The organism is Corallococcus exercitus (assembly GCF_042231735.1).
GTDB lineage: Bacteria > Myxococcota > Myxococcia > Myxococcales > Myxococcaceae > Corallococcus > Corallococcus exercitus_B.
Map to the genome: position 1 here is coordinate 6,062,988 of NZ_CP102577.1, position 225,266 is coordinate 6,288,253.

The window sequence follows — 225,266 nt, forward strand, 5'->3', positions numbered from 1 at the left end:
CGTGCTGAAGTTCCCCCTGGAGAAGGAGGGCACGTTCCCCGTCCCCAAGATTCCCCAGGTGCAGTTCCAGGCGCCGCGCATCACCAACGTCACCATCAGCGGGGCCACGGTGGAGTTCCCCCTGGCCATCACCAACCGCAACGCCTTCCCCCTGCCGGTGGCGGGCATCACCGGGGCGCTCAAGGTGGCGGGCGCCAACGTGGGCAACCTGTCCACGGGCAACCTGGGCATGCTGGACGGCAGCGGGACGAAGCAGGTGACGCTGCCGCTCACCATCAACTTCGCGAGCGCCGCGTCCGCGGCCATGGCCCTGCGCTCGGGCGGCAACGCGCAGGTGAGCCTGACGGGCAACCTGACGTCGGACGAGCAGTCCGTGCCCCTGAACCTGAGCCAGCTGGTGAACTTCACGAAGTAGGCAGGGCATGCAGGGGGGCAGGCGGTGGGATACCGGGGATGTTGTCCCCGGGCAGGGGAGCCGTTACGGTTGCGCGGCTTCCCGAGGGCCCCCCATGCGCCGCATCCTCTTCAAGTCCAAGATCCACCGCGCGACGGTGACCCAGGCCGACCTCGACTACGAGGGTTCGGTGACCATCGACAAAGACCTGCTGAAGGCGGCGGACATCCTCCCCTTCGAGAAGGTCGCGGTGTGGAACGTCACGCGCGGCACCCGCCTGGAGACGTACGCCCTGGAGGGCGAGTCCGGCAGCGGCGTCATCTGCATCAACGGCGCCGCCGCGCACCTGAACCAGCCGGGCGACCTGGTCATCCTGGCCACCTTCGCGGAGGTCGAGGAGGCGGAGGCCGCGAACTGGAAGCCCACCGTCGTCTTCGTGGACGGCAAGAACCGGGCGGTCCCTGGCGTCACCGAGGAAATCCCCGGGCCCGCGCGCCGTATCGCGTAGGGACGCCCGCGGGGTCCTTCCGGCACCTTTTGCCGCTCCCAGCCCTGTCTGCCATGCTTCCCGCCCTTTCCCTGTAGGCGCGGGGGGCGTGGCGACGCGCGTCCCGGAGGCGATGACGCGATGAAGTGGACGTGGGCGGGCCTGACGGTCCTGGTGGCGGTGGCAGGGTGCAAGCAGGTGGGCCCGTATCAGCGCGACCCCAACGAGGAGGACGCGTTCGTCTCCAACGTGCCGGTCATCCGCGCGCCCGCCCAGGACCGCTGCGCGGCGCTGGGGAAGGCCTCCGTGCGCGGCGGCTGTGACGACGCCCTCTACCTGGCCCAGGAGTACGCCCGGCGCCTGTCGGTGGGGGACGAGGTGTGCCTGGAGGGTGGCTTCGGCGAGGAGCCGGGCGCGGCGTGCAAGGCGCGCGCGGCGGTCATCGACACGGGGCCCAACCGGGTGAAGCTGGAGGTGCGCTCGGCGCGTCCGGACTCGCGGTGGTTCAAGTCGGAGATGCGACACGCCTGGTACGAAGAGGGCGCGCTCGTGGACCTGTACCTGGCTGAACGGGGTTACTAGAGACGACGGGCCGCGAGCCTCGCGGCCCACAAGGAGGAGGACATGGCCTTCTACGACGGCGTGACGGAGCGGCTGGGCTTCATGAAGAAGCTGACCCCCGCGGAGCTGAAGAAGCTGGGGGCGCTGCGGCTGTCGGACCTCATCCAGGGGGAGATTGGCCGGGCGCGCGTGCGCGTGGCGGCGCTGGAGAAGCGCTACCCGTCCGCGACGACCAAGGAGCTGGCGCAGCGGCTGGTGGATGAGAAGAAGAGCCTCGCGGGCATGGTGGGCGGCGTGAGCGGCGTGTTCGGGCTCATCTCGCTGCCGGCGGACCTGACGTTCATGGCGTACCTGCAGATCATCCTGCTCACGGACGTGGCCACGCTCTACAAGGCGAACCTCAAGACGGACCGGGCGCGCGGTGAGCTGCTGGACCTGTTCGGCTACGCCAACGGGCTGGGGCCGCTGCACCGCTCCGGGCCCAAGGTGCTGGGGAAGCTGGCGGCGCTGCTGCTCACGAAGGGCGGCATGACGACGCTGGGCCGCGCGATGCCGCTGGTCGCGGCGCCCATCACGGCGTACCTCAACAACCAGCACATCCAGATGGTGGGTGAGCAGGCCGTGCGCTTCTACGAAGGCTTCGACAAGGCGCACGCCAAGGCGCGCAGCGCGAAGCGCAAGGCGGCGAGCGGAGAGTAAGGCGCCTCCGTCGCGGGCCCGCGAAAATCCGGTCAGAAACCGGAGCGATATGTCCGTCACGTATTCCCGTTGAGTGCTTCGCGGGACCTTGGAGCCCGCGGGACGCCGGGAGCGATGCCCGCGGGGCCGGACGCGGGCGCGGGTCCACGGCACGGAGGGGTGCATGACGGAACTCTCGGTGGATGTGCGCGTGCAGGTGGCGCGGTGGCGGAACCTCCTCGTGGACGCGGCCCGCTGCGGCTCGCTGGCGAGCCCCCTGGCCGCCCTGTCCCATCCCCGCTGGGAGCCGATGGAGCTCCAGGCGCTCTGGTGGCTGCGCGCGGAGAGCCTGCTGCCCGTGGGCGTGCTCGCCATGCGCCTGGGAGGACTCGCCATGCCGCGCCTGAGCCGGCTGGTGGATCGCCTGGAAGCGGGCGGCCTCGTGCGCCGCGAGCGCTCCGTGCGGCATGACCGGCGACGCGTGCGCGTGCGCCTCACCGACGCGGGCCGCGAGCTCACGGACGAGCTCAACGCGCAGGTGCAGGAGCGCATGGCGAAGCTCCTGTCCCCGCTCCAGGGCGAGACGCGCAGCGCGCTCATGGACATCCTGGAACTCTGGGTGCAGGCCCTGACCGTCCAGGCGCGCACCGCCGAGGAAGTGGCCGAGGAGAACGCGGAGCTGGCCGGCGTCCCCGACGAGCTTCTAGCGGCTTCGGCCGCCTGACGGACCACCTCGCACGTCACCGCGGGCGACACGGCCTTCAGCTGACTCCAGGACGCGTGCGTGCAGACCCTGTTGTCCTCGCCCACGAGGATGACGTCCCGGTCCGCGCCGCTCGCGGGACTCGCTGTCGATGGCCTGCGCCTCCAGCGTGTGCTCCGCCGCCGTTCCCCATACCGCGTGCCAGTTGAGGGAGGTGTCGTCCGCGCCCATGGGCACGTGACGCACCTCCCTTTTGGCATGACGGGGCGCCAGGCAAAGCCCTGCCCCGTGGAATCGGGGTGACACACCCGCCGGCACGACAAGCCCCGGACACCGCCCCTTAAATGCAACTTGATTGCATGTGACTCCCGGTGGCATTTATTGCGGGCCGCTCGCGGGAAGGCGAGGTGGCGCGCGCACCGCCACAGGTGCGTCCAGAGGGGACCCCATGAACCGCATCGTCTGGAGTGTCGGAGGCACGGGCGTCGTGTTGTCGTGTCTCGCGGTGGCCTGGCTCCACCGGCCCCTGGACCTCCAGGCCGAGCCGGTCCCCGCCCCGCCCGGCGTGCCCCAGCTGGCACCGGCCCCTCTCCCGAGGGTGGAGGCCCTGCCCCCTCCCCTCACGCCCGTCCGCGAGCCCGCGCCCACCCTCAGCGAGCCGCTGGCGAGCCCGTCGCCGGAGGCGTTCCTCGAAGCGGCGCTGAAGGTGAAGGGGCCTCCGCAGCCAGAGCTCCGGGACCGCGCGCGGCGGGTGCTGCCCGACACGCGCGTGCGGCTGGTGCGGGCCCTGCGCGCGGACCACCCGGATCCAGGGGCCCGCCGTGACGCGGTGCTCGCGGAGCTCACCGCGTCCGGTGACAGCGCGGAGCCGTGGACGCAGGACGCTCGCGCCGCGCTGGACGCATGGCACGCGCGCATCGCCCAGGACGTGCAGCCCATCCAGGCGGAGCCGCCCCACTGCTACGCCGCCGGCTGCGTGACGCGCGTCACCTTCCCGGACGAGGCGTCCTTCCGCGACGCCTGGGAGCGCGCCTCCCGCCTGACCCCGAGCGCGCACAGCGCCCACCTCCAGCTCCCGCCCGAGCGCCTCCCCTCGGGCGAGGTGCGCGTCCCCTGGCTCGTCCTGCGCCCGGACCGCTCCTAGCCCCCCCGCTCTCACCCGCAGCACCCACCCAAGGAGTCCCCATCATGTTGAAGCATCCCCAGGCCCTGCTCGCCGTTGGCGCCGTCTTCCTGCTCGCCGGTTGCGGTACCGAAGAGGCGCAAGCGCCGGAGCCGCAGGCCCCCGTCACCCAGCAGTCGGAGCTGCTCGCCGCCTGCCAGGACACGGAGGAGCTGGCGGAGGTCGCCGAGCACTCCTGCTTCCACGCCGAATACGGTCCCTTCGAGTCCGTCACCGCCGCGCCCTTCGGCGGCCCGTCCTTCGTGGACGTGAGCGTGGGGCACACCGCGTACAACGTCACCCTGCCGGCCGTCGCCTACCAGCAGTGGACGCTCGGCTACGCGGGCTCCGTCATCTTCACCCCGGAAGAGTCCACCGAGTACGCCTTCCTCACCTCTGGCTACCGCGCGGTCCGCGTCGTCAACGCGGCCACGAATGAAGAAGTCGGCCTGGAGTGCCGCTACAACATCCCGCAGGAGGTGTGCGGCAGCCTGCGCACCGCCGTCACGGCCGACCTGGAAGGGGGCGTCGACTACCGCGTGGACTTCGCGGCCATCGTTCCCCAGCCCGCCACCTTCCTCCTCATCGTCGAGGAGACGGGGCACGACCACGCCGAGGAGTAACCCCGGGTGAGTGAAGGCCCGTGGACACCTCCAAGGCCCACGGGCCTTCCCAACATCCGAAAACTTTTGTATCTCAGTTGCATCTACATCACGGATTCCGATGAGGCAGCCCTCCCATGCGCATCCCGTTTCCAGCACTCCTCCTGGCCGGAGGCCTCGCGGCCCTGACCGCCTGTGGTGGCGACGCTCCGCCCGCCCCTGACGGCACGCCCCAGGAGCAGGGCGACCCATGCGCTCCCCATGGCCACATCCACCGCGAGTCCGAGGGTGACTGGTGCCACTGCGACCGGGGCTACCTGGCCAGCGAGCAGGGCCTGTCCTGCGTGACGGACCCGAACTACGTGCCGCGCGAGGGCTTCGACTTCGGAGACAACGGCGAGCACGCCTGCTTCCACGTCACCCACGGCCCCTTCGCCACCGTCACCGCGTCCCCGGAGCGGCAGCCGCGCGTGGATGACTTCCACACGCACTACACCGTCAAGCTGCGCCCGGAGAACGGCCAGTCCGTGGGGACCTTCAGCTTCAAGGCCTGGGCCTCCGGAGACTTCGTCCTCTACCTGAGCACGCCCGACATCGCCGTCACCCTGAAGGAGGGCGAGCGCGTCGTGGAGCCCGTGGCCACCCAGGCCACCGGCGCCTTCTGCGAGGGCCTGAAGCACATGGCCGGCTACGAGCTGACGGACAAGGTCCAGTACACCGTCACCTTCGGCCCCACCGCGAGCACCGAGCTGGGGCTCGTCATCGAGCACCTCCAGTGACGGCCTGAATCGCCTGGCCATTATTGCAACCAAGTTGCATTTACGGCATGAGTGAGCCACCGGGCGCACCGGCGGTCACTGGCCGCCTGGCACCCCGCCGCGCCCGGCATCCCGAAAGGAAGCACCCATGTTGAAGATGAAGCGCATCGCGCTGGGCGCGCTGTTGTCGCTCGGCCTCACGGCCTGCGGACCGATGGAGGAGGCGCCGGAGGCCTCCTTCGAGGCGCAGGACTCGCAGGAGCTGGAGGCCGGCTGCACGTCGCTGGGCTCGAGCATCACCTCGCACGCGTGCACCCACGCGGGCAGCCCCACGGACCACGTGGCCATCACGGCGAGCGCCACGCGCGTCACCAGCGCGCCCTCCATCAGTACGAAGCACAAGGCCTACGACCTGACGCTGCCGTCCAGCGCCGAGGGTTCGGTCACGTACGTGCCGGCCACGACCGGCTCCTACGCGTTCTACCGGACGAAGAACGTGGCCTTCACCGTCGTCAACGGCAGCACCAGCGCGACGGTTCCGGCCGCGCTGTCGCACACCGTGTCGGCCTCCGGCTGCACGCTCGTCCACGTGTCCGTCCATGACCTGACGGCGGGCACGACGTACATCCTCGCGGCGGGCCCCGCGTCCGGCAACACGGTCACCGTGGTGCCGGAGTTCCTCAACGACACGCGCACGCGCTACTACCAGGACACGGACAGCGACGGTTACGGCAACAGCTCCGTGTCCGTCTACACCGCGTGCACGCCGCCCTCCGGCTACACGACGCAGCGCTTCGACTGCAACGACACGGCGGCGAGCATCAACCCGGGGGCCACGGAAGTCTGTGGCAACGGCGTCGATGACAACTGCGACGGGTCGCAGTGCTGACGGTAGTCCCCTGACGCGGGCCTGAGCAGGTCCGCTCCCGCGCCGGAGCACCTCACCTCGGAAGGGTGCTCCGGCGTGGACCTTTCCACCCGAAGGACGCTCGACGGCGCGTCCTCCACCGCATGAAGGACTCCCCCGATGCGTCTCTCCTCCGCCACCTTCCTGTTCGCCACCTGTGCCGCCCTCACGCTGACCGGCTGCGATGACGACGACCCCATCGTCACGCCGGACGCGGGCAGCTCGACGGACGCCGGCACGGACGCGGGCAGTGATGCCGGTACGGACGCGGGCAGCGATGCTGGTACGGACGCGGGCACGCCCACGTCCACCGCCACCGTCACCGCCTCGCGTCCCTCCGAGGGCGAGCCGGACGTCTACCCGCTGGAGATGTACCTGGACGCGTCCGGGCAGACGCCGGTCATCGCCTTCCGCAAGGTGCTGACGCTCACGTTCAGCGAGCCCATGGATGTGTCCGCCGCCCAGGTCACGCTGCATGACCGCACGGACGCCACCGTCCCCGCCCGCGTCCTCACCGGCGCCTGGTCCGAGGACGCGCGCACGCTCACCGTCACCGTGCCGCGCACGGAGGAGAGCACCCGGCCGCTGGAGGTCTCCACGCACTACGTTCTGTCGCTGGAGGCGCTGAAGGACGCGGCCGGACTCGCGCTGTCAGACACCTCGCTGGACTTCACCACCGGCGAGCGCGACCCGGCGCTGGAGCACGCGTGCACGCACACGCTCGTCAACACGCCGGAGGCCGTCACCGCGGGCCGCACGCCCTTCGACTTCCCGCCCGACACGCACACCGGCCACGCGCTCTACGACGTCACCCTGCGCTCCGGTGAGGCGGGCTTCGGCGGCTACACGGGCTTCATCTCCGACGCGGAGAGCGCCGAGCACGTCACGCTCTACCTGAACCAGCAGGTGCCCACGAAGGTCACCAACGACACGGCGGGGACGGACGTGGCGTCGGTGCTCGCCCCCGCGCGCTTCATCTGCGCCGGCATCACGCACACGGTGAAGTTCACGTCGGAGCCGGGGGATCAGATCCACCTGTTCCAGTTCGGCCCCGTGGCCTCGGAGCACATCCAGTTCGTGCTGGAGCGTGAATAGCAAGCCCCACACGACCCGTGGGAAGGGCGTGCGTCCACCAGGACAAGGTGGGCCGCCCTGGCGGTCCAATGCCGCGGGAAATACTGCCCGCTACGGTGACGGTCTCTCTCGGACTCGGAGGCCCACCGCATGCGCAACGCCGCCACCCGCAAGACGCTCGCCCCTTACGAGGAAGTGCAGACGTTGCCCCACTACCTGGTGGGCGAGGCGCTCGATGGCGTCCTCTACGTCTCCTCGCCGCCCATCGCGCGCAAGCAGGGCCTGACGCCGCTGCTGGGCCGCGCGCCGGAGGGCTGGTGGTGGACCTCCGAGCCCCGGCTGCTCCTGGGCCAGGACGTGCTCGTGCCGGACCTCGCGGGCTGGATGGGCGGACGGCCGCCGACGCTGCCCGACGGTGCGTTCATCGACCGCGTGCCGGATTGGATCTGCGAGGTGCTGACGCCCGCCACCGCGAAGCTGGACCTGGCCGCCAAGCTGCCGCGCTACGCCCGCGCGGGCATCCGCAACGCCTGGGTCATCAACCCCGTGCACCGGGTGGTGGAGGTGTTCCGCCAGGAGCACGAGCGCTGGGTGCTGGTGAAGACCTTCGTCGGCGAGGAGCAGGTGCGCGTCGAACCCTTCGAGCGCGTGGACCTGCAGCTGTCGCCGTTCTGGACCCAGGAGTGAAGGGCCCGCGCCCGCGGGCTCACCCCGCGGGCTCCCACGCGCCCGTGAACGCGTCGAAGCGGCGCACGTTGACGCTCAGCGCGCGGTACACCTGCGTGTCCGTCCCCACGTCCACCGGCGCCCCATTCGCGGGCACCGTCAGCCGCTCGAACCGCGCGCCGGTGAACCAGCGGTGCGGCTGCGGCTCCAGGACGAAGAGGCCCTCGTCGTCCAGGTCCACCTCGATGGGCACGAAGTCCACGCGCTGAAGCTCCACGGGGGGCGGGAAGTCCATCGCGACGCGGAAGGGCACGCGCGCCTCCGCCTGGGTCGCGAGGCCTTCCAGGAACAGGGAGCGCCCTTCCATCACGTCCGCCTCCGCCCCCAGGGCACTCGAAGGCGGCTGGAGCAGCAGCGACAGCGAGCGCGCCACGCCCGCGATGCCCGGGGAGCGCCCCAGCACGCGCGCCTGTCCCGCGTCCGCGAGCAGATCGAAGACGACCTCGCGGTCCCACTCGCCCAGCACGCGGCCTCCGGAGAAGAAGTCGCCTTCATGCGCGTGCGCGGTGGGCAGCAGCACGTCCCCCAGGCGGCGCAGCAGGGCCTGGGGCTGGAGGGGCGAGGCCTTCTCGAACAGGTAGATGGGGCCCAGCACCAGGCGCGCGGTGGTGAGCGTCACGCGCCAGCCGGTGTCGGTGGTGAAGGTGCCGGCGGTGGGCTCACCGGGCGCGAACGCCGTGCGCAGGCCCATGCGGAAGGTGATGCTCCGGCCTCCCGTGCCGGACAGGCCGCAGCCCGCCGCGAGCGCTCCTCCCAGCATCCACGTGAAGGCACGACGGGTGGGACGCATCATGGCCGGTCCTCCTGGAGGTCCAGGTACACGGTGAGGGTTCCGCGCACGGTGCGAGGGGCACCGGCGGAGAAGTGGCGCGTGGCCAGCAGGGACGCGGGCGCGTCGGGGCCACGGAAGTTGGACACGTAGTTGAACTCGGACTCCCGCCAGCGCGAGTCCAGCAGGTTCTCCACCGACAGGCCCAGCTCCACGGCGCGCCAGCGCGCGCGGGCCGCCACGTCGAAGAGGAAGATGGGCTCGCTGTAGCGGTCCAGCGGCAGGGGCTTGGGCCCGATGGCGCTGTGCCCCAACGCCACGCTCCACCCCACCGGCTGCCGGGCCACGGTGGCGGTGCCCCGCCACGACGCGTCCACGCGGCCCAGCACCTGCGGGATGTACGGCAGCACCGTGCCGTCCCACAGCCGCCAGGGCGACGCTCCAGGCAGCGGCTGCGTCGCGCGGGCCCACGCGAGGCTCGCCTGCACGTCCAGGCGTTGCTCCCACTGGAAGCGCGCGCTGCCGAACGCGCCCAGCCGCTGCGACGGGCCGATGGGCTGGTTGCGGCCCGTCGTCTCGCTGAACACCAGGTCCTGCGACACGCGCGTGGCGAACACGGCGCTCCGCAGCTCCAGCGAGGACGGGCCGTCATTCCACCGCCAGCCCAGGCCCGTCTCTCCGGACGTCACCCGCGCGTACGGCGCGAACTCCGCGTCGGACAGGCCCGCCGCGTCGCTGGAGCGCGCCCCCAGCCCCGCGCTGGTCAGCCACGTGAGGCTCGGCGTCAGGCGCACCTCCGCGCTGGCGCGGGGGCTGGCGAAGAAGCCGTAGGCCTCCACGGACTCCTCCGGGATGCGAGCCCCCTGCCGATCCTCCGCCGGCCGGTTCAGGTCCTCCACGCCGAACAGGAACGTGTCCACCCGCACGCCGCCTCGCAGCGTGAGCCACTCCAGCGGCGCGCCCCGCAGGGACAGGTACGCGCCCAGGTTCGTCACGCGCACCTGGTTGTCGAAGACGGTGGCGTAGGGCGCACCGCCGTTGTCGCGCAGGCGCCGCGCGCGGGTGTGCACGTTGTCGTAGCGGGCCACGTAGCCCAGCTCCAACGGTTGGGGTTGTCCCGCCCAGGTGAGGCCCGGCGTGTAGCGTCCGCGCAGGCCCACGGTGGTGCCCTGATAGGACTGCTCCGTGTTGTCGCCGCGCTGGTCCTCGCCGATGGGGGGCGTGTCCTGGAGGAAGCCGGTGAAGTTCTCGCGGCTGCGCATCTGCCGGGCGACGGCGAAGGCCTGCTGCACGAAGCGGCCTCCGCGCTCCAGCCGGGATGTCAGCTCCACGGAGGCGATGTGGCGCTGGCTCGCGCCGCCCTGGTTGGGGTCGTAGAGGCAGAAGAACTGCGAGTCCGCGTCCGTGTCGCAAGGCAGCCGCGCGTCCACGACGTCCGTCTCCCGCACCACGCCCGCGGAGCCGTAGCGCGCGGCATAGCTCGCGCCGAACAGGCGCAGCTTCGTCTCCGGCCCCAGGCGCAGCTCCGTCTGGGCCATCAGGCCCGCGTTCGCGTACGCGCGGTTGGGGCCGAAGCCGTGCCCCTGGCGCAGCAGCACGCCGACGAAGGTGGCGGCGGTGGACTCGGGCGGACCCCACACCAGGGACAGCCGGCGCGACGCGAAGCTGCCGTAGCTGGCGGACGCGGTGATGCCCCGCTGCTCCAGCCCCAGCTGGTACTCCACGGTGCCCGCGACGCCGAAGTCGCCCTGGGACGGGTCGTAGGGCCCCTCCGTCACGCGCAGCGACCGCACCAGCTCCGGGATGATGAAGTACGTGTCCGCGTAGCCATGGCCGTGCGACTGGGAGACCTCGTTGAGGGGCACGCCGTCCAGGCGGATCTCCACGTCCTTGCCCTCCCCCGCGTCGAAGCCGCGCAGGTAGACGGTCTCCGCGTGCCCTTCCCCGCCGTGGTTGGCGAGCATCACGCCCGGCGCCAGCAGCATCAGGTCCGTCGCCGAGTTGCGTGGCACGTCCGCGAGCTGCCCCACCGCGATGTGGAAGTCCCCCACCGCGACAGGAGGCGGCGCGGCGGCCTGCCCACGCACCGTGGTGGAGAACGAGGGCGGCTCCTGCTTCGCGGGCGCAGGCGCTTCCGCGTCCGGGGGCGCAGGAGGCAACTCCGGCCGCTCCGACGTCGGGCCCTCCGCACTCATGGGCGCAGGAGGCAGGCCCGCCGCGGACGGCTCCGCGGGCGTCCGCGGCTCCGCTCCCGTGGACTCAGGCCGCACGGTCAAGGAGCGCTGCGCATCAGCGGCTTCGCCCACCGCTTGCGACTCGGCGCCAGCCACCGGCTCGAACGTCACCGGCACGTCCACCCGGACCTCCAGCGGTTCCTCCCCCCGGCGCGCGGGCTCGAAGCGCCACCGCAGGGCCGCCGCCATCGCGGCCCGGTCGAAGGCCTCGCCCCCGGGCTCCCTCACCTCCACCTGGGCCACCTCTCCACTGGCGTCGATGGTCAGCCGCAGCAGCACCCGCACGGCCTCCGTCAATGGCGGGGCGCCCGCCGGCATCACGGGCGGCGGCGCCTCCACGGGCACGGGGGGCGTCACGGGCACTTCGGGCGACGCGCTCAACAGCCAGAGCACCAGCGTCGGGATGAACACGGGCAACGACCTCGGACGGCGGGGTCCACCTGACGCAGGCGGACCTCCCGGCGGCCCTCCGTGGATATCGCAACCCAGACTTGACTTGCAACATAGTTACAAATACCAACCGGATACATGAACCAACGAAGCAAGTGGATCCAGGGCCTGCTCGTGGGCGCGCTGGGCCTGGGGGCCTCCGGCTGCGGCGACGCCGTGGCGCGAGGCGACGTCCGGGTGACGTTGAGCGGCGGGGACGGGACGCAGCGCGGCTACGCGGATCACCTCTTCCAGGACGGCTGGTCCGTGCAGTTCACGAAGTACCTGGTGTCCCTGGGCGACGTCACCCTCACCTCCGCGGCCGGCGACGTGCACGCCACGACGGAGCACCTGCTGGTGGACGTGCAGAAGGGGGACGTGCCCCTCACCGGCCTCACCGGCCTGGAGGCCGGGCGCTACGGGGTGGCCTTCCGGGTGAGCCCGCCAGAGGCGCGCACCGTGGCCGGCGCGTCCGTGTCCGCCGACGACCTGGCGATGATGCGCGAGCGCGGCTTCAGCTACTTCGTGGAGGGCCGCGCGCAGAACCGCGACCCCGCCCTGGGCCTCTACACCTTCCGCATGGGCTTCCCCGTCAACGCGCGGATGGTGGACTGCATCAACGGCGTGGACGGAACGCAGGGCCTCGTCGTGCCGGAGGGCTCCGTGGCGGAAGCCGAGGTCACCATCCACGCCGAGCACATGTTCTATGACCGGCTGGGCACCCACCGCGGCGTGCAGCTGCGCTTCGAGGCCATCGCCGCCACCGCGGACGCGAACCACGCCATCACGCCGGAGGGGCTGGCGTCCCAGGAGCTGCTCGACCTGCGCGGCCTGGGCGGCGGCGAGCTGCGCGACGCCCAGGGCCAGCCGGTCGTCTACCAGCCCGGCGCCTACGCCCTGCGCACGCTCCAGGAGTTCGTCACCCAGAGCATCGTGGATCAGGCACACCTCAACGGCGGCGGCGTCTGCACCGTCGCCGCGCCGTAGGGCCTTCCCCTTGTGAAGGGAAGGCCCCGGCGGAGGCGTCAGGCCTTGGGCGCTTCCTTGGCGGCGCGCTGCGCTTCGACCTCGCGCCGCACGTCGTCCATGTTCAGCGCACGGACCTGCCGGATGAGGTCCTCCAGCGCCGCCTTGGGCAGCGCGCCCGGCTGGTCGAACAGCAGGATGCCGTCACGGAACACCATCAGCGTGGGCATGGCGCGGACCTCGAAGGCCCCCGCGAGCTCCGGCTGCGCGTCGACGTCGATCTTCCCGAAGACGATGTCCTGATGGGTCTCCGATGAGGTCTTGTACACGGGCTCGAACGCCTTGCAGGGCCCGCACCAGGTCGCCCACCAGTCCAGGATGACGATGCCGCCCTTGCCCACCGTCTCCTTGAAGTTGTCCTTCGTGATTTCGAGCGTCGCCATGATGACCTCCTAACGAACGTCCAACAGCTCCACCTCGAAAAGGAGGGTGGCGTTGGGGGGAATCACACCGGCCGCGCCGCGCGAGCCGTACCCCAGCTCCGGCGGGATGGTGAGCTTGCGGATGCCGCCCACCTTCATGCCCGCGACGCCCTGGTCCCAGCCCTGGATGACCTGGCCCGCGCCCAGCGAGAAGGTGAAGCCCTGCCCCCGGTCCCGGCTGCTGTCGAACTTCTTGCCGTCGGTGAGCGTGCCCACGTAGTGCACCGTCACCCGCTTGCCCGCGACCGCTTCCACGCCGGTCCCGACCTTCACGTCTTCCGTCTTCAAGCTCATGCCAAGGCTCCTTGGCGGGAATCCGCCATGGAAAAATGCGCACTCTAACGCCGGGCGCAGCCTCCCGCCTCCCTGAATGCCCGGCCCCTCCAAGCCGGAATAAAAAAAGTGACGGCGGGGCTCCGGATGGTTCCGGGGACCCCGCCGCCAGCTCCTGCCATGGAGGCCGTGACTTCAAACTTCAGGTCAGAACGTGCCACCCACGTTCAGCGTGGTGGTGTAGCTGCCGCCGCCCGACAGGTCATCGCCGCCCGGAGAGATGTTCGGGGCGAACTGCTTGTCGAACAGGAAGTTGTAGTAGCCACGCAGGTCCGCGGTGAAGCTGCCGAAGTGGCCGCGCACGCCCACGCCCGCCGGGATGTTGCCCACGGTGTCGTCGCTGTAGCCGAGCGACTCACCGCCGCGGAAGTGGTAGTTGCTGATGCCGATGCCGCCCAGCAGGTACGGCTGCACCGCCGTCGGCGTCACGGCCAGCGTCAGGGCCGCCTGACCGCCGTTGCGCACCAGGTCCGGGCCGTCATCCGCACCCGCGGCGCCCGCGTCCTTGATGTTGTTCAAGGCGCCGGAGTAGCCCACTTCGATGCCCAGCACGGACGTCGGCTTGAGCGACGCCGTCACGGCCGCGGAGGGGCCGGGGGCAATCTGCGGAGCCAGGGCGCCGGTGTAGCCTTCCACACCGCCACCGATGAGGAGCGTCAGGCCCCTCTTGTCGTTCTTGTCCTTCTTCTCCACCTCCAGCGGCTGGATCTCCTCATTGGCCGCCGTGGACGGCTGGAAGTCCGTGGCCGGAGGCGGCGAGGTGAGGCCGCTGCCGCCCGTGGCGTCCTGGCCGGACAGCGAGCTGTCCTGCTGGCTCATGCCGCCGCTCGAGGCGGGCGGAGGCGCGGGAGGCTCGACCGCGGGAGGCGGCGTGAGCGGCTGGCTCTGCGGCATGATGCCGCTGCCACCCGTCCCCGACTGATCCACCGGCTCGCAGCGCAGCGGCATGTTCAGGTAGACCGCGCCGCTGCCACCGGTGCCACTCGCGCTGGGGCTGCTCAGGCCCTGGCTGCTCTGCGAGGGGTCCTCCATCGACGATCCGGACTGACCACTGCCCCCCGTTCCCTGAAGCGATTCATCGACCGGCGCCTCCTCGATGAGGAGGTCCTCCTCCTGGACCTCGCCCGTGGAGGACTGTGCCAGCTTGTCCTTGTGTTCCTTGTCCTTGTGGACCGCGGCCTGCCCTGGAGGGCAATCCTTCTCCGCCGCACCCGCGCCCGTCCCATACATGAGCGCCGCGATGGCGCCCGCCAGAATCTTCGCTTTCATCCAACCCTCCATCGTCGACTGACTGACATGAAGGTTGTCGTGCGAGGGACATCCGGCAAGCCTTGCGCGGAAGGTCAAAGACAGCTGACCTGCCCGCCCGCCCCCCAGGGGGGAAGGCGTGGTTCCAGAGCCACTTCACGGGGGCGGAGGGCCCGGACGCCTCCCCGCCCAGCGTCAAAGACAGACGTTGAAAGGCAATGCGCTCACGCGCCGCGCAGCCACGCCGAACCGGTGACGACAGGCAATTGCAGCGCGCGTTCCCGGTCCAGGTCCAGGTTGCCGATGTGCAAGGACAGCGGCGCCTGCACCCACTTGTAGATGGACTGGTGGAACAGGCGCACGAAGCGGTCCACGTAGCCGCCCAGCCGCTGCGCGTCCACCTCCGGGAACATCGCGGTGAGCGCGGTGCGCATCTCCGACGGGGTGAGCTTCTCCCCCGCGTGCAGGTAGAAGCACGCGTCCAGGATGGGGAAGGGCATCAGCTCCTCCTCGCCCACCTGGTCATGCGCCAGCTCCGGCCCCGCGGGCTTGGCCAGCACCTTGCGGATGCCCTCGTAGCCGGTGGTCTCCTGGAGGTAGTCCAGCAGGTACATCACCACCGTCTTGGGCACGTTGGCGATGACCGCGAGCGCGCCCATCAGGTCGCCGCCAATGGTGGTGTAGCCCACGGACTTCTCGCTCATGTTGCCCGTCTGCAGGAACAGGCCGCCGCAGGAGTTGCTCCAGTTCCACATGCGCTGCGCGCGGATGCGGGCCTGGATGTTCTGCTCGGTGATGGGGGTGAGCTTCGCCTCGCCCAGCATCTGCTGGGCGGCGGCCTTCTCCCGCTCGAAGGCCTCTTCAATGGAGACCACCTGGAAGGGCACGCCCAATTCACGCGCGATGGTCTCCGCCGCGTCGCGCGTCTGCTGGCTGGAGTACGGGCTGGGCATGTAGAACGCCTGGATGAGCGAGCCCGGGTTGTCCGGCCGCACGCGCCTGGCGTACCGGTGCGCGATGAGCAGCGTGAGCAGCGAGTCCCGCCCGCCCGACAGCGCGATGCCGAACAGCTTGAAGGCGCGCGTCTTCTCGAAGTAGTCGCCCACGCCCAGCGACAGCGCGTCCAGGATGTCCTCGCACAGCGCCACGCGCGCGGTGCGGCGGGTGTCCGGCGCGGGCAGGAAGAAGCTGCGGTGCGCGGGCACGGGATAGGGCAGCTTCTCCCGCCGCGTCTTCACCGCCTGGGTGCAGTCCACGGTGGGCACCTGCTTGCCGCCCCCGGACACCCACGCCTCCTTGTCCACGCGCCAGGTGGTGTTCTCCGTGCGCAGGCGCAGCGTGCGGTCCAGGTCCACCACGGCGGTGGAGAAGCCCTGCTGGAAGCGCGGCGTCTCCAGCACGGGGCGGCCGTTCTGGTTGATGAAGCCGCCACCGTCGAAGATGAGGCCGTCGTTGCTGCCCACCGCGTTCGTGTACGCGATGGTCACCTGGTGGTCGGACGCGCGCGTGGCGAGGAGCTCGCGGCGCGTCTCCCAGAAGCCCAGCCGGAAGGGGGACGCGGACAGGTTCACCACCAATTCAGCGCCGGAGTACGAGCGCCGGCGCATGGGACCGTCCGCGCTCCAGATGTCCTCGCACACCTCCGGCGCCACCGTGCCGAAGTCGAACTGGAACAGGTAGTCCCCCAGCGGCACGCCCCGGTGCTCTTCCGCCATGCCCGGCTGGCCGTGGCCGAACGTGCGGCCCTCGTAGAAGACGTTGTACGTGGGCAGCTTCTCCTTCGGCACGAGGCCCAGCACCTTGCCGCCCGCCACCACCGCGGCGCAGTTGAGGCGCACGCCCTGGAGTGCCACGGCCACGCCCAGGATGCTCACCAGGGGCAGCGACGCGGTCTCCCTCGCGAAGCGCTCCAGCTCCGGCCACTGGTGGTCGATGAAGCCCTGCCACTGGACCAGGTCCTCGGCGGGGTAGCCCGCGAGGACCTGTTCGGGGAAGACGCCCAGCGTGACGTCCTCCGCCGCCATCTTCCTCGCCAGGTCCAGCACCCGGTCGGTGTTGGCCTGGAAGGCGCCCACGGTGGTGTTGACGCTGGCGATGCCAATCTTCACGAGCCGCATGGTGCGTCGCTCTCCCTCAAGAAGGCGTGAGGCCCCGAGCAATGCGCGCATGTGGGGGCCAGGGCAAGCGGATGATGCGGCCCCCGGCCCTGGTGCGTTCAGTTCCCCGGGGCCCCGCCCGGGCCGCTAGTTCAGCGGCCCGCTGGGGCGCATCGGCTGGAGCTGGCCCAGGAGGTCGCTCACGTCCCCCAGCACCTCTTCCAGGCGGCGCCGGACGTCCAGCTCTTCCAGCAGCTCCTGCCGCCGTCCGGGCTCCGGCACCAGCGCGGACGCCACCACGTCCGCCAGCATGCCGCCCCCGGTGCGCGCGGCCACCGGCAGCAGGCTCTCCGCGAACGAGGGCGGCACCCGGCCGGCCAGCTCGAAGACCGCCTGGCGCAGCTGCTCCTCCTCGGGCCCCGTGTAGGGCGGATCCACCAGCACCTGGCCGCGCACCTGGCGGTAGAGCGTGCCCGGCGCCAGCTCCTCCACCATCCGCACCCGGCTGACGCCCTGCAGGAGGATGTTGTAGCGCCCGTCCTCCACCTGCTCGTCCCAGACGATGACGCCCGCGCACATCAGGGGCTGTAGCGGCGGACGGCCCTCGTAGTTCCCCTCCCAGCCGGGCTCCAGCTGGCCCAGGGCCAGCACCCGGTCCGTGGCGAGCGCGTCCTTCACCAGCGCCCGGTAGCGCGGCTCGAAGATGTGCAGGGGAATCACGGTGTGCGGAAAAAGGACCGCCGACGGCAGGGGAAACACCTTCAGCGCGCCCATGGCGCGTTCCACGGTTTCTTGTGCGGGCATGGTCACCTTTCCCGTGTGTAAGCCCCTGGGGCAGGGGGCGCATTCCAATCAGGCAGGCATCCGGGCCCGGCGTCCCGGTGGCAAGGGCCGCCGGTTCCGCTAGGGTGCGCCCCCGAATGTCTTCCACCGAGCCTTCCTCGCCTTCCGCCCCGGCCTCCCCGGCCGCTGATGCCCCGAAGCTGTCCTGGTACCGCCGGATGTACCTGCGCGTGGAGGCCGCCGCGTCCACCCCGCACGCGCTCGCCACGATGATGGCGGTGTCGGTGGTGGATGGGTCCGTCTTCCCCATCCCGCCCTTCGCGGTGCTGGTGCCCATGGTGCTCGCCCAGCCGAGGAAGTGGGTGCGCTACTGCCTGCTGGGCACCCTGGCGAGCCTCGTGGGCGGCCTCATCGGCTACGGGCTGGGGGCGTTCGTGGGGGAGGGCATCACGCAGCTCCTGCACATCGACCTGGACGTGCGCGTGGACCGCTTCGGCGTGTCCGGCACGGTGGGCGAGCTCTTGGGGAAGAACTTCTGGGTGCTGGCGCTGCTGTGCTCCATCCTGCCCACGCCGTTCAAGATCGTCGCCATCGGCAGCGGCCTGGTGTCGGTGCCGCTGGAGCAGTTCCTGCTGGCGTCCGTCATCGGCCGCTCGGTGCGCTTCTTCCTGGTGGGCAGCGTGGTGCGCTTCTTCGGCCCCACCGCCCGCAAGTGGCTGCGCGTCTGACGCGCGGCTAGCCGCGGCGCGTGCCCCCCACCGCGCCGCGCGCCGCCACCTCCTCCTCCGGAGTGCCGCCCTCCTCCAGCACCTCCTCCACCGTGGCCAGCAGCACGTCCGGGCGCACCGGCTTCTCCAGCACCCGCCGGGCCACGGTCTCCACGAACGCGCGCGCCTCCGGCGACGACGCCCCGCCGGAGATGAACACCACCCGCGACACCAGCGCGGGCGCCTCCTGCTGGAGCCGCCGGTACACCTCGATGCCGTCCATGCCCGGCATCTGCAGGTCGCACAGCACCACGTCGAAGACGGCGCCCCCGGCCACCTTCGCCAGCGCGTCCTCGCCGCGCGTGACGGTGACGACCTCGTGGGCAGGCTCCAGCAAGAGGCGCATGGACTGCGCCAGCCGGGGCTCGTCGTCCACGATGAGCACCCGCCCCTTGCGCCCGGAGGCCGCCACCGGCCTTGCAGCCCCCTCGCCGCGCTTCGAAGGCAGGGAGGGCGGCGGACTCGCCGCGCTCTGCACGGGCGCGGGCGGCAGGAGCAGCGTGAAGGTGGAGCCCTGGCCCGGCACGCTGCGCACGCGCAGCTCGCCCCCGTGCGTGCGGACGATCTGCTGACAGATGGCGAGCCCCAGGCCCGTGCCCTCGTCGCTGCCCTTGGTGGTGAAGAACGGGTCGAAGATGCGCGGCAGCACGTCCGGGGCGATGCCGCCGCCCGTGTCCTCCACCTCCACGCGCGCATGGCCGGACGCGTCCGTGCCGGTGCGCACGCGCACCTCGTGGCGGCCGGCGTCGCCTTCCGGGATGGCCTGCAGGGCGTTCACCAGCAGGTTGAGCAACACCTGGCCCAGCCGCGCCTCGCTGCCCAGCACGCGCGGCACCGGCCCGAAGTCCTCCACCAGCCGCGCGCGTGAGCGCAGGGCGTGCAGCACCACGCGCACCGCGGGCGGCACCAGCGCGTTCAGGTCCACCAGGCCGCGCTCCGGCGCGCCCTCGCGGCTGAACACCTGCAGGTCCCTCACGATGAGGCGGATGCGCTCCGCGCCCTCCTGGGCCCCGCGCACGCTGGAGAGCGCGTCGCGCACGCCCTCCGGGGCCGCCGCGCCCTGCGCCGCGAGGCTGCGCCGGGCGGCCTCCAGGTTCAGCGCCAGGTAGGCCAGCGGGTTGTTGATTTCATGGCCCACGCCCGCGGCCAGCGTGCCCACCGCCGCCACGCGCTCGGCGGCCACCAGCCGCGCCTGCAGGTCCTTCGTCGCGGTGACGTCGCGGTGGGTGGCCACGAAGTGCGTCACGGCCTCGCCGTTGGCGCGCACCGGGGACAGCTGCATCTCGCTCCACACGCGCGTGCCATCCGGCCGCGTCAGCGTCACCTCCGCGCGCAGCGAGCGCTCCTCGCGCAGCGCCTCCAGGAGCCGCTGCCGGTCCCCGCCGTCGCCGGACGCCAGCAGCTCCCCGGGCGCCACGCCGACGAGCTCCTCGCGCCGCCGGCCCACCAGCGTGCAGAGGGCCTCGTTAGCGAACACGGTGGTGAGCACGCCCGGCTCGCGCACCTCGCAGATGAGCACGCCTTCGTGCACCGCGCGCACGGTGGTGGCCAAGAGCTCCAGCAGCTCCACCGCCTGGCGGCGCTCCGCGCGGGCCGCCGCGAGCAGCAGGCCCGTCAGCGCGGTGATGCCGATGAAGAGCTGCAGCACCACCAGTCCCCGGTGCGGCAGGTCCGTCGTGAAGAACGGCCCCAGCTCCCGCGCGGTGCCGGCGATGGCCGCCAGCGCGACGGTGAGCGACGACAGCGCCGCGCCCCTGAGGCCGAAGCCCAGGGCCGCCCACGCCGTCAGCGGAAAGAGCAGGAACATCAGCGCGTGCGCCGCCCCGGAGCCCGGCCGAGGGAAGGCGAAGATGCCCACGCACACCGCCGCCGTCAGCGCCAGCAGCAGCAGCGCCTCCCACGACCGCTCCGCGCGCCGAGGGCGGCGCAGGAACAGCGCGGGCGTCACCAGCAGCATGCCCAGCAGGTCCGCCATCCACCACAGCCAGCCGGAAGGGCCCCACTGCGCGGCGGGCACCACCCCGCCCAGCACGAGCCCCAGCGTGCCCAGCCCCGCGCCCAGGAGCGCCCCCAGCCCCGCGCCCGCGCCCAGCCACACGACGTCCCGCACGCGGTGCAGCTCCCGCGCGCCCTCCATCCGCCGGAACAGCAGCGCAGCCAGCACCGCCTCCAGCGTGGAGCCCAGCACGACGGACAGCCCCACCCCCGGGGTCACGCCCATGGCGTACGCCACCACGCCCGCGCCCAGGGCCACGGCGGGCCAGCGCGACACGCCCAGCAGCAGCAGCCCGCCCAGGGCCACGCCCGACGGCAACCAGACGGGGCAGATCTTGCTGGTCTCCGCGGCCAGCGACAGCGCCACCCGCGCGGCCAGCAGGTACACCGCCGTCAGCGCGAGGACCTCCACGAGGCCCCGGACCGGGAACGCCGCCACACGGGCCTGAGAACGACCTTGGATGATGACTCCCCCCGTTCCTTCAGGGCCGTGACGCCAGGGCCGGAGGAACATGCGTCATGCTAGCGGGGACCGCAGGGCGTTGCACCCCATCCGCGGGGAGGCCCGCCCGGCAGGCAGGCGGTGTCCGGCGGGCAATGCAATGGACATCCTTCAGGACCGTAGGAAGGGGCAAGGAGGAACGAAATCCATGTCGCGTCCCGGTCTTGCTGCGCTGCTGTCGTTCTTCATCCCCGGCGTGGGGCAGATCTACAACGGTGACATCCTGCGTGGGGTGTTCTGGCTCATCATCACGCCCGGCTTCTGGCTGGGCACGGGAGGCATCCTCGGCTGGGTGTGCCACATCATCGCCGCGGCCACCGCGTACAACCGCGCGGAGGACAAGGAGCGGCTGAGATACGGGATGGGCCAGGCACGCGCGCCTGAAGCGCGGACATGAAAAAGGGGCCCACCGGCCCCTCGCCCACCGCCGCCCCGGTGCCCTCATGGGCCGGGGCGGTGTTGCTTCATCAGACTCAGGTGTTGAACGCGTCGGGCAGCGGCTGCGGGCCCGGGATGATACCGGCGATGTCGGGATCCTCTTCGCCTGGCCCTCGCGCCGGACGGTTGTCCTTCTCGGTCTTGCGCTCGGCCTTCTTGGCGTCCTTCTCGCGCTGCTTCTGCTGGCGCGCCATTTCCTTCTGCCGCTTCGTGGACCTTCCCTGCATGGAACCTCCGGGGAAACATTGAGCGAAAAAGAGGCCCGGCCCCTTCAAGGCCGGACCTCGTGGATGCGTGAAAAGCAACCGAGCCGGTAGGCTCAGCCGACCGGGCGGACGTTCTCCGCCTGGAGCCCCTTGGGGCCCTTCTTCACGTCGAACTCCACCTTCTGGCCCTCGGCCAGGGTGCGGAAGCCGTCCGACTGGATGGCCGTGTGGTGGCAGAACACGTCCGGACCACCGCTGTCCTGCGTGATGAAACCAAAGCCCTTCGCATCATTGAACCACTTCACCGTACCACTTGCCATGATCTGCTTCCTTGTCCCACTGGCAACCCCGCGAAATCGCCGGACTGCCCGCCCCCGAATTTTGGGGCGAAGACCGCGCCTTAGCCCTGAACAGGCATGAAGTCGAGCCGGGAACCACTCCCGGCCCTTCCCACGCCGTCGAAGGTAACAACCTCGATCTGGCGGTGAAACGCCTTCGTGGGGCGGTGCATTTCCCGCTGGCTGACGCTCCAGGCAGCCAGGGGTGACACCTCCAGGGGTCCCCGGTGTTCCGGAATAGTTTTCAGCCCTGAACACTTCCACCCGGACGTGGCCTATCGTGGATGCCCCGTCCCGGAATCACCCCTGCAGCCCCCAATCGTGAGGCGTCCCTCCCAGTGACAAACCCGACCCGTGTGACCTTTGGCCAGCGCGATGCCTCCTTCGCGGAGGACCTGAAGCGACGCGTCTCCGAATATTTCGAGACCCGGAACCTTTCGCAGCGGGCCAACAAGGCCATGTACGTGAAGGCCCTGTCCATCCTGGGCTTCACCGGGGGCGTCTACGGACTGCTGCTCAGCGGTCACTTCAATGCCTGGGGCATGCTGGCCCTGGCGGTGCTGATGGGCGTGGCCATCGCGGGCATCGGCTTCTGCATCGGCCATGACGGCGTGCACGGCTCCTACAGCGACGACGCCCGGGTGAACGGCGTGGTGGGCTTCGCGTTCGACCTCATCGGCGCGAACAGCTACATGTGGCGCATCACCCACAACGTCCTGCACCACACATACACCAACATCCAGGGCATGGATGAAGACCTGACGGTGAGCCCGCAGCTGCGGCTGTCGCCGCACAGCGAGTGGAAGCCGTACCACCGCTTCCAGCACCTGTACGCGTTCACGGCGTACTCGCTGACCACGGTCTTCTGGGTGTTCGCGAAGGACTACAAGTACTTCTTCCAGAAGGACCTGGGCCCCTACAAGGACAAGAAGCACGCGCCCGCCGAGTGGGCCCGCCTGCTGGCGATGAAGGCCGTGTACTACGGCTGGACGCTGGTGATTCCGTGGCTGGTGCTGGACGTCACCTGGTGGCAGTTCGTGGTGGGGCAGCTGGCCATGCACATGACGGCGGGCTTCATCCTGGGCATCGTCTTCCAGCTGGCCCACGTGGTGGAGAACGCGGACTTCCCCGTGCCGGACACGGACGGCAAGGTGGAGGACGCGTGGATGGTGCACCAGCTGCGCACCACCGCGAACTTCGCCCGCAAGAACCGCCTGCTGAGCTGGTACGTGGGCGGCCTCAACTTCCAGGTGGAGCACCACCTGTTCCCCAAGGTGTGCAGCATCCACTACCCGGCGCTGAGCGAAATCGTGAAGGCCACCGCCCAGGAGCACGGCCTGCCCTACATCGAGGCGGTGACCTTCCGCGGCGCCGTGGCGTCGCACTACCGGATGCTCAAGCGGCTGGGCCGTCCGCCCGCGGTGGAGGTCGTCCCGGAGCAGCCCAAGCCGGACCTCGCCGTGGCGGCCTGATCCACGAAGCTGGCGCGCGGTAGCCCCCAGGGGCCGCCCTCCTCACGAAGGAGGCGGCCCCTGCTGCTTTTCAGGCGCCCGCGGTCCGGAGCGCGGCCAGGAGCTCGCCCGCCGAGGAGACCACCGCGCGAGCCCCGTGCGCGTGCAGCTCCGCCGCCGTGCGGAAGCCCCAGGTGACGCCCACGCCGTACATGCCCGCGGCCTTCGCGGTGTCCATGTCCACGGAGGTGTCCCCCACGAAGCCACACGCGTCCGGCGCCACGCCCAGCTCCGCCGCCAGGGCCAGCGCCGCCGTGGGGTCCGGCTTGCGAGGGATGCCCGGCCGCTCACCGTACACGGCCGTGAAGCGCACGCCCGGCAAGAGCCTGGCCGCCAGCCGCTTCACGAAGTCGTCGGACTTGTTGCTGAGCACGCCCAGCCGCACGCCGTCCGCCGCCAGCGCCACCAGCGCGTCCTCCACGCCCGGGTAGGCGCGCGTGCGGTCGAACAGGTGGGCGTCGTAGTAGGCGTGGTAGGTGGACAGCACCTGCCCCTGGAGCGCGGGGGCCGCGCCGCCGGTGGCCCGCTCGGCGAGCTTCGCCACGCCCTCTCCCACGAAGCGCAGGTAGGCGGCCTCCGGGTGCGGCGGCAGGCCGTGCTGCGTGAGGGCGTGGTTCATCGCCGTGGCGATGTCCCCCAGCGAGTCCACCAGCGTCCCATCCAGGTCGAAGAGCACGGCGCGCAGGAGCATGATGGGCGCTTCTCTAGCAGAAACGCGAACGCCCCGACCCACGGAGGGTCAGGGCGTCTTTTGTAAAGCGCGGACCCCGGAACCGGCCGGGATCCGCCGCGAAGCTGTTGTCCTACGGGGTGACGGCGGCGGTCTTCTCACCGGCCGCGGCGCCACCGGCCTGGATGACGGCGAAGTTGATGTTGCCGTAGCCGGCCGTGGCGCAGCTGAACATCACCCGCTTGATGACCTTGAACTGGACGTCCTTGTTGGCCTGGATGTTCACGTCGCCCTTGAAGGCTTCGCCACCACCGGCCATGGAGTGCAGGTCCTCGAACTGCTTCTTCATGTCCCGCAGCTTCTCTTCCAGCGCGGGGATGTTGAGGTACTCGTCCTTGGTGAGGTCCTCCACCCGGCCCACGATGGTGCCCGACACGCTGACCTGGTCGTTGGACACCATCACCACCGGGTGCATCTCCACTTCCTTCACGTTGACCGCTTCGGGGAGGACGATGTCCTTGGTCATCATCAGCACCTCACCCGTCGCGGAGAAGTTCGCGATGAGGAAGAGCACGATGATGACGAACATGTCGACGAGCGGGGTGATGAGCAGGTCGGCGTTGCCGTTCTTCTTGCCGTGACCGCCGTGGCCGAAGACCTTGGAGTGCTCCAGCCGCTTGCCGTACCGCTTTCCGGGAACCTTGATGCCCATGGCTTGGGTGCTCTCCTGTTAGCCCATCGCCGCGGAGACCGACACCTGGGGCAACCCGGAGCCGATGCACTCGTCGATGATACGGACCAGGTCCTCGTAGCGGACCGCGTCCTCGGTCTGAAGGGTGATGGCGGCCTGGTCCGGCAGCTGCGCCTTCAACTCCTTGAAGCGCGCGACCAGCTTGGTCAGGTCCGGACGGCCCTTGTCATCCCGGGTGAGGGGAATGGGGTCGAAGGCGCTCTGGTCGGCGGTGAGGCGCATCTCCGTGGCCGAAACCAGGAGGGTGAGCTGCACCGTCTTGAGCTTCTCCTCCGGCTGCTCCTGCTCGTCCGTGGAGGCCCCGCCGGCCTGCGACACCTGGAGACGGCCAATCTGGGTCCAGACCGCCGTCATGATGAGGAAGCTGATGGTCACTGCCATCAGGTCGATGAAGGGCACCATGTTGATGGCGGTGTCGAGCGGCTTCTTGCCACCCTTTCCACCGGTGCCCAGGTCCATTCCGCCGGCCATGGCGACTACCTCCCAACCCTACCGCGCTCTTCGCGCACGAACGACGTTTCAAGAAGACTGCGAAGGAAGGCGCGCCCTACCGGCCATCCCCTGGACTCGGGGTCTCCAGACAGCGCGCCAGGACTTCAGGTTCCACGTCCACCGCTCGACGGCTCGAGGAGGACTACTCCTCGGCGTGGGCGTGAGCGGAGGCCGGGATGTTCAGGTTCTTGAACTTGTCGCGGTTGGCCACGATGAGGTTCAGCACGGACACGCTGGTCTCGTTGATGTCGTTGATGATGCCCTGGGTGCGGCCCATCAGCACGGAGAAGGCCACGAGCGCCGGGATGGCCGTGAGCAGACCGAAGCCCGTGCAGTTCATGGCTTCCGAGATGCCGTTCGCCAGAATGGTGGCCTTGTCGGCCGGGTTCACGTTCGCCACCGCCTCGAAGCAGGTGATGAGACCGTTCACCGTGCCCAGGAGGCCCGCGAGCATCGCCGCGTTGCCGAGCATCGCCAGGTAGCCCGTGCGCGCCTCCAGGCGGGGCGTCTCACGCAGGCTGGCCTCGTCGAGCGCCGCCTGGACCTCTTCCTGGCCCTTGGGCACGTTCATCAGGCCGGCCTTGACGACGTTGGTCAGCGGCGTGCTCTTCTGGCCGGCCACGTAGTTGATGGCCTTGTCCAGGTCGCCCGCGTAGATGTGCTTCTTCAGCCCGCGCAGGAAGCCTTCCTTGTTGATGGAGGCCTTGCCGAACAGGACGATGCTGCGCTCGACGATGATGGCAAGCGCGATCACCAGACAGAGCGCGATGGGGTACATGCCGGCCTGACCGGACTCCCAGCGGCGCCCCAGCTCCTGCAGGAAGGTCTCATTGCTTCCGCCGGCGTTGGCGAGGACGGACAGATTGGCTACGAACCCCAGGTTCATCACGGAAAGCCTCCAGATGAGCGGAGCGACACGCGCTTGCGGGCCGCTTCGCACTGCTACCGGCCGGGTGGACATCCACCCAGGTCAGCGGCAGGAATTTTGGATCACGGTGGCGCCGAGTCTAGGAACCGCTCCCAGGCGTGTCAAGGCAGGCACCCTCAGCGTTAGTTACTGAAATCTCACAGGAATTTTGCGTTGGCTCGCGGCTTGCCAAGTCGCTCCCCAGGGCACACGACGGGCCCTTTCCAGTGGCTTGCGCAACAGGCGTGCCAGCGATTTGGGCACCTTGGGATGCCGTGCTAGGCGGGGAAACCATGGCCAGGAAGCGCATTGGTGAGCTGCTGGTGGAACGCGGCGCGATCACCCCCGCCCAGCTGGAGGCGGGGCTCGCGGCGCAGCGACAGACGCGGCAGCGGCTGGGCGTGACGCTCATCGGGCAGGGCGCCATCACGGAGGCCACGCTCGCCCAGGCGCTCAGTGAGGCCCTGGGGATGCCCCAGGTGGACCTGGCGGCGATCACCCCGGACTGGGCGGCGGTGCACCTCTTGCGCGCGCGCTTCTGCGAACAGCACGACCTGTTCCCCTACGCGCTGGAGAACGTGGGCGGCCGGCGCCAGCTGGTGGTGGCCATGGCGGATCCGCTGAACATCACCGCCATCGAGGAGATCGAGTTCACCAGCGGCCTGAAGGTGAGCGGCCGGGTGACGGCGCTGTCCGCGGTGCGCGGCGCCATCCTGCGCTACTACCACAAGGTCCCCGTGGCCACGGGCCCCCGCCCTGCCCCGGCGCGTCCGCCTGCAAGACCCGCTCCGGCACCCGCGCGTCCGGCCGTGGAGGACGACGAGGAGGTCATCGTCGGCGAGGAGCTGCCGGCGGCGGAGAAGACGCAGCGCACGTCGCTGGCGGACCTCATCCGCGAGCGCGAGGAGCAGGCGAAGCGCAAGCGCGGCGGCGCGGGCTCGGGGGACAAGGGCAAGGCGAAGGCGCCGTCGTCCGGGGGCGGCGTGCTGGACGACCTGGACTACCTCTTCGGCCAGGCGGCGCGCGAGGAGCCGGACCGGCTGGAGGAGCTGGAGCGCCGCTTCTGGGCGCTCATGCGCATCATGGCGCGCAAGGGCCTGCTCACGAACGAGGAGTTCCGGCGCGAGCTGGACGACGAGGGCGGCGAGGGCTGAGAGGCAGCGCCCGCCGTCCCGTCAGTCCGCCGCCACGGGCAGCCGCACCGTGAAGGTGGTGCCCTGCCCCAGCGTGCTCTCCACGGTGAGGCGCCCGCCGTGGTTCTCCACGATGCCCTGGCAGATGGACAGGCCCAGGCCCGTGCCGCGGCCTTCGGGCTTGGTGGTGAAGAAGGGCTCGAAGATGCGCGACAGGTTGCGCGGCTCGATGCCGGTGCCGGTGTCGCGCACGCGCACCACCGCCTCCGTGCCCTCCTGCAGCGTGGACAGGTACACCTGTCCGCCGGGCTGCATGGCGTGGCAGGCGTTGGTGATGAGGTTGACGAACACCTGCACCAGGTTGGCGCGCACGGCGGCCAGGGGCGGCACGTCGCTCGCGTATTCGCGCTGCACGCTGACGCGGGCCTGGGAAACGACGTGCTCGCAGAAGCCCACCGCCATGTCCACGACGGCGTTGAGCGACACGCGCTCCGGCCGGTCCTGCGCGGGCCGCGCGTAGCTGACCAGGTCGCGGGTGAAGCGCAGGATGCGGTGGCTGCTCTCCAGGATCTTCTTCAGCTTCTCCTGGTCCGCGGGGTTCGCGCCCGGCGTCATCCGCGAGCGCTGCAAGAGCGCGTCCGCGTAGGTGGCCACCGCCGTCATGGGGTTGTTGATTTCATGCACCACGCTGGCCGCGAGCTGCCCGATGGAGGCCAGCTTCTCCGCGTGGATGATGCGCTTCTCCAGCTCCTTCACCACCGTGACGTCCTGGCCAATGGCGATGACGCCCTCCACCTCCCCGGGCTGGGTGAGCATGGAGGAGGTGGCGAAGGACACGCGCACCTCGCCGCCGTCGCGGGTGAGCAGGCGCGTCTCGAAGTTGTTCACGGACTCGCCGCGCATGGCCGCGGCCAGCACGGGCGCCAGCCGCAGCTGCTCGCTGGACGCCACCAGCGAGGACAGGTCCCGGCCCAGCACCTGGTCCTTGGACAGGCCGGTGAGGGCGCTCAGGGCCTGGTTGAAGACCACGACCTGCTTGTCCCGGTTGACCACCAGGATGAGCGCGTTGGCCTTCTCCAGCAGCTCCTCCAGGTACTTGCGCACGAACGTCAGCTCGTCGATGAGCTTCGCGTTCTTCACCGCCACGGCGACCTGGCTGGCCAGCTGGAGCAGCACGCGCTCGTCGTGCGCGGGGTCCGCGTCCAGCCCCTCCGGGTACTCCATGTTGATGGCGCCGAAGAGCTGGCCGCTCGCGACCAGGGGCGCGCTCACCGCGCGGGTGCTGCCGTGGAAGAGCAGCGGCACCTCTTCGGAGATGGACACCCGCCCCTGCGGCAGCGCCGTCACGGTCAGGTTCGTCTTCTCCACGGAGCGCTGGAAGAGGACCAGCGGCTCGTGCGCGCCTTCCTTGAGGCGGCCTTCGGCGTAGAGCGACGTGAGGCCGCCGCTGCGCGCGTCCACGATGCGGATGCAGAAGGCGCGGCCGGGGAACAGCTCCTTCACGCCGCGCGCCACCGCGGCCACCAGCTCCTCCTCGCCGCCGGCCTCCGCCACGCTGCGGCCCAGGTCCAGGAGCACGCCCTCGGTGCGCGCCTGCTCCAGCAGGGCCCGCTCCGCGACCACCAGCCGGCCGCTGATGACCTCCGTGTCCACGCGGGCGCGCACCGCCACGGTGTCCGCGCGGCGAGACAGGGCGAGCACCAGCGAGGTGCCGCTCTGGAGCACGAGGTCGACCTCGTGGGACTGCCCGTCCTCCGGCGCGACGGCGCTCGCCAGGGCCTCCGCCAGCACGTCCACGGAGATGTCATGCGCCGCGCAGAAGCGGCGCAGCGCGGGGTTCACGGCGGCGATGCGCAGGGACACGTCGCAGACGGCGGCGGGCTCGTCGAGCGCGTCGAAGAAGGCCTGGAAGGCGTCGGGGGCCAGGGTTCCGGACGGACGCACGGCGCGGACCTCACTCTTCATGGGAGCTGGCCTTGTCCAAGTCGAGGATCTGCTGCGCCCCCACGTACGACTTCACCTCGAAGCGGGTGATCTTCCCGATCTTCCGGACGATCTCCGCCATGCGCTCCGCCTCGCGGTAGATGATGTCCACCGGCCTGTAGGCGAAGTCCTCCTCCTTGAGCTTGCGCTTGAGCAGCTCCGCGTAGCCCATCACGGAGGTGAGGGGCTGGTTGAGCTCATGGGCCGCGGTGCCGGCGAGCGCGACGATGACGGCGTTCTTCTCGCTCGCCTCCAGGCGGTTCTCCACGTCCGACAGCTTGCGCTCCAGCTGCACCCGGTCCCGGAGGTCCGTGAAGATGCCCACGGTGAAGGACTCGCGGCCGCCCTCGTAGACGATGGAGGCCGTCATGTTCACGGGCACGCGCTCGCCGGAGCGGTGCATCAGCTCCTGGCGCGTGAGCGACAGCCGGCCCTTGCCGCCCAGGTCCGGCCCGCGCAGCTGGGCCATGATGCGCTGGGCGACGCCGGGCGGGTAGAGCTGGAGCGCGTTGAGCTTCTCCTGGGCCTCCTGCGCGGTGTAGCCGCACATGGCCTCCGCGCCCTTGTTGAAGAGGATGATGCGCCCCTTCAGGTCGGCCGCGATGATGGCGTCCACCGACGAGTCGATGAGCCGCTCCAGGAAGTCCTTCGTGTTGCGCAGCTCGTCCTCCAGCTTGCGCGCGTGCGTCACGTCGCGGAAGGACAGGATGGTGGCCGCGTCCTCGTCGCGCAGCGGCGCCGCGGACATGGACAGCGTGAGGCACCTTCCCGCGGGCGTGCGCACCACCACGTCCACGCCCATGCGCGCCTCGCCGCGCGACGCGGACGTCACCAGCTCCATCAGCACGCCGTCGTCCACCGGCTGCGTGATTTGGTTCAGGTGCTTGCCCCGGGCCTCGCCCGCGGACGTGTCCAGCATCTGCGCGCCCGCGGGGTTGAGCGACAGCACGGCGGCCTCGTCGTCGAGGATGGCCACGCCCTCGCTCACGTGGGCGAAGAAGAGCTGGTAGGGCTTGAACGAAGCGGCCTTCTCCTCCGCGGCCAGCCGCGCCGTCTGCACGGACTGGAGCACCGACGCGCTCCGCAGCGCCACCGCCGTCGCGTGGGCCACCGTGGTGAGGAAGTCGATTTCGCGCGTGCTGAACGCGCGCCTGCGTCCGGCCGCGCGCAGGAGCAGCACGCCGCGCACCTGGCCCCGGATGGGCAGGGGCAGCGCGGCGATGGCGTGGATGCCTCGCGCGGCCACGGCCCGGCGCTCCAGGTCGCCCAGCAGCGGGTGCGTGGCGGCCTCCTGCATCACCACGGGCTTGCCGGTGCGCACCACCTCGCGGATTTCGGGATAGCGCGCCAGGTCGATGCGCAGGTCCTTCATGCCCGGGTCGTCGCTGGCGGCGACGATGACGCCCTCGTCCACGCCGCCGCCCACCATCACCAGCGTGGCGCGCGCGATGTCCAGCTGCTCCGCCAGACGCCGCGTCACGCCGTGCAGGAGCGCTTCCACGTCGGAGCTCTCCGCGTAGTCGGCGGTGAGCTCCAGCAGCAGCGCCAGGTCCGTCTGGCTGCGGGCCTGCTCCTCGCGCTCGCGGTGGCGCTCCGCGGCGCGCTGCAGGCGCCAGGTGAGCTCGTGCGGCAGCCCCTGGTGGGTGACGATGTCCGCGGGGCGCAGCGTGTCCACGGCGGCGAAGCCGCGCGGCTCCGGGGACACCACCGCGATGAGCGTGAGGTGCGGCCCGTTGAGGGACGTGAGCAGCTCCACCACGGCGGGGCCGCAGCCGGGCGCGGTGAGGTCCACCAGCGCCAGCGAGGCGTCGTCCGGGTCGTCCACCACGCGCAGGCCCGCGCGTTCCGCGGAGGCGTTCAGGGGTTCTCGGGCCACCGACCCGGGGGGGACCAGGACGATGCCGAAGGCGGGTTCCGACGGGGCCGACACGGGGCGCAGGACTCCGGAGCGAGGGGCCCCGGAGTCTACACAACCCCGGGGGTCAGGGGCAGCCTGACTCGAAGGCGCCCTGGTCCGGCGCCGCCCCGCAGAAGGGCAGCCCCAGGGACAGGCCCGCCTCGCGCGCGGGGGACTGCGCCGCCAGCTGGTAGTCGTCCGAGCCCGTGTCGACGAAGGCGGGGGCACGCTCCTGGGAACGCTTGTCCAGGCCTGCCTTCGAGCGCCAGTCCGCCAGGCTCACCGTGGCGCCCTCCAGGTTGAAGGCCACCGCGCCGCCGCTCCGGTAGTACAGGTTGCCGTCCACCACCGCGCCGCCCCGGCCGGAGCCCCCGCGCGCGGCGGTGCCGCAGCCGGCGAAGATGTTGTTGCGCACGTCCAGGCCCTGGCTGGAGCCGTTGGAGCCCGCGCCGAAGATGAGGCACGCGCCGCTCAGGTTCCACACGGTGTTGTGCTGCACCTTCACGTCCACGGACGCGTCCACGCGGATGCCGGTGCCCTCCTCGCCGTCCGCCGCGCCCAGGCCGTCATGGATGACGTTGCGGCGGAGGATGACGCGCGTGGGAGGAGCGCCCTCGCGGTTGCCGCCAATCTGGATGGCGCGCGCGTTGGCGTAGAAGACGTTGTCCTCCAGCGTGACGTCGGACGGGGACATGTGGACGATGACGCCCTCGCCCGCGGACGTGGACACGGCGCGGTGGTTGTAGATGGTGTTGCCGCGCAGCGTGACGCGGGTGCACGTCTTGATGTCCGCGCCGTTCTCCCGGTTGTCGTGGAGCAGGTTGTCCTCCACGAGCAGGTTGTCGAACGGCGTGCCCGGGTTGGTGGCGCCCCCCTCCGGCCCCAGGCACTGCACGCCGTCGCCGGAGTTGTGGTGGATGTCATTGCCGCGCACCACCACGTTGCTCGCGGAGGTCTGCACCGCGACGCCGTGGCTGTCCACCTCGCCCTGGTCGAAGTGGGAGATGTCGTTGTTCTCGATGAGCACGTCGTGCGCCTTGTCCGTCACGTAGACGCCCGCGCCCTCCTTGCCGTTCTTCAGGATGCTGTCCTTGAGCACGCCGTGGTGCGCGCCCGAGCCGCGCCACATCACCGCGAAGGTGGACTCGCCGCCCACGTCCACCGTGAGCCCCTCGATGTTCCAGTACGCGCCGCTCACGTCCACGAGCGACGTCTTGCCAATGGAGCCGCCCTTGAGGATGGCCGTGGCGCCCGGCGCGGCCCTCAGCGTCAGCGGCTTGGACGCCGTGCCCTGCCGCTCCGTCAGCTGCACGTGTTCGCGCCACGTGCCGGACAGGAGGAACACCGCCTCGCCGGGCTTCACCAGGGACAAGGCTCGCGCGACCGTGCGCAGGGGCAGCGCTTCCGTGCCCGCCGCGGAGTCGTTGCCGCTGGGGGACACCCAGAGCACGCGCGTGTACTGCGCTTCGGCGGGCGGCGGCGGTTCGGGCTCCTGCGGTTCCGTGGGCGGCGGGTCCACCGGATCCGTGGGAGTGCTTCCACCGTCCTCCGTGGCGACACCGCCGTCCACGCCGGGGTCCGTGCCCGCGTCGGCCGGGCTCTGGGGCCGCCCGGGCGGGGTGACGATGGGTGGGGTGGACGTGCCCGGAGGCGTGGCTGTCACGGGCGCGGGTTCGACCTTGCCGGTACAGCCGACGGTGCCAGCAAGCATCCCGGTGGCGCAGACGAGGGTCGTCAGGGTCAGGCGGAAGCGCATGGGGGCTCCTCGTGGGGTTCACGGCGCGGGGGTGCGCTCGCGGGGTCGGCCGGCAACGGGAACACGCGTGCCGCGCATTCCCCGTCAGCCTGAGACGTCGCCGACGCCTGGTTGCCGGGCGGTCGGGCAGGAGTGTGAATCCGCGCGGTTGGGCCTGGCGACAGGGGCCCGCGAATGTGCCGGAGAGTGGGCACCGCACGCAGGACGGGCTTCATGCCTCCCACCCGGGAGGCCCCGTCCGAGAGGCGCGACAAGGTCCACCGCCGGGCCTGTCCTGGCCACTGCCCGGAGGGACGACGCGGCTGCCCTGGAGACACGCGGGCCGTGTCCTCCGGAAGGAAGGCACGGCCCGGGCACGGCAAGGGATGACGGCGTCAGGGCGCGGTGGAGTCCCGGGCCTCGCGGCCGAGGAGCGCATCCAGCTCCCCGCGCTCCTCCAGCGCGTACAGGTCATCACAGCCGCCGACGTGGCGGCCCCCGATGAAGATCTGCGGCACCGTGTGGCGGCCGCAGCGCTCCATCATCTCCTCGCGCCGCTTCTCGTCCGCGGCGACATCCACCTTCTGGAACTCGCAGCCCTTCTCGTCGAGCAGGGCCATGGCCTGACGCGAATAGGGGCAGGTGCGCTTCATGTAGACGAGGACCTCGTGCATCACGACCTCCTGCGTCGAAGGGTGGGGACTCCGGCTGGGGTCCGCCACCCGGCGCGAGGGCGCCCGCTCCCCTGCCCGGCCTCCTCAGCGAGCGCCGGACACGGGAACGCCCGCGGGCAGGCGCGTGGCGGCCTCCCGGGCACGGTCGCGCAGGTCCCATGCGTACAGGGCGCACCACTGGAGCACCGCGGTGAGCACGAACAGCAGCGGCCACAGCGGCGTGTAGTGCAGCCGCAGGAGGTACAGGCCCACGTAGTACACGTAGAACTGGAGCACGAACGCGAGCAGCGAGTGCCGGCCGATGACGCTCGCCGCCTTCAGGTAGCGCGACAGGTATCCGGCCTGCTCGGCGCGCATCAGCAACCCCATCAGCGCGAGCACCGTGCCGCCGTAGAGCGCGACGTAGGCGGGCCCCGGCGGGTACTTCTGCGCCTGCGACGTGAGCGCCATCAGCGTGTCGAAGCCCGCGCCGTGCCACAGGTGGTGCACCGCGATGTGGAGCACCACCAGCCCGGCGCCGCCCATGGCGATGCCCAGGCCCACGAGCTCGAAGCGCCGGCCCGCGCCCTTCACGTCCGCGCGGCCCCAGGTCCCCAGCCACTCGCCGAACATGCTGCCCACCAGGTACACGCCCAGCCACGGCACCACCGGGAAGCCGGAGAGCAGCACGGTCAGCTCGCGCTGGCCGAAGAAGACCTCCTTGAACGCGCGCGCCACGACCCACTCCGGCCACCAGCACAGGCTCACCGTCCAGCTCAGTGCGAACAGCCCCAGCCCCAGCATCGCGCGGGCCCGTCCGCCCAGCCGCGTCACCACCCAGGGCCCCACGAGCAGCGCCACGCCGAGGGTGTCCGTCACCGGCAGGGCGCGCAGCAGCACCAGCGACTCGTCCGGCCAGAAGCGATACGTGGGCACGATGAGCAGGTGGCCCGCGGTGAGCAGGAACAGGCCCCGGCGCTGGAGCCGCGTGCGCAGCGGACCGAAGTCGCGGCTGCGCGCGTGCAGCAGCCCCAGCATCAGGCCGCTGATGACCATGAAGCCGGGCGTGGCCAGCCTCGTCAGCAGGTTGATCCGCTCGCGCAGGTGCACGGCCTCACCGCCCAGCGGATAGAGATAGGCGTCCGTGAAATGAGACAGGAACACGAGCAGCATCACCGTGCCCCGCATGGCATCCACCGCTTCCAGCCGTCCAGAGGCGGAGCGCGCCCCCGACACCTGCTCGCGCTGCATGGGAAATCCTTTCGGAAGAAGGCGCGCGGCGATGGCATCCCCCACCCGCCATTCGCGGGTGCCTGCCCTGCGCGCCTGCCGTAAGGGATACCACCGCCCCCATCAAAGACAAACATCCGGCGGATATACCTTTGGCACTGGAATCCTTGTCACGCCAAGCACCGCGCTCATGCATGGGTTGGAATTGAATCAGTGGGGCCGCCGGGCCGGATGCCCGCCCGGTGGGTGGACGGGCATCAAGTCGGGAGCGGCCGGGGTGGGCGTGGTAGTTAGAGAGGCATGCCTCCCCGACGCCCCGAAATCCTCGCCCCCGCTGGTGACCTGGAGTCGTTGCGTGCCGCCCTCGCCAGTGGCGCGGACGCCGTGTACTTCGGGCTCGACGAGGGCTTCAACGCGCGCGCTCGCGCGGAGAACTTCTCGCTCGAGCGGCTGCCGGAGACGGTGGGGCTCATCCACCGGGCGGGCGCTCGGGCCTACGTGACGCTGAACACGCTGGTGTTCGAGCCGGAGCTGCCGGTGGTGGAGCACCTGTTGCGCGGCGTGTCGAAGGCCGGGGTGGACGCGCTCATCGTGCAGGACCCGGCGGTGGCGCTGCTGGCGCGGGCGGTGTGCCCCCAGCTGGAGCTGCACGCGTCCACGCAGATGACGCTGTCCAGCGCGGAAGGGGCGCGGTTCGCCACGGGCCTGGGCTTCACGCGCATGGTGGTGCCGCGCGAGCTGTCGGTGGCGGAGATCCGCCGGCTGGCGTCGCAGACGGACATCGAGCTGGAGGTCTTCATCCACGGCGCGCTCTGCATGTCGTGGAGCGGCCAGTGCCTCACGAGCGAGGCCTGGGGCGGCCGGTCCGCCAACCGGGGCCAGTGCGCGCAGTCCTGCCGGCTGCCGTACGACCTGGTGGTGGACGGCGAGACGCGCGACCTGGGCGAGGTGAAGTACCTGCTCAGCCCCAAGGACCTGGCGGGCGTGCGCGCGGTGCCGGACCTGGCGGACATCGGCGTGCACAGCCTGAAGATTGAAGGCCGGCTCAAGGGGCCGCAGTACGTCTCCAGCACGGTGCAGGGCTACCGCCGCTGGCTGGACGGCGTGATGGCGGGGAAGCCCGACGGCGCGCGGCTGGCGAAGGACCTGGCGGAGATGTCGCTGTCGTACAGCCGGGGGTTCTCGCACGGGTTCCTGGCGGGGTCCGACCACCAGACGCTGGTGGAGGGGCGCTTCCCGAAGCACCGCGGGCTGTACCTGGGCCGCGTGCACGCGGTGGCGGGCAAGGACGTGCTCGTGGTGCCGGACGACCGGCCGTGGACCGGCGCGCTGGGGCTGGACAAGCGGCCCGAGGCCCCGGCGGGCAACGTGTCGGCGCCGCTCGCGGGTGAGCCGGATCCGGCCGACGTGGATCCGCGTCCTGGCATGGGCGTGGTGTTCGACGCGGGCGCGCCGGAGGACAAGCACGAGCCGGGCGGCCCCATCTTCCGCGTGGAGCGCGAGGGAGACGCGTGGGTGCTGGGCTTCGGGCATCCCGGGCCGGACCTGGGCCGTGTGGCGCCGGGGCAGCGCGTGTGGCTGAACAGCGACCCGGCGCTGGCGCGGCGCACGGGAGAGCTGCTCGCGGAGGGTGAGCCGGAAGGCCGCATCCCGTTGTCGCTGTGGGTGTCCGGCGCGGAGGGCGCGCCGCTGCGCGTGCGGATGAGCACCGGGCGCTTCACGCGCGAGGCCGTGGGCACGACGCTGCTCGCGCCGTCGCGGGGCGCGGGCGTGGACGCGGCGCTGCTCAAGGACAAGCTGGCCGCGCTGGGCGGGACGTCCTTCCACCTGGCGGCGCTGGATGCGTCCGGGCTGGCTCCGGGGCTGCACCTGCCGGTGTCGGAGCTGAAGGCGCTGCGCCGGCAGCTGGTGGCGGAGCTGACGGCGGACGTGGAGCGCGGGCCCGCGCGGACCGTGAGCACGGAGCCGGTGGAGTCCGGCGTGCGTCAGGGCCTGCTGGCGAAGGTGGCGTCGCGGCCGGCGGAGGACGCGCCCCGGTTGCTGCCGCTGTGCCGCGACGACGCGCAGCTGGAGGCGGTCATCGCGGCGGGGCTCCCCGAGGTGGAGCTGGACTGGATGGAGATGGTGGGGCTCCAGAAGGCGGTGGAGCGGGCGCGCGCGGCGGGGCTGCGCGTCACCATCGCCACGGTGCGCGTGCAGAAGCCGGGCGAGGAGGGCTACGACACGCGCCTGGACCGGCTGCGGCCGGACGCGGTGCTGGTGCGCCACTGGGGCGCGATGATGCACTTCCTGGAGCAGCCGGCGGGCGCGTCGCGGCCGGTGCTGCACGGGGACTTCTCGCTCAACGTCACGAACTCGCTGACGGCGGCGCACCTCTTGAGCCTGGGGCTGGACACGCTGACGGTGTCGCACGACCTGGATTCGGAGCAGCTCTTCGCGCTCTTGGAGCAGGCGCCCGCGCACCGGTTCGCGGTGGCGCTGCACCACCACATCGCGACGTTCCACACGGAGCACTGCGTGTATTCACACACGCTGTCCAACGGCCGCGACTACAAGGCCTGCGGGCGGCCGTGTGAGAAGCACGCCATCGCGCTGAAGGACCGGCTGGGCCTGGAGCACCCGGTCATCGTGGACGTGGGGTGCCGCAACACGGTGTTCAACGCGCAGGCCCAGAGCGCGGCCTCGCTGGTGCCCCGGCTGCTGGAGCGCGGCGTGCGCAGGTTCCGCGTGGAGTTCGTGCGCGAGACGCGTGAAGAGGCCACGCGCGTGCTGGCCGCGTACCAGGAGCTGCTCGCGGGCCGGCTGTCGCCCGCGGAGGCGGTGAAGCGCGCGGCGGTGCACGAGCAGTTCGGCGTCACGCGCGGCACGATGCAGGTGCTCAAGCACCCGGCCGCGAACGCGCGCTGAGACGCGCCTCAGGCCGCGGCGGCGGGCGGGGGCTCGCTCTTGGTGGACACGAGGTTCACGGGTTCACCGTTCTCCCCCAGCACCACCGGGGCGATGCCCAGCTTGCGCTCCACCAGCGCGTGCCCCAGGTAGACGAGCGGCGTCAGGCCAATGGCCACCAGCAGCTTCACCGCGTACGAGGTGAAGATGATCCGGAAGATGACCTCCTGGGGCAGCACGCCCGTCCAGGCGATGAACTGCACCACCACCGTGTCGATGAACTGCGACACCACCGTGGAGCCCGTGGCGCGCAGCCAGAGCATCCGGTTGTTCGTCACGCGCTTGAGCAGGTTGAAGACCGAGATGTCCAGGAACTGGGCCACCAGGTACGCCACCATCGACGCCATCAGGATGCGCTGCGAGCCGCCGAACACGTTGTTGAATGACGCGGCCACCGTCCCGCCGTAGTCCTTCGCCTCCGTCATCGGCGCCCACGGAATCTGGACCGCCAGCGCGACGATGACGAACGTGAAGATGGCCATGAAGAAGCCCACCCACGTCACGAACCGCGCGACCTTCTTGCCGTAGAACTCGTTGAGGATGTCCGTCAGCAGGAACGTCACCGGGAACGGCAACATCCCCACCGACATCACCGCCGGGATGGGCCCCAGGTGAACCTCGAACAGCTTCACCCCGATGATGTCGCCCACCACCAGCGAGGTGATGAACAGCCCCGCGAGCACCAAGAAAAGCTGAATCCGCCGGTCCAGGGTCATCCGATGCGTCCTTCAAGAGCGAGGCTCCGCTAGCCCTAGCATACCCTCTCGCCCCGTCGCCTGGCCGTCCGGGGTCTACTCGGGCAGGTAGTACAGCGTGCCCGGCCCCACGGGCGCGGCGCTCCCGCCCGCCTCCTGCTCCGACAGCACCAGGCGCGGCCGGTACACGCCCAGCACCGTCTGCTCGGTGGCCGTCGGGTTGTCGTAGCGGTGCCCGAAGACGCCCGGTCCGCTGAACGCCAGCCCCCGCCCCACCGGCTGCCCCTGGAGCAGCATCCCCGCGCCCAGCACCAGCTCCATGCCCTCCGTGTGCCCGTCCGCTCGCGGGGGAATGCCGCTGCCCGGCGCCACCCGCAGCCGGTACACGCCGTAGGTGGCCCCCTCGTGGATGACGTCCACGTGGCCGAAGGCCTTCGCCTCCGTCCGGTACACCATCTCCTCGGAGGTCCGGTGCACCTGGAGGGACGGGATGGCCCACCCCGTCAGCGCCTCCGGCTTGGTGACCCGCACCGTGGCGGCGTGCAGGTGCGCGTGCGGCGCGGCGTCCGTGGGCGGCGCCAGCAGGTAGCGGCACACCGCCTCCGCCGCGGACTCCAGGAGCTCGAAGCGGCACGCATCCAGGAGGAAGCGCAGCTCTCCGGCCAGCCGTCCGTAGTGCACCGTGTTCGCCAGCTTCCCGCCCACCGCCGCCTGCCGCGCGTCCAGGAAGAGCGCCACGTCCAGGCGCAGCGGCTGCGGCGTCACGCGCTCGCGGTTGTAGACGCCCACGATGACGTCCACCGTGAGCCCGCGCAGCTCCATCACGTCCAGCGGGCGGCCCTGCGCGTCGTTGACCACGGGGTGGATCCACACGGGTTCCTGACTCACAGCCGAGCGCTCCTTCCGCCGTCCAGGGCGATGACCTGCCCGGTGAGGTACGGCGCCTCGCGCGCGAGGAACACCACCGTGCGCGCCACGTCCTCCACGCTGCCCTCGCGGCCCATGGGCACGCGCTGGAGCACCTCCTGGCGCGCGGCTTCGTCGAAGTGCTCCGGGAAGGCCACCACGCCTGGAGAGATGGCGTTGACGCGCACGTGCGGCGCCAGCTCCACCGCCAGCGCGCGCGTCAGCATCACGAGCCCCGCCTTGCTCACCGAGTAGTGCGCGTAGTGGCTCACCGCCCGCTCCCCGCCAATGTCGGTGAGGTGCACCACCAGCGGGTCCTTGCCCGCGCGCAGCGACGGCAAGAGCGCCTGCGTGAGGAAGAAGGGCGCGTCCACGTTCACGGCGAGCATGCGGCGGTACTGCTCGCGCGTCACGGCGGCGAAGTCCACCCGCTCGTAGAGCCCCGCGTTGTGGACGACCACGTCCAGCGCGGGGTGCGCGTTCCGGACCCGGGCGCCCAGCGCGTCCACGGCATCCGCGTCGGAGAGGTCACCGCTGTACAGCGTGACGTCGCGGCCCAGCGCGCGCAGCTCGTCCGCCAATACCTCCAGCGGCTCCATGGAGCGGTTCGCGTGAAGCGCCAGGTCGTAGCCGGCGCGGCCGAGCGCGCGCGCCACCGCGCTTCCAACGCGCACGCCCGCGCCCGTGATGAATGCGGTCCCCATATGCGGGCCCTGACTAACAGGCTCGCTCGCGAAAAAACACCGCGGGGCGACACCCGGAGAACCCCCTCTCCCGGCACCGCCCCGCGTGTCCCCTGCTTCCCCTCTGCGTCGTCCGTCCGTCAGTCCTCCAGGGTGCTTGCTACGGGTAGTAGACCACCGTCTGCCAGCGGCGCCCGGCGTACGGCACCCAGACCCACTCCGTCACCGCCTGGTAGCCGCCCGGCACATAGCGCTGGTCGTAGTAGCCCGGCGTGCAGCGCACGTGGCGGCCGCGGCGGCCCCGGGACACGCACTGCTCGGGGACCCAGACCTGCTCGTAGCGCTCCGGCACCCAGCGCTCCACCGTCTGCAGCTCGTAGCGGCCGCGCGAGTCCACCGGGCGGGGCATGGGGCCGTAGTTGCAGTTCGGCCCGCGGCAGCCCATGAAGCGGCGCGTCTTCGCGTCGTCGTCGACGTAGCGGAACGCCTGGTCCCGCGGCGCTTCCCAGCCACCGCGCTGCTCCTGGCCGCCCCAGCGCGCATCCGCCTTCGTCGGGCCGCGCCAGTCCGCCGCCATCGACGTGGAGGAACCGAGCAGCAGTGCACCGAAGGCCAGGGTCGCGAGTCCGAGCTTGAAAGCCATGTCTTCCATCCTCCGTCCGAGTTGCTTGTCCTGACTGACGGGGGCCCCGCCGGAACATTCAAATCCCGTCGGGTCGTCTTGAACCCCGGTGGCGGGGGCGGGGAGATGTGGGTACACCTCATCCCATGTTCCACCGCGACGGCCCCACCTTCCGCGAGCTTGCGCGGCAGGCCCTCACCTCCGTCGAGCAGGGCTACGACCTGCTCGCGCCCAAGTTCGAGCACACGCCGTTCCGCACGCCGGATCCGGTGCTCAAGGCCGCGCTCGCGCACGTGGGCCCCGGAGCCAGCGTGGGCAGCGCGCTGGACGTGTGCTGCGGCACCGGCGCCGCGATGCGCGTGCTGCGTCCGCTGTGCCGCGAGCGCGTCGTCGGGTTCGACCTGAGCCAGGGCATGCTGGACGAGGCGCGGCGAGGGCTCGCGGATGCGCCGGGCACCGCGGCGCTGGAGTTCGTGCGCGGCGACGCGCTGGCGCTGCCCTTCGACGCGGCGTTCGACCTGGTCACCAGCTTCGGCGCCTTCGGACACATCCTGGAGGAGGACGAGCCGCGCCTCGTCGCGGGCATCGCGCGGGCGCTGAAGCCCCGAGGCCGCTTCGTCTTCGTCACCGGTCAGCCGCCGTCCGCGCTCAACCCCGGCTACTGGGTGGCGAAGGGCTTCAACGCCGCCATGCGCGTGCGCAACGCGCTCTGGAAGCCGCCGTTCGTCATGTACTACCTGACGTTCCTCGTGCCCCGCGCGCGCGTGCTGCTGGAGGCGGCGGGGTTCGACGTGGAGGTGCGCGAGGGCGACATGCCGGAGCCCTTCGGCCGGCTCGTCACCGTCATCGCCACGAAGCGCTGAAGCGGCGCGCTACGGCGCGGCCGCGCTGTCTTCGGACTCCGCGTACTCCACCGCGAGGACGTCGTACTCCACCGGGCCGCGCGGGCGGTCCACCTGCACGGACTCGCCGGCCTCCTTGCCCAGGAGCGCGCGCGCCAGCGGGGACTCCACGCTCAGCCGCCCCGCCTTCACGTCCGCTTCATCCGGGCCGACGATGCGATAGCGCATGCGCGCGCCGTCCTCGTCCTCCAGCACCACCCACGCGCCGAAGAAGACGCGGCCCGCCTGCGAGGGATCCGGCGCCACCACGCGCACGTCCTCCAGGATGGCGGTGAGCTCCCGCGCCCGGCGCTCCCGCTCGCGCTTGCGCACGCCCGCCTCCAGCTCCGGCCAGTCCCGGGGCGCGGGGCCCTGCAGCTCCAGCAGCTCCTCCTGGAGCGCGCGGTAGCCCTCCGGCGTGATGTAGCGCCGCTCCGCCGACGTCGACCGGGGACGCGCGGGGGTGAGCCCCTCGTCGCCGCCCCCGTCTTCCTTGGTGAATGCCTTCGACATGGGCCGCTCCCTCCTCCCAGGAGATTTCTCAACGTTTCCCGGGATTTGCACGCCGGGTCCGGCCGTCCGCCTGCTTTCTATTGGCGCAATTTTACTGCGCCGACGGAATCCGTCAGAATCCGGACATGCACCTCCTCCCCCGAGCCGTGCCCCGCTTCGAGCATCGCCTGGCCGTCCGTCTGCGCGGCATGCTGCCGCTGTACACGCGGGATGTGTCGGAGGGCGGCTTCTGCGCGGAGATGCTCCAGCCGATGAAGGCGGGCGATCTCCTGGAAGGCGCGTTGCTGCTGGGGGACGAGGAGGTGCCGTTCCAGGCCCAGGTCATGTGGGCGCGCCGGTCCGCCGGGGAGCGCACGCGGGGACGCTGTGGCGTGCGCTTCGTCACCATCGGCGGGGACTTCCAGCGGCGGCTGGTCGCGTTCAGGCGTCTGCAGGGCAGGCGCCTGATCCGCTGGTTCACCTGACGGCTGGGACTACTTCGTCGCGTCGGGGCTCGCCGGGACCGCGGTCTCCGACGGAGCGCCGGGCGTCGCGGGCGTGGTGGACGGCTCCGTCGTGGTGGACGGCTCCGTCGTGGTGGACGGCTCCGTCGTGGTGGACGGCTCCGCGGCGGGGGTGGTGATGGGCGCGCCTTCGGGGGCGGGAGCCTGGCCGGAGGGCACCACCTGGAGCTTGTAGCGGCTCACGCCCTTGGGCAGCACGACCTCCACCAGCGGGTTCTCCTTCACCAGGCCCGGGTCGAGCTTGAGGGACACCTCGCCGTTCTCGTCGCTGGTGAGGTTGAGGTGGTTGCGGTACTCGCCGCCGAGCACCTTGGCGCCCTTCACCGGCTTGCCCGTGGCGGCGTCCGTCACGCGCAGCACCACGAGCTGGTTCTCCTGGAGCGCGGTGGTGCCGTTCGCCGGGATGATGATGTCGTTGTAGCGCGGGCGCAGCGCGCAGGCGGACAGCAGCGTGGAGGAGAGGAGGGCGACGGTCAGCAGGTTGCGGCGAAGGCTCATGGAATCCATCCAGGCTGGGAAGCGGTACGGCGGAGGCGCGGCAGCATAGCCGCCAGCCACCAGACGCCAAGTCTCCGATGCGTCACGCCCCCCGCGTACGGCATCCGCCCCCACGCCGGGTCGCGGAAATTCCCGGCGGGCAGGCACGGCGTGCGCCCTCCTTCCAGGGGACCGGTGGAGCCGTCAGCCCTTCCACCCGTCCGCCTCCAGCACCATCTCCCAAGGGTGTCCGGGCACGTCCTTCCCCCGCCCGCACGGAGGTCAAGGCTTCATGGATGAGACCTATTCGGAGGACTCGGGCAACGTCACCAATTCGAGTCACCGCCTTCCGCTGAAGAACGAGCAGGTCAAGTACGAGGAGATGCCGCTCGACACGCGCGTGGAGGAGAGCCGCGTCGTCTGGAAGCACAACCGCTTCGACGTGAGCGTGGTGACCATGGTGCTCATCAGCGCCGTCACGTTCTTCATTCCGTTGTTCAACGGCCTGCTGGCCGGCACGTTCGGCGGCTTCCACGCGGGACGGCCCCGCCGGGCCCTGGGCGCCGCGCTCGTCACCGCCGTGACAGTGCCCGTCGCGCTCTTCGTGCTCTTCAACGTCTTCAGCTTCGGCGGGATGCGTGTGTTCTACGGCATGGGCTGGCTGAACTGGACGATGCTGCACGCCATCGGCCTGTTCATCGGCGCGCTCGCCGGGGCGGCCAGCCGTCCGCTGTTCACTGGCGAGACGCCCGCCTTCCTCTCGCGGCGCGTCAGCGGAGCTCCACTCCTAGCGCAAGGCGATGTCGCGCCAGCCCTTCCGGAAGGCTCGCGAGACTTCTCCCGGGACCTGCCCACGACGCGAGTGTCCCCTCCCAGTGGACCTGTGCGCGGGGAGTGAGCAGCACGCTCCAGCGGGCGACGCGCCCCAGGTACCACTCCACCTGGAGCGTCGCGTCCGCCTCGTGCGTGAAGCCCGGCGTGATGCCCGTGCGCCACGCCGGCACGTAGGTGGCCTCCAATCGCAGCGCGCTGTTGCCCGGACCGGGCAGGGCCGTGCGATGGGCCAATGACAGACGGGGCCCGATGGCCGGGACCGTCTCGAAGGGGCTCCAGGCCATCGTGGCCTGGGCGCCCAACCCCACCGCGAGGAACGTGTCGAAGCGCTCCGAGGCCGCCACGACGCCCAGCGCCTCCGCCTCCACCGACGCGCGGTAGGGCAGCGGGCGGCCGATGTCCGTGGACATCTTCGCCTCCGCGCCCCAGCCCAGCGAGTCGGAGAACGACCGCTGCTGCTGGGGCAATTGCGGCATCAACGTGCGATAGCCCACCAGCGTCAGCCGCGAGCCGAGGATGCGCGGCACGCCCCAGCGGGGCTCCACCGACAGCTCACCGTCCAGCACGCGCAGCTCGCTGCTGGACTGGAAGCCGTGCAGGCGCGCGTCGCCCAGGGACTCGTTCATCGCGGAGGTGCGCAGGCTCACCACGGGCCGCGCGGCGCCCACCTCCGGGAAGTCCACGCCGCCGCTCACCACCGTGCGGGCCGCGCCGGACTCACGCAGCGCGCCCCGGGCCCAGGTGGCCTCCGCCTCCGTCTTCCGCTGATGGTCCTTCGCGAGGAAGGCGCGCGGCTCCACGTCCGCGAGCACACCGTCGTTGAGCGTGCCCTGCGCCTCGGTGGCGGCGGCGAAGGCTGCGTCGGTGTGCTCGGCGCGGACCAGGGCCTTGAGCTCGTCCGGCGTGGGCAGGCGCTTGGTGGCGGTGTCCAGGGCCTGCTGGAGCAGGGCCGTGCGGTCCAGCACCGCGAGCTTCCGCTGCATGGCGTCCTCGCGCTCGAAGAGGAGCTGCCGCTCCTTGACGCCCTGGGCTGCGCCGCCCTCCCCCTTCAGGTCGAGGGCGATGAGGCGCTCACGTTCGATGGCGAGCTTCTCCGCTTCGGCCTGGTCCACCGCCGCGCGCTCCACCCGCACCGCGTGCGCCACGTAGGCGTGCAGGGCCTCACGGACTTCGGCGCGCGCGGATGGGGGAGCCGCGGCGAGCGCGGCCGTCACGGCGCGGGGCAGCTGTCCGTAGACCTGACGGCGGGCGTCGGGCTCCGGGGATTGGAGGCGGCGGTGCACGAGGTGCAGCGGCGCGAGGGCGCTGGACGGGAGCAGGGCCGCCAGCTTCGTGAGCAGCCGCGCCTCTTCCACGAGCGCGCGCCGGGCGCGGTCTCCGGTGGACTCGAAGGCGTCCGGGACGTGCTCCAGCAGCGGCACCGTACGCCCGCTCGCGTCCACGACGTTCGTCTTCGCCAGCGTGTCCAGCGTGGCGGTGGGCAGCACCCACAGCGTGCCGGGAGCGCTCACGTGACGGCCGTTCTCCAGCGAGCCGTTGAGGAGGAAGAGGAGCGCGGCGGCGCAGTTGTCGGTGAAGAAGTAGTAGCCCAGGTAGCCGCGGCGCTCGAGCTCCCAGATGCGCTCCAGCATGCGCTGGGATTCGCCGGGCGAGAGGTTCAGCCGGAAGCGGCGGATGGTGCGCTGCTCCAGCTCCAGCGATTCGTGGGTGACGTCGCCCAGGGTGCCCGTGAGGAAGACGGTGCTGTAGCCGCCCGTCATTCCCTTCATCAGGTAGCCCAGGCCCTTCTCCTCCATGCCGGTGAGGGCCACCAGCTGCACGACGCGCTCGAAGCCGGGGCCCTGCACCGTGGCGCCTTCGCGCCAGACCGGGCGCAGGAGGAGGTGGCCGAAGAGGGACTGGGGTTGCCGGCCCGTGGCCGCGACGAGCAGGACCTCCAGGTGGGAGAGCGCGTCCGCTTCCGCCCAGGCGTCGAAGGCCGGGCAGTCGCCCCGCGCGGGCAGCGTGCCCAGGCGTGCTTCCGTGAGGAACTCCGACACGGCGCGCGTCTTGGAGAGCTCCTGGCAGCGGACCTGATCATCCTCGGGCAGCGCGTCCGGGCGCAGCGACTCCACGGGGACGAACAGCTCCTCCGCGAACGTGACCAGGTCCAGCGAGGCGCTGGCCTGGCCCCGGGCGCGGCTGAAGGCGCCCGCGTAGGTGATGCTCGCGGACTCCTTCCACGTGAGGGGACGCTCGAAGGGGAGCAGCCAGCCGTCCAGCCGGCGCCACTGGGGGCGCCGGCTCCAGCCGCGCGCGTCGTCCCAGCGCTGCATCACGGCATGCACCACGGCGCGGCGGCGCCACAGGTGTTCCGCCTCCGTGTCGGTGAGGCGTGACAGGCGCAGCGTGGCCCGGCGCTCCTCGGAAGGGGCGTAGCGGTAGAGGTGGAACTGCTCGCGCTGCTCCGACCAGTCGGGACGGGCCTTCGTGCCGTCACCGAGGCCCAGGGGCGCGGGCTCCGGGTGGAGCACGAGCTCCAACCGGCCCCCCGGCGGACGGCGCATCGCGGGAGGCAGGGCGGCGAGGCCCGCTTCCACGTCCGAGACCAGCGCGGCATCCCGCGCCGCGGCGCCGCGCAGGAGGATGCCGGCCGTGGCCTCCAGTGCCGCGACCCGCGAGGCCAGGACGACGTCCATGAAGGCCCCGTTCAGGAACGCGGGCACCGCGAGCTGGCCCGGGGCTGCTTCGGACGGGGTGTCCTGTAGCTGCTCACGAGCCCGCGCGCTCACGGGCAACAGCAGCACCGTGAGCAATCCCAGCCAGGCTGTGCGGGGCCTCACTGAAGGGCCTCGGCCGCTTGGGTCGCCCCTTCCTGGTCCTGGAGGAAGGCCTGCCGGTCCTCCTCGAGTCGCGGCTCGGTGCGCGCCAGCTCGCCCACGCGCTCCAGCCATGCACGGGCGCGCTCGGGCGTGAGCCGCTTCGCATCCGCCATCATCAGCAGCTCCTTGCGGTGCGTCCGCAAGAGCTTGCCGAAGACGTCCAGGTTGTCGCGACGGATGCGCGCCGCCTGCGCCAGGTCGTCCACCGTCGGGCCCGCGCCCAGCGCCAGGTCCTCTCGCAGCTGGTGCGTGCGGGCGCGCAGGTACACCTGGGCCGCGTGTCCCACTTCCTTCGGCGAGGGCCGCTTGCCCTTGCGCCGCGCCGAACGCTCGTACGACTGCCAGATGACGATGCCCAGACCCATCACCGTCAGCGCCACCGTGGCCGTGGACAGGAGCTGATCCTCGCGGCCGTTGCTGCTCTCGCTGCGCGTGCGCGAGTCGTCGCCCTGGTCCACCTGGTTCGACTCGCTGGTGCCCGCGTTGCTGTGCTCGCTGGAGTCGTTGCTGCTCTCGCTGGAGTCGGAGCTGGTGTCACTGGAGTCGGAGCTGGTGTCACTGGAGCCGGAGGAGTCACCCGAGTCCGACTTGCTGGAGTCGCCCTTGCTGGAGTTGCCCGAGTCCGAGTCGCTGGATTCACCCGAGCCCGACTCGCTGGAGCCCTCGTCGCTGGAGCCATTGGACTCCGACTGGCTCGAATCCCCACCGCTGGAGTTGCCCGAGTCCGACTTGCTGGAGTCACCCTGGCTGGAGTCACCCTGGCTGGAGTTGCCCGAGTCCGACTGGCTGGAGTCGCCCTGGCTGGAGTTGCCCGAGTCCGAAGAGTTGCCCGAGTCCGACGCGCCCGCGGCCCTCAAGCCCGCGGACGGCGTGCGACACCCCACGGCGAGCACCAACATCGACGCCGTCACCACGCGCTTCCACGAAGACTTCGTCCGCATCCATCCCCCTCGAAAGGGCGCCACCGGGCCTGGCGTCAACCTGGGCCCTAGCCAACCGCATGCCGGGCGTTGAATGGTGCGATTTCGATAACTTGATGGATCGTCTGACGCGTCACGACGCGAAACAGGAGCCTCGGGGTGCGTCGCGGACTTCGCGCCCCTGTATCCACCGCGACCCTGCTACGCGAGCCGCGCGCTTCCGGTTTCACTCCGGGGACGGCTGACCCCCTCCTCCAGGAAGAGACGTCTCAGATAGGGATTGAGGAAGCGCCCCTCCGGGTCCAGCTGCTCGCGTACGCGCTGGAAGTCGTCCCAGCGGGGATACAGATGTTTCAGCGTCGCCGCCGTCTGCGTGTGCAGCTTGCCCCAGTGCGGCCGGCCCCCGTGGTTGCGGAAGATGGCCTCCGCGGCCGAGAAGTAGGGCTCCAGCGGCATGCCCTGGTACTGATGCACCGCGATGAACGCGCGGTCCCCGCCGTGCGCGGGGCTGAGGAACGCGTCGTCGCCGCGCACGAAGCGGTACTCCACCGGGAAGTGCACGGGCACCTGCTCGCGCGTGATGTACTCAGCCAGCTCACGCAGGCAGTCCGGTCCGCGCTCCACCGGCACGCCGTATTCCATCTCCTGGAAGTGCACGAGGCGCGGCGTGGCGAACAGCGTGTGGCTCTGCCCCACCAGCACGCCCTCCGACGCCAGCTTCGCGGACAGCCGGCTCACGGGGGCGCACAGGGAGGGCCACCCCCGGCACGCGCGGCTCACCGCGCCGAAGACCGCGTTCTCCATCACCATCTCGTTGAGCCAGCGCCCCACGCCCACCCCGTACGGGGGCTCGTCCGTGAGGTCCATCGCCTTCGTCATCACCCGGTCGGAGTGCGGGAACCAGAAGAACTCGTAGTGCCGGTGGCGCGCGCGCGCTTCCTCCAGCCCCGCGAGGCACTCCTCCAGCCCCAGGTTCCGCCGCGTCAGCCGCAGCCGGTACGCGGGCAGCAGCCGCAGCCGCACCCGCGTCACCACGCCCAGCGCGCCCAGCGACACGCGCGCGGCCTGGAGCAGCTCCGGCGACGCGTCCTCCGAGCACGTCACCTCGTCCCCGCTCGCCGTGACGAGCGTCATCGCCGCCGCCTGAGTGGAGAGGATGCCCAGCCCCACTCCCGTCCCGTGCGTGCCCGTGCCCAGCGCGCCACCCAGCGACTGCTTGTTGATGTCGCCCAGGTTCTCCATCGCGAGCCCGTGCGACGCGAGCAGCGTCCCCAGCTCGCGCAGGTTCGTGCCCGCCCATACGACAGCCTCGCGCGTGCCCGCGTCCACGGACTCCAGGCCGTGCAGCGCTTCGAGCGACACCATCGTCTCATCCGTCGCGCACAGGGGAGGGAACGAGTGGCCGCTGCCCACCACGCGCACGGTGCGCGCCCGGGCGCTGGCGTCGCGGAGCGCGGCCTTCAGCGCGTCCACGGACTCCGGCTGGAGGAAGTCCGACGGATGGGCCACCACCGCGCCGGACCAGTTGCGCCACGTCTTCGCCTTCGTCGCCATGGTCGTCATGCCGTCACCCCCATTCGCCCCGGTAGGTCGGAACCTCCTCCACGACGCGGCCCCCGGAGATGAGCAGCAGCGTGCGGAAGTGCTCGCACAGCTCGCCCGCCTTCGCGTGACGGAAGAACACCGGCGCGCCCAGGGGCAGCGGCACCGGGCCCGTGTACGCGATGGGCGTCTGCACCTCGCCCGCGCCCTCCAGCGGGAGCAGCTTCGCGCCCTCGGGCAGGTAGGGCACGGGCAGCTTGTCCACGCCCGCCGAGCCGGAGGCCACGTAGCCGCCACCCTGGAGCGTGAAGAAGCCCGGCCCCGGGCGCCGCGTGACGGGGATGGCGAACGCCACCGCGGGCTGGTGGTGGAAGCCGAGGTAGCCGTCGAAGAGCGCGGGCGAGTACAGGCCGCTGCCCGCGGTCAGCTCCGTCACGCTCGCGTCCTCGCGCGTGGACTCCAGGCTGCCGGTGCCGCCGCCGTTCACGAAGCGCGGCGCGAGGCCCGCGTCCTTCAGCGCGGCCACCACCGCCTGCCTGCGCGCGTGCACGCGGCCCACGGAAGCCCGCTTGAGCGCGCGGATGACCAGGTTCTTCGCTCCCGCGTGCGGAGCGGCGTCCGGCACGCCCGCGAGCTGCGCCTCGTAGCCCATGACGCCCGCGAGGAACACGGCGTCCCCTTCCTCCTGGATGCTCCGGGCCACCGCCAGCGCGTCCTCCGCCGAGCGCACCGGCGAGCGGTGCACCCCGAAGCGCAGGCCCGGCAGGTCCACGGACAGGTCCACGTCCAGGCACAGCGGCGCGCGCGCCCCCTGCCGCCGGGCCGCCCGGGCCGCGAGCACCACGTGCTCGGCCGAGTCCACCATCAGCGTCACGGGCGCTGGCGGCCGGCACAGCTCCGCCAGGGCCTCCACATCCACGACGGGGTAGCCCATGAGCAGGTCGGTAAAACCGCGCTCGCGCAGGCGCACGGCCTCGTCGGCGCTGAAGCACATGAGGCCCTGGAAGCCGGGATGCCCGTCGAGCACGCGCCGCAGCAGCGCGACGCACCGCACCGACTTCGTGGCCACCCGGACGGGCAGGCCCCCCGCGCGCCGCAGCAGCGCCGCCGCGTTCTCGTTCAGGAGGTCCACGTCCGCGAAGGCCAGCGGCAGCCGCCGCCCCTCCAGGGCCCGGGCGTAGTAGGCGTAATCACGCGACATGTCAGGGCCTCCGGGCGCGGGCTGCACGGGAGCGGGCATCATCGCCGCGTGCCGTCATCTCCGGGGCCTGGCCGCACCGGGCGCGTGGGGTGGTGGACAAGCGGGTGGAAGGCGCCGAAAAGGGGCAGCGCGCCGGACATTCCTGGGGGAACGCCCGGCGCGCGCACACACGGATTCTTCGACTCCTAGGTCGGCCCACCCCCCCGGAAGGGCACGGAACGCCATGGTGCCGTCAGCCGAAAGTCATTTCTATTGAGGAAATCACGCGAGTCGTAAACGACTCGGGGGGCTGGGAATCACTTCCCACCTGGACAGGCGGAAGAAGCACTGATTCCACTCCCGACCTCATAAGTCTCCCAATTGGCCCCAACGGATATAGTGCGTAAATCGTGATGGATTTGATTTCCGAGGACCAACGCCTCTTGCAGGAGCTGGAGGGCCTGCTGGAGGGGTTGGAGCCCGGCTCCGAGGCCCTGCCGGCGGTCCTCGCCGCGCTCCGTGGCGCATTGCGCGCGGAGCGGACGGCGGCCTACGGCGTGGATGTAGGCCCGGACCGCTATCACACGGCCTTCGTGCACGGCGTGGGCTTTCCGCAGCCGCCCTCGGTCCTGACGGAGGCCTTCGACGCCTCCCTGCCGCCGGCGGGGAGCCGGTTCGGCTATTTCGATCCCGCGCGTCCGCCGCTGGCCCAGCGCAACCGGGCGATGCGCTTCTCGCCGCTGGGCATGCCGGAGCCCCTGCGGGCCCTGCCCATCACCGGCGAGGGCGAGGGGCCGCTGTGGGAGCGGTTGGGACTGAGCGAGGCGGAGTGGGAGCACGCGCGGGTGCAGCTGGCCGGGAACGCCTCGAACCTGTACCGGCGTCTGGGATTGGAGCACCTGGCGCAGCTGCGCGTGCTGGTGTGCGAAGGCGACATGATGCTGGGCTGGGTGGGCGCCTTCCGGACCGAGCCCTTCACGGAGCGGGAGCAGCGGCTGCTCCAGGCGCTGACGCCCGCCATCCAGCGGCGCATGGCCATGGACCGGCGGCTGCGCGAGGCAGGCCTGCTGGGCCCGGCCCTGGGCGCGGCGCTGGAGGTGCTGGGGCGGCCCGCGTGGGTCGTCACGTTCAGCGGCCGGGTGATGCACGCGAACAAGGCGGGGCAGGCGCGGTGGGAGCAGGACTCGCAGGCGCTGGCGGCGCAGGTGCGCGAGTGTCTGCGGAGCCCGCCGGGCACGGGGCCGCTGTTCTCCTCCGGCCCGCTGCGCACGCAGGGCCTGCCGGACCACTACCTGGTGCTGGACCCCGGACCGCCGACGGACCCGACGTCGCGCCTGCCGGTGCTGACCCAGCGCTGGGGGCTCACCGCGCGCGAGGCGCAGGTGCTGGAGCACGTGGTGCAGGGCGAGACGAACAAGGCCATCGCCCTGCACCTGGGCTGCGCCGAGCGCACGGTGGAGGTGCACGTCACGCACCTCTTGAACAAGGCGCAGGTGGAGAGCCGCTCCGCGCTCATCTCCCGCTTCTTCCAGTCCTGATGCGCCGGTGGGCACGGCCCGGAGCATGACTAGGATGGAGGAATGGACGACGTGCTCTTGAGGAAGGCGCTGGCTCGCGCCGACGCGGCGGTGGCGAAGGGGCCGCACGCGGTGGCGGCGGAGGGGCGACGGCGCACGCTGCACGTGGCGATGGGGGACCCGCAGGCGGACTTCGACCGGGTGCTGTCCATCCTCTCGCTGCACGGGCTGCTGGACGGGGATGGAGGGCTGCGCCCGGACGTGTGCCTGGTGTCCGTGGGCGACTTCTTCGACTGGGGTCCCGCGGCCGACCGCGAGCGCGTGGCCCGAAGCGCGCTGCGACTGGTGGCGTGGCTCGCGTCCCATCCGGCGGATCAGGCCGTGATGCTCCTGGGCAACCACGACCTGGGACGCGTGGGAGAGCTGGCGGACTTCACCGATGCGACCTTCCGCGCCGCGCGGGTGGAGGCGGACCGGGTCTACGCGGGGGACGACACCGACGCGGCGCAGGAGCGGGCCTTCCTCCAGCGCTGGCCCGGGTTGCCGAGCGCGGAGCTGGCGGCGCGGGACTTCAGCACCTGGACCGAGGAGCAGCGCGCGTGGGTGGAGCACCTGCTGCGTGCCCGCAGGTTCCGTGTGGCGCATGCGGCCGGGGACTCGCTGCTGGTGCTGCATGCGGGCGTCACGCGCGAGGACCTGGAGGTCGTGGGGCTCGAGCCCGCGCGGTGGGCGGATGCGCGGGCGGTGGCGGAGGCGCTCAACGGGGTGATGGACCGGGCGGTGGCGGCGTGGAAGGGCGGGCCGCTCGTGCTGCCGGGACTGCACCATCCGGGCAATGCGAAGGAGGGCGAGGGCGTGGGCATCTTCTACCAGCGGCCCAGCCTGGCCGCGGAGGATGCCGAGCGCGTGCGGGGAACGCCCCGGCGCAGGTTCGATCCCCGGCGGCTGCCGCTTGGATTGTCCCAGGTGGTGGGCCACACGCGGGACAAGCGGGTGCGGGAGCTGGTGTCACCCGGTCCCATGCGCGACGGGGTGCTGCGCCACCTGGTGACGGATGGGACTCGAGTGGACTACGCGCACGGACCGCCGCCAACGACGGGCCCGGGGGAAGCGGTGATGGTCTTCACGGATGGCGCCATGCGCGAGGGCCGGGCGGAGGACTTCGAGCTGTTCGACCTGGACGCGCGTCGCGCGGTGCCGCTGGTTCCGTGACGATTCCTCGCGCGTGCCGCTGCCACCGGCACGCGCGAAGGAGCATGCGCCTGAGCTACGGCGCCGCGCCCGGCACGGCGGCCGGCGTCTTGAGCCCGGCGAGCTTCTTCTCCAGCGATTCCACCTGACGCGGAGACACCTGCGCGGCGGGCAGCGTCTTCGCGAAGGTCAGGGCCTCCTCCAGCGTCTTCACCGCGCCCGCGGTGTCCTTGCGCGCGACCTGGATGTCCGCGCGGCCGGAGAGCACGGACAGCCGCCGCGCGCCCTGCACCCGCGCCAGCGCCCGGTCGTTCGCGGCGAGCGCGTCGTCCAGCCGGCCCGACAGGCGGTACAGCGTCGCGAGCCGCGCGGGCGGGTTGTAGTCCTGGGGCAGGTCCTTCTCGCTCTGCTCCAGCGCGGGGATGGCCCGCTGCGGCTGCTCCAGCGTCATCGCCGCGAGCATGCGGTGCGAGTCGAACACGCTGCGCGCCTCGGGGTTCGGCGCCTTCGCGGCCTCGCCCTCCAGGAACGTCAGCCACTCCTGGGCCACCTGCTTCGCGCCCGCGGTGTCCTTGTCCTGCTTGCGCGCCTCCACCAGCACCTCGTACAGGCCGGAGCGGTCATCCGCCTCCATGTCGATGGCCGGCGGCGCCAGCACCTCGCGCGCCTTCGCCTCCAGCGCGTGCCGCAGGTCCGCCGCCTCGGGCGTGCCTTCCGGGATGGCCAGCGCGCAGCTGAGGCCGTTGAGGACGCCGTTGGCCAGGTTGAGCGAGCGCGGCACCTTCGGCAGCTCCGCCACCGCCTTCTGCGCGCAGGGCACGTACTGCTTCGCCCCGTACTGGGCCATCAGCAGCGACTCCAGCGCGCGGCCCCGGCGGGACCAGTCGGCGGGAGCCTCCGCGAGCGCGAGCGACAGGGCCTCGGCGGCCTCCGCGGGCTTGCGCTCTCCGTAGAGCGCGTCACCGCGGGCGAGCAGCGCTTCCGCGCCGGTGGCACCGCCCTGGTAGGCGCGCTCGCCGTCCTCGAAGAGGCGCTCCAGCTGCGGCACCGTCGCGCTGCCGGCGAAGCGCAGCAGGGCCTTCTCCTCGCGCGGGTCGATGATGAAGAAGGTGGGCCAGAACTCCACCGGGTACTTCTCCTGGAACGTCGCGTTCTGGGTGAGGTCGGTGTTGAGCTCCAGCCACACGAAGCGGTCCGCGTGCTTCGCCAGCGCCTTGTCCGTGAAGACGTACGCGCGCATGGAGCGGCAGGTGTGACACCACGGCGCCCAGGTGTCGACGAACAGGGGCACGCCCTTCGCCTTCGCGTCCGCGAGCGCGCGGGCGTAGTCATCCGGGATGAAGGGCAGCGGGCCTTCGGCATGGGCCTCGGCGGACGCGGGCGCGGGCGCGTTGGCGTTCGTGGCGGTGCAGGCGATGGACCCCGACAGGAGCAGGCAGGCGAGGAGGGAGCGCATGCGGCGCACCCTATCGCGCCTCCTGAGGGGGTGTCCCCGGTGGACAGAGTACGCACACTTGTCTGGGCACCGCGCGGCGTGCGTGCTGTCTTGCGTGTGGCCCCCTATGCCCATGAAGGACCCTCGCGCCCTGCGCACCGCCCTCGCGTCCGCCCTGGACGCCCTGCCCGCCTCCGAGCGCTTCCCCGATGGCGCCGACGCCGACCTGGCCCGCCGCCTGGCCGAACGCCTGCGCCGCGACCTGCTGCCCCGCCTGGGCTCCGGCGCCGACGACGTGCCGCTGCTCCTCGTGGCCATCGCCGGCCCCAACAACGTCGGGAAGTCCACCCTCTTCAACGCGCTGGCGAAGGCGTCCCTGTCCCCCGCGCGCCCCGAGGGAGGCCTCACCAAGCAGTGCCTGGCCGCGGCGAACCCGGAGACGTGGACGGGCGCGCTGAAGGACGTGCTCACCCAGCGCTACGACATCGTCCCGGTGGGACACGGCACGGTGGCGCCCGTGGACGAGCCCGGGCCCCCGGGCCGGCTGTACCTGGTGCTGTCGGACGCGGTGCCGCGCGGCCTCCTGGTGATGGACACGCCGGACTTCGACAGCGTGTACCGCGACAACCGCGAGCGGGCCGAGGCGCTGCTCGTCACGGTGGACGTGCTGGTGTTCGTGGTGAGCCGGCAGACGTACCAGAACGCGGCGCTGGTGGACTTCCTGCGCGCGGCGGTGGGCCACGGCAAGCCGTACCTGCTCGTCTACAACGAGGCCACGCGCGAGGACGTGGCGCGCGGCCACCTGGACAAGCTGGCCCAGGACGTGGGCCACCCGCCCATCGCGCGCTACCTGGCGCCGCACCAGCCGGACGTGGAGGCGGGGCTGAAGCCGCTGGCCACGGAGGCGCTGGATGGACGGCCGCCGCTCGCCGCGCTGCTGGGACAGGCCGAGCATGCGCGCGAGCTGAAGGCGCGGGCGCTGGAGGCGTCGCTGTCGGATGCGCGCTCGGAGATGGACGCGGTGGCCCGGGCGGCGACCCGCGCGGCCCGCGAGCCGGAGCGGCTGAGGCAGCGGCTGCGGCATGACCTGCAAGGCATTGGTGCGCAGGCAGCGCTCAAGGCCGTGCCCGCGGACGTGCTGGTGGATGCGTTCCGCGACGAACTGGATGCGCGCAGCACCTTCCACCGGTTCGTGCGCCTGCCGTTCCGGGGGCTGGCCACGGCGCTCACGTTCGTGAGCCGCAAGGTGCGCGAGTCCTTCACCGGCCCTCGGCCCCATGAAGCGCTGCCCTCGCAGGCGGTGGATGACTCGCTGAAGGACGGGCTGCGCCGGCTGGTGGATGCCTTCGCGCCGGAGGTGGCCGCGTGGCGCGGGGACGCGGAGACGCGGGAGAAGCTGGCGCAGGCCTTCGGGCCCGCGATGCTGGGCCGGCTGGATGCCCCGCTGGAGCTGGACGCGCTGCACGCGCACGCGGCGGACCGGGCGACGCTGTACGACTTCTGCCGCCAGCTGGTGGGCAGCGAGCTGCAGGGCGGCATGCGCGAGGAGCTGCTCCAGGCGCTCACCACGCTGGTGTACTCGGTGCCGTCCGGGGCGGCGGCGGTGGTGACGGTGGCCACCGGCGGCCTGGGGCATGACGCGGTGGTGTGGGCGGGGACGCTCCTGTCCACGCCGCTCCTGGAGCGCTTCGTGGACCTGCTGGGCGCCCAGGTGCGCGCGACGGTGACGCGCAAGTGGGCGGACTCGCACGGGGCCACGCTGGCGCAGGCCATGGAGGCGCGCTTCTTCACGGACCTCTTGTCCCACCTGGATGCCCAGGCCGAGGGCTGGCTGCGCACCGCCACCACCCTGGAGACCGCACGGCGGGCGGCGGAGTAGACGGCCGGTTCCCGACAGGCCCCCGCCTCCGGGATGGAGGCAAGACTTCGTGCCTCGCCGCCACCGATGCGTCATGCTGGGTCCGCCATGACCGGTCCGGACCCGGAGGCGGGTTCGCCTCGCATCCTGTCGTTCCGTCACCTGCTGACCGAGTCCGTCAGTGCGTTCCTCGACGAGGCGGACATGACGTGTCCGCAGACGGCGGACGCGCTCAGCGAGCTGCTGGTGACGCTGTCGCGCTACCGCGAGGAGGGCGCGCTGCTGTTCCCCACCGCGTTCCTGGGCGACGACCTGGGCGCGATGATGGAGCTGCTGGGCGGGCACGACCCGATTCCGCTCGGTTCGGGGCCGCGCAACCGCGCCACCATCCAGCGGGCGCTCAAGCAGTGCGCGCCGCTGGGCCAGGGGCGCTGGTGGGCGCTGTACCTGCTGCGCGACTCCGCGGGCCTCACCTACGGCATCTTCCGGACCGACCCGTTCCCCCTGGCGGATACGCCGCTGGAGCGCCTGCGGCACGCACCGGACCGGGGCGTGCGCGTGGTGGGGGTGTTGCAGCTCGCGGACAACATCATCGAGCTGCGTGGCGGCGGCGGGCTGTGCCGGCACGTGTACCTGTCCGGTGCGAGCATCGACCTGGAGCCGCCCTCGGTGGTGCTGGACATGCTGGCGGGCGCGGTGACCGAACAGGTCCTGCCCTCCAGCCGCGAGCACGCGCGCGGGTTCTTCCGGCGGGTGCTGTTCGAGGTGATGCAGTCCTCGCACGGCACGCTGGTGGCGGTGCTGCCCCGGGAGCGCGCGGGTTCGGCGCTGTTCGTGGACGGCATCCTGTTGCCCCGGCCCATGGACGTGGTGGCGATGCTGGACCGGCACCATGCGACCCAGGACGGCAGCGCGGCGTCGGCGGTGCGGGCGGCCGCGCAGCTCTTGCGCGGCATGATGGCCACCGACGGCATCACCGTGCTGCGCGCGGATGGCTGCATCCTCGGGTACAACGTCTTCGTGCGTCACCCGGAGACGCTGGCCCGGCAGCCGGGCTTCTTCGGCGGAGCGCGGCGGCGGACGTACGAGGTGCTGTGCGCGGCCCTGGGCAGCGAGCTCGCCGCGGCGTTCATCCGCTCGCAGGACGGGGACGTCGCCTGCCGTCGCGTGTGACGTTCCCGGCACGCTGACGGTTTCCTGTTTTGCCCACTGTCCGGACTGATTGCGGCTCCGAGGGGTGGAGGACCCTGGAGGTCGCATTCGTGCACGGGGACTCGGGACGTGGGCGGAAGGTTGAGAACGTCAACCAAATCTGGGAGGCTGCGCAGCGCCTTGCGCACCGCTCCCCTCCCCCTCCGCGCGTACGCCGCGCTGTCCCTGCTCGCCGTGTGCCTCGCGAGCGCGCCTGCCGTGGCGCAGAAGCTGCCGGATGTGGTGGTGACGGGGGCACCCGCGGCGCCGTCGCCCAGTGACACCGGTACAGGGCTCTGCATGGCGTCCAATGTGTGGACGCGTACTGCGAATGATTTGCCCCAGAGTCAGACGAACTACACAGAGAACCTGAACATCTACATGGAGGAGAACAGCGCGACGCGCATGACCTCCGTGTTGCGTTCCACGTTCGACCTGTCGAACAACCTGAACGACGGTCGAATCCTGAGCTTCGGCGACTTCGTCAGCGTGGTCTCGGGCTGCGCCCAGGGCGGCTGCCCCTTCCACTACAACGATTCGACCACGCGATTCGTCTCTCGCTTTCGCGGCTACCTGAACGTTACCCAGGACATGGTCGGGCGCGTCCTGCACTTCGGTTTCTACGCCGATGACGCCATCAGCCTCGTCCTGTTCGATAAGGCCAGCAGACGCTACGACATCGTCATCCGGCCACCAGAGCTCGGTGCACCCACGCGGCGCACCACCAACTCCGTCACCTTCACGCAGTCCGGGCTCTATCCCATCGAGCTGCTCTACGTGCAGATCGTGGAGCACGCGGCGCTGGAGTTCGTGGTGCTCGACGGTGCGTTCACGGACTACGACCGCCCGGCGAATCAAGTTCCAGTCGTCCCGCTCAACACCGCGGGCTTCTCCCTGGTCCAGCCCGCGCAGCTGTTCCAGACCGAGACTGGCCGGCCGTCGTTCCCGGACAACCTGGATCAGTGCGTCCAGTGCAACCGGCTGTTCGCGAACCAGCAAGGCAATGGCAGTTGCGGTCCGTCCTACTACTGCAACTCCGCTGCGCTCTGCGCCCCCTGTGACACGAACCTCCTTTGCGGCGACACCTGCTCGCCGTGCGGACCGACCGCGCCCATCTGCGCCCAGGTCAGCGGCCAGTTCGCCTGTGTCCAGTGCACCCAGAACAGCGACTGCCAGACCGGCAAATGCGACACCGCCACCAACGTGTGCACCGGCTGCGTCCGCGATACCGACTGTGGCTCCGGACAGGTCTGTGACGAGCCCAACTTCACCTGCGTCCAGTGCACCTCCGACGCGGAGTGCCCCGGCAGCCAGGTCTGCGACCTCACCGCGAACTCCTGCGTCGAGTGCAACGAAGACTCGCAATGCGACCGCGGCGAGTCGTGCTCCAACCACGTCTGCACGCCCTGCGACACCAACGACGCCTGCGCCGGCAACTCCTGCAACTGCTGCCCCAATGGCACCCAGTGCGCCGCGCCCACCCCCGGCGCCCCGCCCTCCTGCGTCGAGTGCACCACCGACAGCCAGTGCTCCAACGGCCAGACCTGCGACACCCTGAACGGCACCTGCGTCGACGCCGTCCCGGAGTGCAACACCTCCGACCGCTGCGGCCCCGGCTGCTCCAAGTGCCCCGGCGAGCGCCCCTACTGTCTGGACGGCGAGGTCTGCGTCCAGTGCCGCACCGACCTGGAGTGCGGCGACGGCCAGACCTGCGTCAGCGGTGAGTGCAGCTCCTGCACCACCGACAAGCGCTGCGGCCCGCGCTGCGGCGCCTGCGGCGAGGACACCCCGTTCTGCCTCTCCGACGGCACCGTGCAGAACAGCGTGTGCGTGGGCTGCGTCAACGACTCCGACTGCGGCAGCGGCACCTGCGACCCCACCACGCGCACCTGCTCCAACACCGGCGCCTGCGCGGTGACGTGCGCGGAAGGGCTCGTGTGCGACGGCTCCGCGTGCGTCGGGTGCTTCGCCGACGCGCACTGCCCCTGCGGCGGCACCTGCGACCTGACCACCAACACCTGCCTCGAGACGTGCGCCGACAGCGGCGACTGCCTGGGCGTCGAGTTCTGCTCCGCCGAGACCCAGCAGTGCGAGCGCGGCCGCCGCAAGCCCGGCACCGAGCCGCAGGGCGGCGCCTTCTGCTGCGGCACCACCGCCGAGGACACCCCCACCGGCAGCACCGCCATGCTGGTCACCCTCGCCCTGGGCTTCCTCTTCCTGCGCTCCGCCCGCCGCGTCCGATGAAGCCCTCCCGCACGCCGCTCCTCCCGCTGCTGCTGGCCCTCGCGCTGTCCACCGCCGCCCACGCCGCGCCGGATCCGCGCTTCAACATCCAGGTCTTCCGCCCGTCCGGCGCGCCGCAGGACCTGGTGATGGTCACCCAGTCCCGGCCCCTGTCCCACCTGTCCGTCTCCGCCGGGCCCTACTTCAGCTACTCCCTCAACCCGCTCTCCCTCGTCCCCAAGGACGGAGACCTGGGCTCCATCAGCCTCGTGGGCAACCGGCTCCAGCTGGACGTCATGGCCATGGTCGGCCTCTTCGACTGGGCCGAAATCGGCGTGGACCTGCCGCTCGTGCTCCTGCAGGGCGGCCAGAACCTGGAGGTCATCGGCACCGAGGGGCCCGTGGAGAGCTTCGCCCTGGGCGACCTGCGCCTCATGGCCAAGGTGGCCGTCCCCGGCTTCCGCCGCTCCGCGGAGGGCCACGGCTGGGGCGCCGCGCTCACGCTCAACGTCAGCTTCCCCACCGGCGTGCAGGAGGCCTTCGCGGGCGACGGTGAGCTCACCTGGGCGCCGGGGCTGGTGCTCGACTACCGCTTCGAGTCCGGCATCCTCCTGGCCTTCAACGGCGGCTTCTGGAAGCGGCCGGACGTCATCTTCAGCGGCGTGCAGCTGGGGGACATGGCGCCGTTCGGCCTGGGCACGGAGGTGCCCCTGTTGCGCGGCAGCGGCATCACCGCGCTGGGCATGGTGAACGGCGCGTTCGGCCTCAAGAAGGCGCCCGGCCAGGAGCGGCAGATTCCCGCGGAGCTGCTCATCGGCCTGCGCTGGTACAGCTCGCTGGGCGTCACGTTCACCTTCGGCGGCGGCCTGGGCTGCGGCTGCTCGCTGGCGTCGCCCAACCTGAGCTTCTTCACGTCCATCATCTGGGTGCCCGCCAAGACGCGCGAGTGGGAGGCCATCGAGCGCTTCAAGGAGCCGCCCGAGCCGCCTCCGCCGCCCGTGGACCCGGACAACGACGGCGTCATCGGCGAGCGCGACCGCTGCCCCAACGTCGAGGGCCCGGTGGAGAACGCCGGCTGCCCGGACACCGACGCGGACTCCGACGGCGTGGTGGACCGCATCGACAAGTGCCCGGACGTCCCGCAGGGCAAGCGCGGCCGCGACGGCTGTCCGCTCGCGCGCAAGTCCGGCAACAAGATCGTCATCCTGGAGCAGCTGAACTTCGTCACCGACCAGGACGTCCTCCTCTCCGAGTCCCTCCCCGTGCTGGAGGAGGTCGTGCGGGTGATGGAGGAGAACCCGGCGATAGACCGCATCCTCGTCGAGGGTCACACCGACTCGCGCGCCAGCGACCAGTACAACCTGGATCTGTCCAAGCGCCGGGCCTTCAGCGTGAAGCGCTACCTCATCGAGAGCGGCGTCGCCGCGGAGCGCGTGTGCTCGCAAGGCTTCGGGCGCAGCAGGCCCGTGGCCGACAACGCCACGGAGGAAGGCATGGCCCTCAACCGCCGCGTCGAGTTCACCATCGAGCCGCCCAGCGACGGTCCCCGCCCGCCCTGCCCGGATGACGTGGAGGCCGCGTCCAAGAAGAAGGGCGGCAAGAAGCCCGCGCCCGCGAAGCCCGCCGCGCCCCCCGCGAAGAAGCCGTAATGGGAGTCACAGGGTCCGCCGCTCCACGGCGGCGGACCCGGACTTCGAAACACAGACCTACTCGACGATGAAGTCCGCGGCGGTGCGGCGGCGGCCGGCCACCACGGACACCACCGCGCGGCCCTTGCCCACGGCCGTCACGCGGCCCTCGGGCGACACCGTCACCACGGCGGCGTTCGAGCTGAACCACTCCAGCGGCACCTTCTCCAGCGCCACGCCGTTGCGGTTGTACGCGCGCGCCTGGACCATCACCGACTGGCCCTTCTTCTTGAAGGTGTACGAGGTGAGGTTCAGTCCCAGGCGGACGAAGTCCGGCGGCACCACCTGCACGGCGATGGCGCGGTGCAGGTGCCCCAGCGTCGCTGAGACGGTGGCCACGCCGGCGGACGCGGCGATGAGCTCGCCGTTCTCCACGCGCGCCACGGCCTCGTTGCTGGAGCGGAAGTCGGGCGTCGCGTCGGGGATGACGTGGCCCGCTTCATTGCGCGCCACCACGCGCAGCTTGATGGTGCGCCCCACCTCCACGAAGTCCGCGCCCGGCGCGCGCACGTCCAGCGACGCGAGGATGGTGAGGTCCAGCGGCAGCGCCGCCTTCGCGCGGCCGCCCTGCACGCCGATGATGGTCTTGCCGGACTTGCGCGCCACCACCGTGCCGTCCTCCCGCACGGAGGCCACCTCCGGCGCGGAGCTGGTCCAGCGCAGGCGCGTGTCCATCATCTTGCGCCCGTCCGCGTCCAGCACGGTGTAGCTGAGCGGCAGGTTCTGCCCCTGCGTGCGCAGGTAGCGCTGCTCGGGCTGTTCGAGGGTGATGGTCGTGGGCGTCGGCCCACACGCACCGAGGACACCCAGCGCGAGGAAACCCAACAGGGAAAGGGACGGTGGACGTGACGTCTTCACGAAGGCAGGCACGGGGCTTTCAGGGAGCGGCGAAGTCTACCGGCTGACCACCCGGCGGGCGGGAAAACCGCGTGCGCCCACGCCGAAGTCCGGGCGCCTGCACGCCTGCTGACGACTTCCGGCCACTTTCAGCGGCGCGGGCCCCGGGCCTCCATCGCCCCCAGCACCTGCGCGGCCAGGGCCTCTCCCTCCCGCCAGCCGGCCACCCGGGCGCGCTCCCTCGCCTGCTCCAGCCGCTCGCGCGCGTCCGACACCCGCCCGCCGGCCACCAGCAGGCGCCCGGCGTTGAAGTGGATGCGCGCCACCTCCTGGGCGTCACCGCCCTGCTCGGCCAGGGTGAGCGCGCGCTCCAGGTCCGACAGCGCCTGGGCCGGCTCGCCCGCGAGGACCCGCAGGCCCGCGAGCTGCGACAGCGCCCGCGCCTGGCCCACCGCGCTGCCCACCGACCGCGCCTGCTCCGCCGCGCGCGTGAAGGCCACCCGCGCCCGGTCCAGCTGCCCCAGCCGCTGCTGGAGCCGCCCCAGGAGGAGGTAGTGCTCCCAGAAGAAGTCCGCCGCCTGCGGCGTCCGGTTCCCCATGCGCTGGAAGGCCCGCGCCAGCAGCTCCACCGCCGCCGTCGTCTCGCCCTTGGCCTCGCGCACCCGCGCGAGCTCGCCCAGCACCAGGGCCTCGGCCTCCGGATCCGAGCCCGCCGGCCCCTGCGCCATGGTGAGGCGCACCTCCGCGTCGTCCACGCGCCCCAGCTTCAGCTCCGCGACGGCCAGCCGCCGCGCGGCCTCCGCCCACTTCCCGGGCGTCTGCATCACCGGCACGCGGTCCAGCCACGGCGTCACCAGCGCGTCCACGGCCGCGGGGTCCGTCCGCGTGAGACAGCCCGCCGCGCGCGCGAGCACGTCCAGCTGCCAGCGCACCACCGTCGCCGTCGCGCCGGGCGCGCGGCCCAGGGCCCAGCGGTAGAAGTCCACCGCCGCGCGCCACTCGCCGCGCGCCGCGAACCAGTCTCCCGCCCGCTCGCACGCGGCCGGCGCGCCGGAGGCCTCCGCGCCCAGCAGGTGGTCCGCCACCCGCACCTCGCGGGCCGGCTCCTGCAGGAACGCCTCCTGCTCCAGCGTCTCCGCCAGCTCCTGGTGCGCGCCGCGCAGCTGCGAGGGGGACAGGCGCTCGCGCAGCACCTGCCGCGCCTCCTCGCGCGTGAAGCGGAAGATGCCGGGCTGCTGGGGCACGGGCACCACCCACTCCGTGTCGTCCAGCACCTCCGCGCCGTCCGGGGCCGTCAGCGACGCGCGCACCAGCGCCGCGGAGAAGAGCGAGCCCTCCACCGCGGCCCGCTGGAGGAAGCGCAGCGACGCGGAGGGCAGCAGCTCCAACCGCGCGCCCAGCGCCTGTCCCAAGCCCTGGGGCAGCAGCGCGGCCGTCAGCGGGCCATTGGCCTGGAAGCCGCCCTCCGTGCGCTGCAACACACCCACCGCCACCAGCAGCCGCACCAGCGCCAGCGCATGCGCGGGATTGCCGCGCACCCGGTCCGCCACCGCCCGCTCCAGCGACGGCGACAGGGCCATGCCCAGGCTCGCGGTGAGCAGCGCGTTCAGCTCCGACGGCGACAGCCCCTCCAGCACCGTCACCGGCAGGGACGCCAGGGCCGTGGGCACCGCGTCCACGTCGCCGGTGGCCACCAGCGCCACGCCCGGGTCCTTCGCCCCGAGCACGCCCGCGAGCAGCTCCAGCGACGGGCCGTCCACGCGGTGCACGTCGTCCACCAGCAGCAGCAGGCCGGACGGCTTCGCCACGCGCTGGAGCGCGTCCACCAGCGCCCCGTCTCCCGCCGGGAGGTGCCCGCCCACCGGCGCGCCCCGCGCGAGCCTCCGCCAGAGCGCCGCGGCCTCCGGTTCGGAGAAGCCCAGGCCCGACAGCGGCGGCAGCGCCGCATCTCCCCCCGTCGCGGCCCGCGACAGCGCGGTGAACACCGTGCGCCACAGCCCCAGCGCTCCGGCGGAGCGGGGGTCTCCGCCCCACGCGTACACCACGCGCGGCGACGCGCCCGTGGCCAGCTCCGCCACCGCCTCCAGGAAGCGGCTGCGTCCCACGCCCGTGGGCCCCACGAAGAGCCGCGCGCCGCCCTCGCCCTTGCGCGCCGAGTCCACCACCGCCCGCGCCTGGGCCAGCGCCTCGTCGCGCCCCACGAGGGTGTCCACGCGGGCCGCGGGCACGCCGGACTCCACCCGCCACGCCGTGCCGCCGGGCAGCTCGCGCGCCACGCCGATGCGCACCCCGCCCGCCTCCACCAGCAGCGCCTTCACCGAGGCGCCCACGAGCAGCTCGCCCGGCGCCGCCGCGTCCGCCAGCGCCTGCGTCCGCTCCAGCCCCAGGCCGGACAGCCGGGGTTCCCCGCCCTCCGCGCTCACGCGCACCACGCCGGACTCCAGGCCCCACCGCACGCCGGGCCCCGCGCTCCCCAGGTCCTCCGCGCACTTCAGCGCCCGCGTCGCGTCGTCGGGACGCGCCTGCGGCAGGCCGAAGAGCAGACACCAGTGCGCGTCCGACAGCGCCACCGCCTCCACGTGGTGGCGCGACGCGGCCTGCGCCACCACCTCGCGCAGCCGGGCCGCGTGGGCCGGTTCGCCCGCGACGACCAGCAGCGTGAGCCGGCGCATCTGCGCCTGCGCGTCCATCGCGCGGATCTTCACCGTGGGGCCCGGGGCCTCGTCTCCCAGGGCCGGGGGCCCGTCGTCCTCCTCGGGGGCCGGTGACGCCTCGGCCAGGGCGGAGGCCAGCGGCGCGGGCACCTCCATCGTCGGGTCGGTGGGCGGCTCGTGCACGGCGCCGTCGTCGCGGCGGGCGGCGGGCGCCTTGGCCGTCGGCGCGTCCGGGAGGTCCTCGTCGCCCAGGTGCACGGGCGGCTCGCGCAGCACGGGCATCATCGCCAGCTTCGGCGCGGGGCCCCCGGACGCGGGCGTGAGCGAGCTGCCGCACGCGGGGCAGAAGCGGTTGGTGGCGCTGGTGGACTGGCCACAGCGCGGGCACGACACGCTGGAGGGCTCGCGGGCCTGGGGCAGCCCCGGCTCGCCACTGCCCGCGTCGCGCAGCCTCGCGAGCACCGTGTCGCCCACCAGCCGCGTCACCACCGCGGAGACGCTCTCCCCCGGCGCCTCCGGCACTTCATCCAGGTAGGACTGGAGCGCGCGCGCCACGTCGGAGCACCGGGCGAAGCGCTGCCCGGGCGCGCGGTGGAGCATGCGCAGGATGATCTGCTCCAGGAGCGGCGACAGCCCCTCCACGAACTGCGAGGGCCGGGGCACCGCCGCCAGGGCGATCCTCCGCATGGCCTCCGCGGGGTTGTCCGTGTCGATGAACGGCCGGCGCGTGCACAGCTCCCACAGCACGACGCCCAGCGCGAACTGGTCGCTGGTGCCGGAGACGGGCTCGTTGCGCACCTGCTCCGGCGACATGTAGCGCAGCTTGCCCTTGAGCACGCCCGTGCGCGTGCGGCTGGCGCGGATGGTCGCCTTGGCCACCCCGAAGTCCACCACCTTCGTCAGGCCGTCCAGGCGCACCATGATGTTCTGCGGGCTGATGTCCCGGTGCACCAGCTCCAGCGGCTGCCCCTGGCTGTCGCGCGCGTGGTGCGCGTGGTCCAGCCCCAGCGCCGCGTCGCGGATCATCTGCGCGCAGACGCGGTGGGGCAGCGGCGTGCCGGCCCGCTGCGCCGCCTTCGCCAGGCGGCCCAGGTTCTCGCCCTCGATGTACTCCATGGCGATGTAGAACGTGCCCTGCCACGCGCCGACCTCGTACAGCGAGACGACGTTCGGATGGTTCAGGTGCGCCGCGACGCGGGCCTCGTCGAGGAACATCTCCACCGAGCCCTCGTGCTCCAGCAGGTCCGGCAGCAGGCTCTTGAGGATGACGGGGCGCTCGAAGCCGCTCACGCCCACCTGACGCGCCAGGAAGATCTCCCCCATGCCCCCCACGGCCACGCGGCGCAGCACCGCGTACCTGCCGAAGATGAGGGAAGACGGGGAAGCACCGGACACCATCGCCCTTGCACCGTACCCAGCGATCCCCATCCCCCGCCAGTCCCCGGCGCCCTGCTTTCCCACCGGAAGGCATTCGCCATTCCGCGGGCGTGTGGGGGCCTGACGCACCGGGCGTGACGGGCGGGGTCCCGGGCGCGGTTCAGACGTACCAGGTCAGCCGCCCCGCCTGCTCGGAGGACCCGGGCGCGAGGGTCAGCGGCGACACATACAGCCCGCGCCGCTCCCGCTTCCACCAGGCCCCGGTGCGCTGGCGCTCCTCCCGGGAGGTCATCCGGTAGTCGTGGAGCACCGCCCGCACCAGCCGGGGTGGACGGTCCGGGAAGGGGTTGGACGCGAAGAGCCCCAGCACCTCCGGCGAGCCCTCCAAGAGCCGCTCCAGCAGGGCCAGGAACCACGAGGGCGGCGACCCCAGCGCGGCGAACCACATCTGCCAGTCCAGCCGGGGCTGGTGCGGGGCCACCTGGCGCGGCGGCCGGTCCACCGCGGAGGTCTTGTAGCGGAACGGGTACGCCACCCAGTGCACGCCGTCGTCCGAGCCCTCCACGGTGATCTCCGGCCGGTCCACCGTCATCACCGCGAACAGGCCGTAGGAGTTCACCGAGTGCAGCGGCACCACCCGGTCCTCCAGCCAGTCCACCGCCCGCACCAGGCGCTCCGGGCCGCGCGGCCACCACCCCATCCGGCGCAGCAGCTCCACCGTGCCCAGCGTGAGCATGGGCACCGCCGTGGCGGCGGACAGCGCCGTGTCCAGGACCGACGGCCGCCGCGCGGGCTCCGCGTCGCGCCACAGGCCCTCCGGCAGCACGCGCCGCAGTGCCGCGTCGTCCAGCAGCCACAGCCCCAGGGCCAGCGACTGGACGTTGAAGAAGCCGTAGTTGCCCGTGGCCATGATGGCCGCCTGCAGCGCGGTGAAGACGCCGAAGGCGGCCTGCCGCACGCGCCGGGGACCGAACGCGAGGAAGGGCGCCGCCGTCTCCGCCGCCAGCACCGCCGCCGTGCCCGCGTGGCGCACCCCGCGCGGCAGCTGGTGCGCGGCCCAGCCTCCTCGCGTGGGCAGGGGCGCGGTCTCGAAGTACACGTCGCACGCGCTCAATTCGCGCCACGTCCGGTCACCCGAGTGGAACTTGCTGATGCCCGACCCGAAGTAGAGCCGGAACACGAGCATCCGGAAGAGGAACACCTCCAGCGCGGACACGTCCCGCTTCCCCAGTCCGGGCCGCACGCCGTCCGGCGCGGTGAGCGCGCCCAGCAGCCCCATCTCCAGCAGCAGCACGTCCCACTGGAACGACAGGAACTCGCGCCCCAGCGACACGTAGGACAGGTACAGGCCCCACAGCGCGCCCGCGCTCAGGCGCGGGGCCACGTTGAGGAGCAGCGCCAGCGACAGGGCCTGCCCCACGCGGCAGCCGCGCACCAGCGCCGCGTCCGACGCGTCCTTCCAGAACACGGAGGGCCGGCGCCACCGGCCCTGCGCGGCCCAGCGCTCGGACTGCGCCAGGTCGCGGATGGGGCGGATGCCCTTCTCTCCGTAGAGCCCCAGCACCTGCCTGCCCAGCGACGTGAAGGCGATGAGGAACGTGCCGCCCAACAGCCGCATGAAGGCCCAGCGCACCACCCGGTGTTCCGCGGGCTCCGTCACGCGGCTGAACAACCAGGTGTCCCAGCGCGACGCGCGCCGGCGGTTGTGCGCGATGACCGCGTACACCGCGCCCGCCACCTGCCGGACGCCGGGCAGCAGGCCCAGCCGCGCGGCGGCGCGCGTGCTCCAGCGGGGCGACCAGGCGAGCATGCGGAAGACGGCCTCCGCGCCGGACGAGCGGCGCCCCGAGGGCTCCACCAGCTGCATCGCCCGGCGCATGTCCCCTTTCGGGATGCCCAGGAGCGTGCGCAGCCAGCCGGTCCCCACGGCGAAGCGCACGCGGCCCCCGGTGTCCTGGCGCCAGCGCGCCACCCAGCGCTTGCAGAAGCCGCAGTCCCCATCGAACAGCACGAGCGGTCTCGGCTCGCCGGTCGTCGCGCGCATCGGGTCTCTCCTTCGTCCGACGACAAAGGTGCGTGCGGCGGGCGGGATGCGAAGGGGGCGGCGGGGCCCGCTGGTGGGGCAGGCGGGCAACGGAGCGCGCACCCCTGCATCCAGGTACAGGTGCCTAGCTTTGTCCGCATGAGCGAGCCCAAGGCCCAGGCGAAGAAGACGGTGGAGATCGTCCCCGGCGTGCACCACTGGACCGTCTCCGACGACCGGGTCGGCGGCGGCCGCAGCGACGCCTACGCGGTGGTGGACGACGACGGCACCGTCACCCTCATCGACCCGCTGCCCATCGACGAGAAGGCCCTGCGCAAGCTGGGCGACGTCGACGCCATCGTGCTCACCGCGGGCAACCACCAGCGCTCCGCGTGGCGTCTGCGCAAGGCGTTCGGCGTGCCCGTCTGGGCGCCGGAGGGCGCGCAGGGCCTGGAGGAGCAGCCGGACTTCGAATACGTGAACGGCACCACGCTGCCGGGCGGCCTCAACACCTTCCAGACGCCGGGGCCCACGGAGGCCATGTACACGCTCTGGCTGCAGAAGAGCCCGCATGCGGTGGTCTTCATCTCCGACCTGCTGACCCACGAGGGCCGGGGCGCGCCCACGTTCGTCCCCGGCGAGTACCAGGACGAACCGCTGCGCACGCGCACCAGCATCCAGCGCATCCTGGACCACCTGCCCCTGCAGACCGTCTGCTTCGCGCACGGCGCGCCCATCCTCCAGGACGGCGCCAGCGCCCTGCGCAAGGCGCTGGAACAGGACGACGAGTTCCCGCACGCGCCCTCGCCCTGAGCCTTCAGGCCGGGGGCAGCTCGCGCACCAGCACGTGGCCGTCGTCCTGGCCGGGCGGCACCAGCTCCAGCCGGGCCCCCGCCTCCGCGCGGTCCAGCAGCGCGCCCAAGGACAGCAGGTCGTTGACGGGGATGCGCGTGGCGGAGGTGGACGCCCCCTCTTCCCGGCACATCGCGCGGGCCACGCGGGCCTCGTCGGAGAGGTCCGTCTCGTAGACGAAGGTGCGCTCGTCGTAGTCGTGTCCGCCGGGGACGCGCCCCACCAGCCGCATGGGCCCCAGCCGCGAGTGCACGCGCACGGCCGGGTTGTCCCACTGGGTGACGCCGCGCAGCCGCTTCGCGCGCACCATGCCCAGCGTGAGCAGCTTCACCCACGCGGACGCGCCCCGGCCCGGCAGGAAGCTGAACAGCGACACGCCCACGAACAGCCCCGGCGTCAGCGACGGCGCCACGTAGCAGGCCGCGCCGATGGCCAGCTCCTCGTCCGCCAGCAGCAGCCGCTCGCGCGCGGGCGCCTTCAACAGCCGCGCGGGACAGCGCAACAGCCCGATGGCGCCGGGCAGCAGGTACAGGTCCGACAGCACCCAACGCGGCACGCCGATGCCGCCGAACGCGAGCTGGTTGAGCGTGAGGTACTGCCGCGCCAGCTCCGCGTTGTGCTCCGCCAACAGGTGCGTCACCGGGATGCCGTGCGGCGCCAGGTCCAATGAAGGGACGTGCACGCCGGAGCCCAGCGCCTGCAATGACAGCTCCGGGGTCGCCGCGAAGAAGGCCTGGGCCAGCGGCGCGAGCTCACCCGCCATCGGCTTCGAGGTCCTTCGCCACCACGTCCAGCCGGTACTCCGCAGGGAGCGAGACGCGGGAGGCGTCCACCGACGCGCGCGACACGAGGCAGCGCGACGAACCGCCGCCCTTCTCCGTCAGCTCCGGCATCGGCATGGACACCACGCGCATGCCCAGGCGCTCGAAGGTCTCCACGATGTGCGGGGGCATCACCGTGGGCGCGAGCAGGTCCTTGCCCAGGGGCAGGCCGTTCGTCGCATAGCGGCGGATGTCCGCCTCCGTCACCCGCACCAGCCGGTTCGCGCCGAAGCGCTGCTCCAGGAGCGCCACCGACTCCGGCGCCATCACGTCCGGACACACCACCAGCCGGTCCACCGCGGGGAGGGGCAGCACCGCCATGTTCCCGTGGAACGCGGGCTCGCGCACCTGCACGCGCAGCACCTCGCCGGGGAAGGACTTCCGCGCCGCCTCCAGCCCGTCCAGCGTGGTGCGCCCGCCCCAGAACAGCAGCGTCACGCCGTCGAAGGTCGCCACGTCGCCGTGCGCCTCCCAGATGCCCACGCCCGGGTCCACGACCTCCAGGCCCAGGCGCCGGGCCAGCGGCGTCCAGTGGTCGCGCTCCGCGAAGCGATGCGCGCTCATCATCCGGGGCAGGAGGAACAGCGGGGCCTGGCCCTCGCGCGCCACCACCTGGCCGCACTCGGCCGCGTAGGGCATGCCCGTCAGCGCGTCCGACGGCGAGGGCAGCGCCACCACCGTGCCGCCACGGGCCTCGATGTGCCGGGCCAGCGTCAGCCACTCGCGCCGCGCGCCGCGCGCATCCGCCGGAGCGGCCTCCCGGCTGCGGAAGTTCGAGCGGCCTCGCAGCGCCCAGCCCCGGCCCGGGGGCGACATGAGGAAGAGGTCCATCATCCCCCGCTTCTAGCCGTCGGCCGGAGGCCTCACAACGCATCCGAGCCGTGCCCCCGCTCGCTTGAAGCCCGGCCGTCCACCGCCCCACAGTGGATGAGAAGCAGCGCCGCCTGCCCCCTCCCGTTTTTCACCCGGAGGGGGTTGCCCCACCGCCCCGCGCGCATGGCATCCTCAGCCCCTTTTTTGAGCACCAACGGGGTTGGGGATTCATGCACTTCGAGCTGGCCTTCGTGCTGCTCTTCTCCATCGCGACGGCGGTGGCGATCGCGGCGCGCTACTTCAAGTTTCCGTACACGGTGGCGCTGGTGCTGGCGGGCCTGGGCCTGGGCATCGTGCAGGCCTTCGAGCCGCCACACCTGACCAAGGAGCTGCTGTTCGCGGTCATCCTGCCGGGCCTGCTGTTCGAGGCGGCGTTCCACGTCGACTTCCGCAAGTTCATGAAGAACAAGCTGGCCATCACCTCCATGGCCATTCCGGGCGTGGTGGCGTCCATGGCGCTCACGGCGCTGTTCCTGTCGCCGGCCATGCGGGGGATGAACCTGCTGGAGGGCTTCGGCCTCATCCACGCGATGGTGTTCGCGTCGCTCATCGTGTCCACGGACCCCATCGCGGTGGTGGGCCTGTTCAAGGCGCTGGGCGCGCCCAAGCGGCTGGCCATCCTGGTGGAGGGCGAGAGCCTGCTCAATGACGGCACCTCCGTGGTGCTGTTCACGCTGGTGGTGGGCGTGGCCGCGGGCCAGGAGTTCACCGTGGGCAGCGCGGTGATGGACTTCATCAAGGTCGCCGGCATGGGCGGCGTCATCGGCGCGGCGGTGGGCTTCGTGGTGGGCAAGGTCATCCTGCGCGTGGAGGACGCCATGGTGGAGATCACCTGCACGGTCATCGCCGCGTACGGGTCCTTCGTGGTGGCGGAGCACTTCCACTACTCAGGCGTCATCGCGGTGGTGGTGGCCGGCATGGTGTGCGGCAACTGGGCGGCCCAGGAGGGCATGGGCCCTTCCGTGCGCATCGCGGTGGAGAGCTTCTGGGAGTACCTGGCGTTCGCGCTCAACTCGGTGGTGTTCCTGCTCATCGGCCTGGAGGTGCAGCTGTCGTCGCTGCTCGCGTCGTGGCTGCCCATCCTGCTGGCGTACGGGGCGGTGTTGCTGGGCCGCGCGGTGGTCGTCTATGGCGTGTCCGGCCTGCTGCGGTTCACGTCGGAGAAGCTGCCGTGGAAGTGGAGCGCGGTGCTCACCTGGAGCGGCCTGCGCGGCGCGGTGTCCATGGTGCTGGTGCTGGGCCTTCCGGAAGACTTCGCCCACCGCGAGCTGCTGGTGAACATGACGTTCGGCGTGGTGGTGCTGTCCATCATCGTCCAGGGGCTCACCATGGCGCCGGTGCTCAAGGCGCTGGGCATCACCGGCGTCAAGGACATGTACCAGGAGCAGTACGAGCTGGCCCGGGGCAAGCTGGGCGCCATCCACGCGGCGCTCGCGTCGCTGGAGGCCATGCGCCGCGGCCGCGAGATTCCCGTGGACGTGCTGGAGCCCCTGGAGCGCGACTACCAGCAGAAGGCGCAGGCGGTGGAGCAGCAGCTCACCGCGCTCAAGCAGCAGTCCAACCGCTTCCACGACGAGGAGAAGCAGGAGGCCATCCGCCGCATCCTCATCGTGGAGAAGGACGCCCTCTTCAGCGCCTACCAGCAGGGCACGCTCAACAAGGAGGTCTTCGAGCACCTCACCGCGGAGCTGGACGAGCGCATCGCCCAGGCGAAGGACGCGGAGTCCCACGTGTCCTCGGAGGACGCCCAGCCCTCCCCGCCCCAGGCCCTGGCCTCCTGAGCGCCGCCGGCCCACAACGACCCATCCGGGCCCTCCCGCGCGTATGAAGGGATGAGGGCCCGGCGTCTTCGGGCGGATTCCAGCGGCCGGCACGCCAGGAGATGAGACACATGCGGTGGACCCGGGGTACGTGGCTGGCGCTCTGTCTCCTCGTGGGAGGATGCGAACCGCTGGACATCCGCAGCGGGCAGCTCCCGGCCCGCTCGCGCATCGTCCCCGAGCCGCCAGGTGCCGCGTGCGCGCACGGCGGCCAGGCCGTCCAGACCGGGCTGGACCAGGACGGGGACGGCGCGCTGGAGGACCACGAGGTCACCAGCACCGAGTACGTCTGCGACGAGGACCCCGGCGCCGCGCCCGTGCTGGTGCGGACCGGGGCGCTCGCCCCCGGCGCCGCGTGCCCGGACGGCGGGCAGGTGACGCAGGCGGGGCTCGACCTGGACGGCGACGGCGTGCTGGACGACGCCGAGGTCACCCGCGAGGTCCGCGCCTGCACCCGTGACGCCCCCGTGCTCACGCGCCTGCGCCCGGTCAACACCGCCTACGCGTGCGCCAGCAACGCGACCCTGCTGGAGGCGGGGAAGGACACGGACGGCGACGGCGCGCTCGATGACGCGGAGGTCCAGGCGGCCCACGCCTTCTGCATGGCGGACAGCAGCCTGGTCCGGCACGCGCTCCAACCCGAGCCCGCCGGAGGGCGGTGCGGGCGGCCCGGCACGCGGGTCGACGCCTGGTTCGACCAGGACGGCGACGGTGAGCAAGCCCCCGGCCTGGAGCCGCTCGTCACGCTCACCGTCTGCCAGCCCGCGCGCGTCCATGACGGCCACTACCTGGTGGCCAGCGCCGCGGACCTCGCCGCCCTCCAGGGAATCACCCGCGTGGACGGCGACCTCCAGGTCACCACCGAGACCCTGGGCGACCTGCGGCTGCCGGAGCTGTCCGCCGTCATGGGGACCCTGCGCATCGTCAGCAACCTCCAGCTGGCCCACGTCGCGCTCCCCGGCCTGCGCTTCGCCCGGAGCATCGAGCTGGGCTCCAACCCGGCCCTGGAAACCGCCGCCATCGGGACGGCATCCGGGTCCCCGGTCTTCGTCGAGGAGCTGCTCGTCCAGGACCTCCCGCTGCTCGCCTCGCTGGAGGGCTTGAGCCTGCTGGCGCCCCACAAGGGGCTGGGCGTGGTGAACGTCCCGCGCGTGGAGGCCCTGTCCTTCCCCCACGTCACCGCCCTCTCCCAGAGCCTCTCCATCGGGGAGACCCCCGCGCTGAAGTCCCTGTCCTTCCCCGCCCTCCGGCAGGCGGGCAACATCCTGCTCGGCGACAACGGGGCGCTGGAGTCCCTCGCGGGCTTCCCGGAGCTGCAGAGCGTCCACACGCTCTCCCTCGTCAAGCTCTCCGCGCTGACCTCGGTGGAGGGGATGGACCGCCTCCAGTCCATCGAGAACCTGCTGGTGGAGCGCAACCCCGCGCTCGAGACCCTGGCGCTCCCCCAGCGCCTCCAGGTGGGCCTGCTGGACCTCTGGGACAACCCCGCCCTGGTGACCGTGGGGCCCTTGAATCCCAGGTCCCAGGTGACCAGGGCGCTGCGGCTCAGCGGCAACCCCCTGCTGCGGGAGCTGAAGGGCCTGCCCGACCTCGTGTCGCTCGAGGTCCTGGAGGTGTCCCGGAACCCGATGCTCACCGACCTGAGCGCGCTGGGAGGACTGGTGCGGCTGGGGCAGCTCCTGGTCGTCCAGAACGACCGGCTCACGGACCTGTCCGCGCTGAGCGGCCTGCGCGAGCTGACGGCCCTGGCGGTGCTGGGCAACCCGGCCCTCCAGGCGCTGGGGCTGGACGGGCTGGAGGCCGTGTCCACGTCGTTCGCCGTGCGGGACAACCCCCTGCTGCCCACGTGCCGGGCCCAGGGGCTGGCGGACCGCGTCTACACGGGGCAGCCCACGGGGCGCGTCATCCTCGGCAACGACGACGCGGCCTCCTGCCCCGCTCCATAGGCCTCAGCTCGCGCCGCCCTCCACGCGCGACTGGAGCACCGCGCCCAGCACGTCCGCGGTGTCCTCGCGCAGCCGGGGCAGGTGCGCGTAGAGCACGTCCTCCACCTGGGCCACCACCTCCTTCGGCGCGCCCGCCTCGCGCAAGCCCGCCAGCACCGCGTAGGCCGCCACCGCCAGCGGCCCCACGTAGCCGCGCGATTCCTCCCAGAACTCCTCGAAGCACGGCACGGCCTCCCCCGCCACCACGCGAGAGAGCCGTCCCAGGCACGCCTCCCAGTAGGCGCGGTGCGCGTCCCGGGCCGCGTCGTCCGCGAACGCCCCCTGGCGCAGCTCCAGCCGTGTGCCCTCCGGGATGGGATGGAAGGTCAGCTCCGCCCGGGTGCGCCCCGGCGGCACCGGCCCGCCCTCCCAGTCCATCTCCAGCGCCAGGAACCGTCCCGGCTCCACCTCCACGATGCAGCCCACCTGCGCGAACGCCCGGCCCGCCGCGTCCCGCAGGCCCACCCGGTAGGGCTGGCCCAGCGCGCCGGGGTCCGGCGCGTGCGTGCGGTGGCAGCCCGGCGGCGCGCCGAACCAGCGGCGGATGAGCGCGGGCTGCGAGAAGGCGGGGAACACCGCGTCCGGCGGCGCGGGCAGCTTCCACTCCAGCTTGAGCTCGCTCACGCCCGGGCCCCCGAGCGCGTGCGCAGCTCGAAGCGGGGCACGTTCGCCAGCAGCTCCTCCGGCGCGCGGTACTGCTCCACCACCAGGCTGATCCGCGAGTCCTCCAGGGACTGCCCGCCGGAGGTGATGGCCTCCACCTCATGCAGGAGGTCGCCCCGGAACATCACCAGCGCGTTCTGCTGGGGCTTGAGCTCCGCCACCGGACCGCCCCGGTGGTACAGCCGCAGCGCCCCGCCCCGGAGTTCCTTCGGAACCTGGACATACAGCACGCTCACCGCCACCGGGCAGCCGATACTCGGTCCGTAGAATTCAAGACTCCGGTCGATGTGCGCCGCCACGCTCCGGCCCTGCCCCACCAGCAGCGGGTTGAGCAGGAAGGCGTTGCACTCCGGCAAGAGCGTCTTCGCCAGGTACGGCGCGAACGCCGGAAAGCGCCGGGTGACGTCCGGCAGCGCCTCCCGGCGGAACGTCAGCGAGAAGCCGTACGTGCCGGAGAACTGCCCGGACAGGTTCGACTCGCCCAGGAGCGAGGAGCCCAGGATGGCCGAGCGGATGGAGGCCGTCGTCTCCTCGGGGAGGGCGTCCGGGGTGCGGTGGAAGAAGGTGTCGAGCCGGAAGGCTCCACCCCACGGTGGCTGGAAGCGCATGGCCCCCCAGTCTACCCACCCACGCCGCGCCGCCCCATCCCCCGCCGCCGCTCGGGACACGGCCGCCCGGGGCCCACTCCCAACACAACGCGTCAATCCCTGACAACACGGCGCGTCAGGGATGACATCAATTTCGCTTATTTATCATTTATCACGCCTAAGCCGAATTCTCAGGCCTCCCACCTTGCGCGCCCCGGTCGATCCCGACTTTCTTCGGACAAGCTACGAAGTCCCCTTCGCAGCGCTCGCCGTCCCACGCCCCATCCACCCCACTGGAGTTCGCAACCATGAGCCGAAGCAGACTCACGGGAATCGCGCTCGCATTCCTGGCCGTCAGTTGTCTGGCGGTTCCCTCCGCAGAAGCCGCCACGTATGGCGTCACGCCCTCGGGCTCCTCCGCCATCTTCTACGTCGACACGACGGACTGGGCGGACATCCACTACAAGCTCAACAACGGCCAGCAGCTCAACATCCGCATGACGGTGACGGGCGGCCGCAACCAGTACACGGTCACCGGCCTCTCCGCCGGCAACTACATCGACTACAGCTATACGTACTGGGACGTGTCCTGCGCCTGTGCGCGCGACACGACCTGGGCGCGCTATACGCATTCGGGCACGGGCGGGGGCACCGACGCGGGCACCGGCACGGACGCGGGCACGGGCGTCGACGCGGGCCCTCCGCCCAACGGCGACGCGGGCCCCGTGGTGCCGCTGTTCACCAGCGCCACCGCGCTGGAGCCGGCCACCGTGGAGAACACCTCCACCGCCATCATCACCCGCGTGGGCGACCGCGTCCGCGACCGCCACATGCGCGAGGACATGTACCAGGCGTACGACCACTACCTGAAGCTGTACTTCGAGAAGCGCACCCACTGGATTGAAATCGTGGATGCGGTGGCCAAGGGCGGCAACACCATCACGGTGAACCTGTACACGATTTATCCGTACGACTCGCCGGACTTCCGCGCGTTCTTCCGCGGCCTCAACACGGTGGCCGAGTACTTCCACAACGCGGACTTCGTGAAGGTGAACGACTACAAGTACACGTCGTCGGTGAACTTCAACGCCAAGGAAGGCCGCGCCATCCGCGTGGGTGACCGGATGGAGCTGGAGGTGGGCGTGTTCCTCCAGCAGCCGGTGGAAGGCCGCTTCAACTACTACTCCACCACGATGCTCTACATCGTGGGCCAGGGCGGCGTCGTCCCGTTCGAGGGCCAGGGCAGCATCCGGGACTCCTTCCCGCTGCCGGCGAAGGCGCTGGCGGGCGGCATGAGCACGCTGCACACGCCGTTCTCCAATGAGCCGGACAACCGCTTCCTGCAGATGGCCACCAACCTGGCGCCGGTGAACGCGCAGCCCTTCGTGGAGGGCCGCCGCCTGCACCACACGAACTTCCGCGACGGCAGCCACTCCGAGCCGGACAACCCCCTCTTCACCGCGCACGCGAACAAGCTGGGCAACAACTACGTCAACGTGTCCTGCATCTCCTGCCACAAGCAGAACGGCCGCGGCCTGCCGCCCGCCACCAACACCACGCTGGACAACTACGTGGTGAAGGTGGGCAAGGTGAACAACGGCGTCGTGTCCGTGGACCCGGCGCTGGGCTTCCGCCTGCAGCCGCGCGCGGTCAGCGGTACGCCGGAGGCGGACGTGCGCATCAGCAGCTGGACGACGACGGCGAGCGGCACGCTGAATGGCGGCGCGACGTACAGCCTGCGCAAGCCCAACTACAGCTTCCTCAACGTGACGCCGACGAACTTCTCGCCGCGCATCACGCCGCAGCTGGTGGGCATTGGCCTCCTGGAGGCGGTGCCGGAGTCGCAGATCGCGGGCCTGGCGGACCCCAACGACGCGAACGGCGACGGCATCTCCGGCCGCATGCAGACGGTGAAGGACCCGGAGACGGGCGTCACCCGCATGGGCCGCTTCGGCTGGAAGGCGGGCGTGGCGCGCGTGAAGCACCAGGTGGCCGAGGCGCTCAACAGCGACATGGGCGTGACGACGAACGTGTTCAAGACGCAGGACTGCGGCTCGTCGCAGCAGGGCTGCGCGGGCTCCAGCACGGAGCTGGGCGACAGCGAGCTGGACAAGATGACCCGCTACGTCGCCCTGCTGGGCGTCCCCGCGCGCCGCGACCACTCGGACGCGACGGCCATGCAGGGGGAGACGGTGTTCACCAACGCGGGCTGCGCGAAGTGCCACGCGCCCACGCTGACCACCAGCCAGTACAGCGCGATGACCGAGCTGCGCGGCCAGACCATCCGCCCGTACACGGACCTGCTGCTGCACGACATGGGCGCGGGCCTGGCGGACAACCTGCCGGAAGGCCAGGCGTCCGGCGCCGAGTGGCGCACGCCGCCGCTCTGGGGCATCGGCCTGACGGCGGGCGTGTCCGGCGGTGAGGCGTACCTGCACGACGGCCGCGCGCGCAGCGTCACCGAGGCCATCCTCTGGCACGGCGGCGAGGGCGAGGCCGCCAAGCAGGCCTTCGTGAACCTCAGCGCCGCGGACCGCAACGCGCTGCTGAAGTTCGTCAACTCGCTGTAGGGCTCGCGGCTTCAAGCACCGGCGCCGGGCGGGAGGGGCCACCAGGCCCCTCGCGTCCGGCGTCGTGTCGTTTCAAGGCGCGAAGGGCGGCGCCTCGTAGCCCACGGCGCCGTCGGCATTGCCGTCGTAGGTGCTGGCGCTCTGGGTGAAGGTGGCGTTCTCGAAGACGAAGACGCCCCAGCCGGCGCCCTGCGACACGAGCGAGTCGGACAGCTGCAGCCGGCCCCGCCCCGTGCCGCTTCCCACGGAGATGCTGGCCCGGATGTCGCCCGTGCGGGTGAAGTAGTCACAGCAGAAGGGGTCCGAGCCGCCGTGGCTCACCCGCGCGTGGGCGAGGATGTTGTCCGGGCTCAGGGAGAGGATGGAGATGCCCTTCCAGTACCCCGGCGTCTCCGTCCTGCCCGTGAACACGATGGGCGCCTCCGCCGTCCCTCGCGCCACCAGGGAGCCCGTCTCCGTGATGCGGAGCCCGGACTCCGCCTCGAACTGGAGGCGCACCCCCGGCTCCAGGGTGAGCGCCCCCGCGTACTCCACGGTCGTGTCCGGAAGGCCGGTGGAGACGCCATAGGGCACGTCCAGCCTGCGCAGCGTCTGCGCCGTGGCGGTGTCCGCCTCCGGTGCCGCCACCAGGTGGACGAGGTTGTCGCCGTTGGCCTCCGGCTGGGTGGGGCTGTTCCCGGAGTAGAGGCTCGCGCCGTCCAGCGCGCCCGCGGCGGACAGGCTCACGACCACGGGGGCGCCCAGGTTGCCCCGGAAGAGGTTCCGCGAGAAGCCGGGCAGCCGCGCCTTGTTGAAGACGAACAGCCCCTGCGTGCCGCTCTTCTCCACCGTCGTGTGCGCGATTCGCACCTGACTGCTGGCGCCCTGGTTGGAGCCCACCAGCACGGCCGCCCGGGCCTCCACCCTGCCGCCCGGCCCGTAGAAGAAGTCACAGCAGAAGGACTGCTCGCTGCCCGCGTAGGAGATGACCACGTGCTCCAGCGCGTTATCCGGGGTGTTGGACTTGAACGCGAGCCCCTTCCAGAAGCCCGGCGTGGGCGTCGTCCCTGTGAAGGTGATGGGCGCGGCCTCGGTGCCCACCGCGTGGAGGGAGCCCGTCGCCGTGACGAGCAGGCCCGCGTCGGGACCGAAGCGGACCACCGTGCCGGGGGCGAGGGTGAGCGCGCCGCGCACCTCCACGACGCCCGTCACCTCATAGGAGCACCGCTCCTCCCCCGGGGCCCAGGTCGTCGTGGCGGTCAAGGCCGTGGAGATGGTCCGGACACAGCCGCTGGGGGAGGGGTCGTCGCCGGGGCCATCACCCGGGTCGCGCTCCTCTCCGCCGCAGGCCGCCAGCACGGAGGCCACCGCGAAGGGAAGGAGGTGAGGCAGTCGAGACAGGGATCGCGTCATGCATGCCACCCAGGAAGGAGCCAGCGGCGAAAGGCCGCGCTCGCACATGGGGGCTACGCCGGCGCCGTCCCTTATTCTCACGAAGGGGGAAGTAACGCGGACCACATCAGAGGATGACACCTGACACCCCGGCGTCCCAGGCAACCGCGCACGGGAGCACGGTCGGCGCCGGTGATGCGCAATGGCAGACATGCGTGGGGGAGACACCACTCCCGGCCTTTTGAAGCGTTCCGACATTCCCCTCCGGCCCCTTCCCGGAGAACGCCCATGGCGCACCGCCCCGCCGCCCCGCCGCCGCTTTCCGACAGCCAGATTCAAGCGGAGGCCGTGGCGTTCCTGGACGCCCGGGGACACTGGCTGACCGCCGTCACGGCGCGGAGGGTCGCGGCGGTGCGCGAGTTCTTCCGGCAGCACGCCCACCTGCGGCGCGACTTCCTCCGGGAGCGGGCCGACGAGGAGCGCCGCGAGGGACGGCTGGCGCTGGAGCTGTTCTCCCACGCGACCCAGCGCGTCCGCTGGCTCCTCACCACCGGGGATGGCCCCGACACGCGCATCCATGGCGCGGAGGCCGGACGCGACCTGGGCCTGCTGTTCGCGGGCACGGACTCCGGGCTGGATGGCCTGACGTCGGAGCGGGACGAGCGCTGGAACCTCAACCATCCCCACCCGCTCCCGCCCACCGGCTTCCGCGTGGAGCGCCCCGGCGACGACGGCAGCCCGGCCGAGGACCAGACCCACCACCTGGCCTTCTACGCGATGTTCGGCGCCACCAACGACACCTCCGCCGGAGAACAGCTGGGCCGGCTGATGGGCACGCTCAGCGACCTGGGCCCACCGAAGGATCAGCACCTGGCCTGGGACGGCATCGACCTGGGGCGGAAGCTGGGCGACCCGCGCTTCGACGTGAACGCGTGGCTCTGGAAGACCGTCGGGGACCCCGGCCGGGCCCGCGCGGCCCTCCCCGCGCCGGGGTCCGAGGCCGTCGCCGGCTGAAGGCGATTGCACGCTGGCGCACCGTCGCCGCGCATCTTCGTAGCCAGCGAGGCGTCCGTCACGCCACGCTGGCCCTTCCGTGGACGACACCCGCCTTCCCGACCCCGAAGCCCTCCGCCCGCTGCTCACCGACGCCCTGTCGCTGCCCGCGCTCAAGCCCCATGGCCCGCGCCTGGAGCGGCTCTTGGAGGACTACGCGCGGGGCGTGGCCCGGAAGGACGCGCCGCTCGTCGTCGCGCTCGTGGGCGCCACCGGCGCGGGCAAGTCCACCCTGCTCAACGCCCTCTCCGGGCAGGCCCTCTCCCGCGAGGGCGTGGACCGCCCCACCAGCACCGTCTCCACCCTCTTCGCGCCGGAGGGCACGCCCACGGACGAGCTGGCCCGCACCGGCGCGCGCGTCGTGCGCTACACGCCCGGCCCGCAGGGCCTGTGGAGCGGCCAGGTCTTCATCGACACGCCGGACCTGAACAGCGTGGCCACCCAGCACCGCGACGTCGCGCGCGCCGCGCTGGACAAGGCCGACGTGGCGCTCGTCGTCATGCACCGGGGCAGCGTCGCGGAGGCCACCCAGGTGGACTTCCTCACCGAGTTCGCCCGCCGCCGCGCGCTCGTCTTCATCCTCAACTTCGCGGACGAGCTCTCCGCCGACTCGCGCGACGCGCTGAAGTCTCAAATCCGCCGCGTGGCCACCCAGCACTACGGCCTGGCCGCGGAGGACGTGCCCGTCTTCGCCATCAGCGCGAGAGCCGCGAAGGACGGTCAGGACGTCTCCGGCGAGTTCGGCCCGCTCCTCTTCCACCTGCGCGGGCTGGCCACCCAGGCCGTCGCCGCGCGCGTGCGCCACACCAACGCCCTGGGCGCGCTGGAGGAGCTGGCCTCCACGGTACAGACGGCGCTCAACGACACGGACGCACTGCTCGCGAGGACGCGCACCGCGCTGGACGCGGGGCTCGGGCGCGCGGCGGAAGCGCTCCAGGGGGACTTCGACGCGCGGCTGGCCCTGGCCCACGGGCACCTGGCGTCGGAGGTCCGCCGGCAGGCCGCGGGCCGCTTCTGGGGTCCCGCCGCGTGGGGACTGCGGCTGTCGTTGTGGGGCGCGTCCGGCATGGGCGCGGCGGCGTTGGTGGGCCGCCGCAGCCTGCCCGCGGGGCTCGCGGTGGCGGCGGCCTCCACCGTGGTGGACGCGGTGAGGGACCGCACCCGCGCCCGCGCCGCGGAGGTCGCCGTGGTGGAGCCCTTCGAGGACGACTTCCTCGCGGAGTCCGCCGCGCGCACCGCCCTGGCGGAGGCGCGCAGCGTGGCGCGCACGCAGGGGCTGGAGGCGGAGACCCTGGGCGTGCCGGACGTGGAGGCGATGCTGGCGGAGCTGCGCGTGGCCCGCGCGGGGGCCTGGCGCTACACGGCCTCCACCGCCGTCGCGGAGGCCGTGGCCCGCTGGTGGCGCACGGCCCGGTGGCTGGTGTTGCCGCTCATCAACCTGCCCCTGCTCGCGCTCTTGGGGCACGTGGGCTACCGCGTCGTGCGCGGCTACGTCGAAGGCCCCCTGTTGCCGTTGGAGTACTTCCTCAACGCGGGGGCCTTCTTCGGACTGCTCGCGGGCGCCGGAGCGCTGCTCGCGTCAGCGAGTCTCGTCGGAGCCGCTCGCCATGCGGGGAGAGCGGGCCGGGCGCGGTTTGTCGAGTCCCTCGCCGCCCTGGGCGGGAGGCTGGGAGAGGCCGTCGATGATGGCCTTGGCACCGGGCGGCAGGCCGCGCGACGCATCCTGGAGCGGATTCGCGCTGTCGGGTGACATGGACATCACGGCCTGGCCGGGCATGTGGACGCCGCCGTTGGAGGCCATCATCGGCTGCGCGGAGTCCTTGCACAGCGGCGCGGACACCAGCGTCTCACGCACCGGGTCCCCATAGCCCGCGATGCGCGCGGGCACGGAGGGGTTGTTCCACCCGGAGCCCTTCTCCTTGGCGACCTTGAAGTGCAGGTGCGCGCCGCACGCCCAGCCCGTCGCGCCGGAGAAGCCGATGAGCTGGCCCTCCTTCACCTTCTCACCGGCCTTCACCACCACGGCGCTGAAGTGCAGGTACTGCGTCTCCAGCCCGTCGCCGTGCGAGATGACGACGTAGTTGGCCAGCGGCGCGAACTGCTCGCCGCATCCGCCCTGCCGGCTGTCACCGCGCGCCATGCGTACGACGCCGTCGTGCGCCGCCACGATGGGTGTGCCTTCCGGCATGCGGAAGTCCCACGCGAACGTGTCGTTGTGCTGGTGGCTGCCCGTCTCATGTCCCTGACTCACCGTGTAGACGCGACCACACGCGAACGGCACGCCCACCTCGGGCATGTTCGCGACCGCCTGAGCGGAGGGGGGGACAGCAGGAGCCGAAGCGAGGAGGGAGCCGACGAGAAGAGCGGTAATGGTCATATCGGGGCGGGCGGACAACCGGTGCAAGGGCTTGCGCTATTTCCTTGGGATTTTCGCTCAGTCCCGAACGGATCACTAGCAGGCGAGCCGCGCCTCGTTCCGTCTCAAGGGGACGAGGATTGACCACACTCCAGAGGAGATGTGACTCGAAAGCGTCTCAGCGCCTGTCTCCCCGCCTGCCCGGTTGGCAGGCATTGGGCCTCTGGAACCGGTCCGCTCCAATCCCTGTCACCTGACCAGAGGCAAAGACAGACGCCTGTCCGCCTGGACGCTCCACGGGCAGGCTTGAAGCCCCCCTGTCTCCAGGATCAGCCGGCGGCTTCCCGCACCGCGTCAACAAAGTGACTGGTCACTTTTTAAGTGACCGGTTATCCTCCCCGCATGCCCCCGAAGTCCGCCCCGAAGAAGGCGCAGGCCGCGGTCCCGGTGCGCCGCACGCAGGCGGAGCGCCGTGAGACGACGCGCCGCAAGCTGCTGGACGCCACCATCCAGGCGCTGGTGGAGCAGGGCTACGCGCGGCTGACGACGGTGGAGGTGGCGAAGCGGGCGGGGGTGTCACAGGGGGCGCTGTTCACGCACTTCGAGACGAAGGAGGAGCTGCTCGCGGTGGCGGTGGAGCACCTCTTCCCGCGCATCATCCAGGACTTCCTCGCGGGCGTGGGTGCGCGCCCGTCCGGGAAGGACCGGGTGGGGGCGGCGGTGGACATGCTGTGGGCCGCCTACCAGCGGCCGGAGCTGCAGGCCGCCATCGAGCTGTACGTCGCGGCGCGCACCGTCCCGGAATTGCAGAGGGCGCTGGCGGCGGTGGACGGCCCGCACCGCCAGAACCTGCACCGCGTGGCGCGCGAGCTGTTCCCGGACGTGGCCGCCACGCACCCGGACTTCGACGACGTGGTGGAGCTGGCGCTGGACGCGGTGCAGGGCGCAGCGGTGGGCGGCTCGGCGCGTCCGGAAGACCCCGCGCACCGCCGCATGCTGGACACGCTGGCGCGCTTCATGCGCGTCGCCTTCGCACCCAAGGACTGATTCGCAGGAGGTCATCATGGACATGGCACACATCCCCGACCTCATCACCCCGGCCATCCCGGTGTTCGTCATCACCGTCATCGCCGAGGCGCTCTGGGTGAAGAAGCTGCGTGAGGAGCGCGGCGACTCCATCAAGGGCCACACGTGGAAGGACACGTTCGCCAGCATCTCCATGGGCCTGGGCAACGTGGCGGTGAGCGTGTTCTGGAAGGGCGTGGCGTTCGCGGGCTACGCGGCGCTCTACCACCTGACGCCGCTGCGCCTGGGCCACGGGCTGCTGGCCTGGGTGCTGCTCTTCTTCCTGGAAGACCTCTGCTACTACGCCTTCCACCGCGTCCACCACGAGAGCCGCCTCTTCTGGGCGTCGCACGTGGTGCACCACTCCAGCCAGCACTACAACCTGTCCACGGCGCTGCGGCAGACGTGGACGCCGATGACGGGCTGGGTGTTCTGGGCGCCGCTGGCGCTCCTGGGCTTCTCCCCGGAGATGATCGTCACGCAGCAGGCGGTGAGCCTGCTGTACCAGTACTGGATCCACACGGAGGCCATTGACCGGCTGCCGCGTCCGGTGGAGTGGCTGTTCAACACGCCGTCGCACCACCGCGCGCACCACGCGTCCAACGCGGCCTACATCGACGTGAACTACGCGGGCATCCTCATCATCTGGGACCGCCTCTTCGGCACCTTCGTCCCGGAGACCGAGCGCCCCATCTACGGGCTGACGAAGAACCTCACCACGCACAACCCGGTGCGCATCGCGTTCCACGAGTTCGCCGCCATCGCGAGGGACGCGGCCCGCCCGGGACCGCTGAGCCAGCGGCTGGGCTACATCTTCCGCAACCCCGCATGGAAGCCGAAGCCCAAGGAGGCGCCGCGGCCGGAAGGGACGCCTCCGGTGGAGGCCGCGCACCCGGCCCCGTGAGGCCCATGCCTCCCGGCTGGACGACAGCCCGGGGGTGGGAACCGACGTCCAGGCAACGCGGCGCGCGACATCGTTGCGTCCGCGCCGTGCGGGCCTTGCTACGGTGCGCCGCGACGGTTCTGGCGGGCGCCGCGCATGAGGTCGGCGCCCCTTGCAAGGGAGTCGGGTCATGACGGAGCGCGAGTTGTGGGAGCGGTACCAGCGGCACCTGTGCGTCGTCCCCTCCGTGGGGCTCACGCTGGACATCTCCCGCATGAACTTCGGCGCGGACTTCCTGGACGGGATGCGCCAGCGCATGGACGCGGCGTTCGGGGCCATGGATGCGCTGGAGAAGGGCGCCGTCGCCAACCCGGATGAGAAGCGCCGCGTGGGCCACTACTGGCTGCGCGCCCCGGAGCTGGCGCCGGAAGCCGGGCTGAAGACGGCCATCACGGACATGCAGGCCCAGGTGGCCGCGTTCGCGAAGGACGTGCACGCGGGCAAGGTGAAGCCCGTGAAGGCGGCCAGGTTCACGCAGGTGCTGATTGTCGGCATCGGCGGCTCGGCGCTGGGCCCGCAGCTGGTCGCGGACGCGCTGGGCAGCGGCCGGGACGCGATGCAGGTGCACTTCCTGGACAACACGGACCCGGACGGGATGGACCGGGTGCTCAACGGCCTGGGCGAGCGGCTGGCGGAGACGCTCACCGTCGTCATCAGCAAGTCCGGCGGCACCAAGGAGACGCGCAACGGCATGCTGGAGGCGGAGGCCGCCTACACGCAGCGCGGCCTGGACTTCGGCGCGCACGCGGTGGCGGTGACGGGCGACGGCAGCGAATTGGACACCTACGCCAAGGGCCACAAGTGGCTGCGCACCTTCCCCATGTGGGACTGGGTTGGCGGGCGCACGTCGGTGATGTCCGCGGTGGGGCTCTTGCCGGCCTGGTTGCAGGGGCTGGACGTGGACGGCTTCCTCGCGGGCGCGAAGGACATGGACGCGGCGACGCGCGTGCATGACGCGGCGGCGAACCCGGCGGCGCTGCTCGCGCTGATGTGGTTCCACGCGGGCGGCGGCAAGGGCCAGAAGGACATGGTCATCCTGCCGTACAAGGACCGGCTGATGCTGATGTCCAAGTACCTCCAGCAGCTGGTGATGGAGTCCCTGGGCAAGGAGCTGTCGCTGGACGGCCAGGTGGTGAACCAGGGCATCGCCGTCTACGGCAACAAGGGCTCCACGGATCAGCACGCGTACGTGCAGCAGCTGCGCGAGGGCGTGAACAACTTCTTCGTCACCTTCCTGGAGGTGCTGAAGGACCGGGACGGCAGGTCCCTGGCGGTGGAGGGTGAGAACACCAGCGGCGACTACCTGCTGGGGTTCCTCTTGGGCACGCGCCGCGCGCTGTTCGAGAAGGGCCGCGAGTCCATGACGCTCACCGTGCCGGACGTGAGCGCGCGCACGCTGGGGGCGCTGGTGGCGCTGTACGAGCGGGCGGTGGGCCTCTACGCGAGCCTCGTGAACATCAATGCCTATCACCAGCCGGGCGTGGAGGCGGGCAAGAAGGCCGCGGGCCGCGTGCTGGAGCTGCAGGGCAAGCTGCTCGCGAAGCTGAAGGCGGCGAAGGCGGAGGCGCGCTCGGCGGATCAGCTGGCGCAGGACATCGGCGCGGCGGAGGAAGTGGAGACGGTGTTCAAGCTGCTGGAGCACCTGTCCGCCAACGGCGACCACGGCGTGAAGCGCACGGGCGGCGTGCGTCCGGCGGAGGCCCGCTTCCAGGCCGGGTGACAAATCATTGCCCGCGGGGGCAATGCCTGACGGTTCCAGGCCACGGCTAGCCTGGACCGTCATGGGCCGAGCACACGCGGTGGGGCTGTGGCTGTGCGTCCTGGGCGGGATGGCGGCGTGCCCGGACGTGCACCGTCCGGGAGGGAAGCTGGACCGGGCGGCGCACAAGGATGCGCTGGAGCGGATTCACGAAAAGGGATGTGAAGAGGACCTCTACAAGCTCATCTGCCCCGATGACACCGGGCCGAGTGGGGAGTGCCTCGAGCTGTGTGGTGGCCGATGACGCGGCCCTGGCACGTTCCCGTGAGCCTGGTGGCCTGCCTCGTGCTCCTGGCCCCCGCGCTCTTCATCCTCCGGCAGGCACGGGAAGCCAGTGCCGCCCCCATGCCGGAGCCGGAGGGCGTGGTCCCCATGCTGAGCCACGACGAGCGGATGCGTCGGGTGACCTACCAGCACACCTGTTCGAAGCAGACCGACTGCGAGGCCCCGCTCGTTTGCTACCACGACGTCCGCTTCCGGACCTACTGCACGGACAGCGCCTGCACGACCGACAGCCAGTGCCCCGAAGGGCAACGATGCACGACCCTGGCCGTCCCCAGCGCGGGAGCACGGGTCAGGCTCTGCGCGCTCGTCGGTCCTCGGCAGGAGGGAGAGCGCTGCCTGGAAACTCCGTTCGACGCCATCTCCGCATGCAAGGCGGAGTTCGAGTGCGCGGGGAGGGATGGCTACTGCGCTCGCCCCTGCACCCCCGGCCAGCCCGGAACGTGTTCGGAGGGTTTCTTCTGCGCGGACGTGAAGCCGAAGCCCTCGTGCCTCCCCACGTGTGAGAAGCGCGGCTGTCCCCAGGGAGAGCGCTGCATCCCGTTCGAGGAAGGCACCTCCATCTGCGCATCCATCTACGGTCCGAACTGCCTGGACACCCCCTGCCCCGATGGCCGCGAATGCCGAGTGTTCTCGCAATCGGACTTCCCCGGCAAGGTCTGGGCGGAGTGCGTCCATCGCTGCTCCGCCACGAATCCGACGTGCGGCGAAGGCCAGGTCTGCGATGGCTTTCACTGCCTCCAGGCCTGTGACCCGGACGGCCCCAATCCCTGCGCGGAGGGTTTCCACTGCGACCGGCGGAGCGAGCAGCTCCCGTGGTCCTGCCAACCGGACTACTGGCGCGGCCGTTGACCTGCGCCCGACGCTCCGACTGCCCCAGTGCCGACACCTTCACGGCCCCGGGCGCACGGGATGTAGCGGGCCCGGGAAGGCTCCATCCTGAGGGTTCGCGTCCCCCCCAGGAGCCTCCTGATGGAACCGTCATCCGCCCTCCTGCTGACCCCTCCTCCGCCTCCACGGGAAGCCGAGGATCCGTGGCACTTCGATGCGCTGGGCTGCGTGCGCAGCCGCGACGACGTCACCATGGCCTCGCTCCCCCGCGCGCGCTACCGCTCCGCCCTGGAGATTGGCGGCGCCATCGGCCTGCTCACGGAGAAGCTCCAGGCCCGCTGTGATGCCCTGCTCTCCCTGGAGCCCTCCGAGTCCGCCCGGGCCCGCGCCATCCACCGCTGCCGCCACCTGCCACACGTGCGCTTCCAGCGGATGGACGTACCGGACCTCGCCCCCGAACAGACCTTCGACCTCACCCTCGTGTCCGAGCGCGGCGCCTACTGGAACTTGCGCGAGCTGGCCCTCGCGCAGCAGCGCATCCTCGAACACCTGGAGCCCGGCGGGCACCTGGTCCTCGTCCACTGGACCGGCCAGACGCGCGACATGCGCCTCAACGGCCACGAGGTCCATGACGCCTTCCGCCAGCTCACCCCCAGGCACCTGCGCCACCTGCGCGGCGAGATGGAGGGCACCTACCGCCTGGACGTCTTCGAACGCCTCTGAACGCCCCGGTGAATCCCCTCCCCCACCCGGCCCGGGCTGGCGGTAGAAGGGACGGCATGGAACTCGGAATCACGGGGAAGACGGCGCTCGTCACCGGCAGCAGCCGGGGCATCGGGAAGGCCATCGCCATGGTGCTGTCGCGCGAGGGCGCCCGGGTGTGCGTGTGCGCGCGCCACCTGGAGCCGCTGGAGGTCCTCGCGAAGGAGCTGCGCTCCGAGGGCGCCCAGGTGGCCACGGTGGTGGCGGACGTGGCCACGCAGGAGGGCGCGTACTCGGCGGTGGACGCCGCGGTGCGCGCCTTCGGCTCGCTGGACATCCTGGTGAACAACGTGGGCGGCAGCGGCGGCGCGGGCGCCTTCGACGCGGCCAGCACCCAGCAGTGGAACGACGTCATCCAGCGCAACCTGATGTCCGCCGTGTGGTGCAGCCAGCGCGCGCTGGTCGTGATGCGGCATCACGGCGGCGGCAGCATCGTGAACATCAGCTCCATCTTCGGCCGCGAGTACGCCACCAGCGCGCCCTACAGCGCCGCCAAGGCGGGCCTCATCGCGCTCACCAAGGAGATGGCCGTGGACCTGGCGTCCCAACGCATCCGCGTCAACACCGTGGCCCCGGGCTCCATCTTCTTTCCCGGCGGCAGCTGGGACCGGCGCCAGCAGCACGACCCGGAGGCCGTGGCCAAGATGGTGCGCGAGCAGATTCCCTGGGGCCGCTTCGGCACGCCCGAGGAGGTGGCGGACGTGGTCGCCTTCCTGGCCTCGGACCGGGCGAAGTGGGTGACGGGCTCCACCGTCCCCGTGGACGGCGGACAGGGCCGTGCCTACTAGGCCCCGTTGCGGTATGGAGTCCGCGCGAATGAGGGCCACGCATTGCTGAAGCTCTACAAGAAGGACGGCGACACCCTGCGCTACTGGGAGGCCTGGGAGCACGAGGGCGTCGTCACCGTGCACTGGGGCACCGTGGGTGACGGCGGCGAGCAGAAGGCCGTCCCCGTCCCGCCGGAAGAAGACCCCGACATGGTCATCGCCCAGGAGGCCGAAGCCCTGGTGGACGCCGGCTACGACGAGCCCGAGCCGGACGCCATGGCCGTGCTGCTCGTCGAATACACGGTGCAGGGCAAGGGCACCGGCCATGACTTCGAGCAGCGCAACGCCGTGGAGGAGCTGCTCACGGACGCGCTCGGCTGGACGGGCAACGGCGAGGTGGAGGGCGGCGAGACGGAAGCCGGCGTCATGCGCGTGCACTGCCGCGTGATGGACCCCGACACCGCCGCGCGCACCGTGGTGGAGGCCCTGGACGCGGAGGACCTGCTCGAAGGCGCCCGCGTGCTGGTGGCGCGGGGCGAGGAGAAGCCCCGCGTCGTGCACCCGCCCCTGTTCCCCGTGCTCAAGTCGTAGGTACTTCCGGAGCCTGGGGAGCCTCGGGAGCCTGGGGAGCCTGGCCCCGGGGCCCGAAGACGCGGAACAGCAGCACCAGCGACGGCACCACCAGCACCAGGCCCACCGCGAGCGCCACGAGCAGCAGCCGCTGCACCACCGGCTGCGCCGCCGCGCCCTGGAGCGTCAGGTGCGGGTAGACAAGGTAAGGCGCCTGCGACACCGCCCACCCCAGCACGATGAGCCCGCCCTGCGTGGCCGCCGCCACCCGCGCGGCCCGGAAGCGCCGCGTCCACAGGAGCGCGAACGCCGTCACCGCCGCCACGGCCGTCCCCGCGTGCAGCGCCAGCGCGAACGGCGTCCGTGACAGGCCGAGCCAGATGCGCGGCGCCCCCTCGCGAGACAGCAGCAGGGCGGCCAGGGCCAGCGGGAACAAGAGCCCGCCCGTCACCAGCGCCCGGCGCCGGAAGTCCTCCGCCAGCTCGCGCGTGCGCGCTTCATGCGTGAGGTACACGGCCGCCAGGAACGCGAACAGGCCCAGCGTCAGCACGCCCACCGACAGCGCGAAGGGCGACAGCCACGACGCGAAGAAGCCGCTCACCACCGCGTGTCCCTGCATGCGGATGGCGTCGCTGGCCACCGCGCCCACGCACATGCCCAACAGCAGCGGCGCCACCACGCTCGCGACGCTGAACACCACGCCCCAGCGGCGCTCCACCACGTCGCCGCGCGTGTCGTAGGCGCGGAAGGTGAACGCGGTGCCCCGGAACACGATGCCCAGCACCAGCAGCGTCAGGGGCACGTGCAGCGCCACGCTCAGCGCCGCGAAGGCGCGCGGAAAGCCGCTGAACAGCAGCACCAGCCCGACGATGAGCCAGACATGGTTCACCTCCCACACCGGGCCGATGGCGCGGGCAATGAGCGCGCGCTGCTCCGCCTTGCGCGGCCCGCGCGCCAGGAGGTCCCACACCCCGCCGCCGAAGTCCGCTCCGCCCAGCAGCGCGTACAGCACGAACGTGCCCGCCACCGCGAGCCCCAGCACCAGCGTCTCAGTGGACATGGGCCACCTCGCCTTCCACGTCCGCGCCGGGTCCCTTCGGAAGCGTGCCCGCCACCTGCCGCCAGAGCACGAACAGCACCGTCACCCCGAGGAACAGGTACACCGCCGTGAAGGTGAAGAACGGCGCGGCCAGGTGCGGCACCGGCGTCACCGCCTCACCCGTGCGCATCACGTCCCGGACGATCCACGGCTGCCGGCCCCACTCCGTGACGAGCCATCCCGCCTCCAGCGCCACCAGCCCCAGCGGCCCCGCCCAGAGCCACGCGCGCATCATCCCCTTGCCGTGCGGCCACTCGCGGCCCCGCCACCTGCGCCACAGCGTCGCCAGCGCGAGCAGCGCCATCAGGCTGCCCGTGCCCACCATCACCTGGAAGGCCATGTGCACCTTGGCCACCGGCGGCCAGACGTCCCGGGGGAACTCGTTGAGCCCCTTCACCTCCGCGTTGGGGTCCGCGAACGCCAGGATGGAGAGCCCCTTGGGCAGGTCGAGGGAGCCCGACACCGTGCGCTTCTCCACGTCCGGCCAGCCGCCCACCCGCAGGGGCGCGCCCGCCTCCGTGTCGAAGTGCGCCTCCATCGCGGCCAGCTTCACCGGCTGCTCGCGCGCCACGTGCTTCGCGGACAGGTCCCCCACCAGCGGCTGCGCGAGCGCGGTGACGCACGCGAGCGGCAGCGCGATGGACAGCGCCTTCTTGTGGAACGCCGCGCCCGGGTGCCGCAGCAGGATGAAGGCGTGGATGCCCGCCATCGCGAACGCGCTGGCCTGATAGCAGGACAGCAGCACGTGCGCCGTCTGGTACTGCCAGCCGGGGCTGAACATCGCCACCAGCGGCTGCACGTCCGTGGGCCCCGCCGGCGTGGGCGTGAAGCCGGACGGGTTGTTCATGAACGTGTTCACCAGCGTGACGAAGAACGCGCTCGCCGCGCCGCTCACCGCCACCATCACGCCGCTGAACAGGTGCAGGCCCGGCGACACGCGCTCGCGGCCGTACAGGTAGATGCCCAGGAAGATGGCCTCGGTGAAGAAGGCCACGCCCTCCAGGCTGAAGGGCAGGCCAATCACTTCCCCGTAGCGGCCCATGAACTCCGGCCACAAGAGGCCCAGCTCGAACGAGAGCACCGTCCCGCTCACCGCGCCCACCGCGAAGAGGATGGCCGTGCCCTTGGCCAGCTTCGCGCTCAGCGTGCGATAGTCGGCGTCCCCCGTGCGCCGGTGCTTCAGGTCGCTCAGCACCATCAACACCGGCAACGCCACGCCGGCCGCCGCGAACACGATGTGGAACGCGAGCGACAGTCCCATCTGCGCGCGCGCATAGAGCAGGTCCGTCATGAACATCAGTCTGCTTTATGCGCGCATTTTGCGCATTCAGGATTTCTTATATTTCTCCACAGTGACCTTGTCCGCGGGGACCTTGCTGACGGTCCGCGAGGGGACCAGGGTCTGGATGGAGTTGCGGGCCACGGCGGTGGCGAGCGAGGTGGCGAAGATCATCACCACCTTGCGGCCCAGCTCCGCGCCCAGCGGCTTGTCCTCGATGCTGGTGGCCACGCGGTCCGGGTGCGCCCAGGCGCGCTCCAGGGCCTTGCGGCGCTGGCGGCGCACGCGCTCGTCGTGGTGGCGGGCGCGGTAGATGGCGATGCCCACCCCCAGGCCCACCGCCACCAGGGCGGCGGCCCCCATGGTGACGAGCAGGTCGCGGTGCTGGTTGACGTGGTAGCGCACGTCCGTGGCGCGGGTGCGCCGGCGGTCCAGCTCCTCCAGGGTGAGCAGCAGCTCGTCGCGGATGCGGTCCGCGGTGTGCTCCACCTGCTCGCGGTCACCCATGCGCTTGGTGATGGCGTGCTCGCTGTGCGTTTCGGTCTCGGAGGCCTGGCTCATTGCAGCGTCTCCCGGGTCAGCTGAAGGTCCGTCTTCAAGCGCTCCTGGGTGTGCACCAGCGGCTTCTTGGGAATCCGCTTGGCGCCCAGGAACAGGAGGAGGCCGGCCACGGCCAGCAGCACCGCGCCCACGATGAGCACGCCCACCGCCTCTCCCAGCGGCAGGGCCAGGCCCAGCGCGACGAAGAGCACCGCCAGCGACGTGAGCGCCAGCACGGCCCCCGCGCCCAGGAAGATGCCCGCCAGCTTGGCCGCTTGCAGCTCCTGCTTCAGCTCCTTCTTGGCGTGCATCACCTCCGCCTTCACCAACAGGCGGGTTTCCGACAGCGCGTGCCGGATGAGTTCCGGGGTGGAGAGCGTCTCCAGCTGGCTGCGCTCCAGGCGTTCCGATTCGAGGTCCACGACCGTGCCTCCGACAGGATGACTTCCGGGGCATCACCGATGGCCGCCTGCTCGGCGTCCCAGCTGTCCCCGGTCTGTTCCTGAAGGTGGTCAGGAAGGGTGGGCGGGAGAAGTCCCGCCGTACACCCTGGCCTCGTCCGTCTGCCTGCCTGGTGCTCCCGCCCTGACGGGGTGGCCCCGTGTCCGCTGCCTAGCGGCGGCGCTGCTGGTGGGCGATCGCCGTGGCCAGCGTCTCGCGCACCTGTCGGGCCCGGAACAGGCGGTCCGCGGTGTCCAGCAGGTTCTCCGCGTACAGCACCTGCTTGCGCAGGCGGGCGGGAATCGCGCGGGTGCCCAGGTGCGCGCCCAGCAGGGCCCCCGTGAGCGCCGCGGCCACGTCCGCCTCGCCGCCACAGCGCAGCGTGAGGACCACGGCCTCGCGGAAGTCGTGCGGCACCTTGAGCGTCGCGTACAGCGACGTGAGCAGCACCGGCACCACGTGGCACGGCAGGCCGTCCACGCCCTTCAGCTCGCTGGGGGGCACGCCCACCTTGCGCAGCTGGTTGAGCGCGCGCTGGGTGTCCCAGGTGAGCAGGCGCGGCAGGTGGCGGATCTCCTCCGCCAGGTTCTTGTCGTGCACGGCGGCGGACAGCGCCAGGGCCTCGCAGAAGGCCGAGGGCGTGAGGGCCTCCTCCTCCATGCCCAGCGCCACCGCCTGCGCGAACGCGGCCGCGGCGGCGGCGCAGACCGGGTCCTTGTGCGTGATGACGGTGAGCACGCCCGCGTCGTGCGGCAGGCGCGCGCGCTGACCGCTTTCGAAGAGCCCCACCACCAGCGCGCGGCTGAGCACCGACGGGCACTTCGTGCCCAGGGGCGCGCCCGCGCTCATCCACGGCGTGCCGCCCGACAGCCGCTGAAGCGCTTCGGAGAGGCTGCGCGGCGGCTGCAGGATGATGCCCTCCTGCCACAGCCACGCCAGGTGCGCCGCCGCGCTGCGGCCGTCCACCTTGCCCTCGCGGATGACGCTCTCCGCGGCCGCGAGCAGCAGCTGCGTGTCGTCGCTGAACTGGCCCTTGGCGAACTTGCCGCGCGGCCGGGGCGCGAAGTCCTCCGCCAGCCCGGGCAGCCGCGACAGGCTCGCCGGGGGGATGCCCCTCAGCGGAAAGCCGAGCGCATCCCCGATGGCGAGCCCGAGAAACGCCGCATGGAACCTGTCCTGGCGGTCTGCGGGAGTCAGCGGCATCGGAGGGGCGGAGATTACCCGAGCCTCAGCCAAGGACGAGCACCGAGATGAACGCTGCGAGGGCGCACGACGCGACGGCGGATCGAACATGGGGCCTTGACGTGCACGGAGCGGGTGCGGTGGAGCGCTGGACAAGAAAGGTCCCGCTGGATTGCACCGCGCGCGTCGCCACTGTCCGCCTCCTTCGCCGTAACCACGGCGCAACCGGGGGCGCGGTAGCTATCGCATCCCGCTGCGTTTCAGCAAGCAGGCGGGCCCGATGAAGCGCGCGAGCACGCGTCCGTGTCCAACTTCGAATGCTGCGCATGGACCGAAAGGGACGCACGGGTGGCCGCGCGTGGGTGCGCAAGGCGCCGTGCGCGTGCACTGCCCACGGGCTCAGGTGTTCACCTTGACGCGCGCGACTTCACTTCGTCCACGCGCGCGCACGCACGTTGATCACGAATCGTCGCGGCCCAGGTTGACCACCGCGAGCAGCCGCGCCACCACGGCCTCCGCGCCCTGATACAGCCGCGTGCCGTCCCACAGCGCGGGGGACGTGTGGCCGCCGCGCTCCAGCCAGTCCTTCTCCACCTCCGCGTAGGTGAGGTTGCGGAAGCGCACGCGGTCCTCCAGCGCGTGGTCCGTGACGAAGCGGCGCGCGGTGGCGGACGGCGGATCCGCGATGCGGTGGAACAGTTCCAGGACGGGCGATTCAGGAGCGCTCATGACAGCGCCGCATCATGCGCCGTTCAGGCCCAGGAACGCGAAAAGGGTGGAGCGCCGGTCCCCGGGCTTCGGGGACTTCGGAAGCTCCACCCTTCCGGTGCTTCACGCGCGCCCGGTCAGGACGCGCGAGGCAGCACGCTTCAGCGGGACTCGGCGGCGCCGATGCGCGCGGCCTCGCGGCGCACCGCGGCCTGCTCCAGCGCGTAGCGCGCGTCCGCGCTGTTCAGGTCCTTGAGGCGCGCCTGGGCCTCTTCCATCCGGCGGCGGGCGCCCGCGACGTCGATGCCGGTGACGTGCTCGGCGGCGTCCGCCAGCACCAGCACCTTGTCGTTGCTCACCTCCACGAAGCCGCCGGCCACGAAGTAGCGGTCCTGCTTGCCCGCCTCGATGAGGGTGAGCGTGCCCGGCTCCACCAACGACAGGAACGGCGTGTGGCCGGGACGCACGCCGAACAGGCCCTCTCCGCCCGGCACGATGGCCTCGTCGGCCTGCACGGACAGGATGCGCTTCTCGGGGGTGACGATCTCGACAGTCAGCTTGGCCATGAAGGTCCTCGTGCTACCGCACTACCGCATCAGAAAGTCAGCCGCTGGGTCTGCGCGCCCACCGGCTCGAACTCCAACACCCCGGCGTCCGTCAGGCGGGGGCCCTTGCCCGGGATGCCCAGCGTGCCCTCCAGCCACTTGAGGTGGTGGGCCAGCTGCCGCACTTCCGGCAGCTGCTTCGTCGTCATCAGCTCCGTCAGCCGCCGCTCCTGGAGCTTCTGCCCGGTGCGGTCGAACTGGGCCGCCACCATCACCCGCGCCCACGCCAGGCCGCTGCCCTTCTTCTTCTTCTTGCCGGGGGGCGGCTTGCCCTTCTCCACCAGCGGGTAGAGCACCCAGACCTTCTCCCCGTCGTTGGAGGCGAAGTACAGGTCGTCCACCGTCCCCACGCACACGTCCGCCGACCAGAGGGGCCCGTTCTCCTTGAGCATCTCCAGCCGGCACTTCCCCACGCCCACGTCCACCGTGCGGACGCTGTAGAGCCCGTTCGCGCTCACCCGTGCCCGGCTGCCGCGCTCCTCCGCCAGGGCGGAAGGCGCGGCACCACAGAGCAGCAGGGCGAGCGCGACGGTCAGGCGCATGGGAGCGTTACGCCGCCGCCAGCTTGCGGGCCTTCTCCTGCGCCTCCTCGATGGAGCCGACCATGTAGAAGGCGGACTCCGGGAGGTCGTCGTGCTTGCCGTCCGCGATCTCCTTGAAGGAGCGGATGGTGTCCTGGAGCTTCACGTAGCGGCCGTCCAGGCCGGTGAAGACCTTGGCCACGAAGAACGGCTGGGACAGGAAGCGCTGGATCTTCCGGGCGCGCGCCACGGAGAGCTTGTCCTCTTCGGAGAGCTCGTCCATGCCGAGGATGGCGATGATGTCCTGGAGCTCCTTGTAGCGCTGCAGGATGCCCTGGATGCGGCGGGCCACGGCGTAGTGCTCGGCGCCCAGCACGTCCGCGGACAGGATGCGGCTGGTGGAGTCCAGCGGGTCCACGGCGGGGAAGATGGCGAGCTCCGCGATGGAGCGGTTGAGCACCGTGGTCGCGTCCAGGTGGGCGAACGCGGTCGCGGGGGCCGGGTCCGTCAGGTCGTCCGCGGGCACGTAGATGGCCTGCACGGAGGTGATGGAGCCCTTGGTGGTGGAGGTGATGCGCTCCTGCAGGCCGCCCATCTCCGTGGCGAGCGTGGGCTGGTAACCCACCGCGCTGGGGATGCGGCCCAGGAGGGCGGACACTTCCGAGCCGGCCTGGGTGAAGCGGAAGATGTTGTCCACGAAGAGGAGCACGTCACGGCCCTCCACGTCGCGGAAGTACTCCGCCATGGTCAGCGCGGAGAGGGCCACGCGGGCGCGGGCGCCGGGCGGCTCGTTCATCTGGCCGTACACGAGGACCGCCTGGCTCTTCTCCAGGTTGTCGGTCTGGATGACCTTGGTCTCCTGCATCTCGTGGTACAGGTCGTTGCCTTCACGGGTGCGCTCGCCCACGCCGGCGAACACGGAGAAGCCGCCGCGCTCCACGGCCACGTTGCGGATGAGCTCCTGCAGGAGCACCGTCTTGCCCACGCCGGCGCCGCCGAACAGGCCGATCTTGCCGCCACGGGTGTAGGGGGCGAGCAGGTCGATGACCTTGATGCCGGTCTCGAACATCTGCACGCGCACGTCCTGCTCCGTGAACGGCGGGGGCGGGCGGTGGATGGGCCAGTACTCGGTGGCGCTCACCGGGCCCATCTCGTCCACCGGCTCGCCGGTGACGTTCATGATGCGGCCCAGGGTGGCCTTGCCCACCGGCACCTGGATGGGGGCGCCCGTGTTGCTCACCGGCATGCCGCGGCCCAGGCCCTCGGTGGAGTCCATGGCGATGCAGCGCACGGTGTTCTCACCCAGGTGCTGCGCCACCTCGATGGTGAGGTTGTCCTTCTCCGCGCCCAGGTTGGGGTTGGTCACCTTGAGGGCGGCGTACACCTCAGGGAGCCCGCCGGGCGGGAACTCCACGTCGACCACGGGGCCGAGAACCTGCGTGATCTTGCCAGTCGTCGGGACTTGAGCGCTCATGGGACTCCTCTGCCTTGTCTCGTATGGCGAGCGGCCGGGGCGCCGCCGCCCGTCAGGAAATCGACCCCGAAAGAGGGGTGTGGGCGGGCCCCCTTTACCGGGGGGTGCCCGGCAGGGTCAAGCCTCCCGGGTCCGCCTACGTAAGTCCCGCTTAGCGGAGCGGTGTCCCGGGCGCCAGTCCCTTGCGGTTCTCTTCTTCCCCGCCTGCCCGGTGGGGGGGCCTGAGTGGGGGACCGGAAATGCGAAGGGCCCGTGCCTCGCGACGCTCGTGGGAGCGCGAAGCAACGGGCCCTGCGTCTGAAGCCGGGGTGCGACCGGACGGGAGGCGGACTACTTGAGGGCCTCGGCGCCGGAGACGATCTCCATGAGCTCCTTGGTGATGACCGCCTGGCGGGTGCGGTTGTAGAGCAGGGTGTAGCTGGAGATCATGTCCGTGGCGTTGTTGGTGGCGTTCTCCATGGCGCTCATGCGCGCGCCCTGCTCGCTCGCCACGCTCTCCAGGAGCGCCCGGTACAGCTTGATGTTGACCGCCTGGGGCACCAGCCGGTCCAGCACGGCCTGGCGGGACGGCTCGTACTTGAAGTCCACCAGGGCGGGGGCGGAGGTCACGGTCTCCGCGGCGGGGGTGGCGGCCTTCACCGCGGCCGGCTGCAGCGGCAGCAGCTGCGAGACGACGACGTTCTGGGTGATGGCGGAGACGAACTCGTTGTAGACGACGTAGACCGCGTCGACCTCGTCGTTGAGGAAGGCGGCGGCCAGCTCTTCCGCGACGTTGGCGGCGGAGCGGTAGTTGAGCGTCGCGTACAGGCCGGCGAAGTCCTTGCGGATGGACTGGCCGCGGTTGCGGAAGAAGTCGTTGCCCTTGCGGCCCACCGTGGAGACGCGCACCTGGAGGTCGCTGTTCTCGTACAGGTAGCGGTTGGCGCGGCGGATGACGTTGGAGTTGAAGCCGCCGGCGAGGCCGCGGTCGGACGTGAGGAGCAGGAGCTCCACGCGGCGGATGGGGCGGGAGGCGAGCAGCGGGTGCGCCAGCTCCTGGTCGGCGGAGCGCACGGCGAGCTCGGAGATGATCTGCTCCAGCGTCTGCGCGTACGGGCGGGCGGCGAGGATGGCGTCCTGCGCCTTCCGGAGCTTCGCGGCGGAGACCATCTTCATGGCCTTGGTGATCTGCCGCGTGTTCTTCACCGAGCGGATGCGCTTGCGGATGTCGCGAAGGGACGCCATGGACCGGAAACTCCTCTGGGACGACGTGCGGCGCGCGCCCCGTGACAGCCCGGGCTGGCCTTGAGGGACGGCGGGCCCCCTATATAGGCGGGGCGGGGGCCGGTCAACGGCGGGGTGCCCGGAGCGGGGGCCCGGCCCGCCACCCGGGCCTGCCGCCATCGCCCGCCGCCACCGCCGTCCGGGGGCCGGGCGGGCGTGAACAGTTCCCGCTTCCGGGCCGCCCATGGCGCTTTCCGAGTGGGGGGCGCCGGAAGAGAATGGCCCCTTCCGACTGTTTCGCGGGGTCCATGAAGGCTGGCGGCACGACCAGGGTGTGGGTACGCAGGGGCCTGGGGCTGCTCGGGCTGGCCGTGGCCGTCCTGCTGGGCCTGTCCCACTTCGTGCGCCTGCGCTACCGGGACCGCATCGTGCCGCTGGCGGGGGCGCCGGAGGCCCCCGTGGCCCTGGTGTTCGGGGCGGGGCTGGCGCCGGGCGCGGTGCCGTCGCCGGTGCTGGCGCAGCGGCTGGACGCGGCCATCGCGCTGTGGCGGCAGGGCAAGGTGCGGTCGCTGCTGGTGAGCGGGGACAACTCCGCGCCCTTCCACAACGAGACGCGGGCCATGCGCAACTACCTCCTGGAGCGCGGGGTGCCGGAGGACGCGGTGGTGGGGGATGAGGCGGGGCTGTCCACCTACGACAGCTGTCTCCGGGCCCACTCGGTGTTCGGTGCGGACCGGGCGGTGCTCGTCACGCAGCGCTTCCACCTGTCGCGGGCGCTCTTCATCGCCAACTCGGTGGGCATCGACGCGTGGGGCGTGGCGGCGGACGAGGGACGGGCGACCCCCTGGCGCTACACGGTGCGCGAGACGCTCTCCCGGGTGCTGGCGCTGGCGATGGTGCTGCTGGAAGTGAAGCCCGGCAGCCCTGACGCCCAGCCGCCGACGGCTCCCCGCTGACGGGGGCCGGGCCCGGCAGGCAGGCGGGCGGCGGCGATTGCCGCTCCCATTCCGGGGGCCCATTTTCGTGGGGACACGGAAGCTTTCTCAACCGTCCCTGTCGAGGAGACCCCATGCGGTTCAACAAGCTCGGAGACGAGGATGTGGGCGAGTCCACCTCGCTGCGCCACCGGAACCCGGACACCGGAGAGGACGAGATCAACATCTCGGACCAGGACCTGGCCGCGACGCCGCCCCTGGAGGAGGAGGCGGATGCGCGGGACATCCTGCCGGATCAGATCCAGCGCTTCGGCCGGGCCGATGATGAGGAAGAGGAGCGCGAGCTGACCGCGCAGCCCGATGATCCGGGCCCGCGCGCCCAGTCGCCGGACCTGCTGCCCGAGGGGTAGCCCGGGCCGGGTGCGGATGAAGACAGGGCGCGTCCCCGTGCGAGGGACGCGCCCTTTGTTTTCAGGTGGGAGGCCCGTGGGGGCCCCACCCGGGCACCGTGTGGCTCAGGACCGGCGCGAGGACTTCTTCGCTGCGGCCTTGCCCGTGGCCTTCTTCGCGGCCCCGCCCTTCTTCGCGGCGGAAGCGCCACGCTTCTGGGCGGCCCCCTTCTTCGCGGCGGCACCGCGCGTCTGGGCAGCGCCCTTCTTCGCGGCAGCGCCCTTCTTCGCGGCGGCACCGCGCGTCTGGGCAGCGCCCTTCTTCGCGGCGGCACCGCGCCCCTGGGCGGCCCCCTTCTTCGCGGCAGCGCCACGCTTCTGGGCAGCCCCCTTCTTCGCGGTGGCCTTTGTCGCGGCGGCCCCCTTCTTCGCGGCAGCGCCACGCTTCTGGGCAGCCCCCTTCTTCGCGGTGTCCTTCGTCGCGGCAGCGCCCTTCTTCGCAGCGGCGCCCTTCTTCGCGGCGGCGCCCTTCTTCGCGGCGGCCTTGCCGGTGGCCTTCTTCGCGGCCCCACGCGCGGGCGCGGCCTTCTTCGCGGCGCTCTTCCGCGCGGGCTCGGGCGGGGCCTCCGGGGCGGCCTTCTCGCGGCGGGCCTTCTTCGCGGCGGGACGCTTCGACTCGGGCTCCTCGAACAGCTCCTCCTGCTCGGGGGCCTCCTCCTCCGCGTCCTCGGAGGCCTCCTCGCCGGCGTCCTCGGCCACCTCCGCCTCCAGCTCCTCCTCGGTGGACACCTCGGACTCCTCGTCCGCTTCACGGGCCAGGGCGGCCAGGTCGCTCGCGTAGTCGCGGCCACGGCCCGCGGGCGCTTCCTCGTCGTCGTCCGGCGCCTCGGCCGCGGCGCCGGACAGCGCGCCCTGGAGCACGGCGTTCATCGCGCGCGCGAAGGTCCGCTCCCCGAAGCTCTCCACCTCTTCGACCGGCGGAACCAGCACCTCGAGCATGTCCTTGAGCGTGCGGTACAGCCGCATCTCCTTCTTCTCGCCGTCCCAGGTGCCGAAGACCCAATCGTCCCCGTCCAGCGCCTCCACCCAGCCGGGCAGCGGCCCGCCACCGTCACCCTGCTCGTCCATCGCGGACTTGCGCGCGACGAACAGGTGCCGGTGCGCCCCCTTCAACCCGAAGCGCCACACGCCCGCGGCAGGCAGGCCCACCACCATCAGCCGGCTCTTCTCCAGGACGCTGGGCTCCCCCTCGTCGCCACGCAGCGGGTACAGGCGCACCTCGCCCTGGAACTCACCGCCGTTGAGCGCCTGGTACAGGTCCGCCAGGTCCTCGGGGAACGGGACGCCGCACTCCGTCTCCGCGCGGCGGACCTCCTCCGCCTGCACACCCTCCGAGGTCGCCTTCGCCGACTTGCGCAGTGCCTCCAACCACTCGTGCATGACCCCTCCACGACATCGACAGCCACCAGGGCTCGCACCTTATGGCGCCTTGGGCCCCCGTGCGCAGTGTGCATGTCGGGTTTCGTCCACCCGACGCCTGTAGACATACCTGGACAACCTGACACGCCCGCCCTCCCATCCCTCCTGGCCGCCTGCCCCGGGGGCTGGCAACCCGGATGGAAGCCCGGCCCCCGGGGCGTTAGGAAGACGCCATGGCGCATCCCGTAAGCCTTGAGGCGACGACCGAGACCTTCGACTCGCTCGTCATGGAACCCCGCGACGAGCTGGTGGTCGTGGACTTCTGGGGCCCCGGCTGCCCGAACTGCGACATCTACGCGGCCGCGGAGCCCGAGCTCCTCAAGGAGCTGGACGGCGCCCCCATGCGCGTCGTCAAGGTCAACGCCTACGAGCACGAGGCCCTGGCCACGCGCTTCGGCCTGTTCGGCATCCCCACCTTCCTCCTGTTCCGCAACGGCAAGCTCCTGGGGAAGATGAGCCAGTACTACGGCAAGCCGTACTTCCTGGGCGTCATCCGGGACCACCTGCCCGGCGGCGCCAAGGCCCAGGCCTGAGCCTTCAGTCCCGGTAGCCGCGCGCCTGGAGCCGGAACAGGTGCGCGTACCGTCCGTCGAGCGCCATCAGCTCGTCGTGGCTGCCCAGCTCCTGCACCGTCCCGTTGTGGAGCACGGCGATCTGATCCGCCATGCGCACCGTGGAGAAGCGGTGCGAAATCACGATGGCGATGCGGTCCGCGGCCAGCGCCTGGAAGCGCTCGAAGAGGGCGTGCTCGGCCTCCGCGTCGATGCTCGCCGTGGGCTCGTCCAGGATGAGCACCTCCGCGTCGTCGCGCATGAAGGCGCGTGACACGGCCAGCTTCTGCCACTGGCCGCTGGACAGCTCCTGGCCCTTCTCGAACCAGCCGCCCAGCATCGTGTCGTACTGGCCAGGCAGCGCCGCGATGACGGAGTTGGCCCCGCCCTGCTCCGCCGCCCGTTCAATGGCGGGCCGGTCCTCCAGCGCGGGCACGTGGCCCAGGCCGATGTTCTCCGCCACGCTGAACTGGTAGCGCACGAAGTCCTGGAACACCGCCCCGAAGCGGCTGCGCAGGTCGTCCGCGTCCATCCGGGCCGTGTCCACGCCGCCGTAGAAGATGGCGCCTTCCGTGGGCTCGTACATGCGCAGGAGCAGCTTCACCAGCGTGCTCTTGCCCGCGCCGTTCTCCCCCACCAGCGCCAGCTTCTGGCCGGGCTTGAGCGTGAGCGACACGTTGCGCAGCGCCCACGCGTCCTTGCCCGCGTAGCGGAAGGACACGTCGCGCAGCTCGATGGCGTTGGTGCGCCCGCGCGGGGGAGAGAGGGTGGGCAGGGCCTTCGGCGTGCTCGCCACCGTGGGGATGTCCAGGTAGGCGAAGAGGTTGCTCATGAAGAGCGCGTCCTCGTACATGGAGCCCACGCTGGTGAGGATGCCCTGGAACGCGGCCTGTCCCTGCCGGAACACGGCCAGGTACAGCACCATGTCGCCCACGGAGATGCCGCCGGACGCGGCCTTGCTCGCGACGAAGAGGTAGCAGCCGTAGAAGGCCGCCAGCGACAGGAGGCCCAGCCCCAGGCCCCACACCATGCGCTTGCGCGCGAGCGCCCGGTCCTCCGCGAAGAACTTCTGGAACAGCGTGCGATAGCGGCCCAGCACCAGCGGCCCCAACCCGAAGAGCTTCACCTCCTTCACGGTGCTGTCGCGCGTGAGGATCCACTCCAGGTAGTTGAGCTTGCGCCCCTCCGGCGCTCTCCACGAGTACAGCCGGAAGCCCTCCGCCGCCAGGCGCGCCTCCGCGATGAACGCGGGGATGGACGCGAGCAGCAGCACCGCCACGCTCCACGGCGACAGCGCCACCAGCAGCACCGCGTACGTGGACAGGGTGATGACGTTGCGCACGATGCTGAACGCCTGCATCACCAGCGACAGCGGCCGCGCGTTCGCCTCACGCCGCGCGTTCTGCATCTTGTCGTAGGTGTCCGAGTCCTCGAAGTGCTGCAGCTCCAGCTCCAGCGCCTTCTGGAGGATGCGCTCGTTGAGCAGGTTGCCCAGGTGCGCGCGCAGGAGGTCCTTCGTGAGCGTGAGCCCCCGGTCCACCACCGCGGAGGCAATCATCAGCGCGAACTCCGTGGCCACGAGCCCCAGCACGCGCGAGTGCGCCGCCGCGTCGCCCTTCGCCGCGGCCACCACCGTGTCCACGATGAGCTTGCCCACCCACGCGATGCCCGCCGGCAGCACCGCCGCCACCAGCGTGAGCACGCCCAGCACCACCGCGCCCCGGGGGCTCGCCCGCCAGAAGAGGCGGAAGGTGCCCGGCAGCTGCTTGAAGAGGACGGCCGCGTTCTTCAGGCGGGCGCGAAGCGAAGGCGGTGTCGACGGCGCGGGAGGTGACAAGGTGCCGCCCCTCATAACGCCCCGAGGCCCGCCGCGCTGGACTTCCCTGCTTTCAGGAAGCCGGCGGGCCCCCATCGCCCGGCAGGGCGGCGGGCGGAGCGGCGTGGTGCCGGGAGATGAGCACGTCGCAGTGCGAGCGCCGCAGCACGCCTTCGGTCAGCTCGGACGGCGGGTTCGCGGAGGACATGCCCAGCGTCAGCAGGTCCGACTCGCGCTCCAGGGCCTCCGCGAGGATGCACTCGCGCGGGTCCCCGAAGCGCAGGCGGCTCTCCATCACCCGGCCCGTCTCGCGGTACGGCGCCAGGAAGCGCCCGAGCGCCCTGCGCGCCGCGTCCTCGCGCTCCTGCCGCAGCCGCAGCTCCCGCGTCAGGTGGCCGTCCTGGCGGCGCAGGGCCGCCTCCTCCTCGCGCAGGTCCACCACGTGCAGCACTTCGATGGGCGTCGAGGCCGGACACAGGCGCATGGTCAGCTCCAGCGCGCGGCGGGACTCGCGCGAGAAGTTCACCGCGACGAGGGGCCGGTGGTAGACGCGGCCCGGGTGCGGCATCACCACCAGCACGGACGCGTCCACCTCCCGCACCAGCCGCATCACCATGGAGTCCTCCGGCAGCGGCGTCACGGGATGGGCCGGGTGGGGACGGCCCACCACCAGCACCTCCACGCCCTGGTCCTTCGCCAGCTCCGCCGCCGCGTGCGGCGCGTCACCGCTGCGCAGCTCCTCGCGCACGTCCACGTCCGGCCGCAGCCGCAGCCGCTTCGCCGCGGACGTCACCGACCGGCGCAGACACCGCTCGCAGGCCACCGTCCCGTCCGGCCCCGGGTGGCCGTCCTGCGTCGGGCTGACGTGCAGGACGCTGAAGGCCGCCCCGTGCGCCAGCGGAAGCCGCAGCGCGCGGGCCAGCGCGAACTCGGATTGCAGGGAGAAGTCCAGCCCCACCGCCACCCGCCGCAGCCCCCGCTGGGCGCGGGGGAGACCTTCGGAGAGCAGGGGCAGACCCTTTCCTGGAGACACGTTCGGTCGCATGTCGACACCCTTCCTTCCGCCGCCTCACCGCCGGGACGCGCCGCGCGGGCCTCCGGGGCGTGGCGACAGGCGGCTCACGCACCCGGGCTGGAACCTCCACCGCACGGCATCGGGGGCTTCCGCCTCACGCGGGCCCTCATGGACATACATTCAGCCCAAGCGGCGGATGTGCCACCCGTCTTGCGAGGACGCCACGTCCGCAGCAGGGCAGCGGAGCACGCGAGCGGCGTGGCCCGGCAGGACGCTTCCGTCAGGGCATGCGGACAGGCCGCCCTTCCTCCGGCCGACGCCCTCCTGCTGTAACGTTTTCAGGGCGCGGCACCGCTTCGTTCAAGAACTCCGGGGCAGGCGGGCGTTCAGCGCAGCGGATTCAGGGGTTTGGAACGTTCAGCGCCGGACCCTGGGGAACGGGGGCGCTTTTCGAAGCTCGGCCAGCCCTTTGCAAAGACCTCTGCCCGGCCCCTCACAGGGCCATGGGCGGCGGGTCGGACGGCAGGAATCAAGGGAGCGGGACATGCGCGGGGTCATCACCGGACGTGAGGTGGTTGCCAACCTGGGACTCATCTACCGGGAGTTCGGAACAGCCTGTGTGTTGCGCTGTCTCTGGGTGATGCTCAGCGGCAAGTCCACCACCTTCCTCGAGGTGGCGTGTCCCTGCGAGAAGATGCGGCAGTGAGCACGCACCGTTGAAGACAGCTCGGGCCGCGGGAAGCGCTGGCTTCCGCGGCCCGAATGGTTTCACGGCGGTGAGGTGTCGCTAGCGCTGATACGGATCCGCGTCGCGACGCGGGGCATCGTTCCCGTCGACCGCGTCCTTGATGGCGTGCTTCACGTCCTCGACCACGCCCTTGACCTTGCCCTTGGCCGTGTCCGCCTTGCCCTCGGCCTCCAGCGAACGGTCGCCGGTCGCAACGCCCACGGTCTCCTTCACCTTGCCCTTGGCCTTGTCAGTCCACTCGCCCATGGCGTCCTCCTGACGTCGGTGTGTGAATCGTTGTGGAAGACAACGTGCTCACGTCCCATGCGCGTGGCAGACGGCGGTGGCGCTGGCTCGTCCGCACGGCCGCCCTCCTCCGGGCCGTGACGTGACGTAGCCCTCCTGAAATGTCAGGAAGTGGACAGCAGGCGGCGCACGCGGAGACGACACCCGCGCTGCCCGCCCTACCCGTTGCGTCCCTGCTATTCACGAAGACCCGGGAGTCTTCGCCACAAGAAGCGGACGTTGCATTGACGCCCCCGCGCTTCCCCCTCAGTCTGGAGTGACCCTCCCGGATCCGTCTCCCGATGAATCAGCCCGCTCCCTCGTCGACCCAGGCGCTGCTCTTCAAGCTGCTCTTGCTGCGCACCCTGGTCGTCACGGTGGCGGTGGCGCCGGCCATCTACGTCGACATCCAGCTCCTGGACGTGGACGCGAGCAGCGTGGGGTTCGTGCTGGGCGTCGTCACGCCCATCGTCATTGGCGGGCTGGCGCTGGTGGTGCCCATTGGGGCGGTGGGAGCGCTGCTGCGGCACGCGCTGCGGGAGGACGCGAGTCCGGCGGAGCGGCTGGGGCGGCTGTTGCGGCTGCCGGGCGTGCTCACGTTCGTGGAGGCGCAGGCGGGCTGGTTCCTGGGCGGCATCTTCTTCAACGGCGCCATTGGACTGGCGCTGGACCGTCCGCCGCGCGTCATCCTGGTGGGCGTGGCGGTGGCGATGAGCGCGGGTCTCTTCAGCGCGCCCATCATGTACATGCTCTATGAGCGGGCGCTGGCGGCGGTGACGCTGGAGGCCTTCCGCCGCGCGCCGCACGAGCGTCCGCCCGGCGAAGGGCTGTTCCTGCCCCGGCAGAGCTGGTTCCTGCCGGCCATCGTCGTCTCCGCGCTGCTGATTACGTGCATCACCAGCATCGCCACGCTGCAGCTGCGGCTGGAGAAGAACCTGTCGTCGCTGGCGGACGACCTGGAGCTGTCGGGCGAGTACCGGGGCGCGGCGCGGGTGCGCGCGCGCATCCGACCGTTGCAGCGCGACCTGACGCTGCCGGTGGCGATGCTGGGCGGGTTCGCGGCGCTGGGCGCCATCTTCACCGCGGCGTGGGCGGCGCGCCGGCTGGCGCAGGGCGCGAAGGCGATTGGGGCGTCGCTGGACGCGCTGGTGGAGGGCCGCGCGGCGCCGCCGCAGTGGGTGTCCACGGATGAGCTGGGCGACCTGTCCGCGCGCACGTGGCTGCTCTATGAACAACTGCAGGAGCTGCCCCGGGCGCTGAGCTCGTCGGCGGGGCACCTGGCGAAGGCGGGCACGCGGCTGACGGAGGCGAGCGACCAGCAGAACCGCACGCTGTCGCGGCAGGCGGCGGCCATCCACCAGGCGCGCACCACGGCGCAGGAGATCCAGCAGATGTCGAAGCTGGCGGCCACCCGCGCGGGGAGCGTGCTGCAGGTGGCGGAGCGCTCGGCGGCGATGGGCCGGCTGGGCGAGGAGTCCCTGGCGGGCACGGAGCAGGGGCTCGCGGACATCCGCGGCCTGACGCACGGGCTGAACCAGCAGGTGGTGGACCTGGGCACGCGCGCCCGCGAGGTGGGCCGGGTGTCGGAGGTGGTGAAGTCGCTGGCGGACCAGTCGCACATGCTGGCCATCAACGCGGCCATCGAGGCGAGCCGCGCGGGGGAGCAGGGCCGGGGCTTCGCGGTGGTGGCGCGGCAGATGCGCGAGCTGGCGGATCAGTCCATCAAGGCGACGGGACAGGTGCGCGGGCTGCTGGAGGGCATGGAGGCCGCGACGGGCGAGGCGGTGGTCACCGCGGACAAGAGCTCGGCGGGCGTGGAGGCGGCGCTGGTGCCGCTGCGCAAGAGCGGCGAGCGGCTGCGGGAGCTGATCAAGCTGACGCACGAGTCCGCGGCGGCGGTGCGGCAGATCGCCGAAGCGGTGGCGCAGCAGCACGGGGGTGTGGATCAGCTGTTCCGCGCGGTGAGCGAGATGGACGAGCTGATGGCCGCGACGCTGCGGCAGCTGGGGACGACGCAGGAGGCGGCGACCGCGGTGGCCCAGGCGACGGGGCAGGTGTCGGAGCTGGCGGAACGGTACGTGTCGTAGTCTGGCATTCCGTCTGCCATTGCATTAGCCTCCGCGCCGGTCGAAAAACGGCGGACCGGTTCGGTGAGCCCCGGTCACTTCCATGGTGGAAGCACTTGTCCGTCTCCCTCGGGAGTCAGGACCCACGGCCCTTCGAAGGCATTCGTGTGCCTTCGCGAGGTCCACCATGAAGCTGAACCACCTTGATCTGCAGGTCCCCGACGTCCAGGCCACCGCCCGCTTCTTCACGCGCTACTGCGGCTTCACGTCGCACGCGAAGAACCATGACTCGCCCGCCCTCGCCATGCTCGGCGGGACGGATGGCTTCGTGCTCATCCTCCAGCGCCGCAAGCGCGACACCGACGTCTTCCCCGAGGACTTCCACCTGGGCTTCCTCCAGGACTCCGAAGCCCCCGTGCTCGCCTTCCATGAGCGCGTGAAGGCGGACGGCCTGGAGGTGTCCGACGTCATCCGCAACAACCGGGGCACCCTCGTCTACTGCCGTGCTCCGGGCGGCATCCTCGTGGAGGTGAGCTGCCGCCCCGGCGCCGTCTGACGCGCGCCCCCCTGCACCTTCCCTGACGAAGGGTCAGCCGGTGCTCTTCCAGATGACCCCCTCCCGGGAGATGGACCTCCACCCCCGGGAGTACCAGTCGAACTGCTGGGGACGCGGCAACTTCCATGCAAGCTGACGCGCCCGGGGAAGTTCAATGGGCCTCGGGCGCGTGACCGCCACCTTCCCACTGACGACGCGGATCAATTGCATCAACTGGTCCCGGTCAAGCCGAACGCACCCGTAGTGGGAGAGCTGAATGGCTTCCAGCTCCGCCGCGTCGATGCGGGCCCCATGATGGGCAATGTAACGCGCCAGCCGGGGTCCAAGCGCGTACTGGAGCTTCCGCGCCGTGAGCAGGGACCGGACCACACAGAGGCCCGCGTAGGGGTTCTCCTCCAGGTTGATTTCGAGTACCTGCTCGCGCACCGCACGGAAGAAGGTTTCTCCGTAGACCCGCCGTGCACGACCCTTCCGGGTATCCAGCTCCGCAGCCACGGCTTCCACATTGAGGAAGGTCGTCTGGGGCAGGTGGGCGAAGTCTCCTCCAGGGACGAGCTTCTGCTGGAAGGCCCACGTGGCCTCCAGGGTCCAGATATCGACCGGGAGCTTCTGGACCTGAAGGCTCAGCCCTCCGAACCGATTGACCCGGACCAACTCCCGGGAGAAAGCCGCCCGGAGCGCATCCCCCGTCGCTCCCGCCACGACCAGGTCGACGTCCCGGGGCGCTGCCGTCGCCGACACCGCCAGCAAGTCCCGCAGCGTGCCGCCGAAGACGAAGACCTGCCAGTCATGCTCCCGGAAGACGCCCAGGAGCGTCCGCATCGCACGGTGCCAGGGATGCGGCACACGGGTGACGAAGTCGCTCAGGCGCCTACGCAAGACGCCCACGGGATCGTGGATAACCGCGCTATCCGTGGGTGAGCCGCGCATGGAGGTCGCAAGCGAAGGTGTCTGTCATTCCACAGACGTAGTCGGTCACCAACTGGAAGCGGTGGTACAGCGGAGGAAGACTTGAGTTCTTGCAGGCGGACTCGAACGCGGTCCGGTAGTTCCTCGACAGCAGATTGTAGACCTTGCCTTCGGGACTCTTGTTGAACTTCTTCCAGGCCCTGCCCGCGGTGTCCACCGGCACCGGACATTCGCGAGCTCCCTCCCAGAAGATGTCCATCAACCCATGGATGACCCGGCGGCCCAGGGTCTCCAGCCGGAGCGTCTCCGGGGCGTTGTAGACGCGCTCGCGCCCAAACTTCTTGCACACCTCAATGAGCCGGGACGCCCCACTGGCACTGATGAGGTCGCCCTGCTCCAGCACCTCTCCCCGCATGAGCCGTGCGTAATGCCGCTGGAAGGCCGCGAGGATCTCCCGTTTGGCGTCGCCAATGACCACCGTCCGGAAGTGCTGCGCGAGGGCTTCGTCCCGAGAGCGTCCCTCCAGCGGCGTATCCGCCCCGTTGATGTAGCCATGGACCTTCTCGAGGACGGTGTTCGCCATCCCCGAGTCGTCGCCTGCCCGCAGGAAGTCTTCGACCTCCTGCCAGCTCACGATGCCCTTCTTGACCCCGTCCTCGATGTCCACGGTCGCGTAGACCATGTCGTCACAGGCTTCGACCAGGTACGCGATGGGGTTGCGAGCCGAGCCGGTTCCCGTCAGGAAGCGGACCCGGTCGACGATGGCCTGTTCCGAGGCGAAGTACCCGGGCTTCTTCTTGTCCGCGGGCCCGGTGTCGGAAGTCTCATCCGAGGCCGCCGTGTACTTCATGGCGGCCGAGAGCGTGCCCACCGTCAGGTTCAGCCCGTAGGAATCCGCGAGCAGTTGCAGGCGCGACACGATGCGTAGCGTCTGGGCGTTTCCCTCGAACCGCAAGAAATCGTTCCGGAACTGGCCGCCACGCGCCGAAGCCATCTCCGCTCCAGGGTAGAGCCCCTGTCCCTCCTCACCGAAGTTCTTCTTGAACCAACTGCTGATGGCTTCCTCACCCGCATGACCGAACGGCGGGTTTCCCAGGTCATGTAGGAGTCCGCACGTCGCCGCGATGGCTTCGATGTCGAGGGCCTGCTGGACGGACTCCAGGTGGTGCTCACGCAACATCCACCGGGCGGCGCCACGCGCGAGCCCCCGGGCCAGCGTCGAGACCTCCATGGAATGCGTCAGCCGTGTCCGGACCGCGTCGTTCGGCTCCAGCGGAAACACCTGGGTCTTGTCCTGGAGACGCCGGACAGGAGTGGAGAAGACGGTCCGGTCATAGTCCCGGTCGAACTGGGACCGGCCATCATCCTCGAGCGGAGAAGAGCCCCGCCCACCCTCTGCCTCACGGATCCGCGTCTCACACAACAAGGCCTTCCAATCCAGCGCCATGATGCTCCCCCGGTTCGACGACGGCGCCGAACCTACCGGGGAGGTCTGACATGGCGTGAAGACCGACCCGCGCCGCTTCAGCCGCTCCGGGCCATCAACGGCCGGGGCGGCGCCTGTTCGCCGTCGTCCTCCATGGGCGGCACGTACGGCCAGCCCTTCAGCGGCCCCTTGCCCGCCTCGCGCGTGAGGTAGTCCGCCGCGATGTTCGCGCTCTCCATGATGGTCAACAGCCCGCTGCCCGGGTGCGTGCCGCCGCCCACGAAGTAGAGCCCCTCCACCTGCGCGTTCTTCACTCGCGGCCGCAGCGGGCCCAACTGCATCCAGGTGTGAGACAGGTTGAACACCGCGCCCCGGAACACGTTGAAGTCGTCCCGCCACGTCTCCGCCGTGAAGTAGCGCTCCGCCTTCACGTGCTCGCGCAGCCCCTTGATGCCCACCTTCTCCAGCATCTTCGGAATGCGCTCGCGCAGCGTGGCCTCCGTCTTCGCCCAGTCCACCGGCCGCGCCGTGTTGGGCGTGGGCACCAGCACGTACAGCGTGGAGTGCCCCTTCGGCGCTCCCGAGCCGTCCGTCACGCCCGGGTTGCACACGTAGAAGGGCGGGTCGTCCAGGTCCACCGTGCGGTCTTCCAGCGCGTCCCTGTCCGTGCGCCTGGCGCTCTCCGACAGGTAGATGAGGTGGTGCGGCAGGTCCGCGTACGCCGTGTCCAGGCCGTAGTACGCCATGAACGTGCTGCACGAATACTTCGCCCGCTCCAGCGCCGCGTCCGTCAGCCGGCTGCCCTCGCGCACCTCCGGCGCCAGCAGCTTCCGCGCCGCGTACGCGAGGTCCGCGTTCACCACCACCGCGTCCGCGTCCAGCACCTCGCCGCTCGCGAGCTTCACGCCCACCGCGCGCCCGGCCTCCGTGCGCACGCGCTCCACCGCGGTGCCCATGCGGAACGTCACGCCCAGGTCCTCGGCGCACCTCATCATCCCGCGCGCCAGCTCCCGGAAGCCGCCCTGCACGTGCCACACGCCGAAGTTCAATTCGATGAACGGAATCACGCTGAACACCGACGAGCACGTCGTCGGGTGCAGCCCCAGGTACTTCGACGGGTACGCCAGCGCGTACGTCATCCGGTCGTCGTGGAAGAACGAGTCCAGCTGCTTGTACAGCGTCTGCCACGGCTTGAAGCGCAGCGTGGGGGCCAGACGCCAGGGCGCGTAGTAGTCCAGGCTGCCCGCGTTGGTGCAGATGAACTTCTCGTACGCGAGCGCGTACTTCCTGCGCCCGTCCTCCATCCACTCCTGGAGCGCGCGCCCCTTGCCCGCGCCGAACTTCTCCAGGTCCTGGCCCATGCGCTCCAGGTCGCGCCGCGTGTCCAGGTGCGTGCCGTCCCAGAAGTGCACGCGCGTGTTCGGGTCCACCGGCACCAGCGTGACGTAGTCCTCCAGCCGCTTCCCCGAGCGCCAGAAGATCTGCTTCAGGATGCCGGGCAGCTGGAGGATGGACGGGCCCGTGTCCACCGCGTACTCGCCCGCCTGTCCCAGCGTGAGGCCCTTCATCCGGCCGCCGGGCACCGCGTCCTTCTCCACCACGGTGACCCGGAAGCCCTGCCCCGCGAGGTTGATGGCGGCCGTCAGGCCTCCAGGGCCCGCGCCCACGACGATGACGTGCTGAACCATGTGCCTCACGATGCCCGGCCCCATGCCGGCTGGCGACTGTCCCCTGAGGACGGCCCGGGCGAAAAAGCGTTTCCTTCCGGGACTCCAGGCGCTCCGCCAGACGTTGGCTCCAGGTGGGACCGCTCCCGCCTGAGCGTGGAGCGTTTGCTGGAAGACGGGCCAACATCCTGAATCCCCAGGGGGCATTGCCTCCTGTAGCCTGCGACGCGCATCCATGAATCCCCCCTCGGAGGCACGCCCACAGGAAGTCCTGTTGTTCACCCTGGAGCGGCAGCGCTATGGGCTGCCCGTGGAGGACGTGCGCGAGCTGGTGCGCGCCGCGCGCCTCACGCCCCTGCCCCGGGCCCCGGACGTGGTGGAGGGCCTGCTCAACCTGCGCGGTGAGCTGCTGCCCGTGCTGGACCTGCGCCGCCGCTTCCGCCACCCCGCGCGCGCCCTGTCCCCCATGGACCACTTCATCGTCGCCTCCGCCGGGGGCCGGCAGGTGGCGCTGCGCGTGGACCGGGCGGAAGGGCTGCACGCCGTCGCCCCCGGGGAATGGGACGCGTCCCCCCAGCAGCTGCCGGGCGTGGGGTACGTGGCCGGGGCCGCGAAGCTGGCGGACGGGCTGGTGCTCGTGCACGACCTGCGCTCGTTCCTCTCCCAGGCGGAAGCCCTGCAACTGGACACCGCGCTCGGAGCCCTTCCGGAGCCCGCTTGATTGGCGGCGTCCTGCCCCCGGGCTTCAAGGAGGTGCTCGCCCTGGTGGAGGAGCGCGCGGGGCTCGCCGCGCCCAGCTGTCTGGCCGCCGCGCTGGAGGGCATCCAGCGCGCCATGGCCCGCGCCAACCAGGACGACGTCACGCGCTACCTGCATGAGGTGGCGCTGGACCACGCGCTCTTCGATGACCTGCTCACCGAGCTCACCATCGGAGAGACGTACTTCTTCCGCACGCACGAGCACTTCGACCACCTGCGCCGCGTGGTGCTGCCGGAGCTGCGCGAGCGCCGGGGCCAGGAGCACCTGCTGCGCGCGTGGAGCGCGGCGTGTTCCTCCGGCGAGGAGCCCTACTCCATCGCCGCGCTGCTGATGGCCGAGGGCTGGGAAGAGCGCATGACGGTGCGCGCGACGGACGTGTCGCGCACGGCGCTCAGCCGCGCCCAGCAGGCCCGGTACACGGACTGGTCCCTGCGCGGCCCTTCCGCGGACCGCATGCGCGCCCACCTCAAGCAGGAGGGCCGCTTCTACTGGCTGTCGCAAGACGTGAAGCGCCACGTGCAGCTGGGCTACCTCAACCTGGCGCTGGAGACGTGGCCCTCGTCGGAGAGCGGCATCTGGCAGCTGGACGTCATCTTCTGCCGCAACGTCCTCATCTACTTCAACCGCGCCACCATCGAGGGCGTGGCGCGCAGGCTCCATGCGTCGCTGGATGACGGCGGGTACCTGTTCACGGGGCCGTCGGATCCGCCGCTCGGGGACTACGCGCCGTTCGAGCCCGTCCTCACGGAGTGGGGCGTGCTGTACCGCAAGCCCCTGTCCGGCGCGAACGCGGGGCACTTCGTTCCGCTCCAGCCGCTGGCGCCGCTGCGCACGGACGGCACGCCCTTCACCGCCGGGCCCCAGGGGACCGGACGCACCGGATCCGGAGCGGTCCCCGCGGCGATGGATCCTCGGACCCGGCCGTCTCCGACGGGGGGTTCCAGCGGGCCCGCGCCGGGGATGCCCTCGACGTTCGGGGCCGAGGGGGCTTCCGCGCCCTGGGGGACCGGGCTCGCCGGGAGCGTCCCTCCCGCGTGGGGGACCGAGCCCTCCGGCTCCGCGGCTCCCGCGTCGGGGACGGGCGCTTACGGATCCGGGACCCCCGCTTCAGGCACCGGGCCCGTCTCCGGTGGCCGCTCCTCCAGCGGGACCCGGCCCCGCTTCGCGCTGAGCGTGGAGGCGCTGGAGGCCGTGCGACAGGCGCTGGCCCGGGGCGACTGGCGCGAGGGCGCGCGGCGGGCGGGGGCTCAATCGGCCGACCCGGAGGAGGCCGTGGCCGCGGTTCGTGCACTGGCCAACCTGGATCCCCGCGCGGCGGTGTTCGCCTGCGGGGAGGCCGTTGTTCGTCACCCACTGGTCGCCGGTCTGCGGTATCTGGAAGCCCTGCTGCTCCTGGGGCAGGCGCGGCTGGCCGACGCGGAGAAGTCCGCCCGGCAGGCGCTCTACCTGGAGCCGGGGCTCGCGGTGGGCCACCTGCTCCTGGGCCACGTGCTGCGCCGGCAGGACCAGAGCGCCGCCGCCGCCCGGGCCTACCGCGAGGCGGAAGGGCTGTGCCGGAAGCTGCCGCCAGAGGCGCTGGTGCCCCTGGCGGAAGGAGAGCGGGCCGGAGCACTGGCGGACGTGGCCCGCTCGGAGTGGCGGCGCCTGGAGCGGACTGAAGGCGGAGACGCGAGCTGATGCCGAAGCGCGACGGAATCATCGACTGGGACAAGGCCCGGGCCCGGCTGAAGGAACTGGAGCGCGCCACCGAGGCGCGCGACGTCTTCACCGACGAGGCCGCTCGCGCCGCGCTCGACGCCCGCGCCCTCGCCCTCGCCCGTCCGCCGGTCATCCCCGTGCTGCCCGGCAGCCAGCGGGAGATGGTGCGCTTCAAGGCCGCGGGCCAGACGTACGCGCTGGAGTCGCGCTTCATCCTGGAGGTCATGCGCGCGCCGGAGCTCACCCCGCTGCCGGGCGCGCCGCCGCTGTTGCGCGGGCTGACGCTCCTGCGCGGCGAGGTGCTGCCCGTGGTGGAGCTGGCGCCGCTGTTCGGCCGGCCCGCGTCGCAGGGCACCGGCCCCGTGCTGGTGGTGGGCACGGCCCGCGCGGAGCTGGGCCTGCGCACGGATGAAGTGACGGAGGTGGCGGTGCTGACGGGCACGGAGCTGTTGCCCGCGCCCCCCTCCCTGGAAGAGGAAGCGGGCGCGCTGGTGTCCGGCGTCGGCCCCGACGGCACGCTCGTCCTGGAGGGAGAGGCCCTCCTCGCGGACGAGCGTCTCGTGTTCGAGCTGTCCGAAGAAGGAGTCGCATGAGCATCGGGAATCGCATCGCGCTGGGCTTCGGGCTGTCCCTGCTGGTCCTGCTGATCATCGCCGGAGTGGCCTTCCAGGGCGCCCAGCAGCTCACCACCACCACCGAGGGCCTGCTGGAGGCCCACAACAACTACAAGCTGCTGCGCGAGGTGCGCGCCCTCATCGTGGACGCGGAGACCGGCCAGCGCGGCTTCATCCTCACCGGCGACGACAGCTACCTGCGCCCGTACCAGAACGCCCTGAACGAGCTGCGTGCGGACCTGGACGCCCTGCGCCCTGCGATGGCCCGCTACCCGGATCAGCGCACACGCTTCTCGAAGCTGGAGCCCCTGGTCCTGAACAAGCTGGACGAGCTGGCCGACACCATCCGCGTCCGCCGTGAGCAGGGCTTCGAGGCGGCCCAGGCCATCGTGAAGACCAACCGCGGCCAGCGGGAGATGGAGACCATCCGGGAGACCATCTACGAGATGCGCGACACGGAGGAGGAGCGCTGGAAGCAGTATTCCGATGCCGCCACCCAGGCCGCGCAGCGCAGCGTCTGGGTGCTGGCGCTGGGCACCCTGATGGGCCTGGCCATCGTGGGCGTGGGCAGCTTCGTCATCACCCGCGGCATCACCGACCCCCTGCGCAAGCTCACCTTCGGCGCGGAGCAGCTGGGCAAGGGCGACCTCACCCACCGCATCGACGTGCGCGGCAAGGACGAGATGGCCGACCTGGCCGGCGCCTTCAACGGCATGGCGGAGCGCCGCCAGCAGGCGGAGGTGCAGCTGGCGAAGCAGGCCGAGCAGCGCGAGCACACGCTCAAGACCGTGGCCGAGTTCGTCAACCAGCTGGCCGGCGCGTCCTCCGAAATCCTCGCCAGCACCACCGAGCAGGTGGCCGGCGCCCAGGAGCAGGGCACCGCCGTCACGGAGACGGTGAGCACCATCGAGGAGATCACCAAGACGTCGGAGGAGGCCGCCGGCCGCGCCCGCGCGGTGAGCGAGTCCGCCCGGCACTCCGAGGAGGTGGGCCGCTCCGGCCGCCGCGCCGTGGAGGAGGCGGTGTCCTCCATGGGCGCCGTGCGCGACCAGGTGGAGTCCATCGCGTCGCGCATCCTCGCCCTGGCCGAGCAGGCCCAGGCCATTGGCGACATCATCACCACCGTCAACGACATCTCCGAGCAGACGCACATGCTCGCGCTCAACGCCTCCATCGAGGCGAGCCGCGCGGGTGAGCACGGCCGCGGCTTCGCCGTCGTCGCCTCCGAGGTGAAGGCCCTGGCGGATCAGTCCAAGAAGGCCACCGCGCAGGTGCGGCAGATTCTCGGTCAAATCCAGAAGGCCACCCACGGCGCGGTGATGACCACGGAGGAGGGCACCAAGAGCGTGTCCGCCGCCACCCGCGTCGTCACCGAAGCGGGCGCCACCATCCAGCAGCTGGCGGACCTGCTCACGCAGGCGTCGCTCACGGCCGCTCAGATCGCCGCGTCCGCCAACCAGCAGGCCACCGGCATCGGGCAGATCCGCCAGGCGATGCACGACGTGAACCAGGCCACGCAGCAGGGCCTCATCTCGTCGCGGCAGACGGAGCGCGCGATGCAGGACATCAACGCCATGGGCCAGAAGTTGAAGGGGCTGCTCGGGGAGTTCGGGCGCTAACCCATGGATCGCGACAGGCTGGCGCAGGCACTGCTGGACTCGTTCCTGGAGGAGCTGGAGGGGCACGTCGTGTCCCTCAACCGGGACCTGCTCGCCCTGGAGCAGGCCCCGGCGCGCGCGAAGGAGCTCATCCCCGGCCTGCTGCGCACGCTGCACAGCGTGAAGGGCGCCTCGCGCGCGGCCAGCGCCGCCATGGTGGAGAACGCCTGCCACCGCATGGAGGAGGTGCTGGAGCCGCTCATCCACGGGCGCACGCCCACGCCGGACCTCTTCGAGCTGTGCTTCGCCACGGTGGACGCGCTGGACGACGCGGGCCGCCGGCTGGCGTCGCGCCAGGAGCTGGCCGGCTCGCCGCTGGAAGCCCTGCTGCCGCAGCTGGAGCAGTCCGCGCACGGCGCGCCGCCCCCCCAGGCCCCGGTGCCGGCACCCGAGCCGATGCGGGCCCCCACCCCGAAGCCCCCGCCGCCCCAGGCCGCCGCGGAGGCCGAGCCGGAGCTTCCCGTCCTCGCGCAGGTCAGCGGGGAGACGCTGCCCGTGCGCGTGTCCGGGCAGAAGCTGGACGCGCTGCTGGGCCGCAGCGGTGAGCTGCGTGTGGCGATGCTGCGCCTGGAGGGCCACGCCGAGTCCCTGGAGGCGCTGCGCGACGACGTGGCCGGGCTGCGCGAGCGGGTGCGCGGCACGCAGTCCGAGACGACGCTGCGCCGCGTGGAGCTGGAGCTGGCGCGGGTGGCGCGCGTGCTGGCGCAGGACCGCCGCGCGCTGTTCCAGTCCTCCACCGGGCTGGATGACGAAGTGCGCCGCTCGCGCATGCTCCCCTTCGAGGAGGGCTGCACCGGCCTGGAGCGCGCCGCGCGCGACGTGGCGCACGGCCTGGGCCGGCGCGTGCGCATGGAGGTGCACGGCGGCGGGCTGGACCTGGACCGCTCCCTGCTCCAGTCCCTGCGCGAACCCTTGCTGCACCTGGTGCGCAACGCGGTGGCGCACGGCCTGGAGGCGCCGGAGGAGCGCGTGCGCCACGGCAAGCCAGAGGAGGGGCGCGTGGTGCTGTCCGCGCGGCTTCGCGGCAGCCGGGTGGAGGTGGCGGTGGAGGACGACGGACGCGGCCTGGACCTGGAGGCCCTGCGCGAGCGCGCGCGGGCCCGGGGCCTGGAGGCGCCCGAGGACGACGCGGACGCGGCGCGGCTCGTCTTCCTGCCCGGCCTGTCCACCGCGGCGAAGGTGACGGCGGTGTCCGGCCGGGGCGTGGGCCTGGACGTGGTGCGGGCCCAGGTGGAGGCGCTGCGCGGCAGCGTGGAGGTGGCCTTCAAGGCGGGCCAGGGCACCCGCTTCACGCTGGACGTGCCCCTCACCCTGAGCACCCTGCGCGTGCTGCTGGTGTCCGTGGGCGGGCAGATACTGGCGCTCGCCAGCGAGGGCGTGGACCGGCTCTTGCGCCTGTCTCCCTCCGACGTGCGCGAGGTGGAGGGCCGCATGTCCTGGGTGACGCCGGACGCGCTGGTGCCGCTGGCGTCGCTCGCGGGCGTGCTGGACCTGCCCGCGGGGCCGCCCAAGGCGCGGCCGTCCGCGGTGGTGCTGTCGGCGGGCACCGCGCGGGCGGCGCTGGTGGTGGACGAGGTCATCGCGGAGCAGGAGGTGCTGGTGCGCTCCCTGGGCAGCCGCGTGAAGCGGGCGCGGCACGTGGCCGCCGCGGCGGTGCTGCCGGATGGGCGCATGGCGCTCCTGCTCAGCCCCGCGTCGCTGGTGCGGGCCGCGGGCGGCCGCCCCTCCGCCCACTTCTTCCCCACGCCCAAGGAACAGGCGGCGCGGCGGCGCGTGGTGCTGGCGGACGACTCGCCCACGACGCGCATGCTGGAGCAGAGCATCCTGGAGGGCGCCGGCTACGACGTCGTCGCGTGTGCGGACGGCGCGGAGGCCTGGGAGCGGCTGCAGGCGGGCGGCGCGGACGCGATGGTGATGGACGTGGAGATGCCGCGCATGGATGGCTTCCAGGTGACGGAGGCCGTGCGCGCGTCGCCGCGCTTCGGACGGGTGCCGGTGGTGCTCGTCACGTCGCGAGAGAAGCCCGAGGACAAGGCGCGCGGCCTGCAAGCCGGCGCGAGCGCCTACATCGTGAAGAGCGCGTTTGACCCCACGAGCCTGCTGGAGACGCTGAGGCGACTGCTATGAAGACCGAACCGTTGCGCATCCTGGTGGCCGAGGACTCGCCCACCGCCCGGCGGCTGCTGGTGGAGATCCTGCGCACCGACCCGGCGCTCACCGTGGTGGGCGAGGCCCGGGACGGCCTGGAGGCGGTGGAGCTGTGCCAGCGGCTGCAGCCCTCGCTGGTGACCATGGACATCCAGATGCCGCGCATGGACGGCCTGGACGCCACCCGCCGCATCATGACGGAGGTGCCCACACCCGTGGTGGTGGTGTCCACGCTGGTGGAGCGCGACATCCAGACGTCCATGGCCGCGCTGAGGGCCGGGGCGCTCGCGGTGCTCCAGAAGCCGGTGGGCCCGGAGTCGCCGGACTTCGAGGCGGACAGCCGCCGCCTGCGCGACACGCTCAAGGCCATGGCCCAGGTGAAGGTGGTGCGCCGCTGGCCGGAACGCGCCGCCACGCCCTCGCCCCCGCTGGAGGCGACGCCCACCCCCAGCACCCGTGCGCCGGCGGTGCTGGCCATGGCCGCGTCCACCGGAGGCCCCGCCGCGCTCTACCGCATCCTGTCCGACCTGGGCGCCCGGGACACGCCCCCGCCCCCCATCCTGCTGGTGCAGCACATCGCGCTGGGCTTCGGCAGCGGCCTGGCCACGTGGCTGGGCACCGCCACGAAGCTGCGGGTGAAGGTGGCCGAGGACGGCGAGCCGCTCACCCCCGGCACCGTGTACCTGGCCCCGGACGACAAGCACCTGGGCGTCACCATGGACCACCGCGCGCAGGTGTCCGGCGCCGCGCCCATCCAGGGCTTCCGCCCTTCCGCCAACTGGCTGTTCCGCGCCGTGGCCCGGGCCTACGGCCAGACGGCCCTCGCCGTGGTGCTCACCGGCATGGGCCAGGACGGCCTGGACGGCATCCGGGACCTGCACCAGGCGGGCGGGCGGGTGATCGCCCAGGACGAGGCGACGTCCGTGGTCTACGGCATGCCCGCCGTGGTGGTGGGCGCCAACCTGGCGCACGAGGTCCTGCCGCTCGGGCAGATCGCCCGCCGGCTGCTGGCGCTGCTCCAACCCGGAGTGCGGTTTCCCTGAAGTGTTGGTTGAGCGAAATTCATTCGTCTGAGTTCGTGGCCGGAATGGCGGCCCTATGACGGAGTGTCAATATCGGGTCCAATGGGGCACCCCCTGCCCCCTCTCCTTGATGAGCGCTCCCACGACTGGTCTGGCCTACGAAGCGGTCTTCGCCGCCATCCCCGACCCTGCCTACCTCCTGGATGGCACGGGCCGGCTGGTGTCGTGCAGCGCCGCGGGCGCCCGGGCGCTCGGCCGCGCGGCGGAGGAGCTGGCGGGGCGGCACTGGAGTGAGCTGGGCCTGCCCCAGGAGGCGCTGACGGCGCTGGAGTCCGCGCGCGTGCGCGTGGTGACGCTGCGGGAGTCCACCACCGTGGAGGCGCCCTGGCCGGGCGCGCAGGGCATGCGCCGGCACGCGCTGGTGCTCACGCCGCTGGGCACGCACGCGGACGTGTCCCCGGCCGTGCTGGTGACGGCGCGGGCACTCACGGAAGCCGAAGCCATCTACTCGCGCGCCCTGGAGATGGAGCAGGCCGCGCGCGCGGAGGTGGAGACCGCCGAGCGCCGCCGGTCCTTCCTGTACCAGGCGATGACGACGCTGTTCACGCACCCGCCCGACCCCCAGGGCATGTACACGCTGCTCGCGCACCTGGCGGTGCCGGACCTGGCGGACTGGTGCCTGGTGGACGCGCTGGAGCAGGGCCCGTGGGTGGGCCGCGCGGCGGTGGCGTGCCTGGACCCGACGCAGCAGGAGCGCGCCCGGGGCCTGCCCACGCGCATGGAGGTCCGCGAGGACGCGCCGGTGGGCCTCTTGCGCGTGCTGCGCACGGGCGAGCCGGAGCTGGTGCCGGCGGTGACGGAGTCGCTCTTGCGCGCGGCGGCGGCGGAGCCCGCGCACCCGGCGATGCTGGAGGCGCTGCAGGCGCGCTCGTACATGATCATCCCGCTGCGCGCGCGCGGCCACACGCTGGGCGCGGTGACGTTCGTGAGCTCCGGCTCCGGGCGCCGCTACGGCCCGGACGACCTGGCGCTGGCGGAGGACCTGTGCCTGCGCGCGAGCCTGGCCATCGACAACGCGCGGCTGGTGGGTGAGTCCCGCCGGGCCGCTCGCGCGCGCGAGGACCTGCTCGCGGTGGTGTCGCACGACCTGAAGAACCCGCTGGGCGTGGTGCAGCTGGGCGCGGCGCTGCTGTTGCGCGGCACGGCGGGCAAGCCGGGCGGCGAGGCGGTGGCGAAGCAGGCCACGCGCATCAACGACGCGGCCGAGCGCATGTCGCGGCTCATCTCCGACCTCCTGGACTGGGGCCGCCTGGAGGCCGGGCACCTGCCGCTGGAGTTGGGCGAGCACACCGCCGTGGCGCTGGCCACGGAGGCGCTGGAGTCCATCCGGCCGCTGGCGGAGGCCAAGGGGCTGCACCTGGAAGCGGACCTGCCCGCGGAGGGGCTGCGCGTGAAGTGCGACCGCAGCCGCGTGCTCCAGGTGATGGGCAACCTCCTGGGCAACGCGGTGAAGTTCACCCCGCCGGGCGGCACGCTGGCGGTGAAGGCGGTGATGCGCGGCGGCGAGGTGTCCTTCGACGTGCGCGACACGGGCAACGGCATCACACCGGACGCGCTGCCGCACATCTTCGACCGCTACTGGCAGGCGCGCGACGCGGCTGCCCGCGGCACCGGACTGGGGCTGGCCATCGCCAAGGGCCTGGTGGAGGCGCACGGCGGCTCCATCCGCGCGGAGAGCATCCTGGGCACCGGCAGCGTCTTCACCTTCACCCTGCCCGTGGCGCACCTGCCCCTGGCGCCCGCCGCGCCCACGCTGGCCGCGAGCGGCATGTCCCGGCCGCGCGACACCTACGAGCACTGACTCAGCGCCCCTTCCTCCGCGCGGGCGGGGTGAGCACCTGCCGCGCGTGCTCCAGGAAGGCGCGCAGCGCGGGTGATACCTGCGCGCGGCTGGGGAAGTAGAGGAAGAGGCCCGGCACGGACGCGGCGTACTCCTCCAGCACCCGGCGCAGCGTGCCCGCCTTCAGCTGCGCCTCCACCTGCGACTCCAGCACGTACGCCAGGCCCAGGCCGGCCTCCGCCAGCCCCAGCCAGACGCGCTCGTCGTTGGTGGTGACGGTGCCGCGCACCGGCAGCCGCCACGTGCGCGAACCCTTCTCCAAATCCCACGGCAAGAGCGCGCCGGTGTTGGACGAGCGGTAGGTGAAGCAGTCGTGCTGGAGCAGGTCCTTGGGCTTCACCGGCGTGCCGTGGCGCTTCAGGTACTCCGGCGCGCCCACCACGACGAAGCGGAACGGGGGCGCCATGCGCACCGCCACCATGTCCCGCTCCAGGTACTCCTCCATCCGGACGCCCGCGTCGAAGCCCTCCGCGACGATGTCCGCCTTGCGGTTCTCCACCACCAGGTCCAGCTCCACCTGGGGATGGCGCTCGTGGAACGAGGCCAGGAGCGGCGTGAGGAGGAAGGGCAGCGCGCCGGACGGCAGCGTCAGCCGCAGCGCGCCCGTCACCTCCCCGGGCCGTGAGGATGCGTCCTTGAGCGCCCCCAGGGCCTGCGCCACGCCCGGCCCGGCCTGCTCCACCAGCCGGCGCCCCGCCGCCGTCACCGCCACGCTGCGCGTCGTGCGTGACAACAGCGGCACACCCAGCCGCTCCTCCAACTGCCGCACCGTGTGACTCAGCGCGGAGGCGGACACGCCCAACTCCGCCGCGGCGGCCGCGAAGCTGCGGTGCCGGGCGACGGCGAGGAACTGGTGCAACGCATTGAGCGGGGTGAGGGCCATTCCTGAGCTTTCCTCAGGAGTCCATCCGGATTCCAGACATACCCCTGGAAGCGTCCGTCCCCTATCCCTTGTCCTGTCTCGCGGCGCCGCACCCTTCCCTTCGCGCGAGCAGGAGTCCTCCCATGGCATCCCCTCCCCTTCCCCTGTCCGGCCGCGTCGCCGTCATCACCGGCGCCTCCAGTGGCATTGGCGCCGCCACCGCCCTGCGCCTCGCTCGGGACGGCGCGAGCGTCGCCCTGCTCGCACGCCGCAAGGAGCGGCTGGACGCGCTCGTCTCCACCATCACGCAGGCGGGTGGCCGGGCGCTCGCGCTGGCCGCCGACGTCCAGGACGCGCGGTCCGTGAAGGAGGCCGCGAAGGCCATCGCGGGTGAACTGGGCGTCGCGGACCTGGTCCTCAACAACGCGGGCGTCATGCGGCCCACGCCCCTGGAGGCGCACCCCACGGAGGACTGGGAGCGGATGATTGACTTGAACGTGAAGGCCAGCGTGCGCGTCGTGGAGACCTTCGTGGAGCCGCTGCTGGCCGCGGCGAAGGCGGGCGGGCCCTCGGACCTCATCAACGTGTCGTCCGTCGCCGCGCAGGCGGTGTACCCGAACTTCAACGTCTACGGCGCCACCAAGGCCGCCCTCACCCACCTGTCCCGCCACCTGCGCGCGGAGCTGGGCCCCCGCTTCGTCCGCGTGATGGCCCTGGAGCCGGGGCTGGTGGACACGGCGCTGCACGACGGCAACACCGACCCGGGCGCGCGGGCCTGGCTGGACGGCGCCCGGAAGTCCCTCACCTGGATGTCGCCGGAGGAGATCGCGGGCATCATCGCCTTCGCCACCGCCCTGCCCCGGCACATCAACTTCCAGCAGCTCACCCTCATGCCCACCCAGCAGGCCTGAGCCGCACCCCACGCCTGTTGCCGAGGTGGCCTTCAGCGTGCCATGCAGGCGCCTTATGTCCTTTCTGCATCAGGCGCTGGTGTTCCTGGCCGCCACGGTCATCGCCGTGCCCCTCTTCAAGAAGCTGGGGCTGGGGTCCGTGCTGGGCTACCTGGCGGCGGGCGCGGCCATCGGGCCGTATGGCGCGGGCCTCATCTCCGACGTGGAGAACATCCTCCACATCGCGGAGCTGGGCGTGGTGCTGCTGCTGTTCGTGATTGGCCTGGAGCTCCAGCCGTCGCGCCTGTGGAACCTGCGCCGCTCCGTGTTCGGCATGGGCGGCGCGCAGGTGGTGCTGACGGGCCTCCTGCTCGCGGCCGTGGCGAAGGCGCTGGGCCTGTCCTGGGGCGCGGCCATCATCGCGGGCTTCGGCCTGTCGCTGTCCTCCACCGCGTTCGCGCTCCAGCTGCTCGCGGAGAAGAACCAGCTCACCACCGAGCACGGCCAGCTCGCCTTCGGCATCCTCCTGTTCCAGGACCTGGCCGTGATTCCCCTGCTGGCCGCGCTGCCGCTGCTGGGCGTGGTGGACACGCCGTCCACGGAGGCCGGGTGGCTGGTCGCCGTGAAGGCCGTGGGCGTGGTGGTGCTGGTGGTGCTGGCGGGCCGCTACGCGCTCCGGCCGGTGTTCCGCGCGGTGGCGTCCGTGCACAGCCAGGAGCTGTTCACCGCGACGGCGCTGCTCGTCGTCGTGGGCACCGCGTCGCTGGTCAGCGCGGTGGGCCTGTCCATGGCGCTGGGCGCGTTCCTCGCGGGCGTGCTGCTGTCGGAGTCCGAGTACCGCCACGAATTGGAGGCGGACATCGAGCCCTTCAAGGGCCTCCTGCTGGGCCTGTTCTTCATCGCCGTGGGCATGTCCGTGAACCTGGCGCTGCTCATGCGCGAGCCGCTGCGCGTGCTGGCGCTGGTGCTGGGCCTCACCGTGCTCAAGGCGCTGGTGCTGTACGGGCTGGGGCGCGTGGGGCTGAAGAAGCCGGGCTCCGCGCTGAGCCTGGCGGTGGTGATTTCGCAGGGCGGTGAGTTCGCCTTCGTCCTCTTCTCCCTGGCGGTGTCCTTCCACGTGATGGACCGCGCGCAGGCGGACCTGCTGGTGCTGGTGGTGGGCCTGTCCATGGTGGTGACGCCGTTCCTGTCCGCCATCCACGAGCGCTGGGTGGCGCCGCGCTTCAAGCACAAGGGCCCGCAGCGCGAGTACGACGTGTCCCCGGAGGAGGACCACCCGGTCATCATCGCGGGCATGGGGCGCGTGGGGCAGGTGGTGGCCCGCCTGCTGCGCGCCCGCCGCATCGGGTTCACCGCCATCGACGCGAGCGCGGAGCACATCGACTTCATCCAGCGCTTCGGCAACCAGGTGTTCTACGGCGACGCGTCCCGGCTGGACCTGCTGCGCGCGGCCCGCGCGGAGAAGGCGAAGGTGTTCGTGCTGGCCATCGACGACATGGCCGCGTCCCTGCGCACCGCGCAGATGGTGAAGGAGCACTTCCCCCACCTGACCATCTACGCTCGGGCGCGCAACCGCGAGCACGCGTACCGGCTGCTGGACCTGGGCGTCACCCACCTGGTGCGTGAGACGTTCGACGCGAGCCTCGCCATGGCCGGCGACGTGCTCCAGGAGATGGGCCTCACCTTCGCGGAGGCCCGCCGCTCCATGGAGCGCTTCCGCGAGCACGACGAGGCCCTGATGCTGGAGAGCGCCAAGGTCTTCAAGGACGAGAAGAAGATGATGGAGGTCATCGTCCGCGCCCGCCGCGAGCTGGAGCAGCTGTTCGAGAAGGACGAAGCCGAGCAGAAGTCGGCCTGAGGGGGACACCACCATGAGCGCCGACGCGAAGCCCTCCTCCTCCCGCCTCTACCTCTGGGTGCTGGCGGCCATCTTCGCGGGGGGCCTGCTGGGCCACTTCGCGCCCACCACCGCGGTGAAGTTGAAGCCGCTGGGCGACGCGTTCATCGCGCTGGTGAAGATGCTCATCTCCCCGGTCATCTTCCTGACCGTGGTGCTGGGCGTGGCCAACGTGGCGGACATGAAGAAGGTGGGCCGGGTGGGCGGCAAGGCGCTGCTCTACTTCGAGGTCATCTCCACGCTCGCGCTCGTCATTGGCGTGGTGGTGGTGACGGTGCTCAAGCCCGGCTCCGGCTTCAACGTGGATCCGCGCACGCTGGACGCGAGCGCCGTGGCCCGCTTCGCCCAGCAGGCGCATGACCAGTCCACCACGGGCTTCCTCTTGCACATCATCCCGCGCACCTTCGTGGACGCCTTCACCGGCGAGGGCGACCTGCTCCAGGTGCTGCTGCTGGCGCTCTTGTTCGGCTTCTCGCTGACGGCCATTGGCGCCACCGCGAAGCCCGTGGTCGTCCTCTTCGAGGCGCTCTCCAAGGCCTTCTTCCACATGATTGGCACGGTGATGAAGCTGGCGCCCATTGGCGCGGGGGCCTCCATGGCCTTCACGCTGGGCGCCTACGGCGTCACCAGCCTGGGGCCGCTGTTGCGCCTCATGGGCTGCTTCTATCTGGCGTGCGTGCTGTTCGTCGTGGTCGTGCTGGGGCTCGTCGCGCGGCTGACGGGCTTCTCCATCCTGAAGTTCCTGCGCTACATCCGCGCGGAGCTGTTCCTGGTGCTGGGCACGTCGTCGTCGGAGTCCGCGCTGGTGCCGCTGATGCAGAAGCTGGAGCGGCTGGGCTGCTCCAAGTCCGTCGTGGGGCTGGTGGTGCCCAGCGGCTACTCCTTCAACCTGGATGGCACCAACATCTACCTGACCATGGCCGCGCTGTTCGTGGCCCAGGCGCTCAACGTGGACCTGACGTTCACGCAGACGGCGACGCTGCTGGGCGTGGCGATGCTCACGTCCAAGGGCGCCTCCGGCGTGACGGGCGCGGGCTTCATCACCCTGGCCGCCACGCTGGCGGTGGTGCCGTCCGTGCCGGTGGCGGGGCTGGCGCTCATCCTGGGCATCGACCGGTTCATGAGCGAGGCGCGCGCGCTCACCAACTTCATTGGCAACGGCGTCGCCAGCATCGTCGTCTCCCGCTGGGAGAACGAGCTGGACCGCGAACGGCTGCGCGCGGAGCTCAACGGCCAGGCCGTGCCGGAAGCGCCGCCGGCCGACGCGGGGACCCCCGCCTGAACCTCCGGGGCCTGCTCAGCCGTGCGCCACCGCGTCGCGCACCGCGGCCTTCAGCACGTCCAGGTCCACCGGCTTGTCCAGGAGCCGCCGGGCGCCCAGCCGCAGCGCCTCCGCGTGCGTCTCCTCGTCCGCGAAGGCGCTGAGCAGCAGCACGGGGCACGCGATGCCCTGGTCACGCAACCGCCCGAGCGCCTCCAGGCCGGTGCGCCCCGGCATGCGCACGTCGCTGACGATGAGGTCCGGCGGGACGAGCGTGCCGCCGTGGCCCTGCATCATCGCCACGTAGTCGCCCAGCTCGAAGCCGTCCTCCACCTCCACCACCGTGTAGCCCGCGCGCCGCAGCGTGCGCACGAGCATGGCGCGCATCGCGTCGTCGTCCTCGGCCACCAGGATGCGCGCGGCCGGCGCCGCTTCTTCTTGAGGAGGTGCGTTCATCATTCGAGCGCGGAGGAGCACGGCGCATGCCACGTGCGTCGCCCCATGCCTTCCGGGGCCGTGGATCCGTCGTGCCCCGTGGGTTGCCGGGGCATCCTGCCCCCGCCGGGGCAATGTGCCCCAGGCATGCATGGCCCTCCTGCCCCACATTGTCAGCGCGGCACCCGGGGGTAGGGCCGGCGGCGCGGGTTGGCATGGCCGATGCTCTGGCGCCCCTCAGCTCACATGCTGTCGTGACGCAGCACCCGCGGTCCCCGTAGGGTACCTCCCCGGTCCGTGTGTTCCTCCCCCCTCACCCACGAACCGGGGGTTGCCTCTTCCGTGAAGCTCGCTCGCAAATTCACCCTGGCCCTGGTGCTGCTCGCCGTCGCGGTGATGGCCGGCCTGCAGGCGTTCCAGGTCAACCGGGAGCTCGCCCGGACGGAAATCGACACGCGGCACGACCACCGCCTGCTCGGCCACACGCTGGCGGGCTCCATTGGCAAGGCGTGGCAGCTGGCCGGTGAAGCCGAGGCGCTCACGCTCCTCAACCAGGCCAACCGCTTCCAGGAGCAGGTGCGGCTGCGCTGGGTGTGGCTGGACGGCGGTCCGGGCTCCGGCTTCGCGCCGGTGCTGCCCCCGGCCCTGCTGCTCAGCCTGCGCGCGGGCCATGACGGCTGGCTGATGGACGCGTCCACCAGCCCGGGCGTGCTGCGCTCCTACACGCCGGTGTTCCTGGGCCGGCGCATGGGCGCCATTGAAATCACCGAGTCCATGTCCGAGCAGGAGCAGCACGTGCGCACCACCGTGGTGGGCACCGTCATCGCCACGGCGGCGCTCTCCGTGTTCTTCCTGCTGGCCGCCATGGCCATGGGCCGCCGGCTGGTGGGCCGGCCGGTGGAGCAGCTGGTGCAACTGGCGGGACGGATTGGCGAGGGCGACCTCACCGCGCGCGTGCCCCTCAGGCGCGAGCAGGGCGACGAGCTGACGACGCTGGCGGTGGCCATGAACCGGATGGGCGAGCAGCTGGAGGAGACGCGGGCGCGGCTGGCGTCGGAGACGGCGGCGCGCCTGCGCACGGTGGAGCACCTGCGGCACGCGGACCGGCTCACCACCGTGGGCAAGCTCGCGTCCGGCGTGGCGCACGAGCTGGGCACGCCGCTCAACGTCGTGATGGGCCGCGCGAAGATGGTGTCCTCCGGCGAGGCGGAGGGCGACGAGGTGAACGAGTGCGCCCGCATCATCTTCCAGCAGGCGCAGCACATGACCGGCATCATCCGGCAGCTCCTGGACTTCGCCCGGCGCCGCACGCCGTCGCGCGCGCCGGAGGACCTGTCGCTCCTGGCGGAGCGCACGTTCTCCCTGCTCAAGCCCATGGCCAGCAAGAAGGGCGTGGTGCTGTCGCAGGAGGTGCCCTCCGGGTTCACCGTGGAGGTGGACGCGGGGCAGTTCCAGCAGGTGCTCACGAACCTGGTGATGAACGGCCTGCACGCGATGAACCAGCCCGGCACGCTGCGGGTGCGCTCGCAGGTGCTGCGCGCCACGCCCCCCGCGGACGTGGGCGGCGCGGAGCAGGAATGGGTGCGGCTGGACGTGGAGGACCAGGGCTCGGGCATCCCGGCGGATGTGCTGCCCCACGTCTTCGAGCCCTTCTTCACCACCAAGGACGTGGGCGAGGGAACGGGGCTGGGACTGTCCGTCTCCTATGGGATGGTGCGGGACCACGGCGGCTGGATTGACGTGAAAAGCGAGCCGGGCCGTGGGAGTTGTTTCTCCATCTACCTGCCGCCGGGGACGCACGCATGCCAGGCCGCATCCTGATTGTCGAAGACGAGCGCGAGATGCGCGCCATGGTGGAGAAGGGCCTCCAGCGCCGGGGCTTCCTCCCGGTGGCCGTGGCCGCCGCGGACGAGGCCCTCCAGCGGCTGTCCGGCGAGGACTTCGACACCGTCCTCACCGACCTGCGCATGCCGGGCATGGACGGCCTGGCGCTGTGCGAGCGCATCGTGCTCAACCGGCCGGACATCCCCGTGGTGGTGGTGACGGCCTTCGGCAGCCTGGAGACGGCCGTGGCCGCCATCCGCGCGGGCGCCTACGACTTCATCACCAAGCCCATCGACCTGGACGCGCTGGTGCTGGTGCTGGAGCGCGCCGTGCAGCACCGCGCCCTGCGCGCGGAGGTGCGGCGCCTGCGCGAGGCCCTGGACCAGCGCCAGGACGACGGCGCGCTCGTGGGAGAAAGCCCCGCGCTCAAGCAGGCGTACGCGCTCATCGACCGGGTGGCGGACGTGGACGCCACGGTGCTGATTACCGGCGAGAGCGGCACCGGCAAGGAGGTGGCCGCGCGCGCCCTCCACGCCCGCGGCCGGCGCAAGGAGGGGCCCTTCGTGGCCATCAACTGCGCGGCCATGCCGGAGCAGCTCCTGGAGAGCGAGCTGTTCGGCCACGCGAAGGGCGCCTTCACCGACGCGAAGGCCTCGCGCACGGGCCTCTTCGTGAAGGCGAATGGAGGCACGCTGTTCCTGGATGAAGTGGGCGAGCTGCCCATGACGCTCCAGCCGAAGCTCCTGCGCGCGCTGCAGGAGCGCGTGGTGCGCCCGGTGGGCGGGGACACGGAGACGCCCTTCGACGCGCGCATCGTCGCGGCCACCAACCGCGACCTGGAGCTGGCGGTGGAGGAGAACCGCTTCCGCGAGGACCTCTACTACCGGCTCAACGTCATTGGCCTGGAGCTGCCCCCGCTGCGCGCGCGCGGCAACGACGTGCTGCTCCTGTCGCAGCGCTTCGTGGAGCAGTTCGCGTCCCGCACGGGCAAGAAGGTGGTGGGGCTGTCCCCCGCGGCGGCGCAGCGCCTGCTGGCCTACGGGTGGCCAGGCAACGTGCGCGAGCTGCAGAACTGCATCGAGCGCGCCGTGGCGCTCACGTCCTTCGAGCAGCTCACGGTGGACGATTTGCCGGAGCGCATCCGCAACTACAGCACGCCGCGCGTGGTGCCGGAGAACACGGACGCGTCGGAGCTGGTGACGCTGGAGGAGCTGGAGCGCCGCTACATCCACCGCGTGCTGGAGGCCGTGGGCGGCAGCCGCACGCTCGCCGCGCGCATCCTGGGCGTGGACCGCAAGACGCTGTACCGCAAGCTGGAGCGCGGCGACGCCGAGGCCCGGGAGGCAAAAAAGCCCTGACCTGGGAAAATCCGGGGCCCGGCGGACCCGCCTCCATCCGCTCCGGCCACAACCCTCCACCATGGACGCACGGCTGGGGGCCCGGAGGGTGGCGTGCCGCGCGGAAGCCCGTCATCCCTCGGGGTGGGCCCCCGCCTGGCCTTGAGCGGGGTATGGTTCCAGGAGGATGCACTCCGTTCCCGTCCACCCTGTGTTTTCTGTCGCGTGGCGGACCTCACGCGCAAAGCAGGCGACAGGAACGTCACTGACCCGTTTCATCCCGGAGGTTTCTCCGTACCCTCGGAAATCCACGAGTCCATGAATCCCGTAACGGCGGTCAGGACGCCTTCCGCCATCCTGGTTCCGTGTCCCGGCATTGAAGCCGGGCACGCTTGAGAAGCACCGCCGTGTTTTCCACCTGAAGGGACCCCGCTCCCCGTACCCCGACGACCCGCCGATGGCCCACGCTCCCGCCCGACCGCGCTCCCGTCCCTCCGCCCCGTCCCAGACGGAGGCGCCCGGCCTGGGCCTGCTCGCGCTGCTGGAGGGGCTGCCGGAGGCCTTCCTCGGCGTGGATGCGGGCTGGCGCATCAGCTACCTGAGCCCGCGCATGCGCGAGCTCTTGGGGCCCCGCGTCCAGCCGGGGGACGACCTGCGCAAGAAGGTGGCGGACGTGCTGGGCCTGGGTTCGCACCTGCGCCTGGACGCCCCCGCCACCGCGCAGCCGGCCGCCGCGCGCTACGAGCACCGCTGGCACGAGGGCGGCTTCTGCTTCGAGGTGAGCACCCGCCCCGTGGACGGCGGCCTGCTGGTGCACTGCCGCGACATCACCCACGAGTTCCAGGCCCGCCATGAGCTGCAGCGCGTGGGCCAGCTCTTCCAGGCGGTGATGGAGGGCACCACCGACGCCATCTACATCAAGGACCTGGAGGGCCACTACCAGGTCATCAACTCCGCGGGCGCGCGCGCCCTGGGCCGCACCGTGTCCGAGGTGCGCGGGCGCACCGACGCGGAGCTGTTCCCCCCCGACGAGGCCCGGGTCAACCTGAAGCACGACCGGGACGTGCTCAAGGCGGGCCACCCCCTCACCTACGAGGACGCGCAGAAGGACCCCTGCGGGGACGTGCGCGTGTGGATGTCCACCAAGGGCCCGCTGCGCGACCCGGAAGGCCACGTGTTCGGCCTGTTCGGCATCAGCCGCGACATCACCCAGCGCAAGTGGGCGGAAGAAGAGGTGCGCCGGCACGCCGAGTTCCAGGAACACCTCATGGGCATCATCAGCCATGACATCCGCAGCCCGCTGGGCGCCATCATGAACTGGTCGCGCGTGCTGGCGGCCGGCGGCCCCGCGGAGGAGACGGCGCGCACCAGCCGGCGCATCGCCACCGCGGCGGTGCGCATCGAGCGGCTGACGCGCCTGCTGCTGGACTTCACCCGCGCCCGGCTGGTGGGCGGCGTGGTGATTGAGCCGCGCGGGTCGGACGCGCAGGAGCTCTTGACCAAGGTGGCGCACGAGTTCCGCGTGGCCTTCCCGCAGCGCGACATCGTCGTGGAGCACAAGGGCAACACGCAGGGGCACTGGGACCCGGACCGGCTGGCGCAGGTGGTGTCCAACCTGGTGGAGAACGCGCTCAAGTACAGCCCGGCGGACCAGCCCGTGAGCCTGGCCACGCGCGGCCTGCGCAACAAGGTGGTGGTGACGGTCCACAACCACGGGCGCCCCATCCCGGAGGCCACCCTGCCCCACCTCTTCGAGCCCTTCCGCCAGGGCCCGCAGCAGACGCGCACGCTGAAGATGAGCTACGGCCTGGGGCTCTACATCGTGCGCGAAATCGTGCATGCCCACGGCGGCACCATCGACGTCACCTCCACCGAGGACGACGGCACCACCTTCACCGTCACGCTGCCGCGCCGCGCGCCGCCCCGGAAGGGCCCGCCGCCCGAGCCGCCGCACCCTCCCGCGCACCGCCCCTGAGGGGGCCCGGCGCGCCCGTCAGACGAAGCGGGAGATGAGCGGCACCAGCGCGTCCAGCGGCGCGCTGCCGTTGGACAGGCCGGCTTCCGCCACCGCGCGCGGCATGCCGTACACCACGCAGGAGGACTCGGCCTCCGTGAGCACCACGCCGCCCGCGGCGCGCAGGGCCCGCGCGCCCTGGAGCCCGTCCTCGCCCATGCCGGTGAGCACCAGCCCCAGGGCGTCCCGCCCCCAGACCTCCGCGACGCTCTGGAAGAGCACGTCCACGGAAGGGTGGTGCGGGGTGCCCAGCGGATGGCGGTCCAGGCGCACCAGGTTCAGCGCCCCGTGCCGCGCCACCTTCAGGTGGTGCCCTGCTCTCGCCAGCACCGCGCGGCCCGGCACCAGCTCCAGGCCGTCGCTCGCCTCCACCACCTCCAGCGCGCTCTGCGAGTCCAGCCGCTTCGCCACGGCCTCCGTGTAGCCGGCGGGGATGTGCAGCGCGAGCACCACCGGCGCCGGGAAGTCCCGGGGCAGCGCCGACAGCAGCCGCGTCAGCGCCTGCGGCCCGCCCGTGGACGTGCCCACCGCCAGGAGCTTCGGGGACGTCGCGGGCAGCGTCCGCGCGGGCGGGGCGTTGATTGCGGCCTCCAGCTCGCTCGCGTAGCGCGGCACCGCGCGGCCGGCGACGCGCACCTTCTCCACCAGCTCCGCGCCCAGCTCGTAGAGCCGGTCGGTGGCCAGCGCCGTGGGCTTGTGCACCAGGTCCACCGCGCCCGCCTGGAGCGCGGCCACCGCCAGGTCGCTGTCCGCGCCCGCGCTGCTCACCACCACCACGCGGGGCGCGTCCGGCATGCCGGCCAGCGCGCGCAGGAAGCCCGTCCCGTCCAGCGACGGCATCACCAGGTCCAGGGTGATGACGTCCGGCTTGAGCTCCGCCACGCGCTCCAGCGCGTCCAGCCCGTCGCGCGCGGTGCCCACCACCTCCAGCCCCTCCGCGTCCGACAGCACCTTGCGCAGCACCTTGCGCGCGAACGCCGAGTCGTCCACCACCAGCACGCGCAACGTCATGAGTCCGCCTTGCTGTAGAAGAACGCCCCGCGGCGCTCCTCGCAGCGCAGCGCCGTGCCAAAGCGCATCAGGGACTCGGACGTGCCCACCACCAGGTGCCCGCCGGGCCGCAGCGCCCCGGTGAGGCCATCCACCACGCGGCGCGCGGTGTCGTCCTGGAAGTAGATGAGCACGTTGCGGCAGAGGATGGCGTCGCAGCTCCCCGGCTCCGGGTAGCCCGCGATGTCCACCAGGTTGAGCTGCCGCCACTCCACGCGGGCCAGCAGGTCCGGCCGCACGCGGGGACGGCCGTCCACCACGTCCAGCCAGCGCCCCACCACGCCCGGGGGCAGCGCGCGCATGCAGCGCAGGTTGTGCTCCCCCGTCCGCGCGCGCTCCAGCGCCCGGGCGCTCAGGTCCGTGGCCAGGATGGACACGTCCCCCAGCACGCCGCGCGCATCCAGCATCATGGCCAGCGTGAGCGGCTCCTCGCCGGTGGCGCACGCCGCGCACCACACCCGGGGCTTGCGGCCGGCCTTGACCTCGGGCACGAGCAGCTCGTCCACCAGCACCTCCAGCGCCTGGGGCTCGCGGAAGAAGTACGTCTCGTGGACGAGCAGCGCCTCCACCAGCGAGTCCAGCGCCTCCGGCCCCTTCGGGTCGTAGCGGAGGAAGTAGTAGTAGTCGAGCAGCGAGTCGAACCCGGCATCCAGCGCCCGGGTGGACAGCTTCTCCGCCAGCAACTCCCGGTCCTCGGGCCCGTAGTGCAGGCCCGAGCGCTGCTCGATGAGCATGGCCAGGATGGCCAGGACCTGCGGGGACAGCGGCAGCGTGCTCATGGGCCGTGGGTTTCCCTAGCGGCCCAGGGCCAGGAGGCAGGCGCGGCGCACTTCGGGGTCCTCGTCGCGGTGGGCCGCCCGGTCCAGCGCCTCGCGCGCCTCCACCGTGCCCAGCGCCGCCACCGCGGGCGCGGAGGCCCGGCGGCCGGCGGGGCTCGCGCCGATGAGCGACTGCATCAGCGCCGCCCTCGCGTCCGCCCGGCGCATGCGCGCCAGCGCCGCCACCAGGAGGGGCGCCGTCGCGTCGTCCGCCACCTCCAGCGCCGCCATCAGCCCGGGCAGCCGTCCCTCCACCGGCAGCGCCAGCGCGGACACCACCTGCTCGCGCAGCATCACGTCGCCCAGGAGCGACACCAGCTGCTGCGTCGCGTGCGTGCCCGTGCGCGTGGCGAGGAAGCCCACCGCCGCGCTGCGCACGCTGTCATCCCGGTCCCCGGCGGCACGCAAGAGCGCGGGCAGCGTCTCCGGCGTGTCGTACTCCGCGACCGCCGACAGGGCGACGAGCCGCGTGGCCGGGTCCTCCGAGTGCACCGCCTCCAGCAGCACCGGCAGCGCGTCCGGCCGCCGGGCCACGCCCAGCCCCAAGAGCGCCGCGCGGCGCACGTCCGCGTCCGAGGAAGAGGCCGCCCGGCGCAGCGCCGCCATGGCGCTCTCCGTGTGCATGTGCGCCAGCGCGTCCACCACCGCCACGCGCACCTGGCCCGCGTCGTCGTCGGCCAGCGCGACGATGGCGTCCGCGGCGGCCTCCTCGTTGAGCTTCCCCAGCGACTGACACGCGTAGTAGCGCACCCACGGGTCGCGGTCGTTCAGGCCCCCCAGCAGCGTGGAGGTGATGCGCGCCTGCTTGTCCGTCTGGCCCAGCGCGCGCATGGCGGTGGCGCGCGTGCGCTCCGACTCGTGGCTCGCCGCGGCCAGGAGCGCGTCCACCGCGCGCGGGTCGTCGATGAAGGGCAGGCCGTAGATGGCCGCGTCGCGCAGCCGCTCGTCCGGGTCCCGCATGGCCAGCAGCAGCGCGTCCAGGCCGCGCGGATAGCCGAAGTACGCCACGATGCGCAGCGCCGCCCGCCGCTGGCGCGCGTCCGTGGACCGCGCCGCCTCCAGCGCCAGGGCCTCCGTCGTGTCGCTGCCCAGGGACTGGATGGCGCCCACCACCGCCTGCGACACGCGCGGGTCCTCGTCCGACAGCCGCGCGAACAGCGCCGGCACCGCGGACGTGTCGCCAATGCGCGACAGCGTCTCCGCCGCCAGCGCGCGCACCGTCGCGTCCCGGTCCTCCAGGCACAGCAGCACGTCCGGCACCGCCGCGGAGCGCTTGCCGACCAGCGGCAAGAGCACCCGCCTGCGCGAGCTGTCACCCTCGCGCAGCGCCTGCAGAATCTGCGCGTCCGCCTCCGCGCCCAGCTCCCCCAGGGCCGCCGCGGCCGCGCGCGACACGCCCAGGTCCTGCGAGTCCAGCAGCTTCAGGAGCCCCGTCGCCGCGTCCGCGCCGCCCACCCAGCCCAGCAGGCGCGCCACCGCGGTCTTCTCCCCCGCGTCCGCGCCCGCGATGACCTGGGCCAGCCGGCGCCCGGTGGGGTGCGGCTCCGACGACGTGGAGCGCAGCACCGACGGCACCATGCGCGCGCCGCCGAAGCGCTGCACCTGCGCGTCGTGGATCTCCACCAGCGCCACCGCCGCCACGCGCACCACCGCGTCGTTGCCGCGCTGGAGCAGCCCCACGAGCGCGGGCACCGCGGCCTCCTGGCCGGTGCGGCCCAGCGCGCGCGCCGCCTCCAGGACGTAGAAGGGGTCCGACAGCAGCGCCATCAGCGCCGGCACGACGGTGGGGTCGCCCGAGCGGCCCAGCACGTCGATGGCGGGGAAGATGCGGAAGAAGTTGCCGCTGCCCAGCGAGGACAGGAGCGCGTCCACCGCCGCGCCGCCGCCCACGCGGCCCAGCGCCTCGATGGCGGCCACCGCCACGTTGTCGTCCGGGTGGACGATGAGCCGCGACAGCAGCGGCACGGACCGCCGGGCTCGCCGCCGCCCCAGCACCTGGGCCGCGTCACAGACGATGGCCGGGTTGGGGTCGTCCCCCAGCGCCTCCACGGGCGCCTCCACGTCACCGGTGGCGGCCACCAGCGCGTCCACCGCCGCGGCGATGCGCGCCTCGTTGTCCCGGCGGTGGCGGAGCACGTCGCACAGGGGCTCCACGGCGGGCGTGCCCAGGCGCGCCAGCGCGGACACCACCGCGCGGCGCACGGCCCACGACGGCGCGTCCAGCCCGTCCACCAGCACGGGCAGGCTCTCCGGGCCCCGGCGCGCCAGCTGCTCCACCTCTTCCACCCGGGCGCGGTCGTCCGCGGACAGCGACAGCGGGTGTTGTCTTACAGTCGAACCGGTCACGTGGCCTGCTCCCGCGTGCTCCGGGGCGCCGGCTCCGCGCCGCCCAACAGGCCGCTCAGGTGGCTCAACCCCTCCACCTGCTCACCGTTCAGCCGCGCGAGCTGCCCCAGCCGGCCCGCCACCTCCCGCACCTCCTGGGCGGTGACGGCCGTGGCGCGCGCCTGCTCCGCCGTGGTCACGGCGATCTCCCGTGCGCGGCCGCGCATGTCCTCCACCGACCTTCCCAGCTGCTCGCTCACCGTGGCCTGCTCCGAAGCGGCCTTCGCCACCGCCGCCACGCCCGTGGCCTGCTTCGCGGCGGACGTGGTGAGCATGGCCAGGGCATCCGTCTGCTCCTCCAGCGCGCGCGCGGTGGTCTTCGCCACCCGGCGCACCTCCTCCGCGCCGCGCACCAGGGAGGTGAGCGCCTGGGCCTGCTCCTCCGTGGCGCGCGTCACCTCCTTGGCCAGGTTCGCCACCTGGCGGCTGGCCAGCTCGCCCTGCTTGAGCGCGCGGGCCTGCTCCGCCATGGCGCGCGTGGACTGGGCCACCTCCTTGCGCGTGGCCTCCATGGCGCGCGTCACCTCCTGCGCGGCCTTGGCCTGCTCGGAGATGCCGGTGAGCGTGCGCTGCGTGGAGGCCGCCACCTCCTGCGCCGTCGAGCCCAGCACCCCCACCTGCTGCCCCTGCGCCATCACCGCGGCGCTCACGCCCTGCACCAGCTGGCGCATCTGCGTGGTGCCCCGGGCCAGGTCCGTGGCGGCCTGCGCCTGCTCCTGCATCGCGCGCGACACCTTCTCCGCCACCTCCGACAGCTGGTTGTTGGAGCGCACCGCCTCGCGCAGCGCCTTGGCCTGCTCCTGGGTGGCCTGGGTGGTCTGCCGCGCCATGCGCCGCATCTCCGCGCCGCCCTGGGCCAGCGCCTGCGCCGCCTGCGCCTGCTCCACCGAGGACGCGGCGATGACCCGGCCCTGCTCGCTCACCTTCGCCGTGGCCTGCACCAGCGCCTGCACCGCCTGCACCTGCTCCGTCGACGCGCGCGACGCCTCGCGCACGTTGAGGCCCAGGTCTTCCACCCCCTTGAGGATGGTGCCCAGCGCGCGCTCCGCGTCGCCCGCCAGCGCCGCGCCCTCGTCCGCCGCGCGCACGCCCTCGTTGTTGGCCACGGCCGCCTCGCGCGCCGTCGTCTGCAGGCCCCGGACGATCTTGGCCACGTCGCTGCTGGCCGCCGCCGCGCGGTCCGCCAGCGCCCGGATTTCCTCCGCCACCACCGCGAAGCCGCGGCCGTGCTCCCCGGCGCGCGCCGCCTCGATGCTGGCGTTGAGCGACAGGAGATTCGTGCGGTCCGCGATGAGGTTGATGGTCTGCACGATGTCGCCAATCTCCTCGGCGCGCCGGCCCATCTCCTTCATCACCCCGGACGACTCCACGATGGACTGGCGGATGCGGCCGAAGCCCGCGATGGAGCGGGCCACGGTGGCGCCGCCCTCGCGCGCGCTCGAGCCCACGCGCTCCGCGGCCTGCCGCGCCTCCTCCGTCAGCTGCGACGCGCGGCGCGTGGACGACTCCAGCTGCGAGGACGCGGTGGCGCTGGTGGACGCCAGGCCGTTGATGCTCTCCGCCGCGCGGGCCACCGCCTGGGCGGAGCGCGACAGCTGCTCGATGGTGGCCGCGTTGGCGTCCACCACGGCGGCGTTCTTCTCCGAGGTGGCGGCCACCTCCTCCACGCTGGCGGCCACCTCCTGCACGGTGGACGCGGTGGTGACGGCGCTCGCCTCCAGGGTGCGCGTGTGCTCGGCGACGCCGCGCACGCTGCGGGCCACCTCCTCCGTGGCGGCGGCCGCGTCCTCCACGCTGGCGGACATGGTGGCCGCGTCGCGCACCACGTCCTGGAGCGTCTTGCCCAGGGACACGACGGCGCCGGACACCTGGCCCATGCGCTCGCCCACGCCCTGCGCGTCCGTGGCCAGGCGGGTGATGCCCTTGGACATCTCCTCGATGGTGGCGGCGACCTCCTCCGTGGTGGCGGCGCTGGTCTGGTTGCGCGACACCAGGTCCTCCACCGTGGCGGTCATCTCCTGCATGCTCGCCAGCAGCTGCTCGCTGGAGGCGGCCAGGTCCTCCGCGTTGGCGCTCACGCCCTTCACCGAGCGCGCCACCTCCTCCAGGGTGGAGGCCGTCACGTCCGAGCTGGAGGCGAGCAGGCCCGCGTCCTTGCGCACGCTGGACACCGACGCCGTCACCTCCTGCATCGCGGCCGCGGTGGTCTCCGCCTCCTGCTGCACGCCCTTCGCCGCGTCGCTCACGGACGTCTGGCTGCGCACCAGCGACTGCACCGCGGCGCTCGTCTGCTCCACCTGCGCGGCCACGGACTCGATGGCGATTCTCACCTGCTCGCCCGCCGCCGCCTGCTCGTTGCCGGCCGAGGCCAGCCGCGACGCCAGCTGCTCGGTGGACCTCACCAGCCCGCCCCCTTCCGCCACCTGGAGCGAGGCGCGCTCGGCCAGCGCGCGAGCGTCCTCCAGCTTCCGCACGCTGTTACCGTTGTCCGTCGACATCCGCCGCCTCCTCCCCGACCACCCGGGGGAAATCAATGAGCATCACCAGCCGCGGGCCCACCTGGGCCACGGCCTTCACGAACCCCTTCGCGCCCTCCACCACCATGGGTGGGGGCGGCTGGATGGTGCGCGGGTCCAGCTTCAACACCTCGCGGGCGCTGTCCACGAGCAACCCCACGGTGCGCTCGCCCAGCTGCCCCACCACCACCCGCGAATCCAGCGACTGCGTCCCCGCGGGCAGCCCGAAGCGCGCCCGCGCGTCCACCACGGGGATGACCCGGCCGCGCACCTGCACCAGCCCCGCCACGTGCGAGGGCGCCCCGGGCACCGGCGTCGCGCCGGTGAAGGACTCCATCTGCACCACGTCCGCCGCGGGCATCGCGTATTCCGTCCCGTCCACCTTGAACAACACGTGCAGCACGTTCATGACACCCACTCCCCTGCCCGCGACGCGCGCTTGCGGCGGCCCACGCGCGCCGCGCCCAGCGCCGCCAGGTCCAGCACCAGCGTGGGCTGACCGTCACCCAGGTCCGTGGCGCCGGCCACGCCGGGCACGCGCACGAGCGGATCCTCCAGCGGCCGCAGGACGATCTCCTGCTGTCCCAGGAGCCGGTCCACCGCGAAGGCCACGGGGTCCCCGCGCTGCCGCACGATGAGCGCCTTGGCGCCGCCGTCCTTCGCGCCTGCGTCCCCGGGAACCGCGGCGTCCAGCAGCCGCGCCAGCGACACCAGCGGCACCGCCGCGCCCCGGCGCTCCACCAGCCCCACGCCGTCCGCGCCCGCGGGGTGCACCACGCCCGCCACGTCGATGAGCTCCTCCACGGTGCCCACCGCCACGGCGTACCGGCGGCCCGCGCACTCGAAGACGATGGCGTCCATCAGCGTCACCGTGAGCGGGACGGACAGGGTGAAGGTGGTGCCCGTGCCCTTGCGCGTCTCCATGCGCAGCTCGCCGCCCAGCTGCTCCACGACGATGCGCCGCACGATGTCCATGCCCATGCCCCGGCCGCTGGTGCGCGTGGCCTCCTGGCGCGTGGACAGCCCGGGCCGGCACAGCAGGTCCAGCAGCGCGTCCGCGGAGTCCGGCACGGGGGCGTTCGCCGCCTTCGCCACCGCCTTCGCGTCCACGCCGCGCCCGTCGTCGCGCAGGGTGAGCTCCAGCTGGCCGCTGGCGCGCGCATGGCAGCGCAGGTGCACCAGGCCCTCCGGGGCCTTGCCCGCCGCCTGGCGCTCCTCGGGCGTCTCCAGCGCGTGGTCCACCGCGTTGCGCACCAGGTGCACCAGCGCGGGCAGCAGCCGGTCCGCCACCGCCTTGTCCAGCTCCGCGTCGCCCACGTCCAGCTCCAGCCGCACCGCCTTGCCCGTGGCGCGGCGCAGGCCGCGCACCAGGAGGGGCAGCCGCTCCAGCACGTCGCCCACGCGCACCATGCGCAGCCGCAGGATGGCCGAGCGCAGGTCGCGCAGCTGGCGGCCGTTCTCCTGGAGGATGGCGGTGAGCTCGCGCGTGGGCGCGCCCGCCCGGGTGAGCGCCGCCACCGCGCGCGTCAGCCGGGAGCGGTTGACGACGAGCGCCGCCAGCCACTCCATGGCCTCGTCCAGCCGCGACACCTCCACGCGCAAGAGGCCCCCGCCCCGGCGCACCTCGGGCTCGTCCAGCTCCTCGTCCAGGACGGCGCTGGCGGGCATGGGCGCGAGGTCCGGCGGGGCCGGGGCCAGCGCTCCCGGCGCCTCGGCGGGTCCCGCGGGCGCCTCCAGCGAGCGCACGCTGGCGGGCGGGCCGCCCACGGCGTCCAGCAGCGCGGCGTCCTCCGCGCGGGTGATGAGCAGCAGCGCGAACGCGAGCGACGCGCCCCCCGCGGCGGCGCCGGACAGGGGCAGCACCTTCACGATGTCCGCGAGCTTCGCCACCCGCTCGCGCACGGTGTTGATGTTGAGCCCCTTCGCGGCGCGCTCCGAGGACGGCACGAAGTCCAGCCGCAGCGCGCGCTGGCCCGCGACGAGGCCGCCCTCCAGCTGCTCGCGCTCGGATGGGGCCAGCCGGGAGGCGAACGCCGCCTCCGCGTCCAGCTTCACCGGCCGGGCCCGCTGGGGGGCCGCGTCCAGCACCTGGGGCCCCAGCGCCTCCAGCCGCTCCAGCAGGGCCGGGGGCGCGGGCGACGCCGTCTTTCCGGCGCCCAGCTGCCGCACGCGCAGCTCGATGGCGCGCAGGCCCTCCACCATGGGCTCCACGCTGGACTCCGGCAGCCGTCCGCCGGCCTGATCCGCCAGCCGCAGGGACGCCTCCATCCAGTGCGCCAGGGAGACGATGGGCTCCACGTCCACCATGGCGGACAGGCCCTTGAGCGTGTGCAGCGCGCGGAACAGCTCCCGCACGGCGCGCGGCTGGGCCAGGCCCCTGCGCACCGCCTCCTCCACCGCGAGCAGGTCCCGCTGCGCGGAGGCGAGCAGCTCATCCACCTCCGCCAGGTATGCGGGGAGGAACTCCGCGAACTCCCCGGAGCCGCTCACTCGCGCGACGCCTCGGCCGAGGCTTTCTCCAGCAGGGCCCGGGCGGCCCCCTGGATGGAGTCCGGCGTGAAGGGCTTGGTCATGAAGCGGTCCGCGCCGGCCTGGAGCGCGCGCTCGCGCGAGGCCTCGTCGCCCCGGGTGGTGACGATGATGATGGGCAGGTTGCGCAGGTGGTCCTGCCCCCGCACGAACTCCACCACCTCGATGCCGCCGATGTCCGGCATGTTGAGGTCCAGGACGAGCAGGTCATACGGCTTGAGCGACAGCTGCTCGATGGCCTCCAGCCCGCTGGAGGCCTGGGTGAAGCGGCTGTCCGGATAGGGCCGCAGGCAGGCGACCACCATGTCGCGCATCACCTTGCTGTCATCGACGACGAGTACCTCGGGCATGGCGTCCTCTGGAAACGACCGGCCAAGCTAGATCGATTCCGACCCGCTGAAAGAAATGAGTCATCCGGCGCGCGGTGAACGTTGGCTGGTCCACGCCGGCCCTGGACGATCTGCCACGGACGCTGGAGGACCGCCACGAGCGCCTGCACATCCGGCACCCTGCGCCCCTGTTTTCTACTCCGGGAACCGAATTCCATCCATGCGCCCGCCTCCTTCGTCCGACGCCTCCTTCCCCCGCCCGCCGGGCCCCCCTCCTCCTGAACCGGGCCCCGCACCTTGCGTCTGGGTGGTGGACGACAGCGCCAGCGAGGCGCGCTTCATCTCGGCGGCCCTGGGAACAGGCTTCCAGGTGGAGACCTTCCCGGACGGCGCCGCCATGCTTGAACGGCTGCACGCCGGACGTGCGCCGGACGTGGTGGTGCTGGACTGGGAGATGCCCGGGATGTCCGGCCCGGAGGTCTGCCAGTTCCTGCGCGGCAACCGGGAGACCCAGGCCCTGCCGGTGCTGATGCTCACCGCGCACGGCCGGCCGGAGGACCTGGTGCAGGGCCTGCGCGCGGGCGCCAACGACTACGTGTCCAAGCCCTTCCGCACGGAGGAGGTGCGCGCGCGGGTGGACGCGCTCGCGCGCACCAAGCGGCTGGTGGACGACGTGCGGCGCACGAGCGAGGAGAAGGCGGAGGTGTTCGCGCAGCTGGACGCGCTGCTCACGTCCTCACCCGTGGGGCTGTCGCTGCTGGACCGGGACCTGCGCTTCGTGCGCGTCAACGCGCGCATGGCGAAGCTGGACGGGCTGTCCCTGGACGCCTATCCGGGCAGGACGCTCTCGCAGGTCCTGCCCCGGCTCGCGCCCCGGCTGGAGCCCCTGCTGCGCCGGGTCATGGAGACGGGCGAGCCCGTCGAGGAGCTGGGCTCCACGCTGGAGCGTCCGGGCGCGCCCGGGGGCGAGCTGTACGTGATGGCCAGCTACCACCCGGTGCGCACCGCCCGGGGAGAGGTGGTGGGCGTGGGCACCGTGCTGGTGGACGTCACCCGGCACAAGCAGGCGGAGGCCGAGCTGCGTGCGACCGCGGAGTTCCGCGAGCGCTTCCTGGGCATCGTGGGCCACGACCTGCGCAACCCGCTGCACTCCATCCGCATGGGCGCCAGCTTCCTCGTCGCCAGCGAGCAGCTGCCCCCGCCGCTGGAGCGCACCGCCAGCCGCATCATCAGCAGCACGGACCGGATGACGCGGATGATCACCGAGCTCCTGGACTTCACCCGCAGCCGGCTGGGCAGCGGCATCCCGCTGACGCCGGGCACCGCGGACCTGGGCCAGGTGGCGCGCCAGGTGGTGGAGGAGCTGGAGCTGGTGCACCCGAACCGCACCGTGAAGGTGACGTCCACCGGGCCCCTCACGGGCCACTGGGACGCGGACCGGCTGGCGCAGGTCCTGGGCAACCTGGTGGGCAACGCCCTGCAGTACAGCCCGGCGGAGGCCCCGGTGGAGCTGGTGCTCGCGGGCGAGCCGGAGCAGGTCGTCGTGCGGGTGAGCAACCCGGGGGAGCCCATCGCCTCGGAGGAGCTGGAGCAGCTCTTCCACCCCTTCCAGCGCGCGCGCACGGGGGCCCACGTGCCGTCGGGCCTGGGCCTGGGCCTCTTCATCTCCGAACAGATTGCCCGGGGCCACCGGGGCTCGCTCACCGTGACGTCCGACGCGGAAGCCACGGTCTTCACCCTGACCCTGCCGCGAGCCATCGCATGAGTCCTGGCGGACGCCCGCCTGCCCGCCCTCGGGCTTCCCGGCCGTCTGGAACGGAGGCGGGCCTGGAATCGCCGGAGCCCGTGCCCTACGGTGGACGTGTGTCCACTGTGCAACACCGCCCCACGCTGCTGCTCGTCGAGAACAACGAAGACGTCCGCGAGGCGCTGCGGGAGATCCTGGAGTCGGAGGGCTACCGCGCCCTCACGGCGGCGAACGGGCAGGACGCGCTGAACGTGCTGGCGGAGCAGGAGCGGATGCCCGGCCTCATCCTGCTGGACCTGGTGATGCCGGTGATGGACGGCCACGCCTTCATCGAACACCTGCGCGGCACGGGCGCGCTCGCGCTGACGCGGGTGCTGGTGCTGACGGCGCACCCCACCCTGCCGCTGCCGCAGGGGGTGGCCGGACGGCTGGGCAAGCCGGTGAAGCTGGAGGCGCTGCTGGACGCCATCGCCGTGCACTCCGTGCGGGCGTAGGCTGCGCGCGCTCAGGCGGCGGGGCAGTGCCGGGCCACCATGGCCAGGAGCTCCGCGATGTCCACGGGCTTGCGCAAGAGGCCCACCGTGCCCGGAGGGGCCTTGGCGGAGAAGTGGGCGGTGAGCATCAGCACCGGCAGCTCGCGGTGGCGCTCGTCCTGCCGCAGCCGGTGGAGGAACTCGTGTCCGTCCATCACCGGCATCATCAGGTCCAGCAGCACCAGGCAGGGCTGGGGCTGGGAGGCCAGGACCTCCAGGGCGGCCTGGCCGTTGGCGGCCTGGAGCACCGTGTAGTCCTCCATCTCCAGCAGCTCCGCCACGACCTCGCGCAGATCCGGTTCGTCATCGACGATGAGGATGGTGGAACGCGAAGGCTCTCTGCGCACCCGGGCAGCCTACGCAGGTCGCGCCGCTGGCGCCAAGGATTGGCGTGCCTCCCTGCCCTGCGCGCGCACGGTGACTTCACGCAGGGCATGCCCCTGCCAGGCCGCCTGTCGGGAATCCCCGGGGAAACACGGGGGTGCCATTGCACCTGGGGGCCCGAGCCCCTACCCCCTTCTCTACGGGCCCATGAAACTCATCGCGGACTTCATCGAAGCGAACCTGGACGTCCTGGTGCGGCGCTTCGCGGAGGCGGCGCGGAGGCTGGAGAGCACGCAGGGGCTGAAGCCGTCGGAGGTCATCTCCACGCTGCCGGAATACCTCCACGCGGTGGCGGCCATCTGCCGGGACGGCGCCACGCCGGAGCGCCTGGAGACGCGCTCGCGCCTGGAGGAGGCCCACATCAACCTGCGCCTGCGCGTGGGCGCCACGCAGGAGGACGCGACGGACGAGTACACGCTGCTGGGGCGGCTCATCCCCCAGCTGTGGGAGGACGTCCAGCCGGAGCAGAAGCCCGGCGCCGCGGGCCTCCAGTGCCTCTTCCAGCAGCTGGAGGAGGCCATGGACCACGTGGTGGTCCTCTTCTCCGGCTACTCCATGGAGGACCGCCAGCGCGAGAAGCGCTTCCTGCGCCAGATGGACGCGATGGCGCCCCGGTGGCTGGAGCCGCGCGCGGATCCGCAGGGCCCGCTCAGGCCGCTGGTGGAGCTCATCGTCCGGGCCATGGAGGCCACCGGGGCGGAGCTGTTCCTCGTGGACGCGAGCGGCCGGAGGATGCTCCCCGTCGCGCACACCGGGAACCCCGCGCCGCCCCCCAGCCGGTCGGTGGACCCGCAGGGGCCGTCCTTCCTGGGCCGGGTGGCCCGCTCGGAGGAGCCGCTGGTGCTCGCGCAGGCGCGGGGCCTGGAGGACAGCGTGCGCGAGGGGCTGCACACCCCCGGCTGGAGCACGCTGCTGGGCCTGCGGCTGTGGCCCCACGGCGACCTGATGGGCGTGCTCTGCGTGGGCTTCGCGGAGGCCCGGCCGGTGCCGCCGCAGACCAAGCGCTTCCTGGAGACGCTGGTGGAGTACCTCTCCGGCATCCTCGACCGCGCCCTGCTCCTGGGCCAGCTGCGCGAAGCCAACGCGCGGCTGGAGGCGTCCGAGACGCGCTACCGGCTGGCCAGCCAGGCGGCGGCGGACACCGTCTGGGATTGGAACCTCCTCACCGGGGAGGTGGCCTGGAGCGGGGAGACGCGCAGGCTGCTCGGCTTCGCGCCGGAGGAGACGGGCGCCGTCGTGGACTGGTGGGTGTCCCGCATCCACCCGGAGGACCGGGAGCGGGTGCGGCGCGGCATCCACGCGGCCATCCAGGGCACGCAGGCGCGCTGGCAGGACGAGTACCGGTTCCTCAACCGCCAGGGCGACGTCGTGCGGGTGCTCGACTCGGGCGTCATCCTGCGCGACGCGCGGGGCCGGGGCCTGCGCATGGTGGGCGCCATGCAGGACGTCACCTCCCGGTGGGAGACGGAGAACGGACACGAACAGCTGCTGCGGGAGGCGAGGACCGCGCGCGTCCAGGCGGTCACGGAGCTGAGCCAGCTGCACGCGCTGCTCAGGCAGGCGCCCATCGCGCTCGCCATCCTCCGGGGGCCCGCGCACGTCGTGGCGCTGGCCAACGACCGCATCTGCCAGCTCTGGGGCCGCACCTACGACCAGGTCCTGGAGCGCCCCGTGCTCGAAGCGCTGCCGGAGGTGAAGGGCCAGGGCATCCGGGAGCTGCTGGACGGCGTGCGCGCCACGGGGACACCCTACGTGGGCCACGAGCTGCACGTGCGGCTGGCGCGGGCCCCGGACGGCGCCCTGGAGGACGCGTACTTCAACGTCGTCTACCAGCCGCTGCACCCGGCGGAGATCGGCATCGAGGGCATCCTCGTCGTCGCCAGCGAGGTCACCGAGGCCGTGCGCGCGCGCCAGAAGGCGGAGTCGCTGGCGGGGACGCTGCAGGCCAGCGAGGAGCGCCTGCGGCTGGCGATGGACGCGGCGGACATGGGCAGCTGGGACATTGAACCGGCCACGGGCCGGGCCACCTGGGACGCGCGCTTCCGCGCCATGCTGGGCCTGCCCGCCGAGGGCGAGGTGACGCTCGACGAGGCCATGCGGTTCGTCTTCGAGGAGGACCGGCGCCAGGTGGAGCACGCGATCGCGGAGGCCTCCCGGCCAGGGGGCTCCGGCGAGTACGCGAGCGAGTTCCGCGTGCGGCCTCCCCAGGGCGGCCAGCCCGTGCGGTGGATTTCAGGACGGGGCCACGTCCACTTCGCGCCGGACGGCCGGCCCGTGCGCTTCGTGGGCACGGGGCTGGACGTGACGGAGCACAAGCTGGCGGAGGAGGCCGCGAGTCAGCGCACGGAGTTCGAGCAGTACCTGGTGGGCATCGTGTCCCACGACCTGCGCAACCCGCTGAGCGCCATCATCCTGGGCACGACGTCGCTCCTGCGGCGCGACGACCTGAACGAGCGCGCGACGAAGGCCGTCCTGCGCATCCAGGCCGCCGCGGAGCGCGCGGTGCGGATGATCCGCGACCTGCTGGACTTCACCCAGGCGCGCCTGGGCGGCGGCCTGCCGGTGCATTGCCAGGACCTGGAGCTGGGCGCGCTGGTGCGGCAGGTGGTGGAGGAGGTGCAGATCACCGTCCCCGAGCGCGTCCTCCAGACGTCCCTGCCCGCGAAGGCCATCCGCGGCTGCTGGGATCCGGACCGCGTCACGCAGGTGCTCACGAACCTGCTGGGCAACGCGCTGAAGTACTCACCGGAGGGCACGCCGGTGGCGGTGCGCCTGCGCGAGGCGCCCGGCAGCGTCCTCCTGGAGGTGCACAACGCGGGAGCCCCCATCGGGCCCGACCTGCTGCCCCGCATCTTCCAGCCCATGCAGCGCGGGGCCCCGGGCATGGACCCGGCAACGCGCAGCGTGGGGCTGGGGCTCTACATCGTGCGGACCATCGTGCAGGCGCACGGCGGCACCATCGACGTGACGTCCACCCACGAAGCGGGCACGACGTTCACGGTGAGGCTGCCGCACGGCGACGCGAAGCAGGCGCCCGGGGCGTAGCGGCGTCACGCATCGCCGTGCACCGGCGCGAGTCGCTTCACATGGCGGGCGTCGGGAGGTGCAGCACGCTGCCAGGCGGGAAGGCCCCCACGTCCGTCTGGAATGCATCCAGCAGCGGCGAGGTCCTCGCGAGCGCCCGCTGGAACTCCTCCGCGGCCTTCGTGCCGTCGTCGTTCCCGCCCAGCCGCGCCGCATGGGCGCGGAGGTCCACCTCCAGGTCCTCCGCGCTCGCATAGCGCTCCGACGGCTCGCGGCGCAGCAGCCGGTGGAGGATGGCGCGCAGCCCTGGCGACAGCCGGGACATCAGCGACTCCAGGTCCTCCGGCCGGTAAGCGGCGGCATGCACCACCACGTCAGAGTATTCACCAGAGCCCTGTCCCGCCTGCGCCGCCACCATCATCCCCTGGAACACGCGCTTCGCATCCGCGTCCGGCAGCCGCGCCTCCAGGTCGTCCATGAGGGCGCGCGGCAGGCTGTACAGGTGCAGGCCCGTCGCCAGCTCCAGCAGGATGAGCCCCAGCGAGAAGAGATCCGAACGCGCATCCGCCCCCTCTCCGAACAGCACCTCCGGCGCGCCGTAATACACCTCGCCGTGCGGACGCGTGATGCTGGAGGGCACCCGGCCCGGCAGCCGGGAGAAGACATCCCCCAGGTCCGTGAGCGCCAGCGCGCCCTCCGGTCCGAACCGGAGGCCCTGGGGATGCAGGTCGCGGTGCACGAAGCCCAGCGGCAGGCCCCGCGCGTCTGTCCTTGCATGCAGGAACCCGAGCAGCGACGCGAGCTGGAGACCCACGTGCACCAGGAAGGCCTCGGAATAGGAATGCACATACACCAGCGGCAGCATCGCCACGTCATCCAGCGTGTAGCCAGGGACGTGCTCCCATTCCAGGAAGAGCCTGTCGTCCACTTCGTGGCCGCCGAGCAGCCGGGCGATGCGCGGATGCTCCAGCAGCCGCGTGAGCGCGAGTGATTCCTGCAACCGCGCTCGCGGATCCCTCAACGGGGAGAGGTCCCCGCCGCGCAGGGACAGCGCCTGGAGGAATACCGGTACGGGCTCGCGCCCGGGCTGCCGCCGGACCGCCAGGAAGTGCTGCTCCCCATGGCCGCGCCGCCGCAGGATCCGAACCAGCTCGAAGGTCTTGGACCCTGTCTTGAACAGAAACTCCGGAGGAGAAGGCTTCGCCGTCCTGGAAGGACTCATGCCGTGCGGGCTCCTATGAGAACAACGGCAGACTACTTTTAAAGTAGTAAATTCTTCCAGGACCCATCAGGTTGGATTAGAACGTTTCTCCTGTCCTCGTGTCCCGACAAGTCTGGCTCACGGGAAGACCGTCACGACGGTGTAGCCCGCGAAGCGCGGCATCCGGACCGCGCCGGGCTTGGAGCCCTCGTTCCATTGAAAGCCATCCCGATTCCCGTAGACGATGCAGACAGGATAGACGCGCCCGTCCGGCAGCTCCGCCTTGGTGTAGCGGCCCGTCACGCGGCCATCGCCCGTCCAGAGGCGTCCGTACAGACGGGTCCCCTCCGGCAGGCCGTAGTCGCGCTGGTTCTTGACGAGGCTGACGATGGGTCCATCGTGAACGATGAGCTCCTTGGGTTCGTCACCCGGCTGTCGGATGTCGGTATAGATGTCGCCGAGGAGGCCATCGACCAGGCCGAGCTTTCGCATCGCATCCAGGGAGCCCGCCGGGCACCGGCTCGGCTCTGGCCGCACCTGAGCTCCAGTGCACGCCGTCAGGACGGCGGCGCCGACCGCCGCGGAGCACCGCTTGAGCACACCAGACCGCGCGGGCGTAGGAATGACGGCCGCGTGCTGCGGCGAAGGGGGAGTCATGACGTCCTTCTCCAGAGGAAAGGGGACGGGTGGGGAGGTGCCCGTCGATGGCTTGCGAGCTTCTTCCGGCTCGGGACGAGACGCCATTTGCTGGACGTCCCGTCCCTCGCCTGGGTCCTCCCGCCCCAGGGCCCACCTCAAGCTCCACACCGTCAGGCCCGCGACAAGCGGCCCCACCAACAGCACCGCGAGCGCACCCCGAAAGAGTGGATGCGAACGGGTCCCGCGAACCCGCGCCTGGAGCGCGCGCAGCGACCGGGCCTCCGAGGCGGCCACCTTCGCGGGATCGCGACGGCGCAGTTCGCGGGCCTCTCGCAGCCGGCGGACTGCCTCCACGTGGCGGGCCCGGGCATTCCGCAGGGTCAGCTCCTGTCCTGGCAGCACCGGACCTCGGACCTCCTCCGCCTCCACCGTCGTGCGTGAACCGCTGGCCGTCCGTTCCCGCCAGTCGAACAGCGGCGCGCTCCACGCCGGTCCACCGTCGGACAGGTGCTTGCGCAGCTCCCCCGCCAGCAACGCCATGCTTTCAGGCCGCCGCTCCGGCTCGAAGGCCAGCATCCGCGTCACGGCCTCCGACAGCCCTTCCGGTACATGGGGGTTGAGGTCCCTCACGGCGCGAAGAGCATGGGGCTCCGATGCATCACGGGGCGCGCCCCACTGAGCAGCGGGGTACTGATCCGTCAACAGCCGGTAGAAGGTGACGCCGACCGCGTAAAGCTCGTCCGCCACGGAGTAGGCATAAGGGCTGGCGGCTCCGGGACGACGTTCTGACAGCACGCGCCACATGAAGAGCTGGGGGCTGTAGTAGCGCGGGCTGCCCGGTGGCAACCGGGCAGTGGCGGTGAGCGGCGGCGCACCGGCGTACCAGCCGGCGCCCCAATCCAGCACCTTCACCCTGCCATCCGGTGCGACCAGGACGTTGTCGCCCTTGAAGTCCCGGTGCAGCGCGCCTTCGCGGTGCGCGGCGGCCAGCGCCTCCAGCACCTGCACCAGCAGGCCTGTCACCTGGAGGGCCGTGGGATTGCGGGCGAGTGCCCATTCGTAGAGCGACTCTCCCTCCACGTACTCCATCACCAGATAGGGATGTTCCACCGGACCCAGCCGCCAGACACCGTGGGTGATCAGCCGCACCACCGAGCGGTGACGCACGCGCGCCAGCAACTCCGCTTCCCGCGCGAACCACCTCTCTCCCGGACGCCGCGACAGCTTCAAGGCATACAGCCGTCCCTCCGCGCGACCTGAACGGCGGACGGAATAGGTGGTGCCGTAACCTCCCGCTCCCAGCCGCTCCACCACCTCCCAGCGGTCCACCCGGGTTCCCGGAGGCAACCACTCGGCGGACAGCAGGACCCGTCCCAGCACCGCCTCCGCATGGAGGATTTCCAGTTCCGGCGACTCACTGCTCACAGGGACAATCCCTTCCATCGCACGGAGCGATCGCCTTCCTGGTTCCAGACTTCCAGCACATAGATGGCCCGTGGATCCAGCTCCATGGGCATCTGCCATTCCAGGACCACCTGGCCACTCGCACCGGATGCCAGTCGGGCCTCCAGCATCCGCACGGGAATTTCCCGCTGGATGACCTGGCCCTCCTTCTCATCCAGCCCCAACCGGGTGAGCCGGCCCACGCCGGGCACCCACGGTGCCGCGTCAGGTGCGTTCCTCAGGGTCAAGGCCATCAAGCGGGTTTGGAGGTGGCGGTAGAGGACAGCGCCCCCCACGACCTCCAGGCCTGGCGCTTCAATCGCGCTGGGAAACCGCTCCACCGACACCGGGGCACGCGCCAGCGCACCGGTGAGCACGGCGCCCGCCAGTCCCGTCTGGGCGCACTGCGCACGCAGGGTGGCGAGCCCCGCCTCGGCCGCGGCGCACCGGCCCCGCAGCAGGGACAGCTCCTCGCCCAGGTCCTCGGCGGACAGCGCGTGGCGGGACACCTCCACGACGGTGTCCACCTCCTTGGGGTCCGTGACGAGCAGGAACGACACCTGCCGGGGCGCGTCCTCTCCCGCGAAGCGCACGGTGACGAGCGGCCGGGACGCCTCCGGCATGGCCACGGAGGGGCGCAGCACCATCACGCCTGGATACACCTTCAACTGGCCGAACAGCGGCGCCAGCGCCTTCGTGTCCACGGACGCGGGCAGGATGTCATCGTTGAACATGACGGTGGTGACGGTCCCGGGTGCCACGCGCAACAGGTGCAGCGTCGCGGCCTCCTCCGCCTGGACCACCAGCTTCCGCTCCCGCGTGACACGCGGCCCTGGCGTCCCAGCCCATGCCGGGCCCACCGCGCCCAGCAACATCATCAGCATTGGCCAGACAACCACACGGGGCGTAAGCACGCGGGGCAACCTCCAGCGTCGCAACCTAGCAGAAGGGGGTGACGTAACGGGGAGGTTCCGTGTCTGGAATGCAGCAGGTTGTCCGGTGCCGCCCCGTGATGCGAATGAGGTGCCCGGCGTGAACGCACCACTCGAATCTACTCCGCTGCCGTCTGACTCGGCTTGAATGCCCCTGCGACGTCCTCAATGGCTGGCGTGCGAAACGAATGAGGGAACGCACCAGGGATGCCGCGCCAGCGCACCGGCATCAAGGATGTGGTGCGCCTCGCACGGAACTGAACACCCGCCGGACCGCGCTCGCGAGTGGGGATCCCGCCTGCACGCCTGGGCACCTGCCAGCACACGGAATGCGCGGGCCCCGGCTGGACGGGAGGAGGACCGCCCGGTTAGGAACCGGCCCAGTCCCTTGATGACTCCTGGCCCCCCCAAGACACCTCCCACCCGTCCTCCGGTGGTGTGGCTGCTGGAAGATTCTCCGACGGAGGCCCAGGCCGCGCGCGCGGCGCTCAGCACGACCTGCGACGTCGTCCTGTTCTCCGACGGGGCCACGCTGGTGGAGGCCCTGGGCTTCGAGCAGGTGCCGGACGTGCTCGTGCTGGACCGGGAGACCCCGGGCCTCACCGGCCTGGAGGTCTGCGCCTTCGTGCGCGGCAACGCCGCCACGGCGCTGCTCCCCGTGCTGCTGCTCACCTCCCACCAGCGTCCCGAGGACGTCGTCGAGGGGCTGGGCGTGGGCGCCAACGACTACGTGTTCAAGCCGTTCCGGTCCTCGGAGCTGGCGGCCCGCGTGCTGGGGCTCGCCCAGTGGGGCTGGCAGCAGCGCGAGACGACGGCGGCGCTCGACACGACCCGCCGGTTCCTGTCCGACGAGCAGGCCCGGCGCACCCTGGCCGAAAGCGCGCTCGCGGAGGTCCGCGCCGCGGAGCTGCGCGCCTGGAGGAGCGACCAGCGCTTCCGCCTGGCCGCGCGCGCCACCCAGGACGCCATCTGGGAGTGGAACCCCCAGACGGACACCCTGGAGTGGAGCAGCGGAGACCCCGACCTGCTGGGCCGGCTGGACGACCCGCGCGTGGCGCGCCAGGCCTGGTGGCGCGAGCACATCCACCCGGAGGACCTGGCGGCCGTCCGGCAGGGCTTCATGGACTCGCTCGCGGGGAGCGGCGACCTGTGGCGGTGCGGCTACCGCTTCCACGACGCGCGGGGCGCCTGGCGGGACGTGGAGGAGCACGCCATCATCGTCCGCAACAGCGAGGGCGAGGTCCAGCAGGTGGTGGGCGCCCTGCGGGACGTGACCGCGCGCAAGCGGCTGGAGGCGGAGGCCCGCCAGCGCGGGGACTTCGAGCGGCAGCTCATCGGCATCGTGAGCCACGACCTGCGCACCCCGCTGTCCTCCGTCCTGCTGGCCGCCTCGCTGCTGCTGGACCGCGGCCCCCTCAACGAAGAGCAGCGCAAGCGCGTGAACCGCATCCGCGCGTCCACCGAGCGCGCCGTGCGGATGATCCGCGACCTGCTGGACTTCACCCAGGTGCGCCACGGCGGCCTCATCCTCCATCCCCGGGACGCGGACCTCCACGCCCTGGTGGAGACCGCCATCGAGGAGGCCCAGACGCAGGCCCCCGGCCGCGCCCTCCTGCACACCCAGGCCGGAGACGGCGCGGGGACCTGGGACGCGGACCGGCTGGCCCAGGTGGTGGGCAACCTGCTGGGCAACGCGCTGTCCTACGGCGACAAGGCCGCCCCCATCCGGGTGCACACCCGGGGCGAGTCCGACAGCGCGGTGCTGGAGGTGCACAACACCGGCGCGCCCATTCCCCCGGACCTGCTGCCGCGCCTCTTCGAGCCGCTGGAGCGGGGCGGCTCCCACCAGGAGAACCGCGCGGACCGCAGCATCGGCCTGGGCCTCTTCATCGTCCGGCAGGTGGTGCGGGCCCACGGCGGCCACGTGGGCGTGACGAGCACCGCCGAAGCCGGCACCACCTTCACCGTGCGCCTGCCGCGACAGCCCCCCGCCGCGCCGCCTGCGACACGGCCCGGGTGAACTGGTCGATGTCATAGGGCTTCAACAGCAACTCGATGACATCCGGCCCGGTGTACTCCTGCGCGCCCTCGCGGTTGGTGGTGGTGAGCACGAAGGGGATGCCCGCGGCGGCCGGGTTCGCGGCCAGCTTCTGGAACGCGTGCCAGCTCAGGTTGAACGGCACGCTGATGTCGTAGACGATGACCGCCGGCGCCGTCTCACGCACCAGCGTGGCGAAGTCCAGGGGCCCGCGCATGACGTCCTGCACGCGCACGCCCTTCGTCTGGAAGCCCGCGTCGTCCAGCACCTCTTCCAGCGCCTCGATGAGGTCCTCGCTCCCGTTGAGCACCAGCACGGTGGGTCGTTTTCCCATGGGGGGAAGCTGCGTCCTGCCCCATGCGCCAGCAGCAGCGTCGTTCCGCCATGTGTGGGTCAGCGGACAGAGGCGCCGGACGTCCGGACGTCCGCTCCTCAGGCGGGGCGGGCCGGGGGCCCCGCGCGGGGCAGCCGCACGCGGAAGGTGGCGCCCTGGCCCGGGGTGCTCGTCACCGCCACCTCGCCGCCGTGGGCCTCCACGATGCGGTACAGGCGGTAGAGCCCCAGCCCCAGGCCGCCGTAGTTGCGCGCGGGCACGGCGCGCTCGAAGCGGCGGAAGAGGCCGTCCACCCGGTCCGGCGCGATGCCGATGCCGTGGTCGCGCACCACCAGGAAGGCCGAGTCCGCGTCCGCCCGGACCTCCAGCTCCACCGGCCGGCCCGGACCGAACTTCACGGCGTTGACCAGGAGGTGCGTCACCACCTGCCCCAGCCGCAGCGCGTCCCAGTGGCCCACCGCGGACGCGACGTCGCGCACCACCAGCAGGCACCCGGCGCGCGCCGCCATCTCCTCCGAGCGCAGCACCACGTCCCGCACCACCTGCCCCAGGTCCACGTCCTCCAGGTTCAGCCGGGGCGCGTGGCTCTGCATCTGCGACACGTCCAGCAGCCCCTCCACCAGGTCCGCCAGCCGCTGAACCTGCCGGTCCGCCGCCACCAGCGCGCGCTCCAGCCGCTCCGGCGCCACCGGGTGCTCGTGCTTGAGCGCCGCCGCCGTGCCCTGCACGCGCAGCCGCAGCGCGGCCAGGGGCGTGCGCAGCTCGTGCGCGGCCACCGCCAGGAACTCGTCGCGCACGCGCACCGCCTCGCGCGCCTCGCGGTACAGCCGCAGCTGCTCCGTCACGTCGCCGATGATGCCCGCCATGCGCACCGGCCGCCCCTGCGCGTCGCGGATGGCCCGGCCCCGGCTCACGCACGAGCGGTAGCCCCCGGCCTCGTGCCTCAGCCGGAAGGACACGTCGTAGGGCGTGCCCTGCTCCAGGTGCCGCGCCAGCGCGGACGCCACCTCGTCCCGGTCCTCCGGGTGCACCCGCGCGAGGAACGCCTCGGAGGTGCCGGGGAAGTCCTCCGGCTTCATCCCCAGCATCTCCAAGAGGCGCGGGCTCCAGTACATGCGCTGGTTGCGCACGTCCCAGTCCCACACGCCGTCATAGGAGCCGGACACCACCAGCCGGTAGCGCTCCTCGCTCTCGCGCGCGGTGCGCTCGGCCTGCTCCAGCAGCCCCACGCGCCGCTCCAGCTGCCGCACCATCGCGTACAGGTGCGGCTCGGTGGACAGCTCACCGGGCACGGGCGCGGGCAGCGGCCCCTGCTCGCGCGACTCGCGCAGGAGCGTGGCCACCAGCTCGTCGTCTCCCTGCGCGCGCCGCACGAAGCCGTTGGCCCCCACGTTGGCCGCCATGCGCAGGTCCAGCTCGTCCGGCGCGGTGGCGTGCGTGAGGATGACCGGCACGCGCGCGAGCTTCGGGTCCTGGCGCAGGGCCAGGCACAGCCGGAAGCCGTCCAGCCGGGGCATCAGCACGTCCGCCAGCACGATGTCCGGGGGCCGACGCCGCGCCAGCTCCAGCGCGGTCATGCCGTCCTCCGCCTCCATCAGCTCGAAGCGGAAGGGGGCCAGCGCCAGCCGCAGCAGTTTGCGGTAGACGGGGTCGTCCTCCGCCACCAGCACCCGCGGCAGGGTCCGGCCGTCATCCGCCTCCCGCGCCTGGGAGGGCAGCGCCTGCCGCACCGCCTCCACCCGCTGGCCCAGCGACAGGGACGGCGCGAGGAAGCCCGCCACCGGCACGGCCAGCCGCCGCACGGCCTCCTGCTCGGCGGGCGGCGCCTCCACCCACAGCGCCGCGCCCGCCGCGGTCAGCGCCTCGCGCAGCACGTCCAGGGGCCCCGCTGACGCCAGCAGGCCCCCCGCCGCCAGCACCAGGTGCACCGGCGGGGACTCACGCAGCGCCCGCACGAGCGGCTCCACCCCCGCCGCCAGCAGCACCCGCCAGCCCTGGCTCTGGAAGGCCAGGGCCAAGAGCGCCCGGTGCGGACCCGGGGCTTCGACGAGCAACAGGGTGGGCTTCATCAAGGGGGCGGAAAGCAGCGGGAACGGGCGCGGGCCGACGGGTCGTTCTGGATGGCAGGACCCCAACGGCCCACCCCAGGGTGTGGAAAGGCCGCAGTCTGGTGACGGGGGCCTGTGAGTCAAGGCAACCGTGCGGAAGTGTTGGAAGTTGGAAGGGGGCAACCGGGCTACAGGTACACTTCGTTTGCAAGGGCGCGAGGACGTGGGCGCGGCGGTGTGTTATTCGACCGCCCATGGGTGCCAAGAAAGTCACGGCGCAGGAGAAGCTGACCGGGTTCCAGGACCGGATTCGCGCCGCGGGGCTGCGCAGCACCGCCCCCCGCGTGGCCGTGCTGCGCAAGCTGGAGACCGCCACCGCGCCCATGAGCCACGCGGACCTGGTGGAGGAGCTGGGCGGCGAGGGCTACGACCGCGTCACCATCTACCGCAACCTCACCGACCTCACCGAAGCGGGCCTTGTCGTGCGCGCCGACCTGGGCGACCACGTCTGGCGCTTCGAGCTCAAGCGCGCCGGCGCCACCGAGCACGCCAACAACCACCCCCACTTCACCTGCACCGACTGCGGCACCGTGGCCTGCCTCCCCGAGGAGTCCGTGCGCCTCACCACCGCCCGGGGCGTCCCCCGCGCCGTGTCCCAGCGCGCCGTGGAAGTGCAGCTGCGCGGCCTCTGCGACCGCTGCGAGTAGCCCCCCCGCCCCCCACCCGCCAGCCAGCCGGGCGCCTGCCGGGGGTGTGCTCACTGGTAGGCATACACCTACATTGGAGCTTCCGCTCTCCTGTCCCCGGGTACAGATTCGTCCTGGCGAAGGCGGGGACCCGCCGCTCCGGCTCGGGGAGCGGGACGGGCGCCCCAGGGTTCGCAGGGGGAATGGGATGGAAGCCCATCACACGTTGCTGGTCGTCGACGACGACATGGACATCCGGGATGCGCTCCAGGACGCGCTGGAGCTGGAGGGCTACGCCGTGCAGCTGGCGGCGGACGGGCTGGAGGCGCTGGAGCGGCTGCGCTCCTCGGAGCCCCGGCCGCAGCTCATCCTCCTGGACCTGATGATGCCGCGCATGGACGGCGTCGCGTTCCGCGAGGCGCTGCGCCACGAGCGCGCGTGCTCGGACATCCCGGTGGTGGTCGCGAGCGCGGACCTGGACGTGCGCGAGACGGTGGACGGGATGGGCGTCGCCGCCTACCTGCGCAAGCCGCTGGACCTGTCCGCGCTGCTGTCCACCGTGAAGCAGCTGTGCCTGCCGGTCTGAATGGCTGCCTGCTGCCCCTGCGGCGGGGCGGCATGCAAGCCATGGACTCGAGGGGCCGGTTGGCGGCGGAAAGAGGCCGCCCCACCCTTGGGAGCAGACACGGGAACACCCAACACGAAAGGGAGCGGGACCATGAAGAAGATCATCGTCGCGGCAGTGATGTGCCTGGGAACGGCTGCCTTCGCGCAGGACACCACCGGCACGCCGCAGAACCCGTCCAAGGACGCGCCCAGCGCGCGGCAGATGAACGGCCCTTCGACGGGCGTGGAGGCCCAGGAGGTGGGCCCCGCCATCAGCGACACCGCGAAGAAGGTGGTGGGCGCGGACACGTCCAAGGACAAGGCGGACGCCGCGAACAAGACGGGCCTGTGGAAGGAGAAGGACGCCTTCAGCATGAACGGCACCGTGAAGGCCAAGGACGACGACGACATCACGCTCGCGCGCACCGGCACGCTGCCGGAGGTGAAGCTGGACGTGCGTGATCAGACGAAGGTGACCCTGGACGGCAAGGCCGTGAAGGCGAGCGAGCTGCCGGAGGGCGCCAGCGTGCGCGCGAAGTTCCAGCTGGAGGGGGATGACTCCATCGCGCTGGAGCTGAAGGCCACCTCGCCCAAGAAGTAGCTCCGCGGCTCCACGCGGTCCTTCGCCGGGCCCGCTTCCCACCAGGGAGGCGGGCCCGGCCTTTTTACTGCCCCTTCAGGGTCGGCCGGTGCCCTGACTGTGAAAGGGATTGCCCTCTCCCAGGGGAATGCCGCACGGAGAGCCTGCTCTCCAGGGCGGGTACGCGGCTTGCTTAGGTGGCGCGTACGCGTAGGGAGACCATGGTGAATCGACGACTGCTGGGGCTGGGCGTGTGTGTGGGGGCGATGGTGCTGTCGGCGTGGGGGTGCGGTGGGACGGATTCGCCCACGACCCCCGTGGAGGACCCGAACAACATCGACCCGAGGCCAGGGGTGGATGCGGGGACCGGCGGAGACACCGATGCGGGGACGGGCACGGATGCCGGCACCGGCGGCGGCACGGATGCCGGCACCGGCGGCGGCACGGATGCCGGCACCGGCGGCGGCACGGATGCCGGCACCGACGCGGGCACGGGCGGCGGCACGGATGCCGGCACCGGCGGTGGCACCGACGCGGGCGTGGTGGATCCCTGGCCGGCGGATCCGGTGGCGAACTACTCGGACCGCTACGGCATTGGCCGGGTGCAGTCGGTGGGCCTGGACCTGGGCAAGAACCTCTGGGTCCTGGACGGCGACCGCGTGGGCGTGGTGCGCGCGGACACGAAGAAGCTGGTCTGGATGGCGGCCCCGGCGGGCCAGGCGGGCGTGGGCCAGTCCTCCACCGTCATCTGCGGCGGCGCCGCGGGCCGGGCCTACGTGGGCTTCAACGCACCGGACCTCCAGAAGGATCCGGAGTGGCCGGACATCCACACCAACTTCATCGTCACCCGGACGCCGTGCGAAGTCCCGGTGAATGAAGAGACCTGCTTCCCCTTCAGCTCGCGCCGGCTCCAGTTCTACAAGCAGGGGGACGTGGACGCGGTGAAGCTGGACGCCAGCGGCCAGGTCGCCTTCGAGACCCACATCAACCAGTCCCGCCGCGCCAACATCGACGAGAACGGCAACCCCTTCATCCAGACGGGGCCGTCCATGGTGGACGAGGTCAACCTCGGCATCCGCAACAGCAACGACCACCACTTCGACGAAGACCGCGCCATGCTCAGCTGCACGTCCGTGCTGCGCGGCCCGAACAAGGGCGACGTCTTCTTCGGCACCAACCACGGCGTCGTGCGCATCCGCGACCTGACGTACAACGCCCACCGGCACCCCATCTGGTACGACGCCAACGGCTCGCAGATGGCGGGCTACACCTACGCCCTGGGCATCGCGCCGGACGGCGACGTGCTCATCGCGAACGACTGGAACTTCGGCACCGTCACGCCCGACACGAAGATGGAGACCTGGGACGACACCCGGACGCCGGGCATCAACCAGCAGAAGGTGAAGTCCTCCTACCTGCAGGGCCTCAACTCGCAGGCGGAGTTCGACTACTGGCGCGGCTTCCAGCAGACCACGGATGGGAAGTACTACCTGGGCAGCAAGTCCCTGGGCCTGTGGGAGATGACCATCCTCTCCTCCGGCAATCCGTACCAGAAGGGCACCCGCGTCGGCGCGGACGTGGCGGCGCTGAACGACATCAACGCCCTGGCCTCCACGAATGACGGCTCGCTCTTCATCGGCACCAACGCGGGCGGCCTCTACCGGCTGACCCCCGCCAAGACGCTGGAGAAGGTGCCGAACGTGCGCGGCAACAAGGTGCTCCAGCTGGTGTACGACGGCTCCGTGTCGTCCGGCATGCTGCTGGTGCTCACCTCCGAGGGCCTGACGGTGCTGCGCGGCCACTAGGAGTCCCACCCTGACGCCGGGGCGGTGCGCATGTCGCACCCGGCGTCCCGGGGGCCGAGGGGCCCTTGGAAGGGCGCGGAAATGTTCTGGAAGGAGGCCCGGTTCTGCTTCCGCCCTCTTGCCTTCGTGCAAGGGGGCAGGCGGGCCGGGCCCCCGGGCTTCACGGCCCTCCGGACCGCTCTCTACAATCGCCCCTCGCCCCTCCGGAGGAATCCGAACGCATGCGCCTGAGACTCGCCCGCCGTCACGCCGCTGGTGCCGCCTCCTCCCTCGCCGAAGCGGAGCCGGTGGAGCCGCACGGCCGCAACGAGCTCCAGGCGCGAGGCCCCGACCCCTTCCGGCCGGACCGGCGCCTGCGCTGGCGGGACCACTTCGTGCTCACCGAGCACCTGCTCCAGCTGGACAGCATCCACCCGGAGCATGACGGCCTGCGCATCGCGCAGCTGTCGGACGTGCACGTGGGCCAGGCCACCTCCGACGTGCGCATCCGCCGCGCGGTGGCCGCGGTGAACGAAGCGGCGCCGGACCTGGTGTTCCTCACCGGCGACTACGTCACGCACAGCCCCAAGCCGCTGCCGCGCGTGCGCCAGCTCTTGAAGGGGCTCAACGGCCCCGTCTTCGTGGTGCTGGGCAACCACGACCACTGGGTGGACGCGCCCTACCTGCGCGCGGGCTTCGAGGACCTGGGCTACACGGTGCTCCAGAACGAGCACCGCGTGGTGCACGTGAAGGGCGCGCCGGTGACGGTGCTGGGCATCGACGACGGGCTCACCGGCATGGAGGACGTGGAGGCCACCTTCCGGGGCGCGCCCACGTCCGGCACGCGCCTGGTGCTGGCCCACACGCCGCCCACCGCGGAGAAGCTGCCCGCGCACGCGGGGCTGGTGCAGTTCTCCGGGCACACGCACGGCGGGCAGTTCATCGTCCGGGGGCTCACGGAGGCCCTCTTCCGCCGCGCGGGCCAGCCGTACATCCGCGGCCACTACCGGGTGAACGGCAACCACCTCTACGTGAACCAGGGGCTGGGCTTCGGCTTCGGCGGGCCGTACCTGCGCCGGGGCAGCACGCCGGAGGTCGCCTTCTTCACCCTGCGCAACACCCAGGCCGCCCACGTCGGGGCGACCTGATCCACGAGCAGGACGGCGCGCCCGCGCTTTCAGCGCAGGGGCGCGCCCAGCTTCATGCCGCCCAGGCCTGCCTCGCGCTTCTTGCGCGACAGGCTGAAGGGGCCAGGCCCGAAGTAGACGATGAGCAGGGCGCCCCCCGCCATGGAGAGGTTCTTCATGAAGTGGATGAGGTTGTTCTGCGCCTGCACCGGGTCATCCATCTTCCAGAAGTGATGGACCATGATGGCGGACGCCACCAGGAACACCGCGAGCATGGCCGCGCCCAGGCGGGCGAACATGCCCAGGAGGACGCACAGCCCGCCCACCACCAGCACCCCGCCGGACACCAGCACCGCGAGCCGGGGGTCGGGCACTCCCGACGCCTGGGCGTAGGCCGTGAGGGCCTGGAGCTGGATGAAGTGATTGAGGCCGCTGGTGATGAAGATGACCGAGAACAACAGCCGTCCCAGCGGTGCGAGCAGCCCCATGAATGACCTCCCTGCCTCCGGCGTGTCCCCCCTCAACGCGGACGGGTCGCTGTCATTCTCCAGATAGGCACGGAAGGGCGGGCGGACAGCCGGCCCCCGTTCCCCCGCCTGCCTCCCGGACTGTCGGACAGTCGGACCGTTCCCGGTGTGACGCACCGGCGGCCTGCGACAACACGCCACAGTGCGCCAGGACGGGGGGACGCTAGGGTGCCCACGCCTTGAGAACCCCCACCCTGGCCTTCCTGAGCGCCGCGCTCCTCCTCCTGCCCGCGTCCACCGCGTGGGCGTGCGCGAGCTGCGCGTGCGGGGACCCCACCCTCACGTCCATGGGCGGCGAGCAGCCCTTCGAAGGGCGCCTGCGGCTGTCCACGATGCTGCGCGCGTGGGGCCACACGGAGGGGCTGACGGGCGTGGACTCGCAGCGGCTGCGCGAGCTGCGCATGGACGTGGCGGTGGCGTACGCGCCCAGGCCGTGGCTGGTGCTGGCGGTGAACCTGCCGCTGCAGGCCCGCGAGGTCCAGGACGTGAGCCTGGGGATGGAGCGCGGCTGGGGGCTGGGCGACGTCGACGTGAGCGCGAAGGCGTTCGTGTGGAAGGACAAGGAGTTCTCGCCGGACCAGCTGGTCAGCGTGGTGGGCGGGGTGAAGCTGCCCACGGGCCCCCGGCTGCACGCGAGGGACGGCACGACGCTGGGCATCGACGCGCAGCCCGGCAGCGGCTCCGTGGACCCCATGGCGGGGCTGGCGTGGCAGGGCTTCCGGGGCAAGTGGTCGTTCCTCGCCAGCGCCCTGGGCTTCCTGCCCTCGCGAGGGCGCGACGACTTCCGGCTGGGCGCGTCGGTGCGCGCGCAGGTGGCGGCGCAGTACCAGCCGTCGCCCACGTGGGCGGTGCGCCTGGGCGTGGACAGCCGCGCGGAGCGGGCGCCGGACACGAACGGCACGCCGGAGGAGGCCGGTGGGGGCTTCATCGCGTACGCGTCGCCGGACGTCCTCTTCAGCCCGGGCATGGACGTGGTGGTGCAGGCCGGGGTGCGCATCCCCTTCGTCAACCAGCTGCGCCGGGTGTCGTCCACGCCCATCGCGGTGCTCTCGCTGGCGTACGACCTGTGATGATCCGCGCCTCGCGTCTGGGATGGCTGGGATTGCTGTGCGCGCTGAGCGCGTGTGGCGAGCGCGTGGACGGCATGCGCGTGACGCTGGGCCTGGAGCACCGGGCCGTGCACGGCGTGCAGGCGGCGGGCGGCGAGCGCTCCTTCACGCGAGCGGATGGACAGACGCTCACGCTGACGCGCGGCTACGTGGCGCTGGGCAGCGTGGAGCTGAAGCCGTGCGAGGAGGCGCTGGGGTGGCGGCTGCTCAAGGCGCTGTCTCCCGTGGGGACCGCGCACGCGCACTCGGTGGGGTCGCCGTTGAAGCTGGGCACGCCGCACGTGAGCGGGCTGGAGCGGCCGGACGGGACCGTGCTGACGCTGGGCACACTGCGTCCGCCGCCGGGGCGCTACTGCCGGGCGCGGCTCACCTTCGAGCCCGCGGACGCGGACGCGGAAGGGCTGCCGGGCGCGGACAGCGGCGTGGACATGGTGGACCGCACGCTGTGGCTGGAGGGGACGCGGGTGCCGGCGGGTGGCGGTGAGCCGCAGCCGTTCAAACTGGTGACGTCCAACGTCGCCACGGTGGACGTGGTGCTGGACGGGCTGACGGTGTCCAAGGACGAGCCGACGGCCGAGCGCACCTTCGCGCTCGCCTGGGACACGTGGCTGGCGACGGTGGACCTGGAGTCCGAGGACGCGGCGGCGTCCGCGCTGGACACGGTGGCCCGCTCCGTGGCGATGTCCTCCGCCACGCCATGACGCCTCCGCCGCCGCCCCCGTCCGAACCATCGCTCCGAGCCCGCATCAACCTGGTGTGGCTGCTGAGGCTGCGCTGGGGCGTGCTGGTGGGGCAGGCGGTGCTGGTGGCGGTGGCCGCGTGGGGCCTCAAGCTGGCGCTGCCGGTGCCCGCGCTGGTGGCGCTCCTGGGCGTGGAGGCGGTGACGAACGCGGCGGTGCGAGCGGGGCTCGCGAGGGCGAGGCCGGTGGCGGAAGAGGCCATCTTCGGGCTGATGCTCTGGGACACGCTGGTGCTGACAGGGCTGCTGGCGTTGAGTGGAGGGACGCACAACCCCTTCACGACGCTGTACCTGGTGAACGTGGCGCTGGGCACGGTGCTGCTGCCGCCGCGCCGCACGTGGGCGATGTTGGGCTTCACGCTGGTGGCGTTCGGTTCGCTGTTCCTGTTGCAGGACGTGACGCTGCCGGGCCTGGAAAGGCCGGACCACGCGGAGCTGATGCGGCTGCACCTGAGCGGCATGTGGGTGGCGTTCGCGGTGGCGGCGGGCTTCATCGTGTATTTCATCCAGCGGGTGACAAGGGCGCTGGCAAGGCGTGAGCAGGAATTGGAGCAGGCGAGGGCCCGGCACGCGAGGCAGGAGAAGGTGGCCTCGCTGGCGACGCTGGCGGCGGGAGCGGCGCATGAGCTGTCCACGCCGCTGTCCACCATCGCGGTGGTGGCGAAGGAGCTGGAGCGAGCGCTAGCGGTATCCCAGACGTCCGACTCCGCACGAGAGGACTTGAGGCTCATCCGCCAGCAGGTGGATCGCTGCCGGGACGTGCTGGTGCAGATGTCCGCGGACGCGGGCCAGACGACGGGAGAGCCCTTCCAGCCCATCCCGCTGGAAAGGCTGGTGGAGGAGACGCTGTCGGAGCTGTCCGGCCGTGAGCGCGTGCGGGTGGAAGTGCCGGAAGCGCTGAAGAAGCACGAGGTCCACGGTCCGCCGAGAGCGTTGGCCAGGGTGCTGCGAGGGCTGGTGAAGAACGCGCTCCAGGCGACGCCCGTGGGCCGAGGTGTGGAGCTGCGAGTGGTGTCCGAAGGCATGGGAGCGAGGCTGGAGGTCCGCGACGAAGGCCAGGGAATGCTGGAGGCGGTGCTGGCCCGAGCGGGAGAGCCGTTCTTCACCACGAAGGCACCGGGAGAGGGCATGGGCCTGGGGCTGTTCCTCGCGCGTTCGCTGGCGGAGCAGCTGGGCGGGTCGCTGGAGCTGCGCTCGAAGGCAGGAGAAGGCACGACGGCGAGGCTGAGCCTGCCGGGCGTGGATGCAAAGGAGGCAGCGGCATGAGCACGGCCCCAGTGGATCACCGCCCCAGCCTGCTGATGGTGGACGACGACACCACGCTGCGAGAGCGACTGGCCCGCGCCTTCCGGGAGCGCGGCTGGGACGTGACGACGGCAGGCAACCACGATGAAGCCATGGCAGCGGCAAGGCGCGAGTCACCGGAGTACGCGGTGGTGGACCTGCGAATGCCAGGGCAGAGCGGCCTGGAGCTGGTGCGGGACCTGCTGGCGGTGGACGCGTCCACACGGGTCATCGTGCTGACGGGCTACGGAAGCATCTCCACGACGGTGGATGCGATCCGGCTGGGAGCGGTGAACTACCTGCCAAAGCCCGCGGACGCGGACGACATCCTCGCGGCGTTCGCGAGGGCGGAAGAAGCCCCGAACGTCGCCGCGCCGGAGACGCTCCAGGCGCCCTCCCTGGCGCGGGCGGAGTGGGAACACATCCACCGGGTGCTCGCGGACAGCGCCGGCAACATCTCCGAAGCCGCCCGCAAGCTGGGCATCCACCGCCGGTCGCTCCAGCGGAAGCTCCAGAAGTACCCGCCGTCCCGCTGACGCGAAGCCATCACTTCCGCTGCTTGAGTTCTGAAATCCATCCATCCACGTTTGGGTGGCCAGTCTCCCGCAGGGCCTGGACAACCTCGGGCTTCAAAGCCTTCTCGATCTCCAAAACGGGCTCAGGGAAATAGAACCGTTCCGCGAGCCATCCCTGGTCGAACGACTCGACGCTGAGCGGCGATGCCCCGAATAGCTGTGTGTATTCAGGCTGACCGCCATACTCGGACCTGAGCCAGGCGAGGAAGAGGAGCTTCACCTGCACGAGATGCTCTTCCCGGCTCCAGGGAGAGCGGTCAGGTTCGCCCTTGTGCCAGAGCTGAGGCTCCATCAGCCACTCGATGTCACGGAGCCCCAGTGCCGAGGCCTGCTCCAAAACAGCGGGACTCGGCCTGATGAGGTAGTACGCCGCATGAAGCATCAGCCCGTCCTGATCTTTCAAGCGATTGGTTCCCAGGTCACTTCGGCTTCTCAAACTGACCCATCACACTGTCACGAACATCAGACAGATTGAAGTGGACAGCGACATGCTTGGCTTCCTTCGGGCAGAAGATGCCTGGATGAGTTCCCAACCTCTTCGCATCCTCCAGCGTAGGCGCAACCTTCAACACCGACTTGCATTTCGGGCAAAGCACCCAGCCGCCAGCCCGCGCAACCGCTATCGCAGCTTGATAATCCCCAGCATACACGGCCTCATCCACAGCCACCTCCCTCAAACGAGCGCCCCCAGTCTTCCTCTCGATGCGGGTCTTCAAGGCCTCAAGTCGTCTACAGAGCAGTCAACTCTAACACCCAACAAAGCAAGACCCAGAAGTTTCACACTCCATCAGCCGTAACCTGCGACCCAAGCCTGCTGGTCAATGAGCGCGATATCCCCCTCAGACAATGCCCTCCAAAGGAACATGACGGCCTCACGCGAAACTCCCGTCATGTGCCGAGGAGCAATATCCCCCTCGACGTTCTCCCACATCAGGCGTCCGGATGGATACAAACTCAAGCACCATTCCGTCTCATGTTTCACGGACACCGTCTGATGCTCACCATCGGCATCCTTCAGCTCGCGCCACAGTTTGCCGAAAACATCGAGGGAAGGATCCTTCTCAAACTCACCATTGAGGTGAGCAACAGAATACCCCATACCAACTCACAAGCAGCATCCACCGGTTCTCCACTTCGCCACGCACATGACGACGTAGGTCAATGTGGCTCTGGGAAAAATTCACACCCACAAATCTCTTGGCGAAGTCGTCTGGGTTGTTCACTTCACGTCACTGCTGGACTCGCTCGTTCATCTCCGAGATCGTGACAACTTCTGCAACTGGATCTCGGTCCCAGTGCATCTACTCAACTCAAATCGTAGCCAACCAGTCGCCCGAACAAAAACAGCATCAGCGCTCAGGCAACTCTCGCGTCCTCTCTTTCGCCCTCCCCAAAAGCATATCCAATCCAACATGATTCACCCTCTCGCTCCACTCTTGAAGATGAATCCGACACCTCCCTCGAATGGCGATCGGATATGCCTCAATGCGCTCGGATTTTCTTGCCTTGGCATACTGACGCGCCACAACCAAGCAGCCTGAGCAAAAAAAATACCCATCGCCATAATCATCAAATACGTAATCAGCATCACACACGACGTCCGCACTCGAATTTTCCCACACATGCAAACAGCACTGCGTGGACGGCTGCAATCCATGAACCCCACATTCAATCATGTCTCACCTCGGCTTACCGGCCGCCAGAAACATCTTGTAGACAAATCTACGCCATTCCGATTTGTTTTCTGGAACCTGACCGCCGCCAGCCTGAATCAGCAGACAGCCCACACTCGCACAGCCATTAATCTTCACCCCGCCGGCAGAAGCCCTTCAGCAACGGCTCAAACAGCCGCTACTGCGCGTCCGTGAGGTCCGATGGGTCGTGCTTCTCAATCTCCTCACGGTGCTCACCGCGCTGAGGTTCAACAACACCCTCTCACGCTTGACGAAGCGCTGCCTCCAACGCTTCGGGCTCAGCCGTGAGCTTTGACAGATCTACATCCAGCTCACCTGACCACCACGCCGGAACAAGTGCTGTTGCATGTTCGTAGGAACGGCAGGTCCTGCACCACTCCCAACTCGCTCCGCGCGACACGTACAACTCTCCATCAGCCACGACCTCAACCTTCTTTCCATGCTGATAATACCGATGAAGTGTTCGTGCGCCACAGACCGGGCATGGCGAGGACAAGTTTAAGCCCTCTCTTGAGCCTGCGAAGACAGCAGACCACTCCCGCAGGCACTCTTCCGGCACACCCCGCCAAGCCTGACCATGACCGGTGCTCATCTTTCACCTCGAATGAATGCCTCAAGGGCATTTCCGGCACCATAGGCGGTTCCATCACCAACAGACGACATATCTCCATGAGGCTTATGAATACCGCTACGCAGATAGTCGCGCCCATGACTCAATTCATGCGCGATAGTATTTGCAAGAGTGGCTTCGTCGGCAAGCGCGTCGGGGCCAACGCGAATAACCTCCCTCCTCATTGGCGCGGGTAGTCCCCAACTTTCCGCGAGGAAGCGCAGGGTCAAAAACCACCTCGATTTTCTGCCCGGATCCTCGGAGATTGATCCGGTACTTTTCAACAACATCCGCAATGAAAGAATCAGGATCAAGGGCATGGTCAAGCGTCCGCTCCATCGGAGACACCGGCTTGCCAACCATGTCGAGACTCCCCGCGCTTTCGGCACAAACGAGACGTCTGCCTATCCCCTTCGAGCACGTCCCACTCCACGAGACTTTCCGCACCGTCCCCAGACAAGACCCACTCGGCGGTCATCCCAGCCTCAAGCTCCTGGAAGTCGTGACCGTAGGCGTGGATTTGCTCAATGCGAATCGAGACTGGCCGATCTCCGGAACGAGTGGACGTGGCATCCCCTTCGGGTGTTCGCACGAACGTCCGCTTGAAGGCGACAGAGAAGACGTCGCCGACACGAATATTCCCCTCGTGGATTCGCACGCCTGCGCGGACACCACCTGGATGGGGAGTGACGAGCACCACGCCCACCTCGAAGCTCCTGCTCGTCATGACTGGGTCACCATTCTGAGCACTGACACTCCGCCAACTGCTTCGTCACCTCTACCGATGGTGACTTGCGAGGTACAGGCCAGTCAGCTCGCTACGAACCGATACGCATGGAATACAGCATCAGACAGCCACCACTCCCAGAATTGAAGCCGGCGCGCGGGGTCGGATGATGCGTCCCAGGGAGGCCCGCCCGCGCAGGCTGCCGCTGCAAACATGGACGCATCCATGTCTTCTGCATCGACCTGGTTGTCGCGAAGACCTTCATCCACCTCCGACTGCGGGAGCACCTCGTTTTCGAGGCAGGTGCGCAACGCCTGCACAGCGGAGAATCCCGCTGCTGCTCCTCGCGAGTCTTCGTCCGAGAAGGACAGCTCAACCATGTGGTCCCAGGCTTGCTGCCAAAGAGCGCGGGCTTCGCTCTTGTCGAGCAGCCCCGCGCACACCTCTTCCGCCGAATCCAGTGCCCAATGTGGCGTGCGGTCCTGTGGGTACTGCAATTCCCACAGAGGAAGCACATGCCGCGCAGTCGCGAGAGCGAGAGCCACACGCCGGGCATACCCTGACCCAAGGCCCAGTTCACGCCCCAGCGACATCCAGATCTTCCGCCGCATGCCCAACAGGAGGTCGTGCACGGGGTCCGCTCGCACTGACTCAAGCGCCCGTTGAAGCAGCGACTTCAACACATCGGGTTCACTCATCTTCAAGCCCCGCGTTCCGCCTTGCGGCCTCTCCTGCTTCTATTCAAGGAGCATCCGGCGGCAAATTCCCCCATGCGTCCGGATTCTCCGGCTCGGGTGTAAGCGCGAGCCGGGTGAACCGGCCGCCCTGAACCTCGACAACCGCCCACAGTTCGGTTCTGCAATTCGGGCAGCGCCCCAGTCCGTAAGCCCAGACGTCACGACCAACCGCCACTGGTTCAGGCCCCACAGGCGACCGCAGCATCTTGGGCGCAAGGCCCCAAACAACGTCACCCATCGAGAAACGCCTGTGCTCCAGGACGCCGATGTCCGCCTGAAAAGCCACCTCATTCAGGTAACTACAGGCACTGCACCTAACCAATCCCAAGAACTCATTATACCTGCTCATTGTTTCAATCCCGAGACATCGCGGCACTTGCTCCATCAAGTTCGCCTACAGCACACCTCCTTCAAGCACGTCCCACTCCACGAGACTTTCCGCACCGTCCCCAGACAAGACCCACTCGGCGGTCATCCCAGCCTCAAGCGCCTGGAAGTCGTGGCCGCAGGCGCTGATCTGCTGAATGCGAATCGAGACTGGTCGGTCGCCTGAGCGGATGGACGGACCATACCCTTCGGGTGTTCGCACTGGCGTCAGTTTGAGCGCGACCGAGAAGACGTCGCCGAGGCGGACAGGACCCGCCGGCGTCCAGTTGCGCGTGTCGCGGCTCCAGCGCTCGGAGGGAGGGACGCAGCGCGCTGGTCCTCCGCCCCAGGATTGTTGACCATGGGCTGGGGGTATTGAACCCGGCCTCGGATGGGCTTTACTGAACGGCGCTTCGCATTTCTCTCAGGGGGCTGAAATGCATTGTCGTTGGCTCGTCGTCGCGTTGACCGTGATGGCTGTTGGCTGCGCCCACTCGAAGCGGACACCCGAAGCGGAGCTGCCCAAGTACGAGCACGTCTTCCAGAAGCCCCTGTCGGAGGCGCTCGCGGCCACGCGCCAGCTGCTGGAAGAGCGGGGCCACATGTTCGAGGACACGGAGGATCCGAACCAGCTCGTCACCACCTGGTCCGACCCTGGCCGGCCCGGCACTCGCAACACCACGTACACGCGCTACCTGGTGACCGGCATCGCGCTGAGCCCGCGCCAGTCCGTCGTGCGCATCTTCCGCATGACGCAGCAGACGACGGGCAATGACACGGAGTGGAAGAAGCTATGGTGGAAGGTCTACCTGGAGCGCTACGAGCAGGTGTCCAACCCCTTCGTGAAGGAGGTGGATTTCGACCAGGACGACACGGAAACCAAGCGGCTGTCCATGCTGCGAGGCGCGCAGCACGGCACCCGCGACCTGGACCTGGAGCAGGCACTCACGCTGCGGCTGGAGTCCGCGCCCTCCGTGGAAGTCCTCGCCGGCAACGTGGCGGAGGAGAAGCGCCCCACCGCCGTGCGCGCGCCAGAGTTCTACCTGGAGCGCTGGAAGGATGAAGTCCCCGCGGAGGGTCCCTGCACCACGTCCGTGCGCGGACTGCCGGAGCTCCTGCACCCCGGCCTGACGCTCCTCATCGGCGAGCAGCTGGGCACCAACGAAGTGCCGGACGTAGTGGGCCACGTGGTGTGTCAGGCGGCCCAGACGGGGCTCGCGGTGGTGCTGGGCCTGTCGCTTCCGGAGACGGAGCAGGCGCGCGTGGACAGGTACCTGGCCAGCCCCGGCGCCCCGGCGGATCAGGACGCGCTGCTGGAGGGCCGCTTCTGGACGCGCACGTACCAGGACGGGCGCAGCAGCCGCGCGGTGCTGGACCTCATCGACCGCGCGCGGGCCCTGCGCGCCGCGGGCCTGCGGGTGACGGTGGTGGCCTACGACACGGACGTGCTCAACGGCAGCGAGCGCGACGCCGCCCAGGCCCGGGTCTGGACGAAGCGCCGCGCCTCGAAGCCAGACGAGGTCCAGGTGGTGCTGGCGGGCAACACGCACACGCGCATGGAGAAAGGCACGCAGTGGGACCCGGCCTTCACGCCCATGGCGCACCTGATGAAGGGGGACCGCTCGCTCGTCGTGCTGGAGATGAGCTACGCGCAGGGCACGCGATGGGGCTGTGACCTGGACCGCGACAGCAAGCTGGTCTGCGGCATCGTGGGTGCGACGCCCGCCCCGGCGGTGGCGGCCCGCGCCGGGCTGAGCCCCTACATCCAGCTGCGGGAGGCCTCCGCCACCGAAAGCCTCCAGGGCCTCTTGTACGTGGGGCGGCTCTCCCCGTCCCTGCCGGCCATCCTCGGGCCGAAAGCGGCGCCCCAGGCCGCGCCTCGCCCCACCCCGCTGCCCCCCGGCCACGCAGTGCCCGTACCCGGCGTCTTCTAGCGGCCCCTGGAAGCTTGAAGACCGTCAGCGTCAGGGTTGATCATTCACCCTGACGTTGACGAACCTCGTCCGCCATGGCCACCCCGTCCGCGCTCGACCGCACCCTGGCCGCACTCGCCGACCCCACGCGCCGGGGCGTCGTGGACCGGCTGCGCCAGCGGCCCCACCCCGCCGGAGAGCTGGCCGCCGCGTTCGACATGAGCCCTCCCGCCATGTCCCGCCACCTGCGCGTGCTGCGCCAGACGGGGCTCGTGGAGGAGCGCATCGACGCGGACGACGCCCGCGTGCGCGTCTACTCCCTGCGCCCGGAGCCCTTCGCCGCCCTGCGCGGCTGGCTGGACGAGGTGGAGTCCTTCTGGGCGGATCAGCCGGGCGCGTTCAAGGCCCACGCGGAACGCACCCGGGGCACGAAGCCCTCCAGAGGCCGCAAGTCATGACGGCCGACCGCGCCCGCGCCGCGCGGCCCCGCCCCACTTGAAGCAACCCTCCCGCTGACTACTGGCAGGCGCCGCAGTCCGCCGCGCAGCTGTCCGGCGTGTTGCTGCCGCCGCACTTCTCCGTCAGCTGGCACACGCCGTCGCCGCAGCGGTAGATGTCCTGGGGCAGCATGCGCGTGGTGATGGGCCGGTAGTTCACGCCGTTGTACGTGCAGCGCGTGTAGTACGTCCGCGTGGCGTCCAGCGTGCAGTAGTACCGGCACGCGCCCACGTGCTTCATCGGCGTGCACGCCGTCGTCTCACTCCAGGACGACAGGCCGCAGGTGCGCACCGTGCTCTCGTCGTAGTCCAGGTACGCGCCGTCGTTCGCCGCGAACGTGCCCTCGCCCGTGAAGAGGTTGCCGAAGAAGCACGCCTCCTTCTCATTGTATGTATTCAGCTCGTCCGTCGAATACGGCATCGCCCCGCCCAGCGCGTCGCGCCCCAGCACGGAGATGTTCACGTGCACGCCGTACTTGTTCGCGTGCGCCGCCAGACACGCGCTCACCACCTGCTGCTCCGCCACCGTCGCCGGCTGCCCCCCGGCCCAGCCCGGCGCCAATCCCAGACTCCCATTCCACGTGTAGCGCTTCCCCGTGGACGGCGACTGGTACGACAGCGTCATCCCCGCCCCCAGCGAGCACTGCACCACGTAGCGCATCACCATGTCCGCCGACGCGGGATCCTGGCTGAACCAGGTCTGGAACCCGTTCGTGGACAGGCCATTGGTCGACAGGCCGTTCGTCGACAAGCCGTTCGTCGACAAGCCGTTCGTCGACAAGCCGTTTGTCGACAGGCCATTCGTCGACAGGCCATTCGTGGAGGCGATGGCGTCCGAGGACTGGCCCATCACGTCGGAGGCTTCGTCTATTGAAGCAGTGCCGCAGCCAGCCAGCGCCGCGGCCAGCCAGAGCGCCGTCCAGGGGGAGGAACGAAATGGGGAGTTGCGAGGGGGATTGAGTTGCATGGGGACTGCCTCCGCGTGGGGGCCGCGCTGTGCCGCACGGCCTGATCAACCGGTAAACGCCCTCCGACGAAGCGAGCAGCGCCCCTGCCCTCCCGGCCCATCCCCTTCGGTCCTTCGCACAACACGCGCGGCGTGCGGCGGCGGACGCTCTTCCATTCACCGCACGGCGGCGAACGCTCACCCCTTCCAAAAGATCAGGCCGTCCGCGTGCGGCTCCGGCCCGCCTTCGCCTTGGCCTTCGGACGCGGAGGCCGCGGCAGCCGCACCGTGAACGTCGTGCCCTCCTTCTCCGAGGACGTCACCTCCACCGTCCCCCCGTGCGCCTGGACGATCTCCTTCACGATGAACAATCCCAGCCCCAGGCCGCCGTTGCGCCGGCCCTGCACGCGCTCGCCCTCACCCTGGCGGAACGGATCAAACAGCCGCTCGCGCAACTCCTCCGGGATGGGCGCGCCGGGGTTCTGCACCTCCAGCACCTGGTGCTCGCCCTTCGCCCAGCAGCGCAGGAACACCGGCGCCTCCGGGCTGCCGTGCTCCAGCGCGTTGCCCACCAGATTGGAGAGCACCTGCGCCAGCCGCTCCGCGTCCCACTCCCCTTCCGCCTTGCCGTCCACGTCCACCGCCACCGCGCGGTCCGGGTACGCCGCGGACAATTCGTCCACCACCTGCTGACACACCGCCCCCAGGTCCGTGGGGCCCTTGCGCAGCGGGATGCCGCCGGCCAGCCGGGCGCGCGTCAAATCCAACAGGTCCGCGATCATGTTCCCCATGCGCGTCGCGGAGGCTTCAATGCGTTGCGCGTGCTGCCGGTGCTGTTCGGGCGTGCACTCCAGCGGCCCCCGGCGCTTCTGTGCCCGCGCCGACAGCACGATGGCGTTGAGGGGGTTTCTCAGGTCATGCCCCAGGATGCCGATGAAGCGCTCGCGGAACCTCGCCTCCTCCACCATCGTCTCCATCTGGCGGGTGCGCTCGGTGACGTCCATCATGGAGCCGATCATCCGCACCGGACGCCCCTCGTCGTCGCGCGCCAGCACGCCACGGTCCAGCACGTGCGCCCAGCTGCCGTCCGCGCGCTGGAAGCGGTACTCCTCGCTCCACACGTCGCCCGTGGACGCGACGAACTCCACCAGCCGGTCCACCACGCGCTCGCGGTCCTCGTCGTGCACGCGCTCGCCCCACCAGCCCAGCTTGTGCTCCAGCACCGCCGTGGCGTGGCCGAACGCGTCCCCCGTGCCCGGGTCCCACCGCACGCGGTCCGTGGCGAAGTGCCAGTCCCACAGCACGTCATGCGTGGCGCGCGTCGCCAGCCGGTAGCGCTCCTCCGCCTCGCGCAGCGCGCTCACCGTCTGCTCCGCCCGCGCGAGCGCCGCCTCCACCTCCTGCCGCGCCGCCCGCTCCCGCTCCGCCTGGTGGGCGTCCGCCGCCTGCCCCTCGTCGCGAGGCAACAGCCACAGCGCCAATCCCTCTCCATGACGCACCACCACGTACCGCCGCCCCGCCGGGTCCCCCGGCACCAGCCCCACGTGCGGCACACCGCGCATCAGCACGCGCACGAACGCCGCCACGTCGAACAGCGCGGTGCCCTCCCGCGACCACAGGGACAGGTGCCGGCCCAGCTCCAGCGAGCGCACCCAGCCCTCCGCCGGGACGTTCATGGACGTCCACCGGAAGTCGAGCGCTTCGCCTGTCTCCCCGTGCAGCGGCTCGAGGAGGATGCAGGGCGTCTCGCTGTCTGCGGGCAGTTCCCATGCCGGAGCCATTCCCGGCCCCCAGGACAAACCCATCATCGTGCTCCCCCCGACGCTTCGGGCCTGTCCCCCACCCTCTACGTCGGTGCCGGGCAGGCTGGAAAAACCCGCGTCTCATGGAATACTGACACATCTGGCCACGAGTGGAGCAGCCCTACAGGGCAGGGGGCGTGAAAAAGTGCTCACCCCCGAGCACTGGCCCTACCCTCCAGGACAGGTCAGTACCGGCCCTTGACGCCGATGATGGGCAGGGCGATGGGCAGTCCCACCGCGCTCTTGGTCAGGGGTTGCCGGCCGCCGCCCAGGTAGTCGAAGCCCAGCGTCTCCGTGTTGAGGGTGACGTTGAGCATGTCCAAGTAGGCCTCCAGGCTGAAGGTTTCGTAGGCCCAGGCCTTGGAGACGCGCAGGTCGAAGCGGAAGAAGGACGGCAGCCGGTCCACCTGATCGCGATCCACCTGCACCCACGTGGGGCGGCCGTCGCGGTCGGTGCCCTCGCGGTGCGTCTGGCTTCCCAGGGTGCCGTACTCCGGGCGTCCGCTGTTGAAGTGGAGCACGCCCCCCAGGGTGATGTTGTTGGAGAACTTGTGACTGACCACCAGGTTCAGGATGTGTGTCTGGTCGAACGCGAAGGGCAGGTCCGCGGAGTCCTCGGAGATGGCCCGACCTGACGAGTCATACCGATAGAAGGTGGTGCGCCGCGTGCTGCGCTGGAGGCTGTAGGAAAGCCAGCCGAACCAGTTGTTTCCCAGCGGGTAGCGGATGAGCAGTTCCAGCCCATACGCCAGGCCATGGCTGCTGAAGTCCGGGAAGTCCCAGTCGTCCCGGCTGACGGGCGGCGGGTCCACGTCCACCTGACGCGCGCGCACGCGGCGGAAGCCGTTGGGGCCCACGTCCTCGCCGGGCGTTGGCGGCGGCACATCCGGGTCGCCGCCGCCGTCCAGGTCGTCGGTGAGGCCCTCGTCGGAGAAGGGCGTGAGCTCGATGGTGCGGAGCATGGGGTTCACGTAGACGTCCAGCCCCACCTCCCACTTGTCGAAGGCCTTCCACTCCACGCCGGTGGAGAGCTGCACGCCCTCCTGGAGGCCCAGCAACAGACTGCCCACGTCCACCACGGGCAGGCTGATGAGGGTGGTGGGCGGCTGGTGGAAGATGCCCGCGCCGCCCTTGAGCGTCACGGTGTCGGTGAGCTTGTGGCGCACGGTGAGGCGCGGCTCGATGACCTTGTGGTCGAACCCGCCGGACAGGTGGTAGCTGTCCAGGCGCAGGCCGGGCACCACCGTCCATCTGTCATTCGGTGTCCACACGCCTTCGGCGTACGCGCCGGTGAAGGTGGCCAGCGCCACGGGCACGCGCACCGTGTCCTCCTCCACCTCCTGGCCGTTCTCCACCGTGAGCACGTCCACGATGGCGCGCTTGTGGTCCACGTCCGCGCCCGCGCGCAACAGCAGCCGCTCATCCAGGGGCACGCTGTAGCCCACGCGCCCGGAGAAGGTGCCCTGGTCGATGTGGATTTCATTCCCGCTGTCCGGCCCGCGCGACACGACGGCGAAATCATCCGTGCCCCAGGTGCCGCCCACCTCGAGCTCGCCCTTGCCCAGCGGGTGGCGGCCGCGCAGGTCCACGCGGTGGAAGGCGATGGACTGGAGCGCGGTGTCGCTCTGGTCGTCCTGCGCCTCGGAGCCGAAGGTGTCCGACGAGCCAAAGGCAAACAGCCGCAGCTTGCCCCGCCCCACGTCCTGCTCCACGCGGGCCTGGTAGTCCCAGAAGTCCAGCACCACCTTCGGGTTGGTGCGCCCTGGCGGCGGCGGGTCCTGCAACTCATTGGCCGCGAGCGCGATGATCCACGGCGTATAGGAATAGCGGCCCGCGAGGCTGACGTTGGTGCCGGTGGACTTGAAGGGCGTCTCGATGAAGAAGCCCGCGTTGATGAAGTCCGCGTAGGCGCTGCCGTGCACGCGGTCGTCGCGAGGCCGGGTGAGGCGCCCGTCGATGGCGCCGCCCATCAGCCGGCCGTACTGCGGCGGCGGTGAGCCCGGATAGAAGTCGATGGCGTCCAGGAAGTCCGGGTGGATGACCGCGGGCCCCAGGAACAGGTGGAAGAGGATGGGGATGCGGATGCCGTCCAGGAAGTAGCCCGTGGACGCGGGCTGGCTGCCGCGCACCACCGGGTACGCCACGCCGGACAGCATGCTGCCCACGCCCGGCAGCAGCATGACCACGCGGAACGGGTCGCCCATGGTGCCGGGCACCTCGCGCAGCTCCGCGTCGTGCAGCGTGACGCGGCTGACCTCCGTGCGCTCGCGGTCGCCTCGCACCACCGTCTCGTAGGGGTTCACCACGAGCGGCTCCAGGCCGTAGACGACCTCCAGCGACTCGGTGGACTTCAGCGCCTCGCGGAACAGGCCGGGCTTGTGACCCGGGGCGAACACGCGCACCGCCTGGCCACCCGTGGGGAAGCGCGCCTCGAAGCGGCCGTGCTCGTCCGTCTGCACCGGCGAGTCCGGCGCCGCGTCCGACACCAGCGTCGCGCCGATGAGCGGCCGGCGGTTGCCCTTCTGCCGCACCAGGCCCTTGAGGGTGATGGGGCCCCGAAGCTCGGAGCCCGCGAGCGTGCCCCCGTCCCCACCGGTGGCCACCGGGACGGGCGCCTCGAAGCGGTACTCGAAGAACAGGCGCACCGCGACGGGCTGGCCCTCCATCATCGCGGGGGAGAAGCGCAGGGAGGGCGCCGCGTGCAGCGCGGCCTCATTGAGCAGCGGGTGCACGCCCTCCACCAGCGTGGCGGTGTCCACCTCGCCCGCCTCGTCCACCAGCAGCTCCAGCTTCACCGTGCCCGCCACGCCCTCGCCCACCAGCCGGGGCGGGTACGGCGCGGGCGAGTCCTGCACCAGCGCGGGCGGCACGAAGGCGGCCAGCGCGGGCCCGCCGTCCCCCGCGTCCGGCGCCGCGCCCGCTTCCAGCGCCCAGCCCGCGTCCGTGCGCTGGAGGCCCGCCTCCTTCACGACCGTGCCCGCGCCCCCGTCCTGCCTGTCGTCCCCCTGCGTCCACGGCGCGTCCATGCTCCGCGGGGCGGCGCCGGTGGTGAGGTTCTCCTCCGTGACGGGCAGGCCCGCGTCCAGCGTGTCGCCCAGCCGGGCGCTGCCGGGGTCGGCTTCAGGGGCCTGGGCGCGGGCGGGGAGCACCGGCCACAGCAGGCACAGGGAGAGCGCCAGCGCGGCGGCGGGCCAGGGGGTGCTCCTCTTCGCGAAGGTCATGGGCGATGGCGTTCGTGCAAGGCAGGTCCCGGCCAGCACCCATGAGGCCAGGGGATGTCCGCCCTGACAAGCGCTGCCCCGTGACGCGTGCCATCACCGCCCGGCGGGGCCCGTGCCGGCGGCGCCCCCTTTCCGCTGGAGGACATTTGCCCTCCGCGTCACGTCGCGCCGTGGATGCCCTGCACCGTCTTGGGGACGGGGCGCCCCATTTCGGATCCATCCCCACCTTCCAGGAAGTCGCCCTTTCCCATTCCCCGGACGCCATGGAACGCCCCAGCCCTCCCAGGCCGCTCTCCAGCGACATGCCCTGGGCACGGGTGCGTGCGGCCTCCGGCGTCACGCGAGCCTGCTTATGATTCCCCCGCCGTCCCTGCGCTACCTTCCCCACGGACTGCTCGCGTCACTGCTGTTGTGCCTGATGTTGATGCCGCTGCTGTTCCCGCCGTCGCTGGCGCGCGCGGGGAACGAAGGGCCGGACACCTTCATCGACGAGGGGCCCCCGGGGGCCACACCCTCCAGGGAGGCCACCTTCGTCTTCACCGCCACCACGCTGAAGCCCGTGTTCTGGTGCTCGCTGGACGGCAGCCTCTACATCCCCTGCGAGTCCCCGTGGCGCCTGAAGGACCTGCCCGTGGGCGAGCACACCGTGGACGTGTACGCGGTGGACGTGAACACCGCGCACCGCGACCCCACCCCGTCCGGCTGGGTGTGGCGGGTGACGGAACCGGGCACGGCCCGCCCTCCCGCGTCCGCGCGCTGAGGCGACGGACGCTAGCGGCGCGTGGGCAGGATGGCGCTGGCCACCAGGCTCATCAGCTTGAGCTGGGGGCGCGGCAGCCGGCGCACGGCGCGCAGCAGGCGGCGCATCTCTGGCAGGTCGTCCTTGTCCGTGGAGTCCTCCTCCCACAGCCCCGCGCCCGCCGCCGCCGCCACCGCCAGCCCCAGCGACGCGTCCGCGGACAGCTGCAGCGCCAGGCACAGGCGGAACAGCGTGGGCACGCTGGGCATCATCTTGCCCCGCTCCAGCCGGCCGTAGACCTCCGACGCGATGCCGACGCGGTCCGCCACGTCCGCCTGCGTGAGGCCAGCCCGCAGCCGCGCGGCCCGGGCCGCCGCCCCCACGCTGACCGCCAGCTTGCGCTCCAACTGCCGCCGCGACAGTGCCGCCGCCGACGCGGGCGCCACACGGGGCTTCTTCCGGACGCGGCCGGATGCGAGAGGACCTCGGGGGTGGGTTTTCACCACATCAACCTTGCACGTGACGTCCGGTGGGGTGGCCGTAAGGTTCGCGGCCCCTCCACCGCCGGAACGGTTCAGAGGTCGTTATAACCCGCCACGTCACCCGGGCCCATCCCTATATGACAGGTAGTCCTGCATTCCCCCGTCCACTGGAAGGGCGTCGTTCACGGCTCCATAAGCCTACATGAAACGACACACAATCCCCCGGAGGCGTGAAGGATTGTCCGGGTTGGGGCGCCAGGGTTGCGCCCGGGCTCAACCGTCCGACGAGGCGACGCGTTCCCAGCCGTCCGGGTAGTGCGTGACGAGCCCCAGCGCGTCGGTGTCCAGCTCCCCGACGAAGGCCCCGCCCGCGCTCTCGTAGCGGTAGCGCGTGGAGGACAGCCGGGTGTAGCGCTGCTCCAGCCGCTCCAGGGACAGGTCCGGCAGCCGCACCCACGCGGCCGTCACGTCCCGGGCCTGGCCGGGCTCCAGGCCCAGCCGGCGGATGGGCAGGGTGTTGGTGGAGGGGGTGACGCTCAGGTCCACGTCCACGCAGCCGCGCAGCTCCGGCAGCTCGCGCCCGTCGCGCCACCAGCGCTGGTGGTCATCCACCTGGAGCACCAGCGTGCGGCGCGTGCCGCCCTGGTGCAGCGCCAGCCGCGCCTCGCGCGTGTGCCAGTCCGGGTCGCACGCCACGGTGTAGCGCACGAGCAGCGGCAGCCCCTCGCCCACCAGCACCACGGTGCCCGTGAAGAGGGGCCCCTGCGCGGACTCCCACAGCTCGAAGTGCTCGGTGCCGGGGGACTCCAGGCGCCGCCAGGTCAGGGCCTGCAGGCAGCGGCCCTCGGGCGTACCGCCGGGCCGGGCGGTGCGCGCCGTCACGGGCCGGCCCTCCGCGGGCCCCCGGGACTCCCGAGCCCCTGGAGCCTCACCGCGTGGCCCCCGGGGCCAGCGGCCTCACGGCGCGCCCCGTCCGGCGTAGAGGCAGTCCAGCGCCTCGTCCAGGAGGCACAGGGCGGCGTCGCTCCAGCCGCGCAGCCGCTGCTGGGGCGTGGGGCGGCCCACGTGGGGGATGAGCTGCGCGTCGGCGGCGTCCTCGATGAACTGCGCCTGCTGCTCCGGGTTGAGCTCCGCCCAGCGCCGGTGGCCCACGGCCTTGCGCCAGTCATAGCCGTCCCCCAGGTACTGCGCCGCGAGCGCACCGCTGAGGTAGCCCGTGCCGCCGTGCTGGTGCTGCCACACGTGCGTGAGCTCATGCACCAGCAGCCGGAAGCCCACCGCGCCGTAGCCGGGAGGGATGAAGAGGACGTCGCCGTGGGCGAACGCGCGGCCCGGCAGGCCCAGCAGGCCCAGGGCGCCTTCCTTCACGCGCACGCAGCGGTAGTCCAGGCTGTCGCCGAAGATGGGGCGCAGCCGCTCCACCTCCGCGTCCGTCAGCCGGCGGCCCACGGGCTCCAGGCCCGTCACCACCTGCACGGCGGACAGCACGCGCCCGCCCAGCATCAGCACCAGGTCCACCGGCACCTGCGCCACGCGGAACAGGCAGCGCTTGAGCTGCGGCAGGCCGTCGCGCGAGCGCCCCGTCGCGCAGCGGGCCATGCCGCTGGCGAAGAGCACCAGCGCCAGGTACGCGCTGCGCGCGGCGCCCGCGGACGCCCCGGCGACGCCGGTGAACAACCCGTGGCCCGCGTCCGCCACCCGCGCCGTCAACGGCGCGAGGCGGGGAGCGGCACGGCGGGAGTCACGGACGGCTTGCGGATTGAGCGAGGTGGGAGACCCCAAGGACCCTCTCCAGGAGCGAGCGCAGCTCACCGGCGCGCCAGGGCCGGCCGAGTGCGAAGTGGGTGTGGCAGCCCGTCGGGACGGTGGCGCTCGCTTCGGGACGGAAACCGGAGGACAGGAGGATGCGCGGGCCGTGGAAGCCCCGGTCCACCAGCCGGCAGAGGAAGTCGCTCACGACGCGGCGATCCGCGTCCAGGTCCAGCACCAGCCCGTCCACCGCCACGCCCAGGTCCAGCCGCCGGTCCGCCGACGTCGCCCCCAGCGCCGTCACCATCCGGCACCCCAGCCCCACCTCCCGCGCCACCGCCAGCCGGACCTCGGGGGCCTCGGAGACCACCAGCAGCACCGGCGCCGCCTTGCCCCTCCGGGGCGCCGCGATCGGGACCACCGCCCCGCGCCGCGCACCCGGGACCGCGGGTGCCGTGGGACGGCTGAAAGCGAATTCCGGGACAAGGAGGGAAGACGGTGCGGTGGCCACGTCCCGAACAATAAGCAGCAAGAACGGAAATATCAAGCTTGGCTTGAATCACCGTCAGAACGGGGAGCTCCTACCAGGGTGAGGGCCGCGATCTCCGGGGCGGGGCCCAGGCGCAAGGGGGGGCCCCAGTAGCCGGTGCCGCGGTGGGTGTAGACCCGGGTGCCGGCGACGGTGGCCAGGCCCTGCACGACGGGCTGCTGGAGCTTCACGAAGAACATGAAGGGGAAGATCTGCCCGCCGTGGGTGTGGCCGGAAAGCTGGAGGTCCACGCGCAGGCCCTCCAGGGACAGGGCGGTGCGGGGCTGGTGGGCCAGCAGCAGGCGGGGCACGTCCGGCGGGGCGCCGGCGAGCGCCAGGTCCGGGCGGCTCTTGAGCGGCGGGTCGATGTGGCCCGCGTCGTGGTCGGTGACGCCGGCGACGACGAGGCGGGCGCCGCCGCGCTCCACGACGCGGTGTTCGTTGGTGAGGACGGTGATGCCCAGCCGGGCGACCTCGGCCATCCAGGCGCGGGCGCCGTGGTAGAACTCGTGGTTTCCGGTGACGTAGTAGACGCCCAGCGGGGCCTTGAGGGACGCGAGCGGCGTCATCTGGTCACGCAGCTGGTCCACGGAGCCGTCCACCAGGTCGCCGGTGATGGCGACGAGGTCCGGCTTCAGGGCGTTGACCTGATCCACCACGCGCTGGAGCCACACGCCGTCCAGGGTGGGGCCCACGTGGACGTCGGACAGCTGCACGACGCGCAGGCCCTCCAGGCCCGGGCCCAGGTCCTTCAGGGCCACGGTGGTGCGCTCCACGCGGGCCCTGCCGCGCGCGGTGACGAAGGCGAAGGCCACGGCGGGCACGACGGTGCCCAGCACGGCGGCCGCGCGGCCCCGGGCGAGCGCGTGCATGTCCGTGACGGCGCCGGAGAGGGACAGCGCGGCGCCGACGACGTCGGAGGCCAGCACGGCGGTGAGGAACACGCCGAAGGCGCCCAGCCAGACGTACGCGCCCCACTGGATGACGCGGGAGAAGCCGGTGGCCTCACGGCGCGCGGCGCGGAAACCCGCCAGCAGGACGAGGTAGCACAGGCCCAGCAGGCCCCATCCCAGGGCGGCCCAGGGAGCGGGCCAGCCGGGGGCGGTGAAGAGGCGCAGGCCGATGTAGACGTGCAGCAGGGTGGGCAGGCCCAACCCCAGCAGCAGCGACAGCACCCACCGCCACCCCGGAGCACCGGCCGAGCGCCGGGACCGCCGCGAGGGAGCTTCTTCCGAGGACACGTCCGTCGTCACGCGCGCCACCCTGTCGTCCCGTAAGCCGGGACGCCTTCGAGCGCGGGAAGATAACGGCCACCCCCACGCCGTGCCCGGCGACCCCACTGGACGCCTGGCGGGCTCCTCCTGGAGGACACGGCCTCACACCCAGAAAGCCTGGCTACGGCCACCCCGCCCCGGATCATCCGGAGCAGGCCCCGGGGCGCTTCAGCTCCGCGCGCGGCGGCGGCGCGCCAGGGCGCCCAGGCCCACCAGCGCCCAGACGCTGATCATCCCCGCGGGCGCCGCGCCACAGCCACAGCCCACGTCCAGGTCGGTGGGACCGCGCACCTGGAAGCCCACCTCCGGGGACCTCGGCCCGGCCTCGCCCTCCTCCGTCACCGCCTGCGCGACGACCTTGTGCGCGCCCGTCGCGAGCGCCGTGTCCGCCGTCAGGATGTGGCGGAAGACGCCTTCGTCGTCCGCGGTGGCGGTCGCGAGCGTCTTGCCATCCAGCTCCAGCAGGACGGACGTGCCCGGCAGCGCCACGCCCACGAACATGAAGGTCGGATCCACGGTCGCGCCCTCTTCGGGCACCAGCACCATGGGCGTCGCCGGATCCGCCGTGCCCGCGTCGCCCTGCGTTCCGCCGTCCGCGCCGGGCACCACCACCTCGAAGCCCACGATGTCGGAGAACGGCCCGTCATCCCCCGCTTCGTTGTGCGAGTGCACCGTGACCTTGTGCGTGCCCACGCTCAGCGCCTCCGACTCCGGCACCTGGTAGCGGAAGCGCCCCAGCAGGTCCAACGGCACGATGATGTCCGGCCCGTCGTCAATCACGACGCCCACGTTCACGCCATTGGGCGCGGTGCCGGCGAACAGCGGCGTGGGACCCACCGTGTCCCCGTTCGAGGGCACCACCAGCACGGCCATCTGCACGACGCCGCCGTCCGCGAGCACCACCGCGGGCGTGGAGAAGCGCACCGGCGTGGACGGCTTGCTCGCCACGCCCAGCGACTCCGCCCAGGCGACGACGTCGTGCGTGCCCGCGGTCAGCGGCGTGGTGGGGTCGTAGGTGAAGCGGCCGTCCGACCCCGGCACCGCCGCGCCAATCTCCCGCCCGTCCACGACGAGGTGGACGACCGGCCCGTTCGTGCCCGCGCTCCCCTCGAAGCGCGGGCGCGTGGTCGTGGACGCCTCGCCCGACACCGGCGCCGTGATGACGGGCGTGACGGGCACCTGGAAGGCCAGATCCACCTGCTGCACCGTCCCCGCGGACGTGCCGCCCGTGGACGTCCCTCCGTCAGGCAACGGCCCCCCGTCCGGAGTGCCGCCATCCGCCGTGGCGGCCGGCGTCGCGCCGTAGGAACCCGCGCCCGGGTAGCTGGACACGCCCGCGCTGCCCGCGCTCACGTTGGCGAAGCACGCGACGCCCCTGCCCTGGAGCAGCACCCGGCCACCGGCACCGCCACCGCCCGGCCCGAGGGGCTCCTTGTCCAGCCGCGTGTCCCCGCCCGCGCCCCCTCGCGCCTCCACCGCGCCGCAGTTCAGGACGTCCGCCGCGCGCAGCACCACCGCGCCGCCCGCGCCACCGCCGCCCGCGCCACCATCCTCCAGGGACGGTGACGCCGCCATGCCGGAGGCGCTGTAGACACCCTTCCCCTCGAACGCGGAGGACCGGATGAACACCACGCCACCGCCCGTCGCGCCGCTGGAGCCGGAGTGGGTGTAGCCCTGGCCCGCGCCGCCGCCACCGCCGAACGCGAAGCGCTCGAACACGGAGTAGTTCAGCGCCGCGCCGCCCTGCCCGCCCTCGTCGCGCTGCCCGTCCCACGACGCCGTGCGCCCGCCCTGGCCGCCCTGGCCGCCGTGACCGCCACCGCCGCCGCCGGAAGCCGCGCAGTTGCCGCCGCCGCCGCCGTTGGTCAGGTTGCCGCGCCCGGTGGTGATGCCCGTCCTGGAGGCACTGCCCGCCACACCCTCACCGCGCGCGGATCCGCCCTGGCCGCCATCCAGCTCCAACCCGGTGCAGCCCCTCAGGTCGGTGGCGCTGGATTGGAAGAAGCCGCCCAGGTAGCCCAGGCCGTCCACGTCGACGCGGCCCTCGTTGACCACCTTGCCCGTCACCAGCATCGCGAGGATGCCGCCGGACTTCCCGTCCCACGGCGACGCGGTGAGCCGCGCGCCCGCCTCGATGACGACGTCGGAGTACTCGGCCACGCGCACCACCTGGGCGCGTCCCGCCGTGTAGGCGTAGCGCAGCGGCGCGGTCAGCAAGAGGGTGGCGGGCGTGGAGGCCGTCACCACCACCACCCGCGCCAGCTCCCAGCGCCCCAGCGCGACCGCCCCCGCCAGTGACACGCCCTTCTGGTTGCCCACGTCGGGCACGGACGACAGACCGGTGCTCTCGTGGATCAGCACCAGGTCGCCACCGGAGAAGTCCATGCTGAACACCACCAGCTCGTCGTCCCCCGCCGCGGCACTCTTCCCCAGGGGGCCATCCACGCCCAGGGTCAGGGTCTCCCCCGCGACGACGGTCAGCGCCCCGTCGCGTCCGGAGCCCAGGCCAAACGAATCCGGCTCCGCGCGAGCGACCTGCGCCAGGAGCAATCCAACGATGAGGGCCAGCGTGATGCGCATGCCCCCATGGTGCCCCACCGGGCGTCCAGGGTCGAGGGAGGCCCGGCCGCTTCAGCGCGACGCAACCAGGTTCTGGAGTCCCCGCGCGTTGACGGGCGCGAAGAAGGGCTGCCGCAAGAGTCGCCCCAGGGCGCGGCGCTCGACGCACAGCAGCTGGAGCGAGTCCTCCCACTCCCCCAGCACCGCCACCGCGCGCACGTCGGCCGCGTCGCGGTACAGGTCGTTGAGGTTGTGCACGAGCGCGGACACGTCCTCCACCTCCCAGCGCTCCGTGACGTCACCGGCAGCGACGTGCAGCTCCAGCGCGGGGCGCTCGCGCACGTCCACGACCTTGAGCCGCCGGGCCGCGCCGCCCATGGCCGCGGTGAGCGGGCCCACCAGCTCATCCGGCCGGACGCCGTACCCCACGGTGAGTCCGCCCACGAGCAGGCCCGCTTCGCACAGCCGCAACATCGACACGTGGGGAGGCTCGCCCTTCGGCAGCAGCCCGGAAGCGGCGGCGGAGTCCTTGAGCAGCCGCTCGCGGTCGAGCGCATCCAGCAGGGAGGCCATGGGCCGCGCACCCTATCAGGGCTCCTCGCCCGCCCAGCAACTTCACGGGCGCTCCGCGACGAGCGCGAACACGCGGTGGGGAACGGACATCGGCTCCCGGGGGAAGCGCGCGGCGAGGAGCGCGGCCAGCGCGGCGTCGAAGCGGGCGACCTCTTCAGGCGGGAGCATGGCGCCGATGCGAGCATTGGCGCGCATCCGTCCGCGCCACGCTTCGTGGGTGTAGGGCGTGAGCGTGTCGAAGGTGAAGGACGTGAGGGACTGGAAGCCGGCCACGCCCACGTCGCGGAACCACTGCGGGTAGATGCCCACGCCCTGGCCGAAGTGGTCCACGGCCAGTTTGACGCGGGGGCTGAACTCCTCCACCAGGGCCTCGGTGGCCTCCAGCAGGTTGCCGGGCAGGGCCGTCCAGTCGAAGTGGCAGAGGATGAGCTTCCCGCCCGGCTTGAGCAGGCGGAAGACCTCGCGTCCGGCGGCGGCGCGGTCGAACCAGTGCCAGCACTGGCCCGCGAACACGCGGTCGAAGGCGCCCGAAGGCAAGCCGGTGTTCTCCGCGGGCGCCTCGCGGAAGTCGATGGTGAGGCCTTCATCCCGGGCGAGTCCGGCTGCGGCCGTCAGCTGCGGCGCGGAGACGTCCAGCGCGGTGACCTGGCAGCCGCGCCGGGCCAGGTTGCGCGCGACGGTGCCGGTGCCGGTGCCCAGGTCGAGCACGCGCAGGCCGGGCGTGAGCACGCCGTCCTGTTCGAGCCGTGAGTAGAAGGCGTCCGGGAATCCCGCCCGGTGCTTCGCGTAGTCCGACGACGTCCGTCCGAAGTCCACGTTCATGGTCGCTCTCCTTCGCCAGGTGTGGCCTCGCCCATGGGCGGTTCAACTCGACAGGAACGTCCAGTCGAGTCGAGACTCCACGCCCGGGAGGCACGCGAAACATGGTGCGTCGTGCAGGGGGACGTTCTCAATCTCGATTCGACCATCCAGTTGAGGAGGAGCTGCTGCGCGCGGAGGAGGCAGCCGCCCTCCTGGGCGTGAAGCGGGCGACGCTCTACACGTACGTGAGCCGGGGGCTCGTGCGGTGCGTGCCGGAGAAGGGCACGAAGGAGAACCGCTACCTGCGCGCGGACGTGGAGCGGCTGAAGACACGTCACGATGCTCGCGCGGGCCACGCGGCGGTGGCGTCCGGAGCCCTGCGCTGGGGTGAGCCCGTCATCGACTCGTCGGTGTCACGCATCAGCGAGGAAGGACTCGCATACCGGGGCCACGACGCGGTGGAGCTGGCCGCGAAGGGACACCGCTTCGAGGACGTCGCGGAGCTGCTGTGGGCCGGGCAGCTGCCACTGCAAGCCACGTCATGGCCCGCGCCGGAAACACCCGTCAAAGGCGCGGCGCTGTCCCCCGCCGCCCTGGGCGCCCTGCTCCCGCGAGACACCCCGCCCCTGTCCGCGCTCGCCGCGCTGGTGCCCCTGCTCGCGGCGAGCGACGCGGGCCGCTTCTCCGCGCCCGCGGAGCAGGACCGGGTCCGCGCGCGCAGGCTCATCCGCCACCTGGGCGCGTGGGTCTGCGTGGCCCAGGCACCCGGCCGCGTGTCGCGCGCGGCGAGGGAAGCCACGGTGGCCGCGTCACTCGCCACGGCCTGGGACGCGAAGCCGAAGCGGACCGCGGAGCTGATCAACCTGGCGCTGGTGCTCTGCGCTGACCACGAGCTGAACACCTCCACCTTCGCGGCCCGCGTGACAGCCTCCTCCGGCGCGGACCTGTACGCGTGCCTCAGCGCGGCGCTCGCGGCCATCTCCGGCCACCGCCACGGCGGCGCCTGCGACCGCGTGGAAGCGCTCATCGCGGAGGTCGGCCGCCCTGAACGCGCCGCGCAGGTCGTCCACGGCCGCCTGCGCCGGGGCGAAGCCGTGACGGGCTTCGGCCACCGCCTCTACCTGAAGGGCGACCCGCGCACGCCGCCCCTCCTCGATGCCGCCTTGAGCGTGAAGCCCGAGTCCCTCAAGGTCCGCGTGGCCCGCGCCGTCATGGACACCATGCGCGACGCCGGCCATCCGCCGCCGTCCCTGGACTGGGGCCTGGTGGTGCTCGCGGACGCGCTGGGCCTGCCCTCCGGCGCCGCCACCGTGCTGTTCAGCCTGGGCCGCACCGCGGGCTGGGTCGCGCACGTCCTGGAGCAGCGCGAACAGGGCCACCTGCTCCGCCCGCGCGCCCGCTACGTGGAGCCCCCGCCCCGGTAGCGCCGTGAAACATCCCGAGCCGTTGTCACATGGCGTGCACGCCGCGCGGCTTTCCGTTTGGCACCCCAGCGCCCCGTGCACACACTGCCAGCCCCGTGAGCACCTCCCGCCCGACCCTGCCCTATCCCGCCCTGATGTTGCTCGGCAACGTGGCCTTCATCGCGTCGTGGATCGTCATCCTCAAGCGCCCTGAAGGCTGGCAGCTCGTAGGCCCCGTGCTCCTCGCCCTCTTCCTCGGCTTGCGCGTGGGCGGCGTGTGGAAGTACGCGCTGGGCAGCCCGGACCCCTCGGGCCGCGCGAAGCGCTCCGCCATCTTCTCCACCGTGCTGGCCGTGCTCGCCGTGGGCCTGTGGGGCTACACGTGGCTGAGCGGCCCCCGCTAGAAACGAAACGGGCGCCCCTTCCGTGAGGGGAAGGCAGCGCCCGTCGTCACTTCCAACAGCGGGGAAGGCCCCGCGTCAGACGTTGAAGCGGAAGTGCATGCAGTCGCCGTCCTGCACGACGTACTCCTTGCCTTCCACGCGCAAGAGGCCCTTCTCCTTCACGGCCGACTCGCTGCCCAGCTTCACCAGGTCCGTCCACGCGAAGACTTCCGCCTTGATGAAGCCGCGCTCGAAGTCCGAGTGGATGACGCCCGCCGCCTGCGGCGCCTTGAAGCCCTTGTGGATGGTCCACGCGCGGCACTCCTGCTCGCCCACCGTGAAGTACGTCCACAGGCCCAGCAGCTTGTAGCCCTCGCGCACGACCTTGTGCAGGCCCGGCTCCGTCAGGCCGGAGTCCGCCAGGAAGCCCGGACGGTCGGACTCGGGGAGCTGCTGGATCTCCGACTCCAGCGCCGCCGCCAGCACCACCACGCCCGCGCCCTCCTTGGCGGCCATCTCGCGCACCGCCTGCACGCGCGGGTCCGCGTCCTCCTTGCCAATCTGCTTCTCGCTGATGTTCGCCACGTACAGCACGGGCTTGTCCGTCAGCAGGAACAGGTCCTGGATGGCGGCCTTCTCTTCGTCGGTGAGCTTCTGCGCGCGCACCGTGATGCCTTCATCCAGCTTCGCCTTGATGCGCTCCAGCAGCGCGACCTCGGCCTTGGCCTCTTCGCCGGCCTTGCCGCCCACCTTGGTGTTCTTCAGCGAGCGCTCGCGGCGCTTCTCCACGGTCTCCAGGTCCTTGAGGCACAGCTCCGTGTCGACCACGTCCCGGTCCCGCACCGGGTTCACGCCTCCCTCGACGTGGGTGACGTTGTCGTCCTCGAAGCAGCGCAGCACGTGGAGCACCGCGTTCACCTGCCGGATGTTCCCCAGGAACTGGTTGCCCAGGCCCTCGCCCTTGGACGCGCCGCGCACCAGGCCGGCGATGTCCACGAACTCCAGCGACGTGGGGATCTTCTTCAGCGGCTTGATGAGCGCCGACAGCTGGTCCAGGCGGTCGTCCGGCACCGGCACCACGCCCACGTTCGGCTCGATGGTGCAGAACGGATAGTTCGCCGCCTGCGCGCCCGCGGCGGACAGGGCGTTGAACAGGGTGGACTTGCCCACGTTGGGCAGACCGACGATGCCGATGGAGAGAGCCATGATGGATTCCTGGAACAGGCGGGCGCGGCGGAAGACTCCCGGCCGTTAGGCCGAGCGGCGGGTCGCCGTGGCGCTGGTGGCGCCGGGCAGGCTCTGCACGAACTGCTCGGCCAGCGCGCGGTGCTTCGCGTCGTCCATGCGCTCGCTCATGAGCTTGCTGGCCACCTCCATGGCCAGGTCCACGGCCATGGAGCGGACCTCCGCGATGGCCTTGGCCTTCTGGTCTTCAATCTCGCGGCGGGCGGACAGCTTCAGCTCCTCCGCCTCCTTGCGGCTCTTGGCCATCAGCTCGTCGCGGAACTTCTCCATGTCCGCCTGCACGCGGCGGGTGGTCTCCGCGGCCTCGCGGCGGGCCTCGGCGATGGCCGTCTTCTGGTCGGCCAGCAGCTTCTCCGCCTCGGCGCGCTCACGCTTGGCGCTCTCGATGGCGTTGGAGATCTGCTTCTCGCGCTCTTCCACGAGCGACAGGATGGGCCCCCACGCCTTCGCCCGCAGCACCAGCAGGACGATGACGAAGGTGACGATGGTCCAGAAGATGAGGCCCGGACGGACCTCCACGAAGCTGCTGGCGGCGAGGACAGAGGGCAGGAACATGGCGGGTCCCGGTGAAGCGAAAAGACAGAGGGAGGATGCGGGAGACTTCAGGTGAGACAGGTGCTGCGCGCTGCGAGCCGGAACGCCGGCGCCCCTTCTTCCCGAAGAGGACGCCGGCTCCCGGTGACACCCCTGCCCTGACTCAGACCTTGATGGCGAGCAGGATGCAGACGACCAGCGCGAACAGCGTGGCGCCTTCGATGAGCGCCGCGGCGATGATCATGGTGGTGCGGATGTCGCCGCCGGCGGCCGGCTGACGGCCCGTGGCGTCCATGGCGGCGGCGGCCAGCTTGCCGATGCCGAGGGCGGCGCCGATGATGGAGAGACCCGCGCCGATACCGGCGGCGAGGAAGGCGAGAGCAACGTTCGTCATGGGAGCACGTCTTCTTTCGTGAGGCGGGACCCGCTTGTGGGGGGGTCGTGAAATCCCTTTAGGACTACCTCCGGCGGCCTTTCGAACCGCCGGGTCTTCAACCGGGGCGCGCCGTCACACCGACGTGCGCCCCGTCAACTTGTCAGCCCAGGTGGTGGGCCTTGCCGTGGTCGTGGCTCGCGCCAGCCTCGTGGTGGTCATCGTGGTGGTGGCCCATGGCCACGCTCATCCCGATGAACAGCGCCGACAGCATGGTGAACACGTACGCCTGCACGAAGGCCACGAACAGCTCCAGCAGGTAGATGCCGAAGGCGAACGGCACGCTCACCAGCGCCACTGCGGGGTTGCGGAGCATGAAGATGAGGCCCAGCAGGAAGAAGATGACGATGTGGCCCGCCAGCATGTTGGCGAACAGACGGATGGTGAGCGCGAAGGGCTTGGTGAACAGGCCCAGGAACTCCACCGGAATCATGATGGGCCACAGCCAGGGGGCCACGCCGCCCGTCAGGTGCTTGAGGTAGCCACCGATGCCCGCCGCGCGGATGCCCGCCGCCTGCGTGACGAAGAAGGTGCACAGCGCCAGGCCGCAGGTGACGGCGATGTTGCCCGTGGCGGTCGCCATCCAGGGGAACAGGCCCAGCAGGTTCATGAAGAGGATGAAGAAGAACGCGGTGAGCAGGTAGGGCACGTAGCGGGGACCCTCCTCCTTGCCGATGTTCTTGATGGCCAGCTCGTCGCGCACGAACAGCACGAGCATCTCGAAGAGGTTCGCCCCGGCGCCGCGCGGCACCAGCTTCGTCTTGTCGCGGTTGCTCCAGATGAGGATGGAGCCGATGAGCAGCAGCGCCGCCAGCCACATCATCACCGTGTGCTTGGTGATGGAGAGGTCCAGGCAGCCGGCGCCCAGGCCCGGGTAGACCTCGCCGTGGCCGCCGCCGTGCGGATCCGCCACGGGCGTGCAGGCGCCGTCCTTCAGCGGGATGCGGAGCTGCGGCAGGTGGATGGGGATGTGGTTGTGGCTGAGGGGAATCTCGAACTCGTACTCGTTCGAGTCGGACACGTGGTGGAGGATGTAGCCAGCGACGTCCTCGCCCTCGGCGTCCTGGTCCTCGTTCGCGGAACCGTGCTGAGGGGCCGGGTCAGAGGCCCACACGGCGCCCGCGAACAGACAGGCGAACAGCACCATTGCCTTGCGCATCACTCGTCTCCGCCCGCCGTGTCTTTCGACGCGGCCATCACGTAGCTGACTTCAATCCACTGCAGCGCGAAGTAGACGCCGAAGAAGCCGCCCACGAACGCGATCGCGCTCAAACCCCGGGACACCACCCACGCCAGCCCAATCCCCACGCCCACGCCCCTGAGGGCGAAGACCACACCGACCACCTTCAACGCCGCCTTCAAGTCCGCCTGCTTCGCCGCGCGCCGCTTCAGCACCAGCGCCAGCACGCCCGTCACCGCCGCGATTCCCACGCCCAGGAGCGCGGCGACCCGGTCCTCCGCCGCCTTCGGCAGCGCCGCCGCCACCACCGCGCCCACGCCCATCACCGCCGCCGCCAGCCCCGCGTGCGTCCAGAACGGGTCCCGCTTCGCCTGTCCGCCCGTCCCCGTCACTTGCGCTTCCCCAGCCGGCTCATCGCGTGGAGGAAGCCGTAGAACCCCACGCCAATCCCCACCAGGCTCAGCCCCAGGAGCAGCCAGGGCGCTGTCCCCAGCCACTTGTCCAGGAAGTAGCCTCCCAGGACCCCCACCACCGCCCCGCCCACCAGCTTCCAGACCGCGGAGATGTACGGCTCCGCCGCCCGCATCTGCCGGGCCGTCTCGCCCAGCTCACTGCCCGGCGCGTCCTCCTGCTTGCGAGGCTCCTGGTCTGCCATGCGGACGCCTCACCAAACCCCGGGAAAGTCTTGGGTTTCCTTCACCAACCCCGACCCCGCCCATACACGCGCGGGCGCCGCTTAGCACCGAATGCGCGGCGCGTGCAACCGCTACGGGGACGCGGGGGGCCGGGGTGCCAGCAGCGGTTGCGGCACCCGCAAGCGCAGCTACCACGGCGGGGGACCCGTGGGGGGTGTTTCGCCTCTGGAAGGGGCCCGCTGTAGCAGGCGGCCCGGGGGGCGCCCGGTGGATCAGCGGCGGAGGGAGGCACTGGAGGGGGTGACGGGCGTCCGGGCGTCGCGCCCGCCGTCTCTTACCATCGGCGGGACGGCATCGCCAGCTTGGCAGGGGTCACGTTGGCCGCTCATGCCCAAGGAGTCACGCATGCCGAAGCCGCTCGAGCTCACCTCGCCCATGTTCAAGGACGGAATGCCCATCCCCATCGCCTTCACCGGCGAGGGCGAGGACCGGGCGCCACCCCTGCACTGGGAGAACCTCCCCGCCGGGGCCAAGAGCCTGGCCCTCATCGTGGAGGACCCGGACGCGCCGGACCCGGCGAACCCCCAGCGCACCTTCTGCCACTGGGTCGTCTACAACCTCCCCGTCAATGCCCAGAGCCTCCCGGACGGGGCCACCCTGGACGTGCTGCCGGCGGGGGTGAAGCTGGGACGCAACGACTTCGGCCGGCAGGACTACGGCGGTCCCATGCCGCCCATCGGCAACCACCGGTACTTCTTCAAGCTGTACGCCCTGGACACGGTGCTGCCGGACCTGAACCAGCCCACGCGCGCGCAGCTGCTCCAGGCGATGCAGGGCCACATCGTGGGGGAGACCCAGCTCATGGGCACCTATGAGCGGCTGCACCACCGCCGGACGGAGCACGCGCATCCCCACTGAGGGGGCGTCTGGGGATACCTCGGGGGCACCTCAAGGTGACGGCAGCTCGCGCGGTATCACGGCGGGCAGGCCAGGCACCTTGAGGAACTCCACGCGCGTGGGCCTCGGCTCCACCGGGGGCCAGCCTGGCGCGGCCAGCGCGGCGAGCAGCGTGAGCACCGGGTAGTCGAAGGACTCCACGCGCGGGCCCGACGCCGGCATGGGGGCAAGTCCCCACGCGAGCGACAGGCGCAGCCGTTCACACCGCGCCAGCTGCGGCACGTACGCGGGCAGCCGCTGGAGGAGCTTCGCGTGCGGGGCGTGCTCGCCCGCCTCCAGGAAGTGGCAGTACGCGATGGCCTCCTCGCGGTTGAGCACCTCCGGCGGCACGTCCTGGAGGAAGCGCGCTCGCAGTGGGCCCAGCTCCGGCCGCTTCGCCTCGTCCACCCAGGCCAGCTGCTCGCGCACGCGCTCGGTGCGGTGGAAGTCCATCATCCGGCCGGCGCGCTCCACCACCTCCGGAGCCACCCGGTGGAGTGCCTCCGCTTCCGGCGGCGTCAGGCCCAGCGGGGCCAGGGCCGCGGGGGCATCGCGGCGCCACGCTTCACGAAAGCGGGGATCCACGTGCAGCCGCGCCAGGACTTCCAGCGTTCGTGGGTAGCTCATGCCGCGCTCGCACCGCAGCGCTGGAGGATGGCTCGCGCGCGGGCCAGTTCCTCCACCAGCCGCGCGAAGGGAGGAAAGCCGCTGTCCATCTCGAAGTTCACCCCGCGCACCGGGCTGCGGGGCGCCACGTACTCCAACAGGCGCCACACCTCCTCCGGCGACGGCGCGGAGTGGCTGTCCAACCTCAATCCCTCCATCGTGATGCCGCCCGCCAGGTGCACCTGCACCACTCGCTCCAAAGGCAGACGGTCCAGGAAGGCATACGGGTCGAACCCGTGGTTGACCGCGTTGCAATAGAGGTTGTGCAGGTCCAGCAGCAGGCCGCAGTCCGCGCCCTCCACCACACGGCGCAGGAACTCCGCTTCATCCAACGTGTTGAGCGGCGTGTGGAAGAGATACGCGATGTTCTCCACCACGAAGGGCACGTCCAGGTCCGCCCGCGCCGCCTTCACGTTGCGCACGCACGTGGCCACCGCCTCCTCCGTCAGCGGAACTGGCGTCAGCGCGCGCAGGGGCAGGTTCCCCACGCGCGTGAAGCACAGGTGGTCTCCGTGCCAGACGCTCTTCGTGACGTGACGGATGCGCTTCAGGCCCTCGCGGTAGCCGGGGGCGTCCACGCCGTCCGAGCCCACGGACAGCTCCAGGCTGTGGCCCACCAGGGGATAGCGCTTCGCGAGCAGCTCCAGCCGCCGCTCCGCGTCCGGCGTGAGCGGCAGGAAGTGCTCGGGCGTCACCTCCAGCCAGTCCACGCCGGGGTTGCCTCGCGCCAGGTGCGGATTGAGGTCCCAGCGGTAGCTGAGCCCCACGCCCAGGAAGGGAAGGCCCATGGCTTCAGGCCTTGCGCCGCGCCATCACCTGGAGGTGCTGCCCCAGGACGGCGAAGCCCTCGTGCGCCAGCTTCTCCTGCAACGCCAATATCTCCTCGCGCGCGGCCCACGCGTCCCACGGCTGCTCCGGGGTGCCGCCGTGCGCGGCCGCCATCGCCTTGAGCATGTCGAAGAACATCACCGGCTTGCCGAAAACCTCCAGCAGTTCCGCGCCCGCGTCCGCCACCGCGCGCTCCAGCTCGCGCACCGTGAAGGCGTGCACCGGCAGGCCATAGGGGCACGTCGTGCGGCCGTCGTGGAGCGTGCGGAAGGCCTCCTGCGGCTTGCCCAGCTTCAGGTAGCTGGAGAACGCCTCGTAGCGGTTGTCCACGCCCAGCACCACCGGCGCGCCCGGCTTCGCCACGCGCACCAGCTCCTTCACCGCGCGCGGGTACGCGTCCAGGCAGTACGACACCGGGTCGCCCTCGCAGAAGACCAGGTCGAAGGCCGCATCCGGCAGCTCCAGCGCCGCGACGTTCCCCTCCACGAAGGCCACGCGGTCCAGCAGCCCCTTCGCGGCGAACTGGGCCCGTGCGCCGTCCAGCATGCCCGGAGAGATGTCCAGCACGGTGACGTGGTGCCCGGCTTCCGCGAAGCGCGTGCCGAACTTGCCGCCCCCGCCGCCCGCGTCCAGCACGCGCCAGGCCGTGCCGTCCTTGGGCAGGAGCGCCTCCACCGGCTTCCAGGTGAGGTGCTCGTACGTCAGCCAGAACAGCTTGATGGCCGTGGCGTCCGGCGCACCCTGGTCGTACTTCGGGGACACCTCGTCATAGCGGCGCTTGAGGCTCTGCGGGTCGGCGGCGGTCATGCGAAGGCCCTTGGACAGGTCAGTAGTTGAAGGAGATTTTCGAGAGGATCCGCCGCTCCTGGGAGCCGCCGAAGGGCTGATCCGTGTAGACGAGGAAGATGTCGCTCCACTGGCGGTAGTGCCACCCCACCATCGCGTCCAGGAACGTGCCCTTCACGGAGTTGTAGTCCGCCAGCTCGTACACGCCGCCCTTCTGCAGCGTCAGGCGCGCGTAGAGGTCCGGGCTGAAGTGGTAGCGCAGCTGCGCGTAGCCGGAGAAGCTGTAGCCGTCGCCGGACGTGCCGTAGAGGTCGCTGTTCGTCGGCACGTTGAAGTTGCGCGTGTAGAAGCCGCTGAAGCGCGCGACGATGTGCGGCCCTATCTTGATGTTCGCCGCGCCGTTGAAGCCGCGGATCTCCCCGCCCAGGAAGCGGCCGGTGACGGCCGTCAGCGTGTAGCTCTGCCAGTCGTGCGGGAACAGGGTGAAGCCGAACGTACCCAGCCGGTCCCGGAAGCCCAGGTTGTCGTCGTAGATGCCCTCCAGGTAGAGCGCGAAGTCGTGGTGCAGGTAGGGCTGCACGTTGAGGCGGTTGCGCCAGCGCGTGCGCTCGCCCTCGTGGTTGCGGCGCCACAGCGAGTCCCACGTCACGTCCAGCCGGGGCAGGAAGCGCCACCCGGGGAACGGGTTCAGGAACAGGCGCGAGTTGTAGCCCTGCTTGTCCACCACCGGCGTCCAGCCCAGCGGGTTCGCGTAGTTCTTCCCGATGTCCTCGAACTGCAACCAGAACTCCGACAGCGTGTCGAAGCGGTGCAGGCCCACGTGGTACGCGTCCGAGTCCTCGTTGCCCAGCGGGCTCCAGCTCTTCAGCGCCTGCGCCTGGATGAAGAACTCCTCGAAGAGGTGGAAGTTGCCGTCCACGCCCACCGTCTGGAAGTCCGAGTCCCCGAACAGCCCGCCCCGCCCGCTGCGGTTGAGCGCCACCAGGGCAATCATCGACCGCTTGCCGATGTCCTGCTGCAACCGCAGCACGCCGGAGTTGACGTTCTCGAAGACCTCGCGGCCACTGCCATCCCGGCCGGTGAGGTCGCGGTGCTGCACGTCCATCATGGAGAAGCTCAAGCCCCCCAGCTTGCCGGTGAGCTGCAGGCCGCCCCACACCCGGTCATGCGGCCGCAGCGCGATGCGGCGCGAGGAGAAGACGTTGATGGGCGCGATGAAGAGGTGCTCGCTCTCCGTGAAGAATGAGCGGCGCTCCGGCAGCAGCGGCTGGTCCGTGTCCAACAGCAGGAAGCTCTGGTCCGCCTCCGCGTCGCTGAAGTCCGGGTTGGCGGTGAGCTTCACCGACAGCCAGGGCGTCGGGTCGATGCGCGCGTCCGCGCCCACGTTGGGACGGAAGGTGCCCCGGTCGTCCGTCGTCTTCAGCGCCACCGTGGTGGCCACGTACGGGGTGATGCTGAAGATGGAGCGCGGCTTGATGCCCTTGAGCCCCTCCAGGTGCGGGTAGCGGCTCACCTTCGCGCTGTTGACGCCGTCCGGCGTCCAGTTGCTCCACTCCTGGTTGCGCGACTGTTCGCGGTCCAGGAGCATGCCGAAGGACATCTCGTCCTTCGCCTCGAACTGGAAGTTGGCGAACGGGATGCGCACCTCCGAAATCCACCCGTCCTTCACGAGGGTGGACTTCGTCTCCCACTCCCCGCGCCAGTTGGTGGAGAACGCCTCGCCGTCATCCACGATGCGCCCGTCGGTGCGCACGCCCAGCGGGTTGGTCCAGAAGTAGTACGCGTTCCGGTGGTCCAGGAACGTGTCCAGGATGATGGTGATGTTGTCCTCCTGGTGGAGGAACCCCTCGTTCTGCACCGTGTAGCCGGTGATGCGCTCCGGCTTCGTGTCGATGCAGTGGAAGAGGAAGTACAGGTTGTCCTGGTCGTAGAGGATGCGGACCTTCGTGTCGTCCGGCGCGGGCTTGCCGTAGTTGACGCGCGTGAGGTACCAGCCCGAAATCTCCGGGGCCGCCTGCCACGCGGGCTCGTCCCCCTTGCCGTCGATGGTGATGGCGTCCTGCGTCCGCGTCGCGGTGACCTTGTACGTTGAATCAGCGTGTCCCAGCGTGGGCACCAGCGCGGCCAACAGCGCGGTGCCCCAGCGACACACGAGGCGAAGGGGGCTCATCCAGGCTCCGAGGTGGGGGTGAGGGCGGCCACGGGGGCCGGTTCAGGCGTGGCGGGGGAGGGCGCCTCGCGCACGCGCGACACACAGCCGAGCGCCAGCACGAGGGACACCGACGAGACGAGGAACGCGCAGCCGATGCCGGCTGCTTGCGCGACGAAGCCATAGGTGACGGGCGCGAGCACGGAGGCCAGCGCGGCGCAGGCGCCCAGCGCGCCCATGAACCGGCCGCGCTCGGAAGGGCCCGGGGACTGCTCCACCACCAGCGCGGACGCGGAGGAGCGGTGCAGGCCGTCGGGGATGGCCAGCAGCACCCAGGCCACCACCAGCGCCATCAGCGCGGCGCCGTCCGGCAGCCATCCACAAGCCCCCAGCACCGCCGCCATCACCGCCATGCCCGCGAGGCCCGGCGCAATCAGCCCCACGCGCCGGGACATCCGGTCCGACAGCCGTCCGCCCAGGGGCTGCACGAACGCGTACGTCAGCCACGACGCCGCCACCAGCGGCCCCACCGCCTCCCGGGGCGCGCCCAGCTCCACCGCGTACAGCGGCAGGTACGTGGGGAACAGCGCCAGCGCGAAGGTGAAGAAGAACTGCCAGAGGAACAGCGCCGCCGCGCCCGGCCGGGCCTTCACGTAGGTGAACGGCGACAGGAGCCCCCGGAGCACCAGGCCCCACCCCGCCCCCGCCCCGCGCGGCGCCTCCGTGCGCGGCCGCGCCGGTTCGTCCAGCCCCAGGAGCAGCAGGCTGCCCGCGAGGAACAGGCCCCCCGCCAGGAAGAAGGTGCCCGCCACCGACAGCGCGCGGATGACGGCGGAGGACGCGAACAGCGCCGCGACGAACACCACGTTCGACGTGGCATCCAGCAGCGCGAAGAGGGTGGCGCGCTGCCTGGCGGGCGCGAAGTCCGCCACCATCGCGTTGGACACCGGCGCCGCGCTGCGCGACAGCAGCATCTTGAGGATCATCACGGCGGCGAGCGGCTGGGGGTCGTCCACCAGCGCCACCGCCGGCACCATCAGCGACGTGACGAGCGACAGGCCCACCACGAAGGGCTTGCGTCCGTGGCGGTCCGACAGCGCCCCCAGCACCGGCTGCACGAAGATGGGCAGGAGCGCGCCCGCCGTGTAGAGCGCGCCAATCTGCTGGAAGCCCAGCCCGCGCGAGCGCAGGTACAGCGGCATCACCGGGTTGAGCAGGCCGGAGGCCGCCATGCCCAGGAGCCCCGAGCCCAGCATCACCCTGAGGTTCCCCAGCCCCCGCGTCAGCCCATACATCTCCCGGATGGCACCGGCGCCCTGGCGGATCATCCCCCCACCCCTCCCCCGGCGCCGGCCTCATCGGCGTGACGCTTCAGCCCCAGCACCGCATCCACCGCCTTCGTGAGCGTGGGCACCGGCCGCACGTCCAGCGCCGTCAGGGGCGCCGGGTCGAACCCGCTCCCCTCCGGCACGAACACCGTCACCCGCCCCGCCCGCGGAAACACCTGCGTCACGTAGGCCTGCGCCACGGCCAGCTTTCCCTGCAGGAACTCGCGCGGCGCGGGCGCGAGCCGCTCCCCATGCGCCTCCAGCGCCACGCCCGTGCCCAGGAAGGGCGACGGCAGCGGCAGCCCCGCGAGCAGCGCCACCCACGCGACGAACAGCGGCAGCGACGCGCTCCGGCCATCCAGCGTCACGTTCCGGCCGCGCGGCGAGACGTGCAGGTCCGTCTGTTCCCACGGCAGCGCGTAGCGCGCGCGGCCCACCGCCGACAGGTGGCGCGCATGGTCCTGCCACGCCGGGGTGAAGGCATTGCCCCGCGACACGTCCGTCCACAGCCGTCCCTGGCCGGGGCGCACGGACACCTCCACGGGCACGACGCGAAAGAGCGCGTGTCCGCCGACGTCCGCCTGGGTGAAGAGCAACACCTGCGTGGATGCGGGCAGCATGGGCGGGGCGTGTCGGCGCGCTCGAGGAGAGACACAGCCGGGAGGAGGACCGAGGCCCTCCTCCCGGCCATGAAACGCGTTACTCCGCGTTGATGATCACGGTGCCCATGCCGTTGGAGCAGGTGCACTTGTCGGTGGCGGCGGAAACGCGGACGATCTCGGACTGGATGTACATGGTGGTTCTCCTGGGTTTGGGTTTGGGACTCGGGAAACGACGGGAGTGGCTACTCCGCGCTCGTGGTCGTCGTGAGGACGCCCATGCCGCCGGAGCAGGTGCACTTGTCGGACGACGCGGTCACGCGGACGATCTCGGACTGGATGTACATGGTGTTTCTCCTGGGATGGATTGCTGCGTTCACTGCCACTGCGGTGAAACATGGCGGAGTGTGGACAGGAGGTCTGACATTGCCTGCCAACACACCGGTGCTTCATTCCAGCCGTGATGAGACGTCTCACGTCTGGCATCACGCGCACCCGGGGCGACCCGGGCACACGGGATTCCCAAAGGCCAGGACATGGCCCGGCCTGTCCCTCTCACGAGGGAAAAGGCGCTACAGCGGACGGCGGAAGGTCAGACGGGACGCGAGGGCTCGCACAGCCCCAGCTCCTGGAACTGCGTCACGGTGCGTTGGACGTCCGCGCGGATGGCCTCTTCCTGGCCCGCGGCGCCCAGCCGCAGCGCCAGCGACGCCACCGCCCCGTCCAGGGACGTGCCGCCCTGGCACAGCTCGAAGATGCGCGCGGCGGTCTCGTTGACCCGGAAGACCTCTCCCCCCTCGGTGTCCAGGAGGAAGAAGGCCCCGTCCTGCTGCTGGACGATGACGCCGGAAGTCGCGTGGGGCAGGTTCAAGACATCCCCCTCGGAAGGCGCGGCCCCCGGGATTCCTGGCGGAAGCGAAAGACATCGGAATCCGGTTCAAGCCGCGCTGTTACAATTCCATGTTTCTAAATGCTCTCACCGGCAGTGTCAATACATGCAAGGATTTGGGTTGGGGGACCATGAGAGGGTTTGCGGACGTGCCAGGTCTCGCAACGCCGCGCCGGTCCAGAGGCGGGACCGGCTGTTGTGCGCTGGTGGGCGATTGACGGGCGGGGGTGGCTTCACCGCGGCAGCCAGGGGTGCGAAGGTGGGGTGGTGAGGAGCCCAGAGCGCACGAACCGTCGGGTGGGGACGGTTTCCGAGGAGCCCGAGGCGGTGTACCGCCTCTTCGACGACATGCCCCTGGGCGTGTTCGTGCTTCGGGACGGCCTGCTCGTGCACGCGAACCCCGCGATGTCGCGCCTGACGGGCGTCGCGCGTGAGTTGCTGGTGGGGCAGCCGGTGACGGCGCTCCTCTGGGAGCCGGGGCCCCTGGAGGACCCGGCGGACCGGCTCGCGCGGCGGCTGGGCACGGCGCCGGCGGCGGGCACCTACGAGGCGTGGCTGCACGTCGCGGGCAGCGGGGTGCGCGTGGAGCTGACGGTGCATCCGCATGCCCGGGATTGGGTGGTGCAGGTGCGCGACGTGACCTGCCGCGTGCGGCGCCGCATGGTGCTGCGGCGGCTGGCGGAGCTGGGGAGCGCGGTGCGCGCGCTGCACTCCGAGGACGCGGTGCGCGAGGAGGTGTTCCGGGGGCTGGAGGCGCTGGAGCTGGGCTTCGCGTGGCTGACGCCCCGGGGCGTGGGCGTGGAGCTGTCCGTGGCGGGGCTGGCCCCCCGGCTGGTGCCGCACGCGCCGGCGCTGGGCGGCCGCGTGCGGGCGGAGGCCCCCGGCGGCTGGGCACCCGCGCTGGTGCGCACCTGGCGCGACGGCGACGCGTGGGTGGAGGACCTGGGCGTGGAGGCGTCCCGGTTCGTGTCCGAGGCGCGCATGGACGCGGTGCTGGCGGTGTTCCGCCGCGCGGAGACGCACCGGGCGGTGGGCGTGCGCATCGACGTGGAGAACGCGCCCATGGCCATGCTGGTGCTGGCCTCGGAGTGGCTGAGCGAGGAGGACGTGGCCGCGGTGCGGCTGTTCGGCCAGCAGGTGTCCTCCGCGCTGGACGCGGCGCGCACCATCCAGCGGCTGAGCGTGCGCGCCACGGCGCTCACCGCGCTGGGACGGCTGGCGGCGCAGGCCGCGGCCGCGCCGCACCCGCGCGCCTTCTTCGGCTCCGGCACGGAGGAGATCTCCGGCCTGCTGGGCTGCGACGCGGTGTGCCTGCTCTTGCCCGCGGACACGCGGCATGAGCCGGGCGAGCCCCTGGAGCTGGTCTACTCGCGCGGCCTGTCCGAGGACGCGGTGGCGCGCGTGCGCCGCGCGCGGCTGGGCTCGCTTCCCCGTCCGGGCGGGATGCCGGACGCGGTGCAGGTGCTGGAAGCGGAGGCGTGTCCCGCGCCCACGCGCGACGCGCTCCGGGCGCTGGCGTTCCAGACGCTGGTGTCGGTGCCGCTGCGGGTGCGCTCGCGGGGCGTGGGCACGTTGAGCGTGCTGTTCCACGCGCGGCGGCGGCTCACCGCGCTGGAGGTGGAGACGCTCCAGGCCATGGGCACGCACTTCGCGGCGGCCATTGAATCCCACCGGCTGCTGGACGAGGTGCGCGGCCGCGCGGAGGACCTGGCGCTGATGCACGAGGTGGGCAAGGCGCTGGCGGCCACGCTGGAGCTGGACCGGCTGCTGGCCACGGGCGTCACCAGCCTGGCGCGCATCGTGGACGTGCCGGACGCGTACGTGCTCTTGCCGGACGCCGAGGGCCAGCGGCTGGCCATCCGCGCCGCGACGGGCGGCCACCCGGAGCTGTTGGGGCGCGAGGTGCCGCTGGACCTGTCGTCGAACTCGCTCGCGGGTCAGGTGTTCCGCACGCGCCAGCCGCTCCGGGTGGAGGACGCGAGCACGGAGGTGCGGCTGAACGACGAGCTGCGCCAGGCCGCGGAGGGCATGGCGTACATGGTGCTGCCGCTCGCCGTGCACGACCAGATGGTGGGCGTGGCGGTGATGGTGGAGACGCGCCGGCCGCGCCGCTTCACGGCCGCGGAGCTGGAGCGGGCGGACGCCATCGCCAACCAGCTGTCGCTGGCGCTGGAGGGCGCGCGGCTGGTGGAGGACCTGAAGCAGAGCTACGCGAAGCTGGCGCGCACGCAGGAGCAGCTGGTGAACCGCGAGCGCCTGGCCGCGCTGGGCGAGCTGTCCGCGGTGGTGGCCCACGAGGTGCGCAACCCCCTGGGCGCCATCTTCAACTCCGTGGCCACCATCCGCCGCATCGTCGGCCCGGAGAGCGCGGCGACGCCGCTGCTGGACATCGTGGGGGAGGAGGCGGACCGGCTGGACCGCATGGTCGCGGACCTGCTCACCTTCGCGCGGCCTCCGTCGCCGCACCCGTATCCGGTGTCCGTGTCGCAGCTGCTGGAGGAGGCGGTGGGCAGCGCGCTCTCCGACGTGGGCGCCACCTCGCCGCATCCGGTGCGGGTGGAGTGGGTGATGGAGGACGGCGTGCCGCCGGTGACGGTGGACGAGCGGCTCATCCGCCAGTGCTTCCTCAACATCGCGCTCAACGCCGTGCAGGCCATGCCCCAGGGCGGCACGCTGCGCGTGGTGGCGCGCAAGGCGTGGATGGACCGGGCCGGCGTCCAGGTGGAGATCTGCGACACGGGGCCGGGCATCCCGCTGGAGCTGCGCACGCGCGTCTTCGAGCCCTTCTTCACCACCAAGGCGCAGGGCACCGGGCTGGGGCTCGCCCTGGTGAAGCGCATCATGGATTCGCACCTGGGCCAGGTGTCGCTGGACACGCCGGAGACGGGCAAGGGCACCATCTTCCGGCTCTTCCTGCCGCTGGAACCGCCCGCGGCGCCGCCCCTGCCCTGATGGGCGCCTGACAGACGCGTGAGCGGCACAAGTCGCGGGTTCAGGCGCCGTCGGCGTTGAGGAAGAGCCACATCACGCCGAAGCCCAGGGCGCACGCCAGGGCGACCACCAGGAGCATGGCCCAGAAGCGGTATTGGGGCGGGATGGGCCACAGGCCCGCGAGCGGGCTGCCGCCCGTGGACTTCGCGGGCTTCTTCTTCTTGTTGCGCTTCTGTTCGGCGAGCTCGGCCTCGCGGCGCTTCAGCTCCGCTTCCTTGAGGGCCGCGGAGATGTCCATGTCGTAGCCCACGAGCGTTTCGCGCGTCTTGGTCCGCACCTGCATGGGGCGGGTCTCGTGGGGCCGCTCGTCGACGACGGGGGCCTGGCGGCGCGGGGCCTCCTTGGGCGCGACGTAGGGGGTCGCCTTCTCGTCGAGGTAGGCCGGCAGGTTGCCGGTCGTCTGGGACAGGGCGCCGAAGATCTTCGCGGCCTCCAGGGCCTCGGTGGCCTCGCCCGCGCCCTGGGGCTTCCAGGGAACGGGCAGCTCCTCCTGGGACATGGGGCGGGTGGCGTCCGGGAACGCCTCGGGGGCGCGCGACTGCGGGGCGGCACCCACGGAGGTCTGGGGACGGGACTGCGGCGCGGCGCCGACGGAGGTCTGGGGACGCGACGGGGAGGCGGGGGCGCGCGGTGCCGGGCTCGCCTTGGAGCGGCCGGGCTTGTCGACGTCGGTGCTCTCGTCGTCCGCGTCGTCGGTGTCGGGGCGCAGGGCCATGGGCGAGGGGCCGGCGCCCTCGGTGGCGTCGTCCTCGCCGGAGCCCGGGGTCCAGCCGGTGTTGCCGGCGGCGGGCAGGCCCGTGGCGCTCTTGCGTGAGGGGCGCTCGTTGGTCGTGGAGTCCTCACTGCCTGCGCCGGGAGTCCAGCCCGGGCGCGAGGGGCGGTTCTGCATGGGGGAGTCCTCCGGGGCCGGGGGGGGCCCCTCACGGTGAAACGCTCGAAGATGTGTAGCGGAGTCTTCCGCGTCCGGGCCCGGATTCCAATCCGGCCGAGACGGTTGTTCCGCCGGGGCCTGCCTGCCCGGGAGGGAATCCGCGACCTCAGGGGTCCCCTCCCCCGGGTCGGTGGTGTCCTCGGAGCCCGGGCCGGCCGGGGAGTCCAGGTGGGCGGGAGGCTCGCGCGGGGTGGGCTCGTCCTCGCCGGGACCGGGAGTCCACGCGGACCGGGGGGCCTGTCCGGGCGCGGTGGCCACTCCACCGTCCGTGCCCGGCTCCGGGGTCTGGAGAGGATGATCCGGCGTGGAGGAACCGCCACCGCCCGTGCCCGGCTCCAGGGGCTGGAGAAGATGATCCGGCGTGGAGGAACCGCCACCGCCCGTGCCCGGCTCCGGGGTCTGGAGAAGATGATCCGGCGTGGAGGAACCGCCACCGCCCGTGCCCGGCTCCGGGGTCTGGGGCGGAAGTCCCGGCGCGGTGGGCTCCGCCGCGCCGATGCCCGGCACCCAGGCGTCCTTGGTGACCTCCTGGTTGTGCAGCCGCACCGGTGGCGCCTTGCGCGGCAGACCGGACTCATCGCCGGGCTCCACCCAGGGCCTCTGCGCCGCCGCCGCGCGCAGCGCCTGCTCCACCTTCGCCGCGTCCAGCGCCTCGGTCCGCTCACCCACGCTGGCGTACTCCGACGGCGGCTTCACGGCGTCCAGCGCCTCCGTCTCCTGGCCCGCGCTGGCGTATTCAGACGGCGGCTTCACGGCGTCCAGCGCCTCCGTCTCCTGGCCCGCGCGGGTGCTCTCCGCCCGCCGCAGCTTCGCCGCGTCCAGCGCCTCCGTCGCGATGTCCTCCTGCGCGCGGAGCGCCTCCGCCACGTCCTGCGCTCCAGGCGGCGCGAGCACCGACGGGAACTCCTGCCGCGTGCTCGCGCGCTCGGGCTGCTCGCGCAGCAGGTCGTCCAGCACCTGCTGCTCGATGACCTTCTCGCGCGGGAAGGCCGCCGACATCAGCCGCACCAGGTCTTGATCCGTCACGTTGGGCGCCAGCTTCTCCTTCAGCGCGCCCAGCGCCTCCGCCATCGCCGTCGCCGTGGGGAAGCGGTCGTTCGGCTCGGACGCGAGCGCCCGCGCGAGGAACGCGTCCACCGCGCGCGGCAGGTCCGGCCGGTAGCGCCCCGCCGGCTCCCACTGCGGATAGGCCGCGCGCCGCCAGCGCTCCAGCGGATCACCCCGCTGCGACAGCGGCTTCCACGCGAACAACTCCCACAGCACCACGCCCACCGCGTACAGGTCCGCCCTGCGGTCCACCGTACGCTTGCGGGCCTGCTCCGGCGCCATGTACGTGAGGTTGCCAATCACCACGCGCGGCGCCGTCTGCTGCTCCTTCAGCGTGGACTGCGCCGCGCCGAAGTCGATGATCTTCACCTCGCCCGCGTAGCTCACGCACACGTTCGCGGGGGACAGGTCGCGGTGCACCAGGTGCAGCGGGTGCCCCGCCTCGTCCGTCGCGTCGTGCGCGTACGCCAGGCCCTCGCACAGCCGCTGTCCCAATTGCAGCAGCGGCCCCAGGGGCATCATCCGCTGACGCTGCCGCAGCCGGTACGCGAGCCGGCTGAGCGTCTTGCCCAGCACGTACTCCATGGCGAGGAACAGCTGCCCGTCCACCTCGCCCATCGCGTACACGCGCGCGATGTTCGGGTGCGCCAGCCGCACCACCACGCGCGCCTCGTCGCGGAAGCGCCCCACGAACTGCCGGCTGTCCACCAGCCCCGGCAGCACCTTCTTCACCACGACCGCGCGCCGCACGCCCTCCTCGCGCGCGAGGAAGACCTCCCCCATCCCCCCGGCGCCAATGCGGCGCACGAGGGTGTAGGGGCCAAAGCGCACGGGCCCGCTCAGGGCCTCTGGTTCAACGGGCGTCGCCAAGCGCGCGGAACGCCTTGCGGGCCGCGGCGAGCACGTGCGCCACCTCCGGCTCGCCGATGGCCAGCGACACGAACGCCGCCTCGAACTGGCTGGGCGGCAGGTACACACCTTCTTGCAGCATCGCGTGGAAGAAGCGCCCGAACTTCGCCGTGTCCGCCTTCTTCGCGGACGCGTAGTCGAACACCGGCTCCGCCGTGAAGAACACCGTGAGCATGCTGCCCACGCGGTTCACCGTCACCGGCACGCCCGCCGCCTTCGCCTCCGCGCGGAAGCCCTCCTCCAGCAAGAGCCCCAGGTGCTCCAGCCGCTGATACGTCCCCGGCGCCGCCAGCGCCTTCACGCACGCCAGGCCCGCCGCCACCGCCACCGGGTTCCCGGACAGCGTGCCGGACTGGTACACCGGCCCCTCCGGCGCCACCTTCGCCATGATGTCGCGCCGGCCGCCGTACGCGCCCAGCGGCATGCCGCCGCCCACCACCTTGGCCATCGTGGTCAGGTCCGGCTTGAGCCCGTACAGCTCCTGCGCTCCGCCGCGCGCCAGCCGGAAGCCCGTCATCACCTCATCCAGCACGAAGAGCACGCCGTGCTTCTGGCAGAGCGCCTGCAACCCTTCGAGGTAGCCGGGGCGCGGCACCAGCACGCCCATGTTGCCCACCACGGGCTCGATGATGGCGCAGGCGATGTCCTTGCCCTTCTCGTTGAAGATGCGCTCCACGGCCTCCAGGTCGTTGAAGGGCGCGGTGAGCGTGAGCGACGCCAGCGCGGCCGGCACGCCCGGCGAGTCCGGCAGGCCCAGCGTCTCCACGCCGCTGCCCGCCTTCACGAGGAACGGGTCGCCCGCGCCATGGAAGCAGCCCTCGAACTTGAGGATGTAATCGCGGCCGGTGAAGCCGCGCGCCACGCGGATGGCGGCCACGGTGGCCTCCGTGCCGGAGGACACGAGGCGCACCTTCTCCACGGAGGGCACCGTGGCGCAGAGCAGCTCCGCGAATTCAACTTCCGCGGCGACAGGGGCGCCGAAGGTGGTGCCGCGCCGGGCGGCCTCCAGGATGGCCTCCACGATGGGCGGGTACGCGTGGCCCAGGATGAGCGGGCCCCAGCTGCCCACGAGGTCCACGTAGCGGTTGCCGTCCACGTCGGTGAGCCAAGCGCCGGAGCCTTCCTTGAAGAAGACGGGGTCGCCTCCCACGCCACGGAAGGCACGCACCGGAGAGTTCACGCCACCCGGGATGCGCGCCTGCGCACGGGCGAAGAGGGCCTGGCTTTGAACGTGTTTCATGGCGGATTCCATAACACGCGGTCCGCCGTGCCTCGCCGCCGCTCTTCGTCCGCCTGGCCGCTAGCGCCCCCCACATGACGTCCAGGCCCTTGGGGCACGGCCAGGCATGGGGTACGCCGGGTGTATTTTCATCTGAAATTCATTTTCACTCGTGAATGAATCTTCGGTGAGGATGAAGATACGGATTCCAACCCGTTGGCCTTCCTGGGTTTCCACGGGCCACTCCGAGTGAAAGATGCCTGCCATCCTCCATCTTCCGCCCAGGCTGATTCGCTGGCTGCCAGCGCGGTCCTGGCTCCAGGCCCGCGGCGCGTCCCGCCCCTTCCTGGAGCTGGAGGGCCACGAAGTGGCGACGTTCACCCTGCTGGAAGCCGCCTCCGGCCTCCGTGTGGACCAGCTGCCGCTGCTGCTCGGGGCGCACCGTCCCGCGACGGCGCGACGGTCCCGGGACCTCCCCTTCGTCGTTGGCCCCTGGCTCAAGAAGGACGTTCGCGAAGCGCTGGAAGCGCAAGGGGTGGGCTATCTGGACTCGCGCGGACATCTCCACCTGCGTGCCCGGGGAGTGCTGCTCCACTTCGAGGAGGACCGCACCGTCGCTCCGGAGAAGACCGCGGGCTCCGCGACCCTTGGTGTCCACGGCGTCCGAGCCGTGCAGGTGCTCCTCCAGGAGGAGCAGCCTTTCTCCGTCTCCCGGTTCGCGGAGCAGGCCGCGGTGTCCTTGGGGCAGGCCCACAAGCTCCTGACCTGGCTCGAGCACCTGGAGCTGGTCCGCGCGGAGGGCCGGGGTCCCGCGAAGCGGCGCACCGTCCGGGACCGGACCGGACTGCTCGACTGGCTCGAGCGACAGGCCCGCGCCACGCGCTGGGAGCGCTCCCTGCACGTGGCCCTCTACGCGCGGCGTCCCGAGGAGCTCTGGCTGCAGACCAGCACGCGGCTCGGCAAGGCAGGCATCGCCCATGCATTCACGGGAGCCGCCGCGGTCAGCATGTTCGGCATCGGGCCCACCAGCGTCCCCATGTCGCGCCTTCGCATCTCACCCGAGGTGCCCCTGGCGCAGGCGGCGAAGCACCTGGATGCGGAAGTGACGGAGCGCGGAGCGAACCTCATGTTGATCCACGACACGGGCAAGGTCGGCAGCTGGGCGTCCACGTCCCGGGATGGCGTCCTGCTCGCGCCACACGTGCGCATCTACCTGGACGTCCAGTCGGAGCGCCGGGGCGAGGACCTCGCGCGGCGGTTCCGCGAGGAGGTCCTTGGTTACTGAAGGCGGACACCTGGGCGAGTACGACCCTTCGGTCCGGTCCGCCCTGCTCGCGGAGGCCGTGCATGTCGTCCGTGCCTTCGGCTTCGCGGGCGCCCATGTCGTCGTCATCGGGGGCCTCGTTCCCTCCCTGCTCGTGCCAGAGCCAGGACCCGGCCTCGAGCCCCACATCGGCACGCAGGACCTCGACCTCTGTCTGCGGGTCGCGCTCGTGGAAGGCGAGGTGGGCCACTACGAGCGGCTGGAACGCACCCTGAAGTCCGCGGGCTTCCGCCCGCTTCCCCATTCGAGCTGGCGCTGGACGGGGGGCGTCACCCATCCCCTCACGGTCGAGTTCTTCTGCCCCCTGGCGCCCGGACGCGAGGCAGGCCGGCTGTACCGGCCTGGAGGCGTCGTGGGAGGAAGGCTCTCCGCGCTGGTCCTGTCCACCGGGACCCTCATCGACCGGGACTTCATCGAGAAGGAGGTCGTCGTCGAGCTTCCGGGAGGCGGCGGCCGCACGCATCAACGGCTGAGGGTCGCCGGTCCCGCCGCCTATCTCGCGGCCAAGGTGGATGCCCTGCGCAACCGGCCCAAGAACAAGGATGCCTACGACATCGTCTGGCTGGTCGAGTCCTGGCCCGGAGGACAGGCGGGACTCGCTCCGGTCATCCGGGAGAGCCCCATTCATGCGGATCCCTTGTTCCAGCAGGCCCTCGGCGCCCTGGCGCAGGAATTCGCCGACCTCGACGCGGCGGGCGCGCGGAAGTACGCCCGCTTCGTGGCGGCCCCGGGTGTCGATGCGGATCAATCCGCCCGGCACGCCAGCGGCGCGGTGAAGCTGCTGCTGGCGGAGCTCGCCGCGCCGCGGTTATAGCCACCGCATGCGCATCCTCCACACCATGCTCCGTGTCGGCGACCTGGAGAAGTCGCTCGACTTCTACACCCGCGTGCTCGGCATGACGCTCCTGCGCCGCCAGGACTACCCGGACGGCCGGTTCACCCTCGCCTTCGTCGGCTACGGCCCCGAGGACACCCACCCCGCGCTGGAGCTCACCCACAACTGGGACACGGCGAAGTACGAGCTGGGCTCCGCCTACGGCCACATCGCCCTGGGCGTCAGCGACATCCACGCCACCGCCAGCGCCATCCGGCAGGCCGGCGGCAAGGTCGTCCGCGAGCCCGGCCCCATGAAGCACGGCACCACCGTCATCGCCTTCGTGGAGGACCCGGACGGCTACAAGGTCGAGCTCATCCAGCAGAAGGCCTGACCTGTCCCCCGGCGCCCCAGGCCACCGGGGCGCCGGGAAGAGCACCTGCACGGGCGGCATGGGCAGGCAGGCCCGGGCCCCCTGTGGCGGACTCTGGGGACGGCTGAACGGAACAGGCAGGCAGCCGCGATTTCCTCGCGATGTTTCGCGCCTTCCGCTCGCCGCGCCCCCGGCAGGGGTGTAGAGAGGCCCGCGCGCGATGCATCCCGGCGCGCACCCTCCCCCCCTTCTTCCGAGGCCGTCGTCATGGTGGAGAGTCCCCAGAGCCAGAACGCGCTGTCCCCCGACGAGCTCCACGAGGCCTGGGCGGTGCTGTCCGCGGACGAGCGCCTGGAGGGGTTCCGGCTGCTGCCCCCGGCCGTGGCGGACGACTTCTTCCTGGGCCTCACCGCGCGCGAACAGGGCGAGCTCATCCTCAGCCTCCCCCCCGCCGAGCGCCGCACCTGGGTCCGGCTGCTCCCCCCGGACGACCTGGCCGACCTGGTCCAGGCGGTGGAGCCGGAGCAGGTGGACGCCATCCTGTCGCAGCTGGACGACGCCAGCCGCCGCGAGGTGAACGTCCTCCTGGCGTACTCGGAGGACGACGCGGGTGGCCTGATGAACCCGCGCTTCGCCCGCGTGCGCCCGGACATGAGCATCGACGAGGCCATCGGGTATCTGCGCAAGCAGGCGCGCGAGAAGGTGGAGACCGTCTACTACGCGTACGTGCTGGACGCGGAGCAGCGGCTGCAGGGCGTGCTGTCCCTGCGCCAGCTCTTCCAGGCCGCGCCGGACAAGCGCGTGGCGGACGTGATGATTCGCGACGTCATCACCGTGGCGGAGAACACGGACCAGGAGGCGGTCAGCCGCACCTTCTCCGAGCACAGCTTCATGGCCATGCCCGTGGTGGACGAGCAGCGGCGCATGAAGGGCATCGTCACGGTGGACGACATCGTGGACGTGGTCCAGGAAGAGGCCACGGAGGACATCCAGAAGGTCGGCGGTATGGAGGCCCTGGACGCGCCCTACTTCGACGTGGGCTTCATGGCGATGCTCAAGAAGCGCGCCGGCTGGCTGATGGTGCTCTTCCTGGGGGAGATGCTCACCGCCACGGCCATGGGCTACTTCGAGCATGAAATCGCCCGCGCCGTCGTGCTGAGCCTCTTCATCCCGCTCATCATCAGCTCGGGCGGCAACTCCGGCAGCCAGGCCACCACGCTCATCATCCGGTCGCTGGCGCTGTCGGAGATGCGGCTGAAGGACTGGTGGCGCGTGGCGCGGCGGGAGCTGAGCACGGGCCTGGCGCTGGGCCTGGTGCTGGGCGTCGTGGGCTTCCTGCGCGTGATGGTGTGGCAGGGCCTGTTCCACAGCTATGGCGACCATGCGTTCGTCATCGGCCTGACGGTGGGCGTGTCGCTGGTGGGCGTGGTGATGTTCGGCACGCTGTCCGGCTCCATGCTGCCGTTCATCCTCAGGCGCGTGGGCTTCGACCCCGCGAGCGCGTCCGCGCCCTTCGTGGCCACGCTGGTGGACGTGTCCGGACTCGTCATCTACTTCACGGCGGCCAGCCTCTTCCTGCGCGGCACGCTGCTGTAGTCGGCGACGCTGGGGCTCCCATGATTCCCACCACCCGCCGCCGCACGCTCACCCTCGCGGCACCCGAAACCCCGGGCCGCCCCGCGCACGTCTCCGCCGCCAGCGGCCTGGTGCGCGCGGGGGACTGGCTCTACGTCGTCGCGGATGACGCGCTCCACCTGGCCGTGTTCCCCGCGGTGGGGGACGCGCCGGGCCACACCGTGCGCCTCTTTCCTGGGGAGCTTCCGGACGCGCACGCGGCGCGCAAGGCGGCGAAGCCGGACCTGGAGGCGCTGTGCCGGCTGGGCCCGTCCGCGCCGTTCGCGCACGGGGCGCTGCTGGCGCTGCCCTCGGGGTCCACGCCCGCGCGGCGCCGGGCGTCGGTGCTGCCCCTGAACGCGGACGGGACGCTCGCGGGAGCGCCGCTCACGGTGGACTGCACGTCGCTCTACGTGCAGCTGGAGCGGGAGCTGGTGGCGCTCAACGTGGAGGGCGCGGCGGTGGCGGGCAAGCGGCTGCGGCTGCTCAACCGGGGCAACGGCGAGGGCGGCGTGGACGCGCTGGTGGACCTGGACCTGGACCGCGTGCTGGCCAGCCTGGACGCGGGCGTGTTGGGGCCGGAGGCCGTGCGCACCGTGCGCCGCTGGGAGCTGGGCGAGGCCCATGGCGTGCGGCTGTCCTTCACGGACGCGTCGCCGCTGCCGGACGGGCGGGTGGTATTCACCGCCACGGCGGAGGCCTCGAAGGACCGCGTGGCGGATGGGCCGGTGGCGGGTTCGGCGGTGGGCGTGCTCGCGCCGGATGGCACGCCCGTGTACCTGGACGCGGTGGACGTGCCCGTGAAGCTGGAGGGCGTGGACGCGCGCGTGGAGGGCGGCCGCGTCCACGTGCTGCTGGTGGCGGACGCGGACGACCCGTCGGTGCCCGCGCCGCTCCTGGAAGCCGCGCTGCCCGTGCCGGGCTAGCCGCCGCGCTTCACCAGCAGCGGCCCGAAGGCCTGCGCCACCGGCATCATGGAGATGACGTTGATGTTCACGTGCGCGGGCCGCGTGGCCACCCAGTACACCGTGTCCGCGACGTCGTCGGGCGTGAGCGGCTGGGTGTTGTTGTAGAGCGAGGCGGCCTTCGCGTCGTCGCCGCGGAAGCGCACGTTGGAGAACTCCGTGCCGCCCAGCAGGCCCGGCTGGATGTCCGTCACGCGCACCGCGGTGCCGTGCAGGTCCGCGCGCAGGTTGAGCGTGAACTGATGCACGAACGCCTTCGTCGCGCCGTACACGTTGCCGCCCGGGTACGGGAACTCGCCCGCGATGGAGCCGATGTTGATGACGTGCCCCCGGTCGCGCGCCACCATGCCCGTAAGTGCTTCACGCGTGCAGTACAGGAGGCCCTTCACGTTGGTGTCCACCACCACGTCCCAGTCCTCCAGCCGCGCCGCCTGCGCGGGCTCCAGCCCCAGCGCGAGCCCCGCGTTGTTCACCAGCACGTCCACCTGCGCGAAGTCCGCCGGCAGTGACGCGAACACCGCCTTCACCGCGGCCTTGTCCGTCACGTCCAGCGTCACCGGCAGCAGCCGCTCGCCCAGCTCCGCCTGGAGCGCCTCCAGCCGGTCGCCGCGCCGCCCGGTGGCGATGACGCGCGCCCCCTCCTTCACGAAGCGGCGCGCGATGGCCTGCCCGATGCCCGCCGTGGCCCCTGTCACCAGCACGTTCATGTGAATGCCTCCCACGCCAGAAGTCAGTCGCCGCGGTCGCGGGCGGCTTCCTCGGCGCTGCCGCCCATGGCTTCCACGGAGGTGCGCGCCTGCTTGCTGCGGTCGAACGCCACCTCCTTCTTGCCAATGCCCTCCACCGTGAGGTTGGCCAGGCGGCGGCGCGCCCGGCCGATGGCGTCCTGCACGAGCGACGGATCCGGGTGCGTCTTCAGGCACTCCACCCAGGTCTCGATGGCCTTCTCGTTGTCGCCCGCGTCCGCGCGCAGCTTGCCCATCTCGAAGAGGGCGTACGGCGCCAGCTCCGAGTCCGGGAAGCGCGTGCGCAGGTCCGCGTAGGTGCGCAGCGCTTCCTGGCGCTTGCCCTCCACCATGGCCAGGGCCTGCGCCTGGAGGAAGAGCGCGTCGTCCACGTAGGGGCTGGTGGCGAAGCGGTCCGGCAGCTTCTTCGCCTCCAGCTCGCACTGCGGATAGTCCTGGAGCTCGAAGTACGTCTTCGCCACCTGGTACTGCAGCTCCGCGCTCTGCGGCGGGTTGCGGTGCAGCGCGGCGGTGAGCTGATCAATGGAACCGCGCAGGTCGCGGTAGTGCACCCGCAGCAGCTCCGCCAGGATGATGCGCGCGTCCAGCGCCTCCGGGGACTCCGGGCACTGCTGGATGAGCTGGCGGTAGACGCTCACCGCCTCCTTCACCTTGCGCTGCTCCAGCCAGTACACGTCCGCGGCGCCCTTGAGCGCCCGGGCGCGCATCACCAGCGCCTCCGGGGACTCGTCGCGCAGGAGCATGTCGTAGGCCTTGCGGTACTCCACCAGCGCTTCGTCCGGACGCTTCTCGAAGATGGCGTCGCGGGCGCGCTGCATGTGGTCCACCGGCTTGTCGCGGCACCCGGTGACGGCGAGCGCCCCCACCGCGAGCACGCAGGCCCAACGCGACCACCGCCGCGTCATTGGCACGCCTCCGGGATGAGGCGCACGCAGCGCGTCTCGTCGCAGCGCACGCACTCGCGCTCCGAGGAGACGTCCGTCACGCACACGGAGACGCGCGACGTCCGGGGGCAATCCTCGGACGTCACACAACGGTAGAGCCCCCCGTCGGTGCGGGTGATGTCCACCGGCGTCGAGCCGCAGTTCTCCAGGTCGTTGCATCCCACCAGGAGCCCCGCCGCCACGACTGCCATTGCTGCCACCAAGGCGCGTTGCACGGCCGTGGGTTCTAGCCAACTTCCGACCCCGGGTCACGAACCGTGCGCCCGCCTGCCCGCTCGTCTGGAACCGGATTCACGGGAAAGCGACCACCAGTCGTGGCCAGCGTTTCGCCGGGCGTGCTAGCCCTGCCCGTGTCACGCCCTTCCTTCACCTCCCAGGAGTCCCGAAACCATGAGCCTTCCCTCTCGTCCTCGCGCGGTGGTGACGGGCGCCGGCAGTGGCCTTGGCCGTGCGCTGTGTGAAGCCCTGGCGGCCCGGCAGGCGCGGGTGATGGTGTCGGACGTGAACGCGGCCAGCGCGGAGGAGACCGCCCGCCGCGTCACCGCGCTGGGCGGCGAGGCGCGCGTGCACCCGTGCGACGTGACGGACGCGGACGCCGTGGAGGGCCTGGCGCGCGCCGTGGATGACGCCTTCGGCGGCGTGGACCTGGTGGTGAACAACGCGGGCGTCGCCACCGGAGGCGCGGTGGGCACGCTGCCCCTGTCCGAGTGGAAGCGCGTGCTGGACGTGAACCTGTGGGGCGTCATCCACGGCTGCCACGCGTTCGTGCCCCGGCTTCGCAAGCAGGGCTCCGGCCACGTGCTCAACATCGCGTCCGCGGCGGGGCTCGTGTACGCGCCGAACCTGGCGGCCTACAACACGTCCAAGGCGGCCGTCGTCGCGCTGTCGGAGACGCTCTACGCGGAGCTGCAGCCGCTGGGGCTGGGCGTCACGGTGGCGTGCCCCACGTTCTTCCGCACCAACATCGCCTCGGCGGCCGCGCCCTACTCCGACCCGGAGACGCGCCGCATGAGCGTGAAGCTGGTGGACCAGTCGAGGATTGGACCGGAGTGGGTCGCCGAGCGGCTGCTCAAGGCGGTGGACCGGGGCGCGCCGCACGTGCTGCCCATGGCGGACGCGCGCTGGTTCTGGCGGCTGCGGCGGCTGGCGCCCGGCATCTTCCTCCGGGGCGTCATCGCGGTGGAGAAGCGCATGCGCGAGCGCACCGCGCGCATCCCCGGCTAGACGTCGCGCCTCAGTTGCTGCGCTGCTGCGCGGGCACCTTGCCGGAGGTGAGCACGGAGGTGTCCACGGACGCCATGGAGTTGCGCTGCTTGACCATGCGCGCCTTCTGGTTCTGCTTGTCCTCATGCTTCAGGATGGCGGCGATGTGGGCGTCGGACACCTTGCACTGGATGGCGCTCACCTCCTGGTGACGCCGCCCCAGCTCGTTCCACATGGCCAGCCGTCCCTGGCTGCCCAGGAGCCGGTCCTCGACCGCGTCCAGGGCCTGGTCCATCTGCTTGCCCTCGGCCTCCAGCACCGCGAGCCGCGCTTCGGAATCCTCGGGGGACTGCCCGCATCCCGTGGACACGGCGAGCCCCACGACCGCTGCCAGTCCGAGCCACCTCCGCCGCATCCCCACGTCGCCTCCCTCGTGTCTCGGGCCGCACACCGGCCATCAGGCAGCGCAAGGTAGGAACGGGCCTGGGGAGCGACAACCTGGACTGACGATGGGGAAGCAGGCGTTTCCAGGAGCGAACGTTTGGGCATCTTTCCCGTCCCACCGGTTTGACGGTGGGGCAGAAGGGCCCCGCATTCCACGCGCTGTACCCGCCCGGGCCTGTCCCAGGTCGGGAGGGTCATGCCCTCAGGGCGTGGACGCCGCCACTCCACCCTCCCCCCTCTTCATGCGGTGCTTCCCCTCTTCAGTTCACGGCGCGGAGCGCGCGCGGTGCTTCAGGATGAACTCACACACCTCGCGCGCGGCGCCGAAGCCCGCGGCGCGCTGGGCCACGTAGTGCACCTTCGCGCGCACCTCATCCGGAGCCTCGGGCACGGTGGCGGAGAAGCCCACCGCGTTGAGCAGCGGCAGGTCCACCACCTCGTCACCCATGTAGCCGCAGTGCTCCGCGGACACGTTGAGGATGCCGAGCAGCCTCTCGAAGTGCGCCACCTTGTCCTGGCTGCCGAAGTGCACGTGGCGCAAGCCCAGCGACTGCATGCGCATCTGCGCGGAGAGGCTGTCGCCGCCGGAGATGGCGGCCACCTCGATGCCCACCTCCTGCAGGCGCTTGATGCCCATGCCGTCGCGCACGCTGTACATCTGCGTCCAGCCGGAGTTGGGCACCCAGAAGATGCGGCCGTCGGTGAGCGTGCCGTCGATGTCGAAGATCATCACCGACAGGCGCGCCACCCGCGCCTTGAGCGACTCCAGGTCCTGGTTCATGGCGTGCCTTCCGCTACTTGGGCACGGCCTTGAGCGAGGCCTTGCCGTCCTTGATGACGACCTTGAACTCCACGGCCTTCGCGTTGTGCTGCTTGAGCAGCTCCGGCACCTGCTTGCGCAGCGTGGCGGCCACCGACTCGTAGGACAGCTTGGACGTGTCCTCCTGGCAGCGGCGCTTCGCGGTGACGTACGCGTCGTACACCGCGCGCAGCTTGTCGTCGGACATGCCGCCACCCGGGCCCGCCGCCGCGGGACGGGGCGCCGCCGCCGCGGGAGCCGCCGGACGCGCGGGCTGCTGCGGAGCCTTGGCGGCCATGCCCGGAGGCACCGCCGGCGTCACCGAGGGCAGCTTCGACGTCCCCGCCGCCGGGGTCCCCACGGGCGCGATGGACGGCAGCCCACTCACGGGCGAGACCGCCGGAACGCCCTGCCTCGGCGGCACCAGCCCCGCGGGCGTGCCCCGGGGCGCACCGGCCGGCGGCGCCGCGACGGGGGCCACCGCGGGCGTGCCCCGGAAGGGCGTGCCGCCCGCGGCCTGCTGCTCGGCCAGGTACTCCGAGGCGAGCTTCGGCTCGTTGATGGGCCTGCGGCCGGTGAGCTCTTCAATCTCCTCGAAGTCCATGTCGTCGACTTCTTCGGTGAGCTCCACCACGCCCTTCTGGCGGTCGCCCGTGGCACCGGGCTGCTTCGCTCCGGCGCGGCGGCGGGCCTTGGCCAGGTCGCGGCGGTAGGTGCCGGCCTCAATCTCCTGGAGCGTGCGCACCCACAGCCGCTCGTAGGTGAGGAACTTGTTGTGGAGGCTCTGCACGCGGAACTTCACCGACGTGCTGCGGATGAAGGCCCCCTTGAGCTTCAGCATCCGCTTCTTCAAATCTTCATGCGCGCGGATGGGCGCCTGGCGCTCCATGCCCATGAAGTACTGCTCGTAGCTGTGGCGCAGCTCCGCGATGGCCGCCTCCAGCTCCTCACATTCGTGAAGGGCGGCTTCGCTGGAGGAACTGGCGTCCTGCGCGGGCCGGCCCCCACCTTTGGCGGCGGGCCGGGCGTTGTCGGGCGGCGGCATGTTCCCGCGAGTGTCCCCAACCCGGGCGCGGCTCGCAACCTCAGGCCGCCGACGGTGTCGGCCCCAGGCCAGCCGGCTCACCCGCCGGCCGGTGGCGCGCCATCAACAGCGCACCGAAGGTGAACATGCACAGGGAGATGAACTGGCTGGTGGACACGTTGTACCAGGCCTCCAGGGGCACCGCCCCGGCCAGCCCCTGGGCCCCCAGCGACTCCAGCAGCCCGTGCAGGGTGCCGCGCTCCACGTCGCCCCGGAACAGCTCCACCGTGGTGCGCAGGACGGCGTAGGCCATCAGCCACAGGGCGAAGATGTGCCCGTGGAAGCGGCGGAAGCGGCGCGCGTACAGGAGCGCCACGAAGAGCACCAGCTGCCCCACCGACTCGAAGAGCTGCGTGGGGTACACCGGCAGCGTGGTGCCGTGCTGGGCCACCCAGTCGGAGATGCGCACCGCGCCCGGCGCCGCCTGGTGCAGCACCTGCCCGGTGGCCTCCACCACGAAGCGGTCATCCCCGGCCTGCGAGCCGTACGCCAGGCTGGACGCTCCCCCCAGCCGGCCGAACAGGTCCTGCGCCAGCCCGGAGCCCGGGAAGGTGACGCCCGTGTGCGAGTGGCTCCCCGCCATGTCGCCCCAGCAGCACCCGGCGGAGAAGCACCCCAGGCGCCCCAGGCACTGCCCCAGCGACACCGTGGGGATGCACACGTCCGCCAGCCGCAGGAAGTCCAGGTCGTGCTTGCGAGCGAAGAGGAACGCCGCCAGCCCCGCGCCCATCAGGCCGCCGTAGAACACCAGCCCGCCGCCCAGGGAGAAGGCCTGCGTCCAGTCGCGCGCGTAGTCCTGCCAGTTCACCAGCACGAACAGCACGCGGCTGCCCACGAGCCCGCCCACCAGCACCCAGAACGCCAGGTCCAGCACCTGCTCGCGCTTCTGGGGCCCCTCCGTGTCCACCTGGCCCCGGCCTTCCACGAAGGACACGCGGCGCCACTCGTCCTGCGCCAGCCGGCCCGCCACCGACACGGCGGTGACGAAGCCCAGGGCCAGGAGCACGCCGTAGGTGTGCAGCGGGATGCCCTCCCCCTTGCCGCCGGGGAAGGCCTCCGCGGGCAGCGCGTACTTCAGGCCGAAGTACGCGAGGAAGCCGCCCACCACCGCGAACCCCGCCGCGCGCAGCAGCTTGTCCTGGAGCGGCGCGGGCCCCTCCTTGCCCGTCTTTTCATCCACCGGCCCCAGCGTGCCCTTCCAGCCGTTGACGGCGACGGAGGCCACGACGCCCACCGCGGCGGCGTACAGCAACAGCTGCATCCACAGGCTGGTGAAGGTCAGGCGCAGCAGGACGGGGAGCATGGGGACCTCCAGGCTTTCACGAAGCCTTCACGGGGGCGGAGGCCTCTGGCTTCTCCTTGCGCACGAAGGAATCCACCACGAGCATGCCCACGCCGATGCAGATGGCCATGTCCGCGACGTTGAACGACGGCCACGCGGCCTTGTCGTACCAATGGGCCTCCAGGAAATCGATGACGAAGGCCCGCGCCACGCGGTCGATGTAGTTGCCCAGCGCGCCGCCCAGCACCAGCGGCAGGCCCCACAGCGCCCACACCTCCGCGGGGTCCGTGCCGGACAGCTTCCGGAAGTAGAAGACGATGAGCAGCACCGCGCCCACGCTCACCAGGTGGAAGAGCGGGCCGCGCACGTTCGGGGCCAGGTTCTTGAACATGCCCCACGCCGCGCCCGGGTTCTCCGCGTAGCGCAGGCGGAAGAAGTTCTCCGCCACCTCCACGTGCGTCTTCGGCTGGAAGTGCAGGCCCCTGCGGCCGGGTTCCTCGGCGGGCGTATAGAACGCGCCCAGCCGCTCCGACAGCGTGGTGGCCCCGTCGAAGCGGGTGGTGAGGTCCCGCACGACCAGGTACTTCGTCCACTGGTCCAGCACGATGACGCCCAGCGTGAGGGCGAGGAGGATGGCGTATTTGCGCGGCACGGAGTGGGCTTATACCAGCCCACCCCCGCGCGTCACGGCTGGGCGCTGCTGCCCTGCGGCAGAGGGGGCGTGGCCACGGCTTCCGGCCGGCGCAGCGAGTCCAGCAGCATCAGCGCCACGCCCACGCAGATGGCCGCGTCCGCCACGTTGAACGTGGGCCAGCGCATGCCCGGCTGGTTGCGCCAGTGCCAGTCGATGAAGTCGATGACGTAGCCCCGGATGAGCCGGTCCACGAAGTTGCCCAGCGCGCCGCCGGTGATGAGCGCCAGCGCCACGCGCACCATCTTCTGCGACGGCTCCGTCTTGCGGTACAGCACCAGGATGAACGCCAGCGCCACCAGGCTCACCACGTGGAAGAACGCCTTGCGCGCGGTGTCCGGCAGGTTGGAGAACATGCCCCACGCCGCGCCCGGGTTCTCCACGTAGCGGAAGTGCCAGTAGTCCTCGATGAAGCGGTACGGCCGGGTGTTCTTGCGGAACACGCCCTCCACCGGAGGGTCGTTGTCCAGGTTCTGCTCGCTCAGGAAGCCGGACACGCGCGCCATGCCGCTGCGGCCATCCAGCGCTTCCGTCAGCCGGGACACGGCCAGGTACTTGGTCACCTGATCCGCCGCCAGCACGGCGAGGACCACCACGAGGAGGAGGCGGAGGGAGGCTTTCATGCGGTGCCCGAACCTCTATCGCGCCCCCGGGAGCCCTGACAACCCGGACCCGGGCCGGGGCCCGCCAGCCCGCCTGTCCTCTGTCTCCCGGAGGCCGCGCGTTTCGGGCATGGTGCGCCCATGGCGCCTGTTGAGCCCGACGTGAAACCTTCCGCTCCCGACATTGCCCCACCCGGAACCACCACGCCCCCCACGGCGAAGCCGTCGCTGATGGCGCGCTTCAAGGCGCTGCTGCTGGAGTACGGCCCGGTGGCCTTTGCCCTGTACTGGCTGAGCTTCGGCCTGTCGCTGGTGGGCTTCTGGGCGGCCATCCGCGCCGGCTTCCAGCCGGAGGGCACCGGCGCTCAGGCGGGCGCGTGGGGCGCGGCCTACGTGGCCACGCAGGTCATCAAGCCGCTGCGGTTGGGCGCGGTGTTCGTGCTGACGCCGCTGGTGGCCCGCATCCCGCCGGTGGCGCGCTTCCTGGAGCGCAACCGGCACAAGTGGAGCAACCTCTTCTGAAACGGCACGGGCCGGGCACCGGGGGTTTCCCGATGACCGGCCCGCGTCACCTGCACGCCGTCTAGAAGTTGGGCGTGCGGAACGTCTTCAGGACGCCCATGTGCTGCATGCTGGAGGCACCGCTGTCGCTGTTCATCGCCGGGGAGATGTCGGAGATGGGCGTGTAGACGCGGCTGTCGAGCACGAGCCCGGGTGAGAAGCTGTTTGCTCCGATCACCGTGGGGACGCGGTACTGGTCCAGGTCCTGGTCCACCAGCACGTGGTCATACGGCTCCTCGCGGCTGGCGTTGGTGTTGATGTTGCTTCCCTTGTTGTCCGCGGGCCAGGGACCCGAGGCGTTCACCACGGCGCTGAAGGAGCTGAAGCAGGCCTCCGAGGTGCTACGGGTGTTGAAGTCACCGCCGATGGCAAGGTAGGCGTTATCGGGGATGTGAGCCTTGATGAGCTTCACGAGGTTGCTGGCCTCCGTGTTGCGAACGCTGGCGTTCCTGGTGAGCAGGTGCACGCTGACGACCCAGAGGTCGCGAGGGCCCGGGATGTCGATGCGCGCCCAGGCGAAGTCGCGGTTGGACACCTGGGTGTCCGTCCACTCGCCGGACTCGATGATGGGGTAGCGGCTGATGACGCCGTTGGGGATCTGCGCGCCGGTTTCGCGATAGTAGTAGAAGCCCGTGCCGAAGGCCGTGTCGACCATGGCGCGGATGTCCGCAGCGGAGTTCGACTTGTAGTTGAACTCCTGGATCATCACGATGTCGGGATCCACGCCCTGCATGAGCCGGATGCCATGGCCCGGGTCATAGTTCTGACCGTTGCCGCTGGTGAGGTTGGACGCCATCAGGCGGATCTGCGTGTAGCCACCGTCGGAGTCCGAACCGCCATCCGTGCCCGCGTCCGTCGCGGAGCCGCCGTCGGTCGAGGAGCCCGCGTCGGTCGAAGTGCCCGCGTCGGTCTCCGAGCCCGCGTCGGTCGAAGTGCCCGCGTCGGTCGAAGTGCCCGCGTCGGTCGCCGAGCCGGCATCCGTCGTCGAACCCGCATCGGTCGAAGTGCCCGCATCAGTCGAAGTACCCGCATCGACGGTCGAACCCGCGTCCACCGACGTGCCCGCGTCGACCGCGGTGCCTGCGTCACCAGGGCCCGAGTCCACGTCGGATCCGGCGTCCACGGCAGTGCCCGCGTCACCGGTACCGCCAGCGTCCACGGTGTCGCCCGCGTCGGTGCGAGTGCCAGCATCAACCGAGGTCCCCGAGTCAGGGGGAGCGACGGGCTCGTCACCCGGGCCGCAAGCGAGCGCCAGGAAACCCAGCGCCACGAACGGGCGGAGGAACGGGGGGAACTTCATGGCCATACAGGGACCTGGATCCTTGCTTCCGAGGGGGGTCGAGGGGGTGATCCACCGGCTTCGGCGCGCCGACTGATGCGTGATTATAGAAGTTTTCAGAAAGGCTGTCCCCTGACGGCCCGTGATGATTGCTTTCTCCAACCTTCAAGAATCCGAGAGTTTCACCGTCCCGAAGCTGGGGAAGGCTGGGATTCAGAGAAAGACATCGCGGAGCACGGGCCAAGACGCAGCAGGACGTGAGGAGTCCACGATGTCAGCACGGCAGCTCACGGTGCGGTTCCACGGCGCACTGAACGATTTCGTCACACCGGAGCGCCGGGGGCGGGTGTTCACGCACGTGCTGCAAGGCAGCCCTTCGGTGAAGGACCTCATCGAGTCGCTGGGACCGCCGCACCCGGAAGTGGACGTCGTGTTGGTGGATGGCGAGCCGGTGGGCTTCGGACACCGCGCGGAGGCGGGCACGAACGTGGACGTGTATCCGGCCTCGGTCCCGGTGCCGCTCCCGGAGCTGCCGCGCTTCATCCTGGACGTGGGCTTGGGGCGGCTGTCGGGCTTCCTGCGGATGCTCGGCTTCGACACGCTCTGGCGCAACGATTACGCGGACGACCTGCTGGCGCGCCTGTCCCACGACGAATCGCGAGTGCTGCTCACGCGCGACCTGGGCCTGCTGAAGCGTTCGGAGGTGGTGCACGGCTACTACCCGCGAGCCACCGACCCGGCGCACCAGCTGGTGGAGGTGGTGCGGCGCTACGGCCTGACGTCGCGCATGCACCCCTTCTCCCGCTGCATCGCCTGCAACGCGCCGCTGTCCACCGCGACGCCGGATGAAGTGCAGGGCCGCATCCCGGAAGGCGTGGCCCAGCGCCACCGCCACTTCCAACAGTGCCCCGGCTGCCAGCGCGTCTTCTGGCCCGGCACGCACCACGAACGCATGCAGAACCTGGTGGACACGCTGCGCAGGCTGGAACAGCCCGGCTAGAAAGCAGACGTCTGGGAATAAATCGAAGGCAAGGACCAGGAATTGAACTGGGAAGCGTATGAAGACTGGCAACGCCAGACCCCTTCATCAGGCAAACGTCCCCAGCATGAAAATCCAGCCTCGCCAAATCCTCACGATTGGACTTGCACTCCTTGGGGCATGCACCGCGCAGGATGCGCCGCCCGAGGAATCTGCCTCGCCTCCTCTGCCATCGGTTCTCCAGCGACTGGAGACGCCCGCGAGCCGGGTCCAGGGCGTTCCCAAATGGGTGGGTGTGCTGAAGGCCCGAAGCAAGTCGAGCGGCGTGTGGACGGGCCCCTACAACACGCACGACTGGAAGGCGGACCTGACGTACTTCGCTCCCATCGAAGTCACCATGTTTCCACCGTCGAACCTCGCGTTCGTCGACATCAAGCAAGGCTTCTACAACATCAGCCACACCGAAGAGGTCACCTTCATGGGGATGACAACCATGACCATGGAGGGCCGGTGCGCGGAAAGCCTCGCCGCTCAGACGACCATGATGGAGCTTCTCTCGGACAGCACCTACCAGATGCAACTGACGCCATTCTCCGGCGCTCCGTGCACCGGGACGGTGAAACACCTGGACGGCTTCACGGGTGACGTATCGCTCGCGTGGTACCACCTGAGCTCTTTCGTGTTTGGAAGTCACTTCGTCTTCGACCTCCCCGCGGTCGACGCCCCCCTGCGCATCCACGGGACGAAGCACCTCCTCACCACCGAGAACGCGGTCCTGGAGAGCATCCCGAATCCCCTGCCCTACGGCGTCCTCCCCGTGGAGTGGGACATCGAGTGGGATCTCCGGCCCAAGAGTGACGAGTTGGATCTCGTCTTGAGCGCGGAGAACCATGACGACTGGCTACCGCGTGCGCACATCGAACCCGTCGTCGGGACGTCCCTGACGTCCTCTGAGACTCCGCCCCAGGCGGGCTCTTTCCTCAAGGTGAAGGCACGGGCTGTACCG

Annotated in this window: 198 protein-coding genes and 2 pseudogenes (2 of these 200 cut by a window edge); 87 read left to right on the plus strand and 113 right to left on the minus strand. The window is 71.4% G+C overall.

Features of this window, described 5'->3' with window-relative positions; genetic code table 11:
• From NR792_RS23915 to NR792_RS23965, 11 genes are all read left to right on the plus strand, one after another.
• Window positions 1-415 carry the end of an LEA type 2 family protein gene (locus tag NR792_RS23915; RefSeq protein WP_375754989.1) on the plus strand. The gene continues 428 nt to the left of window position 1, outside the view, so 415 of the gene's 843 nt are visible here — the last part of the coding sequence; its start codon lies off the left edge, out of view; it ends in the stop codon at window positions 413-415.
• Between the two features lie 94 nt (window positions 416-509).
• On the plus strand, window positions 510-902 hold the full coding sequence (gene panD, locus NR792_RS23920) for an aspartate 1-decarboxylase (RefSeq protein WP_014400194.1): 393 nt from the start codon (window positions 510-512) through the stop codon (window positions 900-902).
• A 120-nt stretch (window positions 903-1,022) separates the two neighbouring features.
• Window positions 1,023-1,463: a hypothetical protein gene (locus tag NR792_RS23925; protein WP_375754990.1), complete on the plus strand. Its 441-nt coding sequence runs from the start codon at window positions 1,023-1,025 to the stop codon at window positions 1,461-1,463.
• Between the two features lie 42 nt (window positions 1,464-1,505).
• On the plus strand, window positions 1,506-2,141 hold the full coding sequence (locus NR792_RS23930) for an EcsC family protein (RefSeq protein WP_375754991.1): 636 nt from the start codon (window positions 1,506-1,508) through the stop codon (window positions 2,139-2,141).
• A 163-nt stretch (window positions 2,142-2,304) separates the two neighbouring features.
• Window positions 2,305-2,844 carry a MarR family transcriptional regulator gene (locus NR792_RS23935; protein ID WP_375754992.1) on the plus strand — a complete coding sequence of 180 codons (540 nt, stop codon included), beginning with the start codon at window positions 2,305-2,307 and terminating at the stop codon, window positions 2,842-2,844.
• 427 nt (window positions 2,845-3,271) lie between these two features.
• Window positions 3,272-3,967, plus strand: a complete 696-nt coding sequence (locus NR792_RS23940; protein WP_375754993.1) for a hypothetical protein — start codon at window positions 3,272-3,274, stop codon at window positions 3,965-3,967.
• Window positions 3,968-4,011: 44 nt separating this feature from the next.
• Window positions 4,012-4,608: a hypothetical protein gene (locus NR792_RS23945; RefSeq protein WP_375754994.1), complete on the plus strand. Its 597-nt coding sequence runs from the start codon at window positions 4,012-4,014 to the stop codon at window positions 4,606-4,608.
• A 116-nt stretch (window positions 4,609-4,724) separates the two neighbouring features.
• On the plus strand, window positions 4,725-5,366 hold the full coding sequence (locus tag NR792_RS23950) for a hypothetical protein (RefSeq protein WP_375754995.1): 642 nt from the start codon (window positions 4,725-4,727) through the stop codon (window positions 5,364-5,366).
• A gap of 127 nt (window positions 5,367-5,493) precedes the next feature.
• Window positions 5,494-6,234, plus strand: a complete 741-nt coding sequence (locus NR792_RS23955) for a putative metal-binding motif-containing protein (protein ID WP_375754996.1) — start codon at window positions 5,494-5,496, stop codon at window positions 6,232-6,234.
• 138 nt (window positions 6,235-6,372) lie between these two features.
• Window positions 6,373-7,347: an Ig-like domain-containing protein gene (locus NR792_RS23960; RefSeq protein ID WP_375754997.1), complete on the plus strand. Its 975-nt coding sequence runs from the start codon at window positions 6,373-6,375 to the stop codon at window positions 7,345-7,347.
• A gap of 129 nt (window positions 7,348-7,476) precedes the next feature.
• Complete coding sequence (locus NR792_RS23965; RefSeq protein ID WP_375754998.1) at window positions 7,477-8,013, plus strand: Uma2 family endonuclease; 537 nt, start codon at window positions 7,477-7,479, stop codon at window positions 8,011-8,013.
• A gap of 19 nt (window positions 8,014-8,032) precedes the next feature.
• Here NR792_RS23965 and NR792_RS23970 read toward each other — a convergent pair whose 3' ends face one another.
• Together NR792_RS23970 and NR792_RS23975 are read right to left on the minus strand one after the other, a co-directional pair.
• On the minus strand, window positions 8,033-8,845 hold the full coding sequence (locus NR792_RS23970) for a hypothetical protein (RefSeq protein ID WP_375754999.1): 813 nt from the start codon (window positions 8,843-8,845) through the stop codon (window positions 8,033-8,035).
• Window positions 8,842-11,466: a TonB-dependent receptor domain-containing protein gene (locus tag NR792_RS23975; protein ID WP_375755000.1), complete on the minus strand. Its 2,625-nt coding sequence runs from the start codon at window positions 11,464-11,466 to the stop codon at window positions 8,842-8,844. The genes NR792_RS23970 and NR792_RS23975 overlap by 4 nt, the downstream gene beginning before the upstream one ends.
• Before the next feature lie 117 nt (window positions 11,467-11,583).
• Here NR792_RS23975 and NR792_RS23980 point away from each other — a divergent pair, with 117 nt between their 5' ends.
• Window positions 11,584-12,471: a hypothetical protein gene (locus NR792_RS23980; protein ID WP_375755001.1), complete on the plus strand. Its 888-nt coding sequence runs from the start codon at window positions 11,584-11,586 to the stop codon at window positions 12,469-12,471.
• Between the two features lie 38 nt (window positions 12,472-12,509).
• On the opposite strand, the gene trxA is transcribed toward NR792_RS23980, so the two are convergent.
• The 5 genes from trxA to NR792_RS24005 all read right to left on the minus strand — a co-directional run bounded on the left by trxA (window position 12,510) and on the right by NR792_RS24005 (window position 17,413).
• Entirely contained in the window at window positions 12,510-12,893 is a 384-nt protein-coding gene (gene trxA / locus NR792_RS23985; protein WP_375755002.1) for a thioredoxin, read from the minus strand.
• A 9-nt stretch (window positions 12,894-12,902) separates the two neighbouring features.
• The gene (locus NR792_RS23990; protein ID WP_375755003.1) at window positions 12,903-13,226 is read right to left on the minus strand and encodes an FKBP-type peptidyl-prolyl cis-trans isomerase; all 324 of its coding nucleotides are present in this window, start codon (window positions 13,224-13,226) and stop codon (window positions 12,903-12,905) included.
• 186 nt (window positions 13,227-13,412) lie between these two features.
• On the minus strand, window positions 13,413-14,534 hold the full coding sequence (locus NR792_RS23995) for a hypothetical protein (protein ID WP_375755004.1): 1,122 nt from the start codon (window positions 14,532-14,534) through the stop codon (window positions 13,413-13,415).
• 203 nt (window positions 14,535-14,737) lie between these two features.
• Window positions 14,738-16,630, minus strand: coding sequence for an NAD(+) synthase (nadE, locus tag NR792_RS24000; protein WP_375755005.1), 1,893 nt, complete (start codon window positions 16,628-16,630; stop codon window positions 14,738-14,740).
• A 126-nt stretch (window positions 16,631-16,756) separates the two neighbouring features.
• Window positions 16,757-17,413 (minus strand): LON peptidase substrate-binding domain-containing protein, encoded by a 657-nt coding sequence (locus NR792_RS24005; protein ID WP_375755006.1) that lies wholly within the window; start codon window positions 17,411-17,413, stop codon window positions 16,757-16,759.
• 116 nt (window positions 17,414-17,529) lie between these two features.
• Here NR792_RS24005 and NR792_RS24010 point away from each other — a divergent pair, with 116 nt between their 5' ends.
• Window positions 17,530-18,120 (plus strand): YqaA family protein, encoded by a 591-nt coding sequence (locus NR792_RS24010; protein ID WP_375755007.1) that lies wholly within the window; start codon window positions 17,530-17,532, stop codon window positions 18,118-18,120.
• A 7-nt stretch (window positions 18,121-18,127) separates the two neighbouring features.
• Here NR792_RS24010 and NR792_RS24015 read toward each other — a convergent pair whose 3' ends face one another.
• Window positions 18,128-20,593 (minus strand): ATP-binding protein, encoded by a 2,466-nt coding sequence (locus NR792_RS24015; protein ID WP_375755008.1) that lies wholly within the window; start codon window positions 20,591-20,593, stop codon window positions 18,128-18,130.
• A gap of 211 nt (window positions 20,594-20,804) precedes the next feature.
• On the opposite strand from NR792_RS24015, the gene NR792_RS24020 reads away from it, so the two are divergent.
• Entirely contained in the window at window positions 20,805-21,053 is a 249-nt protein-coding gene (locus NR792_RS24020; RefSeq protein ID WP_375755009.1) for a hypothetical protein, read from the plus strand.
• 76 nt (window positions 21,054-21,129) lie between these two features.
• Here NR792_RS24020 and NR792_RS24025 read toward each other — a convergent pair whose 3' ends face one another.
• Together NR792_RS24025 and NR792_RS24030 are read right to left on the minus strand one after the other, a co-directional pair.
• A complete protein-coding gene (locus NR792_RS24025) occupies window positions 21,130-21,321 on the minus strand; it encodes a hypothetical protein (protein WP_207054606.1) in 192 nt (63 codons plus the stop codon).
• A gap of 92 nt (window positions 21,322-21,413) precedes the next feature.
• Entirely contained in the window at window positions 21,414-21,620 is a 207-nt protein-coding gene (locus NR792_RS24030; protein ID WP_014400218.1) for a cold-shock protein, read from the minus strand.
• Window positions 21,621-21,976: 356 nt separating this feature from the next.
• Here NR792_RS24030 and NR792_RS24035 point away from each other — a divergent pair, with 356 nt between their 5' ends.
• A complete protein-coding gene (locus tag NR792_RS24035; protein ID WP_375755010.1) occupies window positions 21,977-23,110 on the plus strand; it encodes a fatty acid desaturase family protein in 1,134 nt (377 codons plus the stop codon).
• A 70-nt stretch (window positions 23,111-23,180) separates the two neighbouring features.
• On the opposite strand, the gene NR792_RS24040 is transcribed toward NR792_RS24035, so the two are convergent.
• From NR792_RS24040 to NR792_RS24055, 4 genes are all read right to left on the minus strand, one after another.
• Window positions 23,181-23,840 (minus strand): HAD family hydrolase, encoded by a 660-nt coding sequence (locus tag NR792_RS24040; protein ID WP_375755011.1) that lies wholly within the window; start codon window positions 23,838-23,840, stop codon window positions 23,181-23,183.
• Between the two features lie 112 nt (window positions 23,841-23,952).
• Window positions 23,953-24,531 carry an ExbD/TolR family protein gene (locus NR792_RS24045; RefSeq protein WP_375755012.1) on the minus strand — a complete coding sequence of 193 codons (579 nt, stop codon included), beginning with the start codon at window positions 24,529-24,531 and terminating at the stop codon, window positions 23,953-23,955.
• 18 nt (window positions 24,532-24,549) lie between these two features.
• A complete protein-coding gene (locus NR792_RS24050) occupies window positions 24,550-25,041 on the minus strand; it encodes an ExbD/TolR family protein (protein ID WP_375755013.1) in 492 nt (163 codons plus the stop codon).
• 163 nt (window positions 25,042-25,204) lie between these two features.
• Window positions 25,205-25,948, minus strand: a complete 744-nt coding sequence (locus NR792_RS24055) for a MotA/TolQ/ExbB proton channel family protein (RefSeq protein WP_375755014.1) — start codon at window positions 25,946-25,948, stop codon at window positions 25,205-25,207.
• A gap of 314 nt (window positions 25,949-26,262) precedes the next feature.
• Here NR792_RS24055 and NR792_RS24060 point away from each other — a divergent pair, with 314 nt between their 5' ends.
• Window positions 26,263-27,123 (plus strand): hypothetical protein, encoded by an 861-nt coding sequence (locus tag NR792_RS24060; RefSeq protein ID WP_375755015.1) that lies wholly within the window; start codon window positions 26,263-26,265, stop codon window positions 27,121-27,123.
• Window positions 27,124-27,144: 21 nt separating this feature from the next.
• On the opposite strand, the gene NR792_RS24065 is transcribed toward NR792_RS24060, so the two are convergent.
• The 5 genes from NR792_RS24065 to NR792_RS24085 all read right to left on the minus strand — a co-directional run bounded on the left by NR792_RS24065 (window position 27,145) and on the right by NR792_RS24085 (window position 34,621).
• Window positions 27,145-29,067, minus strand: a complete 1,923-nt coding sequence (locus tag NR792_RS24065) for an ATP-binding protein (protein WP_375755016.1) — start codon at window positions 29,065-29,067, stop codon at window positions 27,145-27,147.
• A complete protein-coding gene (locus NR792_RS24070; protein WP_375755017.1) occupies window positions 29,057-31,015 on the minus strand; it encodes a PAS domain S-box protein in 1,959 nt (652 codons plus the stop codon). Before NR792_RS24070 ends, NR792_RS24065 begins: the two co-directional genes overlap by 11 nt.
• 52 nt (window positions 31,016-31,067) lie before the next feature.
• Window positions 31,068-32,738 carry a nitrous oxide reductase family maturation protein NosD gene (locus NR792_RS24075; RefSeq protein WP_375755018.1) on the minus strand — a complete coding sequence of 557 codons (1,671 nt, stop codon included), beginning with the start codon at window positions 32,736-32,738 and terminating at the stop codon, window positions 31,068-31,070.
• Window positions 32,739-33,112: 374 nt separating this feature from the next.
• Window positions 33,113-33,391 (minus strand): glutaredoxin 3, encoded by a 279-nt coding sequence (gene grxC / locus NR792_RS24080; protein WP_375755019.1) that lies wholly within the window; start codon window positions 33,389-33,391, stop codon window positions 33,113-33,115.
• An 84-nt stretch (window positions 33,392-33,475) separates the two neighbouring features.
• On the minus strand, window positions 33,476-34,621 hold the full coding sequence (locus NR792_RS24085; protein ID WP_375755020.1) for a heparan-alpha-glucosaminide N-acetyltransferase domain-containing protein: 1,146 nt from the start codon (window positions 34,619-34,621) through the stop codon (window positions 33,476-33,478).
• Between the two features lie 279 nt (window positions 34,622-34,900).
• Here NR792_RS24085 and NR792_RS24090 point away from each other — a divergent pair, with 279 nt between their 5' ends.
• A complete protein-coding gene (locus NR792_RS24090; RefSeq protein ID WP_375755021.1) occupies window positions 34,901-37,507 on the plus strand; it encodes a DUF3656 domain-containing protein in 2,607 nt (868 codons plus the stop codon).
• Between the two features lie 8 nt (window positions 37,508-37,515).
• On the opposite strand, the gene NR792_RS24095 is transcribed toward NR792_RS24090, so the two are convergent.
• The 4 genes from NR792_RS24095 to NR792_RS24110 all read right to left on the minus strand — a co-directional run bounded on the left by NR792_RS24095 (window position 37,516) and on the right by NR792_RS24110 (window position 40,473).
• Window positions 37,516-38,262, minus strand: coding sequence for a queuosine precursor transporter (locus NR792_RS24095; protein ID WP_375755022.1), 747 nt, complete (start codon window positions 38,260-38,262; stop codon window positions 37,516-37,518).
• 75 nt (window positions 38,263-38,337) lie between these two features.
• A complete protein-coding gene (locus tag NR792_RS24100; protein ID WP_375755023.1) occupies window positions 38,338-39,129 on the minus strand; it encodes a dihydroneopterin aldolase in 792 nt (263 codons plus the stop codon).
• Window positions 39,126-39,851 carry an SDR family oxidoreductase gene (locus NR792_RS24105; RefSeq protein WP_375755024.1) on the minus strand — a complete coding sequence of 242 codons (726 nt, stop codon included), beginning with the start codon at window positions 39,849-39,851 and terminating at the stop codon, window positions 39,126-39,128. The genes NR792_RS24100 and NR792_RS24105 overlap by 4 nt, the downstream gene beginning before the upstream one ends.
• 139 nt (window positions 39,852-39,990) lie before the next feature.
• Window positions 39,991-40,473, minus strand: coding sequence for a hypothetical protein (locus NR792_RS24110; protein ID WP_375755025.1), 483 nt, complete (start codon window positions 40,471-40,473; stop codon window positions 39,991-39,993).
• 125 nt (window positions 40,474-40,598) lie between these two features.
• On the opposite strand from NR792_RS24110, the gene NR792_RS24115 reads away from it, so the two are divergent.
• Window positions 40,599-41,315 (plus strand): class I SAM-dependent methyltransferase, encoded by a 717-nt coding sequence (locus NR792_RS24115; protein ID WP_375755026.1) that lies wholly within the window; start codon window positions 40,599-40,601, stop codon window positions 41,313-41,315.
• Between the two features lie 9 nt (window positions 41,316-41,324).
• On the opposite strand, the gene NR792_RS24120 is transcribed toward NR792_RS24115, so the two are convergent.
• A complete protein-coding gene (locus NR792_RS24120; RefSeq protein WP_375755027.1) occupies window positions 41,325-41,846 on the minus strand; it encodes a GreA/GreB family elongation factor in 522 nt (173 codons plus the stop codon).
• 125 nt (window positions 41,847-41,971) lie between these two features.
• Between NR792_RS24120 and NR792_RS24125 the strand changes: the two genes are divergently transcribed.
• Window positions 41,972-42,310: a PilZ domain-containing protein gene (locus NR792_RS24125; protein ID WP_375755028.1), complete on the plus strand. Its 339-nt coding sequence runs from the start codon at window positions 41,972-41,974 to the stop codon at window positions 42,308-42,310.
• A 9-nt stretch (window positions 42,311-42,319) separates the two neighbouring features.
• Here NR792_RS24125 and NR792_RS24130 read toward each other — a convergent pair whose 3' ends face one another.
• The 5 genes from NR792_RS24130 to NR792_RS24150 all read right to left on the minus strand — a co-directional run bounded on the left by NR792_RS24130 (window position 42,320) and on the right by NR792_RS24150 (window position 50,184).
• Window positions 42,320-42,847 (minus strand): hypothetical protein, encoded by a 528-nt coding sequence (locus tag NR792_RS24130; protein ID WP_375755029.1) that lies wholly within the window; start codon window positions 42,845-42,847, stop codon window positions 42,320-42,322.
• A 749-nt stretch (window positions 42,848-43,596) separates the two neighbouring features.
• The gene (locus tag NR792_RS24135; RefSeq protein WP_375755030.1) at window positions 43,597-46,482 is read right to left on the minus strand and encodes a DUF4105 domain-containing protein; all 2,886 of its coding nucleotides are present in this window, start codon (window positions 46,480-46,482) and stop codon (window positions 43,597-43,599) included.
• Window positions 46,479-47,462 (minus strand): hypothetical protein, encoded by a 984-nt coding sequence (locus NR792_RS24140; protein WP_375755031.1) that lies wholly within the window; start codon window positions 47,460-47,462, stop codon window positions 46,479-46,481. The genes NR792_RS24135 and NR792_RS24140 overlap by 4 nt, the downstream gene beginning before the upstream one ends.
• A gap of 180 nt (window positions 47,463-47,642) precedes the next feature.
• The gene (locus NR792_RS24145) at window positions 47,643-49,004 is read right to left on the minus strand and encodes a D-arabinono-1,4-lactone oxidase (protein WP_375755032.1); all 1,362 of its coding nucleotides are present in this window, start codon (window positions 49,002-49,004) and stop codon (window positions 47,643-47,645) included.
• A gap of 4 nt (window positions 49,005-49,008) precedes the next feature.
• The gene (locus NR792_RS24150; RefSeq protein ID WP_375755033.1) at window positions 49,009-50,184 is read right to left on the minus strand and encodes an alanine racemase; all 1,176 of its coding nucleotides are present in this window, start codon (window positions 50,182-50,184) and stop codon (window positions 49,009-49,011) included.
• A gap of 392 nt (window positions 50,185-50,576) precedes the next feature.
• Between NR792_RS24150 and NR792_RS24155 the strand changes: the two genes are divergently transcribed.
• Window positions 50,577-51,701, plus strand: coding sequence for a LuxR C-terminal-related transcriptional regulator (locus tag NR792_RS24155; RefSeq protein WP_375755034.1), 1,125 nt, complete (start codon window positions 50,577-50,579; stop codon window positions 51,699-51,701).
• A gap of 42 nt (window positions 51,702-51,743) precedes the next feature.
• Entirely contained in the window at window positions 51,744-52,892 is a 1,149-nt protein-coding gene (locus tag NR792_RS24160; protein ID WP_375755035.1) for a metallophosphoesterase, read from the plus strand.
• 55 nt (window positions 52,893-52,947) lie between these two features.
• On the opposite strand, the gene NR792_RS24165 is transcribed toward NR792_RS24160, so the two are convergent.
• The gene (locus NR792_RS24165; protein WP_375755036.1) at window positions 52,948-54,327 is read right to left on the minus strand and encodes a thioredoxin family protein; all 1,380 of its coding nucleotides are present in this window, start codon (window positions 54,325-54,327) and stop codon (window positions 52,948-52,950) included.
• Between the two features lie 112 nt (window positions 54,328-54,439).
• Here NR792_RS24165 and NR792_RS24170 point away from each other — a divergent pair, with 112 nt between their 5' ends.
• The 4 genes from NR792_RS24170 (at window position 54,440) to traB (ending at window position 61,227) form a co-directional block, all read left to right on the plus strand.
• Entirely contained in the window at window positions 54,440-56,185 is a 1,746-nt protein-coding gene (locus tag NR792_RS24170; protein ID WP_375755037.1) for a GTPase, read from the plus strand.
• Between the two features lie 87 nt (window positions 56,186-56,272).
• Window positions 56,273-57,337, plus strand: a complete 1,065-nt coding sequence (locus NR792_RS24175; protein WP_375755038.1) for a hypothetical protein — start codon at window positions 56,273-56,275, stop codon at window positions 57,335-57,337.
• A 159-nt stretch (window positions 57,338-57,496) separates the two neighbouring features.
• Entirely contained in the window at window positions 57,497-59,599 is a 2,103-nt protein-coding gene (gene traA / locus NR792_RS24180; RefSeq protein ID WP_375755039.1) for an outer membrane exchange protein TraA, read from the plus strand.
• Window positions 59,596-61,227 (plus strand): outer membrane exchange protein TraB, encoded by a 1,632-nt coding sequence (gene traB / locus NR792_RS24185; protein ID WP_375755040.1) that lies wholly within the window; start codon window positions 59,596-59,598, stop codon window positions 61,225-61,227. The genes traA and traB overlap by 4 nt, the downstream gene beginning before the upstream one ends.
• 57 nt (window positions 61,228-61,284) lie before the next feature.
• On the opposite strand, the gene NR792_RS24190 is transcribed toward traB, so the two are convergent.
• From NR792_RS24190 to NR792_RS24200, 3 genes are all read right to left on the minus strand, one after another.
• Window positions 61,285-62,136: an Ig-like domain-containing protein gene (locus NR792_RS24190; protein WP_375755041.1), complete on the minus strand. Its 852-nt coding sequence runs from the start codon at window positions 62,134-62,136 to the stop codon at window positions 61,285-61,287.
• Window positions 62,137-62,252: 116 nt separating this feature from the next.
• A complete protein-coding gene (locus tag NR792_RS24195) occupies window positions 62,253-66,155 on the minus strand; it encodes a protein kinase (protein WP_375755042.1) in 3,903 nt (1,300 codons plus the stop codon).
• Window positions 66,156-66,294: 139 nt separating this feature from the next.
• Window positions 66,295-68,178 carry a lipase maturation factor family protein gene (locus NR792_RS24200; RefSeq protein ID WP_375755043.1) on the minus strand — a complete coding sequence of 628 codons (1,884 nt, stop codon included), beginning with the start codon at window positions 68,176-68,178 and terminating at the stop codon, window positions 66,295-66,297.
• A 138-nt stretch (window positions 68,179-68,316) separates the two neighbouring features.
• Between NR792_RS24200 and NR792_RS24205 the strand changes: the two genes are divergently transcribed.
• Window positions 68,317-68,970: an MBL fold metallo-hydrolase gene (locus NR792_RS24205; protein ID WP_375755044.1), complete on the plus strand. Its 654-nt coding sequence runs from the start codon at window positions 68,317-68,319 to the stop codon at window positions 68,968-68,970.
• Window positions 68,971-68,974: 4 nt separating this feature from the next.
• Here the strand turns inward: NR792_RS24205 and NR792_RS24210 are convergent, their stop codons facing one another.
• A complete protein-coding gene (locus NR792_RS24210; RefSeq protein WP_375755045.1) occupies window positions 68,975-69,772 on the minus strand; it encodes a hypothetical protein in 798 nt (265 codons plus the stop codon).
• Complete coding sequence (locus tag NR792_RS24215; RefSeq protein WP_375755046.1) at window positions 69,762-70,664, minus strand: dimethylarginine dimethylaminohydrolase family protein; 903 nt, start codon at window positions 70,662-70,664, stop codon at window positions 69,762-69,764. The genes NR792_RS24210 and NR792_RS24215 overlap by 11 nt, the downstream gene beginning before the upstream one ends.
• 209 nt (window positions 70,665-70,873) lie before the next feature.
• On the opposite strand from NR792_RS24215, the gene NR792_RS24220 reads away from it, so the two are divergent.
• Together NR792_RS24220 and NR792_RS24225 are read left to right on the plus strand one after the other, a co-directional pair.
• Window positions 70,874-72,484, plus strand: a complete 1,611-nt coding sequence (locus NR792_RS24220) for a cation:proton antiporter (RefSeq protein ID WP_375755047.1) — start codon at window positions 70,874-70,876, stop codon at window positions 72,482-72,484.
• Window positions 72,485-72,594: 110 nt separating this feature from the next.
• On the plus strand, window positions 72,595-74,469 hold the full coding sequence (locus NR792_RS24225; RefSeq protein ID WP_375755048.1) for a hypothetical protein: 1,875 nt from the start codon (window positions 72,595-72,597) through the stop codon (window positions 74,467-74,469).
• Between the two features lie 3 nt (window positions 74,470-74,472).
• Here NR792_RS24225 and NR792_RS24230 read toward each other — a convergent pair whose 3' ends face one another.
• Both NR792_RS24230 and NR792_RS24235 read right to left on the minus strand, forming a co-directional pair.
• Entirely contained in the window at window positions 74,473-75,132 is a 660-nt protein-coding gene (locus tag NR792_RS24230) for an SRPBCC domain-containing protein (RefSeq protein WP_375755049.1), read from the minus strand.
• The gene (locus NR792_RS24235; RefSeq protein ID WP_375755050.1) at window positions 75,129-75,779 is read right to left on the minus strand and encodes a 2OG-Fe(II) oxygenase; all 651 of its coding nucleotides are present in this window, start codon (window positions 75,777-75,779) and stop codon (window positions 75,129-75,131) included. The genes NR792_RS24230 and NR792_RS24235 overlap by 4 nt, the downstream gene beginning before the upstream one ends.
• Before the next feature lie 287 nt (window positions 75,780-76,066).
• Between NR792_RS24235 and NR792_RS24240 the strand changes: the two genes are divergently transcribed.
• Window positions 76,067-78,328, plus strand: coding sequence for a di-heme oxidoredictase family protein (locus NR792_RS24240; RefSeq protein ID WP_375755051.1), 2,262 nt, complete (start codon window positions 76,067-76,069; stop codon window positions 78,326-78,328).
• Between the two features lie 72 nt (window positions 78,329-78,400).
• Here NR792_RS24240 and NR792_RS24245 read toward each other — a convergent pair whose 3' ends face one another.
• On the minus strand, window positions 78,401-79,720 hold the full coding sequence (locus tag NR792_RS24245; protein WP_375755052.1) for a hypothetical protein: 1,320 nt from the start codon (window positions 79,718-79,720) through the stop codon (window positions 78,401-78,403).
• Window positions 79,721-79,987: 267 nt separating this feature from the next.
• Between NR792_RS24245 and NR792_RS24250 the strand changes: the two genes are divergently transcribed.
• Window positions 79,988-80,713: a hypothetical protein gene (locus tag NR792_RS24250; protein ID WP_375755053.1), complete on the plus strand. Its 726-nt coding sequence runs from the start codon at window positions 79,988-79,990 to the stop codon at window positions 80,711-80,713.
• 79 nt (window positions 80,714-80,792) lie between these two features.
• Complete coding sequence (locus NR792_RS24255; RefSeq protein ID WP_375755054.1) at window positions 80,793-82,502, plus strand: GTPase; 1,710 nt, start codon at window positions 80,793-80,795, stop codon at window positions 82,500-82,502.
• Window positions 82,503-82,727: 225 nt separating this feature from the next.
• Here NR792_RS24255 and NR792_RS24260 read toward each other — a convergent pair.
• Window positions 82,728-83,129, minus strand: a pseudogene (locus NR792_RS24260) (M23 family metallopeptidase); the annotation flags it as partial.
• Between the two features lie 381 nt (window positions 83,130-83,510).
• On the opposite strand from NR792_RS24260, the gene NR792_RS24265 reads away from it, so the two are divergent.
• From NR792_RS24265 to NR792_RS24300, 8 genes are all read left to right on the plus strand, one after another.
• The gene (locus NR792_RS24265; protein WP_375755055.1) at window positions 83,511-84,155 is read left to right on the plus strand and encodes a TetR/AcrR family transcriptional regulator; all 645 of its coding nucleotides are present in this window, start codon (window positions 83,511-83,513) and stop codon (window positions 84,153-84,155) included.
• Between the two features lie 16 nt (window positions 84,156-84,171).
• The gene (locus NR792_RS24270) at window positions 84,172-85,077 is read left to right on the plus strand and encodes a sterol desaturase family protein (protein WP_375755056.1); all 906 of its coding nucleotides are present in this window, start codon (window positions 84,172-84,174) and stop codon (window positions 85,075-85,077) included.
• A gap of 169 nt (window positions 85,078-85,246) precedes the next feature.
• On the plus strand, window positions 85,247-86,836 hold the full coding sequence (locus NR792_RS24275; RefSeq protein ID WP_375755057.1) for a glucose-6-phosphate isomerase: 1,590 nt from the start codon (window positions 85,247-85,249) through the stop codon (window positions 86,834-86,836).
• 61 nt (window positions 86,837-86,897) lie between these two features.
• Window positions 86,898-87,119 carry a hypothetical protein gene (locus tag NR792_RS24280; protein WP_375755058.1) on the plus strand — a complete coding sequence of 74 codons (222 nt, stop codon included), beginning with the start codon at window positions 86,898-86,900 and terminating at the stop codon, window positions 87,117-87,119.
• Window positions 87,120-87,139: 20 nt separating this feature from the next.
• Entirely contained in the window at window positions 87,140-88,009 is an 870-nt protein-coding gene (locus NR792_RS24285; RefSeq protein WP_375755059.1) for a hypothetical protein, read from the plus strand.
• Window positions 88,010-88,129: 120 nt separating this feature from the next.
• Window positions 88,130-88,711, plus strand: coding sequence for an SAM-dependent methyltransferase (locus NR792_RS24290; protein WP_375755060.1), 582 nt, complete (start codon window positions 88,130-88,132; stop codon window positions 88,709-88,711).
• Between the two features lie 56 nt (window positions 88,712-88,767).
• On the plus strand, window positions 88,768-89,538 hold the full coding sequence (locus NR792_RS24295; RefSeq protein ID WP_375755061.1) for an SDR family NAD(P)-dependent oxidoreductase: 771 nt from the start codon (window positions 88,768-88,770) through the stop codon (window positions 89,536-89,538).
• A gap of 42 nt (window positions 89,539-89,580) precedes the next feature.
• The gene (locus NR792_RS24300; protein ID WP_375755062.1) at window positions 89,581-90,108 is read left to right on the plus strand and encodes a hypothetical protein; all 528 of its coding nucleotides are present in this window, start codon (window positions 89,581-89,583) and stop codon (window positions 90,106-90,108) included.
• On the opposite strand, the gene NR792_RS24305 is transcribed toward NR792_RS24300, so the two are convergent.
• The 10 genes from NR792_RS24305 to atpG form a co-directional block, all read right to left on the minus strand.
• Window positions 90,098-91,147 (minus strand): cytochrome d ubiquinol oxidase subunit II, encoded by a 1,050-nt coding sequence (locus NR792_RS24305; RefSeq protein WP_375755063.1) that lies wholly within the window; start codon window positions 91,145-91,147, stop codon window positions 90,098-90,100. The genes NR792_RS24300 and NR792_RS24305 overlap by 11 nt on opposite strands.
• Window positions 91,137-92,477 carry a cytochrome ubiquinol oxidase subunit I gene (locus NR792_RS24310; RefSeq protein ID WP_375755064.1) on the minus strand — a complete coding sequence of 447 codons (1,341 nt, stop codon included), beginning with the start codon at window positions 92,475-92,477 and terminating at the stop codon, window positions 91,137-91,139. The genes NR792_RS24305 and NR792_RS24310 overlap by 11 nt, the downstream gene beginning before the upstream one ends.
• Window positions 92,478-92,513: 36 nt before the next feature.
• Window positions 92,514-93,026, minus strand: a complete 513-nt coding sequence (locus NR792_RS24315; RefSeq protein ID WP_375755065.1) for a hypothetical protein — start codon at window positions 93,024-93,026, stop codon at window positions 92,514-92,516.
• Entirely contained in the window at window positions 93,023-93,427 is a 405-nt protein-coding gene (locus tag NR792_RS24320; RefSeq protein WP_375755066.1) for a phage holin family protein, read from the minus strand. Before NR792_RS24320 ends, NR792_RS24315 begins: the two co-directional genes overlap by 4 nt.
• Window positions 93,428-93,617: 190 nt before the next feature.
• Complete coding sequence (locus NR792_RS24325) at window positions 93,618-94,649, minus strand: ADP-ribosylglycohydrolase family protein (protein ID WP_375755067.1); 1,032 nt, start codon at window positions 94,647-94,649, stop codon at window positions 93,618-93,620.
• Window positions 94,650-95,087: 438 nt separating this feature from the next.
• Window positions 95,088-95,357, minus strand: a complete 270-nt coding sequence (locus NR792_RS24330) for a hypothetical protein (protein WP_375755068.1) — start codon at window positions 95,355-95,357, stop codon at window positions 95,088-95,090.
• A gap of 140 nt (window positions 95,358-95,497) precedes the next feature.
• The gene (locus tag NR792_RS24335) at window positions 95,498-95,902 is read right to left on the minus strand and encodes a F0F1 ATP synthase subunit epsilon (protein WP_375755069.1); all 405 of its coding nucleotides are present in this window, start codon (window positions 95,900-95,902) and stop codon (window positions 95,498-95,500) included.
• 29 nt (window positions 95,903-95,931) lie between these two features.
• Window positions 95,932-96,483: a hypothetical protein gene (locus NR792_RS24340; protein WP_375755070.1), complete on the minus strand. Its 552-nt coding sequence runs from the start codon at window positions 96,481-96,483 to the stop codon at window positions 95,932-95,934.
• 7 nt (window positions 96,484-96,490) lie between these two features.
• A complete protein-coding gene (atpD, locus tag NR792_RS24345; protein ID WP_375755071.1) occupies window positions 96,491-97,936 on the minus strand; it encodes a F0F1 ATP synthase subunit beta in 1,446 nt (481 codons plus the stop codon).
• Window positions 97,937-98,266: 330 nt separating this feature from the next.
• Window positions 98,267-99,160: an ATP synthase F1 subunit gamma gene (gene atpG, locus NR792_RS24350; RefSeq protein WP_375755072.1), complete on the minus strand. Its 894-nt coding sequence runs from the start codon at window positions 99,158-99,160 to the stop codon at window positions 98,267-98,269.
• 287 nt (window positions 99,161-99,447) lie between these two features.
• On the opposite strand from atpG, the gene NR792_RS24355 reads away from it, so the two are divergent.
• Window positions 99,448-100,095 (plus strand): vancomycin high temperature exclusion protein, encoded by a 648-nt coding sequence (locus NR792_RS24355; RefSeq protein WP_375755073.1) that lies wholly within the window; start codon window positions 99,448-99,450, stop codon window positions 100,093-100,095.
• Between the two features lie 113 nt (window positions 100,096-100,208).
• Window positions 100,209-100,484: a hypothetical protein gene (locus tag NR792_RS24360; protein ID WP_375755074.1), complete on the plus strand. Its 276-nt coding sequence runs from the start codon at window positions 100,209-100,211 to the stop codon at window positions 100,482-100,484.
• 105 nt (window positions 100,485-100,589) lie between these two features.
• On the opposite strand, the gene NR792_RS24365 is transcribed toward NR792_RS24360, so the two are convergent.
• A complete protein-coding gene (locus NR792_RS24365; protein ID WP_375755075.1) occupies window positions 100,590-101,903 on the minus strand; it encodes an SMI1/KNR4 family protein in 1,314 nt (437 codons plus the stop codon).
• 212 nt (window positions 101,904-102,115) lie between these two features.
• On the opposite strand from NR792_RS24365, the gene NR792_RS24370 reads away from it, so the two are divergent.
• Window positions 102,116-102,475, plus strand: coding sequence for a co-chaperone YbbN (locus NR792_RS24370; RefSeq protein ID WP_120526965.1), 360 nt, complete (start codon window positions 102,116-102,118; stop codon window positions 102,473-102,475).
• Window positions 102,476-102,479: 4 nt separating this feature from the next.
• Here NR792_RS24370 and NR792_RS24375 read toward each other — a convergent pair whose 3' ends face one another.
• Entirely contained in the window at window positions 102,480-104,345 is a 1,866-nt protein-coding gene (locus NR792_RS24375) for an ABC transporter ATP-binding protein (RefSeq protein WP_375755076.1), read from the minus strand.
• A 37-nt stretch (window positions 104,346-104,382) separates the two neighbouring features.
• Window positions 104,383-105,354, minus strand: coding sequence for a universal stress protein (locus NR792_RS24380; RefSeq protein ID WP_375755077.1), 972 nt, complete (start codon window positions 105,352-105,354; stop codon window positions 104,383-104,385).
• Window positions 105,355-105,868: 514 nt separating this feature from the next.
• Between NR792_RS24380 and NR792_RS24385 the strand changes: the two genes are divergently transcribed.
• Window positions 105,869-106,030 carry a hypothetical protein gene (locus NR792_RS24385; RefSeq protein ID WP_014400293.1) on the plus strand — a complete coding sequence of 54 codons (162 nt, stop codon included), beginning with the start codon at window positions 105,869-105,871 and terminating at the stop codon, window positions 106,028-106,030.
• A gap of 81 nt (window positions 106,031-106,111) precedes the next feature.
• Here NR792_RS24385 and NR792_RS24390 read toward each other — a convergent pair whose 3' ends face one another.
• Window positions 106,112-106,318: a CsbD family protein gene (locus NR792_RS24390; RefSeq protein WP_375755078.1), complete on the minus strand. Its 207-nt coding sequence runs from the start codon at window positions 106,316-106,318 to the stop codon at window positions 106,112-106,114.
• 320 nt (window positions 106,319-106,638) lie between these two features.
• On the opposite strand from NR792_RS24390, the gene NR792_RS24395 reads away from it, so the two are divergent.
• Together NR792_RS24395 and NR792_RS24400 are read left to right on the plus strand one after the other, a co-directional pair.
• Window positions 106,639-108,423 carry a methyl-accepting chemotaxis protein gene (locus tag NR792_RS24395; RefSeq protein WP_375755079.1) on the plus strand — a complete coding sequence of 595 codons (1,785 nt, stop codon included), beginning with the start codon at window positions 106,639-106,641 and terminating at the stop codon, window positions 108,421-108,423.
• Window positions 108,424-108,589: 166 nt separating this feature from the next.
• Entirely contained in the window at window positions 108,590-108,958 is a 369-nt protein-coding gene (locus NR792_RS24400) for a VOC family protein (RefSeq protein ID WP_375755080.1), read from the plus strand.
• 33 nt (window positions 108,959-108,991) lie between these two features.
• Here NR792_RS24400 and NR792_RS24405 read toward each other — a convergent pair whose 3' ends face one another.
• From NR792_RS24405 to NR792_RS24415, 3 genes are all read right to left on the minus strand, one after another.
• Complete coding sequence (locus NR792_RS24405) at window positions 108,992-109,780, minus strand: hypothetical protein (protein ID WP_375755081.1); 789 nt, start codon at window positions 109,778-109,780, stop codon at window positions 108,992-108,994.
• Window positions 109,781-109,865: 85 nt separating this feature from the next.
• Window positions 109,866-111,314: a dGTP triphosphohydrolase gene (gene dgt, locus NR792_RS24410; RefSeq protein WP_375755082.1), complete on the minus strand. Its 1,449-nt coding sequence runs from the start codon at window positions 111,312-111,314 to the stop codon at window positions 109,866-109,868.
• Between the two features lie 77 nt (window positions 111,315-111,391).
• A complete protein-coding gene (locus tag NR792_RS24415) occupies window positions 111,392-112,981 on the minus strand; it encodes a phytoene desaturase family protein (RefSeq protein ID WP_375755083.1) in 1,590 nt (529 codons plus the stop codon).
• A gap of 214 nt (window positions 112,982-113,195) precedes the next feature.
• Between NR792_RS24415 and NR792_RS24420 the strand changes: the two genes are divergently transcribed.
• The 7 genes from NR792_RS24420 to NR792_RS24450 all read left to right on the plus strand — a co-directional run bounded on the left by NR792_RS24420 (window position 113,196) and on the right by NR792_RS24450 (window position 122,720).
• On the plus strand, window positions 113,196-113,681 hold the full coding sequence (locus NR792_RS24420; protein ID WP_375755084.1) for a chemotaxis protein CheW: 486 nt from the start codon (window positions 113,196-113,198) through the stop codon (window positions 113,679-113,681).
• Window positions 113,678-115,396: a CheR family methyltransferase gene (locus NR792_RS24425; protein WP_375755085.1), complete on the plus strand. Its 1,719-nt coding sequence runs from the start codon at window positions 113,678-113,680 to the stop codon at window positions 115,394-115,396. Before NR792_RS24420 ends, NR792_RS24425 begins: the two co-directional genes overlap by 4 nt.
• Window positions 115,396-116,010, plus strand: coding sequence for a chemotaxis protein CheW (locus tag NR792_RS24430; RefSeq protein WP_375755086.1), 615 nt, complete (start codon window positions 115,396-115,398; stop codon window positions 116,008-116,010). Before NR792_RS24425 ends, NR792_RS24430 begins: the two co-directional genes overlap by 1 nt.
• Window positions 116,007-117,650, plus strand: coding sequence for a methyl-accepting chemotaxis protein (locus NR792_RS24435; RefSeq protein WP_375755087.1), 1,644 nt, complete (start codon window positions 116,007-116,009; stop codon window positions 117,648-117,650). Before NR792_RS24430 ends, NR792_RS24435 begins: the two co-directional genes overlap by 4 nt.
• Window positions 117,651-117,653: 3 nt before the next feature.
• A complete protein-coding gene (locus NR792_RS24440) occupies window positions 117,654-119,816 on the plus strand; it encodes a response regulator (RefSeq protein ID WP_375755088.1) in 2,163 nt (720 codons plus the stop codon).
• Window positions 119,813-120,880: a chemotaxis-specific protein-glutamate methyltransferase CheB gene (gene cheB, locus NR792_RS24445; RefSeq protein WP_375755089.1), complete on the plus strand. Its 1,068-nt coding sequence runs from the start codon at window positions 119,813-119,815 to the stop codon at window positions 120,878-120,880. The genes NR792_RS24440 and cheB (NR792_RS24445) overlap by 4 nt, the downstream gene beginning before the upstream one ends.
• A gap of 109 nt (window positions 120,881-120,989) precedes the next feature.
• On the plus strand, window positions 120,990-122,720 hold the full coding sequence (locus NR792_RS24450) for an ATP-binding protein (protein WP_375755090.1): 1,731 nt from the start codon (window positions 120,990-120,992) through the stop codon (window positions 122,718-122,720).
• A 1-nt stretch (window position 122,721) separates the two neighbouring features.
• Here the strand turns inward: NR792_RS24450 and NR792_RS24455 are convergent, their stop codons facing one another.
• On the minus strand, window positions 122,722-123,642 hold the full coding sequence (locus NR792_RS24455; RefSeq protein WP_375755091.1) for a LysR family transcriptional regulator: 921 nt from the start codon (window positions 123,640-123,642) through the stop codon (window positions 122,722-122,724).
• Window positions 123,643-123,764: 122 nt separating this feature from the next.
• On the opposite strand from NR792_RS24455, the gene NR792_RS24460 reads away from it, so the two are divergent.
• The 3 genes from NR792_RS24460 to dctA are packed head-to-tail and all read left to right on the plus strand — an operon-like array spanning window position 123,765 to window position 127,690.
• Entirely contained in the window at window positions 123,765-124,532 is a 768-nt protein-coding gene (locus tag NR792_RS24460) for an SDR family oxidoreductase (protein WP_375755092.1), read from the plus strand.
• 55 nt (window positions 124,533-124,587) lie between these two features.
• On the plus strand, window positions 124,588-126,369 hold the full coding sequence (locus NR792_RS24465) for a monovalent cation:proton antiporter-2 (CPA2) family protein (RefSeq protein ID WP_375755093.1): 1,782 nt from the start codon (window positions 124,588-124,590) through the stop codon (window positions 126,367-126,369).
• A gap of 13 nt (window positions 126,370-126,382) precedes the next feature.
• Window positions 126,383-127,690: a C4-dicarboxylate transporter DctA gene (gene dctA, locus NR792_RS24470; protein WP_375755094.1), complete on the plus strand. Its 1,308-nt coding sequence runs from the start codon at window positions 126,383-126,385 to the stop codon at window positions 127,688-127,690.
• A 15-nt stretch (window positions 127,691-127,705) separates the two neighbouring features.
• Here dctA and NR792_RS24475 read toward each other — a convergent pair whose 3' ends face one another.
• Entirely contained in the window at window positions 127,706-128,128 is a 423-nt protein-coding gene (locus NR792_RS24475; protein WP_375755095.1) for a response regulator, read from the minus strand.
• Between the two features lie 318 nt (window positions 128,129-128,446).
• On the opposite strand from NR792_RS24475, the gene NR792_RS24480 reads away from it, so the two are divergent.
• The 3 genes from NR792_RS24480 to NR792_RS24490 all read left to right on the plus strand — a co-directional run bounded on the left by NR792_RS24480 (window position 128,447) and on the right by NR792_RS24490 (window position 133,240).
• Entirely contained in the window at window positions 128,447-129,925 is a 1,479-nt protein-coding gene (locus NR792_RS24480; protein WP_375755096.1) for a sensor histidine kinase, read from the plus strand.
• Window positions 129,907-131,286: a sigma-54-dependent transcriptional regulator gene (locus NR792_RS24485; protein ID WP_375755097.1), complete on the plus strand. Its 1,380-nt coding sequence runs from the start codon at window positions 129,907-129,909 to the stop codon at window positions 131,284-131,286. Before NR792_RS24480 ends, NR792_RS24485 begins: the two co-directional genes overlap by 19 nt.
• A 436-nt stretch (window positions 131,287-131,722) precedes the next feature.
• Window positions 131,723-133,240, plus strand: a complete 1,518-nt coding sequence (locus NR792_RS24490) for an ATP-binding protein (RefSeq protein ID WP_375755098.1) — start codon at window positions 131,723-131,725, stop codon at window positions 133,238-133,240.
• An 18-nt stretch (window positions 133,241-133,258) separates the two neighbouring features.
• On the opposite strand, the gene cheB (NR792_RS24495) is transcribed toward NR792_RS24490, so the two are convergent.
• The 7 genes from cheB (NR792_RS24495) to NR792_RS24525 are packed head-to-tail and all read right to left on the minus strand — an operon-like array spanning window position 133,259 to window position 142,927.
• On the minus strand, window positions 133,259-134,290 hold the full coding sequence (cheB, locus tag NR792_RS24495) for a chemotaxis-specific protein-glutamate methyltransferase CheB (protein WP_375755099.1): 1,032 nt from the start codon (window positions 134,288-134,290) through the stop codon (window positions 133,259-133,261).
• Window positions 134,287-135,108 carry a CheR family methyltransferase gene (locus NR792_RS24500; protein ID WP_375755100.1) on the minus strand — a complete coding sequence of 274 codons (822 nt, stop codon included), beginning with the start codon at window positions 135,106-135,108 and terminating at the stop codon, window positions 134,287-134,289. Before NR792_RS24500 ends, cheB (NR792_RS24495) begins: the two co-directional genes overlap by 4 nt.
• Window positions 135,109-135,123: 15 nt before the next feature.
• A complete protein-coding gene (locus NR792_RS24505) occupies window positions 135,124-137,493 on the minus strand; it encodes a HEAT repeat domain-containing protein (protein WP_375755101.1) in 2,370 nt (789 codons plus the stop codon).
• A complete protein-coding gene (locus tag NR792_RS24510) occupies window positions 137,490-140,030 on the minus strand; it encodes a methyl-accepting chemotaxis protein (RefSeq protein WP_375755102.1) in 2,541 nt (846 codons plus the stop codon). The genes NR792_RS24505 and NR792_RS24510 overlap by 4 nt, the downstream gene beginning before the upstream one ends.
• A complete protein-coding gene (locus NR792_RS24515; RefSeq protein WP_375755103.1) occupies window positions 140,011-140,457 on the minus strand; it encodes a chemotaxis protein CheW in 447 nt (148 codons plus the stop codon). Before NR792_RS24515 ends, NR792_RS24510 begins: the two co-directional genes overlap by 20 nt.
• On the minus strand, window positions 140,454-142,538 hold the full coding sequence (locus NR792_RS24520) for a chemotaxis protein CheA (protein ID WP_375755104.1): 2,085 nt from the start codon (window positions 142,536-142,538) through the stop codon (window positions 140,454-140,456). Before NR792_RS24520 ends, NR792_RS24515 begins: the two co-directional genes overlap by 4 nt.
• Window positions 142,535-142,927, minus strand: coding sequence for a response regulator (locus NR792_RS24525; protein ID WP_375755105.1), 393 nt, complete (start codon window positions 142,925-142,927; stop codon window positions 142,535-142,537). The genes NR792_RS24520 and NR792_RS24525 overlap by 4 nt, the downstream gene beginning before the upstream one ends.
• 199 nt (window positions 142,928-143,126) lie before the next feature.
• Between NR792_RS24525 and NR792_RS24530 the strand changes: the two genes are divergently transcribed.
• Together NR792_RS24530 and NR792_RS24535 are read left to right on the plus strand one after the other, a co-directional pair.
• The gene (locus NR792_RS24530) at window positions 143,127-144,671 is read left to right on the plus strand and encodes a response regulator (RefSeq protein WP_375755106.1); all 1,545 of its coding nucleotides are present in this window, start codon (window positions 143,127-143,129) and stop codon (window positions 144,669-144,671) included.
• A 98-nt stretch (window positions 144,672-144,769) separates the two neighbouring features.
• Window positions 144,770-145,147 (plus strand): response regulator, encoded by a 378-nt coding sequence (locus tag NR792_RS24535; RefSeq protein WP_375755107.1) that lies wholly within the window; start codon window positions 144,770-144,772, stop codon window positions 145,145-145,147.
• An 11-nt stretch (window positions 145,148-145,158) separates the two neighbouring features.
• On the opposite strand, the gene NR792_RS24540 is transcribed toward NR792_RS24535, so the two are convergent.
• Window positions 145,159-145,533, minus strand: coding sequence for a response regulator (locus tag NR792_RS24540; protein WP_375755108.1), 375 nt, complete (start codon window positions 145,531-145,533; stop codon window positions 145,159-145,161).
• Between the two features lie 184 nt (window positions 145,534-145,717).
• Between NR792_RS24540 and NR792_RS24545 the strand changes: the two genes are divergently transcribed.
• A complete protein-coding gene (locus NR792_RS24545) occupies window positions 145,718-148,615 on the plus strand; it encodes a PAS domain-containing protein (RefSeq protein ID WP_375755109.1) in 2,898 nt (965 codons plus the stop codon).
• A 37-nt stretch (window positions 148,616-148,652) separates the two neighbouring features.
• On the opposite strand, the gene NR792_RS24550 is transcribed toward NR792_RS24545, so the two are convergent.
• From NR792_RS24550 to NR792_RS24560, 3 genes and pseudogenes are all read right to left on the minus strand, one after another.
• Window positions 148,653-149,816 (minus strand): serine/threonine protein kinase, encoded by a 1,164-nt coding sequence (locus NR792_RS24550; protein ID WP_375755110.1) that lies wholly within the window; start codon window positions 149,814-149,816, stop codon window positions 148,653-148,655.
• A gap of 1,158 nt (window positions 149,817-150,974) precedes the next feature.
• Window positions 150,975-151,958 (minus strand): annotated as a pseudogene (locus NR792_RS24555) (serine/threonine-protein kinase); the annotation flags it as partial.
• Window positions 151,856-152,791 carry a DUF2381 family protein gene (locus NR792_RS24560; protein WP_375755111.1) on the minus strand — a complete coding sequence of 312 codons (936 nt, stop codon included), beginning with the start codon at window positions 152,789-152,791 and terminating at the stop codon, window positions 151,856-151,858. The gene NR792_RS24560 and the pseudogene NR792_RS24555, both read right to left, overlap by 103 nt.
• Before the next feature lie 409 nt (window positions 152,792-153,200).
• Here NR792_RS24560 and NR792_RS24565 point away from each other — a divergent pair, with 409 nt between their 5' ends.
• Window positions 153,201-154,829 (plus strand): ATP-binding protein, encoded by a 1,629-nt coding sequence (locus NR792_RS24565; protein WP_375761686.1) that lies wholly within the window; start codon window positions 153,201-153,203, stop codon window positions 154,827-154,829.
• Here NR792_RS24565 and NR792_RS24570 read toward each other — a convergent pair.
• Complete coding sequence (locus NR792_RS24570; RefSeq protein WP_375755112.1) at window positions 154,771-155,181, minus strand: hypothetical protein; 411 nt, start codon at window positions 155,179-155,181, stop codon at window positions 154,771-154,773. The two genes, NR792_RS24565 and NR792_RS24570, sit on opposite strands and share 59 nt — an antisense overlap.
• 98 nt (window positions 155,182-155,279) lie before the next feature.
• Window positions 155,280-157,250 carry a PAS domain-containing protein gene (locus NR792_RS24575; RefSeq protein ID WP_375761687.1) on the minus strand — a complete coding sequence of 657 codons (1,971 nt, stop codon included), beginning with the start codon at window positions 157,248-157,250 and terminating at the stop codon, window positions 155,280-155,282.
• A 233-nt stretch (window positions 157,251-157,483) separates the two neighbouring features.
• Here NR792_RS24575 and NR792_RS24580 point away from each other — a divergent pair, with 233 nt between their 5' ends.
• The 5 genes from NR792_RS24580 to NR792_RS24600 all read left to right on the plus strand — a co-directional run bounded on the left by NR792_RS24580 (window position 157,484) and on the right by NR792_RS24600 (window position 162,033).
• On the plus strand, window positions 157,484-157,936 hold the full coding sequence (locus NR792_RS24580) for a Fur family transcriptional regulator (RefSeq protein WP_120527796.1): 453 nt from the start codon (window positions 157,484-157,486) through the stop codon (window positions 157,934-157,936).
• A gap of 187 nt (window positions 157,937-158,123) precedes the next feature.
• Window positions 158,124-158,501 carry a response regulator gene (locus tag NR792_RS24585; RefSeq protein ID WP_207054443.1) on the plus strand — a complete coding sequence of 126 codons (378 nt, stop codon included), beginning with the start codon at window positions 158,124-158,126 and terminating at the stop codon, window positions 158,499-158,501.
• 132 nt (window positions 158,502-158,633) lie between these two features.
• A complete protein-coding gene (locus NR792_RS24590) occupies window positions 158,634-159,122 on the plus strand; it encodes a hypothetical protein (RefSeq protein WP_375755113.1) in 489 nt (162 codons plus the stop codon).
• 200 nt (window positions 159,123-159,322) lie between these two features.
• Complete coding sequence (locus NR792_RS24595; protein ID WP_375755114.1) at window positions 159,323-160,906, plus strand: hypothetical protein; 1,584 nt, start codon at window positions 159,323-159,325, stop codon at window positions 160,904-160,906.
• A 221-nt stretch (window positions 160,907-161,127) separates the two neighbouring features.
• Window positions 161,128-162,033, plus strand: coding sequence for a metallophosphoesterase (locus tag NR792_RS24600; RefSeq protein ID WP_375755115.1), 906 nt, complete (start codon window positions 161,128-161,130; stop codon window positions 162,031-162,033).
• 29 nt (window positions 162,034-162,062) lie between these two features.
• Here the strand turns inward: NR792_RS24600 and NR792_RS24605 are convergent, their stop codons facing one another.
• Window positions 162,063-162,500 carry a DoxX family protein gene (locus tag NR792_RS24605; RefSeq protein WP_375755116.1) on the minus strand — a complete coding sequence of 146 codons (438 nt, stop codon included), beginning with the start codon at window positions 162,498-162,500 and terminating at the stop codon, window positions 162,063-162,065.
• Window positions 162,501-162,718: 218 nt separating this feature from the next.
• On the opposite strand from NR792_RS24605, the gene NR792_RS24610 reads away from it, so the two are divergent.
• The 4 genes from NR792_RS24610 to NR792_RS24625 are packed head-to-tail and all read left to right on the plus strand — an operon-like array spanning window position 162,719 to window position 166,207.
• A complete protein-coding gene (locus NR792_RS24610) occupies window positions 162,719-163,609 on the plus strand; it encodes a transporter (RefSeq protein ID WP_375755117.1) in 891 nt (296 codons plus the stop codon).
• Window positions 163,609-164,349 carry a hypothetical protein gene (locus tag NR792_RS24615; RefSeq protein WP_375755118.1) on the plus strand — a complete coding sequence of 247 codons (741 nt, stop codon included), beginning with the start codon at window positions 163,609-163,611 and terminating at the stop codon, window positions 164,347-164,349. Before NR792_RS24610 ends, NR792_RS24615 begins: the two co-directional genes overlap by 1 nt.
• Window positions 164,346-165,653 carry an ATP-binding protein gene (locus tag NR792_RS24620; RefSeq protein WP_375755119.1) on the plus strand — a complete coding sequence of 436 codons (1,308 nt, stop codon included), beginning with the start codon at window positions 164,346-164,348 and terminating at the stop codon, window positions 165,651-165,653. The genes NR792_RS24615 and NR792_RS24620 overlap by 4 nt, the downstream gene beginning before the upstream one ends.
• Window positions 165,650-166,207 carry a response regulator transcription factor gene (locus tag NR792_RS24625; RefSeq protein WP_375755120.1) on the plus strand — a complete coding sequence of 186 codons (558 nt, stop codon included), beginning with the start codon at window positions 165,650-165,652 and terminating at the stop codon, window positions 166,205-166,207. Before NR792_RS24620 ends, NR792_RS24625 begins: the two co-directional genes overlap by 4 nt.
• A 10-nt stretch (window positions 166,208-166,217) precedes the next feature.
• Here the strand turns inward: NR792_RS24625 and NR792_RS24630 are convergent, their stop codons facing one another.
• The 5 genes from NR792_RS24630 to NR792_RS24650 form a co-directional block, all read right to left on the minus strand.
• Window positions 166,218-166,649 carry a hypothetical protein gene (locus NR792_RS24630; RefSeq protein ID WP_375755121.1) on the minus strand — a complete coding sequence of 144 codons (432 nt, stop codon included), beginning with the start codon at window positions 166,647-166,649 and terminating at the stop codon, window positions 166,218-166,220.
• A gap of 16 nt (window positions 166,650-166,665) precedes the next feature.
• Window positions 166,666-166,962 (minus strand): hypothetical protein, encoded by a 297-nt coding sequence (locus NR792_RS24635; protein WP_375755122.1) that lies wholly within the window; start codon window positions 166,960-166,962, stop codon window positions 166,666-166,668.
• Window positions 166,963-167,033: 71 nt separating this feature from the next.
• Window positions 167,034-167,345 carry a hypothetical protein gene (locus NR792_RS24640; RefSeq protein WP_375755124.1) on the minus strand — a complete coding sequence of 104 codons (312 nt, stop codon included), beginning with the start codon at window positions 167,343-167,345 and terminating at the stop codon, window positions 167,034-167,036.
• A gap of 1,183 nt (window positions 167,346-168,528) precedes the next feature.
• Window positions 168,529-168,870 carry a hypothetical protein gene (locus tag NR792_RS24645; RefSeq protein WP_375755125.1) on the minus strand — a complete coding sequence of 114 codons (342 nt, stop codon included), beginning with the start codon at window positions 168,868-168,870 and terminating at the stop codon, window positions 168,529-168,531.
• A gap of 490 nt (window positions 168,871-169,360) precedes the next feature.
• Entirely contained in the window at window positions 169,361-169,975 is a 615-nt protein-coding gene (locus tag NR792_RS24650; protein ID WP_375761688.1) for an Imm5 family immunity protein, read from the minus strand.
• Window positions 169,976-170,817: 842 nt separating this feature from the next.
• Between NR792_RS24650 and NR792_RS24655 the strand changes: the two genes are divergently transcribed.
• Window positions 170,818-172,314 carry a hypothetical protein gene (locus NR792_RS24655; protein ID WP_375755126.1) on the plus strand — a complete coding sequence of 499 codons (1,497 nt, stop codon included), beginning with the start codon at window positions 170,818-170,820 and terminating at the stop codon, window positions 172,312-172,314.
• 74 nt (window positions 172,315-172,388) lie between these two features.
• A complete protein-coding gene (locus NR792_RS24660; RefSeq protein ID WP_375755127.1) occupies window positions 172,389-172,751 on the plus strand; it encodes an ArsR/SmtB family transcription factor in 363 nt (120 codons plus the stop codon).
• Window positions 172,752-172,809: 58 nt separating this feature from the next.
• On the opposite strand, the gene NR792_RS24665 is transcribed toward NR792_RS24660, so the two are convergent.
• From NR792_RS24665 to NR792_RS24675, 3 genes are all read right to left on the minus strand, one after another.
• Entirely contained in the window at window positions 172,810-173,757 is a 948-nt protein-coding gene (locus tag NR792_RS24665) for a hypothetical protein (RefSeq protein WP_375755128.1), read from the minus strand.
• A 194-nt stretch (window positions 173,758-173,951) separates the two neighbouring features.
• Window positions 173,952-175,517, minus strand: coding sequence for an ATP-binding protein (locus NR792_RS24670; RefSeq protein WP_375755129.1), 1,566 nt, complete (start codon window positions 175,515-175,517; stop codon window positions 173,952-173,954).
• Window positions 175,518-175,723: 206 nt separating this feature from the next.
• Entirely contained in the window at window positions 175,724-178,759 is a 3,036-nt protein-coding gene (locus NR792_RS24675) for a TonB-dependent receptor domain-containing protein (protein ID WP_375755130.1), read from the minus strand.
• A 352-nt stretch (window positions 178,760-179,111) separates the two neighbouring features.
• On the opposite strand from NR792_RS24675, the gene NR792_RS24680 reads away from it, so the two are divergent.
• The gene (locus tag NR792_RS24680; protein WP_375755131.1) at window positions 179,112-179,519 is read left to right on the plus strand and encodes a hypothetical protein; all 408 of its coding nucleotides are present in this window, start codon (window positions 179,112-179,114) and stop codon (window positions 179,517-179,519) included.
• An 11-nt stretch (window positions 179,520-179,530) separates the two neighbouring features.
• On the opposite strand, the gene NR792_RS24685 is transcribed toward NR792_RS24680, so the two are convergent.
• The 8 genes from NR792_RS24685 to NR792_RS24720 form a co-directional block, all read right to left on the minus strand.
• Window positions 179,531-179,905, minus strand: coding sequence for a helix-turn-helix transcriptional regulator (locus tag NR792_RS24685; RefSeq protein ID WP_167497754.1), 375 nt, complete (start codon window positions 179,903-179,905; stop codon window positions 179,531-179,533).
• Between the two features lie 348 nt (window positions 179,906-180,253).
• Window positions 180,254-180,862 carry a putative glycolipid-binding domain-containing protein gene (locus NR792_RS24690; protein ID WP_375755132.1) on the minus strand — a complete coding sequence of 203 codons (609 nt, stop codon included), beginning with the start codon at window positions 180,860-180,862 and terminating at the stop codon, window positions 180,254-180,256.
• 75 nt (window positions 180,863-180,937) lie between these two features.
• Window positions 180,938-181,762, minus strand: a complete 825-nt coding sequence (locus NR792_RS24695; protein ID WP_375755133.1) for a hypothetical protein — start codon at window positions 181,760-181,762, stop codon at window positions 180,938-180,940.
• On the minus strand, window positions 181,722-182,150 hold the full coding sequence (locus NR792_RS24700) for a hypothetical protein (RefSeq protein WP_375755134.1): 429 nt from the start codon (window positions 182,148-182,150) through the stop codon (window positions 181,722-181,724). Before NR792_RS24700 ends, NR792_RS24695 begins: the two co-directional genes overlap by 41 nt.
• A 122-nt stretch (window positions 182,151-182,272) precedes the next feature.
• Window positions 182,273-183,511 carry a metallophosphoesterase gene (locus NR792_RS24705; RefSeq protein WP_375755135.1) on the minus strand — a complete coding sequence of 413 codons (1,239 nt, stop codon included), beginning with the start codon at window positions 183,509-183,511 and terminating at the stop codon, window positions 182,273-182,275.
• 189 nt (window positions 183,512-183,700) lie between these two features.
• Window positions 183,701-186,112 carry an MYXO-CTERM sorting domain-containing protein gene (locus NR792_RS24710; protein ID WP_375755136.1) on the minus strand — a complete coding sequence of 804 codons (2,412 nt, stop codon included), beginning with the start codon at window positions 186,110-186,112 and terminating at the stop codon, window positions 183,701-183,703.
• 51 nt (window positions 186,113-186,163) lie between these two features.
• Window positions 186,164-186,664 carry a hypothetical protein gene (locus NR792_RS24715; RefSeq protein WP_375755137.1) on the minus strand — a complete coding sequence of 167 codons (501 nt, stop codon included), beginning with the start codon at window positions 186,662-186,664 and terminating at the stop codon, window positions 186,164-186,166.
• 42 nt (window positions 186,665-186,706) lie between these two features.
• On the minus strand, window positions 186,707-187,486 hold the full coding sequence (locus NR792_RS24720) for a class I SAM-dependent methyltransferase (RefSeq protein ID WP_375755138.1): 780 nt from the start codon (window positions 187,484-187,486) through the stop codon (window positions 186,707-186,709).
• A 101-nt stretch (window positions 187,487-187,587) separates the two neighbouring features.
• On the opposite strand from NR792_RS24720, the gene NR792_RS24725 reads away from it, so the two are divergent.
• Window positions 187,588-188,889, plus strand: a complete 1,302-nt coding sequence (locus NR792_RS24725) for a citrate synthase (RefSeq protein WP_375755139.1) — start codon at window positions 187,588-187,590, stop codon at window positions 188,887-188,889.
• A 95-nt stretch (window positions 188,890-188,984) separates the two neighbouring features.
• On the plus strand, window positions 188,985-189,272 hold the full coding sequence (locus NR792_RS24730; protein WP_375755140.1) for a hypothetical protein: 288 nt from the start codon (window positions 188,985-188,987) through the stop codon (window positions 189,270-189,272).
• A gap of 75 nt (window positions 189,273-189,347) precedes the next feature.
• Here NR792_RS24730 and ychF read toward each other — a convergent pair whose 3' ends face one another.
• The 6 genes from ychF to NR792_RS24760 form a co-directional block, all read right to left on the minus strand.
• Window positions 189,348-190,457 (minus strand): redox-regulated ATPase YchF, encoded by a 1,110-nt coding sequence (gene ychF / locus NR792_RS24735; protein ID WP_014400380.1) that lies wholly within the window; start codon window positions 190,455-190,457, stop codon window positions 189,348-189,350.
• Window positions 190,458-190,502: 45 nt separating this feature from the next.
• Entirely contained in the window at window positions 190,503-191,051 is a 549-nt protein-coding gene (gene atpF / locus NR792_RS24740; RefSeq protein ID WP_375755141.1) for a F0F1 ATP synthase subunit B, read from the minus strand.
• Between the two features lie 142 nt (window positions 191,052-191,193).
• Window positions 191,194-191,424, minus strand: a complete 231-nt coding sequence (locus tag NR792_RS24745) for an ATP synthase F0 subunit C (protein ID WP_375755142.1) — start codon at window positions 191,422-191,424, stop codon at window positions 191,194-191,196.
• A 142-nt stretch (window positions 191,425-191,566) separates the two neighbouring features.
• A complete protein-coding gene (atpB, locus tag NR792_RS24750) occupies window positions 191,567-192,622 on the minus strand; it encodes a F0F1 ATP synthase subunit A (protein ID WP_375755143.1) in 1,056 nt (351 codons plus the stop codon).
• Window positions 192,622-193,035, minus strand: a complete 414-nt coding sequence (locus NR792_RS24755) for a hypothetical protein (protein WP_375755144.1) — start codon at window positions 193,033-193,035, stop codon at window positions 192,622-192,624. Before NR792_RS24755 ends, atpB begins: the two co-directional genes overlap by 1 nt.
• On the minus strand, window positions 193,032-193,298 hold the full coding sequence (locus NR792_RS24760; protein ID WP_375755145.1) for an AtpZ/AtpI family protein: 267 nt from the start codon (window positions 193,296-193,298) through the stop codon (window positions 193,032-193,034). The genes NR792_RS24755 and NR792_RS24760 overlap by 4 nt, the downstream gene beginning before the upstream one ends.
• A gap of 385 nt (window positions 193,299-193,683) precedes the next feature.
• On the opposite strand from NR792_RS24760, the gene NR792_RS24765 reads away from it, so the two are divergent.
• Window positions 193,684-194,196: a YbhB/YbcL family Raf kinase inhibitor-like protein gene (locus NR792_RS24765; protein ID WP_375755146.1), complete on the plus strand. Its 513-nt coding sequence runs from the start codon at window positions 193,684-193,686 to the stop codon at window positions 194,194-194,196.
• A 30-nt stretch (window positions 194,197-194,226) separates the two neighbouring features.
• Here NR792_RS24765 and NR792_RS24770 read toward each other — a convergent pair whose 3' ends face one another.
• From NR792_RS24770 to NR792_RS24800, 7 genes are all read right to left on the minus strand, one after another.
• Complete coding sequence (locus tag NR792_RS24770; protein WP_375755147.1) at window positions 194,227-194,841, minus strand: hypothetical protein; 615 nt, start codon at window positions 194,839-194,841, stop codon at window positions 194,227-194,229.
• Entirely contained in the window at window positions 194,838-195,668 is an 831-nt protein-coding gene (locus tag NR792_RS24775; RefSeq protein ID WP_375755148.1) for a DUF692 family multinuclear iron-containing protein, read from the minus strand. The genes NR792_RS24770 and NR792_RS24775 overlap by 4 nt, the downstream gene beginning before the upstream one ends.
• A gap of 4 nt (window positions 195,669-195,672) precedes the next feature.
• Entirely contained in the window at window positions 195,673-196,515 is an 843-nt protein-coding gene (locus NR792_RS24780) for a class I SAM-dependent methyltransferase (RefSeq protein ID WP_375755149.1), read from the minus strand.
• 19 nt (window positions 196,516-196,534) lie between these two features.
• Window positions 196,535-198,664 (minus strand): carbohydrate binding family 9 domain-containing protein, encoded by a 2,130-nt coding sequence (locus tag NR792_RS24785; protein ID WP_375755150.1) that lies wholly within the window; start codon window positions 198,662-198,664, stop codon window positions 196,535-196,537.
• A complete protein-coding gene (locus NR792_RS24790) occupies window positions 198,661-199,971 on the minus strand; it encodes an MFS transporter (RefSeq protein ID WP_375755151.1) in 1,311 nt (436 codons plus the stop codon). The genes NR792_RS24785 and NR792_RS24790 overlap by 4 nt, the downstream gene beginning before the upstream one ends.
• The gene (locus tag NR792_RS24795; protein ID WP_375755152.1) at window positions 199,968-200,591 is read right to left on the minus strand and encodes a hypothetical protein; all 624 of its coding nucleotides are present in this window, start codon (window positions 200,589-200,591) and stop codon (window positions 199,968-199,970) included. The genes NR792_RS24790 and NR792_RS24795 overlap by 4 nt, the downstream gene beginning before the upstream one ends.
• A gap of 571 nt (window positions 200,592-201,162) precedes the next feature.
• Window positions 201,163-201,441, minus strand: coding sequence for a PqqD family protein (locus NR792_RS24800; RefSeq protein WP_120559934.1), 279 nt, complete (start codon window positions 201,439-201,441; stop codon window positions 201,163-201,165).
• 315 nt (window positions 201,442-201,756) lie between these two features.
• Between NR792_RS24800 and NR792_RS24805 the strand changes: the two genes are divergently transcribed.
• A complete protein-coding gene (locus NR792_RS24805) occupies window positions 201,757-204,411 on the plus strand; it encodes an ATP-binding protein (protein WP_375755153.1) in 2,655 nt (884 codons plus the stop codon).
• Window positions 204,412-204,451: 40 nt separating this feature from the next.
• Here the strand turns inward: NR792_RS24805 and NR792_RS24810 are convergent, their stop codons facing one another.
• The gene (locus tag NR792_RS24810) at window positions 204,452-207,298 is read right to left on the minus strand and encodes a protein kinase (protein ID WP_375755154.1); all 2,847 of its coding nucleotides are present in this window, start codon (window positions 207,296-207,298) and stop codon (window positions 204,452-204,454) included.
• Complete coding sequence (gene hemL, locus NR792_RS24815; protein ID WP_375755155.1) at window positions 207,282-208,577, minus strand: glutamate-1-semialdehyde 2,1-aminomutase; 1,296 nt, start codon at window positions 208,575-208,577, stop codon at window positions 207,282-207,284. The genes NR792_RS24810 and hemL overlap by 17 nt, the downstream gene beginning before the upstream one ends.
• 235 nt (window positions 208,578-208,812) lie before the next feature.
• Between hemL and NR792_RS24820 the strand changes: the two genes are divergently transcribed.
• The 5 genes from NR792_RS24820 to NR792_RS24840 all read left to right on the plus strand — a co-directional run bounded on the left by NR792_RS24820 (window position 208,813) and on the right by NR792_RS24840 (window position 213,607).
• Window positions 208,813-209,841, plus strand: a complete 1,029-nt coding sequence (locus NR792_RS24820) for a hypothetical protein (RefSeq protein ID WP_375755156.1) — start codon at window positions 208,813-208,815, stop codon at window positions 209,839-209,841.
• On the plus strand, window positions 209,831-210,694 hold the full coding sequence (locus tag NR792_RS24825) for a hypothetical protein (protein WP_375755157.1): 864 nt from the start codon (window positions 209,831-209,833) through the stop codon (window positions 210,692-210,694). Before NR792_RS24820 ends, NR792_RS24825 begins: the two co-directional genes overlap by 11 nt.
• A 7-nt stretch (window positions 210,695-210,701) precedes the next feature.
• On the plus strand, window positions 210,702-211,088 hold the full coding sequence (gloA, locus tag NR792_RS24830; protein ID WP_375755158.1) for a lactoylglutathione lyase: 387 nt from the start codon (window positions 210,702-210,704) through the stop codon (window positions 211,086-211,088).
• A gap of 246 nt (window positions 211,089-211,334) precedes the next feature.
• Window positions 211,335-212,663, plus strand: coding sequence for a magnesium transporter (gene mgtE, locus NR792_RS24835; protein WP_375755159.1), 1,329 nt, complete (start codon window positions 211,335-211,337; stop codon window positions 212,661-212,663).
• A 20-nt stretch (window positions 212,664-212,683) separates the two neighbouring features.
• Window positions 212,684-213,607: a DUF6929 family protein gene (locus tag NR792_RS24840; RefSeq protein ID WP_375755160.1), complete on the plus strand. Its 924-nt coding sequence runs from the start codon at window positions 212,684-212,686 to the stop codon at window positions 213,605-213,607.
• On the opposite strand, the gene NR792_RS24845 is transcribed toward NR792_RS24840, so the two are convergent.
• The 3 genes from NR792_RS24845 to NR792_RS24855 are packed head-to-tail and all read right to left on the minus strand — an operon-like array spanning window position 213,604 to window position 215,527.
• A complete protein-coding gene (locus NR792_RS24845) occupies window positions 213,604-214,353 on the minus strand; it encodes an SDR family NAD(P)-dependent oxidoreductase (protein ID WP_375755161.1) in 750 nt (249 codons plus the stop codon). The two genes, NR792_RS24840 and NR792_RS24845, sit on opposite strands and share 4 nt — an antisense overlap.
• Window positions 214,354-214,376: 23 nt before the next feature.
• Window positions 214,377-215,297 (minus strand): tetratricopeptide repeat protein, encoded by a 921-nt coding sequence (locus NR792_RS24850; RefSeq protein ID WP_375755162.1) that lies wholly within the window; start codon window positions 215,295-215,297, stop codon window positions 214,377-214,379.
• Window positions 215,294-215,527, minus strand: coding sequence for a hypothetical protein (locus tag NR792_RS24855; protein WP_375755163.1), 234 nt, complete (start codon window positions 215,525-215,527; stop codon window positions 215,294-215,296). The genes NR792_RS24850 and NR792_RS24855 overlap by 4 nt, the downstream gene beginning before the upstream one ends.
• Before the next feature lie 199 nt (window positions 215,528-215,726).
• Between NR792_RS24855 and NR792_RS24860 the strand changes: the two genes are divergently transcribed.
• Entirely contained in the window at window positions 215,727-216,560 is an 834-nt protein-coding gene (locus NR792_RS24860) for an SDR family NAD(P)-dependent oxidoreductase (RefSeq protein ID WP_375755164.1), read from the plus strand.
• 10 nt (window positions 216,561-216,570) lie between these two features.
• Here NR792_RS24860 and NR792_RS24865 read toward each other — a convergent pair whose 3' ends face one another.
• From NR792_RS24865 to lspA (NR792_RS24890), 6 genes are all read right to left on the minus strand, one after another.
• Entirely contained in the window at window positions 216,571-216,909 is a 339-nt protein-coding gene (locus NR792_RS24865; protein ID WP_375755165.1) for a hypothetical protein, read from the minus strand.
• A 339-nt stretch (window positions 216,910-217,248) separates the two neighbouring features.
• Window positions 217,249-217,764, minus strand: a complete 516-nt coding sequence (locus NR792_RS24870) for a KdsC family phosphatase (RefSeq protein WP_375755166.1) — start codon at window positions 217,762-217,764, stop codon at window positions 217,249-217,251.
• 13 nt (window positions 217,765-217,777) lie between these two features.
• A complete protein-coding gene (locus NR792_RS24875; RefSeq protein WP_375755167.1) occupies window positions 217,778-218,827 on the minus strand; it encodes an MXAN_5187 C-terminal domain-containing protein in 1,050 nt (349 codons plus the stop codon).
• 40 nt (window positions 218,828-218,867) lie between these two features.
• A complete protein-coding gene (locus NR792_RS24880; RefSeq protein ID WP_375755168.1) occupies window positions 218,868-220,169 on the minus strand; it encodes a prolipoprotein diacylglyceryl transferase in 1,302 nt (433 codons plus the stop codon).
• Between the two features lie 16 nt (window positions 220,170-220,185).
• Complete coding sequence (gene lspA / locus NR792_RS24885) at window positions 220,186-220,800, minus strand: signal peptidase II (protein WP_375755169.1); 615 nt, start codon at window positions 220,798-220,800, stop codon at window positions 220,186-220,188.
• 32 nt (window positions 220,801-220,832) lie between these two features.
• Window positions 220,833-221,462 (minus strand): signal peptidase II, encoded by a 630-nt coding sequence (gene lspA / locus NR792_RS24890; protein WP_375755170.1) that lies wholly within the window; start codon window positions 221,460-221,462, stop codon window positions 220,833-220,835.
• A 141-nt stretch (window positions 221,463-221,603) separates the two neighbouring features.
• Between lspA (NR792_RS24890) and NR792_RS24895 the strand changes: the two genes are divergently transcribed.
• Entirely contained in the window at window positions 221,604-221,963 is a 360-nt protein-coding gene (locus NR792_RS24895; protein WP_375755171.1) for a hypothetical protein, read from the plus strand.
• Between the two features lie 61 nt (window positions 221,964-222,024).
• On the opposite strand, the gene NR792_RS24900 is transcribed toward NR792_RS24895, so the two are convergent.
• Entirely contained in the window at window positions 222,025-223,308 is a 1,284-nt protein-coding gene (locus tag NR792_RS24900) for an endonuclease/exonuclease/phosphatase family protein (RefSeq protein WP_375755172.1), read from the minus strand.
• Window positions 223,309-223,552: 244 nt separating this feature from the next.
• Here NR792_RS24900 and NR792_RS24905 point away from each other — a divergent pair, with 244 nt between their 5' ends.
• Both NR792_RS24905 and NR792_RS24910 read left to right on the plus strand, forming a co-directional pair.
• Window positions 223,553-224,281, plus strand: a complete 729-nt coding sequence (locus NR792_RS24905; protein WP_375755173.1) for a Mut7-C RNAse domain-containing protein — start codon at window positions 223,553-223,555, stop codon at window positions 224,279-224,281.
• A 58-nt stretch (window positions 224,282-224,339) separates the two neighbouring features.
• On the plus strand, window positions 224,340-225,266 hold the beginning of the coding sequence (locus tag NR792_RS24910) for a hypothetical protein (RefSeq protein WP_375755174.1). Its footprint extends 1,443 nt past the window's final position; the window shows 927 of its 2,370 coding nt (coding positions 1-927); the start codon lies at window positions 224,340-224,342; the stop codon falls past the right edge of the window.

What these genes read in the sequence shown, in the direction of transcription:
- panD (WP_014400194.1), top strand. Translation starts at nt 510, where the DNA reads ATGCGCCGCATCCTCTTCAAGTCCAAGATCCACCGCGCGACGGTGACC.
- NR792_RS23925 (WP_375754990.1), top strand. Translation starts at nt 1,023, where the DNA reads ATGAAGTGGACGTGGGCGGGCCTGACGGTCCTGGTGGCGGTGGCAGGG.
- NR792_RS23930 (WP_375754991.1), top strand. Translation starts at nt 1,506, where the DNA reads ATGGCCTTCTACGACGGCGTGACGGAGCGGCTGGGCTTCATGAAGAAG.
- NR792_RS23935 (WP_375754992.1), top strand. Translation starts at nt 2,305, where the DNA reads ATGACGGAACTCTCGGTGGATGTGCGCGTGCAGGTGGCGCGGTGGCGG.
- NR792_RS23940 (WP_375754993.1), top strand. Translation starts at nt 3,272, where the DNA reads ATGAACCGCATCGTCTGGAGTGTCGGAGGCACGGGCGTCGTGTTGTCG.
- NR792_RS23945 (WP_375754994.1), top strand. Translation starts at nt 4,012, where the DNA reads ATGTTGAAGCATCCCCAGGCCCTGCTCGCCGTTGGCGCCGTCTTCCTG.
- NR792_RS23950 (WP_375754995.1), top strand. Translation starts at nt 4,725, where the DNA reads ATGCGCATCCCGTTTCCAGCACTCCTCCTGGCCGGAGGCCTCGCGGCC.
- NR792_RS23955 (WP_375754996.1), top strand. Translation starts at nt 5,494, where the DNA reads ATGTTGAAGATGAAGCGCATCGCGCTGGGCGCGCTGTTGTCGCTCGGC.
- NR792_RS23960 (WP_375754997.1), top strand. Translation starts at nt 6,373, where the DNA reads ATGCGTCTCTCCTCCGCCACCTTCCTGTTCGCCACCTGTGCCGCCCTC.
- NR792_RS23965 (WP_375754998.1), top strand. Translation starts at nt 7,477, where the DNA reads ATGCGCAACGCCGCCACCCGCAAGACGCTCGCCCCTTACGAGGAAGTG.
- NR792_RS23970 (WP_375754999.1), bottom strand. Translation starts at nt 8,845, where the DNA reads ATGATGCGTCCCACCCGTCGTGCCTTCACGTGGATGCTGGGAGGAGCG.
- NR792_RS23980 (WP_375755001.1), top strand. Translation starts at nt 11,584, where the DNA reads ATGAACCAACGAAGCAAGTGGATCCAGGGCCTGCTCGTGGGCGCGCTG.
- trxA (WP_375755002.1), bottom strand. Translation starts at nt 12,893, where the DNA reads ATGGCGACGCTCGAAATCACGAAGGACAACTTCAAGGAGACGGTGGGC.
- NR792_RS23990 (WP_375755003.1), bottom strand. Translation starts at nt 13,226, where the DNA reads ATGAGCTTGAAGACGGAAGACGTGAAGGTCGGGACCGGCGTGGAAGCG.
- NR792_RS23995 (WP_375755004.1), bottom strand. Translation starts at nt 14,534, where the DNA reads ATGAAAGCGAAGATTCTGGCGGGCGCCATCGCGGCGCTCATGTATGGG.
- nadE (WP_375755005.1), bottom strand. Translation starts at nt 16,630, where the DNA reads ATGCGGCTCGTGAAGATTGGCATCGCCAGCGTCAACACCACCGTGGGC.
- NR792_RS24005 (WP_375755006.1), bottom strand. Translation starts at nt 17,413, where the DNA reads ATGCCCGCACAAGAAACCGTGGAACGCGCCATGGGCGCGCTGAAGGTG.
- NR792_RS24010 (WP_375755007.1), top strand. Translation starts at nt 17,530, where the DNA reads ATGTCTTCCACCGAGCCTTCCTCGCCTTCCGCCCCGGCCTCCCCGGCC.
- NR792_RS24020 (WP_375755009.1), top strand. Translation starts at nt 20,805, where the DNA reads ATGTCGCGTCCCGGTCTTGCTGCGCTGCTGTCGTTCTTCATCCCCGGC.
- NR792_RS24025 (WP_207054606.1), bottom strand. Translation starts at nt 21,321, where the DNA reads ATGCAGGGAAGGTCCACGAAGCGGCAGAAGGAAATGGCGCGCCAGCAG.
- NR792_RS24030 (WP_014400218.1), bottom strand. Translation starts at nt 21,620, where the DNA reads ATGGCAAGTGGTACGGTGAAGTGGTTCAATGATGCGAAGGGCTTTGGT.
- NR792_RS24040 (WP_375755011.1), bottom strand. Translation starts at nt 23,840, where the DNA reads ATGCTCCTGCGCGCCGTGCTCTTCGACCTGGATGGGACGCTGGTGGAC.
- NR792_RS24045 (WP_375755012.1), bottom strand. Translation starts at nt 24,531, where the DNA reads ATGGGCATCAAGGTTCCCGGAAAGCGGTACGGCAAGCGGCTGGAGCAC.
- NR792_RS24050 (WP_375755013.1), bottom strand. Translation starts at nt 25,041, where the DNA reads ATGGCCGGCGGAATGGACCTGGGCACCGGTGGAAAGGGTGGCAAGAAG.
- NR792_RS24055 (WP_375755014.1), bottom strand. Translation starts at nt 25,948, where the DNA reads ATGAACCTGGGGTTCGTAGCCAATCTGTCCGTCCTCGCCAACGCCGGC.
- NR792_RS24060 (WP_375755015.1), top strand. Translation starts at nt 26,263, where the DNA reads ATGGCCAGGAAGCGCATTGGTGAGCTGCTGGTGGAACGCGGCGCGATC.
- NR792_RS24065 (WP_375755016.1), bottom strand. Translation starts at nt 29,067, where the DNA reads ATGAAGAGTGAGGTCCGCGCCGTGCGTCCGTCCGGAACCCTGGCCCCC.
- NR792_RS24075 (WP_375755018.1), bottom strand. Translation starts at nt 32,738, where the DNA reads ATGCGCTTCCGCCTGACCCTGACGACCCTCGTCTGCGCCACCGGGATG.
- grxC (WP_375755019.1), bottom strand. Translation starts at nt 33,391, where the DNA reads ATGCACGAGGTCCTCGTCTACATGAAGCGCACCTGCCCCTATTCGCGT.
- NR792_RS24085 (WP_375755020.1), bottom strand. Translation starts at nt 34,621, where the DNA reads ATGCAGCGCGAGCAGGTGTCGGGGGCGCGCTCCGCCTCTGGACGGCTG.
- NR792_RS24090 (WP_375755021.1), top strand. Translation starts at nt 34,901, where the DNA reads ATGCCTCCCCGACGCCCCGAAATCCTCGCCCCCGCTGGTGACCTGGAG.
- NR792_RS24095 (WP_375755022.1), bottom strand. Translation starts at nt 38,262, where the DNA reads ATGACCCTGGACCGGCGGATTCAGCTTTTCTTGGTGCTCGCGGGGCTG.
- NR792_RS24105 (WP_375755024.1), bottom strand. Translation starts at nt 39,851, where the DNA reads ATGGGGACCGCATTCATCACGGGCGCGGGCGTGCGCGTTGGAAGCGCG.
- NR792_RS24110 (WP_375755025.1), bottom strand. Translation starts at nt 40,473, where the DNA reads ATGGCTTTCAAGCTCGGACTCGCGACCCTGGCCTTCGGTGCACTGCTG.
- NR792_RS24115 (WP_375755026.1), top strand. Translation starts at nt 40,599, where the DNA reads ATGTTCCACCGCGACGGCCCCACCTTCCGCGAGCTTGCGCGGCAGGCC.
- NR792_RS24120 (WP_375755027.1), bottom strand. Translation starts at nt 41,846, where the DNA reads ATGTCGAAGGCATTCACCAAGGAAGACGGGGGCGGCGACGAGGGGCTC.
- NR792_RS24125 (WP_375755028.1), top strand. Translation starts at nt 41,972, where the DNA reads ATGCACCTCCTCCCCCGAGCCGTGCCCCGCTTCGAGCATCGCCTGGCC.
- NR792_RS24130 (WP_375755029.1), bottom strand. Translation starts at nt 42,847, where the DNA reads ATGAGCCTTCGCCGCAACCTGCTGACCGTCGCCCTCCTCTCCTCCACG.
- NR792_RS24140 (WP_375755031.1), bottom strand. Translation starts at nt 47,462, where the DNA reads ATGCGGACGAAGTCTTCGTGGAAGCGCGTGGTGACGGCGTCGATGTTG.
- NR792_RS24145 (WP_375755032.1), bottom strand. Translation starts at nt 49,004, where the DNA reads ATGACGACCATGGCGACGAAGGCGAAGACGTGGCGCAACTGGTCCGGC.
- NR792_RS24150 (WP_375755033.1), bottom strand. Translation starts at nt 50,184, where the DNA reads ATGTCGCGTGATTACGCCTACTACGCCCGGGCCCTGGAGGGGCGGCGG.
- NR792_RS24155 (WP_375755034.1), top strand. Translation starts at nt 50,577, where the DNA reads ATGGATTTGATTTCCGAGGACCAACGCCTCTTGCAGGAGCTGGAGGGC.
- NR792_RS24160 (WP_375755035.1), top strand. Translation starts at nt 51,744, where the DNA reads ATGGACGACGTGCTCTTGAGGAAGGCGCTGGCTCGCGCCGACGCGGCG.
- NR792_RS24165 (WP_375755036.1), bottom strand. Translation starts at nt 54,327, where the DNA reads ATGCGCTCCCTCCTCGCCTGCCTGCTCCTGTCGGGGTCCATCGCCTGC.
- NR792_RS24170 (WP_375755037.1), top strand. Translation starts at nt 54,440, where the DNA reads ATGAAGGACCCTCGCGCCCTGCGCACCGCCCTCGCGTCCGCCCTGGAC.
- NR792_RS24175 (WP_375755038.1), top strand. Translation starts at nt 56,273, where the DNA reads ATGACCGGTCCGGACCCGGAGGCGGGTTCGCCTCGCATCCTGTCGTTC.
- traB (WP_375755040.1), top strand. Translation starts at nt 59,596, where the DNA reads ATGAAGCCCTCCCGCACGCCGCTCCTCCCGCTGCTGCTGGCCCTCGCG.
- NR792_RS24195 (WP_375755042.1), bottom strand. Translation starts at nt 66,155, where the DNA reads ATGGTGTCCGGTGCTTCCCCGTCTTCCCTCATCTTCGGCAGGTACGCG.
- NR792_RS24200 (WP_375755043.1), bottom strand. Translation starts at nt 68,178, where the DNA reads ATGCGCGCGACGACCGGCGAGCCGAGACCGCTCGTGCTGTTCGATGGG.
- NR792_RS24205 (WP_375755044.1), top strand. Translation starts at nt 68,317, where the DNA reads ATGAGCGAGCCCAAGGCCCAGGCGAAGAAGACGGTGGAGATCGTCCCC.
- NR792_RS24210 (WP_375755045.1), bottom strand. Translation starts at nt 69,772, where the DNA reads ATGGCGGGTGAGCTCGCGCCGCTGGCCCAGGCCTTCTTCGCGGCGACC.
- NR792_RS24215 (WP_375755046.1), bottom strand. Translation starts at nt 70,664, where the DNA reads ATGATGGACCTCTTCCTCATGTCGCCCCCGGGCCGGGGCTGGGCGCTG.
- NR792_RS24220 (WP_375755047.1), top strand. Translation starts at nt 70,874, where the DNA reads ATGCACTTCGAGCTGGCCTTCGTGCTGCTCTTCTCCATCGCGACGGCG.
- NR792_RS24225 (WP_375755048.1), top strand. Translation starts at nt 72,595, where the DNA reads ATGCGGTGGACCCGGGGTACGTGGCTGGCGCTCTGTCTCCTCGTGGGA.
- NR792_RS24235 (WP_375755050.1), bottom strand. Translation starts at nt 75,779, where the DNA reads ATGCGCTTCCAGCCACCGTGGGGTGGAGCCTTCCGGCTCGACACCTTC.
- NR792_RS24240 (WP_375755051.1), top strand. Translation starts at nt 76,067, where the DNA reads ATGAGCCGAAGCAGACTCACGGGAATCGCGCTCGCATTCCTGGCCGTC.
- NR792_RS24245 (WP_375755052.1), bottom strand. Translation starts at nt 79,720, where the DNA reads ATGACGCGATCCCTGTCTCGACTGCCTCACCTCCTTCCCTTCGCGGTG.
- NR792_RS24250 (WP_375755053.1), top strand. Translation starts at nt 79,988, where the DNA reads ATGGCGCACCGCCCCGCCGCCCCGCCGCCGCTTTCCGACAGCCAGATT.
- NR792_RS24265 (WP_375755055.1), top strand. Translation starts at nt 83,511, where the DNA reads ATGCCCCCGAAGTCCGCCCCGAAGAAGGCGCAGGCCGCGGTCCCGGTG.
- NR792_RS24270 (WP_375755056.1), top strand. Translation starts at nt 84,172, where the DNA reads ATGGACATGGCACACATCCCCGACCTCATCACCCCGGCCATCCCGGTG.
- NR792_RS24275 (WP_375755057.1), top strand. Translation starts at nt 85,247, where the DNA reads ATGACGGAGCGCGAGTTGTGGGAGCGGTACCAGCGGCACCTGTGCGTC.
- NR792_RS24280 (WP_375755058.1), top strand. Translation starts at nt 86,898, where the DNA reads ATGGGCCGAGCACACGCGGTGGGGCTGTGGCTGTGCGTCCTGGGCGGG.
- NR792_RS24290 (WP_375755060.1), top strand. Translation starts at nt 88,130, where the DNA reads ATGGAACCGTCATCCGCCCTCCTGCTGACCCCTCCTCCGCCTCCACGG.
- NR792_RS24295 (WP_375755061.1), top strand. Translation starts at nt 88,768, where the DNA reads ATGGAACTCGGAATCACGGGGAAGACGGCGCTCGTCACCGGCAGCAGC.
- NR792_RS24305 (WP_375755063.1), bottom strand. Translation starts at nt 91,147, where the DNA reads ATGTCCACTGAGACGCTGGTGCTGGGGCTCGCGGTGGCGGGCACGTTC.
- NR792_RS24310 (WP_375755064.1), bottom strand. Translation starts at nt 92,477, where the DNA reads ATGACGGACCTGCTCTATGCGCGCGCGCAGATGGGACTGTCGCTCGCG.
- NR792_RS24315 (WP_375755065.1), bottom strand. Translation starts at nt 93,026, where the DNA reads ATGAGCCAGGCCTCCGAGACCGAAACGCACAGCGAGCACGCCATCACC.
- NR792_RS24325 (WP_375755067.1), bottom strand. Translation starts at nt 94,649, where the DNA reads ATGCCGCTGACTCCCGCAGACCGCCAGGACAGGTTCCATGCGGCGTTT.
- NR792_RS24330 (WP_375755068.1), bottom strand. Translation starts at nt 95,357, where the DNA reads ATGAGCGCTCCTGAATCGCCCGTCCTGGAACTGTTCCACCGCATCGCG.
- NR792_RS24335 (WP_375755069.1), bottom strand. Translation starts at nt 95,902, where the DNA reads ATGGCCAAGCTGACTGTCGAGATCGTCACCCCCGAGAAGCGCATCCTG.
- NR792_RS24340 (WP_375755070.1), bottom strand. Translation starts at nt 96,483, where the DNA reads ATGCGCCTGACCGTCGCGCTCGCCCTGCTGCTCTGTGGTGCCGCGCCT.
- atpD (WP_375755071.1), bottom strand. Translation starts at nt 97,936, where the DNA reads ATGAGCGCTCAAGTCCCGACGACTGGCAAGATCACGCAGGTTCTCGGC.
- atpG (WP_375755072.1), bottom strand. Translation starts at nt 99,160, where the DNA reads ATGGCGTCCCTTCGCGACATCCGCAAGCGCATCCGCTCGGTGAAGAAC.
- NR792_RS24355 (WP_375755073.1), top strand. Translation starts at nt 99,448, where the DNA reads ATGAAGGCTGGCGGCACGACCAGGGTGTGGGTACGCAGGGGCCTGGGG.
- NR792_RS24360 (WP_375755074.1), top strand. Translation starts at nt 100,209, where the DNA reads ATGCGGTTCAACAAGCTCGGAGACGAGGATGTGGGCGAGTCCACCTCG.
- NR792_RS24365 (WP_375755075.1), bottom strand. Translation starts at nt 101,903, where the DNA reads ATGCACGAGTGGTTGGAGGCACTGCGCAAGTCGGCGAAGGCGACCTCG.
- NR792_RS24370 (WP_120526965.1), top strand. Translation starts at nt 102,116, where the DNA reads ATGGCGCATCCCGTAAGCCTTGAGGCGACGACCGAGACCTTCGACTCG.
- NR792_RS24375 (WP_375755076.1), bottom strand. Translation starts at nt 104,345, where the DNA reads ATGAGGGGCGGCACCTTGTCACCTCCCGCGCCGTCGACACCGCCTTCG.
- NR792_RS24380 (WP_375755077.1), bottom strand. Translation starts at nt 105,354, where the DNA reads ATGCGACCGAACGTGTCTCCAGGAAAGGGTCTGCCCCTGCTCTCCGAA.
- NR792_RS24385 (WP_014400293.1), top strand. Translation starts at nt 105,869, where the DNA reads ATGCGCGGGGTCATCACCGGACGTGAGGTGGTTGCCAACCTGGGACTC.
- NR792_RS24390 (WP_375755078.1), bottom strand. Translation starts at nt 106,318, where the DNA reads ATGGGCGAGTGGACTGACAAGGCCAAGGGCAAGGTGAAGGAGACCGTG.
- NR792_RS24395 (WP_375755079.1), top strand. Translation starts at nt 106,639, where the DNA reads ATGAATCAGCCCGCTCCCTCGTCGACCCAGGCGCTGCTCTTCAAGCTG.
- NR792_RS24400 (WP_375755080.1), top strand. Translation starts at nt 108,590, where the DNA reads ATGAAGCTGAACCACCTTGATCTGCAGGTCCCCGACGTCCAGGCCACC.
- NR792_RS24405 (WP_375755081.1), bottom strand. Translation starts at nt 109,780, where the DNA reads ATGCGGACGCTCCTGGGCGTCTTCCGGGAGCATGACTGGCAGGTCTTC.
- dgt (WP_375755082.1), bottom strand. Translation starts at nt 111,314, where the DNA reads ATGGCGCTGGATTGGAAGGCCTTGTTGTGTGAGACGCGGATCCGTGAG.
- NR792_RS24415 (WP_375755083.1), bottom strand. Translation starts at nt 112,981, where the DNA reads ATGGTTCAGCACGTCATCGTCGTGGGCGCGGGCCCTGGAGGCCTGACG.
- NR792_RS24420 (WP_375755084.1), top strand. Translation starts at nt 113,196, where the DNA reads ATGAATCCCCCCTCGGAGGCACGCCCACAGGAAGTCCTGTTGTTCACC.
- NR792_RS24430 (WP_375755086.1), top strand. Translation starts at nt 115,396, where the DNA reads ATGCCGAAGCGCGACGGAATCATCGACTGGGACAAGGCCCGGGCCCGG.
- NR792_RS24435 (WP_375755087.1), top strand. Translation starts at nt 116,007, where the DNA reads ATGAGCATCGGGAATCGCATCGCGCTGGGCTTCGGGCTGTCCCTGCTG.
- NR792_RS24440 (WP_375755088.1), top strand. Translation starts at nt 117,654, where the DNA reads ATGGATCGCGACAGGCTGGCGCAGGCACTGCTGGACTCGTTCCTGGAG.
- cheB (WP_375755089.1), top strand. Translation starts at nt 119,813, where the DNA reads ATGAAGACCGAACCGTTGCGCATCCTGGTGGCCGAGGACTCGCCCACC.
- NR792_RS24450 (WP_375755090.1), top strand. Translation starts at nt 120,990, where the DNA reads ATGAGCGCTCCCACGACTGGTCTGGCCTACGAAGCGGTCTTCGCCGCC.
- NR792_RS24455 (WP_375755091.1), bottom strand. Translation starts at nt 123,642, where the DNA reads ATGGCCCTCACCCCGCTCAATGCGTTGCACCAGTTCCTCGCCGTCGCC.
- NR792_RS24460 (WP_375755092.1), top strand. Translation starts at nt 123,765, where the DNA reads ATGGCATCCCCTCCCCTTCCCCTGTCCGGCCGCGTCGCCGTCATCACC.
- NR792_RS24465 (WP_375755093.1), top strand. Translation starts at nt 124,588, where the DNA reads ATGTCCTTTCTGCATCAGGCGCTGGTGTTCCTGGCCGCCACGGTCATC.
- dctA (WP_375755094.1), top strand. Translation starts at nt 126,383, where the DNA reads ATGAGCGCCGACGCGAAGCCCTCCTCCTCCCGCCTCTACCTCTGGGTG.
- NR792_RS24475 (WP_375755095.1), bottom strand. Translation starts at nt 128,128, where the DNA reads ATGATGAACGCACCTCCTCAAGAAGAAGCGGCGCCGGCCGCGCGCATC.
- NR792_RS24485 (WP_375755097.1), top strand. Translation starts at nt 129,907, where the DNA reads ATGCCAGGCCGCATCCTGATTGTCGAAGACGAGCGCGAGATGCGCGCC.
- NR792_RS24490 (WP_375755098.1), top strand. Translation starts at nt 131,723, where the DNA reads ATGGCCCACGCTCCCGCCCGACCGCGCTCCCGTCCCTCCGCCCCGTCC.
- cheB (WP_375755099.1), bottom strand. Translation starts at nt 134,290, where the DNA reads ATGACGTTGCGCGTGCTGGTGGTGGACGACTCGGCGTTCGCGCGCAAG.
- NR792_RS24500 (WP_375755100.1), bottom strand. Translation starts at nt 135,108, where the DNA reads ATGAGCACGCTGCCGCTGTCCCCGCAGGTCCTGGCCATCCTGGCCATG.
- NR792_RS24510 (WP_375755102.1), bottom strand. Translation starts at nt 140,030, where the DNA reads ATGTCGACGGACAACGGTAACAGCGTGCGGAAGCTGGAGGACGCTCGC.
- NR792_RS24515 (WP_375755103.1), bottom strand. Translation starts at nt 140,457, where the DNA reads ATGAACGTGCTGCACGTGTTGTTCAAGGTGGACGGGACGGAATACGCG.
- NR792_RS24525 (WP_375755105.1), bottom strand. Translation starts at nt 142,927, where the DNA reads ATGCCCGAGGTACTCGTCGTCGATGACAGCAAGGTGATGCGCGACATG.
- NR792_RS24530 (WP_375755106.1), top strand. Translation starts at nt 143,127, where the DNA reads ATGCGCCCGCCTCCTTCGTCCGACGCCTCCTTCCCCCGCCCGCCGGGC.
- NR792_RS24545 (WP_375755109.1), top strand. Translation starts at nt 145,718, where the DNA reads ATGAAACTCATCGCGGACTTCATCGAAGCGAACCTGGACGTCCTGGTG.
- NR792_RS24550 (WP_375755110.1), bottom strand. Translation starts at nt 149,816, where the DNA reads ATGAGTCCTTCCAGGACGGCGAAGCCTTCTCCTCCGGAGTTTCTGTTC.
- NR792_RS24565 (WP_375761686.1), top strand. Translation starts at nt 153,201, where the DNA reads ATGACTCCTGGCCCCCCCAAGACACCTCCCACCCGTCCTCCGGTGGTG.
- NR792_RS24570 (WP_375755112.1), bottom strand. Translation starts at nt 155,181, where the DNA reads ATGGGAAAACGACCCACCGTGCTGGTGCTCAACGGGAGCGAGGACCTC.
- NR792_RS24575 (WP_375761687.1), bottom strand. Translation starts at nt 157,250, where the DNA reads ATGAAGCCCACCCTGTTGCTCGTCGAAGCCCCGGGTCCGCACCGGGCG.
- NR792_RS24580 (WP_120527796.1), top strand. Translation starts at nt 157,484, where the DNA reads ATGGGTGCCAAGAAAGTCACGGCGCAGGAGAAGCTGACCGGGTTCCAG.
- NR792_RS24585 (WP_207054443.1), top strand. Translation starts at nt 158,124, where the DNA reads ATGGAAGCCCATCACACGTTGCTGGTCGTCGACGACGACATGGACATC.
- NR792_RS24590 (WP_375755113.1), top strand. Translation starts at nt 158,634, where the DNA reads ATGAAGAAGATCATCGTCGCGGCAGTGATGTGCCTGGGAACGGCTGCC.
- NR792_RS24595 (WP_375755114.1), top strand. Translation starts at nt 159,323, where the DNA reads ATGGTGAATCGACGACTGCTGGGGCTGGGCGTGTGTGTGGGGGCGATG.
- NR792_RS24600 (WP_375755115.1), top strand. Translation starts at nt 161,128, where the DNA reads ATGCGCCTGAGACTCGCCCGCCGTCACGCCGCTGGTGCCGCCTCCTCC.
- NR792_RS24605 (WP_375755116.1), bottom strand. Translation starts at nt 162,500, where the DNA reads ATGGGGCTGCTCGCACCGCTGGGACGGCTGTTGTTCTCGGTCATCTTC.
- NR792_RS24615 (WP_375755118.1), top strand. Translation starts at nt 163,609, where the DNA reads ATGATCCGCGCCTCGCGTCTGGGATGGCTGGGATTGCTGTGCGCGCTG.
- NR792_RS24620 (WP_375755119.1), top strand. Translation starts at nt 164,346, where the DNA reads ATGACGCCTCCGCCGCCGCCCCCGTCCGAACCATCGCTCCGAGCCCGC.
- NR792_RS24625 (WP_375755120.1), top strand. Translation starts at nt 165,650, where the DNA reads ATGAGCACGGCCCCAGTGGATCACCGCCCCAGCCTGCTGATGGTGGAC.
- NR792_RS24640 (WP_375755124.1), bottom strand. Translation starts at nt 167,345, where the DNA reads ATGGGGTATTCTGTTGCTCACCTCAATGGTGAGTTTGAGAAGGATCCT.
- NR792_RS24645 (WP_375755125.1), bottom strand. Translation starts at nt 168,870, where the DNA reads ATGCCCTTGATCCTGATTCTTTCATTGCGGATGTTGTTGAAAAGTACC.
- NR792_RS24650 (WP_375761688.1), bottom strand. Translation starts at nt 169,975, where the DNA reads ATGAGTGAACCCGATGTGTTGAAGTCGCTGCTTCAACGGGCGCTTGAG.
- NR792_RS24655 (WP_375755126.1), top strand. Translation starts at nt 170,818, where the DNA reads ATGCATTGTCGTTGGCTCGTCGTCGCGTTGACCGTGATGGCTGTTGGC.
- NR792_RS24660 (WP_375755127.1), top strand. Translation starts at nt 172,389, where the DNA reads ATGGCCACCCCGTCCGCGCTCGACCGCACCCTGGCCGCACTCGCCGAC.
- NR792_RS24665 (WP_375755128.1), bottom strand. Translation starts at nt 173,757, where the DNA reads ATGCAACTCAATCCCCCTCGCAACTCCCCATTTCGTTCCTCCCCCTGG.
- NR792_RS24670 (WP_375755129.1), bottom strand. Translation starts at nt 175,517, where the DNA reads ATGGCTCCGGCATGGGAACTGCCCGCAGACAGCGAGACGCCCTGCATC.
- NR792_RS24675 (WP_375755130.1), bottom strand. Translation starts at nt 178,759, where the DNA reads ATGACCTTCGCGAAGAGGAGCACCCCCTGGCCCGCCGCCGCGCTGGCG.
- NR792_RS24680 (WP_375755131.1), top strand. Translation starts at nt 179,112, where the DNA reads ATGATTCCCCCGCCGTCCCTGCGCTACCTTCCCCACGGACTGCTCGCG.
- NR792_RS24710 (WP_375755136.1), bottom strand. Translation starts at nt 186,112, where the DNA reads ATGCGCATCACGCTGGCCCTCATCGTTGGATTGCTCCTGGCGCAGGTC.
- NR792_RS24715 (WP_375755137.1), bottom strand. Translation starts at nt 186,664, where the DNA reads ATGGCCTCCCTGCTGGATGCGCTCGACCGCGAGCGGCTGCTCAAGGAC.
- NR792_RS24720 (WP_375755138.1), bottom strand. Translation starts at nt 187,486, where the DNA reads ATGAACGTGGACTTCGGACGGACGTCGTCGGACTACGCGAAGCACCGG.
- NR792_RS24725 (WP_375755139.1), top strand. Translation starts at nt 187,588, where the DNA reads ATGGTGCGTCGTGCAGGGGGACGTTCTCAATCTCGATTCGACCATCCA.
- ychF (WP_014400380.1), bottom strand. Translation starts at nt 190,457, where the DNA reads ATGGCTCTCTCCATCGGCATCGTCGGTCTGCCCAACGTGGGCAAGTCC.
- atpF (WP_375755141.1), bottom strand. Translation starts at nt 191,051, where the DNA reads ATGTTCCTGCCCTCTGTCCTCGCCGCCAGCAGCTTCGTGGAGGTCCGT.
- NR792_RS24745 (WP_375755142.1), bottom strand. Translation starts at nt 191,424, where the DNA reads ATGACGAACGTTGCTCTCGCCTTCCTCGCCGCCGGTATCGGCGCGGGT.
- atpB (WP_375755143.1), bottom strand. Translation starts at nt 192,622, where the DNA reads ATGCGCAAGGCAATGGTGCTGTTCGCCTGTCTGTTCGCGGGCGCCGTG.
- NR792_RS24760 (WP_375755145.1), bottom strand. Translation starts at nt 193,298, where the DNA reads ATGGCAGACCAGGAGCCTCGCAAGCAGGAGGACGCGCCGGGCAGTGAG.
- NR792_RS24765 (WP_375755146.1), top strand. Translation starts at nt 193,684, where the DNA reads ATGCCGAAGCCGCTCGAGCTCACCTCGCCCATGTTCAAGGACGGAATG.
- NR792_RS24770 (WP_375755147.1), bottom strand. Translation starts at nt 194,841, where the DNA reads ATGAGCTACCCACGAACGCTGGAAGTCCTGGCGCGGCTGCACGTGGAT.
- NR792_RS24775 (WP_375755148.1), bottom strand. Translation starts at nt 195,668, where the DNA reads ATGGGCCTTCCCTTCCTGGGCGTGGGGCTCAGCTACCGCTGGGACCTC.
- NR792_RS24780 (WP_375755149.1), bottom strand. Translation starts at nt 196,515, where the DNA reads ATGACCGCCGCCGACCCGCAGAGCCTCAAGCGCCGCTATGACGAGGTG.
- NR792_RS24785 (WP_375755150.1), bottom strand. Translation starts at nt 198,664, where the DNA reads ATGAGCCCCCTTCGCCTCGTGTGTCGCTGGGGCACCGCGCTGTTGGCC.
- NR792_RS24790 (WP_375755151.1), bottom strand. Translation starts at nt 199,971, where the DNA reads ATGATCCGCCAGGGCGCCGGTGCCATCCGGGAGATGTATGGGCTGACG.
- NR792_RS24795 (WP_375755152.1), bottom strand. Translation starts at nt 200,591, where the DNA reads ATGCTGCCCGCATCCACGCAGGTGTTGCTCTTCACCCAGGCGGACGTC.
- hemL (WP_375755155.1), bottom strand. Translation starts at nt 208,577, where the DNA reads ATGAAACACGTTCAAAGCCAGGCCCTCTTCGCCCGTGCGCAGGCGCGC.
- NR792_RS24820 (WP_375755156.1), top strand. Translation starts at nt 208,813, where the DNA reads ATGCCTGCCATCCTCCATCTTCCGCCCAGGCTGATTCGCTGGCTGCCA.
- gloA (WP_375755158.1), top strand. Translation starts at nt 210,702, where the DNA reads ATGCGCATCCTCCACACCATGCTCCGTGTCGGCGACCTGGAGAAGTCG.
- mgtE (WP_375755159.1), top strand. Translation starts at nt 211,335, where the DNA reads ATGGTGGAGAGTCCCCAGAGCCAGAACGCGCTGTCCCCCGACGAGCTC.
- NR792_RS24840 (WP_375755160.1), top strand. Translation starts at nt 212,684, where the DNA reads ATGATTCCCACCACCCGCCGCCGCACGCTCACCCTCGCGGCACCCGAA.
- NR792_RS24845 (WP_375755161.1), bottom strand. Translation starts at nt 214,353, where the DNA reads ATGAACGTGCTGGTGACAGGGGCCACGGCGGGCATCGGGCAGGCCATC.
- NR792_RS24850 (WP_375755162.1), bottom strand. Translation starts at nt 215,297, where the DNA reads ATGACGCGGCGGTGGTCGCGTTGGGCCTGCGTGCTCGCGGTGGGGGCG.
- NR792_RS24855 (WP_375755163.1), bottom strand. Translation starts at nt 215,527, where the DNA reads ATGGCAGTCGTGGCGGCGGGGCTCCTGGTGGGATGCAACGACCTGGAG.
- NR792_RS24860 (WP_375755164.1), top strand. Translation starts at nt 215,727, where the DNA reads ATGAGCCTTCCCTCTCGTCCTCGCGCGGTGGTGACGGGCGCCGGCAGT.
- NR792_RS24870 (WP_375755166.1), bottom strand. Translation starts at nt 217,764, where the DNA reads ATGAACCAGGACCTGGAGTCGCTCAAGGCGCGGGTGGCGCGCCTGTCG.
- NR792_RS24875 (WP_375755167.1), bottom strand. Translation starts at nt 218,827, where the DNA reads ATGCCGCCGCCCGACAACGCCCGGCCCGCCGCCAAAGGTGGGGGCCGG.
- NR792_RS24880 (WP_375755168.1), bottom strand. Translation starts at nt 220,169, where the DNA reads ATGCTCCCCGTCCTGCTGCGCCTGACCTTCACCAGCCTGTGGATGCAG.
- lspA (WP_375755170.1), bottom strand. Translation starts at nt 221,462, where the DNA reads ATGAAAGCCTCCCTCCGCCTCCTCCTCGTGGTGGTCCTCGCCGTGCTG.
- NR792_RS24900 (WP_375755172.1), bottom strand. Translation starts at nt 223,308, where the DNA reads ATGGCCATGAAGTTCCCCCCGTTCCTCCGCCCGTTCGTGGCGCTGGGT.
- NR792_RS24905 (WP_375755173.1), top strand. Translation starts at nt 223,553, where the DNA reads ATGTCAGCACGGCAGCTCACGGTGCGGTTCCACGGCGCACTGAACGAT.